This is a genomic window from Streptococcus ruminicola, assembly GCF_011387195.1.
Classification (GTDB): Bacteria; Bacillota; Bacilli; order Lactobacillales; family Streptococcaceae; genus Streptococcus; species Streptococcus ruminicola.
In genome coordinates, this window is the sequence record NZ_CP046919.1 from 1,384,118 (window position 1) to 1,614,803 (window position 230,686).

The 230,686-nt window shown below is 38.1% G+C and carries 209 protein-coding genes, 1 pseudogene and 3 riboswitches (2 of these 213 cut by a window edge); of the genes and pseudogenes, 190 read left to right on the forward strand and 20 right to left on the reverse strand.

Going from position 1 to position 230,686, the window contains the following annotated elements:
- From GPZ88_RS07165 to GPZ88_RS07260, 20 genes are all read left to right on the forward strand, one after another.
- Positions 1-59 carry the end of a FeoA family protein gene (locus GPZ88_RS07165; protein ID WP_014334426.1) on the forward strand. Its footprint begins 418 nt before the window's first position, so the window shows 59 of its 477 coding nt (coding positions 419-477); its start codon lies off the left edge, out of view; it ends in the stop codon at positions 57-59.
- The gene (gene feoB, locus GPZ88_RS07170; RefSeq protein ID WP_166043831.1) at positions 56-2,194 is read left to right on the forward strand and encodes a ferrous iron transport protein B; all 2,139 of its coding nucleotides are present in this window, start codon (positions 56-58) and stop codon (positions 2,192-2,194) included. The genes GPZ88_RS07165 and feoB overlap by 4 nt, the downstream gene beginning before the upstream one ends.
- Before the next feature lie 5 nt (positions 2,195-2,199).
- Entirely contained in the window at positions 2,200-2,346 is a 147-nt protein-coding gene (locus tag GPZ88_RS07175; protein ID WP_074563280.1) for a FeoB-associated Cys-rich membrane protein, read from the forward strand.
- A gap of 138 nt (positions 2,347-2,484) precedes the next feature.
- Positions 2,485-3,339 carry a bifunctional methylenetetrahydrofolate dehydrogenase/methenyltetrahydrofolate cyclohydrolase gene (locus GPZ88_RS07180; protein WP_039697272.1) on the forward strand — a complete coding sequence of 285 codons (855 nt, stop codon included), beginning with the start codon at positions 2,485-2,487 and terminating at the stop codon, positions 3,337-3,339.
- Positions 3,336-4,169, forward strand: a complete 834-nt coding sequence (locus GPZ88_RS07185; protein WP_166043833.1) for an NAD(P)H-hydrate dehydratase — start codon at positions 3,336-3,338, stop codon at positions 4,167-4,169. Before GPZ88_RS07180 ends, GPZ88_RS07185 begins: the two co-directional genes overlap by 4 nt.
- 379 nt (positions 4,170-4,548) lie before the next feature.
- Positions 4,549-5,025, forward strand: a complete 477-nt coding sequence (locus tag GPZ88_RS07190; protein ID WP_081348692.1) for a DUF6287 domain-containing protein — start codon at positions 4,549-4,551, stop codon at positions 5,023-5,025.
- Positions 5,026-5,062: 37 nt separating this feature from the next.
- The gene (locus GPZ88_RS07195) at positions 5,063-7,126 is read left to right on the forward strand and encodes a GBS Bsp-like repeat-containing protein (RefSeq protein WP_074626051.1); all 2,064 of its coding nucleotides are present in this window, start codon (positions 5,063-5,065) and stop codon (positions 7,124-7,126) included.
- Positions 7,127-7,187: 61 nt separating this feature from the next.
- Positions 7,188-7,757, forward strand: coding sequence for a L,D-transpeptidase (locus GPZ88_RS07200; protein ID WP_166043835.1), 570 nt, complete (start codon positions 7,188-7,190; stop codon positions 7,755-7,757).
- Between the two features lie 212 nt (positions 7,758-7,969).
- Positions 7,970-9,298 carry an exodeoxyribonuclease VII large subunit gene (gene xseA / locus GPZ88_RS07205; protein WP_157628805.1) on the forward strand — a complete coding sequence of 443 codons (1,329 nt, stop codon included), beginning with the start codon at positions 7,970-7,972 and terminating at the stop codon, positions 9,296-9,298.
- Positions 9,288-9,503, forward strand: a complete 216-nt coding sequence (locus GPZ88_RS07210) for an exodeoxyribonuclease VII small subunit (RefSeq protein WP_006531527.1) — start codon at positions 9,288-9,290, stop codon at positions 9,501-9,503. The genes xseA and GPZ88_RS07210 overlap by 11 nt, the downstream gene beginning before the upstream one ends.
- Positions 9,503-10,372 carry a polyprenyl synthetase family protein gene (locus GPZ88_RS07215; RefSeq protein WP_157628806.1) on the forward strand — a complete coding sequence of 290 codons (870 nt, stop codon included), beginning with the start codon at positions 9,503-9,505 and terminating at the stop codon, positions 10,370-10,372. Before GPZ88_RS07210 ends, GPZ88_RS07215 begins: the two co-directional genes overlap by 1 nt.
- Complete coding sequence (locus GPZ88_RS07220) at positions 10,365-11,189, forward strand: TlyA family RNA methyltransferase (RefSeq protein ID WP_133018057.1); 825 nt, start codon at positions 10,365-10,367, stop codon at positions 11,187-11,189. The genes GPZ88_RS07215 and GPZ88_RS07220 overlap by 8 nt, the downstream gene beginning before the upstream one ends.
- The gene (locus GPZ88_RS07225) at positions 11,176-11,646 is read left to right on the forward strand and encodes an arginine repressor (RefSeq protein WP_074563288.1); all 471 of its coding nucleotides are present in this window, start codon (positions 11,176-11,178) and stop codon (positions 11,644-11,646) included. Before GPZ88_RS07220 ends, GPZ88_RS07225 begins: the two co-directional genes overlap by 14 nt.
- Positions 11,647-11,659: 13 nt before the next feature.
- Positions 11,660-13,318: a DNA repair protein RecN gene (gene recN / locus GPZ88_RS07230; RefSeq protein WP_166043838.1), complete on the forward strand. Its 1,659-nt coding sequence runs from the start codon at positions 11,660-11,662 to the stop codon at positions 13,316-13,318.
- A gap of 138 nt (positions 13,319-13,456) precedes the next feature.
- Positions 13,457-14,299, forward strand: coding sequence for a DegV family protein (locus GPZ88_RS07235; protein WP_158913331.1), 843 nt, complete (start codon positions 13,457-13,459; stop codon positions 14,297-14,299).
- Positions 14,292-15,140, forward strand: a complete 849-nt coding sequence (locus tag GPZ88_RS07240; RefSeq protein WP_166043840.1) for an SGNH/GDSL hydrolase family protein — start codon at positions 14,292-14,294, stop codon at positions 15,138-15,140. The genes GPZ88_RS07235 and GPZ88_RS07240 overlap by 8 nt, the downstream gene beginning before the upstream one ends.
- Positions 15,109-15,711, forward strand: coding sequence for a YpmS family protein (locus GPZ88_RS07245; protein WP_166043842.1), 603 nt, complete (start codon positions 15,109-15,111; stop codon positions 15,709-15,711). Before GPZ88_RS07240 ends, GPZ88_RS07245 begins: the two co-directional genes overlap by 32 nt.
- Positions 15,712-15,805: 94 nt before the next feature.
- Complete coding sequence (locus GPZ88_RS07250; RefSeq protein WP_009853724.1) at positions 15,806-16,081, forward strand: HU family DNA-binding protein; 276 nt, start codon at positions 15,806-15,808, stop codon at positions 16,079-16,081.
- 178 nt (positions 16,082-16,259) lie between these two features.
- Positions 16,260-16,457 carry a hypothetical protein gene (locus GPZ88_RS07255; protein ID WP_166043844.1) on the forward strand — a complete coding sequence of 66 codons (198 nt, stop codon included), beginning with the start codon at positions 16,260-16,262 and terminating at the stop codon, positions 16,455-16,457.
- A 419-nt stretch (positions 16,458-16,876) separates the two neighbouring features.
- Complete coding sequence (locus GPZ88_RS07260) at positions 16,877-18,361, forward strand: peptide MFS transporter (RefSeq protein WP_081341867.1); 1,485 nt, start codon at positions 16,877-16,879, stop codon at positions 18,359-18,361.
- Positions 18,362-18,471: 110 nt separating this feature from the next.
- On the opposite strand, the gene GPZ88_RS07265 is transcribed toward GPZ88_RS07260, so the two are convergent.
- The gene (locus GPZ88_RS07265) at positions 18,472-19,407 is read right to left on the reverse strand and encodes a dihydroorotate oxidase (protein ID WP_158913335.1); all 936 of its coding nucleotides are present in this window, start codon (positions 19,405-19,407) and stop codon (positions 18,472-18,474) included.
- 321 nt (positions 19,408-19,728) lie between these two features.
- Between GPZ88_RS07265 and GPZ88_RS07270 the strand changes: the two genes are divergently transcribed.
- From GPZ88_RS07270 to GPZ88_RS07310, 9 genes are all read left to right on the forward strand, one after another.
- Positions 19,729-20,043 carry an ArsR/SmtB family transcription factor gene (locus tag GPZ88_RS07270; RefSeq protein WP_006531516.1) on the forward strand — a complete coding sequence of 105 codons (315 nt, stop codon included), beginning with the start codon at positions 19,729-19,731 and terminating at the stop codon, positions 20,041-20,043.
- A 2-nt stretch (positions 20,044-20,045) separates the two neighbouring features.
- Positions 20,046-21,929: a heavy metal translocating P-type ATPase gene (locus GPZ88_RS07275; protein ID WP_074626037.1), complete on the forward strand. Its 1,884-nt coding sequence runs from the start codon at positions 20,046-20,048 to the stop codon at positions 21,927-21,929.
- A gap of 373 nt (positions 21,930-22,302) precedes the next feature.
- Positions 22,303-22,995: a phosphoglycerate mutase gene (locus tag GPZ88_RS07280; RefSeq protein WP_020916409.1), complete on the forward strand. Its 693-nt coding sequence runs from the start codon at positions 22,303-22,305 to the stop codon at positions 22,993-22,995.
- A 175-nt stretch (positions 22,996-23,170) separates the two neighbouring features.
- The gene (locus GPZ88_RS07285) at positions 23,171-23,692 is read left to right on the forward strand and encodes a transcription repressor NadR (protein ID WP_039697260.1); all 522 of its coding nucleotides are present in this window, start codon (positions 23,171-23,173) and stop codon (positions 23,690-23,692) included.
- A 176-nt stretch (positions 23,693-23,868) separates the two neighbouring features.
- Entirely contained in the window at positions 23,869-24,417 is a 549-nt protein-coding gene (locus GPZ88_RS07290) for a hypothetical protein (RefSeq protein ID WP_074559529.1), read from the forward strand.
- Positions 24,418-24,570: 153 nt separating this feature from the next.
- Positions 24,571-26,652 (forward strand): penicillin-binding protein PBP2B, encoded by a 2,082-nt coding sequence (gene pbp2b / locus GPZ88_RS07295; RefSeq protein WP_166043846.1) that lies wholly within the window; start codon positions 24,571-24,573, stop codon positions 26,650-26,652.
- 59 nt (positions 26,653-26,711) lie between these two features.
- Entirely contained in the window at positions 26,712-27,308 is a 597-nt protein-coding gene (gene recR / locus GPZ88_RS07300; RefSeq protein ID WP_166043848.1) for a recombination mediator RecR, read from the forward strand.
- A 105-nt stretch (positions 27,309-27,413) separates the two neighbouring features.
- Complete coding sequence (locus tag GPZ88_RS07305) at positions 27,414-27,776, forward strand: nuclear transport factor 2 family protein (protein WP_039691029.1); 363 nt, start codon at positions 27,414-27,416, stop codon at positions 27,774-27,776.
- Positions 27,777-27,998: 222 nt separating this feature from the next.
- Positions 27,999-29,045 (forward strand): D-alanine--D-alanine ligase, encoded by a 1,047-nt coding sequence (locus GPZ88_RS07310; RefSeq protein ID WP_166043850.1) that lies wholly within the window; start codon positions 27,999-28,001, stop codon positions 29,043-29,045.
- Between the two features lie 79 nt (positions 29,046-29,124).
- Here GPZ88_RS07310 and GPZ88_RS07315 read toward each other — a convergent pair whose 3' ends face one another.
- Entirely contained in the window at positions 29,125-29,682 is a 558-nt protein-coding gene (locus GPZ88_RS07315; RefSeq protein WP_074626028.1) for a folate family ECF transporter S component, read from the reverse strand.
- A gap of 44 nt (positions 29,683-29,726) precedes the next feature.
- Positions 29,727-29,817, reverse strand: a riboswitch (THF riboswitch).
- Positions 29,818-29,979: 162 nt separating this feature from the next.
- Here GPZ88_RS07315 and GPZ88_RS07320 point away from each other — a divergent pair.
- The 5 genes from GPZ88_RS07320 (at position 29,980) to cshA (ending at position 37,151) form a co-directional block, all read left to right on the forward strand.
- The gene (locus tag GPZ88_RS07320; protein WP_074626026.1) at positions 29,980-30,927 is read left to right on the forward strand and encodes a bile acid:sodium symporter family protein; all 948 of its coding nucleotides are present in this window, start codon (positions 29,980-29,982) and stop codon (positions 30,925-30,927) included.
- A 67-nt stretch (positions 30,928-30,994) separates the two neighbouring features.
- A complete protein-coding gene (locus GPZ88_RS07325) occupies positions 30,995-32,359 on the forward strand; it encodes a UDP-N-acetylmuramoyl-tripeptide--D-alanyl-D-alanine ligase (protein WP_074626025.1) in 1,365 nt (454 codons plus the stop codon).
- Between the two features lie 10 nt (positions 32,360-32,369).
- Positions 32,370-33,518: a polymerase gene (locus GPZ88_RS10370; protein ID WP_240915080.1), complete on the forward strand. Its 1,149-nt coding sequence runs from the start codon at positions 32,370-32,372 to the stop codon at positions 33,516-33,518.
- A gap of 155 nt (positions 33,519-33,673) precedes the next feature.
- On the forward strand, positions 33,674-35,218 hold the full coding sequence (locus tag GPZ88_RS07335) for a peptide chain release factor 3 (protein WP_157628820.1): 1,545 nt from the start codon (positions 33,674-33,676) through the stop codon (positions 35,216-35,218).
- A gap of 355 nt (positions 35,219-35,573) precedes the next feature.
- Positions 35,574-37,151, forward strand: coding sequence for a degradosome RNA helicase CshA (gene cshA, locus GPZ88_RS07340; protein WP_166043852.1), 1,578 nt, complete (start codon positions 35,574-35,576; stop codon positions 37,149-37,151).
- A 39-nt stretch (positions 37,152-37,190) separates the two neighbouring features.
- Here cshA and GPZ88_RS07345 read toward each other — a convergent pair whose 3' ends face one another.
- Positions 37,191-37,466: a GIY-YIG nuclease family protein gene (locus tag GPZ88_RS07345; protein WP_166043854.1), complete on the reverse strand. Its 276-nt coding sequence runs from the start codon at positions 37,464-37,466 to the stop codon at positions 37,191-37,193.
- Positions 37,441-38,202, reverse strand: a complete 762-nt coding sequence (locus GPZ88_RS07350) for a tRNA1(Val) (adenine(37)-N6)-methyltransferase (protein WP_166043856.1) — start codon at positions 38,200-38,202, stop codon at positions 37,441-37,443. Before GPZ88_RS07350 ends, GPZ88_RS07345 begins: the two co-directional genes overlap by 26 nt.
- 116 nt (positions 38,203-38,318) lie before the next feature.
- Here GPZ88_RS07350 and GPZ88_RS07355 point away from each other — a divergent pair, with 116 nt between their 5' ends.
- The 6 genes from GPZ88_RS07355 to GPZ88_RS07380 all read left to right on the forward strand — a co-directional run bounded on the left by GPZ88_RS07355 (position 38,319) and on the right by GPZ88_RS07380 (position 44,765).
- Positions 38,319-39,065, forward strand: a complete 747-nt coding sequence (locus GPZ88_RS07355; protein WP_074559556.1) for a lysophospholipid acyltransferase family protein — start codon at positions 38,319-38,321, stop codon at positions 39,063-39,065.
- Positions 39,066-39,161: 96 nt separating this feature from the next.
- Positions 39,162-39,836, forward strand: a complete 675-nt coding sequence (locus tag GPZ88_RS07360) for a helix-hairpin-helix domain-containing protein (protein WP_166043858.1) — start codon at positions 39,162-39,164, stop codon at positions 39,834-39,836.
- Positions 39,829-42,060, forward strand: a complete 2,232-nt coding sequence (locus GPZ88_RS07365) for a DNA internalization-related competence protein ComEC/Rec2 (RefSeq protein ID WP_166043860.1) — start codon at positions 39,829-39,831, stop codon at positions 42,058-42,060. The genes GPZ88_RS07360 and GPZ88_RS07365 overlap by 8 nt, the downstream gene beginning before the upstream one ends.
- A 128-nt stretch (positions 42,061-42,188) precedes the next feature.
- A complete protein-coding gene (holA, locus tag GPZ88_RS07370) occupies positions 42,189-43,226 on the forward strand; it encodes a DNA polymerase III subunit delta (RefSeq protein ID WP_166043864.1) in 1,038 nt (345 codons plus the stop codon).
- Between the two features lie 96 nt (positions 43,227-43,322).
- A complete protein-coding gene (gene sodA / locus GPZ88_RS07375; protein WP_166043866.1) occupies positions 43,323-43,934 on the forward strand; it encodes a superoxide dismutase SodA in 612 nt (203 codons plus the stop codon).
- Positions 43,935-44,039: 105 nt separating this feature from the next.
- Complete coding sequence (locus GPZ88_RS07380; protein ID WP_166043868.1) at positions 44,040-44,765, forward strand: YebC/PmpR family DNA-binding transcriptional regulator; 726 nt, start codon at positions 44,040-44,042, stop codon at positions 44,763-44,765.
- A gap of 51 nt (positions 44,766-44,816) precedes the next feature.
- On the opposite strand, the gene queA is transcribed toward GPZ88_RS07380, so the two are convergent.
- Complete coding sequence (gene queA / locus GPZ88_RS07385; RefSeq protein WP_166043870.1) at positions 44,817-45,845, reverse strand: tRNA preQ1(34) S-adenosylmethionine ribosyltransferase-isomerase QueA; 1,029 nt, start codon at positions 45,843-45,845, stop codon at positions 44,817-44,819.
- A gap of 159 nt (positions 45,846-46,004) precedes the next feature.
- On the opposite strand from queA, the gene GPZ88_RS07390 reads away from it, so the two are divergent.
- The 24 genes from GPZ88_RS07390 (at position 46,005) to ribH (ending at position 70,378) form a co-directional block, all read left to right on the forward strand.
- Positions 46,005-46,511 carry a VIT1/CCC1 transporter family protein gene (locus tag GPZ88_RS07390; protein ID WP_033152227.1) on the forward strand — a complete coding sequence of 169 codons (507 nt, stop codon included), beginning with the start codon at positions 46,005-46,007 and terminating at the stop codon, positions 46,509-46,511.
- 134 nt (positions 46,512-46,645) lie between these two features.
- Positions 46,646-47,350, forward strand: coding sequence for a glucosamine-6-phosphate deaminase (gene nagB / locus GPZ88_RS07395; RefSeq protein ID WP_166043872.1), 705 nt, complete (start codon positions 46,646-46,648; stop codon positions 47,348-47,350).
- 32 nt (positions 47,351-47,382) lie between these two features.
- A complete protein-coding gene (locus tag GPZ88_RS07400) occupies positions 47,383-48,099 on the forward strand; it encodes a pseudouridine synthase (protein WP_166043874.1) in 717 nt (238 codons plus the stop codon).
- Positions 48,100-48,148: 49 nt separating this feature from the next.
- Complete coding sequence (locus GPZ88_RS07405; protein WP_166043876.1) at positions 48,149-49,111, forward strand: competence protein CoiA; 963 nt, start codon at positions 48,149-48,151, stop codon at positions 49,109-49,111.
- The gene (pepF, locus tag GPZ88_RS07410; protein WP_166043878.1) at positions 49,111-50,913 is read left to right on the forward strand and encodes an oligoendopeptidase F; all 1,803 of its coding nucleotides are present in this window, start codon (positions 49,111-49,113) and stop codon (positions 50,911-50,913) included. Before GPZ88_RS07405 ends, pepF begins: the two co-directional genes overlap by 1 nt.
- A 71-nt stretch (positions 50,914-50,984) precedes the next feature.
- A complete protein-coding gene (locus GPZ88_RS07415; protein WP_166043880.1) occupies positions 50,985-51,503 on the forward strand; it encodes a GNAT family N-acetyltransferase in 519 nt (172 codons plus the stop codon).
- A 21-nt stretch (positions 51,504-51,524) separates the two neighbouring features.
- Positions 51,525-52,136, forward strand: a complete 612-nt coding sequence (locus GPZ88_RS07420) for an HAD-IA family hydrolase (protein WP_157628832.1) — start codon at positions 51,525-51,527, stop codon at positions 52,134-52,136.
- Between the two features lie 47 nt (positions 52,137-52,183).
- Positions 52,184-52,885: an O-methyltransferase gene (locus tag GPZ88_RS07425; RefSeq protein ID WP_074601492.1), complete on the forward strand. Its 702-nt coding sequence runs from the start codon at positions 52,184-52,186 to the stop codon at positions 52,883-52,885.
- Positions 52,886-52,954: 69 nt separating this feature from the next.
- Positions 52,955-54,025: a peptidylprolyl isomerase PrsA gene (locus tag GPZ88_RS07430; RefSeq protein ID WP_158913366.1), complete on the forward strand. Its 1,071-nt coding sequence runs from the start codon at positions 52,955-52,957 to the stop codon at positions 54,023-54,025.
- A gap of 357 nt (positions 54,026-54,382) precedes the next feature.
- Positions 54,383-57,001, forward strand: a complete 2,619-nt coding sequence (gene alaS / locus GPZ88_RS07435; RefSeq protein ID WP_166043882.1) for an alanine--tRNA ligase — start codon at positions 54,383-54,385, stop codon at positions 56,999-57,001.
- Between the two features lie 297 nt (positions 57,002-57,298).
- Complete coding sequence (locus GPZ88_RS07450) at positions 57,299-58,279, forward strand: M50 family metallopeptidase (protein WP_206282130.1); 981 nt, start codon at positions 57,299-57,301, stop codon at positions 58,277-58,279.
- A 157-nt stretch (positions 58,280-58,436) separates the two neighbouring features.
- Positions 58,437-59,219, forward strand: coding sequence for a carbon-nitrogen family hydrolase (locus GPZ88_RS07455; RefSeq protein ID WP_166043884.1), 783 nt, complete (start codon positions 58,437-58,439; stop codon positions 59,217-59,219).
- A gap of 10 nt (positions 59,220-59,229) precedes the next feature.
- Positions 59,230-60,408, forward strand: coding sequence for a pyridoxal phosphate-dependent aminotransferase (locus tag GPZ88_RS07460; protein ID WP_166043886.1), 1,179 nt, complete (start codon positions 59,230-59,232; stop codon positions 60,406-60,408).
- A gap of 112 nt (positions 60,409-60,520) precedes the next feature.
- Complete coding sequence (argC, locus tag GPZ88_RS07465; RefSeq protein WP_074601506.1) at positions 60,521-61,543, forward strand: N-acetyl-gamma-glutamyl-phosphate reductase; 1,023 nt, start codon at positions 60,521-60,523, stop codon at positions 61,541-61,543.
- Positions 61,544-61,609: 66 nt separating this feature from the next.
- Positions 61,610-62,803 carry a bifunctional ornithine acetyltransferase/N-acetylglutamate synthase gene (gene argJ / locus GPZ88_RS07470; protein WP_133018350.1) on the forward strand — a complete coding sequence of 398 codons (1,194 nt, stop codon included), beginning with the start codon at positions 61,610-61,612 and terminating at the stop codon, positions 62,801-62,803.
- Between the two features lie 12 nt (positions 62,804-62,815).
- Entirely contained in the window at positions 62,816-63,550 is a 735-nt protein-coding gene (gene argB / locus GPZ88_RS07475; RefSeq protein WP_074559612.1) for an acetylglutamate kinase, read from the forward strand.
- Positions 63,551-63,568: 18 nt separating this feature from the next.
- Positions 63,569-64,699, forward strand: a complete 1,131-nt coding sequence (locus GPZ88_RS07480) for an acetylornithine transaminase (protein WP_166043889.1) — start codon at positions 63,569-63,571, stop codon at positions 64,697-64,699.
- A 95-nt stretch (positions 64,700-64,794) separates the two neighbouring features.
- A complete protein-coding gene (locus GPZ88_RS07485) occupies positions 64,795-65,352 on the forward strand; it encodes an NAD(P)H-dependent oxidoreductase (RefSeq protein ID WP_166043891.1) in 558 nt (185 codons plus the stop codon).
- A gap of 197 nt (positions 65,353-65,549) precedes the next feature.
- Positions 65,550-65,774, forward strand: a complete 225-nt coding sequence (locus tag GPZ88_RS07490) for a helix-turn-helix transcriptional regulator (RefSeq protein WP_074601513.1) — start codon at positions 65,550-65,552, stop codon at positions 65,772-65,774.
- Positions 65,774-66,541 carry a DUF3169 family protein gene (locus tag GPZ88_RS07495; RefSeq protein ID WP_166043893.1) on the forward strand — a complete coding sequence of 256 codons (768 nt, stop codon included), beginning with the start codon at positions 65,774-65,776 and terminating at the stop codon, positions 66,539-66,541. Before GPZ88_RS07490 ends, GPZ88_RS07495 begins: the two co-directional genes overlap by 1 nt.
- Before the next feature lie 527 nt (positions 66,542-67,068).
- The gene (gene ribD / locus GPZ88_RS07500) at positions 67,069-68,124 is read left to right on the forward strand and encodes a bifunctional diaminohydroxyphosphoribosylaminopyrimidine deaminase/5-amino-6-(5-phosphoribosylamino)uracil reductase RibD (RefSeq protein WP_166043894.1); all 1,056 of its coding nucleotides are present in this window, start codon (positions 67,069-67,071) and stop codon (positions 68,122-68,124) included.
- Positions 68,124-68,726, forward strand: a complete 603-nt coding sequence (locus GPZ88_RS07505; protein ID WP_166043896.1) for a riboflavin synthase — start codon at positions 68,124-68,126, stop codon at positions 68,724-68,726. The genes ribD and GPZ88_RS07505 overlap by 1 nt, the downstream gene beginning before the upstream one ends.
- On the forward strand, positions 68,727-69,905 hold the full coding sequence (gene ribA / locus GPZ88_RS07510; protein ID WP_166043898.1) for a GTP cyclohydrolase II: 1,179 nt from the start codon (positions 68,727-68,729) through the stop codon (positions 69,903-69,905).
- Positions 69,906-69,916: 11 nt separating this feature from the next.
- Entirely contained in the window at positions 69,917-70,378 is a 462-nt protein-coding gene (gene ribH, locus GPZ88_RS07515) for a 6,7-dimethyl-8-ribityllumazine synthase (RefSeq protein WP_166043900.1), read from the forward strand.
- 62 nt (positions 70,379-70,440) lie between these two features.
- On the opposite strand, the gene thiT is transcribed toward ribH, so the two are convergent.
- The 4 genes from thiT to nrdH all read right to left on the reverse strand — a co-directional run bounded on the left by thiT (position 70,441) and on the right by nrdH (position 75,083).
- Positions 70,441-71,007 carry an energy-coupled thiamine transporter ThiT gene (gene thiT / locus GPZ88_RS07520; protein ID WP_166043902.1) on the reverse strand — a complete coding sequence of 189 codons (567 nt, stop codon included), beginning with the start codon at positions 71,005-71,007 and terminating at the stop codon, positions 70,441-70,443.
- Positions 71,008-71,076: 69 nt separating this feature from the next.
- Positions 71,077-71,174, reverse strand: a riboswitch (TPP riboswitch).
- 99 nt (positions 71,175-71,273) lie between these two features.
- Positions 71,274-72,239: a class 1b ribonucleoside-diphosphate reductase subunit beta gene (nrdF, locus tag GPZ88_RS07525; protein WP_166043903.1), complete on the reverse strand. Its 966-nt coding sequence runs from the start codon at positions 72,237-72,239 to the stop codon at positions 71,274-71,276.
- Positions 72,240-72,625: 386 nt separating this feature from the next.
- Positions 72,626-74,785, reverse strand: a complete 2,160-nt coding sequence (nrdE, locus tag GPZ88_RS07530; protein WP_166043905.1) for a class 1b ribonucleoside-diphosphate reductase subunit alpha — start codon at positions 74,783-74,785, stop codon at positions 72,626-72,628.
- A 70-nt stretch (positions 74,786-74,855) separates the two neighbouring features.
- Positions 74,856-75,083: a glutaredoxin-like protein NrdH gene (gene nrdH, locus GPZ88_RS07535; protein ID WP_014334480.1), complete on the reverse strand. Its 228-nt coding sequence runs from the start codon at positions 75,081-75,083 to the stop codon at positions 74,856-74,858.
- A 284-nt stretch (positions 75,084-75,367) separates the two neighbouring features.
- On the opposite strand from nrdH, the gene acnA reads away from it, so the two are divergent.
- The 9 genes from acnA (at position 75,368) to GPZ88_RS07580 (ending at position 91,846) form a co-directional block, all read left to right on the forward strand.
- Entirely contained in the window at positions 75,368-78,031 is a 2,664-nt protein-coding gene (acnA, locus tag GPZ88_RS07540; RefSeq protein ID WP_157628847.1) for an aconitate hydratase AcnA, read from the forward strand.
- A 3-nt stretch (positions 78,032-78,034) separates the two neighbouring features.
- Positions 78,035-79,153 (forward strand): citrate synthase, encoded by a 1,119-nt coding sequence (locus GPZ88_RS07545; protein ID WP_074601537.1) that lies wholly within the window; start codon positions 78,035-78,037, stop codon positions 79,151-79,153.
- A gap of 29 nt (positions 79,154-79,182) precedes the next feature.
- Positions 79,183-80,358: an NADP-dependent isocitrate dehydrogenase gene (gene icd / locus GPZ88_RS07550; protein WP_157628848.1), complete on the forward strand. Its 1,176-nt coding sequence runs from the start codon at positions 79,183-79,185 to the stop codon at positions 80,356-80,358.
- A 77-nt stretch (positions 80,359-80,435) separates the two neighbouring features.
- Positions 80,436-81,236, forward strand: a complete 801-nt coding sequence (locus GPZ88_RS07555) for a putative ABC transporter permease (RefSeq protein ID WP_157628849.1) — start codon at positions 80,436-80,438, stop codon at positions 81,234-81,236.
- 219 nt (positions 81,237-81,455) lie between these two features.
- Positions 81,456-81,719 carry a phosphocarrier protein HPr gene (locus tag GPZ88_RS07560; protein ID WP_003064009.1) on the forward strand — a complete coding sequence of 88 codons (264 nt, stop codon included), beginning with the start codon at positions 81,456-81,458 and terminating at the stop codon, positions 81,717-81,719.
- A 4-nt stretch (positions 81,720-81,723) separates the two neighbouring features.
- Positions 81,724-83,457, forward strand: a complete 1,734-nt coding sequence (ptsP, locus tag GPZ88_RS07565; protein WP_074559642.1) for a phosphoenolpyruvate--protein phosphotransferase — start codon at positions 81,724-81,726, stop codon at positions 83,455-83,457.
- Positions 83,458-83,808: 351 nt separating this feature from the next.
- Complete coding sequence (locus tag GPZ88_RS07570) at positions 83,809-85,239, forward strand: NADP-dependent glyceraldehyde-3-phosphate dehydrogenase (protein WP_074563359.1); 1,431 nt, start codon at positions 83,809-83,811, stop codon at positions 85,237-85,239.
- Between the two features lie 184 nt (positions 85,240-85,423).
- The gene (locus tag GPZ88_RS07575; protein ID WP_157628850.1) at positions 85,424-87,067 is read left to right on the forward strand and encodes a phosphoenolpyruvate carboxykinase (ATP); all 1,644 of its coding nucleotides are present in this window, start codon (positions 85,424-85,426) and stop codon (positions 87,065-87,067) included.
- Between the two features lie 204 nt (positions 87,068-87,271).
- The gene (locus GPZ88_RS07580) at positions 87,272-91,846 is read left to right on the forward strand and encodes a S8 family serine peptidase (RefSeq protein WP_166043907.1); all 4,575 of its coding nucleotides are present in this window, start codon (positions 87,272-87,274) and stop codon (positions 91,844-91,846) included.
- A gap of 40 nt (positions 91,847-91,886) precedes the next feature.
- On the opposite strand, the gene GPZ88_RS07585 is transcribed toward GPZ88_RS07580, so the two are convergent.
- On the reverse strand, positions 91,887-92,972 hold the full coding sequence (locus GPZ88_RS07585; protein WP_166043909.1) for a DEAD/DEAH box helicase: 1,086 nt from the start codon (positions 92,970-92,972) through the stop codon (positions 91,887-91,889).
- A gap of 154 nt (positions 92,973-93,126) precedes the next feature.
- Between GPZ88_RS07585 and udk the strand changes: the two genes are divergently transcribed.
- The 9 genes from udk to GPZ88_RS07630 all read left to right on the forward strand — a co-directional run bounded on the left by udk (position 93,127) and on the right by GPZ88_RS07630 (position 101,633).
- Positions 93,127-93,759, forward strand: a complete 633-nt coding sequence (gene udk / locus GPZ88_RS07590; RefSeq protein WP_039697172.1) for a uridine kinase — start codon at positions 93,127-93,129, stop codon at positions 93,757-93,759.
- Between the two features lie 308 nt (positions 93,760-94,067).
- Positions 94,068-95,633 carry a 2-isopropylmalate synthase gene (locus GPZ88_RS07595; protein ID WP_074563365.1) on the forward strand — a complete coding sequence of 522 codons (1,566 nt, stop codon included), beginning with the start codon at positions 94,068-94,070 and terminating at the stop codon, positions 95,631-95,633.
- 45 nt (positions 95,634-95,678) lie between these two features.
- On the forward strand, positions 95,679-96,716 hold the full coding sequence (gene leuB / locus GPZ88_RS07600; protein ID WP_039697170.1) for a 3-isopropylmalate dehydrogenase: 1,038 nt from the start codon (positions 95,679-95,681) through the stop codon (positions 96,714-96,716).
- A complete protein-coding gene (locus GPZ88_RS07605) occupies positions 96,713-96,991 on the forward strand; it encodes a DUF1294 domain-containing protein (RefSeq protein WP_006532313.1) in 279 nt (92 codons plus the stop codon). The genes leuB and GPZ88_RS07605 overlap by 4 nt, the downstream gene beginning before the upstream one ends.
- Before the next feature lie 39 nt (positions 96,992-97,030).
- Positions 97,031-98,419: a 3-isopropylmalate dehydratase large subunit gene (gene leuC, locus GPZ88_RS07610; RefSeq protein WP_074601554.1), complete on the forward strand. Its 1,389-nt coding sequence runs from the start codon at positions 97,031-97,033 to the stop codon at positions 98,417-98,419.
- Between the two features lie 12 nt (positions 98,420-98,431).
- Positions 98,432-99,022, forward strand: coding sequence for a 3-isopropylmalate dehydratase small subunit (gene leuD, locus GPZ88_RS07615; protein ID WP_166043910.1), 591 nt, complete (start codon positions 98,432-98,434; stop codon positions 99,020-99,022).
- A 152-nt stretch (positions 99,023-99,174) separates the two neighbouring features.
- On the forward strand, positions 99,175-99,672 hold the full coding sequence (locus tag GPZ88_RS07620) for a GAF domain-containing protein (protein WP_014334492.1): 498 nt from the start codon (positions 99,175-99,177) through the stop codon (positions 99,670-99,672).
- Positions 99,672-101,351, forward strand: a complete 1,680-nt coding sequence (gene dnaX / locus GPZ88_RS07625) for a DNA polymerase III subunit gamma/tau (protein WP_166043912.1) — start codon at positions 99,672-99,674, stop codon at positions 101,349-101,351. Before GPZ88_RS07620 ends, dnaX begins: the two co-directional genes overlap by 1 nt.
- Positions 101,352-101,438: 87 nt before the next feature.
- Entirely contained in the window at positions 101,439-101,633 is a 195-nt protein-coding gene (locus tag GPZ88_RS07630) for a DUF3272 family protein (RefSeq protein WP_039697242.1), read from the forward strand.
- Here the strand turns inward: GPZ88_RS07630 and birA are convergent.
- Positions 101,614-102,546, reverse strand: coding sequence for a bifunctional biotin--[acetyl-CoA-carboxylase] ligase/biotin operon repressor BirA (gene birA, locus GPZ88_RS07635; RefSeq protein WP_166043914.1), 933 nt, complete (start codon positions 102,544-102,546; stop codon positions 101,614-101,616). The genes GPZ88_RS07630 and birA overlap by 20 nt on opposite strands.
- Before the next feature lie 512 nt (positions 102,547-103,058).
- On the opposite strand from birA, the gene metK reads away from it, so the two are divergent.
- From metK to GPZ88_RS07670, 7 genes and pseudogenes are all read left to right on the forward strand, one after another.
- Positions 103,059-104,249 carry a methionine adenosyltransferase gene (gene metK, locus GPZ88_RS07640; RefSeq protein WP_074563374.1) on the forward strand — a complete coding sequence of 397 codons (1,191 nt, stop codon included), beginning with the start codon at positions 103,059-103,061 and terminating at the stop codon, positions 104,247-104,249.
- 115 nt (positions 104,250-104,364) lie between these two features.
- Positions 104,365-105,209: pseudogene (locus GPZ88_RS07645) on the forward strand (AraC family transcriptional regulator).
- 266 nt (positions 105,210-105,475) lie between these two features.
- A complete protein-coding gene (locus tag GPZ88_RS07650; RefSeq protein WP_039697159.1) occupies positions 105,476-106,735 on the forward strand; it encodes a UDP-N-acetylglucosamine 1-carboxyvinyltransferase in 1,260 nt (419 codons plus the stop codon).
- Positions 106,736-106,810: 75 nt separating this feature from the next.
- A complete protein-coding gene (locus GPZ88_RS07655; RefSeq protein ID WP_157628860.1) occupies positions 106,811-107,365 on the forward strand; it encodes a GNAT family N-acetyltransferase in 555 nt (184 codons plus the stop codon).
- A complete protein-coding gene (spxR, locus tag GPZ88_RS07660; protein ID WP_166043915.1) occupies positions 107,358-108,641 on the forward strand; it encodes a CBS-HotDog domain-containing transcription factor SpxR in 1,284 nt (427 codons plus the stop codon). The genes GPZ88_RS07655 and spxR overlap by 8 nt, the downstream gene beginning before the upstream one ends.
- Before the next feature lie 112 nt (positions 108,642-108,753).
- Positions 108,754-109,614, forward strand: a complete 861-nt coding sequence (locus GPZ88_RS07665) for a methionyl aminopeptidase (RefSeq protein WP_133017614.1) — start codon at positions 108,754-108,756, stop codon at positions 109,612-109,614.
- 1 nt (position 109,615) lies between these two features.
- Positions 109,616-110,533: a YihY/virulence factor BrkB family protein gene (locus tag GPZ88_RS07670; protein WP_074566175.1), complete on the forward strand. Its 918-nt coding sequence runs from the start codon at positions 109,616-109,618 to the stop codon at positions 110,531-110,533.
- A 12-nt stretch (positions 110,534-110,545) separates the two neighbouring features.
- On the opposite strand, the gene GPZ88_RS07675 is transcribed toward GPZ88_RS07670, so the two are convergent.
- Positions 110,546-110,971: a GtrA family protein gene (locus GPZ88_RS07675; protein WP_166043917.1), complete on the reverse strand. Its 426-nt coding sequence runs from the start codon at positions 110,969-110,971 to the stop codon at positions 110,546-110,548.
- Between the two features lie 28 nt (positions 110,972-110,999).
- A riboswitch (PreQ1 riboswitch) is annotated at positions 111,000-111,112 on the forward strand.
- On the opposite strand from GPZ88_RS07675, the gene GPZ88_RS07680 reads away from it, so the two are divergent.
- The 20 genes from GPZ88_RS07680 (at position 111,110) to addA (ending at position 135,608) form a co-directional block, all read left to right on the forward strand.
- Positions 111,110-111,619, forward strand: coding sequence for a QueT transporter family protein (locus GPZ88_RS07680; RefSeq protein ID WP_074559671.1), 510 nt, complete (start codon positions 111,110-111,112; stop codon positions 111,617-111,619). (Overlaps the previous riboswitch by 3 nt.)
- Positions 111,620-111,728: 109 nt before the next feature.
- The gene (ligA, locus tag GPZ88_RS07685) at positions 111,729-113,687 is read left to right on the forward strand and encodes an NAD-dependent DNA ligase LigA (RefSeq protein ID WP_166043919.1); all 1,959 of its coding nucleotides are present in this window, start codon (positions 111,729-111,731) and stop codon (positions 113,685-113,687) included.
- A 20-nt stretch (positions 113,688-113,707) separates the two neighbouring features.
- A complete protein-coding gene (locus tag GPZ88_RS07690; RefSeq protein ID WP_166043921.1) occupies positions 113,708-114,733 on the forward strand; it encodes a diacylglycerol kinase family lipid kinase in 1,026 nt (341 codons plus the stop codon).
- 318 nt (positions 114,734-115,051) lie between these two features.
- On the forward strand, positions 115,052-115,255 hold the full coding sequence (locus tag GPZ88_RS07695) for a F0F1 ATP synthase subunit C (protein WP_021141992.1): 204 nt from the start codon (positions 115,052-115,054) through the stop codon (positions 115,253-115,255).
- Between the two features lie 38 nt (positions 115,256-115,293).
- On the forward strand, positions 115,294-116,013 hold the full coding sequence (atpB, locus tag GPZ88_RS07700; protein WP_039697150.1) for a F0F1 ATP synthase subunit A: 720 nt from the start codon (positions 115,294-115,296) through the stop codon (positions 116,011-116,013).
- Between the two features lie 14 nt (positions 116,014-116,027).
- Positions 116,028-116,525, forward strand: coding sequence for a F0F1 ATP synthase subunit B (gene atpF, locus GPZ88_RS07705; protein ID WP_039697149.1), 498 nt, complete (start codon positions 116,028-116,030; stop codon positions 116,523-116,525).
- The gene (locus GPZ88_RS07710) at positions 116,525-117,061 is read left to right on the forward strand and encodes a F0F1 ATP synthase subunit delta (RefSeq protein ID WP_039697148.1); all 537 of its coding nucleotides are present in this window, start codon (positions 116,525-116,527) and stop codon (positions 117,059-117,061) included. The genes atpF and GPZ88_RS07710 overlap by 1 nt, the downstream gene beginning before the upstream one ends.
- 15 nt (positions 117,062-117,076) lie before the next feature.
- Entirely contained in the window at positions 117,077-118,582 is a 1,506-nt protein-coding gene (gene atpA, locus GPZ88_RS07715) for a F0F1 ATP synthase subunit alpha (RefSeq protein WP_039697147.1), read from the forward strand.
- Between the two features lie 14 nt (positions 118,583-118,596).
- Positions 118,597-119,472, forward strand: a complete 876-nt coding sequence (locus GPZ88_RS07720; RefSeq protein WP_158913422.1) for a F0F1 ATP synthase subunit gamma — start codon at positions 118,597-118,599, stop codon at positions 119,470-119,472.
- 67 nt (positions 119,473-119,539) lie between these two features.
- On the forward strand, positions 119,540-120,946 hold the full coding sequence (gene atpD, locus GPZ88_RS07725) for a F0F1 ATP synthase subunit beta (RefSeq protein ID WP_039697146.1): 1,407 nt from the start codon (positions 119,540-119,542) through the stop codon (positions 120,944-120,946).
- 12 nt (positions 120,947-120,958) lie between these two features.
- Complete coding sequence (locus GPZ88_RS07730; protein ID WP_074629684.1) at positions 120,959-121,375, forward strand: F0F1 ATP synthase subunit epsilon; 417 nt, start codon at positions 120,959-120,961, stop codon at positions 121,373-121,375.
- 122 nt (positions 121,376-121,497) lie between these two features.
- Positions 121,498-121,734, forward strand: coding sequence for a DUF1146 family protein (locus tag GPZ88_RS07735; RefSeq protein ID WP_004231090.1), 237 nt, complete (start codon positions 121,498-121,500; stop codon positions 121,732-121,734).
- A 61-nt stretch (positions 121,735-121,795) separates the two neighbouring features.
- On the forward strand, positions 121,796-123,070 hold the full coding sequence (gene murA / locus GPZ88_RS07740; protein ID WP_307770178.1) for a UDP-N-acetylglucosamine 1-carboxyvinyltransferase: 1,275 nt from the start codon (positions 121,796-121,798) through the stop codon (positions 123,068-123,070).
- A 3-nt stretch (positions 123,071-123,073) separates the two neighbouring features.
- Complete coding sequence (locus GPZ88_RS07745; protein ID WP_020916495.1) at positions 123,074-123,262, forward strand: DNA-directed RNA polymerase subunit beta; 189 nt, start codon at positions 123,074-123,076, stop codon at positions 123,260-123,262.
- 104 nt (positions 123,263-123,366) lie between these two features.
- Entirely contained in the window at positions 123,367-124,233 is an 867-nt protein-coding gene (locus GPZ88_RS07750) for a DNA/RNA non-specific endonuclease (RefSeq protein ID WP_158913424.1), read from the forward strand.
- 291 nt (positions 124,234-124,524) lie between these two features.
- Positions 124,525-125,568, forward strand: coding sequence for a phenylalanine--tRNA ligase subunit alpha (pheS, locus tag GPZ88_RS07755; RefSeq protein WP_014334511.1), 1,044 nt, complete (start codon positions 124,525-124,527; stop codon positions 125,566-125,568).
- Between the two features lie 32 nt (positions 125,569-125,600).
- Positions 125,601-126,125, forward strand: coding sequence for a GNAT family N-acetyltransferase (locus GPZ88_RS07760; RefSeq protein ID WP_157628865.1), 525 nt, complete (start codon positions 125,601-125,603; stop codon positions 126,123-126,125).
- Positions 126,126-126,194: 69 nt separating this feature from the next.
- Positions 126,195-128,600 carry a phenylalanine--tRNA ligase subunit beta gene (pheT, locus tag GPZ88_RS07765; protein ID WP_166043923.1) on the forward strand — a complete coding sequence of 802 codons (2,406 nt, stop codon included), beginning with the start codon at positions 126,195-126,197 and terminating at the stop codon, positions 128,598-128,600.
- Between the two features lie 146 nt (positions 128,601-128,746).
- Positions 128,747-131,992 (forward strand): ATP-dependent nuclease subunit B, encoded by a 3,246-nt coding sequence (rexB, locus tag GPZ88_RS07770; RefSeq protein ID WP_166043925.1) that lies wholly within the window; start codon positions 128,747-128,749, stop codon positions 131,990-131,992.
- Complete coding sequence (gene addA, locus GPZ88_RS07775) at positions 131,982-135,608, forward strand: helicase-exonuclease AddAB subunit AddA (protein WP_166043927.1); 3,627 nt, start codon at positions 131,982-131,984, stop codon at positions 135,606-135,608. The genes rexB and addA overlap by 11 nt, the downstream gene beginning before the upstream one ends.
- Positions 135,609-135,686: 78 nt before the next feature.
- On the opposite strand, the gene GPZ88_RS07780 is transcribed toward addA, so the two are convergent.
- The gene (locus GPZ88_RS07780; RefSeq protein ID WP_166043929.1) at positions 135,687-136,832 is read right to left on the reverse strand and encodes a cobalamin-independent methionine synthase II family protein; all 1,146 of its coding nucleotides are present in this window, start codon (positions 136,830-136,832) and stop codon (positions 135,687-135,689) included.
- Between the two features lie 183 nt (positions 136,833-137,015).
- Here GPZ88_RS07780 and GPZ88_RS07785 point away from each other — a divergent pair, with 183 nt between their 5' ends.
- Together GPZ88_RS07785 and GPZ88_RS07790 are read left to right on the forward strand one after the other, a co-directional pair.
- Positions 137,016-137,459 carry a cytidine deaminase family protein gene (locus GPZ88_RS07785; protein WP_166043931.1) on the forward strand — a complete coding sequence of 148 codons (444 nt, stop codon included), beginning with the start codon at positions 137,016-137,018 and terminating at the stop codon, positions 137,457-137,459.
- Positions 137,460-137,478: 19 nt separating this feature from the next.
- A complete protein-coding gene (locus tag GPZ88_RS07790) occupies positions 137,479-138,213 on the forward strand; it encodes a PHP domain-containing protein (RefSeq protein ID WP_166043933.1) in 735 nt (244 codons plus the stop codon).
- Positions 138,214-138,262: 49 nt separating this feature from the next.
- Here GPZ88_RS07790 and GPZ88_RS07795 read toward each other — a convergent pair whose 3' ends face one another.
- The gene (locus GPZ88_RS07795; protein ID WP_074481996.1) at positions 138,263-138,439 is read right to left on the reverse strand and encodes a DUF3042 family protein; all 177 of its coding nucleotides are present in this window, start codon (positions 138,437-138,439) and stop codon (positions 138,263-138,265) included.
- Between the two features lie 185 nt (positions 138,440-138,624).
- Here GPZ88_RS07795 and miaA point away from each other — a divergent pair, with 185 nt between their 5' ends.
- The 23 genes from miaA to GPZ88_RS07910 all read left to right on the forward strand — a co-directional run bounded on the left by miaA (position 138,625) and on the right by GPZ88_RS07910 (position 161,678).
- A complete protein-coding gene (gene miaA, locus GPZ88_RS07800) occupies positions 138,625-139,524 on the forward strand; it encodes a tRNA (adenosine(37)-N6)-dimethylallyltransferase MiaA (RefSeq protein ID WP_166043935.1) in 900 nt (299 codons plus the stop codon).
- An 84-nt stretch (positions 139,525-139,608) separates the two neighbouring features.
- On the forward strand, positions 139,609-140,847 hold the full coding sequence (hflX, locus tag GPZ88_RS07805) for a GTPase HflX (RefSeq protein WP_166043937.1): 1,239 nt from the start codon (positions 139,609-139,611) through the stop codon (positions 140,845-140,847).
- Positions 140,840-141,478: a cystathionine beta-lyase gene (locus GPZ88_RS07810; RefSeq protein WP_157628873.1), complete on the forward strand. Its 639-nt coding sequence runs from the start codon at positions 140,840-140,842 to the stop codon at positions 141,476-141,478. The genes hflX and GPZ88_RS07810 overlap by 8 nt, the downstream gene beginning before the upstream one ends.
- A gap of 41 nt (positions 141,479-141,519) precedes the next feature.
- Positions 141,520-142,449, forward strand: a complete 930-nt coding sequence (gene rnz / locus GPZ88_RS07815; RefSeq protein WP_074869067.1) for a ribonuclease Z — start codon at positions 141,520-141,522, stop codon at positions 142,447-142,449.
- Complete coding sequence (locus GPZ88_RS07820) at positions 142,446-143,204, forward strand: SDR family NAD(P)-dependent oxidoreductase (RefSeq protein ID WP_166043939.1); 759 nt, start codon at positions 142,446-142,448, stop codon at positions 143,202-143,204. The genes rnz and GPZ88_RS07820 overlap by 4 nt, the downstream gene beginning before the upstream one ends.
- A gap of 35 nt (positions 143,205-143,239) precedes the next feature.
- Positions 143,240-145,444: a single-stranded-DNA-specific exonuclease RecJ gene (gene recJ, locus GPZ88_RS07825; protein ID WP_166043941.1), complete on the forward strand. Its 2,205-nt coding sequence runs from the start codon at positions 143,240-143,242 to the stop codon at positions 145,442-145,444.
- 171 nt (positions 145,445-145,615) lie between these two features.
- Positions 145,616-146,593, forward strand: a complete 978-nt coding sequence (bsh, locus tag GPZ88_RS07830) for a choloylglycine hydrolase (RefSeq protein ID WP_166043943.1) — start codon at positions 145,616-145,618, stop codon at positions 146,591-146,593.
- Positions 146,594-146,695: 102 nt separating this feature from the next.
- Positions 146,696-147,214, forward strand: coding sequence for an adenine phosphoribosyltransferase (locus tag GPZ88_RS07835; protein WP_004231134.1), 519 nt, complete (start codon positions 146,696-146,698; stop codon positions 147,212-147,214).
- Between the two features lie 107 nt (positions 147,215-147,321).
- Positions 147,322-148,266, forward strand: a complete 945-nt coding sequence (gene metA, locus GPZ88_RS07840; protein ID WP_074559710.1) for a homoserine O-acetyltransferase MetA — start codon at positions 147,322-147,324, stop codon at positions 148,264-148,266.
- A 78-nt stretch (positions 148,267-148,344) separates the two neighbouring features.
- Positions 148,345-149,019, forward strand: coding sequence for a DnaD domain-containing protein (locus GPZ88_RS07845; RefSeq protein WP_074601616.1), 675 nt, complete (start codon positions 148,345-148,347; stop codon positions 149,017-149,019).
- Positions 149,019-149,669 carry an endonuclease III gene (gene nth / locus GPZ88_RS07850; protein WP_166043945.1) on the forward strand — a complete coding sequence of 217 codons (651 nt, stop codon included), beginning with the start codon at positions 149,019-149,021 and terminating at the stop codon, positions 149,667-149,669. The genes GPZ88_RS07845 and nth overlap by 1 nt, the downstream gene beginning before the upstream one ends.
- 91 nt (positions 149,670-149,760) lie before the next feature.
- The gene (locus GPZ88_RS07855) at positions 149,761-150,447 is read left to right on the forward strand and encodes a tRNA (adenine(22)-N(1))-methyltransferase (RefSeq protein WP_166043947.1); all 687 of its coding nucleotides are present in this window, start codon (positions 149,761-149,763) and stop codon (positions 150,445-150,447) included.
- On the forward strand, positions 150,434-151,222 hold the full coding sequence (locus GPZ88_RS07860) for a Nif3-like dinuclear metal center hexameric protein (protein ID WP_166043949.1): 789 nt from the start codon (positions 150,434-150,436) through the stop codon (positions 151,220-151,222). The genes GPZ88_RS07855 and GPZ88_RS07860 overlap by 14 nt, the downstream gene beginning before the upstream one ends.
- Positions 151,223-151,354: 132 nt before the next feature.
- Positions 151,355-152,224: a glucose-1-phosphate thymidylyltransferase RfbA gene (gene rfbA, locus GPZ88_RS07865; protein WP_039697125.1), complete on the forward strand. Its 870-nt coding sequence runs from the start codon at positions 151,355-151,357 to the stop codon at positions 152,222-152,224.
- Positions 152,224-152,817 carry a dTDP-4-dehydrorhamnose 3,5-epimerase family protein gene (locus GPZ88_RS07870; protein WP_020916519.1) on the forward strand — a complete coding sequence of 198 codons (594 nt, stop codon included), beginning with the start codon at positions 152,224-152,226 and terminating at the stop codon, positions 152,815-152,817. Before rfbA ends, GPZ88_RS07870 begins: the two co-directional genes overlap by 1 nt.
- 168 nt (positions 152,818-152,985) lie before the next feature.
- Positions 152,986-154,032: a dTDP-glucose 4,6-dehydratase gene (gene rfbB / locus GPZ88_RS07875; protein WP_021142038.1), complete on the forward strand. Its 1,047-nt coding sequence runs from the start codon at positions 152,986-152,988 to the stop codon at positions 154,030-154,032.
- A gap of 196 nt (positions 154,033-154,228) precedes the next feature.
- Complete coding sequence (locus GPZ88_RS07880; RefSeq protein WP_074563417.1) at positions 154,229-154,714, forward strand: NUDIX hydrolase; 486 nt, start codon at positions 154,229-154,231, stop codon at positions 154,712-154,714.
- A gap of 34 nt (positions 154,715-154,748) precedes the next feature.
- Positions 154,749-155,936 (forward strand): AI-2E family transporter, encoded by a 1,188-nt coding sequence (locus GPZ88_RS07885; protein ID WP_158913454.1) that lies wholly within the window; start codon positions 154,749-154,751, stop codon positions 155,934-155,936.
- The gene (locus GPZ88_RS07890) at positions 155,926-157,161 is read left to right on the forward strand and encodes a tetratricopeptide repeat protein (RefSeq protein WP_166043951.1); all 1,236 of its coding nucleotides are present in this window, start codon (positions 155,926-155,928) and stop codon (positions 157,159-157,161) included. The genes GPZ88_RS07885 and GPZ88_RS07890 overlap by 11 nt, the downstream gene beginning before the upstream one ends.
- Positions 157,145-157,321 (forward strand): hypothetical protein, encoded by a 177-nt coding sequence (locus GPZ88_RS07895; RefSeq protein ID WP_006532428.1) that lies wholly within the window; start codon positions 157,145-157,147, stop codon positions 157,319-157,321. Before GPZ88_RS07890 ends, GPZ88_RS07895 begins: the two co-directional genes overlap by 17 nt.
- A 270-nt stretch (positions 157,322-157,591) precedes the next feature.
- Positions 157,592-159,265 carry an acetolactate synthase AlsS gene (gene alsS, locus GPZ88_RS07900; protein WP_074799096.1) on the forward strand — a complete coding sequence of 558 codons (1,674 nt, stop codon included), beginning with the start codon at positions 157,592-157,594 and terminating at the stop codon, positions 159,263-159,265.
- A gap of 73 nt (positions 159,266-159,338) precedes the next feature.
- A complete protein-coding gene (budA, locus tag GPZ88_RS07905) occupies positions 159,339-160,058 on the forward strand; it encodes an acetolactate decarboxylase (protein ID WP_039697121.1) in 720 nt (239 codons plus the stop codon).
- Positions 160,059-160,274: 216 nt separating this feature from the next.
- Positions 160,275-161,678: an APC family permease gene (locus GPZ88_RS07910; protein ID WP_039697120.1), complete on the forward strand. Its 1,404-nt coding sequence runs from the start codon at positions 160,275-160,277 to the stop codon at positions 161,676-161,678.
- A gap of 52 nt (positions 161,679-161,730) precedes the next feature.
- On the opposite strand, the gene GPZ88_RS07915 is transcribed toward GPZ88_RS07910, so the two are convergent.
- Both GPZ88_RS07915 and GPZ88_RS07920 read right to left on the reverse strand, forming a co-directional pair.
- On the reverse strand, positions 161,731-163,392 hold the full coding sequence (locus GPZ88_RS07915; RefSeq protein WP_074799099.1) for an Rqc2 family fibronectin-binding protein: 1,662 nt from the start codon (positions 163,390-163,392) through the stop codon (positions 161,731-161,733).
- A 141-nt stretch (positions 163,393-163,533) separates the two neighbouring features.
- Positions 163,534-164,394, reverse strand: a complete 861-nt coding sequence (locus tag GPZ88_RS07920) for a LysR family transcriptional regulator (protein WP_074799132.1) — start codon at positions 164,392-164,394, stop codon at positions 163,534-163,536.
- 218 nt (positions 164,395-164,612) lie between these two features.
- Here GPZ88_RS07920 and GPZ88_RS07925 point away from each other — a divergent pair, with 218 nt between their 5' ends.
- The 29 genes from GPZ88_RS07925 to pynA all read left to right on the forward strand — a co-directional run bounded on the left by GPZ88_RS07925 (position 164,613) and on the right by pynA (position 196,499).
- Positions 164,613-165,350 (forward strand): amino acid ABC transporter ATP-binding protein, encoded by a 738-nt coding sequence (locus GPZ88_RS07925; RefSeq protein WP_398575847.1) that lies wholly within the window; start codon positions 164,613-164,615, stop codon positions 165,348-165,350.
- Between the two features lie 20 nt (positions 165,351-165,370).
- Positions 165,371-166,927, forward strand: coding sequence for an ABC transporter permease subunit (locus GPZ88_RS07930; RefSeq protein ID WP_166043953.1), 1,557 nt, complete (start codon positions 165,371-165,373; stop codon positions 166,925-166,927).
- Between the two features lie 12 nt (positions 166,928-166,939).
- A complete protein-coding gene (locus tag GPZ88_RS07935) occupies positions 166,940-167,776 on the forward strand; it encodes a dimethylarginine dimethylaminohydrolase family protein (protein WP_166043955.1) in 837 nt (278 codons plus the stop codon).
- Positions 167,777-167,839: 63 nt separating this feature from the next.
- Positions 167,840-168,925, forward strand: coding sequence for a histidinol-phosphate transaminase (gene hisC / locus GPZ88_RS07940; RefSeq protein WP_166043957.1), 1,086 nt, complete (start codon positions 167,840-167,842; stop codon positions 168,923-168,925).
- Complete coding sequence (locus GPZ88_RS07945; RefSeq protein WP_166043959.1) at positions 168,903-169,868, forward strand: NAD(P)-dependent oxidoreductase; 966 nt, start codon at positions 168,903-168,905, stop codon at positions 169,866-169,868. The genes hisC and GPZ88_RS07945 overlap by 23 nt, the downstream gene beginning before the upstream one ends.
- A complete protein-coding gene (locus tag GPZ88_RS07950) occupies positions 169,858-171,480 on the forward strand; it encodes a zinc-binding metallopeptidase family protein (RefSeq protein WP_166043961.1) in 1,623 nt (540 codons plus the stop codon). The genes GPZ88_RS07945 and GPZ88_RS07950 overlap by 11 nt, the downstream gene beginning before the upstream one ends.
- A gap of 348 nt (positions 171,481-171,828) precedes the next feature.
- Positions 171,829-172,830, forward strand: a complete 1,002-nt coding sequence (gene trpX / locus GPZ88_RS07955) for a tryptophan ABC transporter substrate-binding protein (protein WP_166043963.1) — start codon at positions 171,829-171,831, stop codon at positions 172,828-172,830.
- Positions 172,831-172,851: 21 nt separating this feature from the next.
- The gene (locus GPZ88_RS07960) at positions 172,852-173,721 is read left to right on the forward strand and encodes an ABC transporter permease (protein WP_166043965.1); all 870 of its coding nucleotides are present in this window, start codon (positions 172,852-172,854) and stop codon (positions 173,719-173,721) included.
- Positions 173,718-174,476, forward strand: a complete 759-nt coding sequence (locus tag GPZ88_RS07965; protein WP_166043967.1) for an ABC transporter ATP-binding protein — start codon at positions 173,718-173,720, stop codon at positions 174,474-174,476. Before GPZ88_RS07960 ends, GPZ88_RS07965 begins: the two co-directional genes overlap by 4 nt.
- 199 nt (positions 174,477-174,675) lie before the next feature.
- A complete protein-coding gene (locus GPZ88_RS07970; RefSeq protein WP_166043970.1) occupies positions 174,676-176,337 on the forward strand; it encodes a ribonuclease J in 1,662 nt (553 codons plus the stop codon).
- Positions 176,338-176,457: 120 nt separating this feature from the next.
- Positions 176,458-177,171 (forward strand): matrixin family metalloprotease, encoded by a 714-nt coding sequence (locus GPZ88_RS07975; protein ID WP_166043972.1) that lies wholly within the window; start codon positions 176,458-176,460, stop codon positions 177,169-177,171.
- 77 nt (positions 177,172-177,248) lie between these two features.
- On the forward strand, positions 177,249-179,168 hold the full coding sequence (locus tag GPZ88_RS07980; RefSeq protein WP_166043974.1) for an ABC-F family ATP-binding cassette domain-containing protein: 1,920 nt from the start codon (positions 177,249-177,251) through the stop codon (positions 179,166-179,168).
- Between the two features lie 45 nt (positions 179,169-179,213).
- A complete protein-coding gene (locus GPZ88_RS07985) occupies positions 179,214-180,071 on the forward strand; it encodes an Rgg/GadR/MutR family transcriptional regulator (protein ID WP_166043976.1) in 858 nt (285 codons plus the stop codon).
- 80 nt (positions 180,072-180,151) lie between these two features.
- Positions 180,152-181,360, forward strand: coding sequence for an MFS transporter (locus tag GPZ88_RS07990; protein ID WP_166044375.1), 1,209 nt, complete (start codon positions 180,152-180,154; stop codon positions 181,358-181,360).
- Between the two features lie 227 nt (positions 181,361-181,587).
- A complete protein-coding gene (locus tag GPZ88_RS07995; RefSeq protein ID WP_074563441.1) occupies positions 181,588-182,034 on the forward strand; it encodes a MarR family winged helix-turn-helix transcriptional regulator in 447 nt (148 codons plus the stop codon).
- On the forward strand, positions 182,027-183,778 hold the full coding sequence (locus GPZ88_RS08000; protein ID WP_166043978.1) for an ABC transporter ATP-binding protein: 1,752 nt from the start codon (positions 182,027-182,029) through the stop codon (positions 183,776-183,778). The genes GPZ88_RS07995 and GPZ88_RS08000 overlap by 8 nt, the downstream gene beginning before the upstream one ends.
- Complete coding sequence (locus tag GPZ88_RS08005; RefSeq protein WP_074625902.1) at positions 183,778-185,655, forward strand: ABC transporter ATP-binding protein; 1,878 nt, start codon at positions 183,778-183,780, stop codon at positions 185,653-185,655. Before GPZ88_RS08000 ends, GPZ88_RS08005 begins: the two co-directional genes overlap by 1 nt.
- Before the next feature lie 290 nt (positions 185,656-185,945).
- Complete coding sequence (locus tag GPZ88_RS08010; protein ID WP_158913484.1) at positions 185,946-186,428, forward strand: DUF2798 domain-containing protein; 483 nt, start codon at positions 185,946-185,948, stop codon at positions 186,426-186,428.
- Between the two features lie 158 nt (positions 186,429-186,586).
- Positions 186,587-189,376, forward strand: a complete 2,790-nt coding sequence (locus GPZ88_RS08015) for a cation-translocating P-type ATPase (protein WP_166043981.1) — start codon at positions 186,587-186,589, stop codon at positions 189,374-189,376.
- An 80-nt stretch (positions 189,377-189,456) separates the two neighbouring features.
- A complete protein-coding gene (locus GPZ88_RS08020) occupies positions 189,457-190,638 on the forward strand; it encodes an Mbeg1-like protein (protein ID WP_166043983.1) in 1,182 nt (393 codons plus the stop codon).
- Between the two features lie 103 nt (positions 190,639-190,741).
- Complete coding sequence (nmlR, locus tag GPZ88_RS08025; protein ID WP_166043985.1) at positions 190,742-191,134, forward strand: stress response transcriptional regulator NmlR; 393 nt, start codon at positions 190,742-190,744, stop codon at positions 191,132-191,134.
- A gap of 23 nt (positions 191,135-191,157) precedes the next feature.
- Positions 191,158-191,481, forward strand: a complete 324-nt coding sequence (locus tag GPZ88_RS08030; RefSeq protein WP_166043987.1) for a carboxymuconolactone decarboxylase family protein — start codon at positions 191,158-191,160, stop codon at positions 191,479-191,481.
- Between the two features lie 15 nt (positions 191,482-191,496).
- Positions 191,497-191,922, forward strand: coding sequence for a cupin domain-containing protein (locus tag GPZ88_RS08035; RefSeq protein ID WP_166043988.1), 426 nt, complete (start codon positions 191,497-191,499; stop codon positions 191,920-191,922).
- Between the two features lie 130 nt (positions 191,923-192,052).
- A complete protein-coding gene (locus tag GPZ88_RS08040) occupies positions 192,053-192,910 on the forward strand; it encodes a hypothetical protein (protein ID WP_166043990.1) in 858 nt (285 codons plus the stop codon).
- Between the two features lie 80 nt (positions 192,911-192,990).
- The gene (locus GPZ88_RS08045) at positions 192,991-193,491 is read left to right on the forward strand and encodes a YkgJ family cysteine cluster protein (protein ID WP_074964759.1); all 501 of its coding nucleotides are present in this window, start codon (positions 192,991-192,993) and stop codon (positions 193,489-193,491) included.
- Between the two features lie 152 nt (positions 193,492-193,643).
- Complete coding sequence (locus tag GPZ88_RS08050) at positions 193,644-194,696, forward strand: ABC transporter permease (protein ID WP_166043992.1); 1,053 nt, start codon at positions 193,644-193,646, stop codon at positions 194,694-194,696.
- A 9-nt stretch (positions 194,697-194,705) separates the two neighbouring features.
- A complete protein-coding gene (locus GPZ88_RS08055) occupies positions 194,706-195,389 on the forward strand; it encodes an ABC transporter ATP-binding protein (RefSeq protein WP_166043994.1) in 684 nt (227 codons plus the stop codon).
- An 83-nt stretch (positions 195,390-195,472) separates the two neighbouring features.
- A complete protein-coding gene (locus tag GPZ88_RS08060; protein ID WP_074482063.1) occupies positions 195,473-195,802 on the forward strand; it encodes a potassium channel family protein in 330 nt (109 codons plus the stop codon).
- Positions 195,803-195,812: 10 nt separating this feature from the next.
- Positions 195,813-196,499 carry a pyrimidine 5'-nucleotidase PynA gene (gene pynA / locus GPZ88_RS08065; RefSeq protein WP_074482064.1) on the forward strand — a complete coding sequence of 229 codons (687 nt, stop codon included), beginning with the start codon at positions 195,813-195,815 and terminating at the stop codon, positions 196,497-196,499.
- A 37-nt stretch (positions 196,500-196,536) separates the two neighbouring features.
- Here the strand turns inward: pynA and GPZ88_RS08070 are convergent, their stop codons facing one another.
- Positions 196,537-197,208, reverse strand: coding sequence for a Crp/Fnr family transcriptional regulator (locus GPZ88_RS08070; RefSeq protein ID WP_166044377.1), 672 nt, complete (start codon positions 197,206-197,208; stop codon positions 196,537-196,539).
- Between the two features lie 79 nt (positions 197,209-197,287).
- Positions 197,288-198,154 carry a LysR family transcriptional regulator gene (locus GPZ88_RS08075; protein ID WP_166043996.1) on the reverse strand — a complete coding sequence of 289 codons (867 nt, stop codon included), beginning with the start codon at positions 198,152-198,154 and terminating at the stop codon, positions 197,288-197,290.
- Between the two features lie 106 nt (positions 198,155-198,260).
- Between GPZ88_RS08075 and GPZ88_RS08080 the strand changes: the two genes are divergently transcribed.
- The 7 genes from GPZ88_RS08080 to GPZ88_RS08110 all read left to right on the forward strand — a co-directional run bounded on the left by GPZ88_RS08080 (position 198,261) and on the right by GPZ88_RS08110 (position 207,525).
- Positions 198,261-199,286, forward strand: a complete 1,026-nt coding sequence (locus GPZ88_RS08080) for a YeiH family protein (RefSeq protein WP_166043998.1) — start codon at positions 198,261-198,263, stop codon at positions 199,284-199,286.
- Between the two features lie 174 nt (positions 199,287-199,460).
- Positions 199,461-200,837 carry an NAD-dependent succinate-semialdehyde dehydrogenase gene (locus tag GPZ88_RS08085; protein ID WP_166044000.1) on the forward strand — a complete coding sequence of 459 codons (1,377 nt, stop codon included), beginning with the start codon at positions 199,461-199,463 and terminating at the stop codon, positions 200,835-200,837.
- Between the two features lie 119 nt (positions 200,838-200,956).
- A complete protein-coding gene (gene uvrC / locus GPZ88_RS08090) occupies positions 200,957-202,744 on the forward strand; it encodes an excinuclease ABC subunit UvrC (RefSeq protein ID WP_166044001.1) in 1,788 nt (595 codons plus the stop codon).
- A gap of 100 nt (positions 202,745-202,844) precedes the next feature.
- A complete protein-coding gene (locus GPZ88_RS08095) occupies positions 202,845-204,575 on the forward strand; it encodes a hypothetical protein (RefSeq protein WP_166044003.1) in 1,731 nt (576 codons plus the stop codon).
- Positions 204,576-204,697: 122 nt separating this feature from the next.
- Positions 204,698-205,300 (forward strand): nitroreductase family protein, encoded by a 603-nt coding sequence (locus GPZ88_RS08100; protein WP_074630065.1) that lies wholly within the window; start codon positions 204,698-204,700, stop codon positions 205,298-205,300.
- 163 nt (positions 205,301-205,463) lie between these two features.
- Positions 205,464-206,870, forward strand: coding sequence for a dipeptidase PepV (pepV, locus tag GPZ88_RS08105; protein WP_166044005.1), 1,407 nt, complete (start codon positions 205,464-205,466; stop codon positions 206,868-206,870).
- A gap of 70 nt (positions 206,871-206,940) precedes the next feature.
- Positions 206,941-207,525: a uracil-DNA glycosylase family protein gene (locus tag GPZ88_RS08110; protein ID WP_158913506.1), complete on the forward strand. Its 585-nt coding sequence runs from the start codon at positions 206,941-206,943 to the stop codon at positions 207,523-207,525.
- 36 nt (positions 207,526-207,561) lie between these two features.
- On the opposite strand, the gene mnmE is transcribed toward GPZ88_RS08110, so the two are convergent.
- Positions 207,562-208,935 carry a tRNA uridine-5-carboxymethylaminomethyl(34) synthesis GTPase MnmE gene (gene mnmE / locus GPZ88_RS08115; protein WP_166044008.1) on the reverse strand — a complete coding sequence of 458 codons (1,374 nt, stop codon included), beginning with the start codon at positions 208,933-208,935 and terminating at the stop codon, positions 207,562-207,564.
- Positions 208,936-209,388: 453 nt separating this feature from the next.
- Here mnmE and rpiA point away from each other — a divergent pair, with 453 nt between their 5' ends.
- The 6 genes from rpiA to GPZ88_RS08145 all read left to right on the forward strand — a co-directional run bounded on the left by rpiA (position 209,389) and on the right by GPZ88_RS08145 (position 215,012).
- Entirely contained in the window at positions 209,389-210,063 is a 675-nt protein-coding gene (rpiA, locus tag GPZ88_RS08120) for a ribose-5-phosphate isomerase RpiA (RefSeq protein WP_039697080.1), read from the forward strand.
- Between the two features lie 158 nt (positions 210,064-210,221).
- The gene (locus tag GPZ88_RS08125) at positions 210,222-211,433 is read left to right on the forward strand and encodes a phosphopentomutase (RefSeq protein WP_093815457.1); all 1,212 of its coding nucleotides are present in this window, start codon (positions 210,222-210,224) and stop codon (positions 211,431-211,433) included.
- Positions 211,434-211,443: 10 nt separating this feature from the next.
- On the forward strand, positions 211,444-212,256 hold the full coding sequence (locus GPZ88_RS08130) for a purine-nucleoside phosphorylase (RefSeq protein ID WP_074482086.1): 813 nt from the start codon (positions 211,444-211,446) through the stop codon (positions 212,254-212,256).
- Between the two features lie 32 nt (positions 212,257-212,288).
- Positions 212,289-213,578: a chloride channel protein gene (locus tag GPZ88_RS08135; RefSeq protein WP_166044010.1), complete on the forward strand. Its 1,290-nt coding sequence runs from the start codon at positions 212,289-212,291 to the stop codon at positions 213,576-213,578.
- Entirely contained in the window at positions 213,535-214,242 is a 708-nt protein-coding gene (gene deoD, locus GPZ88_RS08140) for a purine-nucleoside phosphorylase (RefSeq protein WP_166044011.1), read from the forward strand. Before GPZ88_RS08135 ends, deoD begins: the two co-directional genes overlap by 44 nt.
- Positions 214,242-215,012: a LytR family transcriptional regulator gene (locus GPZ88_RS08145; protein WP_074625872.1), complete on the forward strand. Its 771-nt coding sequence runs from the start codon at positions 214,242-214,244 to the stop codon at positions 215,010-215,012. Before deoD ends, GPZ88_RS08145 begins: the two co-directional genes overlap by 1 nt.
- A 36-nt stretch (positions 215,013-215,048) precedes the next feature.
- Here the strand turns inward: GPZ88_RS08145 and GPZ88_RS08150 are convergent, their stop codons facing one another.
- Positions 215,049-215,957, reverse strand: coding sequence for a LysR family transcriptional regulator (locus tag GPZ88_RS08150; protein ID WP_039697075.1), 909 nt, complete (start codon positions 215,955-215,957; stop codon positions 215,049-215,051).
- 489 nt (positions 215,958-216,446) lie between these two features.
- On the opposite strand from GPZ88_RS08150, the gene GPZ88_RS08155 reads away from it, so the two are divergent.
- From GPZ88_RS08155 to GPZ88_RS08220, 14 genes are all read left to right on the forward strand, one after another.
- Positions 216,447-217,562 carry a polysaccharide pyruvyl transferase family protein gene (locus GPZ88_RS08155; protein WP_166044013.1) on the forward strand — a complete coding sequence of 372 codons (1,116 nt, stop codon included), beginning with the start codon at positions 216,447-216,449 and terminating at the stop codon, positions 217,560-217,562.
- A 6-nt stretch (positions 217,563-217,568) separates the two neighbouring features.
- Positions 217,569-218,984 carry a lipopolysaccharide biosynthesis protein gene (locus GPZ88_RS08160; protein WP_074639182.1) on the forward strand — a complete coding sequence of 472 codons (1,416 nt, stop codon included), beginning with the start codon at positions 217,569-217,571 and terminating at the stop codon, positions 218,982-218,984.
- A 2-nt stretch (positions 218,985-218,986) separates the two neighbouring features.
- On the forward strand, positions 218,987-219,997 hold the full coding sequence (locus GPZ88_RS08165) for a glycosyltransferase family 2 protein (RefSeq protein WP_074639181.1): 1,011 nt from the start codon (positions 218,987-218,989) through the stop codon (positions 219,995-219,997).
- Positions 219,994-220,800, forward strand: coding sequence for an SDR family NAD(P)-dependent oxidoreductase (locus tag GPZ88_RS08170; protein ID WP_074639180.1), 807 nt, complete (start codon positions 219,994-219,996; stop codon positions 220,798-220,800). The genes GPZ88_RS08165 and GPZ88_RS08170 overlap by 4 nt, the downstream gene beginning before the upstream one ends.
- Positions 220,801-220,817: 17 nt before the next feature.
- Positions 220,818-222,332 (forward strand): LCP family glycopolymer transferase CpsA, encoded by a 1,515-nt coding sequence (gene cpsA / locus GPZ88_RS08175; protein ID WP_166044379.1) that lies wholly within the window; start codon positions 220,818-220,820, stop codon positions 222,330-222,332.
- 5 nt (positions 222,333-222,337) lie between these two features.
- Positions 222,338-223,069: a capsular polysaccharide biosynthesis protein Cps4B gene (gene cps4B, locus GPZ88_RS08180; protein ID WP_074639179.1), complete on the forward strand. Its 732-nt coding sequence runs from the start codon at positions 222,338-222,340 to the stop codon at positions 223,067-223,069.
- Positions 223,070-223,077: 8 nt separating this feature from the next.
- On the forward strand, positions 223,078-223,770 hold the full coding sequence (locus tag GPZ88_RS08185) for a Wzz/FepE/Etk N-terminal domain-containing protein (RefSeq protein ID WP_074639178.1): 693 nt from the start codon (positions 223,078-223,080) through the stop codon (positions 223,768-223,770).
- A gap of 20 nt (positions 223,771-223,790) precedes the next feature.
- The gene (locus GPZ88_RS08190) at positions 223,791-224,573 is read left to right on the forward strand and encodes a tyrosine-protein kinase (RefSeq protein ID WP_166044015.1); all 783 of its coding nucleotides are present in this window, start codon (positions 223,791-223,793) and stop codon (positions 224,571-224,573) included.
- Positions 224,574-224,607: 34 nt separating this feature from the next.
- Positions 224,608-225,984: a sugar transferase gene (locus GPZ88_RS08195; protein ID WP_166044017.1), complete on the forward strand. Its 1,377-nt coding sequence runs from the start codon at positions 224,608-224,610 to the stop codon at positions 225,982-225,984.
- A 40-nt stretch (positions 225,985-226,024) separates the two neighbouring features.
- Positions 226,025-227,158 (forward strand): glycosyltransferase family 1 protein, encoded by a 1,134-nt coding sequence (locus GPZ88_RS08200; RefSeq protein WP_074639175.1) that lies wholly within the window; start codon positions 226,025-226,027, stop codon positions 227,156-227,158.
- Between the two features lie 54 nt (positions 227,159-227,212).
- Complete coding sequence (locus GPZ88_RS08205; RefSeq protein ID WP_074639174.1) at positions 227,213-228,229, forward strand: DUF6625 family protein; 1,017 nt, start codon at positions 227,213-227,215, stop codon at positions 228,227-228,229.
- Position 228,230: 1 nt separating this feature from the next.
- Positions 228,231-229,196: a glycosyltransferase gene (locus tag GPZ88_RS08210; RefSeq protein WP_159428375.1), complete on the forward strand. Its 966-nt coding sequence runs from the start codon at positions 228,231-228,233 to the stop codon at positions 229,194-229,196.
- The gene (locus tag GPZ88_RS08215; protein ID WP_166044019.1) at positions 229,181-230,086 is read left to right on the forward strand and encodes a glycosyltransferase; all 906 of its coding nucleotides are present in this window, start codon (positions 229,181-229,183) and stop codon (positions 230,084-230,086) included. The genes GPZ88_RS08210 and GPZ88_RS08215 overlap by 16 nt, the downstream gene beginning before the upstream one ends.
- 78 nt (positions 230,087-230,164) lie before the next feature.
- Positions 230,165-230,686: the 5' portion of an EpsG family protein gene (locus tag GPZ88_RS08220; RefSeq protein ID WP_240915115.1), read on the forward strand. The gene runs 513 nt beyond the window's last position; only the first 522 of its 1,035 coding nucleotides appear in the window; its start codon is at positions 230,165-230,167; its stop codon lies beyond the right edge, outside the window.

Here is a 230,686-nt window from a genome sequence, read left to right on the forward strand (position 1 = left end):
GTAAGTCTGAAGCGCAAATGATTAGTGTCGTTAAAGTAGATAGCGAGGAGGAAAAATGACAGAGATAGCCTTAATCGGTAATCCGAATAGTGGTAAAACAAGTTTATTTAACTTATTGACAGGAACAAGTCAACGTGTTGGTAACTGGCCTGGTGTTACGGTTGAGCGTAAAAGCGGAACAGTCAAAAAACACGCTGATTGGAAAGTCCAAGATTTACCAGGGATTTATTCAATGTCACCTTACACGCCTGAAGAAAAAGTTGCGCGTGATTATTTATTGAGTAATGATGCTGACAGCATTCTTAACGTTGTTGATGCGACAAACTTGGAACGTAACCTTTACTTGACAACTCAATTAATTGAAACAGGTATTCCAGTGACTGTTGCTCTTAATATGAGTGATGCTCTAAAAGCTCAAGGAAAAACAATTAACATTGATAAACTTTCTTATCAATTGGGTGTGCCAGTTATTTCAACAAGTGCGATTAAAAATACTGGTGTTGATAAAGCTATCAAAAAAGCAGCTAATACGACAAAAGCTAGTACTGATCTTATTCAGTACCCAACTTACAGCAATCAGTTTGAAGCTGCTATCAAACAAATTATCGATATTTTAGGAGATGTTGTTCCAGAACGTTCAGCACGTTTTTATGCCATTAAATTATTTGAACGTGACACTTTGGTACAAGAAGAAATTACTTTGTCTGATTTCCAAAAAGGTGAAATTAACCAAGTGATTAAGATTACAGAAGAAATCTTTACAGAGGATTCTGAATCAATCGTTATCAATGAACGTTACGAATTTATCGAACGTGTGGCTAAAATGGCTCAAAACCAAGATAGCAATTTCAAAATGACAGTCTCAGATAAAATTGACCGAATTGTTACCAATCGTATCTTGGCCTTACCAATTTTTGCTGTTGTAATGTTCTTGGTTTACTACCTATCAATTCAAACTGTTGGTACAATGGGAACTGACTGGGTTAATGATGTTCTCTTTGGTGAATTGGTTCCTGGTTGGGTTCAATCTGGTCTTGATGCTCTTCATGTTTCAGGATGGCTAGAATCACTTATCATTGATGGTATTGTAGCTGGTGTCGGAACTGTCCTTGGTTTCTTGCCACAAATCTTTGTCCTATTTATCTGCTTGGGTATTTTGGAAGATATTGGATACATGAGTCGTATTGCATTTGTTATGGACCGTGTCTTCAGACGTTTTGGTTTGTCAGGTAAATCATTTATTCCAATGTTGATCGCAACAGGTTGTGGTGTACCAGCTGTTATGGCAAGTCGTACCATTGAAAATGAACGTGATCGCCGCATCACTATCATGACAGCAACATTCATGCCATGTTCTGCTAAATTAGCGATTATCGCCTTGATTGCAGGTGCTTTCTTCCCAGATAATCCATTTGTTGCGCCATCAACATACTTCATCGGTGTTATTACAATTATCCTTTCAGGGATTGCGCTTAAGAAAACGAAATTACTTGGTAGTTATGTGAGTCCATTTATCATGGAATTACCAGCTTATCACATGCCAAAAATGATGAGTGTTCTTCGTTATGCTTTTGGAAAAGCTCTCAGTTTTGTTAAACGCGCAGGTACAGTTATCTTTAGTTTGACAGTTATTATTTGGTTCATGTCTACATATAATTTCACTTTCCAAGCGATTGATACTGATCATTCTATCTTGGCTTCACTTGGTAAATTGATTTCTTGGCTCTTTGAACCACTTGGATTTGGTAACTGGAAGGCTACAGTTGCTGCAGCAACAGGTCTTGCTGCTAAAGAAGCTGTTGTCGGTACTTTTGGTATTTTGTATAACGATAGTACAACTCATGGTTTGTACCATGCATTGCAATTGGATTACTCAGCTCTTGCAGGTTACTCGTTCTTGATTTTCAACCTTCTTTGTGCACCATGTTTTGCCGCGATGGGAGCTATCAAACGTGAAATGGGTGACGCTAAGTGGACACTCGGTGCTATCGGATTCCAAACAGGTCTCGCTTACGTTGTTAGTCTGATTATTTATCAACTTGGGCTTGTTGCTTTCTACGGTAAAGGTATTAACTTCTGGACAATCGTAGCTGTTGTTCTATTAATTGCGATTATCTACTTTATCGTGAGAAAACCAGCTCAAGAAAAAGAAGAAGTGATTACATTAGATAATCTAGAAAAAGTTGGAGAATAGTGTTTATGGCGACTATTATTATTGCATTGCTAATTGCATTTGCTGTCTTTATGGGCTTACGAAGTTTCATCAAGGGTAAAGGTTCTTGTGGTGATTGCAATTGTTCGTGTCCTGTAAAAGATAGCCAACATAAAAGTGTGAAAATGAAATAACAGAGGAATGCTTGCTCAGCTGAGCAAGTATTTCTTTTGTTGTGTTTTTATAGAATATTCTGATAATTCATCAAAAAATATTTTATTATGAAGTCGCTTTCTGGTATAATAAAAGAAATATATTTTCAGGAGAATTTCATGGCAAAACTTATAGATGGTAAAGCTTTAGCTGCTAAAATGCAAAATGAATTAGTTGAGAAAGTTGAAAAATTAAAAGCTGAAGCTGGTATTGTACCTGGTCTAGTGGTGATTTTGGTTGGTGATGATCCCGCTAGTCAGGTTTATGTGCGTAATAAAGAGCGTTCTGCTAAGAAAGCTGGATTCTTGAGTGAAACGGTTCGTTTATCAGAATCAACTAGCGAAGAAGAATTGATTCAAGTCATTGAGCAATATAATAACGATGATCGCTTCCACGGGATTTTGGTACAGCTACCACTTCCTGCCCACATTAACGACAAACGTGTGATTTTGGCAATTGATCCTAAAAAAGATGTGGATGGTTTTCACCCTATCAATACAGGACACCTTTGGAATGGACGTCCTGTCATGGTGCCATGTACGCCAGCTGGAATCATGGAATTATTGCGTGCTTACGAAGTTGATTTAGAAGGAAAAACGGCAGTTATTATCGGTCGTTCAAATATTGTCGGAAAGCCAATGGCGCAGCTCTTGCTTGATAAAAATGCAACAGTGACACTAGCGCACTCACGTACTCGGGACTTGGCGCGTGTAACAAAACAAGCTGATGTCTTGATTGTGGCAATCGGTCAAGGACATTTTGTGACTAAGGAATTCGTCAAAGAAGGCGCTGTAGTCATTGATGTTGGTATGAACCGTGATGAAAATGGCAAATTAATCGGGGATGTTAAGTTTGATGAAGTTGAACCAGTAGCTAGTCTCATCACACCAGTTCCTGGAGGCGTTGGTCCAATGACAATTACCATGCTGATGGAGCAAACTTATCAATCAGCTCTTAGAAGTGTGAAAGCATGATTATTGACGAACGCTTAGCACGCAAGGTTGTTGTCAAACGTCAAGCGGATTCCCATAAGGGGACTTATGGGCGCGTGCTCTTGATTGGTGGCTTTTATCCTTATGGCGGGGCTATCATCATGAGTGCTTTAGCTGCGGTTAAAAGCGGTGCTGGTTTAGTGACAGTAGCGACGGAGCGCGAGAATATTGCAGCGCTTCACGCTCATTTACCAGAAGCTATGGCCTTTGATTGTGAGGACGAAGAATTCTTAGCGGAAAATCTTGCCAAGGCAGATGTGGTTTTGATTGGTCCTGGTTTAGGGGAAAATAGCAAAGCTAAACGCGTGTTTGAAGAAGTGCTTTCTAAAGTTTCTGAAAAACAGATTTTGCTTGTTGATGGTTCTGCCTTAAATCTGCTTGCCAAAGTCATGCCAGTTTTCTGTCAGGCAGGTCACATTATTTTAACACCGCACCAAAAGGAGTGGGAACGTCTGTCTGGTTTGGCAATTGCTGACCAAAGTCTTGAAAAGACCCAAGCAGCTCTGGCTCATTTTCCAAAAGAGACGATTTTAGTGGCTAAAAGTCATCACACCAAAATCTTACAAGGTAGCCAAGTTGGAGAATTAACCGTTGGTGGTCCTTATCAGGCAACTGGTGGCATGGGTGATACCCTTTGTGGAATGATTGCTGGTTTTGTGGCTCAGTTTAAGGATAATCTCTTTGAGAGTGTTGCAGTAGCAACGTATTTGCACTCAGCGATCGCTGAACAACTCAGTCAAGAAGCTTATGTCGTTTTACCGACAACAATCAGCGCAGTTCTTCCAAAAGTCATGAAAAAATTATCAGAATAAAATAGGAAAGTACACTTTTTGTTATAAAAAGTGTACTTTTTTGTTCTCCAAAATACTTACAAAATAAAATATTTCAAAAATGTTACAAATATTACAGTTTTATATTGACTTCTGTAAAAAACTACTCTATAATATTGGCAGAATTGGCCGATTCTATAAAATAAATTAGCTGTTAAATGCTGATACAACGATATTTATCGCTTTTTTATCAGCGATGGTTCAGGAGAATTTTATGAAAAAAGAATGTAAAGTAACTGTAACATTACTGTGCTCGTTATTTTTATTGGGAGCTTGTTCAAGGACTGAAAGGGCCAAACCTGCTAGTAGTAGTCACATAAAAGTGACTCGAACAAGTAAAAGTAGAGCTGAAAAGAAAGTGATGAAGCCAAACGTTTCAACCAATCAAGAAGTTGTGGCATCATCACCTTCTGTTACGGATATGACTGCTGCGGGAAATGAAGCGCAAGATGATGAAACTAAGGTGGTCTCACCTAGTCAAGATCAGGCGAATCAGCCAAGTGAGTCAGACATTGATTTTGAGTGTCTTGCCTATGGTGATTTTTCTAGCCTTGCTGGGACTTGGAGTAATGATTTGGGAGAATCAGTCACCTTAGCGCAAGATGGGCAGGCAAGTCTTTCACGAACACAGTCACCTTATCAAGTCAAGACAAATATTGTTAAAGGTAATGTTTGTTTTGGGACAATTTATGATCCCAATTCATTGACTGAAAGTGCAGCATTTATTGTGGTACCGAAGGGAATTGGTGATCCGTTTTTGGGAGAAGTAAGGACAAGTGATTGTCTTATTATTGGACAATGTGCTTCTGATTCTGAGCATCCATATTTTAAACATTAAATTGGGAATTTTTTAAGATTAAGAGGGGAAAGATATTATGAAAAAAGGTAACTTTAATCAAAGAGCACAACGCTTTTCAATTCGTAAATATAGCATTGGAGTTGCATCTGTTTTGGTAGCAAGTGTGCTATTTATGGGAGGACATGTTGTAGCAGCTGAGGATATCTTGTCAGCGGATACCATGTTACAAGAACAAGTCACTCAATCAGGTAATAATCAGGTAGTAACTAACGAAAATACTAAGCAGGAAACAAGTGAGGGAGAACTTGTTTCTAAAGTCAATCAGCCTAGTGAAGTGCTTGATATTAGTGCTAAAGAAGAAGCTGTGAATGCTGGTCAAGACTTAGCTTTAAAGGATAATCAAGTATCTACAGAAGAAAATCAGCCAGAACAAGAGACCGTTGTTAGCGAAGAAATTAATCAGTCAGCGGACTTTCCTGAGACTGTCACTGTTGATGCGACTACTTTAGCAGGTGAAGCAAAAGCCAATCAAGAGTCTTTTGTTAGAGAATCAAAAGTGTCTGTTACTGCTCAAAGTAATTTGCCAAGCCAAGGTTATTACACTTATTCTCAAAAGACAGAAGTAAAAAATGAGCCGAGTGTCTCAGCTCCAGTTGCTTTTTATGCTAACGCTGGTGACCGTATTTTTTATGACCAAGTCTTAACACGAGATGGTTATCAATGGATTTCTTATAATTCTTATTCAGGTCAACGCCGTTATGCTGCTATTTCTAAATTAACAGCTGAAGTTGTTCAAAAATTATCTGGCTCACTTAATTTTCAAAATGTGACAAGCCAAGGCTTTGATGTCCTAGTAACAAATGTCTCAGATCCTAAGGGGATTACAAATGTTAAAGTTCCTGTTTGGACTGTTAAGGACGATCAAGATGATATCATCTGGTACGATGCTACTAGACAAAGTAATGGTGATTACAAAGTTCATGTGAGTACAGTGGATCATAAAGGTGAAACAGGAACCTACAATATTCACTTGTATTATCAAGAAAGTGACGGACACCTTCAAGGAGTAGAAGCAAAGCAAGTTACCTTACCAGAAAAAGCAACAGGTGCCCAAATGCTTCCTGCTCAAGGATCTTACACATTTGAAAATACAGTAGAAGTAAAAAATGAAGCTCGTATGTCGGCACCGACTGAATTTACGTTTGAAAAGGGTTATAAATTAGATTACTACGACCAAGTTTTAGAGGCTGATAATCATCAATGGATTTCCTATGTCAGCCATAGTGGCGTTCGTCGCTATATTCCAATTGCAACTTTGACAAATCAAAAACCAATAGGAGATATTTCGGTTAATAATCATGCTAACGGTGATTTTGATGTGGTTATTTCGAATATTTCAGATGCCAATGGTGTATCAGCCGTCAAGGTTCCTATCTGGACCGTCAAGAATGACCAAGACGATATCATTTGGTACGATGGTGTCAAACAAAGTGATGGTACTTATAAGGTAAATGTCAAACTATCAGACCATCGTAATGAACGAGGCGTCTATAATATTCACCTTTATTATGTAGAATCAAATGGTCAGCTGCAAGGTGTTGCGGGAACTCAAGTGACGATTCCTGAAGCAAGATTGTCGGGCGATTTACACATTAGCAATCAGTCTGCAGCAGGTTTTGATGTTTTGGTAACTAATGTGTCTAATCCTGGTTCGCTGAAAGCAGTTAAGGTACCAGTCTGGTCAACGCAGGGAGGACAAGATGACATTATTTGGTACACTGCAACAAAACAAGCTGATGGTAGTTACAAGACAAGGGTTAATGTTAGTGACCATAAAAATAATTATGGTGAGTACAATATCCACCTTTATTATGAGCAAGCAGATGGTTCTTTGAGAGGTGTTGGTGGTGTTAAAACAACCCTTGAAGCACCTAAGGCACCAGCGATGCCACAAAGTGGGACTTATACTTTTACAAGTTCAAAAGAGGTCAAGAGTCAACCGCGTTTATCAGCACCAACAGAATTCACGCTTGATGTAGGTTACCAAGTCCACTATGACAAGACTTTGTATGCGGATGGTCATCAATGGATTTCTTATCTTAGCTATGGTGGTTTAAGACGTTACGTTTTAATAGATTAAAAGGAGAAGGGGCTTCTACCAGTGCTTAAATTGGTCGAGGTAGAGTTTAGGAAAAGGGAAAATGCGAAAGAAGTTTTCAAAAAAGGTTCTTATCTTACTTTTGACTTTTGCTAACCTAGTGGTTGGCTACGGTCTTTGTCGACAACTAATCGTTACTCATCGAGAATCTGAGGTTAAACTTGATGAGTATGCTTTTGAAAAAAGCATGAAGAAAACTCAGAGGAAAATTTATCCTGACTTGTCAAAGTATGATCATTTAAGTATTTTAGTGTCAATTTCACAGCAGAAAATGATTGTTTATTCTAAAAATGATGTCATTTTTAAAACCAAAGTATCGACTGGGGCAAAAGATACGCCAACACCAACGGGGAAATTTGCTATCGAGGCAGAACGTGGTGACTTTTCTTATGATGATAGCTTGAACAGAGGTGTCTGTTACTGGGTATCCTTTAAAGACCATGGGGGTTATCAATTTCAAAGTCTTCCGACGGATTGGAAAGGAAAGATCTTGAAAGGAGAGACGAAGAAACTCGGAAAGGCGTGTACTGACGGGAATGTTAGGTTATCAAAAGAAGATGCCAAGTGGCTTTTTGAGAACATGCCAGAAGGAGTTATCGTTAGTGTGCATTAGTTAGAGGTCCTAGAATTAGAAAAAATTTCGATTTTCAGCAGACTTGCTTTTGAATTTTCAGGCTCATGAAAAAACTGTCCACTGGACATAACTCGCTTTTGAATTTTTAGGCTCGAGAAAAAACTGTCCACTGGACAGTTTTTTTCTGCTATAATAGTAAATGATATGCAAAATTTGTATGAAGTCAAAAATGCTATGGAAAGGAGCCTGTCATGTCAGATTATTTAAGTGTTTCGACCTTAACTAAATACCTTAAATTGAAGTTTGATCGTGATCCATATTTGGAGCGAGTTTATTTGACAGGTCAGGTTTCCAATTTTCGTCGTCGCCCAACGCATCAATATTTTTCTTTGAAAGATGAAAATGCAGTGATTCAAGCGACAATGTGGGCAGGAACTTTTAAAAAACTTGGTTTTGAGCTTGAAGAAGGCATGAAAATCAATGTTGTGGGACGTGTCCAACTTTATGAACCGAGTGGGTCATATTCTATTATTATTGAAAAGGCAGAGCCAGACGGTATTGGTGCTTTAGCGCTGCAATTTGAACAGTTGAAGAAGAAATTAGCAGAAGCAGGCTATTTTGATGAGCGTCATAAGCGTCAACTGCCACAATTTGTGAAGAAAATCGGTGTGGTAACCAGTCCAAGTGGTGCGGTTATTCGAGATATTATCACGACAGTGTCGCGTCGTTTTCCTGGGGTTGAGATTTTGCTTTTCCCAACAAAGGTTCAAGGCGAAGGTGCTAGTCAGGAAGTGGCTGCTAATATCGCTAAGGCAAACGAACGTGATGATTTAGATCTTTTGATTATTGGTCGTGGTGGTGGCTCCATCGAGGACTTGTGGGCTTTTAACGAAGAAATTGTTGTTCAAGCGATTTTTGAATCTCGTTTGCCAGTCATTTCGAGTGTGGGACACGAGACGGACACGACCTTAGCAGATTATGTTGCCGACCGTCGTGCAGCGACTCCGACAGCGGCTGCTGAGCTTGCGACACCTGTGACTAAGGCTGATATTATTTCTTGGATTGCTGAACGTGATAATCGTATCTATCAAGCTGCTCTACGTCGCATTAAGCAAAGTCAAGAACGTCTTGATAAATTAGCTAATTCAGTGATTTTTAGACAGCCAGAGCGTTTATATGATGGTTATGTTCAAAAACTGGATCGCTTGATCATGTCCTTGACAAATACCATGCAAAATCAATTTAGCCAAGCTAAACAACGTCAAGAGTTATTACACCAGCGTTTACTTGCTTTGGATTTTGATAGTCAGATTAAGCATTACAAAGACAATTTGCAAGGTTTAAGACGTTTATTGTTATCAAATATGACTAGTCAATACGATAGTAAGTTAGCTCGATTTGAAAAGGCACAAGATGCCTTATTGTCCCTTGATACTAGCCGTATTATTGCTAGGGGCTATGCGATGGTGCAAAAAGATGATAAAGTCATCTCAAGTGTGACCGATGTCAATCTAGGAGACAAATTGACGGTTCAATTAAAAGACGGTCAACTCGAAGTGGAGGTAAAAGATGCCAAGTAAAAAAACATTTGAAGAAAATTTACAAGATTTAGAAGCGATTGTAACAAAACTTGAAAACGGCGATGTGGCTCTTGAAGACGCTATTGCTGAATTTCAAAAAGGAATGCTTCTTTCGAAAGAATTGCAAAAAACACTAGATTCAGCTGAAAAAACACTTGTTAAAGTGATGCAAGCTGACGGAACTGAAACAGAAATGGATGCCTAATGGATAAAGTAAGTAAAATTGGTCAAGCCATTCATCGATATTACGAACAAAAAGATTTAGTATCACCAGATTTGATTGAGTCAATCTTGTATTCTGTTGATGCTGGGGGCAAACGTATCCGTCCATTGATTTTTCTAGAATTACTAGAAGGATTTGGGGTGTCGTTGACAGATGCTCATTATGATGTGGCTGCTGCTCTTGAAATGATTCACACAGGTAGTTTGATTCACGATGATTTACCTGCCATGGATGATGATGATTATCGTCGCGGACGCTTAACAAATCACAAAAAATTTGATGAAGCAACAGCGATTTTGGCTGGAGATAGTCTCTTTTTAGATCCATTTGATTTGGTGGCAAATGCTGCGCTAACAGCTGACATCAAAATTCGTTTGATTGCAGAATTATCACATGCTTCAGGAACTTATGGTATGGTTGGTGGTCAAATGCTTGATATGAAAGGTGAAGAACGCAAACTCAGCCTTTCAGAATTGCAATTGGTTCATGCAAATAAGACAGGAAAATTATTAACCTTCCCTGTTGTGGCGGCTGGTATTGTTGCAGGAGTAGCTACTGAAGAACTTGAGGAGCTGCGCAAAGCAGGAAGCTTGATTGGGCTTGCTTTCCAAGTTCGCGATGATATTTTAGATGTGACAGCAAGTTTTGAAGAAATTGGAAAAACACCGAAAAAAGATTTACTAGCTGACAAAGCGACTTATCCAAGCTTACTTGGTTTAGATAAGTCTTATGAGATTTTAAATCAATCGCTTGACCAAGCGCTAGCGATTTTCAAAAACCTCTCAGCCACTCATGGCTTACATGCAGAAAAAATCACAGAAATGATAGAAAGGTTACGACTAAATGCCTAAGGAAAGAGTTGATGTACTAGCCTATAAACAAGGGCTTTTTGAGACACGTGAGCAGGCAAAACGTGGAGTAATGGCTGGTCTAGTGGTCAATGTTATTAACGGCGAGCGCTACGACAAACCAGGTGAAAAAATTGATGATGCAACAGAATTAAAACTAAAGGGTGAAAAATTAAAATACGTCAGCCGAGGTGGACTAAAACTTGAAAAAGCTTTGCAAGTTTTTGAGATTTCTGTTGATGGTCAAACAACGATTGATATTGGTGCTTCAACAGGTGGTTTCACAGACGTGATGCTACAAAATGGTGCAAAATTGGTTTATGCTGTTGATGTGGGAACCAACCAATTGGTTTGGAAACTACGTCAAGACGAACGTGTGCGTAGTATGGAACAATATAATTTCCGCTATGCTGAATTAGCTGATTTTACCGAAGGGCAACCAACTTTTGCTAGTATCGATGTCAGCTTTATTTCGCTGAATTTGATTTTGCCAGCACTTCATAATATTTTGGCTGATGATGGTCAAGTAGTAGCTCTTATCAAACCACAATTTGAAGCTGGACGTGACCAAATCGGAAAAAATGGAATCATTCGTGACAAAGCTGTGCACCAAAAAGTTTTGGAAACTGTGACAAGTTTTGCTGTCGATTTCGGATTTACAGTTAAAGGGCTTGATTTCTCGCCTATCCAAGGTGGACATGGTAATATTGAATTTTTGGCGCATTTGCAAAAATCAGCTGATGCGAAAAATTTAGTTGCTGCTATGATTCCAGAAATTGTTGAAAAAGCGCATAAGGAATTTAAAGATGAAAAAGAGTGAACGTTTAGAATTAATTAAAAAGATTGTTGCTGAAAATGCTGTCGAAACACAGCATGATTTGCTAAAGTTGCTTGAGGCTGAAGGACTCACTTTGACACAGGCTACCATTTCTCGTGATATGAATGAGATTGGTATCATCAAAGTGCCGTCAGTTGATGGACCATACATTTATGGCCTTTCAAAAGATAAAACTAAAAAAGTTGGACAAGTGTCTGTTCCAATTAAAAGCACTGTCCTTGCAGTTTCAGAGGAAACTGCAGGTCTTGAAAACATGATTAATCTTGATGTCATTCCAGGAAACAGCCGCTTAATCAAACGTTTCTTGTTGGAAGATTTCAAAGATAGTCTTTTTAGCGTTATTGCTGATGATGATAGTTTGTTAGTGGTCGCAAAAACAGCAGAAGATGCTGCAGCCATTCGCCAAGAAGTTCGTAAATGGATGACAGACCACAAATAAGAAAGGTCGTTCTATGCTTTTAGAAATTTCCATTAAAAATTTTGCCATCATTGAAGAAATCTCATTGACTTTTGAAAATGGCATGACCGTTTTGACGGGTGAAACTGGTGCAGGGAAGTCTATTATTATCGACGCCATGAATCTCATGCTTGGTGCGCGTGCGAGTCTTGATGTCATCCGTCACGGGGCAAATAAAGCTGAAATTGAAGGTCTGTTTTCAGTTGGTGAAAATGCTGCGCTCACGCAAATTCTGGAAGAAAACGGCATTGAAGTTACGGAAGAATTAATTATTCGTCGTGAAATTTTGCAAAATGGTCGTTCGATTGGTAGGATTAATGGACAAATGGTTAACCTGACAACGCTTCGTGCTGTTGGTCAATATTTGGTTGATATTCATGGGCAACATGACCAAGAAGAATTAATGAAACCAAACATGCACATTCGTATGCTGGATGAATTTGGGGATAGCCAATTTGCTTCGGTCAAGAAACACTACCAAGACCTTTTTGAACGTTATCGCCGCTTGCGTAAACGTGTTTTAACCAAGCAAAAAAATGAGCAAGAGCACAAAGCGCGTATTGAAATGCTGGAATTTCAAATTGCAGAGATTGAAGCAGCTGCCCTAAAATCAGGTGAAGACCAAACCTTAAATCAAAAACGTGATAAATTGCTTAATCACAAGCATATTGCAGATACTTTGACAAATGCTTATGTCATGCTTGATGATGAAGAGTTTTCAAGCTTGTCAAACATTCGTTCAGCTATGAACAACTTGATGACCTTGGAAGAATTCGATGCGGATTACAAAGATATGTCATCAAATGTTTCTGAAGCTTATTATATTTTAGAAGAAGTGACTAAGCACTTAGGTGATGTTATTGATGAGCTTGATTTTGATGCTGGTAGTCTTCAACAAATTGAAGCTCGTTTAGAAGTGATTTACAGCATTACCCGTAAATACGGTGGCAGTGTTGATGATGTTTTAGATTATTACGAAAATATCACCAAAGAATACAATCTTTTGACTGGCAATGATGAGTCATCTGATGATATGGAAAAAGAGCTTAAACATCTGGAAAAAGAATTAATTTTAGCTGCAGATGAACTTGCTCAAGAACGTCACAAACTTGCCAAAGATTTAGAAGCTGAAATCAAGCAAGAACTGGCTGATTTGTACATGGAAAAGGCTGATTTTCAAGTGCAATTTAGCAAGGGAAAATTCAATCGTGATGGGAATGAAGCTATTGAATTTTACATTTCAACTAACCCTGGTGAAGGTTTCAAGCCTTTGGTTAAGGTAGCCTCTGGTGGTGAAATTTCACGTTTAATGTTGGCTATAAAATCTGCCTTTTCACGTAAAGAAGACAAGACAAGTATTGTCTTTGATGAGGTTGATACAGGTGTTTCTGGACGTGTAGCTCAAGCTATTGCACAGAAAATCTATAAAATTGGTAGTCATGGGCAAGTTTTGGCGATTTCACACTTACCACAAGTGATTGCGATTGCGGATTATCAATTCTTTATTGAAAAACGTAGCGATGAAAACACAACAGTTTCAACGGTGCGTTTGTTAAGTGAAGAAGAGCGTGTGGAAGAAATTGCTAAAATGCTTGCTGGTAGTGATATTACGGAAATGGCACGTGAACAAGCGCGTGAATTGCTAAAGAAATAAAATAGGAGCCCCAGGGCTTCTTTTTTTGTCTTCTAGACACCATCCTGATAAAATGTCCCCCAACTGCTAAAAATTTGGTATAATGATTGTTAGGATAAAATTTTGATATAAAGTTTTGAAAGTATGATAGGATAAAAAATGAGTAAAATTAAAATTGTTACAGATTCATCTTTAACGATTGAACCAGAATTAGTTGAAAAATATGATATTACAGTTGTGCCATTGTCAGTTATGATTGATGGTGTTGTTTATTCTGATAACGACATGAAAGAGGAAGGTAAATTCCTTAACATGATGCGCAATAGCAAAGAACTGCCTAAGACAAGTCAACCCCCAGTTGGTGTGTTTGCAGAAGTTTACGAAAATTTGATGAAAAATGGTGCTGAGCACATTGTTTCAATTCACATCACGCATACACTTTCAGGAACTGTTGAAGCAGCTCGTCAAGGGGCTAATCTTGCTGGAGCGGACGTAACGGTTATCGATTCAACATTTACAGACCAATGTCAAAAATTCCAAGTGGTGCAAGCTGCCAAATTAGCTCAGGAAGGTGCAAGCTTGGAAGAAGTTCTTGCAAAAGTTGAAGAAGTTCGCCAAAAATCAGAACTTTACATTGGTGTTTCAACTCTTGAAAATCTGGTTAAGGGTGGACGTATTGGACGCGTTACTGGTCTTCTTAGCTCACTACTTAACATTCGAGTGGTTATGGAAATGATTGATTGCGAATTGAACACAGTTATCAAAGGTCGTGGTGTTAAAACATTTAACAAATGGCTTGATAGCTTTATTGAGCATGCACAAACATCTGGCAAAAAAGTCGCTGAAATCGGCATTTCATACTGTGGAACGGCTGATATGGCAAATGGCTTTAAAGAAAAGCTGCAAGTTTTAGGTGCTCCAATTGCTGTTTTAGAAACTGGTTCAATCATTCAAACGCACACTGGTGAAGACGCTTTTGCGGTTATGGTACGCTATGAATAAGAAAAAGAATTTTTTAACTGGGTTTGCTTTCTTTTTAGCAAGCCTTCTTCTGTTTATCGCCGTTTTTAATATTTTGATTCCAAAATCAGATCAAGAATTAACCAAAAAGGATTTCTTAGCTCAGAAAACAAAGTCATTTCGTTATGTGGCTATTGGTGATTCCTTGACCGAAGGGATTGGCGATACAACTAATCAAGGTGGTTTTGTCCCAATTCTGTCCCAAAGTTTAACAGATGCTTATCATTATCAAGTCACACATGATAACTACGGTGTTTCAGGAAATACTAGCAATCAGATTTTGACGCGAATGAAAGACAAGCAAGACATCCAAAATTCCTTAGCCAAAGCGGATATGATGACCCTAACCGTTGGGGGAAATGATGTCATGGCCGTCATTCGTAAGCATTTGACGAAATTATCTGTGGCAACCTTTAAAAAGCCTGCCAAGTCTTATCAAAAACGGCTACGTCAGATTATTGAGCTAGCTCGCTCAGAAAATGAAGATTTGCCAATTTATATTTTGGGGATTTATAATCCGTTTTACTTGAATTTCCCTGAAATGACGGAGATGCAAGAAATCATCAATGATTGGAATGATGCTACTGAGAGCGTGACAAAAGAGTACCGTCATGTTTACTTCGTTCCAATCAATGATCAACTTTATAAAGGAATTGATGGTCAAGAAGGAATTGTGTCAACATCTGGTGACCAAACAACGGTTATCAACGATGCGCTGTTTAGCGGTGACCATTTCCACCCGAATAATATTGGCTATCAAATTATGTCAGACGTAACAATGGAGAAAATCAATGAAACTAAAAACGAATGGAACAAAGACTAACTGGTGGAAGTGGGCGTGCCTTCTCATTTTAGCTATTAATGTGGCTTTTGTGGGAGTGATTGCTAGCCGCTTAATCCAAGTCAGAGAACCAGCAGCACAAATAATTACTTCAAAAAAATCTAAAAGTGTCAAAGTTGGGACGGTCTCAACGACACGTGAGCAATTGAATGACACAGTTGCCTCATATTTGAAAGATTACCAAACGAAAAATTCATCTTACAATGTTTACGCAACTTCATCAGCGATTTTGTTTGAAGGAACTTACACTTTTTTAGGTTATGAAGTACCACTTTACATTTATTTCCAACCAAGTCGCCTAGAATCAGGTGCTATTCAGCTAAAAATCACTTCATTTTCAGTTGGGACACTAACATTGCCAGAATCAGAAGTTTTGAAGTACTTAAAATCAAGTGTTGACCTTCCAAATTTTGTGGAAGTTTTGCCAAAAGAGTCTGTTATTAATATCAATATTCAGAACATAAAAAACGATGCTGGCATCTTTTTGAAAGCGACAACAATCGATCTTGTAGGCGATCAATTTAACTTTGATATTTACAAGAAAAACAGCTAATTAAACGTTTAATACTTGACCTTAAGCCTTTTTTTGGGTATCATAGACTTTGTTAAAGTGTTAACGCTTAGAAATTAATTGGAGGATTTGTTAAATGGCTAACAAACAAGATTTAATCGCTAAAGTTGCAGAAGCAACTGAGCTTACTAAAAAAGATTCAGCAGCAGCTGTAGATGCAGTATTCTCAGCAATCGAAAGCTTCCTTTCTGAAGGCGAAAAAGTTCAATTAATCGGTTTTGGTAACTTTGAAGTTCGCGAACGCGCAGCTCGTAAAGGTCGTAACCCACAAACTGGTGAAGAAATTGAAATTGCAGCTTCAAAAGTACCTGCATTCAAAGCTGGTAAAGCACTTAAAGACGCTGTAAAATAATTACATAGAAAAGAACCTTGTCATATCAACTGTTGTTGAGTCTGGCAAGGCTCTTTTTTTCTTGTAAAGAGGAAAAGTTTTACAGTAATAAGTCAAAGTAATCCATGCTTTTATGTTATAATCGAACATAGAAATATCGTGAATTTACGTGTGATAAATGCAAAGAAAGAGTTGAATCATGGATAAAACACTTTTGTTAGTTGTTATTTTTTTAGGTGCTTTTTCACTTTTTAAGGCAGTGATGTTGATTATGGTGGGACTTGCCATGAAACCAAAAGTTGATGAAAATGGAAATATCATCATTCAAGATCAAGCAGAAGAAGACGATAAAACAAGCCCAGACGAAGACGACAGTGATTTTTGGGATAATTGGTAAAGAATAAGGAAGTTGGGGTGAGAGCTGATTTCTAAGTGTATTATGGCTAAGTCAGCAGTGAGTGCTCGCATTAATAATTAAAAATTGTCTAAAACAGGAAATCTAACTTGCAAAGAAAACTAAGTCACTTAAAGCTGGCATATTTTTGACAGTCATTTTCAAAAATTTATTTCCAAATTGTTGAAATGCGTATATTTATTACAATTTTATAAATTGAGAGGCTGAGTATTTTTGACTCAGCCTCTTTAAAAGCCCAAAAATAGCGCCTTTGTGGCGCTATTTTTTTGAGCAAGTCATTTGAAAAAGATGTTGATTTTGAGAGGAATTTGCTGTGATTATATCTATTTTCAAGAATTTACTTAATATTTTAAATAAAATTTCTATTGCCCAAATTAAAAAAAATCTATATAATGGATTGTATGGAAAAAAATAAAGAAAAAACATTTTTTGGACAGCCTAAGGCTTTGTTTACTTTATTCCAAACAGAGCTTTGGGAACGATTCTCGTATTATGGAATGCGTGCAATCTTAATTTACTATTTGTACGCATCTGTTACTTCAGCTAACGCAGGGTTAGGACTTCCTAAGCCACAAGCAATGGCTATTGTAAGTATCTATGGAGCTCTTGTATACCTTTCTGGTATTATTGGTGGATGGTTTGCAGACCGCGTCCTTGGCGCATCTCAAACAATCTTTATCGGTGGTATTCTTATTACCCTAGGGCACGTTGTTTTAGCTCTTCCGTTTGGCTTGACGTCTCTTTTCATCTCACTATTCTTGATTATCTTGGGAACAGGGATGTTGAAACCAAACATTTCAAATATGGTTGGTCACTTATATGAACCAGACGATCCTCGTCGTGACACAGGTTTCAATATCTTTGTTATCGGTATCAATATCGGTTCATTGCTTGCTCCTATCGTAGTAGGAACAGTTGGACAAAGTATCAACTATCACTTAGGTTTCTCTCTTGCCGCTATTGGTATGGTATTTGCTCTATTTGTTTATTGGTATGGACGAATGAAGCAATTCCCAGAAATTGGAAACAAACCTTCCAATCCATTAACGACAGCAGAGAAAAAAGGGTTAGCAATCAAATCAGTTATTGGTTTTGTTATCTTAGCTGTTGCTGGAACATTACTTTACCAAGCAAGCCCAGCTAAATTCGTTGATAACGTCATCAATATTCTATCAATGGCTGGTATCTTCATCCCATTTATCTACTTTATCTTGATGTTCGCATCTAAAAAAGTTTCAAGTACAGAACGTAAGCAATTGTTGGCTTACCTTCCATTGTTCTTGTCTTCTATCGTTTTCTGGTTAGTTGAAGAACAAAGTGCGACAGTTATTGCTGTCTGGGGTGAAACTCGTACAAACTTGCATCCAACAATCTTTGGTATTAACCTTTACATTGACCCTTCATGGTATCAATTGCTTAATCCATTGTTCATCGTTATTTTGACACCATTATTTGTTTGGATTTGGAACAAAATGGGTGAACGTCAACCATCAGCGGTTACAAAATTTGGATTAGGATTGTTGTTAACTGGTGTGTCATACATGATCATGGCTTTGCCAGGTATGTTGTATGGAACAAACAACCGTGTGAGCTTTATCTGGTTGGTAGTAATGTTTGCCGTTCAAATGGCTGGTGAGTTGTTAGTTTCTCCAGTAGGTCTATCTGTTTCAACTAGACTTGCACCACTTGCATTCCAATCACAAATGGTTGCACTTTGGTTCTTGGCAGACTCAACTTCACAAGCAGTGAATGCTTTGATTACACCATACTTTACTAAAGACACCGAAGTAGCATTCTTCGGTATCTTAGGACTTGTATGTCTTGGTATTGGTGCATTGTTGCTACTTATCAAAAAACCAATTTTGAACTTAATGCGTAATAATTAATCAATTAGGAACTCTTTTCTCTTATGAGAAGAGCTTCTATGTCAACTGTAGGAGGTGGCAAATCCTAAAAAGAGTGAGGACAACATGTCCTTGCTCTTTTTATTTTTTTATTAGTCGATATATTTCAATTTGCCACGGAAGTCTTCTAGGTTTTCATAACCTTTTTCTTCCATGATAGCTTTAAGTTCTTCTGTGATGCGGGCAAAGGCAGCAGGACCTTCTTGGTGAAGAATTGTTCCTAGTTGAACCATACTTGCACCACACAAGATGTGTTCAAAAGCGTCACGACCTGATTTGACCCCACCAGTACCGATGATTTGGATAGAAGGATTTAGGCGTTTGTAAAAGGCATGGACATTGGCAAGAGCAGTTGGTTTTACATAATCGCCACCGATGCCACCAAAACCATTTTTAGGTTTGATAACAACAGTTTCATCGTCAACCACCAAACCATTCCCGACTGAGTTGATGCAGTTAACGAAAGTTAGTGGAAATTGATTGAAGATAGCTGCTGCACGGTCAAAGTGCGCAATGTCAAAATATGGAGGCAATTTAACTCCAAGAGGTTTTGTAAAGTATGTGAAGATATCTTTTAAAATTCGTTCAGTTGTTTCAAAATCATAAGCGATTTGTGGCTTACCAGGGACATTTGGACAAGAAAGGTTTAATTCTACAAGTCCTTGGTAGTCAGACTCTTGAACTGTTTTTAAGATAGTATGTGTTTCTTCTTCAGACATACCAACAAGTGACAAGAAGTGATTTTTACTATTTGGTGTGTTTTGGAGTTCAGTAACGTAGTCAAGATAATATTGGAAACCATTGTTTGGCAGTCCCATAGAATTGATTGAACCAAGAGCTGTATCAGCGTAACGCGGTTCGGGATTTCCTGGACGCGCAGCCAATGTTCCAGTTTTTGTGACGAAAGAGCCTGCAGCAGAAGCCTCAATTTCAGCTAATTCTTCTCGAGTCATACAATAAACGCCAGCAGCGTTCATCAAGCAGTTGTCAAAATCGAAAGCTCCAATTTTTGTTGCAGTTGAAACCATAAAGTCCTCCAAAAATCTATTATCACACAATAGTGAATTTTCTGATATTACAAGAAACATTTTACTATTTCAGTAACCTGAAAGCAAGTCTTTTTCCGAACATTTCTGATATTTTTATAAAAAATAGAAAGATTTTGCTTTGTTTAGGGCGCTTTTTGTGTTTTTTATCTTGTTAATAGACTGAAAAAATGAAAAATACCTCTCGAATTAAACAAAGTTAGTTCATGCTTGCATAGTTTTTGTGAAAGTGATATAGTGATTACAGTAGAACATTTGAGTAATTGTTCAAATGTTTTATAAAAGATATTGGAGATAATTAAGATGATTGAGACTAATGAATCACAAAAGTTGCTAAAAGGTGATTTGCTAACGGATGTTTCCAGCTTTTTTAAGGCTTTGGGAAACACGACGCGTTTGCAAATTATTTCTTGTTTAAGCAAGGGAGAATTAAAATCTAGTGAATTAGCAGAAATTTTAGAGATGACGCCATCAGCGATTTCACATCAGTTGACTATGCTAAAAAATCTCAAGATTGTTTCTGTTCGACGCGAAGGAAAAAATCAGATTTATGCCCTTGCTGATAAGCATATTAGCCAAGTTTTGGAGTCTGTTGTAGAGCATTATCAGGAGGATTAATCATGTCACATAAACATAAAAAGAAGCTCGCTCGCATCTTGCTAGCAGCGCTAGTTTTTCTTGTCGTTTTCCTTGTGGTTCGCTCGAACCATCTGGGCTTAGTAGCTCAAGCTTTTTTATATGCCATTCCATTTTTAATGGCTGGTTATGATGTTTTGAAAAAAGCTTTGGTAAAAATAAGTCAAGGGAAAGTCTTTAGTGAACATTTTTTGATGTCACTAGCGACACTTGGAGCATTTGCTCTTAGTTTTATGACTGGTGAGGCTGAATTTGCTGAAGCTGTATTTGTAATGATTTTCTACCAAGTTGGTGAATTTTTTGAGCATATTGCTGAAGGTAGCAGTGAAAAATCAATCTCAGAATTGCTAGATTTGAGACCTAGCCTTGTTCATTTGGAAGAAGGTGGTCAAACGGTTGATGTTGATCCGAAAGACTTACAAGAAGGCCAAGTGATTGTGATTCAACCTGGGGAGAAGGTTGCGATTGATGGTATCTTGGTTTCTGGTGAGTCTTCAGTTGACACAGCAGCTTTGACAGGAGAAAGTTTACCACAAAGTGTTCAGGTTGGTGACCAAGTTCTCTCAGGGATGATTAACATGACTGGTGTGATTCGTGTTAAAGTTTTGCATCGTGTTGAAGATTCAACTTTGAGTAAGATTTTAGATTTGCTTGAAAATTCGACAGCTAATAAATCAAAGAGTGAACGTTTTATGACTAAGTTTGCAGAAGTTTACACGCCAACGGTAGTTATTGCTGCTTTGATTTTAGCTTTCTTACCGCCAGTATTTTCAGGTGATTTTGTAGGGAATTTTCCAGAGTGGCTGAGCCGTGCGCTTACTTTCCTTGTTATTTCTTGTCCATGTGCTTTGGTCATTTCTATTCCGCTTAGCTTTTTTGGCGGTTTGGGAGCAAGCTCAAAAGCTGGTGTTCTCATTAAAGGCTCAAACTATCTTGAAAGTTTAGCTTCACTTGAAACGTTGCTTTTTGATAAAACAGGGACTTTGACAGAAGGTGTTTTTGAGGTAACGGCTCTTCATTCAGATGATATTAAGAAAGAGCATTTACTACATTTAGCTAGTCACGTAGAACGTTTTTCAAGTCACCCGATTGCTCAATCACTTCGTGAAGCTTATGAAAAAGAAGCAGATGATTGTTCGATTACAGATGTGACTGAAAAATCTGGTTACGGTATTAGTGCTAAGGTAAACGGTCATGATGTGGCTGTCGGAAATACTAAATTTATGGATAGCTTAGGAGCTAAATGGAAACCTTGCCATAAAGTCGGAACGATTGTTCATGTGGCTATTGATGGTGCTTATGCTGGTCATATCGTTATTTCAGATTGTATTAAATCAGATACCAAGGAAGCTCTGGAACAACTTAAAAAAGCTGGTGTGAAAAATCTTGTCATGTTAACAGGAGACCGTCATGAAGTAGCTGAAAAAATTGCTGGTGACTTGTCTATGACAGATTACAAAGCGGAGCTATTGCCAGCTGATAAGGTCAGTGAACTGGAAGGTTATTTGGAGAAAAAATCTCCTCGTGCCACAGTCGGATTTGTTGGTGATGGGATTAATGATGCTCCTGTATTAGCTAGAGCTGATGTCGGTATCGCCATGGGCGGACTTGGTAGTGATGTGGCTATTGAAGCAGCAGATGTTGTGGTTATGAATGACCGTTTGTCAAAAATTGCGCAGGCTATCAAGATTGCACGTCAGACAATCACTATCGCTAGAGAAAATATTATTTTCTCAATCGGTATCAAAGTTTTAGTCTTGATACTCGCTAGTTTAGGCTTAGCTAATATGTGGCTAGCCATCTTTGCTGACGTTGGTGTGACAGTACTTGCGACCTTGAATGCCATGCGAACAATGAAATTGACATAGAAAATTTTTTGAACTATAATAGCTTTAATCATATAGAAAGCTACCATTTTCGTTAGAAAGTGGGGGGGTATGACCGCAATTGAATCACTCTTTTTGAGAATCGATTGCTGGTCATGCCATTTTTTTATTTTGAAAAAAATGAGAATAAACGGTTGGTAATGGCAGAGTCTTTTACAGAAAATTAGCAATTATACTAGCTTTTTTAGAGCTTTTTGGGTAGAATAGTAAGAGTAAACGACTTTTGTCGTAATAATAATTGGTTAAAATGCTGAGCCAAAAATAGTTTAATGATTTGCCATCTTGGTAAGGGTTAAGATCTATTTTTCGCTGTGTATTTATAGCCTTTGGACTATTTTAAAGGAGACTTTATCTAATGGTAAAATTAGTGTTTGCACGCCACGGTCAATCTGAATGGAACAAAGCTAACCTTTTCACTGGTTGGGCTGACGTTGACCTTACAGAAGAAGGAACTAAACAAGCTACTGAAGCTGGTAAATTGATCAAAGAAGCAGGAATCGAATTCGATGTTGCTTTCACTTCAGTTCTTAAACGTGCTATCAAAACAACTAACCTTGCTCTTGAAGCTTCTGACCAACTTTGGGTTCCAGTTGAAAAATCATGGCGCTTGAACGAACGTCACTACGGTGGTTTGACTGGTCAAAACAAAGCTGAAGCTGCTGAAAAATGGGGTGACGAACAAGTTCACATCTGGCGTCGTTCATACGATGTATTGCCACCAGCTATGGCTAAAGACGATCAATACTCAGCACACACTGACCGTCGTTACGCTAACCTTGATGACAAAGTTGTTCCAGATGCAGAAAACTTGAAAGTTACTTTGGAACGTGCCCTTCCATTCTGGGAAGATAAAATCGCTCCAGCTCTTAAAGATGGTAAAAACGTCTTTGTAGGTGCTCACGGTAACTCAATCCGCGCTCTTGTAAAACACATCAAACAATTGTCAGATGACGAAATTATGGATGTTGAAATCCCTAACTTCCCACCACTTGTATTCGAATTTGACGAAAAATTGAACGTTACTGACGAATACTTCTTGGGTAAATAATCTGATAAGAGATTATAAGGCGTAAAACCCTTGATATAAAAGCATTCTAGGCTAGTTCCTAGGGTGCTTTTTTTGAATTTGTTACCCTTTTTGTTAAGAGTTCGGAGAAATTCTGTTTTCGTTCAATTTGTGGTATGATTAGTAGTAAGTATTATATTTTGTAAAGGGGGCTTTTATGAAAGCAGCAGAACGCCGTCAAAAAATTATTGATATTTTGAGTCAGACGCAAGTTCCCATTTCAGCAAGTGTTTTAGCAGGTCAACTTGGTGTGAGTCGCCAAATTATTGTAGGAGATGTGGCTTTGTTGAGAGCAGCTAATCATGATGTCATTTCTACGCCACGAGGTTATGTCTTATCTCAGGCACTTTACTCACACCAGTTTATCGGGAAAATTGCTTGTCAACACGGTCCAGAGCATACTAAAGAAGAATTGGAGAGTGTCATCTCAAAAGGTGGCATTATGGTTGATGTGGAAGTTGAACATCCAATTTATGGGATGCTGACAGCACCTCTTAATATCAAAAGTCAGGAAGATATTGATAACTTTATGGAGAAGGTTGAACATTCAAATGCTACACTCCTTTCATCTTTAACGGATGGTATTCATACACATACCTTGTCATGTCATTCAAAAGATGAATTTGAAGAAATCAAATCTGACTTGTCTGATAAGGGCTTGCTTTTGAAATCAAATTAAAACAGCTACAGGTGTCTTGACACCTGTTCTTTTTTTCTTTATAATAGGCTAGGTCAGTTAGCTACTTTCAAAAAAACGTGTGTATTGCTTGTTAGTTAATTGATTAAAGCTATCGTCATACCTGAGTGATAATTGGGGATCATTCAGGTATTATCATATATAAAAGGAGTTGTCATATGAGACGTCATCAAACTAAGTCTCTTGCTTTTACAGCTATTTTAGTTGCCTTTGGGATTTTAATTCCTATGGTTATGCCGGTTAAGGTTGTCATCGGTCCAGCTTCATTTACACTAGCTAGTCATGTGCCAGTCTTTATGGCTATGTTCATTTCACCACAAGTGGCTGTTTTAGTCGCTTTGGGAACAAGTCTAGGTTTCTTGTTAGCTGGTTTTCCAATTGTCATCGTTTTGCGAGCTGTATCGCATTTGTTATTTGCAGTCGTTGGTGCTGTCATGATTAAAAAACGTCCATCACTGCTTGAAAAGCCAGTTTTGACATTTGGATTAGCTATTTTCTTAAATATTTTACATGGTTTAGCAGAATTCATCGTTGTTCTTGCTTTAACAGCTGGTGCACATACAGGAGCAGCTTATATTTGGTCTTTGGTAGGCTTGATTGGGTTAGGTTCTCTCGTTCATGGAACAATTGATTTTTACATTGCGTATTTCCTTTGGAAATTCTTACGTGATAAAGTTGGCGTTGATTTTTCAGTTGATGCTAAATAGAGTGAAAGGAGTGTTAAATCACTCCTTTTTTGGTGCGCTTTTTTTCTTGAAAAGTGGGGATGTAAAAAAGTGAAAAGTTTTACATTTTGTGTCACTCTCTTTTAAGTAAATTGTGATAAAATATAAAACGAAGCTTTTAATTGTGAGGAAAGAATGTCAGTTAAGAAGAGATTGAGCAAAATCAAAATTGCCAAAAAAACAACCAGTATTACAAAACGTATTTATTTGATTTTTGCAGTTATCGTCGTCTTATTTTCAATTATTATTTTAAGATTGGCACAGATGCAAATTTTAAATAAATCTTTTTACGATGATAAGTTAAATTCATCAACTACCTACAAGGTAACGTCCTCAAGTCCTCGTGGTCAAATTTTTGATGCCGCAGGCAATCTATTAGTATCAAATAATGTTAAACAAGTCGTTGCTTTCACACGTAGTAATACCATCACTGCTGAGGAAATGAAAAACTTGGCAAAAACGCTATCGACCTTGGTTGATTTTACAGAAACAAATGTTACAACACGTCAGAAAAAGGATTATTATTTAGCTGATTCAGACACTTATGCTAAGATAGTCAAGAGTCTTCCAAATAATCAAAAATATGATAATTATGGTAATAACTTAACAGAATCAAAAGTTTATGCCAATGCTGTCAAGGCTGTAACGGATGATGAGATTAATTATTCAGAAGACGAATTGAAGTTGGTGTACATTTTCAGTCAGATGAATGCTGCCTCAACTTTCAGTACGGTTAACTTGACGACTGGTGATTTGACAGATGAGCAAATTGCTTATATCACAGCTAATCGTTCAAAATTATCAGGTATTTCAATTGCGACTGATTGGGATCGTCAAACATCAACAGGTTCTCTATCAACCCTTATTGGTACAGTTTCTTCAAAACAATCTGGTTTACCAGCTGAAGAAGCAGAAGAGTATCTTGCTAAAGGTTATTCAATGAATGACCGTGTCGGAACATCTTATCTTGAAAAAGCTTATGAAGATGATTTGCAAGGAACACACACAGTTCGTGAAATCACTACCGATAAGAATGGTAACGTTGTGGCAGATGATGTTACTAGCGAAGGTAAAGCTGGTAAGAATTTGAAGTTGACTGTTAACTCTGATTTCCAATCAGGTGTTGAAAATATTTTGAATCAGTATTACGGAGCCTCAATCGCTGCTGGTTTTGCTACTTATTCTGAAGGGGCTTATGCGGTGGCTTTGAATCCTAAGACAGGTGCTATTTTAGCCATGGCAGGTTTGTCACATGAAACTGGTTCATCAACAACAACTCTAGACGCTCTTGGAACAATTAATGACCTCTTTGTTCCAGGGTCAGTTGTCAAAGCTGCAACTATCAGTTCAGGTTGGGAAAATAATGCGATTTCTGGTAACCAAGTCATTGCCGACCAGTCAATCAATCTTGCTGGCTCTCCAGCCATTAAATCGTGGTTCACAGGTAGTGGGGCAACGAATATCACAGCTGTTCAAGCCCTTGAGTACTCTTCAAATACTTACATGGTTCAAGTAGCACTTAAAATGATGGGGCAAGAATATTATTCTGGAATGGCACTTGCCACAACTGGAACAAAAGAAGCTATGGAAGAACTGCGTGCTACCTATGCCGAATATGGTTTAGGAACAAGCACTGGAATGGATTTGCCAGAAACAACGACTGGTTACCTCTCAGAAGATTACAGCCCTGGTAATGTCTTAACAGAAGCCTTCGGTCAGTACGATTCTTACACACCAATGCAACTTGCTCAGTATGCTGCAACAGTCGCAAATGGTGGTAACCGTGTTGCGCCACACATTGTCGATAGTGTTTATGATAATGATGGCACAACAGGACTTGGCAACTTGTCTAAAACGATTGATACTAATGTTTTAAACAAAGTTAATATTTCAAGCGATGAAATGGCTCTTCTTCAACAAGGTTTCTATCAAGTGGTAAATAGTACAAGTGGTTATGCTACTGGTACTCACATGCGTGGAAATGTCACTATCGCTGGTAAAACAGGTACTGCCGAAACTTATGCTATTGACGCCAATGGTAATGCAGTGACAACAGTTAACTTGAGTGTTCTTGCTTACGATTACTCAAAAAATGATGATTCTAAAATAGCGGTTGCGGTTATCATCCCTCACTTGACAAGTGATGATAATCACCCTAACCAATTAATTGCGCGCGACATTATTAACTTGTACATGTCAACATACGCTAATAAATAAAAAAGAAGTTCGAGTCGGCGAAGGTCGGCTCGTGACTTTATCAGAAGAAAGGAGAAAAAATGCTTTATCCAACACCGATTGCAAAGCTAATTGATAGTTTTACAAAGTTACCAGGAATAGGGATTAAAACGGCGACACGTTTGGCCTTTTACACGATTGGTATGTCTGATGAAGACGTGAATGAATTTGCTAAAAACTTGTTGGCTGCAAAACGAGAATTAACTTATTGTTCAGTGTGCGGGAATTTGACTGATGAAGATCCTTGCCAAATTTGTAATGATCAGACACGTGATCGTTCAGTGATTTTGGTGGTTGAGGATTCAAAAGATGTCTCAGCTATGGAAAAAATCCAAGAATATCACGGACTTTATCATGTCTTACACGGGCTTATTTCACCGATGAATGGTGTCGGTCCTGATGATATTAATTTGAAGTCATTGATTACACGTTTAATGGATAGTGAGGTTAGTGAGGTTATTATTGCAACCAACGCTACCGCAGATGGTGAAGCAACATCTATGTATATCTCACGTGTCCTAAAACCTGCAGGAATCAAAGTAACACGCTTGGCGCGTGGATTAGCGGTAGGTTCAGATATCGAATATGCCGATGAAATTACCCTACTTCGTGCCATCGAAAACCGAACAGAATTGTAGGATACGAGAAAAGCAGCGAAAAGCTGCTTTTTTGCTTGTTATTGAACTTATTGGATAGTCGTTATACAATAAAGTAAAACAATCAATACAATTGGAGCGTACTTTATGAAAGAGATTATAATGGCATATTTTCAGTCTTGGCTAGATAATGATGCTGAGGTACTTAAAGATGTTTTTGCAGAACAAGCGGTGTATTCTGAAAGTTATGGACCAGAGTATCATGGGTTATCACAGATTATAACTTGGTTTGAAAATTGGAATAATAAAGGAAAAGTTTTGGAGTGGACAATAAAACGTATTATTGAAAATGATAAATCAATAGTAGTTGAGTGGTATTTTAAATGTTGTTATGAAGGAGGTATAGATAATTTTGATGGTGTAACCATAGCAGATTTTGATGAAGATAAAAAGATTATCAAACTTTCGGAGTTTCAATCAAAAACTGAACATTATTTTCCTTATGACTAAAAAATTTCTTTCTTTTCTTTGTCATCTTTTCTTCCATCTAATGCCCAATCTTGTTTGAAAGGCGGCTTCTTTTGTGGTATGATAATTAGGAAATTGTAATAGAAAAGGAATTGAACTTGAACTGAGATTTGGCTTATTTTGTGAGGCTTCTTGGTTCGATGAAAAATGTTATTAAGTATATTAAAACTTGGTACCTTTTTTCTGTTCAGGTAATTAAAGTTTATGGCAAAAGAAACGCTTGTTTTACTTTATGGTGGACGTTCTGCGGAACGTGAAGTATCTGTTTTATCAGCTGAAAGCGTCATGCGTGCGATTAATTATGATAAATTCTTTGTGAAAACTTACTTCATCACAAAATCTGGTGATTTTATCAAAACACAAGAATTTTCAAGTAAACCAGCTGATGATGAAAAATTGATGACTAACGATACTGTTGTTGAAAGTCAAAAAATTAAACCAAGTGATATTTATGAACCTGGCGCAGTAGTATTCCCAGTTCTTCACGGACCAATGGGTGAAGACGGTTCTGTCCAAGGCTTCCTTGAAGTTCTTAAAATGCCTTATGTTGGAACTAACATTTTGTCATCAAGTGTTGCAATGGACAAAATATCAACAAAACATGTCCTTGAATCTGCAGGAGTTCCACTTGTTCCTTACGTGACTTATGTTGAAGGCTCTGATTTTGATGCAGCCGTAGCAGAAGTAAATGACAAATTGACATACCCTGTCTTTGTTAAACCAGCTAACATGGGTTCTTCAGTAGGTATCTCAAAAGCTGAGGACGAAGCAGCACTTCGCTCAGCTATTGACTTTGCTCTTAAATATGATAGCCGTATTCTTATCGAAACTGGTGTTAACGCTCGAGAAATCGAAGTTGGAATTTTGGGAAATGCTGACGTGAAAACAACGCTTCCTGGTGAAGTTGTTAAAGACGTTGCTTTCTACGATTACGATGCTAAATACATCGATAACAAAATTACTATGGATATTCCAGCTCATATTGATAGCGACATTATGGAAGAAATGCGTGGCTATGCAACAACAGCTTTTCGTGCTATCGGTGGCTGTGGTTTGTCACGTTGTGATTTCTTCTTGACAGAAGATGGTCATGTTTACCTTAATGAATTGAACACAATGCCTGGTTTCACACAATGGTCAATGTATCCACTTCTTTGGGAAAACATGGGACTTGCTTACTCAGATTTGATTGAAAAATTGGTTGAGCTGGCTAAAGAGATGTTTGAAAAACGCGAAAGCCATTTGATTTAAAAATGAAAAGCACCGTTAGGTGCTTTTTTGCTGCAAAAAAAATACCTCAGAGATGGGATAACTCTCTGAGGTTTTTGATTTATAAATTAGCAAGCTTGCGTAGTTCAGGGATGCGCTGCAACCTTGGAACAACAAGCATGATGACGATAATACGAATTGGAATTTCAAAGATTTTTAACCAGCGACCTGCTAGATATTGTGCCCAAAATGGAACGTGAAAATAAATCTGAACAAGCAGTGGTGTGAAGATAAAAGTACTAATCAGCATGGTAACAAGTACTGCCAGAGTGACGTGAAGCCAATCTTTTTTATTTGACCATTTGAGCTCTTTTCCATAGAAGAAAAGTCCATAAAAAAATCCTTGAACAGCTTCCATCAAAGTCCACCAGATAATAAAGTTTCCTTGACCGCTTAAGAGATTATCAACGACATCAAGAATGGCAAAACTAATAAATCCCCAAATAGGACCAGCAACCATTCCGATAATAACATTGACAATGAAAGTAAAGCTTACGACCAACTGTTCTGGAATGACTGGAATAGAAAATTTTCCAACAATGAATGCCAGTGCAATTAGCATAGCTAGGGTCACGAGGCGCTTTGATGTGAGTTTTGGTGTTTGAAAAATGTTTTTCATTTTTTGCTCCTTTTTACGTTTGAAAACTGGAGCTGTTAAAAAATAACAGCGGATGCAACGATTCACCGCGCGAATTGCTTCGTTGTGTGACGACATCCCATTCACACACACTTGACGCGAATCATCTACTCTGTGCAAGGTTTTAGCCCCTTACAGGTTTATTGTATCACAAAAAAGATTCTTTAGAATGTAACTTGGAAAATAAATGAAAATGGTTATGCAAAAGATTGAAAATTCTGAAAATAGTCGTATAATGAAGCTGTAAAAATCAAAAGCTTTTTAGTTAAGGAGAAAATGATGGAAAAACTAACTGATTTTTCAAGACAACTTAGTAAATGGTTCACCTTAGTTGTCATTATTTGGGCTTTCTTTAATTATTTCTTACCTCAGACCAGTATCTGGGTTATCCCTAATACATCGTATCTATTGGGAGTTATTCTTTTTGGAATGGGACTGACACTGAAGACTGAAGATTTTATTCGTATTTCTAAACGTCCAATTCCTGTTGTTTTAGGTACAGTGGCACATTATATTATTATGCCGAGTCTAGCTTGGCTTTTATGTCATATTTTTCATTTAACAGGAGCAACGGCAGCGGGTGTTATTTTAGTTGGGTCTTGTCCTAGTGGAACATCTTCTAGTGTAATGGCTTTTTTATCAGGGGGAGATGTTGCTTTGGATGTTTCTATTGAAATTCTTTCAACACTTCTAGCACCGATTATGCTTCCTTTATTGTTATCGATTTTAGCAGGGCAATTTATTGCTGTACCAGCAGTTAGCCTTTTTCTTTCAACTTTAAGAATTGTTGTTGTGCCAATCATTTTAGGGGTGTTAGTTCATACGCTTTTAGGTAAAAAAATTAATACCATTATTCAGTTGATGCCTCTAATCTCGCAAGTAGCGATTCTTTTGATTATTGGAGCTGTTGTTTCTGCTAACCATGCTAATATTTTTACGACTGCAACAGCGCTAGTTATTCCGGTTGTTATGTTACATAATTTAAGTGGTTATGGTCTTGGTTTTGCCTTTTCAAAACTTCTTCATTTGAAAGAGCCACAACAAAAAGCTATTACATTTGAGGTGGGAATGCAGGACTCAAGTTTAGGTGCAACTTTAGCAATGAAGTATTTTGTTCCGCAAGCAGCTATTCCTTCAACAATTTTTTCAATTTGGCATAATATTTCTGGTTCAATTTTATCTTCATGGTGGAAGAATCATTCTAAGGTCCATAAGGAAAATGCTTGAGAGCACTTTATTTTGTGATATAATAAGAGGAGCCAAAAGGCTCTTTTTATAATGGAGATAATAAAAAATGAAACTTAATTTACATGAAGTCGCCAAAGTTGTTGGCGCAAAGAACACTATTTCGGAGTTTGATGACGTTCCTCTGAGACAAATTGAATTTGACAGTCGCAAGATTGAAAAAGGCGATTTGTTCTTACCTCTAAAGGGTGCGCGTGATGGACATGACTTTATTGAAACAGCTTTTGAAAATGGAGCGGTTGCAACTTTTTCAGAGCGCGAAGTAGAAGGTCATCCTTATATTTTAGTTGACGATTGTTTAGAAGCTTTCCAAGCTCTAGCAAGTTATTATCTTGAAAAACAACGCGTTGATGTGATTGCAGTAACAGGGTCAAATGGTAAAACAACGACCAAAGACATGATTGCTGCGGTACTTTCAACAGAATATAAAACATATAAAACACAAGGTAACTACAATAATGAAATTGGCTTACCTTATACAGCACTTCACATGCCAGATGATACAGAAAAAATTGTCCTTGAAATGGGACAAGATCACATGGGAGATATTCATCTCTTGTCTGAATTAGCTAAACCACACATTGGTGTTGTGACCTTGATTGGTGAAGCTCACTTGGAATTCTTTGGTAGCCGTGAGAAGATTGCTAAAGGTAAACTTCAAATCGTTGACGGTATGGACTCAGATGGTATTTTGATTGCGCCAGCTGATTCAATCGTTGATCCTTACTTACCAGAAAGTCAAATGGTGATTCGTTTTGGAGACGGTGCTGAAATTTTCGTCAAAGATTTGCAAGAAAGCAAAGATTCGCTTACTTTTACAACCAATGTGATTGACCGTCCAATTACACTTCCTGTTCCAGGAAAATACAATGCTACAAATGCTATGGTAGCAGCTTATGTCGGTAAGTTATTAGCGATTTCAGATGATGATATTGTTGAAGCCTTAGAAAACATCGAATTAACACGTAACCGCACAGAATGGAAAAAAGCGGCTAATGGTGCAGATATCCTGTCAGATGTCTACAATGCTAACCCAACAGCAATGCGTTTGATTTTAGAAACATTCTCTAAAATTCCTGCTAATGAAGGCGGTAAAAAAATCGCTGTGCTTGCTGATATGAAAGAATTAGGTGAGCAATCTGTCGAACTTCACAAGCGCATGATTATGAGTTTGTCACCTGAAACATTAGACACTCTTATTTTCTACGGTGAAGACATTGCTGAACTGGCGCAACTTGCTAGTCAAATGTTCCCACTAGGTAAAGTTTATTACTTTAAGAAAACAGCTGATGAAGATCAATTTGATGACATGCTAAAAACAGTTCAAACTGTTTTACAACCAGCTGACCAAATCTTACTGAAAGGAAGTAATTCAATGCATCTCGCTAAAGTTGTAGAAGCATTGGAAAACTAATGAGGTGGAGATGGTAGAGAAAAGTGTTAAGGAGGGAAATAAAGACTCGGTTGTTATCTACCGAGCGTTGTATTTCCTTGAATGTTGTATTTTATTTTTAGCGTGGTTTTTAAAACGTTACCCGTTTCCACAACAGGTCTTCCTGTTTATGTCTAGCCTGTCAATTATTGGTGGATTTGCTATTTATTTATGGAACTTCCGTCGAACAGGTTTTTCAATTGCTAAAATTTTAGCTGGAATTTTTGCTCTCGCATTTATGATTCTCTTGCCCCCATCAGGTTATCTTGATACAGCAATAGATGATTTAAGCATGATTGTCTTCTTTTTATTGTCGGTAAGTGTTGATAAAGATGATGATAATTTAATCACTGCACTCTTTTATTTCAAGTTAGTCGTGGCTATTATGGTTTTATTGGCTTACAATGGACATCTTATTCACGATGTCTCTGGAATAAGACCGCATACAGAAATTGTAAGGCACTCTTATGGCTTTATGCATCTAAACTCACTTGGAATGTTTTTCATTACTTTAATTTATGATTTTTCACTGCTTAGAAAGCCTTATCGCTTTGATGGTGGAATAATCATGTTGTTAGCAGCTTTGCTTGTCTTTTCAGTGACGGATTCAAGAACATCATTTTTCATTGCACTTGGTATTATCTTGTGTTATTTCTTGAAACCAATTTTATCGAAAATTAAAGTTTCAGGATATGTTATCATGCCATTTGTTATAGGAATGTTTGCGCTTGGGCTTGCTTTACCGAGATATTTTACACCAGATAATCCTATTTTTGTTACATTGAATCATCTATTTACTGGAAGAACTGGCATCGGTCATGCGTATCTGGAGCAATTTGGTCTCAATTGGATGCCAAGAAATATTCCAACATTTACAGAGATTAACGGTGTTCCAATGTATGATGATAGTTTCTATGTTGATGCGCTTTTGCGTCAGGGGATTATTCTTTTCTGTATGTACCCAATCTTTTTATTGGTTCAATTAAAAGGTAAAAAGTTCACGCTTTTCCATACCTTGCTTTTCTTGTTGACATTCTTTATTGGTACTATGGAACATTATGGAGCAAGTGTTGAAATCTGCACTATCTTATTGCTGAATTATTTTGCGGTTTCTGGTGATAAGCTAGGGGACAAATATTGAAATAGCGTCTAATTTTCGTTATAATAATAGAGTTATGGGAGTCCATGGCTCTATTTTTGTATTGCAGTGAAAAAGGAGTGGACCAATGTAGCCACTATAATCGTTAATGAGTGATACGTTTTTAAAGAGATAATTAAGATTAATAAGGAAATAAAATGACAATTCAAGATGATATTAAAAAACGTCGTACATTTGCCATCATCAGTCACCCGGATGCTGGTAAAACGACAATTACAGAGCAATTACTTTATTTTGGTGGAGAAATCCGTGAAGCAGGTACCGTAAAAGGTAAAAAAACAGGTAACTTTGCTAAATCTGATTGGATGGATATCGAAAAACAACGTGGTATCTCTGTCACATCTTCAGTGATGCAATTTGATTACGCTGGTAAACGTGTGAATATCCTTGATACGCCAGGGCACGAGGACTTCTCTGAAGATACTTACCGTACGCTTATGGCTGTGGATGCTGCGGTTATGGTTGTCGATTCGGCCAAAGGTATCGAAGCACAAACTAAAAAATTATTTGAAGTTGTAAAACACCGTAACATTCCAGTTTTCACTTTTATTAACAAACTTGACCGTGATGGTCGTGAACCACTTGACCTTTTGGAAGAATTGGAAGAAGTGCTTGGTATTGCAAGTTATCCAATGAACTGGCCAATCGGTATGGGTAAATCATTTGAAGGGCTTTACGACTTGTACAACAAACGTTTGGAACTTTACAAAGGTGATGAACGTTTTGCGGACTTGGAAGAAGGGGATAAACTCTTTGCTAACAACCCATTCTACCAACAAGTCTTGGAAGATGTTGAGTTGCTAGAAGAAGCAGGAAATGAATTCTCAGAAGAAGCTATTTTATCAGGTGATTTGACACCAGTCTTCTTTGGTTCTGCCCTTACAAACTTTGGTGTGCAAACTTTCCTTGATACATTCTTGCAATTTGCACCAGAACCTCATGGTCACAAAACAACTGAAGGTAATGAAATCGATCCTTATGATAAAGATTTCTCAGGATTTGTTTTCAAAATCCAAGCTAACATGGACCCTCGTCACCGTGACCGTATTGCCTTTGTACGTATCGTCTCAGGTGAATTTGAACGTGGTATGAGCGTGAATCTTGCTCGTACGAAAAAATCAGTTAAATTGTCAAACGTGACACAGTTTATGGCAGAATCACGTGAAAATGTTGAAAATGCCGTTGCTGGTGATATTATCGGTGTTTACGATACAGGAACTTACCAAGTTGGTGATACATTGACAGTTGGTAAAAATAAATTTGAATTTGAACCACTGCCAACCTTCACTCCAGAATTGTTCATGAAAGTTGCTGCTAAAAACGTCATGAAACAAAAATCATTCCACAAAGGTATCGAACAATTGGTGCAAGAAGGAGCAATCCAATTGTACAAGAACTATCAAACTGGTGATTACATGCTTGGTGCGGTTGGTCAGTTGCAGTTTGAAGTGTTCAAACACCGTATGGAAAATGAATACAATTCTGAAGTTATCATGACTCCAATGGGTAAAAAGACTGTTCGTTGGATTAAACCAGAAGATCTTGACGAACGCATGTCATCAAGCCGAAACATTTTGGCTAAAGACCGCTTTGATCAACCAGTTTTCCTTTTCGAAAATGATTTTGCTCTTCGTTGGTTTGCAGATAAATACCCTGAAGTTGAACTAGAAGAAAAAATGTAATAAATAAAAAAGTCTGAGTTTAGCTCAGGCTTTTTTTCTAGCTAAGATTTGGCATAAAAAAACAGCCCTGACGAATCAGAGCTGTTTTCTTGAGATTATGAAAAAGAAAAGTTTTAGGATGTTTATATTGTATCTATCAATCCTTAAAGAAACCTTAAAATTCTTTCAAAAACTGTCAAAAACATTTTTTACAGAAAATTTAAAATTGTTAGATTTATGAAAGCGTGTTAATGATTTAAATGGTCCTGTTTCCTATCTTTTTGTTCTAGAATATGTTACACTAGAAAAGTTGTTAAACAACGAAATTAAAGTTTAATAAGGCAGCTTCGCACTGCCTTTTAGAAAAGAGAAAAATTTGAAATTTACAGAACTTAACTTATCGGAAGCAATCCTTGCTGCTGTTGAAAAAGCAGGCTTTGTTGAGCCATCACCAATCCAAGAGTTGACAATCCCTTTGGCATTGGAAGGTAAGGATGTTATCGGACAAGCGCAAACTGGTACTGGGAAGACAGCAGCTTTTGGTCTTCCAACTTTAGATAAAATCGATACAAGTCGCAATCTTGTTCAAGCTTTGGTGATTGCGCCAACACGTGAATTAGCGGTTCAAGGTCAAGAAGAATTGTTCCGCTTTGGTCGTGAAAAAGGAGTTAAAGTCCGTTCAGTTTACGGCGGTTCAAGCATTGAAAAACAAATTAAAGCTCTTCGTTCAGGTGCTCATATTGTTGTTGGGACACCAGGTCGTTTGCTTGATTTGATTAAACGTAAAGCTTTAAAACTTGAACATGTTGAAACATTGATTCTTGATGAAGCAGATGAAATGCTTAACATGGGATTCTTAGAAGATATTGAAGCTATTATCAGCCGTGTGCCAGAAACACGCCAAACGCTTCTTTTCTCAGCTACTATGCCTGAAGCTATCAAACGTATCGGGGTTAAATTCATGCAAAATCCTGAACACGTTAAAGTGGCTGCTAAAGAATTAACAACTGACCTTGTTGATCAGTACTATGTCCGTGTTAAAGAACAAGATAAATTTGATACTATGACTCGTCTTATGGACGTTGACCAACCAGAATTGTCAATTGTCTTTGGACGTACAAAACGTCGTGTCGATGAATTGACACGTGGTTTGAAATTGCGTGGCTACCGTGCTGAAGGAATTCACGGTGACCTTGATCAAGGTAAACGTCTTCGTGTCCTACGCGATTTCAAAAATGATAATATCGATATTTTGGTTGCGACTGACGTTGCAGCGCGTGGTCTTGATATTTCAGGGGTGACACACGTTTATAACTATGATATTCCACAAGATCCAGAAAGCTACGTACACCGTATTGGACGTACTGGACGTGCAGGTAAACACGGTCAATCTATTACTTTTGTTGCTCCAAATGAAATGGGTTACTTGTCAATCATTGAAAAATTGACTAAAAAACGCATGAAAGGTATGAAACCAGCTACAGCTGACGAAGCCTTTAAAGCTAAGAAAAAAGTTGCTCTTAAGAAAATTGAACGTGATTTTGCTGACGAAAAAATCCGTAACAGCTTTGATAAATTCAAAGGCGATGCGGTTAAATTGGCTGCAGAATTCACACCAGAAGAGTTGGCACTTTACATCTTGAGCTTAACCGTTAAAGACCCTGAAACTCTTCCAAAAGTTGAAATTGCGCGTGAAAAACCATTACCATTCAAACCTTCAGGTGGTGGCTTTAACAACCGTAAAGGTGGACGTGGAAATAATGGCCGTGGACGTGATAACCGCCGCGGCGGACGTGATCGCAAACGTGATGACCGTGACAACGGCTACCGCGATTTCAAACGCACATCATCTAAAAACAAACGTGATTTCCAAAATAAAGATAACAAACGCCCACACCGCACATCAAGCGAGAAGAAAAATGGTTTTGTTATCCGTAACAAAGGGGAAAGATAATAGTAAAACGCACTCTGCTTGAGCAGGGTGCGTTTTTGATTAATCTTTGTGTTCGTTAATATAATCGAGTTTTTGTTGTCGTGTTTTTTGTTTAAAATAGCTTTCTGCGGACATGGCGGCTTCTTTGCTATCAAAACTTTCTTGGTAAATGAGTTTGACAGGTAAGCGGCTTTTTGTGTATTTAGCGCCTTTACCTGCATTATGCGTTTTGATGCGGCGTTCTACATCAGTAGTGTAGCCAGTGTAGAGTGTACCGTCTGCGCACTCTACCACGTACATATAAGCTTTTTTAGTCTTTCTTTCCGTTTTTTCCATAATAGATTTCAAAAATATCGTCGGTATACTCGCCATTTTCTTTGTGAACAAAGAGTGGCGGAAGGATTTTGAGACCATCGGTTGAACCATCTTTGATAGCTTCAATCAGAAGCATATTAGCATCTTTTCCCATTTTTGGATAAACAAATTGGATGCGTTTTGGTGCTAGATTGTAGTGTCTCATGGTATCGATGATGTCTAGAAAACGATCAGGCCTGTGCACCATAGCAAGTCTTCCATTTGATTTTAGAGCGTGTCTTGCAATGTCACAAATTTCTTCAAGGTTTGTTGTGATTTCGTGTCTCGCAAGAAGATAATGCTCAGAGAGATTTTTCTTAGAAGTCTCTGAAACCTTGAAATAAGGAGGATTGCAGAGAATTAAGTCAACACCAGTTCGCGGCACATGCTTAAGAAGATTTTTCAAGTCATCGTTAATCATCTGAACTTGTTCACCGAGGTCATTTAACTGGATTGAACGCTCTGCCATGTCAGCTAAGCGCTCCTGAATTTCAACTTCGATAATTGGCGCTTTAGTGCGGGTGCTGGCAAAAAGTCCAACGGCACCATTTCCAGAGCAGAGGTCAACAATCAAGCCACGTGATGGGATTTTTGGAAAACGTGACAAGAGGACACTGTCGATAGAATAGCTGAAAACCTCTCTATTTTGAATAATTTTTACGTCTGTCGAAAAGAGCTGATCAATACGCTCACCTTCTTTTAAAATTGATTTAGTCATGACATTTATTATAGCAGATTTTGCGTGTTCTCACTAGCGAGGTCGTTAATTTTTACTTTCTAAAACCGCTTAAGCATGGTACAATGTAAGGTAATGAGAAAAAAAGGAGTAAATCTGTGTTTTATACTTATTTACGCGGGCTAGTGGTTTTCCTTCTTTGGATTATCAATGGTAATGCCCATTATCACAATGAAGACAAAATTTTGAGTAAAGATGAAAACTATATTTTGGTTGCACCACACCGTACATGGTGGGACCCTGTTTATATGGCTTTCGCTGCTCGTCCAAAACAATTCATTTTCATGGCTAAAAAGGAATTGTTCACAAATCGTATCTTTGGTTGGTGGATTCGCATGTGTGGTGCCTTTCCAATTGACCGTGAAAATCCTGGTCAAAAAGCTATCAAATACCCGATTAACATGTTGAAAAAAAGTAATCGTTCACTTGTCATGTTTCCAAGTGGAAGTCGTCACTCAACAGATGTTAAAGGTGGGGTAGCCGTCATTGCTAAAATGGCAAAAGTTAAAATCATGCCAGTTGTTTACGCAGGACCAATGCAACTAAAAGGTCTTTTGACTGGTGAACGTGTTGACATGAACTTTGGTAATCCGATTGATATTTCTGATATCAAACGTATGAATGACGAAGGTATTGAAGAAGTTGCCAACCGTATTCAAACTGAATTTGATCGTTTGGATGCTGAAAATGCGACTTATCATATCGATAAAAAACCAAATCCATTAACTTATATTTATCGTGTTCCGCTTGGCTTAGTAGCCATTGTTGTTGTTCTTTTGACATTACTCTTTAGTTACATTGCAAGCTTTGTCTGGGATCCAGATAAACACCGTAAAATGAAATAAATAAGAAAAAGCTCGGATCTTCCGAGTTTTTTTCGAATAATTAAGTAAGGGCTCCCCAGGAGCCTTTTTCTAATGCTTAAAAGGTGAGGTAATAGGATGATTGAAGAGATGAAAGAAAGACTTTTGGAACATAAGACGGTAGCAGCGGTTTTAGGAACAGTGCTTGTTATGTTGCTAGGCTTTTTTGTTTGGTCAAATGTGACAAGACCTAAAGCAGAAGCACAGAGTGAATTGCCTGCTTTAAGTACGACTTTTTCAGCAAGTACTACAGCAAGTTTTTCAAAGGAAAAGGCTGCTAGTTCACAAGTGGCATCTGGAAGGATTTTTGTCGACATTAAAGGTGCGGTAAAAAATGAAGGTGTTTATGAATTATCATCAGGCAGCCGTGTTACGGATTTGGTCAAAAAAGCTGGCGGATTTACAGATGATGCTGATAAGAAGTCAGTCAATTTAGCTGAAAAATTAGCTGATGAAGCGGTTGTCTATGTGGCAAAAATTGGTGAAGAAGTCACACCAGCAAGCACACCTTCTCAAGCTAAACCAACGACAGCTAGCGGGGGACAAGGTGACAGCTCAGCGCAAATCAATCTTAACACCGCAACTACAGAAGAACTCCAAACTATTTCTGGGATTGGGGCTAAACGTGCGCAAGATATCATTGATTATCGTGATGCCAATGGTGGGTTCTCATCCGTTGATGACTTGAAAAATGTTTCTGGCATTGGTGAGAAGACTTTGGAAAAATTAAAAGCAGAGGTGACTGTTGATTAAGCATTTTCCCATTAAGCCAATTCAATTGGCTTTTTTGCTCATTTTACTTTATTATTTTTGTTTTGAAAAAGTCCTGTTATGCCTATTTTTACTCCTGTTAGCCTTGCTGTTTTTATGGCGACATTACGGGTGGAAAGTTTGGTGTCAGATTTCACTGTGCTTGGCTTTTTTTGCGATATTTTTCCTGACTAAGTCTAATCAGACAGAACAGGCTTATCAAGCGGCGCCAGCTCAGCTATCAAAAATCCAGATGGTTCCAGATACGATTTCGGTTAATGGTGATTTGTTATCTTTTCGAGGGAAGGAGGCTGGGCAGACTTACCAAGTTTTTTATACCTTGAAGTCAGAAAAAGAGCAGAAATTTTTTAAAAATCTTAATCAAACAATGCTTTTATCAGGGCAGGTGGACTTAGAAGAGGCAACGCCACAGCGGAATTTTGGTGGTTTTGATTACCGCACTTACCTTAAACATGAAGGCATTTATCGGATTGCTAATCTTTCTTCGATTACTGAAATGAGACAGCAGAGCTCTTTAAGTTTTTTTGAACGACTACATGAACTTAGAAGACAGGCGATTGTCAGTATTCAAAGGAATTTTCCTGCCCCAATGCAACATTATATGACTGGCCTTTTGTTTGGATATTTGGATAAGTCTTTTGATGAGATGAGTGATGTATACACGAGTTTAGGGATTATTCATCTTTTTGCTCTGTCTGGTATGCAGGTTGGCTTTTTTGTCGGTGTTTTTCGCTATTTCTTTTTGCGACTTGGCTTAAGGCGTGATTATGTGGACATACTGCAAATCCCGTTTTCACTTGTATATGCTGGCTTGACAGGCTTTTCGGTTTCAGTTGTTCGGAGCCTTATTCAGTCTGCTTTTGCAAATCTTGGCATAAAAAAATTAGATAATCTTGCCTTTACTTTAATGACCCTTTTTATTTTGATGCCAAATTTCCTGCTGACAACAGGAGGAATTCTTTCTTTTACCTACGCTTTTATCCTAAGTTTTATTGATTTTGATGAGCTTAGTCATTATCGAAAAATCCTTACAGAATGTTTGGCGATTTCGCTGGGAAGTTTACCGGTTTTGCTATATTTCTTCTCAGTATTTCAACCCTTGTCGCTGCTTTTAACAGCTATTTTTTCACTGGCTTTTGATACGCTTATCTTACCTGTTTTGACTTTTGTTTTTCTTTTATCACCTCTGGTTAAAATTACCGCGTTAAATCCATTTTTTGTTTTTCTAGAAACTATCATCAAATTTAGCAAGTCGCTGGTTGGTACCCCACTCGTTTTTGGCAGACCAAGTCTAGGAATTTTGTTGTTATTACTTTTGACAATAGGGCTTCTCTATGACTGTTATCGACACAAAAAAGTGGCCATTTTTCTTTTTAGCATAATGGCTTTGCTATTTTTCCAAATCAAGCATCCGCTCGAAAACGAAGTGACGGTGGTTGACATTGGGCAGGGAGATAGTATTTTTGTGCGTGATGTTAAAGGGCGTACGCTGTTAATTGATGTCGGAGGAAAAGTGAGTTTTAGTGAGAAGAACGCATGGCAGGAGCGGCTGACGGATAGCAATGCGGAGCGAACCTTGATTCCTTATCTCAATAGCCGTGGTGTTGGAAAAATTGACCAGCTGGTTCTGACGCACACGGATACTGACCACATGGGAGATATGCTGGAAGTGGCAAAGCAGGTGAAAATTGGTGAAGTTTTGGTTAGTCAAGGAAGTTTGACAAAGCCAGATTTTGTGGCGAAATTACAAGCCATGAAAACCAAGGTGCGCACAGTTTCTGCTGGAGATAGTCTGCCGATTATGGGAAGTAGCTTGCAGGTGCTGTACCCTATTAGAGTTGGCAATGGTTCTAATAATGATTCGGTGGTGTTGTATGGTAAGCTTCTTGGTAAAAATTTTCTGTTTACAGGAGATTTGGAAGAAGAGGGCGAGCGTGAGGTGATGGCGTCTTATCCTAATCTGCCAGTTGATGTTTTAAAAGCAGGACACCATGGCTCAAAAGGGTCATCAAGCCCAGCATTTCTAGCTCATATTTCACCGCAGATTGCTCTGATTTCTGCCGGTCAAAATAACCGCTACAAACATCCTCACCAAGAAACGCTTGAACGATTTCAAGCGCAAAATATGACCATTTACCGCACAGACCAACAAGGCGCCATCCGCTTTCGAGGACTGAAAACTTGGCACATTGAAACAGTGAGGTAAAAGAGTGAAAATTAGCCAAAGAAATACATATTAATTTCTTACCAGTTTTAATTGAAGTATTAGAGTTAAAATTGAAAGCATACTAAAAACAGTAGTCGATTTGTGGCTGTTTTTGTTATAATATCTTTATGATTGCAATCGAAGAAATTGATAAATTACGAAAAGAAAATCTTAGCTTGATTACGGTTGTGACGGGTGAGGATTTGGGACAATTTTCTCAGCTAAAAGAGCGTATGATGGAGCGCGTTGGCTATGATAAGGATGATTTGACTTATTCTTATTTTGATATGGCTGAGGTGGATTATCAGGATGCGGAGATGGATCTTGAAAGTTTGCCATTTTTTGCGGACCAAAAGGTGGTTATTTTTGATAATCTGCTTGACATCACGACAGCTAAGAAGTCTTATTTGGATGATAAGGCGCTCAAACGTTTTGAGGCTTATTTGGAAAATCCTTTGGACACGACGCGCTTGATTATTTTTGCACCAGGGAAATTAGACGGCAAACGTCGCTTGGTGAAAATTCTTAAACGTGATGCACAGATTTTTGAAGCGAGTGAATTAAAAGAAGCAGAGCTAAAAACGTATTTTCAAAAATTAGCTCACAAAGAGAACTTAGTTTTTGATTCTGGCGTTTTTGAGGCTTTGCTTTTAAAATCAAATTATGATTTCAGCGAGATTTTGAAAAACATTGCTTTTTTGAAATCTTATAAAAAAGATGGTCATATTACTTCAGAAGATATTAATCAAGCCATTCCGAAAACACTTCAGGATAATATTTTTGACTTGACGCAGTTTGTCTTGAATGGCAAAATCGACGAGGCGCGTGACTTGATTCGTGATTTGCGCTTGCAAGGTGAAGATGAAATCAAGCTTATTGCCATTATGCTTGGTCAATTCCGTACATTTTTACAGGTCAGCATTTTAGCCAGCCAAGGAAAAACAGAACAGCAGATGGTTGTTAGCCTGTCTGATTATCTTGGACGCCGTGTCAATCCTTATCAAGTTAAGTTCGCTGTGCGTGATTCGCGGACTCTTTCTATGACTTTCTTGAAAAAAGCTATCGCTATTTTGATTGAGACGGACTATGCTATAAAAACTGGAACTTACGATAAAGATTATCTCTTTGATGTGGCTATTTTAAAAATCGCTCACGAGCATCGCTAAAGGAATTAAAAAAATAACGGTCAAATAATTTGCTAGTTAGACTTGATTCTTATAAAATGATGATAAGAAATAACGAAAAGAAAGAAGGTAACTAGCATGGCTATTATTTTACCGGAACTACCATACGCATATGATGCACTTGAACCATACATTGATGCAGAAACAATGACATTGCATCATGACAAACATCACGCTACTTACGTAGCAAATGCAAATGCTGCACTTGAAAAACACCCTGAACTTGGAGAAGATTTGGAAGTTATCTTGGCAGATGTTGACAAGATTCCAGCTGACATTCGTCAAGCAGTGATTAACAACGGTGGTGGCGCTCTTAACCACTCACTTTTCTGGGAATTCTTGTCTCCAGAAAAACAAGAACCAACAGCAGATGTCCTAGCTGCGATTGAGGCTGCATTTGGTTCATTTGATAATTTTAAAGCTGAGTTTACAAAAGCTGCAACAACACGTTTTGGTTCAGGTTGGGCTTGGCTTGTCGTTAACAAAGATGGCAAACTTGAAGTAACCTCAACTGCTAACCAAGATACTCCACTTTCAGAAGGTAAGAAACCAATTCTTGCTCTTGATGTTTGGGAACATGCTTACTATCTCAAATATCGTAACGTTCGTCCAAATTACATCAAAGCATTCTTTGATATTATCAACTGGGCAAAAGTTGCTGAATTGTATCAAGCAGCACTTGCTGATTAATTTTTATTATCATAGCACTCTCTAATCTAAGAGGATAGGCACAGCTCTATCCTCTTTTTATGTCGCAAATATGATATAATAGCAAGGAATAGGGAGGAATTTTGCATGTCAGGACATAATAAATGGAGCAAAATTAAAAACAAAAAAGGTGAAGCAGATGCTAAACGTGGAGCAATTTTTAATAAATTGTCACGTGAAATTTTTGTAGCTGCTAAAGCTGGTGGTGGCGACCCATCAATGAACGCTAGCCTTCGCATGGTTTTGGATAAAGCGCGTGCGGCTAACATGCCAAAAGACAACATTAATCGTGCTATCAAAAAGGCAACTGATGTTGGCGATACAACAAACTATGATGAAATCACTTATGAAGGCTATGGACCTGGTGGAGTAGCTATTCTCGTTCACACACTAACTGACAATAAAAAACGTACAGATGCGAACATGCACACTATTTTCACACGTAATGGTGGTAACATGGGTTCAACTGGTTCAGTTGCTTACATGTTTGACCGTAAAGGTTACATTGTCATTGACCGTGAAAATTTGGACTTGGACGAAGACAGCATGCTTGAGTTGATTTTGGATGCTGGGGCAGAAGATTTGAAAACATCAGATGATGTCTTTGAAATCTTCACTGAACCAAAAGAATTTCCAGCTGTTAAAGAAGCTTTGCAAGCACAAAATTTTGAATTCGCGCAAGCTCAACTTAGCATGATCCCACAAAACTACGTTAGTCTTGATGCAGAACAAGCAGACATTTTGGAAACATTGGTTGATAAACTCGAAGACGACGATGACGTTCAAGATGTTTACACCAACATGGCTGATTAATAATGAAAAAAGAACTTCGAATTTTTTCGAAGTTCTTTTTAAGTAATTTTGTTATTTAACAAACATGGCATCGCCAAAGCTAAAGAAGCGGTAGCGTTCATCGATGGCGTGTTGGTAAGCTTCTAGGACGAATTCACGTCCGGCAAAGGCTGAAACCAACATCACAAGTGTTGATTTTGGTAAGTGGAAGTTTGTTGAAAAGGCATCAACTACTTTGAACTCATAACCTGGTTTGATGAAGATATTTGTCCAACCGCTATCTGCTTTGATTTCGCCGTTGAATTTTGAACCGATGGTTTCAAGGGTACGAATTGATGTTGTTCCAACTGCAACAACACGTCCACCAGAAGCTTTTACGTCGCGAAGGGTTTGGGCAGCTTCTTCAGATAAGCGGTAGAATTCAGAGTGCATTTCGTGTTCTTCGACATTGTCAACAGAAACTGGACGGAATGTTCCAAGTCCAACGTGAAGTGTCACGTAGACAAGTTTCACGCCTTTGGCTTCTATTTTTTCAAGCAATTCTTTGGTGAAGTGAAGTCCAGCAGTTGGGGCTGCAGCAGAGCCATTTTCTTTGGCATAAACAGTTTGGTAACGGTCTGGGTCATCCAATTTTTCGTGAATGTATGGTGGAAGTGGCATTTCACCAAGGCTTTCCAAAACTTCAAGGAAGATGCCGTCGTAATCAAACTCAACAATACGACCACCGTGATCCAATTCTTCAACGACAGTAGCAGTCAAACGTCCATCACCGAAAGAAACTTTAGCTCCGACACGAAGACGTTTTGCTGGTTTGGCAAGAACTTCCCATTTATCCCCTTCAGTATTTTTCAAAAGAAGCAATTCAACGTGACCGTGTGTATCAGGTTTTTCACCGTAAAGACGAGCTGGAAGAACGCGTGTGTTGTTCATGACAAGAGCGTCACCAGGATTTAGCTCATCAAGAATGTGGTCGAAGTGTGCATCAACCATCTCGTGAGTATTGCGGTCAATAACCAAAAGTTTAGAACTGTCTCGTTTTTCAAGAGGAGTTTGTGCGATTAACTCCTCTGGTAAATTAAAATCAAAATCGTTGGTATTCATAATATGTCCTTAATAATTATATTCTCAACTTTACATTATAACACGAGAAATCTTTTCCGTCATCTGGTCGAGTTTTAATTGTAACTATTCTAAAGAGATGTTATAATGAAAGCAATTGGGGAAAACGCTTAAAAATTTATGGAAAGTGATGAAAAATAGATGAAAGAAAAATTTGGAGATTACGCAAAATCCATCGTCTATGGTGGTATGGATGGTATTGTAACAACCTTTGCGGTTGTTGCTGGTGCGGTCGGTGGAAATCTTGGTATCACACCAATTGTTATACTTGGTTTTTCAAATCTACTAGCTGACGGTTTTTCAATGGCTGTTGGTGATTATCTGAGCTCGACGACTGAAGAATCAGTGGTTAAGGGTAAAGCCATAAAAAATGCAGGTGCAACATTTGTTTCATTTATCTTTTTTGGTTTGATTCCTCTTTTGTCTTATCTTTTGATTAACGTCTTTAGCATTTTCAAAGTCCATACTTTTATGATGGCTTGTATTTTGGTGTCACTTGCCTTAACCCTTTTAGGTTTTGTCAAAGCTTTGATAACAAAGAAAAGCAAATTCAAAGAAATTTTTAGAACGCTACTGATTGGCTTAATTGCTGCGCTGTTTGCTTATTATGTTGGTGACTTTTTAGGGCAGTTAGCTGGAACTAGATAAAAAATCAAAGTCTGAGATTTGTTCTCAGACTTTTTTTAGAACATTTTTCTTGACAATAATTGGTATATACCATATAATGATTTTAGATAAGTGGTATATACCAAAAAAACAAAAAGTAAGAATGGGGAAGTGTCATGAAAGTAATTCGTGTTAATAATCAAGTTGAAGGTGGAAAAAATGCTTTTGAACTGTTGAAAGCGGAAATGGAAAATGGTATTAAGACACTTGGTCTTGCGACCGGTAGCACACCTTTGTCATTTTATAATGAGCTAGCAAATAGTGACCTTGATTTTTCAGAAATGACAAGTATTAATCTGGATGAATATGTTGGTTTGGCTGCTGAAAATGACCAAAGTTATCACCATTTTATGCAGGAAAATCTATTCCAATACAAACCTTTCAAGGAAAGTTTTTTGCCAAATGGTTTAGCTACAGACTTGCAAGCAGAAGCTAAGCATTATGACCAAATTATTGCTGAGCATCTGATTGATTTTCAAATTTTAGGAATTGGGCGAAATGGTCATATTGGATTTAACGAGCCAGGGACTCCGTTTGACATGACAACACATATCGTTGATTTAACGCAGGATACGATTGAAGCAAATAGTCGTTTCTTTGACAGCATGGAAGAAGTGCCAAAACAAGCTATTTCAATGGGAATTCACTCAATCATGCAATCAAAAATGGTTGTTTTAATGGCTTATGGCAAGGATAAAGCTGACGCTATCAATCAAATGATTAATGGTCCAATCAGCGAAGATTTGCCAGCAAGCGTTCTTCAAAATCACCCAAATGTTGTAGTAATTGTTGATGAGGCTGCAGCGAGTGAATTAGACTAAAAAATTGCTTCAGAACATGGTAAAATAGGAGCATGCGTTTAGATAAATTGTTAGGACAGGCGGGCTTTGGCTCAAGAAATCAAGTTAAAAAACTCATCAGAAGTCGTCAAGTTTATGTGGATGGCAGGCTAGCTGAGGCAGACAATTTGAATGTTGAGCCAAGTCTGCAAGAGATAACTGTTTCGGGAAAACAGGTTACACTATCTACAGAAAAATATTTCATTTTAAATAAGCCAGCAGGTGTTGTTTCTGCGGTGTCTGATAAAGAACATCAAACGGTCATTGATTTGATTGCAGAATCCGACCGAGTGCCAAAACTCTACCCAGTTGGAAGATTAGACCGCGACACGGAAGGCTTTCTTCTGATTACTAATAACGGTCCACTTGGCTACCGCATGCTTCATCCAAAATACCATGTCACAAAGACTTATTACGTCGAAGTTAATGGACGCTTAGCAGATGATGCGTCAGTATTTTTTAAAAATGGTGTGACCTTTGATGACGGAACGGTTTGTAAACCTGCTAATCTTGAGATTATCGAGGCAAGTTCTGAAAAAAGCTCCGCTTATATCTCGATTGCAGAAGGAAAATTTCATCAGGTTAAGAAAATGTTTTTAGCTTATGGCGTCAAGGTGACCTACCTCAAACGAATGACCTTTGGTGAATTTGAACTTGGCGATTTACCAACAGGAAACTATCGTGAACTAACTATAAATGAAAAAGAAATCTTGAAAAATTATTTGGATTAATCCAAAGTTTTTCAGGATTTTTTTCGAATAAAGAAGTAGGAGGTTTACTATGCTGTCTGCGCTTGATGAAAATGGAAAATTAGTTTCTTTGTTAGATGAAATACCGAAACGGCAAGCTTTTACTTGTCCAGCCTGTCATTCACCAGTTCGACTGAGACATGGTCAGATTATGCGTCCGCATTTTGCTCATGTGTCTTTGCAGAATTGTGATTTTTATAGTGAAAATGAAAGTGACGAGCACCTAGGGTTAAAAGCGGAGCTGTATCGCAGCATTTCGCGAACAGATGAAGTTGTTATTGAAAAGATTTTGCCTGAACTAGGGCAGGTGGCAGATTTATTTGTAAATGATAAGCTAGCTCTTGAGGTGCAGTGCTCACGTTTATCCGAAAAACGACTTAGACAACGAACGATTTCATATCAAAATGCAGGCTATTCTGTCCTCTGGCTTTTAGGTGAGAAATTGTGGCTTCGTCATCATTTAACGCCGTTACATCGCCAGTTCCTTTATTTTTCGCAGAATATGGGCTTTCACATGTGGGAATTAGATTTAAAGAAATCGGAGATACGGCTTAATTATCTTATTTATGAGGATTTGCATGGGCAGGTTCATTATTTGACAAAGTCGTGTGCTTTTTCGGCTGATGTCATGGCATTTTTACGACTTCCTTATCAAAGACAAACTTTGTCTGCATATCAAGTCACTCAAGATTCAAAGATAACGTCTTACATTCAAAAGCAGCTCATCGCTCGAAATTCTCGTTGGTTAAAACGTCAAGAAGAGGCATATCTAAAGGGAAAAAATCTCCTTACTCAATCTTTGTCGGAATTTTATCCGCAAGTGAAACCACCTGAATTTAAGGAAGGATTTTGTCAGATTAAGCAAGATTTGACAGCATTTTACAAGATTTTTGAGGATTATTATCAAAATCAAGGCCAAAAACGAATTCAAATGCTTTACCCACCAGCATATTATGGTAGAATGGTTAATAATACCCAGAAAAGGAGAAAATGATGTCAGATAATCGTAGTCATATTGATGAAAAGTATAAATGGGATTTGAGTACTGTCTTTGCAACAGATGATGCTTGGGAAGAAGCACTAGCTGAGCTTGATTCAGATTTAGAAGATGCTAAAAAATTTAAAGGGCACTTGATTGAATCAAGTAAGACTTTGCTCGATATCACTGAAAGTTATCTTGAATTGTCACGCCGCTTGGAAAAAGTTTATGTCTATGCGTCAATGAAAAATGACCAAGATACAACAGTTGCTAAATACCAAGAATTTGAAGCAAAAGCAACAACACTTTACGCCAAATACAGCGAAGTTTTTGCATTTTATGAACCAGAATTGATGCAATTATCTCAAGATGATTTCGCTAAATTTGTGGCTGAAACACCAGCACTTTCAGATTATGCTCATTTCTTTGAAAAACTTTTCAAACGTCAAGCACACGTCTTGTCACAAAAAGAAGAAGAGTTGCTAGCAGGTGCTCACGAAATCTTTGGTGCAGCTGGAGAGACTTTTGAAATTCTAGATAATGCTGACATTGTCTTTCCTGTTGTTTTGGATGAAGAGGGCAATGAAGTTCAACTAACACATGGTAACTTCATCAGTCTTTTGGAATCAAAAAATCGCGATGTTCGAAAAGCGGCTTACGAAGCTATGTATGCTACGTATGAACAATATCAACATACTTATGCCAAAACACTTCAAACAAATGTAAAAGTTCATAACTTTGATGCTCGTGTTCACCATTTCAAATCAGCGCGTGAAGCAGCACTTTCAGCAAACTTCATTCCTGAATCTGTCTACGATACTTTGATTGAACGCGTGAATGCACACTTGCCATTGCTTCATCGCTATGTGGAACTTCGTAAGAAAGTTCTTAAACTTGATGATTTGAAAATGTATGATATTCATACACCTTTGTCTGAAATGGATATGAGTTTCACTTACGAGGAAGCTTTGAAAAAAGCAGAAGAGGTTTTGTCTGTCTTTGGTAAAGATTATTCAGAACGTGTTCATCGAGCTTTCACAGAACGCTGGATTGACGTTAATGTCAACAAAGGAAAACGTTCAGGAGCTTATTCTGGTGGGGCTTATGATACAAATGCCTTTATGCTTTTGAACTGGCAAGATACACTTGATAATCTTTTCACTTTGGTACACGAAACAGGGCACAGCCTTCATTCTACTTTTACGCGTGAAACTCAACCATACGTTTACGGTGATTACAGTATTTTCTTGGCTGAAATTGCTTCAACGACGAATGAAAATATCTTAACAGAAACACTTTTGAAAGAAGTTGACGATGATAAAGCTCGCTTTGCGATTTTGAATCATTTCTTGGATGGTTTCAAAGGAACAATCTTCCGTCAAGCACAGTTTGCAGAGTTTGAAGATATGATTCATAAAGCAGATCAAGCTGGTGAAGTATTGACAAGTGAATACCTTAACAATCTTTATGCAGACCTAAATGAAAAATATTACGGACTCAGTAAAGAAGATAATCCAGAAATTCAATACGAATGGGCACGCATTCCGCATTTCTACTATAATTACTATGTCTATCAATACTCTACAGGATTTGCAGCAGCAAGTTATCTAGCTGATAAAGTGGTTCACGGTACACAAGTTGATATCGACCGTTACCTTGATTACCTCAAGGCTGGTAATTCTGATTACCCACTTAATGTGATTGAAAAAGCTGGAGTTGATATGACAAGCAGTGATTATTTGGATGCTGCATTCAAGATTTTTGAAGAGCGTCTAAATGAATTAGAAACTTTGGTCGAAAAAGGAGCACACCTTTAAAATGCTTTATGAGGTTGGATATTCCAGCCTCGTTTTTTATGTTATAATGGAAAAAATTTGGAGGTGCTGGCATGGAAATTAGGAAACTAGATGTTAATGATGAAGCGGCTTACCGAGTTTATCAAACAGCTTTGGAAAATGACGATAACCCTTTTATCACGACACGTGAGATTGGTGATTTTAAAACCTTTGTGGAAAATAGCAGAGCGCAAGAAACACAAGCTACTAATCCTGATTATTCAACGATGACGACCTATTATGCCTTTGTGAATGGAAAAATTGCTGCGCGTATATCTTGTCGATGGCAGTTGGAAAAGGGTAATCTTGCGACGATTGGTGGACATATCGGCTATCAAACCTCACCAGAATTTAGACGACAAGGTATTATGACAAAACTTCTTAACTTTGCTCTTGAGCAATATGCCAAACGTGGCATCAATCCTGTGCTTATCACAGCGCGTGAGGACAATATTGCCAGTCGTAGAACCATTGAAAAAGCTGGTGGTATTTTGGAAAATATTATTGACCTAGAAGACGGGCATCGTCTAGCGCGTTATTGGATTACCTTGGACTTGGAGAATTCAGATTAATATTGAAATGAGGAGATAGAAGTGACAACTTTGATTTGGGATTTTGACGGAACTTTAGTGGATTCATATGAAGCGATTGGAGAGGCTTTGAAAGTCACTTATGCGCATTATGACTTGGTTTTTGATGAAGAATGGGTCATGGATTTTATCATTAAAGAATCCGTCAAAGCTTTGCTTTATCAGGTCGCAGAGAAGGAAGAGATAGATTTTCCTGAACTATCAGCCTTCTTTAAAAAAGAGCAGGAAGCGCGTGACCACATGATAAAACCAATGCCACATTTGGCAGAGGTCTTAAAGCAAACTAAGCAGGCTGGCGTTAGCCATTTTGTCTATACTCATAAAGGCATTACGGCTAATGATGTTTTAGAGAGACTTGGGGTGCGTCAGTATTTCACAGAAGTAGTGACATCAGCCAATGGCTTTGCACGCAAACCTGAGCCAGAAGCTATTGATTACCTGCTTGAAAAATACCATCTTGATAAGGCTGAGACTTATTATGTTGGTGACCGTCGCATTGATGTTGAAGCGGCTGAAAATGCTGGTATTAAGTCCATTAATCTTGGACAACCATCATCAAAAATCAATCAAAAAATCGCAGATTTGTCTGATATTCCAGTACTTTTAACAGCATAAAAAACTAGCTATTCACATCGGCTTTATTTTGCTATATAATAAGAGTTATGGTTAAATCATATTCAAAAACAGCAAATCACAATATGCGACGTCCTGTTGTTAAAGAGGGTGTCGTGCGTTATATGCGAACACGTCAAAAGCAAAATGATGGTTTTTTAGCGGAATTAGAAGCTTTTGCACATCAAGAAAATATCCCGATTATCCAGCACGAAGTCGTAGCTTATTTCCGTTTCTTGTTGCAAACCTTGCAACCTAAGAATATCTTGGAAATTGGGACAGCAATTGGTTTTTCAGCGCTTTTGATGGCAGAAAATGCACCAGAAGCTAAGATTACAACACTCGATCGTAATCCAGAAATGATTGCTTTTGCTAAGGAAAACTTTGCAAAATACGACACTCGCAAGCAAATCACATTAGTTGAAGGTGATGCCGTTGATACTCTTTCGACCCTTGAAGGTGAGTATGACTTTGTCTTCATGGATTCAGCAAAATCAAAATACATCGTCTTTTTGCCAGAAGTTTTGAAACACTTGAAAGTTGGAGGCGTCGTGATTTTTGACGATGTCTTCCAAGGTGGCGACATTGTCAAACCAATCGAAGAAGTGCGTCGCGGACAGCGCACGATTTACCGTGGACTTCAACGACTTTTCGACGCAACGCTTGATAATCCAAATCTGACAGCAAGCCTTTTACCACTTAGTGACGGACTGCTAATGCTCCGTAAAAATGCTGAAGATGTAGAACTGTAAAATTAAGCAACATTTAAGTTATTGTGGTATACTAATGGAGTTAAAGACAAATTAAGGAGTTTAATATCAATGGCTAACAAAGAAAAATCAGGATTTTCAAAAATGATCCAAAGCAAGGCTTTTAAAGGTGTTTCTATTGCCGTGGCATCAGCTCTTATTGGTGCTGGCGTTACTTACCTTGCTACAAACAACAATTCTGAAACTAAAGCTCTTGTTACAATGAAAGGTAACACAATTACAGTATCAGACTTCTACAGTGCAGCTAAAAGCACATCATCATCTCAACAAACAATGTTGAATTTGATTTTGTCACGTGTCTTTGAAGATCAATATGGTGATAAAGTTTCTGACAAAGACGTTACCAAAGCTTATAACACAACAGCTTCATCATATGGTTCATCATTCTCAAGCGCTCTTCAAGCAGCAGGATTGACAACAGATACTTACAAACAACAAATTCGCACATCAATGCTTGTCGAATACGCTGTTAAAGAAGCTGCTAAAGACAAATTAACAACTAAAAACTACAAAGACGCTTATAAAGACTACAACGCAGACACAACTGCTACAGTTATTGCATTAACTGACGAAGATAAAGCAAAATCAGTTCACGATCAAGCAACAGCAGAAGGTGCTGATTTTGATAAAATCGCTAAAGAAAACACAACAGCTAAGAAAACTGAATACACATTTGATTCAGCAGACACTAAATTGCCATCAGATGTTATGGCAGCTGCCTTCAAACAAGACGAAGGTTCAGTATCAGATGTGATTAAAGTGATGAACTCATCAACATATTCATACACTTACTACATCGTTAAAACAACTAAGAAAACAGATAAAAATGCTGACTGGAAAACTTACAAAAAACGCTTGAAGAAAATTATTATGGCTAAATACCAAAATGATACAAACTTCCAAAACCAAGTTATCGGTAAAGCACTTGATAAAGCTAATGTGAAAATCAAAGATCGTAGCTTCGCAAGCATTCTTTCACAATATGCTACAAGCACATCTTCATCATCTTCAAAAGCTTCATCAAGCTCAAGTGAAGCTTCAAGCCAAGCAAGTTCTTCAGAAGCTAGCTCAACTGAAGACTCTTCAACAGCAGAATCAAGTTCTACAGATTCAGCTGAATAAGCTACTTGACCAGACGCTTAAAATACAGTACAATTAAAAAGATTGAGAATCGTTTTTAAACATTCAGATTCAGAAAAGTGGCGGTTGCTGCGAGCCATGGATGAAGTTAAAAATGTGCTACTCATGTTTTCTAATTGTCAATATTGGTAACTGAGTTACCATGGTCAAATGCAAGAAAAAACAATTTAAGAGATAAATGAAGAATGACAGGTTCATTGAAAAGAGGTGGTACCGTGGCTAACGTCACCCTCTATGAGATGGACTTGTCGTTTTTTGTATCCTTAATGGCATAAAAGATGATTTCAATCTATGGCAAGCGTTGTAACATCGCTTAGTAACAAGAAAAGGAAAGATGAAATGAAACAATTGACTAGTGCGCAAGTGCGCCAAATGTGGTTAGACTTTTGGAAATCAAAAGGTCACTCTGTTGAACCTTCTGCAAACTTGGTTCCTGTAAACGACCCAACTTTGTTGTGGATTAACTCAGGTGTTGCGACACTTAAAAAATACTTTGATGGTTCAGTAATTCCAGAAAACCCACGTATCACTAATGCTCAAAAAGCTATCCGTACAAACGACATCGAAAATGTTGGTAAAACAGCTCGTCACCACACAATGTTTGAAATGTTGGGTAACTTCTCTGTTGGTGATTACTTCCGTGATGAAGCAATTACTTGGGGATTTGAATTATTGACAAGTCCAGAATGGTTTGACTTCCCTAAAGACAAACTTTACATGACTTATTACCCTGATGATAAAGATACTTACAACCGTTGGATTTCACTTGGTGTTGAACCAAGCCACTTGATTCCAATCGAAGATAATTTCTGGGAAATCGGTGCTGGACCTTCAGGACCAGATACTGAAATCTTCTTTGACCGTGGTGAAGACTTTGACCCAGACCACGTTGGTATCAAACTTCTTGCTGAAGATATCGAAAACGACCGTTATATCGAAATCTGGAACATCGTGTTGTCACAATTTAACGCTGACCCAGCTGTCCCACGTTCAGAATACAAAGAATTGCCACACAAAAACATTGATACTGGTGCTGGTTTGGAACGTTTGGTTGCTGTTATGCAAGGGGCTAAAACAAACTTTGAAACTGACCTCTTCATGCCAATCATTCGTGAAATCGAAAAATTATCTGGTAAAACTTACGATCCAGATGGCGACAACATGAGCTTTAAAGTCATCGCTGACCACATTCGTTCACTTTCATTTGCAATCGGTGATGGTGCTCTTCCAGGTAACGAAGGTCGTGGATACGTTCTTCGTCGTTTGCTTCGTCGTGCTGTTATGCATGGTCGTCACCTTGGTATCAATGAAACATTCTTGTACAAATTGGTTCCAACTGTTGGTAAAATCATGGAATCATACTACCCAGAAGTACTTGAAAAACGTGAATTTATCGAAAAAATCGTTCGTCGTGAAGAAGAAACTTTTGCACGTACAATCGATGCTGGTTCAAACATGCTTGACCAATTGTTGGCTGATTTGAAAGCTGCAGGTAAAGACACTGTTGAGGGTAAAGATATCTTCAAATTGTATGATACATACGGATTCCCAGTTGAATTGACTGAGGAATTGGCTGAAGATAAAGGATTCAAGATTGACCACGCTGGCTTTGAAGCTGCCATGAAAGAACAACAAGAACGCGCTCGCGCAAGTGTTGTTAAAGGTGGTTCAATGGGTATGCAAAACGAAACATTGTCAAGCATCACTGAAGAATCAGTCTTTAGCTATGAAGAAGAAGTTCTTGACTCTACATTGTCAGTAATCATTGCTGATAACGAACGTACTGAAGCTGTTTCAGAAGGTCAAGCTTTACTTGTTTTCGCTAAAACACCATTCTACGCTGAAATGGGTGGTCAAGTAGCTGACCACGGTGTTATCAAAAACGATAAAGGCGACATCGTTGCTCGTGTGATTGATGTTCAAAAAGCACCAAATGGTCAAGCTCTTCACACAGTTGATGTTCTAGCAAGCTTGTCAGTTGGTACAACATACACTCTTGAAATCGACAGCAAACGTCGTCACAGTGTTATCAAAAACCACACAGCTACTCACTTGCTTCACGCTGCACTTCACCACGTTATCGGTGAACACGCTACTCAAGCTGGTTCTCTTAACGAAGAAGGATTCTTGCGCTTTGACTTCACTCACTTTGAAGCAGTAACTGCTGATGAATTGCGTCAAATCGAAGAAGAAGTTAACCAACAAATCTGGAATGCTATCCCAGTTAAGACTGTTGAAACTGACATTGATACAGCTAAATCAATGGGTGCTATGGCCTTGTTCGGTGAAAAATACGGTAAAAACGTACGTGTTGTAACAATTGGTGATTACTCAATTGAACTTTGTGGCGGTACACACGTTTCAAATACAGCAGAAATCGGAATCTTCAAGATTGTTAAAGAAGAAGGTATCGGTTCAGGAACTCGTCGTATCCTTGCTGTAACTGGTAAAGAAGCCTTTGAAGCATACCGCCAAGAAGAAGAAGACCTTAAAGCAATCGCTGAAACTCTTAAAGTACCTCAACTTAAAGAAGTTACTAAGAAAGTTGTAAGCTTGCAAGAACAATTGCACAAATTGCAAAAAGAAAATGCTGAGTTGAAAGAAAAAGCAGCAGCAGCTCAAGCTGGTGACGTCTTCAAAGATGTTAAAGAAGCAAATGGTCTTCGCTTTATTGCTAGCCAAGTAACTGTTTCTGACGCTGGAGCTCTTCGTACATTTGCTGATAACTGGAAACAAAAAGATTACTCTGATGTTCTTGTATTGGCAGCAGCTATTGGCGAAAAAGTAAACGTCCTTGTTGCAAGCAAATCTAAAGATGTTCATGCTGGTAACTTGATTAAAACTTTGGCACCAATCGTATCAGGTCGTGGTGGTGGTAAACCAGACATGGCTATGGCCGGTGGTTCAGATGCTGCTAAAATCGCTGACCTTCTTGCAGCAGTAGCAGAAAATCTATAAGATGACATCAAAAAATATCTTTCTAAAACTTGCAATTGCCCTAATCAGTGCAACTATAGTCATTCTAACTTGCGTGCTTATTTTAAATAGCATTCAAGGAAGAGTAAATTGGGTACTTATTGTCATTCTCTTTGCAGAAGCAAGCCTACTCAGTAGTCTGATTAAAACCTTGCAAGAAAGAAAATAAAATGAAAGCTCACCAAACGGTGGGCTTTTTGATATAGTTAAAAAATCTTATGATAAAATGGTAATATCATTTAGGAATTCCAGAGATATTCAGGAATAAAAGGGAGATATATGAGAAAATTACCTTCGCCAGTTTGTGTAACATTTTTGTTCTTACTTTTGTTGATGATAATATTTCCATCAGTACGAGAAACATTTATCTTAAGTTATATTAGCATTATGTTGGCTATTTTATTTCATGAATTTGGTCATTTTGCAGTTGGTTATATTAATGGCGTAAAACCACAGCATCTTATTGTTGGCTTTATCAAATTTGATTTTGAAAATGGATTTCGTGTGAGATTTAATGATAACTGGATGTATTATGGTGGTATTTATCGCTATAAGGTAGCAAAGTATCCAGAAAAATCAATGTTAAAGTTACTAGTTGGAGGTCCATTAGTTAGTTTACTTGGTTCATTTGTCTTGTTTTCACAGTTGGAATTTTTGAAAGTATTTGGATATTCTAGCCTATTATTATTTATAGCAACGGCAGCTCCAATAAACTTTTCTGGCTTATGCAACGATGGTTTTAAGGCATATAAATTGTTAATGAAAGATGACTTATTTCTTTTATATCAAAGAGTATCTAATCAATTATTGCAAGATTATAGCGTTACGACTTTTGATGAAGTTCCAAAAGTTTGTAGCACTTTAGAAAACAAAAATATTCCTGACTATATGATAAATACTTTTTTATTGTATCTGATTTATGCTTGGTTATTGCAAGGAGAAATGTTGCAGATTAGAAATAGTTATCAAAGATTGACAGAGATAAAGCTAAGTAATCAGTTTAATCGAAATTATTACTATAGCCTTCTAGTAAGTTTAGAAGCATTAGTGTATAAGAGGGTGTCTAGTGACTTGTTTGCTAAAATAAACTTGGAGAAATTAGATAAGATTAGCCAAAAACGTCTGCAATATCTATCATGTTTTTATTTAGAAAATAGTGAAGATATAAGTGAGAAAAAAATCGCTTTTCAAGAGGTGTTATCATTATATAGTGAACAAAAATCAGTTTTAGTTCAAGCCGAAAAACAGTTTTTAGTATAAAGTATTCAAAGCTCACCTGATGGTGGGCTTTTTTGGGGATATAGTTTTTAACTATCAAATCTATTTAAAATAACTATTTTACGAGGAGAAGGCAGACTGCTATAATAGTCACTAAGATTTCAGAAAATTTTCAACAAAAGATAGAATCGAGGAAATCATGAAAGTTTCACTAATTCAGATGGCTATTTACGAAGCTGAGCCGAAGAAAAACATTGAGAATGTCTTAGCTTGGTTAGAAAAAGCAGCGCTTGATGAGCCTGATGTGATTGTTTTGCCAGAAATGTGGAATACAGGTTATGCTTTGGAGCAAATAGCAGAGCTTGCTGATGAGAATGGTCAAGAAACCAAAAACTTGCTTGGAAAGTTTGCGAAGGATCACCAGGTTAATCTGGTGGCTGGTTCTGTGGCAACAAAAAAAGAAACTGGCTTTTTTAATACGACTTATGTTTTTAACCGATCTGGTCAGGTGATTGCTGATTATGATAAAGTTCATCTTTTTGGCTTGATGGGAGAAGATCGTTTTTTGCAGGCTGGGCATCGTGAAAGTACTTTTGAGCTTGATGGTGTCAAGGCAGCTAGTGTCATTTGCTATGATATCCGTTTTCCAGAATGGGTGAGAACCTTGATGTCAAGCGGAGCCAAGGTTTTATTTGTCGTAGCTGAATGGCCAGAAGCACGTGTAGAACAGTGGGAGATTTTACTGCGTGCGCGTGCAGTTGAAAATCAAGCTTTTGTAGTGGCTGTCAACCGTGTTGGTCAAGGAGTGTTGGACGATTTTTCTGGGCATTCATTGGTAATCAACCCTTTGGGACAGATTATTTTGCAGACGACAGATTATCAAGAAGGTATCTTTACAGTTGATCTTGATTTAGCGGAAGTTGAGAAAATTCGAGGTCATATTCCAGTCTTTGAAGATCGCAAACCAGAGTTGTATCATTAGGGGGGTTAGGATGTTTTCACAATCAGATATTTTACAAACATTGCCAAAACAATTTTTTGCTAGCCTTGTTGCTAAGGTCAATGCAAAAGTGGCTGAAGGTTATGATGTGATTAATCTTGGACAAGGAAATCCTGATCAGCCGACATACGATTATATTGTTGATGCTTTGATTGAATCTGCTAAGAATCCAGCATCCCATAAATATTCACAATTTCGAGGTAATGCTAATTTTAAAGAAGCAGCTAGTCAGTTTTATAAGGATAATTATCAGGTGGAACTTGATAGTGAGAAGGAAATTTGTGTGCTTGGTGGGGCAAAGATTGGCCTGGTTGAGTTTCCCTTGGCCTTGATGAATCCTGGTGAGCTCTTACTTTTGCCTGACCCAGGCTATCCAGACTATTTATCAAGTGTAGCGTTAGGAAAAATTGAATATGAAACCTTTCCTTTAAAAGAAGAAAATAACTTTTTGCCAGATTTGTCAGCTATTCCTGAAGAAGTGGCAAAACGTGCTAAATTTATCTACATCAATTATCCAAATAACCCAACTGGTGCCGTGGCGACGACTGAATTTTATGAAGAACTGGTCGCTTGGGCGAAAAAATACGAGGTCGGTGTTGTTAGCGACTTTGCTTATGGGGCTTTGGGAGCAGACGGTTACCAAAATCCAAGTTTTTTATCAACACCTGGAGCAAAAGAAGTAGGTATTGAACTTTACACATTTTCGAAAACTTTTAACATGGCAGGTTGGCGTTTGGCATTTGCTGCAGGAAATGCGGAGCTGATTGAGGCACTTAACTTATTGCAAGACCACCTCTTTGTCAGCATTTTTCCGGCTATACAAGATGCTGGCGCGGCTGCCCTTTTAGACAAACGTGCGAAAGTAGCAATCGCAGAGCTAAATCACAAATATGACGAGCGACGCCACGCTTTTGTCAAAGCTGCTGCTAAAATCGGCTGGCACGCCTTTGAGTCAAAAGGTTCGTTTTATGCTTGGATGCCGGTGCCAGAAGGTTATAACAGTGAAAGCTTCGCTGATTTACTCTTAAACGAAGCTCACGTCGCAGTCGCACCGGGAAAAGGTTTCGGACAAGCAGGAGATGGCTACGTCAGAATCGGACTCCTAGTTGAACCAGAACGCCTTGAAGAAGCCGTCGAGCGAATTAGCAAACTGAAATTATTTGAAAAATAATGAAAGTGCGAATGAAAATTCGTACTTTTTTAATAATTTATGCAAAAAGCGCTTGACTTATGAATAAATATACTATAAAATTGAATATATATTTATTTAAGGAGTGTATATTATGAGGGTGTCGATTGTTGGTATCACTGGATACAGTGGTCTAGAATTAGTTAAATTATTGAATAATCATAAAAAAGTAACGATTGCTTCGATTCATGCAACTAAGGAAATCGGTCGACGATTATCAGACTTATACCCTTACTTAGTTGGTGTCTGTGACTTGGTTATTGAAGAATTTGATGCCGAGAAAATCATGGCAAAATCAGACTTGGTATTCTTTGCAACACCAAGTGGAGTTGCAAGCAAATTAGCACAGCCTTTTGTAGAAGCTGATTTTCCAGTGATAGATTTGTCAGGGGACCATCGCTTGCCAGCCTATCTTTATGAAAAATGGTATAAAAAAACACCTGCTAGTGATGAAGCGTTGAATAAATTTACATATTCTTTGGCTGAGTTTACAGATGTTAAAGGTAAAAAATTCATTTCAAACCCTGGTTGCTACGCGACAGCAACAGAATTAGCTTTGATTCCTTTGCTAAAAGCAGGTGTGGTTGAAGAAGATTCAATCATCGTTGATGCTAAAAGTGGTTTGACAGGTGCTGGTAAAGCACTTTCTGAATCAAGTCATTTTGTTAATGTGCATGATAATTACGTGACTTACAAGTTGAATCGTCACCAGCACATTCCAGAAATTGTACAAGAGTTGAAGTTGTTCGATGACAAGGTTAATCACATTCAATTTTCAACATCACTTTTGCCAGTTAATCGCGGTATCATGTCAACGGTTTATGTTAAGTTGAAAAAGCCACTAACAAATGCAAATCTTTTTGCTATCTATGAAGATTCTTACAAAGATACGCCATTTGTTCGTGTGCAAGATGATTTGCCAGAATTGCACAATGTTATTGGCTCAAACTTTACAGACATTGGTTTTCTTTACAATGAAGTGACTAATGTACTGACAGTAGTATCTGTCATTGATAATTTGATTAAAGGTGCTGCTGGTCAAGCAGTGCAAAATCTTAACCTCATGAATGGTTGGGATGAAACAGAAGGTTTATTGATTTCGCCGAATTATTTATAGAAAGGGAAGGGCACTTAAAGTATTTTTAAAAGAATGAGTTTGCTTTAAGTGTTTCAGGTATAGAAAATGAAAGTTATTGAAGGTAATGTAGCAAGCCCACTTGGATTTTCAGCAGATGGATTACATGCAGGGTTTAAGAAAAGAAAACTTGATTTTGGTTGGATTGTATCTGAAGTGCCAGCTAGCGTTGCTGGGGTTTATACGACAAATAAAGTTATTGCAGCGCCACTAATTGTGACACGTCAGTCTGTTAAAAAAGCACAAAAAATGAAAGCCATCGTGGTGAACTCAGGCGTTGCCAACTCTTGTACAGGTGTGCAAGGAATGGAAGATGCTTACACGATGCAAAAATGGACAGCAGAAAAACTTGGTGTTGAACCTGATTTGGTCGGTGTTGCTTCAACTGGTGTGATTGGTGATTTGTTGCCAATGGATACTCTTAAAACAGGTCTTTCTAAACTTGTGGTGAATGGGAATTCAGATGATTTTTCAAAAGCTATTTTAACAACAGATACTATGGTTAAAACAGTTGCAGTCACAGAAAAATTCGGTCGTGATGAAGTTACCATGGCAGGTGTCGCTAAAGGGTCAGGCATGATTCACCCAAATATGGCGACAATGCTAGCTTTTATCACCTGTGATGCCAATATTTCAAGTGAAACTTTGCAACTAGCGCTTAGCCAAAATGTTGAAACAACCTTCAACCAAATCACCGTTGATGGCGATACGTCGACAAACGATATGGTTCTTGTCATGTCAAATGGTTGCACTTTGAACGAAGAAATTTTGCCAAATACGCCTGAATTTGATAAATTCTCAGCCATGCTTAATTACGTGATGCAAGAATTGGCTAAAATGATTGCCAAAGACGGTGAAGGTGCAAGCAAACTCATTGAAGTGAATGTCAAAAATGCTCCAAACGCTCTTGATGCACGCATGATGGCTAAAAGTGTTGTTGGTTCAAGCCTTGTTAAGACAGCGATTTTTGGTGAAGACCCTAACTGGGGACGCATTTTAGCAGCTGTAGGCTATGCAGGTGTTGATGTCCCTGTAGATAACATTGATATTTATTTAGGTGATGTTCCAGTCATGCTAAAATCAAGTCCCGTTGAATTTGAAGCAGAAGAAATGCAAGATGTTATGCACGAAGATGAGATTACTATCACTGTTGATTTGCATGCGGGTGAAGCACAAGGAAAAGCTTGGGGTTGTGATTTGTCATACGATTACGTGAAAATCAATGCCCTCTATCGTACATAAAGGGATAAGACTATGAAAGATACAATTGTGATTAAAATTGGTGGCGTTGCTAGCCAAAACTTGTCGCAAGACTTTTTAGCACAAGTCAAAAAATGGAAAGATGCCCATAAAAATTTGGTCATTGTGCATGGTGGCGGCTATGCTATTAATAAATTAATGGAAGATAACCAAGTACCAGTTAAAAAAATCAATGGTCTTCGTGTAACCAGTCAATCTGATATGAAGTTGGTCAGCTATGCTCTTCTTCACATGGTTGGTGAAAATTTGACTAAAAAACTAAACCAATCATCTATTGATAGTATTCAGTTGCTATCAAATATCAAAAGAGTGGTGACAGCTGATTTTCTTGATAAGGAAACTTATGGTTATGTTGGTGATGTCTCACATATTCAGACACCGATTTTGGAGCAAATGCTTGATAATCAAATGTTGCCAGTACTTGCTTCAATTGGTTATTCAAAAGAAGGCGACATGCTCAACATCAACGCTGATTATTTAGCAACAGCAGTAGCGATTGCCTTGAATGCTGAAAAATTGGTTTTGATGACAGATGTGAAAGGTGTTTTGGAAAATGGTGAAGTGCTTGATAGCCTGACTTCGAAAGAATTTCAAGAAAAGATCGATCAAGGCATTATCACTGGCGGTATGATTCCAAAAATTGAGTCAGCAGTGAACACTGTTTTAGCAGGTGTTGGTGAAGTATTGATTGGCGACAATCTTGTAACAGGAACTTCAATCATCTGCTAGGGATAAGGGGAGCAAGTAATGACAAAGTTATTTCAAAATTATAAACGCGCAGCTATTGAATTTGTTAAGGCGCAAGGAAATTATCTGTTTGATCAAGATGGTAAAAAATACCTTGATTTCTCAACAGGAATTGGGGTAACCAACCTTGGTTTTCACCCACAAGTTAAGGCAACTCTTCTAAAACAAGCAGAAGAAATCTGGCATATGCCTAACTTGTATCATAATTCTTTGCAAGAAGAAGTGGCCGGCAAATTAATCGGTGACAAAGACTACCTGGCTTTCTTTGCTAATAGCGGTGCGGAAGCAAATGAAGCAGCCATTAAAATCGCTCGTAAGTCCACTGGTAAGCAAGAAATTATCACTTTTGTCAATTCTTTCCATGGTCGTACCTTTGGTTCCATGTCAGCGACTGGTCAAGATAAAATCAAGACTGGTTTTGGTGATGGTGTGCCACATTTCAGCTACGCTACTTACAATGATTTGGATAGCGTTAAAGCTTTGGTAACGGAAGATACGGCAGCTGTCATGTTAGAATTAGTTCAAGGAGAATCAGGTGTTCGTCCAGCTGACAAAGCCTTTGTGACAGCTTTGAGTCAATTCTGTCAAGAAACAGGAATTTTACTGATTGTTGATGAAGTGCAAACTGGTATGGGACGTACTGGTAAGCTCTTCTCATTTGAGCATTATGGTATTGAACCAGATATTTTCACCTTGGCTAAAGGTCTTGGAAATGGTGTTCCCGTTGGTGCCATGATTGCCAAAGAAAAACTTGGTTCAGCCTTTTCATACGGTAGTCACGGTTCAACTTTCGGTGGTAATAAATTAGTCATGTCAGCAGCATCAAGCGTACTGGATATTATGCTGGCTGACGGTTTCTTACCACAAGCACTTGAAAATGGTAATTATTTGCAAACGGAACTGAAAAAAGTCTTGGCTGACAATCCTAAAGTGACTGACGTTCGCGGTCTTGGCTACATGATTGGGATTGAAACCAGTGAAAACCTAGCGGACTTGGTTGAAAAAGCGCGTGACAAAGGTTTGATTGTGTTGACAGCAGGAACCAATGTCATTCGTCTCTTGCCACCATTAACCTTGACAAAAGAAGAAATCGACCAAGGTGTAGCCATTTTGGCAGATGTTTTTGCATAAAATTGTTTGAGGCTGAGACCAAGTTCTCAGCTTTTTTAGGTTGACAAATTGTGTGCAATTGTATAGAATTTTCTAATAATAGAAGAGGTGAAAAAATGGCTAAAAAAGTTCTTGTTGTTTCAGGACACCCTGATTTGAAAAATGATTCTTTGGCAAATAAAACCATTTTAAAAGAAATTAAAAAGCTCTATCCAGAAGTTGAATTGGATATTTTGAGCAATTTGTATCCTGATTATCAGATTGATGTGGCTGCTGAGCAAGATAAGCTCCGTTGGGCAGATGTCATTGTTTTCCAATACCCGCTTTATTGGTACATGACCCCATCTTTGATGAATAAATGGATTGAAAAAGTTTTTGTGCATGGTTTTTCTCACGGGTCAAATGGCAATGCCTTGAAAGATAAATACTTGATTGCATCTTTGACGACTGGTGCGGGAGAAGCAGCTTATAGCGCTGAATCTGGTACAACGATTGAAGATCTTTTAGCAACAATTCGTTTGACAGCTAAATTGACGCAGCTTAACTTTGTCGGTCATGTTGTCACACATGGTGTGTCTTATTCACTACGTGAGGACGCTGACAAAGCCCAAGAAATGATTGCAAAATCTCAAGCACATGCTAAAAAACTGGTAGAAATGATTGAAAGTTTGTAGGAAATAAGGCTCGGTTTTATTAACCGGGTCTTTTTTTGACAAAAATTATGTTCTTTTTGACAATTATCTTTGTATTTTTGACAAATATCCTTGTCATTTTTAGGGGGTAGTGCTATAATCAATTTATCAAGGGGAAAAGGAGAATAAGACTTGGTAGGAAAATTAAACTCAAAAAGTAATTTTTATCGATTACTAGGATGGAGGAAAATTTGGTATTAAAAAATCGTCTGAAAGAGTTACGTGCGCGTGATGGTTTGAATCAGACACAGTTAGCCAAATTGGCGAAAGTTTCTAGACAAACGATTAGTCTTTTGGAACGTAATGAGTATACGCCATCGGTGATTATCGCTTTGCGCATTGCAAAAATCTTTAATGAACCTGTCGAAAATGTTTTTAGTCTTGATGAAGAGGGAGAAGAATAATGAATAAGACAAAACAATTAACAACAAAACAACGTGTTTTATTTTATCTAGGAATTGTTACTGTTAGTGCTCTTGTCGGAGGAGTAACTGGTGCTTTGGGACTTGGTCTTGGTGATAAGGTTTTAACGTTTAATTTTGATATTTTTATGACTTTTGTCTACATACTGACTGCTATGTCAATTCTCGTGACATTATGGTTTATGTACCAAGCGAATCATTATCAAAATCGTTATGAGGCTATGGACGAAGATGCTGATGAAGATGAAAGTTACGAGATTTATCGTAAGACATTTAAAAATTTAGGATTAGCATCGACTTTTTATAATGTTTCCGTAGCATTTATTTTCTTTTCAATAGGTGTTGGTATTTGCGATTTTCATGACAGAATTAGTAATGGTTTAGCCTTTAAGATAACGACCTATGTTGTAGAAGCTATCTTTTTTATTTTTTTATTTGTACTTCAAATAATGATATTTAAATTAACTCAAAAAATTCGTCATTACAAAATTTCAGTTTTCCCGACTATTAAAGAAGTAAAAGAATTTGCCTATTCTTACGATGAGGGTGAACTTCAAGCAAATTATGAGCAAGCTTTTTTGATTGTTTTCAATCTCAATCAGTATTTACCATTTGTTTATGCTATCTTGTGTGTGTTAGCAGTCGAGAGTTCGCTCGATGTTACTTCAGGTTTGGTAGTAACGACAGGAATTTATATCTATATCAACCTTGCTAACATTCGTTTTGTGAATAAATATTTCAGAAAATAATAAAAATGATTGACAGCACTTCTAATTCGTGCTAATCTAAAACAGAATTGAATAGTTTTCTTCGGGGCAGGGTGAGATTCCCGACCGACGGTGATGTTGTCTCGTTGATTGCTATTTGCTTTTATTCGTTGTTGACACTTCTTGCCTAATACCAGTTATGTTTGCGAGGTTGTCGCCTAGACTAAAAGCAAATCATCAATCAACTTTGTTTGGTTTGATAACCAAGCGAGATAGTTAAGTCCGTGAGCGCAAGCTGATCTGGTGCGATTCCAGAACCGACAGTATAGTCTGGATGAGAGAAGAATTGATAGAGTGTCAAAAGGCAAGCTCTTGCTTTTTGGAATACTTTTTTACTTGTCTTTAATTCCCCGTGGTGTAAGCTGCGGGGATTTTAGTTTAGTAACTTTATGGTATTGTCAGAATTTTTCGATAATACCATAAGTGTTATCCCGATGAAAATAACTATCTAGGCCATTCTAGTTTAGTGATTTTTGTCGGGATTTTTTAGTCTGGAAAGGAGGACGATTATGGATAATTATTATATGTCGCAGGCAATTGCAGAAGCTAAAAAAGGTTTTCGTCAAACTTATACCAATCCTTTAGTTGGCGCAGTGATTGTCAAAGATAATCATGTGATTGCTCGTGGTGCACACCTTAAGTATGGTTATGAGCATGCTGAAAAGAATGCTATTTTACATTGTCAAACTCCTGAAGAACTAGTCGATTCAACACTTTATGTAACATTGGAACCTTGTCATCATAGGGGAAAACAGCCCCCCTGCACCCAAGCGATTCTAGCAGCTGGCATCAAAAAGGTGGTGGTCGGTCAACTTGATCCCAATCCTTTGGTGGCTGGGAAAGGACTAGCTTTCTTGAAAGAAGAAGGCATCGAAGTGGTGACTGGTGTATTAGAAGAAGAGGCTAGAGGCCTTAATCCTCACTATAATTTTTACTACGAACACCAGCGACCTTACGTGGTTTTAAAACAAGCGGTTAGCTTAGATGGAAAAATAGCGGTGCTTGGCAAACGAACGGCTTTGACTGATGATGAGACAAATCGCTTTGTTCACGATGAACGTGATGATTTTCATGCGATATTGGTTGGTGCTGATACGGTCTTGATTGACAATCCACGTTTGCTGGGGAGTGGGACAAGCTTTTGTTCACCAGTGCGTGTGATTTTGGATGAAAAGGGGCGTGTTTTTGACCAGTTAGATTTACAGATTTTTAAAGATAATTCGGCTCCAGTTTATATTTTTAGTGGTCGGAAGGTTTCGAATTTACCAAAGCATGTCACAGTAATTGATTTGCCAGAGTTTTCGATTGAAAATATTTTGCAGGTGCTTTATGAGAAGAAGCTTCAGTCAGTTTATGTTGAGGGCGGAGCTGGTGTTCATGATGCTTTTCTGGAAAGTGGGCTTTGGGATGAAATCATTTCTTATGTGACTCCTAAACTTATTGGTGGTAATGGCAAAGCAGCCATGTCGAGTTTTCGTCTGGTTAGTCAAGCCTTAGAATTAGACGATTTTGCCTGTCAAAAAATCGGAAATAATATTAGGCTTTCGGCTAGAAGGAGGATATGATGTTTACCGGATTAATTCAAGAACAAGGTCGTATTAGCCGGATTGTCAAACATCAGCACAATATCAAATTAACTTGCAAGGCTTCACGAAAGTTGTTAGCTGATTATAAAATTGGCGATAGTATGGCAATCAATGGTGTCTGCTTGACTTGCGTGGCTAAATCAGGAGATTTATTTACTGTTGATGTCATGCCTGAAACCTTTAGACGGACAATTTTTTCAGAAAGTCGTGTGGGCGATTTGGTTAATTTAGAACTGGCCATGTCAGCCAATGCTCGTTTTGAAGGGCACCTTGTGACGGGGCACGTAGATGGTGTGGCAACTCTTGTCCAGAAAAAGAGCGATGAAACTGCTCTGGTACTCAGCTTTGCTTTTCCAAAAGAACTTGAAGGGCAAATTGTCGCACAAGGTTCAATCGCAGTCAATGGGGTTAGTCTAACGGTGGTGTCTGTTGAGTCGGGACAATTTAGCGTGTCTTTGATTCCGCATACGGCAAAAGAAACCAACTTGGCTAGTCTTAAAAAAGGCGACAAGGTCAATATCGAGACTGATATTTTAGCAAAATACATGCAGGCACAAGTAGTAAGGATGAAAGGAGAATAAATGTTTAAGGATGTTGAAAAGGCTCTTTTTGATTTGAGAGCAGGAAAATTAATTATCGTGGTTGATGATGATGACCGGGAAGCTGAAGGGGACTTGGTTGGTCTGGCAGAATTAGCAAGCCCAGAAAATGTGAATTTTATGACCAAGCATGCGCGTGGCTTGATTTGTGCACCAGTGTCTGAGGAGATTGCTAATCGTTTGGAACTTGTTCCAATGTCAGAAGAAAATACGGATGCACATGGCACAGCTTTTACCATTAGCGTAGACCACAAAGAAACGTCAACAGGAATTTCAGCTTTTGACCGCGCTAAGACTATTCAAGAATTAGCGTCGGTAAGTAGTAAAGCAAGTGATTTTCACAGACCTGGTCACATGTTTCCGTTAGTAGGACGCTCTGGTGGAGTATTAGAACGTCGTGGGCACACGGAAGCAAGTCTTGATTTGGCACGTTTAGCTGGTGTGAGAGAAGCAGCTTATATTTGTGAGATTTTAAAAGATGATGGCACGATGGCTCGTAAAGCTGATTTGCATGATTTTGCTAGCAAGTGGAATTTGACCATGATTGAAGTTGGTGATATCGCCCGCTATGTGAGCTTTCAAGATAGTCCTAAGGTAAAGTTGCCATCAAGTTATGGTGACTTTGACCTTCAGTTATTTGAAGATGAAGAAAAGCGCGAGCATGTTCTCTTGTCAAAGGGAGATTTGACGACAGATGAACCGCTTTTACTGCGTTTGCACTCAGAGTGTTTGACTGGCGATATTTTTGGGTCTTTGCGTTGTGACTGTGGAGAACAGTTGCATGCTGCCATGGAAAAAATTGACCAAGTTGGTCGCGGAGCTATTTTGTACCTTCGTCAAGAAGGTCGAGGTATCGGCTTAAAAAATAAACTAAAGGCTTATCAGTTGCAAGAAGAAGGTTTGGACACTTATGAGGCAAATCTTGAGCTTGGCTTTGCTCCCGATGAGCGTGATTATCAGATTGCAGCGGATATTTTGAGCTTTTTAGATATCAAGCAGGTTAAACTCTTGACCAATAATCCAGATAAGTTGGAGCAGCTTGAAATGGCAGGTATAGAAATTGTGGAACGCTTGCCCTTGCAGATGCCAGCCCACAAAGAAAATAAAGCTTACCTACAAACCAAACAAGAAAAATTTCATCATTTATTATACATCGTATAAGGAGAATAATCATGACAACATTTGAAGGAAAATTTATCGGAAAAGACTTGAAAATCGCAATCGTTGTGGCGCGTTTTAATGAATTCATCACCTCAAAATTATTAGGTGGTGCCGTGGACGGTCTGGTTCGAAATGAAGTGGCTGAGAACGATATCGATGTTTACTGGGTTCCTGGTGCTTTTGAAATTCCATTTATGACGAAAAAAATCGTTGCCAGCGGCAAATACGACGGTGTTATTACCCTTGGGAGTGTTATTCGCGGGTCAACAAGTCATTATGATTTGGTCTGCAACGAAGTGGCTAAGGGTGTTGGTCAGATTAATCTTACTAGTGACATTCCAGTTATGTTTGGTGTGATTACCACTGAGGATATCGAGCAAGCTATCGAACGTTCAGGCTCTAAAGCTGGTAATAAAGGTAGCGAATGCGCCCAAGGTGTGCTTGAGATGATTAATTTGGCAAAACAACTGTAATAGAAAAAAGCTAAGACGATTTGTCTTAGCTTTTATGGTGTTAAGCTTAGAAAATGAAGGGTTTATTTCTTCACCAAGAAGAGTTTTCCTTGTGTTGGGATGATGATAGCTAGCGCTAAAATGACGAAGACTAGAGTTAGGAGTCCAGCAGTGCCATTGACGCTGAGAGAATAAAGGTAAGGTGACATGCCTTTTGGTGCGTAGCTTCCCCAGAAGATAAAGCCAGCTACAAAGTGCCAAAAGTAGCGGACAAAAACAGCAAGTGTGGCACCGATAGTTGAGTAAATCAAAGCACGTCCTTTATTGTCCTTAGAGAGAGCATTTTGAAATGGCGCAGATAAAAATCCAGCCAAGCCCATTGAGATAAAGGCAATGATGTATTCGATGATAACTTGTGACAAAGCCAAATACCAAACTTTACCTAAAATGAAGTGAAGCAAGCCCCAGATAAGACCAGCTAGAGTTCCGTACTTTGGACCGCGACGTAGGGCAAAAAGGACGACTGGCACCGCACCGAATGAAGGGGTGAACCAGCTAGCAAAATCTGGAATATAAGATAAAGCCATAGCAAAAGCAGCAACCAATGCAGTCTCAATTAAAGCAGACAATTGAGAATTCTTCGACGACATAAAAAAGCTCCTTCTAACACAAAGGAGCTTTTTCTGATAATATGTTCAATGCTATTTTAATCACGTTTAAAAAAGTCATATCACAATCCCTACGCTCGTCCTAACGAGATCAGGTTATCAGGATTTCGCAAATGCGATCTCAGCCGATGGCACTCCTTTGTGAATTCAATTTGTTTATAGTCTAGCATGAAAGAAACTTTCTTGTCAAGACAGTTCGAAAATATTTTTTGAAAATTCTAATCATTTTTCGCCTTTTCTTGAAAAGCTTAGTCAAGGCCATAATTGTAATCATCATCTTGCATAGCTTCAACAGAACCAAGAAGGTATCCGTTTCCGACCTGACTAAAGAAGTCGTGGTTTGAAGTTCCTGTTGAAATACCATTCATGACGATTGGGTTGACGTCATTTGCGGTATCAGGGAAAAGCGGGTCTTGCCCTAAGTTCATGAGAGCTTTGTTGGCGTTATAACGTAAGAAAGTCAGAACTTCCTCAGTCCAGCCAACTTGGTCATAAAGTGTTTTGGTGTAATTTTCTTCATTTTCATAGAGTTGATAAAGTAAGTCATACATCCAATCACGCAGGTCATCTTGCTCTTTCTCAGATAATTCATTGAAACCAAGTTGGAATTTATAGCCAATGTAAGTTCCGTGGACAGATTCATCGCGGATGATTAATTTGATAATTTCAGCGACATTTGCCAATTTATTATTGCCAAGATAATAAAGTGGTGTGAAAAATCCTGAGTAAAAGAGAAAGGTTTCAAGAAAAGTTGAAGCGACCTTCTTTTGTAGAGCAGTGCCATTTTCATAAATATCATTGATGATTTTGGCTTTTTTCTGTAAGTATTCGTTGTTGTTTGTCCATTCAAAGATTGCTTCGATTTCTGATTTTGTGTTAAGTGTTGAAAAAATGGAAGAGTATGATTTGGCGTGGACAGATTCCATAAATTGGATATTGTTGAGGACGGCTTCTTCGTGAGGTGTTCTGACATCTGCACGAATCGCTTCTACACCAGATTCTGATTGCATGGTATCAAGAAGAGTTAAGCCACCAAAAACTTTACCGACCAAATCTTTTTCTTGGTCAGAAAGCTTGCGCCAATCATCAAGGTCGTTTGAGAGCGGAATACGCGTATCAAGCCAGAATTGTTCGGTCAACTTTTCCCAAGTTGACTTGTCAATCACATCCTCAATCTCATTCCAGTTAATGGCTTTATAATAAGTTTGCGACATGTATTTTCTCCATAAAAATAGTTTAGAAAACCAGTCAGATGACTAGGTTCGGGTTAGCTTATTTATCTAGTAGCGCTGGCATTAGCCGTGACGTGACACTAATCATTTTTAAACTAACAAAAGTTGTCAAAAGCTTATGCCACGTAAGCAATTGACTCGGTTCTAGTCGATTAATGAAGTTAGTAAGTGAACTAGGCAGTCCGCCCGAGCGGTTGCCGTCATGTTATTAGGTCCTTTAGGACCAATGCAAGTTTTTAAGTAGTTACGCCACGGAATTAATCGACTCGATTTTAGTCGATTAATGAAGTTAGTAAGTGAGTTAGCTATTCGCTATAGCGAATAGCGTAGTCTGACAGACGTTTTAACGTCTAGTCAGACTTACTCAGTTAAATCACACAGCTTTCGCATTGGTTTGAGCCAACTTCTTCACCGTCATCTGTAAAGGTGCGGATATAATAGATTGATTTGAGCCCTTTATTGAAAGCGTAGTGACGCAAGATAGAAAGGTCACGAGTGGTTTGTTTGCTTTGCGTTTTCCATTCGTAGATTCCTTCTGGAATATCGCTGCGCAAGAACAAAGTGAGGGACAATCCTTGATCAACATGCTCAGTAGCTGCAGCATAAACGTCAATGACTTTTCGCATATCCATGTCGTAAGCAGACGTGTAATAAGGAATTGTATCTGTAGACAACCCAGCTGCTGGGTAGTAAATCTTACCGATTTTCTTTTCTTGACGTTCCTCAATGCGTTGTGTAATGGGGTGAAGTGATGCTGAGACATCGTTGATGTATGAAATCGAACCATTTGGAGCAACGGCAAGACGATTTTGATGGTAAAGTCCGTCTGTCATCACAGCATCGCGAAGCTCAGCCCAATCCTCACCGCTAGGAATAAAGTGCCCAGCAAAGAATTCTTTGACGCGGTCAGATTTTGGTACAAAATCACCAGTGATGTATTTATCAAAATAACTACCATCAGCGTAGCTTGATTTTTCAAAGCCTACAAAGGTTTGCTTGCGTTCGCGAGCAATCTGATTAGATTCGACTAAAGTCCAGTAATTGAGCAGCATAAAATAGATATTTGTGAACTCGATAGATTCTGGACTTCCGTAGTGAATGTGATTTTGGGCAAGATAAGTGTGAAGTCCCATAGCACCAAGTCCGAAAGTATGGGCTTGTTCATTGCCGTGTTTGATTGTTGGTACTGCTTCGATTGATGACGTGTCTGATACGAAAGTTAAGGCACGTGTCATGGCTTTGATAGAACGACCAAAATCAGGAGAAGTCATCATATTAACCACATTGGTTGAACCAAGGTTACATGAAATATCTGTTCCCATTTTGACAAATTCTTGGGCGTCGTTGATAATGCTTGGCTTTTGAACTTGAAGAACTTCAGAGCATAGATTTGACATGATGATTTTGCCATCGATTGGATTAGTGCGGTTAGCGGTATCAATGTTAATCACGTAGGGATACCCAGACTCTTGTTGGAGTTTTGAAATTTCAGTTTCCAAATCACGCGCTTTAATTTTGGTTTTGACAATGTTGGGATTAGCGACCATTTTGTCGTACTCTGCTGTGATATCGACGTAACTGTATGGCACACCGTACTCACGCTCGACACTATATGGACTAAAGAGGTACATGTCTTCATTTTTACGAGCTAATTCGTAAAATTTATCTGGGATGGTAATCCCAAGCGAAAGGGTTTTGACGCGCACTTTCTCGTCAGCATTTTCTTTCTTAGTCGATAAAAAGGCCATGATATCTGGGTGGAAAACATCGAGATAAACAGCACCTGCACCTTGACGTTGACCAAGTTGATTTGAGTATGAAAAACTATCCTCAAAGAGTTTCATCACTGGAACAACACCGGACGCTGCGCCTTCATAGCCTTTGATTGGCGCGCCAGCTTCACGCAAGTTTGACAAGCTGATACCGACCCCACCACCGATACGTGACAATTGCAGGGCTGAATTGATAGAACGTCCGATAGCATTCATATCATCTGTCACAGAAATCAAGAAACATGATACAAATTCACCGCGTCGACTTCGTCCAGCGTTCAAAAAAGAAGGAGTGGCTGGTTGGTAACGTTGATTAATCATCTCAAGTGCTAAATCCTGCGCCAGCTCTTCATTTCCATCAGCAAAATAAAGGGCATTAAAGAGCACACGGTCTTCGATACTCTCAAGATATTGGCTGCCGTCATTTGTCTTTAAAGCATACTGTTGGTAGAACTTGTAAGCTGCCATGAAAGATTTGAAGCGAAACTTGTGAGACTGCAAGTCTTTAGACAAGTTTTCAATAAAGTCTGGTGAGTATTTACCGATGAATTCAGCTTCGATGTAATCATTGGCAATTAGATAGTCAATTTTTTCAGTGATGCTTTCAAATGTCATGGTGTTTGGAATGACATTTTCAAGAAAGAAAGCTTTGAGAGCTTCTTTATCTTTATTTAACGGGATTTGACCGTTTACTGGACGGTTGATTTCATTATTAAGGCGAAAGTAAGAGACTTCGCCAAGATTTTTAAGACTCATAAATAAAGTAAGTTACCTAGTTCATAGATTGAGTAAGGTAATTCCTTTCTAATTCAAGATGGAAGAGTAGTTAAATAATTTCTTTTAGTTTATTTGGTTGAAATCCTGAAAAGGCAATTTCGCCAGCTTTGATAACTGGAGCGGCTGTAAAACCAAGACTTTTAACGTAATCAATCATATCTGGGCGTTCATCCATGTTGATTTCTTGGAATTCAGCGCCCGCTTTTTCTAAAAGTTTTTTAGTCATTTTGCATTGCATGCAATTATTTTTTGAAAAAAGTGTAATTTTATTAGCCATTAGGCTTTCCTCCATAAATCGTTATCTTTTTTTAATTCAATGTTTAATTAGAATAGCCAAAATATACCAAAAAAGCAACCAAAAAGACTTACAAAAACACCATATGTAGCGGTTGGTGATTGTCGTTGGTACAAAATGTAGTGATACCAAGGTTTAACAGCTTTTTTATTTTTAAGTAACACATCATGTCAGGAAATCTAACACGCACCTGTAAATTAATGTTGACAAAATTTTCTGAATTTTGTATAATTAAAAACAATATTATTATAATCGGGGGTCCGTACATGACAGAGTTCTTATCTAAATTTTCTTTCAAAGAGAATGACTATTCTTACCTAAATCTTGAAGAAGCCGTTTCTCATTATGGAGGAAATATCAAAAGAATCCCTTACACTATTCGTATATTACTTGAAAGTTTACTCAGAAAGTATGATGGAGTAGATGTTACAAAAAGTCACATTGAAAATTTAGCAACTTACAATCCTAAAAACATCCAAGGCGAAGTCCCATTCAAACCAAGTCGTGTTATCCTACAAGATTTCACTGGTGTACCAGTTGTTGTCGACCTTGCATCAATGCGTGATGCCATCGTTTCAAATGGTGGTGATGCAGATTTAATCAACCCTGAAATCCCAGTTGATTTGGTTATTGACCACAGTGTCCAGGTTGATTTCTTTGGCTGCGATACAGCTTTAGAAGATAACATTAATATGGAATTTAAACGTAACAATGAGCGTTACGAATTTTTGAAATGGGCTGAAAAATCATTCGATAATTACCGTGCTGTTCCACCAGCAACAGGGATTATTCACCAAGTTAATATTGAGTATTTAAGTGATGTTGTCATTGAAAAAGATGGTATGCTTTACCCTGATTCAATGTTTGGTACTGATAGTCACACAACAATGATCAATGGTATTGGTGTGCTTGGTTGGGGAGTCGGAGGTATTGAAGCAGAAGCAGCTATGCTTGGTGAGGCTTCGTTTTTCCCAATTCCAGAAGTCATCGGTGTCCGTTTGACAGGTAAATTGCCTAAGATTGCGACTGCAACTGACTTGGCACTTAAAGTGACACAAGTCCTTCGTCAAGAAAAAGTTGTCGGCAAATTCGTTGAGTACTTTGGTGATGGTCTTTCAAATCTTAGTCTTGCTGAACGTGCAACTATCGCTAATATGGCTCCTGAATACGGTGCAACATGTGGTTATTTCCCAATCGATGATGAAACGCTTAACTACATGCGTTTGACAAACCGTGATGAAGACCACATTGCATTGACAAAAGAATATGCTAAACGTAACAATCTTTTCTATGATCCAGAGCATCAAGCTGAATACACTAAAGTTGTTGAGATTGATTTGTCTACCATCTCACCAAGTATCTCTGGACCAAAACGTCCACAGGATTTGATTGATTTGACACAAGCAAAACAAACTTTCCAAGAAAGCTTGACACGCGAAGCAGGTGTTCAAGGATTTGGTTTGACAGCAGATGAGATTAATAAAACAGCAACTGTTCACTTTGAGGACAAAGATGTGGAAATCAAGACTGGACATGTGGCAATTGCAGCTATCACATCATGTACGAATACTTCAAATCCTTACGTGCTCATGTCAGCTGGTTTGCTTGCCAAAAATGCTGTTGAACGTGGTTTACGCGTAGCTCCGACAGTCAAAACATCACTTGCCCCTGGTTCAAAAGTGGTGACAGGTTATCTTCGTAACTCTGGTTTGCAAACTTACCTAGATACACTTGGATTTAACATTGTCGGTTACGGTTGTACAACATGTATCGGTAACTCAGGTAGCCTTCGTCCAGAAGTTGCAAAAGCTATTACTGACACTGACTTGCTTGCATCAGCTGTTTTGTCAGGTAACCGTAACTTTGAAGGTCGTGTCAATCCACTCGTCAAAGCAAACTTCCTTGCTAGTCCACCGCTAGTTGTGGCTTATGCGCTTGCTGGAAATACGAATATTGACTTGACAACAGAACCACTTGGTTTTGATCAAAACAATGAGCCAGTCTATCTTAAAGACATCATGCCAACAAATGATGAAGTAGCAAAATACGTTGACCAATTTGTCACACGTGAATTGTTCGAACACGAGTATGAGCATGTTTTCACTGACAGTGAAAAGTGGAACCAAATTCCAACAGAAGAAAGTAAAATCTATCATTGGAATGAAGCCTCAACATACATCCAAAACCCACCATACTTTGATAACTTGGGTGATGATTTAGCAATCAAACCACTTAAAAACCTTAAACCATTGGCTAAATTTGGTGATAGTGTCACAACTGACCACATCTCACCAGCAGGTAACATCGCTAAAAACAGTCCAGCTGCTAAATATTTGACAGAACATGGTGTTGATTACCTTGATTTCAACTCATATGGTAGCCGTCGTGGTAACCACGAAGTCATGATGCGCGGAACATTTGCCAACATTCGAATTCAAAACCAATTAGCCGATGGTAAAATTGGTGGTTATACAAAATACAATGGTGAATTGATGCCAATCTATGATGCAGCTATGCATTATAAAGAAGATAATGTTGACACTTTGGTCATTGCTGGTAAAGACTATGGTATGGGATCAAGTCGTGACTGGGCTGCCAAAGGGTCAAATCTTCTTGGTGTTAAAGCTGTTCTTGCTGAAAGCTTTGAACGTATTCACCGCTCAAACCTTGTCATGATGGGGGTTTTACCATTGCAATTCTTAGAAGGTGATACAGCTGAAAGTCTTGGATTAACAGGTTACGAAACATACGATATTAACCTTTCAGAAAATCCTGGTATTCACGATATTGTAGATGTGATTGCGCGTGATGAATCAGGTGAAAAACACTTTAAAGCCATGGTCCGTTTTGATGCGGATGCTGACATCCGTTACTACAAAAATGGCGGAATTCTACCAATGGTTGTTAGAAAGAAATTAGGGGGTGCTTAATATATGACAGGATCAAGTGGATTAAAAGATTTAATCGCCTGTAATACCCGTATTAGTTCGATTATTAATGATAATTTATCTTATGCAGGTTACAATATTTCAGAATTGATGGACAATGATGCTAGTTTCGAAGAAGTGATTTACCTTCTTTGGAACCTTCATTTGCCAAATAAAACAGAGCTTGATGATTTTGTAAAATTACTTCGTGATAACTATGAAATCAGTGACGCTGTTGTGCAATGTATTATGATTCAATCACGTAATCATTTGCATCCGATGAGTGTTCTTCGTTCAACAGTTAGCTTGCTAGGTGTTTACAACGTTAATGCAGAAGATAACTCAGAAGAAGCAACTTACGAACAATCTATTCAATTAATGGCAAAAATGCCAACGATTATTGCAGCTTTTGCTCGTTTGCGTGAAGGAAAAACACCAGTAGCACCACGCAAGGACTTGTGCTTTGCCGCCAATTTCCTTTATATGCTAAATGGTGAAGAACCAACAGAATTGCAAGTTAAAGCTTTAAATCGAGCTTTGGTTTTACATGCTGATCATGAATTAAATGCCTCAACATTTGCCGCTCGTGTTTGTGCCTCAACTTTGGCTGATATTTATTCTTGTGTAACAACAGCGATTGGTACCCTTAAAGGACCTCTTCACGGTGGCGCTAATGAACGTGTTTTCGACATGCTGACTGAAATCCGTGAAATGGGTGATACTAAAGCTTATCTAAAAGAAAAACTTGATTCACAAGAAAAAATTATGGGATTTGGCCACCGCGTTTATAAAACACAAGACCCACGTGAAAAATATCTTCGTGAAATGGCTCAAGCTTTAACAGAAGGAACTGAAAATGAAATTTGGTTTGACTTGTCTCGTGAAATTGAAGATTACATGAAACATACTAAAGGTTTGATTCCAAATGTCGATTTCTATTCAGCGACAGTTTATCATGTGCTTGGTATTGATAGTTCAATCTTTACCTTGATTTTTGCCATGAGTCGTGTTGCTGGTTGGATTGCTCATATTCAAGAACAACAAAAACATAATAAATTGATTCGTCCACGTTCTCGTTATAAAGGTGAACTTGGTTTGAAATATGTTCCACTTGAAGATCGTTAAAAAAGATTACGAAAGGAAAAAGGAAAATTATGGCTGATAAAATCACTTTAGAAAATGGCCAATTGGTCGTTTCTAATCATCCAATTATCCCTTTTATTGAAGGGGATGGTGTTGGACGTGACATTTGGAAGAATGCGCGTGCTGTCTTTGATGCTGCTGTTGAAAAAGCTTATCAAGGTCAAAAGAAAGTTGAATGGCATGAACTTTTAGCTGGTAAAAAAGCGCATGAAGCAACTGGGAAATGGTTACCAGAAGAAACGCTTGATACGATTAAAGAAGATTTGATTGCTATTAAAGGTCCTCTAGAAACACCAGTTGGTGGTGGGATTCGTTCGTTAAATGTTACACTTCGCCAAGAATTGGATTTGTATGCTTGTGTTCGCCCAGTTCGCTATTTCAAAGGAATTGAAAGCCCGCTTAAAGAACCAGAAAAAACAAGTATTACGATTTTCCGTGAAAATACAGAAGATATTTATGCAGGGATTGAATGGGAAGCTGGTACAGCAGAAGTGAAAAAAGTCATTGAATTCTTGCAAAATGAAATGTCTGTCAGCAAGATTCGTTTTCCTGAAACAAGTAGCATTGGTATCAAACCTATCTCAAAAGAAGGTAGTGAACGTTTGATTCGTTCTGCAATTGAATACGCTCTTGCTAATCAACTAACAAACGTCACAATTGTTCACAAAGGAAATATTCAAAAATTTACCGAAGGCGGCTTCCGTAAATGGGGTTACGAACTTGCAGAACGTGAATATGCTGATGAATTGGCAAGTGGGAAATTGGTTATGAATGACATCATTGCCGATAACTTCTTGCAACAAATCCTACTAAATCCTGAAAAATTTGATGTTGTCGCTTTGACAAACTTAAACGGTGACTATGCGAGTGATGCTCTTGCTGCTCAAGTTGGTGGTATCGGAATCTCACCTGGTGCTAATATCAACTACGTAACTGGACATGCAATCTTTGAAGCAACTCACGGAACAGCTCCTGATATTGCTGGAAAAGACATTGCTAATCCATGTTCTGTTCTTTTATCTGGTTGTATGTTGTTTGATTATATCGGATGGACAGAAGTTGCCAGCTTGATTTCTCAAGCAATTGAAACAACTTTTGCCAAAGGTCAATTTACAGCAGATTTGGCGCAAGGAAAAGCCGCTTGCTCAACAAGTGAATTTGCAGCTAAACTTATTGAAAATATGTAAAAGCTCGCCTAGAACAAGTCTTGTTCTAGGTTTTTTGTTATAATGAGAATAGTTTGAAATTTAGAGGTTGGCGTTTTATGGGCTATTCTATAACGGATATTATTTTTCTATTTTTTATTTATTCATTTATCGGTTGGCTATGGGAAACCATTTATTGCTCCATTCGTGATAAAAAGTTTGCTTATCGTGGTTTCTTAGCTGGGCCTTATTGTCCAGTTTATGGCTTTGCGGTGGCGACGGTTTTAATCGGCACAAAACCATTTCAAAACAATCTACTAGGACTTTTTATCAGTGGCATGCTCATTGCGACGATTTTTGAATTTCTGGCTGGCTGGTTTTTGGAGAACTTCTTTCATATGAAACTTTGGGATTATAGCCATTTATTTGGTAATGTTAAAGGTTGGATTGCTCCTGAAATTTCACTTTTTTGGGGAGTTAGTATTTTGATACTTGTTAAATTTGTCCAGCCAACGGTCATGGCTGTTATCAATCGTTTGAATGGCTGGTTTGCCCTAGTGATTGTTTCTATCATGACAGCGGATTTGATTTGGACAGTTATGGATACTGTGAAATTTCAACAAGCTGCAGCAACGGTTGAAAAATATGTTCGCTCTGAACAGGAAAGATTGCTTCGATCTGTTAAAACAGAATTTGACGACTGGACTAAACAAAGAGAAGCTTTCAGCAAACGTTTGGAGAAATTTAGACTTCAGCTAAATGAGAATTTAAAAGTTAAGGGTGTTCAGCCATTTCGTTTTAACCAACGTCGTATGTTGCGGAACTATAAAAATCTTAGCTTGACAACAGCACCATTCTTTAATGAAATTCGTAAACAAACAGCAGCCCTAAAAAAGAAAAAAGCTGAAAAGAAAGATTAATCAATAAATGGAAGCGAGTTCAACTTGTTTCTATTTATTTTTGAAAAAAACAGGTAATTTTACAGCCTGAAAGTGCCGTTTTTCCTTAATTTTTCAAAAAAGAAGGCGCATACAAGGTGTGTAACTATTGAAATAAAAAAGGGTTTATGCTATAATCATAGCTTGTAAGGGTTATCATAAGGTAATCCGAAAAAACACAAATAAAAGGAGAACCATAATATGGCTTCAAAAGATTTTCACATTGTTGCAGAAACAGGTATTCACGCACGTCCAGCTACTTTGCTTGTTCAAACAGCTAGCAAATTCGCTTCAGACATCACTCTTGACTACAAAGGTAAAGCAGTAAACCTTAAATCAATCATGGGTGTTATGAGTCTTGGTGTTGGTCAAGGTGCTGACGTAACTATCTCTGCTGAAGGTGCTGACGCTGATGACGCACTTGCAGCAATCGAAGAAACAATGACAAAAGAAGGATTGGCTTAAGAAAATGACAGAAATGCTTAAAGGAATTGCCGCATCTGATGGTGTTGCTGTTGCTAAAGCGTATCTACTCGTTCAACCTGATTTGTCATTTGAAACTGTTACAGTTGAAGATACAAGTGCAGAGGAAGCTCGCCTAGATGCCGCATTGAAAGCATCACAAGACGAGCTTTCTATTATACGTGAAAAAGCAGTAGAAACACTTGGCGAAGAAGCAGCTGCCGTATTTGACGCACATTTAATGGTTCTTGCTGACCCAGAAATGATCAGCCAAATTAAAGAAACTATTCGTGCAAAACAAACTAACGCAGAAGCAGGACTTAAAGAAGTGACTGACATGTTCATCACTATCTTTGAAGGAATGGAAGATAACCCATACATGCAAGAACGTGCCGCAGATATCCGCGACGTTGCTAAACGTGTATTGGCTCACCTTCTTGGTGCTAAACTTCCAAACCCTGCTACAATTGATGAAGAATCAATCGTTATTGCACACGATTTGACACCTTCTGATACTGCCCAATTGAACAAACAATTTGTTAAAGCCTTTGTTACAAACATTGGTGGACGTACAAGTCACTCAGCTATCATGGCTCGTACACTTGAAATTGCCGCTGTTCTTGGAACAAACGATATCACTAGCCGTGTTAAAGATGGCGATATCGTTGCTGTAAACGGTATCACTGGTGAAGTGATCATCAACCCAACAGATGAACAAGTTGCTGAATTTAAAGCTGCTGGTGAAGCATATGCTAAACAAAAAGCTGAATGGGCTCTTCTTAAAGATGCTAAAACAGTAACAGCAGATGGTAAACACTTCGAATTGGCAGCTAACATTGGTACACCTAAAGACGTTGAAGGTGTTAATGCTAATGGTGCAGAAGCAGTTGGTCTTTACCGTACAGAATTCTTGTACATGGATTCACAAGACTTCCCAACTGAAGATGAACAATATGAAGCATACAAGGCTGTTCTTGAAGGCATGAATGGTAAACCAGTTGTGGTTCGTACAATGGATATTGGTGGGGATAAAGAACTTCCTTACTTCGACCTTCCAAAAGAAATGAACCCATTCCTTGGATTCCGTGCACTTCGTATTTCTATCTCAGAAACAGGAAATGCAATGTTCCGTACACAAATCCGTGCACTTCTTCGTGCATCTGTACACGGACAACTTCGTATCATGTTCCCAATGGTTGCTCTTCTTAAAGAATTCCGTGCTGCTAAAGCAATCTTTGATGAAGAAAAAGCAAACCTTAAAGCTGAAGGTGTTGCCGTTTCAGATGATATCCAAGTTGGTATCATGATTGAAATTCCAGCTGCAGCTATGCTTGCTGACCAATTTGCGAAAGAAGTTGACTTCTTCTCAATCGGAACAAACGACCTTATCCAATACACAATGGCTGCTGACCGTATGAACGAACAAGTTTCATACCTTTACCAACCATACAACCCATCAATCCTTCGTTTGATTAACAACGTTATCAAAGCAGCTCACGCTGAAGGTAAATGGGCTGGTATGTGTGGTGAAATGGCCGGTGACCAAAAAGCTGTTCCACTTCTTGTCGGAATGGGGCTTGACGAGTTCTCTATGTCAGCTACATCAATTCTTCGTACACGTAGCTTGATGAAGAAACTTGACACTGCTAAAATGCAAGAATACGCTAACCGCGCTCTTACAGAATGCTCAACAATGGAAGAAGTTCTTGAGCTTAGCAAAGAATATGTTAATGTTGACTAATTAACATGAGAAAGCTTTTAACGTAATGTTAAAAGCTTTTTTTGATGTTAAAAATCAGGAACTCCTAATTGAATTCATTTGAAATGTTATTGTTTTTTCTAATGGAAAAATATACAAAAAAATTATAAAAACAAAATTTTTATCAATTGGAAAAATTCTCTAAATTCTGATTATAGCAAAACATATGTAGGAATTAGAGAACTTTTCTCATTTTGTTAGATATTTTATAATTATAACTATTTGACGGTACAAAGTTTTTGTCTAAATTTTCAGAATTTTTTCGTGTTAAAATATTGAAAAAAGCTAAAAAAGTGATAAAATGGAGTTATCACATTTAAAAGGAGATATCGCTTGACTAAACAATATAAAAATTACGTCAACGGTGAGTGGAAACTTTCTAAAGAAGAAATCAAAATTTACGCTCCCGCAACTGGTGAAGAACTTGGTTCTGTTCCTGCAATGAGCCAAGAAGAAGTAGACTACGTCTATGCATCAGCCAAAGCTGCTCAAAAAGCATGGCGTGCACTTTCATATGTAGAACGTGCTGAATACCTTCACAAAGCAGCTGATATTTTGATGCGTGATGCTGAAAAAATTGGTGCTGTTCTTTCTAAAGAAATCGCTAAAGGTTACAAATCAGCTGTCGGTGAAGTTATTCGTACTGCTGAAATCATTAACTATGCTGCTGAAGAAGGCGTTCGTCTTGAAGGTGAAGTTCTTGAAGGTGGTAGCTTTGATCCAGCAAGCAAGAAAAAAATCGCTATCGTTCGTCGCGAACCAGTAGGTTTGGTGCTTGCTATTTCACCATTTAACTACCCAATCAACCTTGCAGGTTCTAAGATTGCTCCTGCCCTTATTTCAGGGAACGTTGTTGCCCTTAAACCACCTACGCAAGGTTCTATCTCAGGTCTTCTTTTAGCTGAAGCATTTGCTGAAGCTGGACTTCCTGCAGGTGTATTTAACACAATTACTGGACGTGGTTCTGTTATCGGTGACTATATTGTAGAACACGAAGCTGTTAACTATATCAACTTCACTGGTTCAACACCAGTTGGTGAACACATTGGTCATTTGGCTGGTATGCGTCCAATCATGCTTGAACTTGGTGGTAAAGATTCAGCTATCATTCTTGAAGATGCTGACCTTGACTTGGCTGCTAAAAACATCGTTGCTGGTGCTTATGGATACTCAGGACAACGTTGTACAGCTGTAAAACGTGTTCTTGTTATGGATAGCATTGCTGACAAATTAGTTGAAAAAGTTTCTGCACTTGTTAACGACTTGACTGTTGGTATGCCAGAAGATAACGCTGATATCACTCCACTTATCGATACAAAAGCTGCTGACTATGTTGAAGGTCTTATCAAAGATGCTCAAGAAAAAGGTGCTAAAGAAGTTATCTCATTCAAACGTGAAGGTAACCTTATCAGCCCAGTATTGTTTGATAATGTAACAACTGACATGCGCTTGGCTTGGGAAGAACCATTTGGTCCAGTCCTTCCATTTATCCGTGTAAACTCAGTTGAAGAGGCTATCGAAATCTCAAATAAATCTGAATATGGTCTTCAAGCTTCTGTATTTACAAACAATTTCCCATTGGCATTCAAGATTGCTGAACAACTTGAAGTGGGTACTGTTCACATTAACAACAAAACACAACGTGGTACAGATAACTTCCCATTCCTTGGTGCTAAAAAATCTGGTGCTGGAACACAAGGTGTGAAATATTCTATTGAAGCTATGACAACTGTCAAATCTACTGTATTTGATATTGCCAAATAATAGATAAAAGGTTAGAACATTGTTCTAGCCTTTTTGTTTTTTCAGAAATAGAAGGAAGGGAAGTTGTTCTTTTTTTGTAAATTTTTAGAAATTATTTCTTTTTTCTAATATTTTTACACTTTAAATTATGAAAACGCATACTTTTTTGGTAGAATGAAATTAACCATACAATAGGAGGTAGAAAATGGTAACACGTAATCAATTTTCAACTTTAGAAATGCGCAAATCAAGTTCGTATTTTTCTGCATTAAAAACTATTGTCGAAACAGCATTTTATGAAAACCAGGTTCACCCAATTAAAACCTTGGAAGAAGCTTACCAGTTGGCTTCAAATGCTGCAGGTACAGTGATTTTAGACATGCCTGTCATTCATACTAAGGAATTGGGACTGCCTTCCTATGCTCGTGTGTTGTTAACAAATTCTGGTGCAGTCGTTGGACGAACAGCTAAAGCCCGTCGAATTTTTGGCCAAGACGAAGATGAAGATGAACGTTTGCTATCCATTGTTAGAAGTGCAGTTTATCAAGCGCATCGTCGTCAATTTTACAAAGCTGATGCTATTGTAGGGTTAGATGAAAAATTCATGGTACGCGCCCATTTGATGGTGCCAGAAGAAGAAGTCAATAATCTCTATTCATGGTTATTGAATTTTCAAATTCTAGATGAAGAATTTAAAAATCGTTTGAAAGTTTCTAAGGTTTACAATGAGGATGATATTTTTGTCTTCTTTAATCCAAGATGGTCTCATCCAGATTACCCAGATGGTTTGGTCTATTTTGATACTAATCACAACTGTGTAGCTATTTTAGGACTCAATTATTTTGGTGAATTGAAGAAAGCGACTTTGACACTTGCCTGGGGAACAGCTGCACGTAATGGTTACGTGTCATGCCACGGTGGTTTGAAGATTTTCCAAGGAAAAGAAGGTCAGAAGGATTATGTAGCTTCATTCTTTGGTTTGTCAGGTTCAGGAAAATCTACTTTGACTCACGCTAAACATAATGGAAAATATGATATCAAAGTTTTGCACGATGATGCCTTTGTCATTTCTGAAAAGGACGGTTCATCAATTGCACTTGAACCATCATATTTTGATAAAACAAATGATTACCCAACAGGTCATCCTGAACAAGATTTCTTTGTGACAGTTCAAAACTGCGGGGTGACTTTGGATGAAAATGGTCGTAAAAAATTGATGACAGAAGATATCCGAAATGGTAACGGTCGAACGGTTAAATCTCGTTTTGCGACACCAAATCGTGTTGACCATATCGAAGAGCCGATTAATGCCATCTTTTGGATTATGAAAGACGATTCTCTACCTCCATTGATTAAGGTTAATGACCCTCTCATGGCAGCAACGATGGGATGTACCTTGATGACTAAGCGTTCAAGTGCTGAAAATATTGAAGGAAATAAACAAACACTTGTCATCGAACCATTTGCCAACCCATTTAGGGTTTATCCGCTCGTTGAAGATTATCAAAAATTCCGTTCACTATTTGAAGGAGATGTGGATTGCTACATCATCAACACAGGTACTTACATGGGACAAAGTATCCCAAAAGAAGTTTCTTTAGGTATCATTGAAAAGTTAGTTGATGGTGATGCAGAGTTTAAAGATTTTGGACCAATCGAAGGTTTCCAATATTTGGATTTGGCAGAATACCCTGTTCATCATTTTGACAGCAAGTATAAACAACTCATCCGTTCACGTATGCAGTTCCGTTTGAATTATTTGCTTTCATTCAACCAAAACAACCCAAAACTTGCTTTGCCAGTTGAAGCTATTTCACGTTTGGAAAAAGTCATTAATAATTTGAAATAATTTTTCTAATCCTTGAGAGAAATCTCAAGGATTTTTTATGCTTTTGAGTGAGGTATAGAATTTACTTATATGTACTTATAACAATAAAAAATATCATAAGATATAGAATTTTCAGAAAATATGTTGAATTTATTTTTTGTTTGTGTTTTAATGTGTTTTATATTGGTTGAACCAGTATGTAAAACTTTTTTTGGAGGTTTATTTATGGGTAAAAAAGAACGTTTCTCGTTGAGAAAGTACAAGGTCGGATTGGTTTCTGTGCTGATTGGAGCAGTCTTCTTAGCGGGGCATGTAGCAGCAGATGAGGTTAATTCTGCGGTACAGCCTAATCAGGTGGGAACAGAGCAAGTTGTTCAAGTAGTTGATAGCAGTCAGGCGGTAGATGAAACTCAAGTTGAGCTTGCTACAGAACAAACATCAGAAGTTTCGTCTCAGACTGTTAATCAAGGTGATGTTACTTTGTCTGACAATCAAGAAGCAAGTCTTCCTGCAGAAAATGAAGTGACTGACAACACTCAAGATAAAATTAGTACTGTCAGCAATCAAACACTTGACACGACACCACAGCAAGAAGAAAGTCAAGCTAAACAACCAGAAACTCCACAAAGTATTGATACAGATGAGCAAATCAAAGTTCCAGAGGTTTGGGAGAGCGGCTATAAAGGTCAAGGAACTGTTGTAGCAATCATTGATTCAGGTTTGGATGTTGATCACGATGTTTTGCACATCACAGATCCGTCAAAAGCAAAATACAAGAGTCAAGAGGAAATGGATGCAGCTAAAGCTGCAGCAGGTATTACTTACGGAAAATGGTTTAACGACAAAGTTATTTTTGGTTATAATTACGTTGATGGAAATACCAATTTGAAAGAGGGAATTGAAGATTCTCACGGTATGCACGTAACAGGTATTGCAACTGGTAATCCAAGTCAAAAAGCAGGAAATGAGTATATTTATGGTGTTGCTCCAGAAGCACAAGTCATTTTCTTGCGAGTCTTTTCAGATTTGAAAAATACAACTGGTCCGGCATTGTATGTTAGAGCAATCGAAGACGCTGTTAAGCTTGGAGCTGATTCTATTAATCTAAGCCTCGGTAGTACCACGGGTTCAACAGCAAATATTGAAGAGAGCCTGCTTGAGGCTATTGAAGCAGCCCAACGAGCAGGTGTAACGGTTGTTATTTCAGCAGGGAACGATGGGGCATTTGGTGATGGTCAAAAACCTTTTGCTGAAAATATTGATTATGGCTTAGTTGGCAATCCTTCAACAGCAAAAGGAGCCATTTCAGTTGCATCTTATAATAGCGATTATACCAGAGGTCAAGCTGTTACATTTGTTGGGATGGAGAATAATGCGGAATTAAACTACGGAAGATGCCCATTTTCTGACCCAAATAAAAGTGAAAAGAAATTTGAAATTGGTAGAGATTATGACTATGTCTACGTAGGTACAGGTACAGCAGAAGAAGTGCAAGGAGTTGATTTAACAGGAAAAATTGCTCTTATTAAGCGTGGTGGTTTAACCTTCTCTGAAAAAATTGCTAACGCTATTGCTCAAGGAGCTGAAGGAGTCGTTATTTTTAACAACGACCCTCAAGGAGCAAATATCAGCATGTCTCTTGATGATACAGCTGTTGCTATTCCAGCCGTATTTATTCCATATAAATTTGGTAATGCTCTTGCAAACGGTAATTATAAAATTCGTTTCAATGGTAATCTTGAAAAATTTGATAATATTGAAGCTGGGCGTTTTTCAAGTTTTAGTAGCTGGGGATTGACAAGTGATGGTGAGCTAAAACCTGATGTTTCAGCACCAGGAGGAAGCATTTATTCATCGTTTAATGATGGTCAATACGGTTTGATGAGTGGTACAAGTATGGCTGCTCCTCACGTAACAGGTGTTGTAGCTTTGGTTAAGCAGTACCTCAAGGAAAAATACCCAGAAAAATCAGATGCCGAAATAGCTTACTTGGTAAAAGCTTTGATTATGAGCAATGCTAAAGCGCATTATGATGAACAAGCAGGTGAATTTAGTTCGCCACGCCAACAAGGAGCAGGGCTAGTTGATACAGCATCAGCCATTAGTTCTGGTTTATATCTGACAGGAGATGACGGTTATGGCAGTATCACTCTAGGAAATGTTGGAGATACTTTTAGTTTTGATGTAACTATTCATAACATTAGCGATCAAGATAAGACATTAACCTATGAAACAAATCTTCAAACAGATGCTGTCGAGGATGGTAAGATTACTTTATCACCACGACACTTGGCAACTATCGCTGGTAGAACCATTACTGTGAAGGCTAATAGTTCTGAGAAAGTAACGATTGCTGTTGATGCACGTCAGTTTGCTGAGCTATTAACAAAAGAAATGCCAAGTGGTTATTATCTTGAAGGTTTTGTTCGCTTCTTGGATTCAGTTGATTTTGCTGAAGTTGTCAGCCTTCCGTTTGTTGGCTTTAGAGGTGATTTTCAAAATTTAGCTGTTGTCGAAGACCCTGTCTATAAATTGGTGGCTGATGGCAAAAATGGTTTTTATCTAGAAATTGACGCTGACCATAAAGTTTCTAGTTCTGATGATACGACAGCTCTGCTAACCAATTCGACTGATAGTTCAAAACCAATCGTTCTTGGTACTTATGCCAATAATGCTGGAGACTTTGTCTTGCACATGGATGAAAATGGCACACCACGACTTGCTATCTCACCAAATAATGACGGCAAGCAAGATTTCGTAGCTTTCAAAGGTGTCTTTTTAAGAAATTATACTGATGCTAGCGCTGCGGTGTATGCAGCAGATGATGTCAATTTTGAGCATCCTTTATGGCAAAGTGAGACTTTTTCTGGAGTTAAAAATTATAAGAGCGAAAAAGGTTCAACAGCTCTTTCATCAACGATTTGGTATGGTGATAATCTGGACGGTAAGGACTTGTCAGATGGTTCATACAAGTATGTCTTGACTTACTATCCAACCGTTATTGGTGCACAAGCTCAACATTTAGCATTTGATATTATTGTCGATCGTAAAAATCCAGTTATCACAACTGCAACTTATGATGCAGTTAGCCAAAACTTTAATCCTAGAAAAGCTTTAGATGATGGTTCAGGCGTTTTACGTGGACGTGTTTATTATATTGATGACCATTACACTCCTGTTTATCTTGAACAAAATCCAGATGGTTCGTTTACTTTGCCGCTTGATGCTGCTTCGTTAGAAGATTTTTACTATGTGGTAGAAGATTTTGCTGGCAATACGGAAACGGCTAAAGTTAGTGATTTGGTCAATGTCGGAAATGAAAGTGGGCGCGTTACAATCAACCTTCTTGATGGTCAGACAAATGTTGCAAGTTATGTTGATTATACGTTTATTGTCAAAGACCATGATGGTAATGTTATCACTGATTTGAAGTATTATGGCAATGATTTATCTACAGTTAATTTGCCATTTGGTGATTATACTGTAGAACTTGCACTTTATGATACAGATGCTGCCGAATTAGCTGGTCCAACTAGCCAAATTATTAAGCTTTCAGATGCGGATAGTTACAAAACAGTGAATTTCTATGTTCATACGCGTAATCAGGCAGCATTGGTACTTGATTTTGATAAGGAACTTCCAAAAGGTACAACAGTTTCTATTTCAAATAAAAATGGCAAACTGACAGTTATTCCAGCAGCAAGATATGCTAAGAAAGATTATGGTAAAAACGTATATGTTGGAGACTACACATTAGAATTGCCACTTCCAGTTGGTTATGAGCTTTATGAGGATCCACATTTTACAGTTGTTTATGGAAAACAAAATCATATTGCTTTTAGTATTATTGATAAAACTGCTTTGATTGCGGCGACACAAGCAACAAATGGTATTGAAAATGAAGCGCGTTATTATAATGCTTCACTAGAAAAACTCTTAGCTTATCGAGATGCATTGACAAGCGCGCAAGCCATTTTGTCAGGAAAATACACACAAGTTGAAGTTGATGCAGCACTTCAAACATTACAAGATGCTATTGAAGCTTTAGATGGCAAAACGACAGACTTTAAGGCATTGACTGAAGAAGATAGTCAGTTTCAAGCAGAACAAGAAGACCCAGCTTATTACAATGCTGGAGTCGCAGCACGTACCACTTATGACACTCAGCACCGTAAAGCGAACTTAGTGCTTGCAAAAGGTTCAGTAACTCAAGAAGAAGTTGATGCGACATTGAAAAAATTGAAATCTGCGCGTGAAGCTCTTGATGGAAAGGCAACAGATTTCCGAGCACTTTCAAATCTTTCAGTCAAATCAAAAGTCTTGAAAGTCACATCAGCTAAATATAAAAATGCAAGTGAACCAGCAAAAACAGCCTATAATCAAGCTTTAGTCGAAGCGCAAGCTGTTTTGAGCAACTCAGAAGCAACTCAAGGTGAGGTCGATGCTGCCTTAGCTAACCTAAAAGCGGCAGAAGCTGAGCTTGATGGAAAAGAAAATCAAACCACATCTACTCAAACTGAGTTTAATGATTTCATTCCAAAAGAGGTTATTAGGAGTGAAACACCACCACAATCGATGAGAAGTCAAAGTGCCAGTGAGAAAGGAGGAGAGGTAGTAGCACTAGGGGTTAATAAACGAGGTTTAGCAGGAAAATCTGCTTCGCCACTTAAACAATCCAAAGAGACTGCTTATCTTCCTACGACATCTAGTCAGTCAGAACCATTCTTAGTTTCATTAGGATTTGTAATCTTAGGAGGTGTTTCCCTTATCTGGGAAAAACGAAAATATAAACAAGAATAAAAAATAATGCATAGCCTAGACGGCTATGCATTTTTAGATATTATTTTTTCAAATGTAATTTTTGATTTTTAAGATAAACTTCTGAAACAGGTGCGTATTTTTTGAGTTTTTTCAAGTCTTCTTTGTGGCTGACAAATGTGATAACAACACCTGATTTTCCCATACGTCCTGTACGGCCAGCACGGTGTGTGTAAGTTTCTTTATCACGAGCAACTTCAAAATTGATGACATATTCAAGATTGTCAATATCGATACCGCGTGCCACCAAATCTGTTCCCAGAAGAAGTGAGATATCATGATTCTTGAATTTTTCAAGGATGACTTTACGGAATTTTACGTTGATATCTGAGGCTAAAGAAACAGCAGAAGCACGGTTGAACTGTAAGCGTTCCTCAGCTGCACCGAGGTCTGAAAGGCTATTGAAGAAGACGAGACCACGAAAATCAGGAATGTTTGCGAATTTACGAAGCAATTCAACACGGTCACGCTTGTCAACTGAAATGTAGTAGTGAGCAATCTGGTCAAGTTTTTGGTCAGAAAGATCGATAGTAATCGTATTTTCTGCTAAAACTTCAGGATCAACTTTATCTGTTGCGCTCATGTAAATCATTTGATGGTCGCGTGGCACACGGTGAATGATGTTTTCAACAAAGTGATATTGTGAATCGCTAAGCAATTCGTCAAATTCGTCTAAGATGATTGTATCAACGTTCATCATTTTGATTTTTTTATGTTTAACGAGTTCGAAGACACGACCTGGTGTTCCGACAAGAATTTCAGGACCTTTTTTCAAACGTTCGATTTGACGTTTTTGGCTTGAGCCAGAAATAAAGAGTTGTGTAGACAGGTTTAATGGCTCAGCCCATGTTTTTGTAACTTCAAAAATTTGCCCAGCCAACTCGGTATTTGGAGCTAAGATAAGCAATTGCTGAGATTTTTTAGGCTTTAATTTTAGAAGTGCGGGAAAGAGATAAGCTAGGGTTTTACCAGTACCAGTTGGGCTAATACCAAGAAGGTTATCTCCTTGTGAAATTGGTTCAAAGACTTGTTTTTGAATGTCTGTTAGTTCAGAAAAGCCTGCTTCTTTTAGTTGGTCTTGCCATACTTGTGGAAATTGTGAAATCATAGTTTTCCTTTTCTATGTTTTAAATCTTTATTTCATTATAACATAGAAAAAGCGAAGTTTTTTTATTTAAGGGGCAAGTAAGGGATTTCAATGTTTGAAAAATTTGGAAAAAGTAGTAGAATAGATAGGAAATATTTTTTATTTGGAGTAATAAATGCGTAAAAAACCTATTATTATTGGTGTGACTGGTGGTTCTGGAGGCGGAAAAACCAGCGTTTCTAAAGCAATTTTGGCAAATTTCCAAGATCAAAAAATTGCTATGATTCAACACGATTCTTACTATAAAGATCAAAGTCACTTGACTTTTGAAGAACGTGTATCAACTAACTATGACCACCCACTTGCTTTTGATACTGATTTGATGATTGAACACATCAATGAATTGATTGCAGGTCGCCCAGTAGATATTCCAATTTACGACTACACACTACACACTCGTAGTGAAAAAACATATCGTCAAGAACCTCAAGATGTTATCATCGTTGAAGGTATCTTGGTTCTTGAAGACAAACGTCTTCGTGATTTGATGGATATTAAACTTTTTGTTGATACTGATGACGATATCCGTATCATCCGTCGTATCAAACGTGATATGGAAGAACGTGGTCGTAGCCTTGATAGTGTTATTGAACAATACACTTCTGTGGTTAAACCAATGTTCCACCAATTTATCGAACCAACAAAACGTTATGCTGACATCATCATCCCAGAAGGTGCTTCAAATGTTGTCGCAATCGACCTTATCAATACTAAAATTGCTGCAATTTTGAAAGAAAATGAAGAATAAGTGAAGGGCTGGAAAATCCAGCTCTTTTTACTTTTAGTAATTATTTTCAGAAAATTTGTTTTATTTAGATTATTCTGTTGACTTTTACCTTAGAAAGGGGTATTATGTTAAAAAACGAAAAACATCGAAGGGAAAATAAGTCAATGACATTCGCAACAATGACAGTCTTGCTATTGCGTAATGAGGGCTAGTGCAGCATAAGCATTAGTCCTGTTTGGCTTACCAAGCGGGATAAAAACATCTCGCTTGACCGTGAGATGTTTTTATTTTTATCTTATTGTTTTTGCTAGAATTAGAAAGAGGTTACTATGCGTAAAGTTGAATTTCTTGATACCACTCTTCGTGATGGCGAACAAACGCCAGGGGTGAATTTTTCAGTTAAAGAAAAAGTTGCGATTGCTAAGCAACTTGAAAAATGGGGCATTGCATCAATTGAGGCTGGATTCCCAGCTGCCAGCCCAGATTCTTTTGAAGCTGTTCGCCAAATTGCTGAAGCTATGACAACAACAGCGGTGTCTGGATTGGCTCGTTCAGTCAAAGCCGATATCGATGCTTGCTATGAAGCTTTGAAAGATGCTAAATACCCGCAATGTCATGTCTTCATCGCGACAAGTCCAATTCACCGTGAATACAAACTGAAAAAGACAAAAGAAGAAATTCTTGATATTATCAAAGAACATGTAACTTATGCGCGTAGTAAATTTGATGTGGTAGAATTTTCTCCAGAAGATGCTACTAGAACGGAACTTGATTATCTTCTTCAAGTAGTTCAAACAGCGGTAGATGCTGGCGCAACTTACATTAATATTCCTGATACTGTTGGGTTTACAACGCCTGAAGAGTTTGGTCATATTTTCAAATACCTTATTGAAAATGTAACATCTGACCGTGAAATTATCTTTAGTCCGCACTGTCACGATGACCTTGGGATGGCAACAGCTAACACACTTGCTGCTATTAAAAATGGTGCAGGACGTATTGAAGGTACGGTCAATGGTATCGGTGAACGCGCAGGTAACGTTGCCCTTGAAGAAGTTGCAGTAGCTCTTAATATCCGCGAAGATTACTATCAAGCAACGTCAGATATTGTTCTTAATGAAACAGTTAACACCTCAGAATTGATTTCTCGCTTCTCAGGTATTCCAATTCCTAAAAATAAAGCCGTTGTTGGTGGAAATGCCTTCTCACACGAATCAGGGATTCACCAAGATGGTGTGCTTAAAAATCCACTTACTTATGAAATCATTACACCAGAGCTTGTTGGGGTTAAGCACAACTCACTTCCTCTTGGAAAACTTTCAGGTCGACATGCTTTTGTTGAAAAATTAAAAGAACTTGAAATTGCGTTTGAAGAGGCTGAAATTAAACCACTCTTTGGTAAATTCAAAAAGTTGGCTGATAAGAAAACAGAAATTACAGACGCTGATATCCGTGCTTTGGTTGCTGGAACAGAAATCGAAAATCCAGAAGGTTTCCATTTTGGTGATTTGAAATTGACGTCTAATCCAGACGAAACGGTTACTGCTGAGGTGACAATGATTAATGCCGAAGATGAAGAAGTTGATGTAACAGCAGATGGTAAAGGCTCAGTTGAGGCTGTTTATAATGCCGTTGATAAATTCTTCAACCAAAAAGTTCGTCTACTAAGCTACACAATGGATGCCGTGACAGATGGTATTGATTCTCAAGCGCGCGTATCTGTTTCAGTCGAGAATGATGATACAGGTACTATTTTTAACGCCTCAGGTATTGATTTTGATGTTCTTAAAGCTGGTGCCATTGCTTATGTGAATGCTAATGCTTTGGTTCAAAAGGAAAATGCGGGAGAAATTGGCAAGGCTGTTTCATTCCGTGATGTGCCAACAAATGATTAAGAAAGGATAGAGCAAGTAACGTATTTTCTTGCGAGTGATACAAGGATGACTAAAAAAATTGTGACATTGGCTGGTGATGGTATCGGACCAGAAATCATGGCAGCAGGTCTTGAAGTTCTTGAAGCTGTTGCTGATAAGATTGGATTTGATTATGATATCGATGCTAAACCTTTTGGTGGTGCAGGGATTGACGCTTGCGGTCATCCCCTACCAAAAGATACATTGGATGCTGCCAAAGCTGCGGATGCTATTTTGTTAGCAGCTATTGGTGGACCAAAATACGATAATGCAACAGTTCGACCAGAGCAAGGCTTACTTGCTATTCGTAAAGAATTGAATCTGTTTGCTAATATCCGTCCTGTTCGTATTTTTGATGCGCTTAAACACTTATCACCATTAAAACCTGAACGCATTGAAGGGGTAGATTTTGTGGTGGTTCGTGAATTAACAGGTGGCATTTATTTTGGCGAACACAAATTAGAAGATGAAGCTGCGCGTGATATCAATGACTATTCTGCTCAAGAAATCCGTCGCATCATTCGAAAAGCTTTTGAATTGGCACAAGTTCGTGGCAAAAAAGTGACTAGCATTGACAAACAAAATGTTTTGGCAACTTCAAAGTTATGGCGAAAAGTAGCTGAAGAAGTGGCGCTAGAATTCCCAGATGTGACTTTGGAACACCAATTGGTAGATAGCGCAGCCATGATTATGATTACTAATCCATCACGTTTTGATGTTGTGGTAACTGAAAATTTATTTGGTGATATTTTGTCTGATGAATCAAGCGTGCTTCCAGGAACTCTTGGCGTAATGCCTTCAGCTAGCCATTCAGAAAATGGGCCAAGTCTTTATGAACCAATTCATGGCTCAGCACCAGATATTGCTGGCAAAGGTATTGCAAATCCAGTCAGCATGATTTTGTCTGTTGCGATGATGCTTCGTGAAAGTTTCGGGGAACTTGCTGGGGCAGAAATGATTGAAGAAGCTGTCGACAAGACCTTTAACCAAGGTATTTTGACACGTGATCTAGGTGGTCAGGCAACAACAGCAGAAATGACAGCAGCCATTATTGCAAATCTATGAGTTTAAAAGATTATACAGTCCTTGCTTTTATCTTTTGGAATGTTTTTGTTTTTATCACTTATGGGGTTGATAAACAAAAAGCTAAGTCTGGCCATTGGCGAATTCCTGAAAAGACATTGTTGTGGGAAAGTATCTTGCTTGGTGGTCTTGGAGCTTTTCTTGGTGGAAAGATATTTCATCATAAAACATTAAAGTGGTATTTTAAAGCATCTTGGTATTTAGGGATTATTATTGATATTGCTTTTATTTATTGGATTTTAGTCGTGTGGCATTAAATACTAAAAAAGATAAGAGTAAAGACAGTGGAGGAAAATATGAGCGGAAAATCGATTTTTGATAAGCTTTGGGAACGTCATGTGATTACTGGCGAAGAAGGCGAACCACAGCTTATGTATGTTGATCAGCATTATATTCATGAAGTAACAAGTCCGCAGGCCTTTCAAGGTCTTAGAGATGCTGATCGTAAAGTGCGTCGTCCAGAGTTAACATTTGGAACAACTGACCATAATGTTCCAACGGTTGACATTTTCAATATTCGTGATTTGATTTCAAAAAATCAAATTGATACTCTTGCAAGAAACGTTGAAGAATTTGGTATTGACGCAGCAACACACGGAAGCGAACGTCAAGGGATTGTTCATATGGTTGGTCCAGAAACAGGACGCAGTCAACCCGGTAAATTTATTGTCTGTGGGGACAGCCATACGGCGACACATGGCGCTTTTGGAGCCATTGCTTTTGGTATTGGGACATCAGAAGTGGAGCATGTATTTGCAACGCAATGCATTTGGCAAGTTAAACCGAAAAAAATGAAGGTCGAGTTTGTCGGAAAACCACAAAATGGGGTTTATTCAAAAGACTTTATTTTGGCTTTGATTGCTAAATACGGTGTTGATGCTGGCGTGGGTTATGCGGTCGAATATTGTGGTGAAGCTATTGATGCTCTTTCAATGGATGAACGCATGACCATTGCCAATATGTCGATTGAATTTGGTGCTAAAATGGGCTTGATGAACCCAGATCAAAAGACATTTGATTATGTGAAAGGTCGTGAGGCTGCACCAAAAGGTGATAAATTTGAGCAAGCTGTAGAAGATTGGAAGACATTAGTTTCTGATCCTGATGCAGAGTACGACAAGGTAATCACTATCGATGTTTCTGACTTGGCACCTATGGTGACTTGGGGGACAAACCCTGAAATGGGTGTTGAATTTGGTCAACCATTCCCAGAAATCAAAGACATGAATGACGAACGTGCCTATCACTACATGGACATGAAACCAGGTGAGAAAGCTGAAGATATCGACCTTGGTTATGTCTTCATCGGTTCTTGTACCAATGCTCGATTGTCAGATCTTCAATTGGCAGCGAAGATTGTCAAAGGAAAACACATTTCTCCAAATTTGACAGCTATCGTTGTTCCAGGATCTCGACCGGTTAAGAAAGAAGCAGAGCGCCTTGGACTTGATAAGATTTTCTTGGATGCTGGCTTTGAATGGCGTGAGCCAGGCTGTTCAATGTGTCTTGGAATGAACCCAGACCATGTGCCAGAAGGTGTACATTGTGCCTCAACAAGTAACCGTAACTTCGAAGGGCGCCAAGGTTTTGGAGCTCGTACACATCTTTGTAGTCCTGCCATGGCGGCAGCGGCAGCGATTGCTGGTAAATTTGTAGATGTTCGTCAACTATCAGAAGTAGAATAAAGGAGAGAGACCATGGAAAAATTTACCGTCTATACAGGGAAGTCTGTCCCTTTGATGAATGATAATATTGACACTGACCAACTGATTCCAAAGCAATTTTTAAAAGCTGTTGATAAAAAAGGTTTCGGAAAAAATCTCCTTTTTGAATGGCGTTATTTAAATGATAATTACGATGAAAATCCTGATTTTATCTTTAATCAGCCTGAATATCGTGATGCGACGATTTTAATTTCTGGAGATAATTTTGGGTCAGGGTCATCACGTGAACATGCTGCCTGGGCGCTTGAAGATTATGGTTTTCGTTGTGTGATTGCGGGTTCGTTTTCAGACATTCATTATAATAATGAATTAAAAAATGGCATGCTTCCCATTGTTCAACCATTGGAAGTGCGTCAAAAGTTAGCTGCGCTACCTGCAGGAGAAGAAATTACCATTGATTTGCCAAATCAAGTCATCAAATCATCATCTGGCGAATTTCCATTTGAAATCGATAGTGAGTGGAAACGTAAGCTTGTTCTCGGTCTTGATGATATCGGGATTACTCTTCAGTATGAAGAATTGATTTCAGCCTACGAAAAAAATCGTCCAAGTTACTGGCAATAAAGTATTAAGCAGTAGGCAACCTAACTAAGCAGTCATTATAATATAAATTGAGTTGAGATGCCATTGTCTCAGCTCTTTTTTACATCAAATTCACCAAAATATCATTTTTTCAAAGTATGACGAAGCAGGCTTTTTTTGATATAATTAAGCTTATGGAAAATACTAAGAAAATTGAGAATTATGAAATCATGTTAGCGCAAGCAAATGCTTTATTTGCTAACGAAAAAAACTTGTTGTCTAACCTTTCAAATGCAAGTGCGCTCTTGAAGATGACTTTGCCAAATTCTGTTTTTACTGGCTTTTACCTTTTCAATGGTGAAGAGTTGCTTCTTGGGCCATTCCAAGGTGGGGTATCTTGCGTACATATTAAACTTGGTAAAGGTGTTTGTGGAGAATCAGCAGCTAAACGAGAAACAATGATTGTTGCAGATGTGACAAAACACGCCAACTACATTGCATGTGATTCTGCTGCCATGAGTGAAATCGTTGTTCCAATGGTTAAAGATGACAAACTTGTTGGTGTTTTAGATTTGGATTCACGTTTGACAGATGATTATGATGCTGTTGACCAAGAGTATCTTGAAAAATTTGCAGCTATTCTTGTCGAAAAATCATATTGGAATCTAGATATGTTTGGAGTTGAAAAATAATGTATCAAGCCCTCTATCGAAAATACCGTAGCCAAACCTTTGATGAAATGGTTGGGCAAACGGTTATTTCAACGACTTTAAAACAAGCAGTTTCTTCTGGCAAAATCAGCCATGCTTACTTGTTTTCAGGTCCACGAGGAACTGGTAAAACCAGTGCCGCTAAAATTTTTGCAAAGGCTATGAACTGCCCTCACCAGGTCGATGGTGAACCATGTAATCATTGCGATATTTGTCGTGATATTACAAATGGTAGTCTTGAAGATGTCATTGAGATTGACGCGGCGTCTAATAATGGGGTTGATGAAATTCGTGAAATTCGTGATAAGTCAACCTATGCACCAAGTCGTGCCACTTATAAAGTTTATATCATCGATGAAGTTCACATGCTTTCAACGGGGGCATTTAATGCGCTTCTAAAAACCTTAGAAGAACCAACAGAAAATGTTGTTTTCATCTTAGCGACTACTGAACTGCATAAAATTCCTGCGACAATTTTGTCACGTGTTCAACGTTTTGAATTTAAAGCGATTAAGTTAGCGGCTATTCGAGACCATTTGGCTAATATTCTTGGCAAAGAAGGCATTACATACGAAGAAGATGCTTTGACCTTGATTGCACGCTGCGCAGAAGGTGGAATGCGTGATGCTTTGTCTATTCTTGACCAAGCGCTAAGTCTTACAAGTGATAATCATGTCTCACTTAGCATTGCTGAAGAAATCACAGGCAGTATTTCAATGACGGCTTTGGATGATTTTGTGGCAAATATTTTAGCCAATCAAACTAGCCAAGCTCTGACAAATCTTGAAACAATTTTCGATAGTGGCAAGAGCATGAGTCGTTTTGCCACAGATTTATTGAACTATCTTCGTGATTTATTAGTGGTTCAAAGTGGCGGTGAAAATACACACACGAGTCAAGTTTTTCAAGAGAATTTGGCTAATGTTCAACAAGAGCGTATTTTTGCGATGATTGACTTGGTGACCAAAGCTTTACCTGAAATCAAAAATGGTGTTCAGCCTAAGATTTACGCCGAAATGTTGACCATTCAGTTGTCAGAATCAGGTAAACAAACCGCTCTAGCTCAGGTTCCAGAAGGATTGTCAGATGAGTTAGCTAGACTACAGTCAGAAATCAAAGACTTGAAAAAACAACTAGCTAATCTGGACAGCTCTGCGATTTCACCACAATCAACCAAGCGTCCAAAAACAAATTCTAGCTATCGCTATAAAGTTGACCGTGTCAAGATTTTAACTATCATGGAAGAAACGATTGTTGATAGTCAGAAATCAAGAGAGTATCTTGAAGCCCTTAAAGGCGCTTGGAATGAAATTTTGGATAGCATTTCAGCTCAAGACCGCGCACTTTTGCTTGGTTCTGAACCAGTTCTTGCAAATAGCGAAAATGCCATTTTGGCTTTTGATGCAGCCTTTAATGCCGAGCAAGCCATGAAACGAACAGACCTTAATGACATGTTTGGTAATATCATGAGTAAAGCTGCTGGCTTTTCACCAAATATTTTGGCTGTCCCGCGAAAAGACTTTAACAGTATCCGAACAGAATTTGCTCAAAATCTTAAAAAGAAAAAGCAAAACCCAGTAGAGGAAGAAGTTAAAGATGACTCTTTCATTCCAGAAGGTTTTGACTTTCTAGCAGATAAAATTAACAAAGTAGAAGATTAAAAGGAAGTTTCGATTGAAACTTCCTTTTAACGTGAAATCGTGCCAGCGAAAACTGCTAAAAGCAGCTATCTATGCTATAATAAAGATATGACTATAAGACGTTTTATTTTAATGGCACTCATGTGCGCCTTTGAAACCTACTTTTTTAACGAATGTTTATTTAATGGTGATTATTTCTTCGCTTTCTTTTGGGGGTTATTTTTGCTACGTGACCTTCAACGTGCCTACACGGTTGATAAGGTCTTGCAGACCCTAACATCAACTACCAAGAAGAAAGACTGATTTCACCGCTACGAAGCAATTTTTCTTGACCGTTGTCGAGTTTGACAATCAGATGCCCTTTATTGGTAATGTCTTGGGCGATTCCTGAGTATAGACAATCATTTTCTGTAAAAGTCACTTGTTTATCTAAGACAAGTGATTTTTCTTTGTAAACTTTGATTAAATCTTTTTCTGGAATAGTGAAGAAGAGTTTCCAAATTTCGGTGATGAGTTGGTTGCGCGTGATGCTAGGTTGCTCAGAAAAAAGTGAGCCAGCTTTTTTGGAAATATCATCTGGAAAATCCGTAACGTGAAAATTAATGCCAACGCCGATAATGACATCGGTAATCAAGCCAGTTTCAACCGATGAGATAGCTTCAGTTAAAATGCCAGCGATTTTTTTACCATTGTAATAGATGTCATTGACCCATTTGATGTCTGTTTCGATGCCTGTCAAGCGAGAAATAGCTTTTACAATGCTTGAAGCAACCATAAGAGTATATGGCTTGATTTCTTCAAAAGGTACATTGGGTTTAAGGTGGAGAGACATGTAAATGCCTCCTTGTTTTGAAGCAAAAAACTTTCTGCCAAATCTTCCTTTAGCCTGCTCTTGACTTGGAGCTAAGTAGAGGTGCGCTTCTTTATCTTCATCTAAATGATTTTTAGCATCTAATTGAGTTGATTGACTTTTTTCGTTGAGACTAACAGCTATCTTTAAATCTTTAGAAATGATTTCTGGAAGTAGCAAGTCACCTGAGAGAATTTTATAGCCACGTTTTTTAACAGAATCAATCTGAACGCCTTTTTCTTCTAAAGTCTTGATGGCTTTCCAAATAGCGGTGCGTGACAGTTCGAATTCATTTGCCAAAGTCTCTCCGCTAATGTGATCATTTTGGTTTTGTAAATAATGATAAATTTTTTCATAGGTTTTCATACCAATAGTATAATATATTTTTTCTAAATATTCTTAATGAAAAATGAATTTGTTACGAAATGGTAAGAATTTTTCTATAGGCAATTTGGGTAAAACGTGGTACAATATTCTAGTCAATGAGTCCCGATAAGACAATCTGGCGGTTTAATAGTGTGTTCTTCTTCGTTAGCTCATCTTGATATTCTTCAGTATTATCTGCGATTTCGCTGACTTGACTAACACGCTATTGACCGCGCCATCTCTTTTTTGAAGATACAGATTGGTACTTTGTAACTCACTAGAAATGTCTGCTACTGAAAGTAGCTAGTCATTTCACGGAAAGCCGCTATGGCGCTTTCCTAAGTGACTTATTAGGTCAAAAACTAAAAGATAATCGTTTTAGTTTTTGACCGTCATAACTCTCACTGAAATGATGCTATTTTTGTACAGGTATTTCAAGGAAAAAATTTTTCCGACATTTTAATACCTAGAGGTGTTAGAATGAAAAAATAATGATATGGGGGGACATTTTTATGTCAGAACGTAAACTTTTCACGTCTGAATCAGTTTCTGAGGGGCATCCAGATAAGATTGCAGACCAAATTTCAGATGCTATTTTAGATGCTGTGTTGGAACAAGATCCTGATGCACACGTTGCAGCAGAAACAGCTGTATACACTGGGTCAGTCCATGTTTTTGGAGAAATTTCAACAACAGCTTATGTTGATATTAACCGTATTGTTCGCGATACTATCGCAGAAATCGGTTATACAAATGCTGAATACGGCTTTGCTGCTGAATCAGTTGGTGTTCATCCATCATTGGTTGAACAATCACCTGATATTGCACAAGGGGTTAACGAAGCATTAGAGGTTCGTGGAAATGCTGATCAAGATCCACTTGACTTGATTGGTGCTGGTGACCAAGGTTTGATGTTTGGTTTTGCTGTTGATGAAACGCCAGAATTGATGCCATTGCCAATTTCACTTTCTCACAAATTGGTTAAAAAATTGGCAGATTTGCGTAAATCAGGCGAAATTTCATACCTTCGCCCAGATGCGAAATCACAAGTTACAGTTGAATATGATGAAAATGACAAACCAGTTCGTGTCGATACTGTCGTTATCTCAACTCAACATGACCCAGAAGCAACCAACGAACAAATTCACAATGACGTGATTGAAAAAGTCATCAAAGCAGTTATTCCAGCTAAATACCTTGATGACAAGACTAAATTCTTCATCAATCCAACTGGTCGTTTTGTAATCGGTGGTCCTCAAGGGGATTCTGGTTTGACTGGTCGTAAGATTATCGTTGATACTTACGGTGGTTATGCACGTCATGGTGGTGGTGCTTTCTCTGGTAAAGACGCTACAAAAGTTGACCGTTCTGCATCATACGCTGCACGTTATATCGCTAAAAATATTGTTGCTGCTGGTTTTGCAAGCAAAGCAGAGGTGCAATTAGCTTATGCTATCGGTGTGGCACATCCAGTTTCAGTTCGTGTTGATACATTTGGTACTAACACAGTTGCTGAAAGCAAATTGGAAGCTGCTGTTCGTGAAGTCTTTGACCTTCGTCCAGCAGGTATCATTAAGATGCTTGATTTGAAACGTCCAATTTACCGTCAAACAGCTGCTTACGGACACATGGGACGTACAGATATCGATCTTCCATGGGAAAAACTTGATAAAGTCGATGCTTTGAAAGAAGCTGTAAAATAAATATAGAAACGTTGCACTGATAGTGCGGCGTTTTTTTATCCTAGATTTTTTGTTTTAAAAATAAGGGGAAAATCTTTCAATCTTTTGCTAGACTATACAGTAGGAGGTGAGGGTAATGATTTCACGATTTAATCAAACAATGACCTACCTTGAAAGTGTATTAACGACCGAAATTGATAAACAAAAAGTTCAACACTTATCAGGATATTCCTATGCTATGTTTTCTCGCTTATTTTCTGTCTTGGCAGATATGACCTTATCGGAGTATTTGCGTAAGCGTAGATTATCAGAAGCGGTTAATGATTTGAAGATGTCATCTGATAAGGTGATTGATATTGCTATGAAATATGGTTATGATTCTGCGGATAGTTTTAGCGCAGCTTTTAAAAAATTCCACGGTTCAACGCCAACTGAAGTTCGTAAGGAATGCCCTACAAAGTATTTCTAAAAGTTTACTTATCATTAACGGTAAGTGGAGGTAAGTCTATGAATATCACAATTGAAAAGAAAGCGGCTTTTGCGGTTGCTGGTGTTTTAGCATCGCAGATTGAAAGTAAAGATTGCCCAGGAGTTTGGGATGGACTCTATGCTAAATTTGATATTGCTGATTTAAAAGCATTAGGAAATGGTCAAAGTTTTGGTGTCTGCTCAGAGCTCTCATCAGGTGTGGGACTTAATTACTTAGCGGGATATGATGTTACAGATAAGAAAAAGGCACAAGAGTTGGGCTTGAGTCTTTTAGAAGTAGCAGAAACGCAGTATGCGATTGTTCCAGTCAGAGGCAATGTTCCAGAGTCTATTCACGAAGCCTGGAAATATGTTCTTGAAGTATTTTTTCCAGAAAATGGTTATCGCCACTCTGGTGCTCCAGATTTTGAGGTTTATGCAGAAGGAGATATTCACGCTGAAGATTATGAAATGGCTTTGTGGATACCGATTGTTAAAGAAGAGGTTAAATAGCTGACCAATATTTTTAATAAAGTCCATCAGTTTGTTACACTTGCCATAAAGTAGACATTTGAAACAGGTTTAACCTTGATTTTAAAGTTTTTTGACTAAAAAAGTTTGAAAAATAAAAGTAGTAGTTTCTGCTTATGATATTAAAACACGAAAAAATATGACAAAATCTTAACAAAGTGTCAAAATATTCACCATAATCAGTTTGTCAAATGCCATAATCTATGATAAAATGTAAAGGTTGAATTCTAGCAGAAAGTTTTGAATGTATGCGTAAAATTGTTATTAATGGTGGCAAACCTTTAAAGGGAGAGGTTGCTATTTCGGGTGCTAAGAATAGTGTTGTGGCTTTGATTCCAGCAGCTATTCTATCTGATGATATTGTTATTTTGGATGGAGTTCCTGCCATTTCCGATGTTGATAGTTTGATTGAGATTATGGAAGTGATGGGAGCTAAGATTAAGCGAGAAGGCGAAACGCTTGAAATCGATCCACGTGGTGTTAAAAATCAACCAATGCCATACGGAAAAATCAATAGCTTGCGTGCTTCTTATTATTTCTATGGTAGTTTGCTTAGCCGATTTGGTGAAGCGACTGTTGGACTTCCAGGTGGATGTGATCTTGGGCCTCGTCCAATTGACCTTCACTTGAAAGCTTTTGAAGCTATGGGAGCTCAAGTATCTTATGAAGGCGAAGCTATGCGCCTTGCAACAGATGGAGAACCAATTCATGGAGCTCACATCTACATGGATACTGTTAGTGTTGGTGCAACAATCAACACTATGCTTGCTGCGACAAAAGCTAAAGGTCGTACTATCATCGAAAATGCCGCTCGTGAACCAGAAATTATTGATGTTGCGACATTGTTGAACAATATGGGGGCTCACGTACGTGGTGCAGGTACTGATGTTATCACTATTGAAGGGGTTGAAAGCCTTCATGGAACACGTCATCAAGTGATTCCTGACCGTATTGAAGCAGGTACTTATATTGCTATGGCAGCAGCAATCGGTGAAGGTGTTCGCATCACTAACGTCCTTTATGAACACTTAGAGAGTTATATTGCAAAACTCGAAGAAATGGGTGTTCGTATGACGGTTGAAGAAGATGCTATTTTTGTTGAAAAACAGTCAACTCTAAAAGCTGTATCAGTAAAAACATCACCATATCCTGGTTTTGCAACTGATTTGCAACAACCAATCACACCATTGTTGTTAGTGGCAGAAGGTCGTGGTACGATTTTGGATACCATCTATGAAAAACGTACTAACCACGTCGCTGAATTGGTGAGAATGGGTGCGGATATTTCAATTGTTGGCGGACGTATTGCTTATCAAGGACCTAATAAATTGACAGGAGCACCTGTTAAAGCGTCAGACTTGCGTGCTGGTGCAGCTCTTGTGACAGCTGGTTTGATGGCAGAAGGTCAAACAGAAATTACCAACGTTGAATTTATTTTACGTGGTTACTCAAATATTATCGAAAAATTGACAGCCTTAGGTGCTGATATTAAATTAATCGAAGAATAAGAAGGAGCCTTAGGGCTTCTTTTTTGTTTGAATTCTGCTAAACCAAATTTTAAAGTCGTGTGTTATAATAAGGACATGGATATTTGGACGCGTTTAGGACGTTATGCCTCTTTTGAAACAGAACGCATGTATTTACGTCCTTTTACATACAAGGATAGTCAGGATTTTTTTGAGATTTGTAGCAATCGTGATAATCTTCGTTTTATTTTTCCAAGTCGTGCCACACGTGAGGAAAGTGATTTTCTCATGGTTCATTATTTTATGAAGGAACCGCTCGGTGTTTGGGCGATTGAAGACAAAAAAACTCGTAAAATGATTGGTTGTATTCGTTTTGAAAAACTTGACCATAATCGTATGACAACAGAAATTGGTTATTTTATGAACCAAGCTTTCTGGGGCAAGGGGTTAATGACAGAGTGCTTAAAAACACTTGCTTTTTTGAGCTTTCAAGAGTTAGGTCTGCAAAATTTACATGTGATTGCTCATGCAGAAAATATAGCCAGTCAGCGAGTAGCGCAAAAATCAGGTTTTCGTTTGAAGCGTCAATTCAAAGGAAGTGACCGTTATAGCCGAAAAATGCGCGATTATGTTGATTATCAGTTGAGTAAAGGTGACTATCGTTATGAGTAAACATCAGAAAATATTAGAGTATCTGGAGAATTTGGCGGTTGGTAAGCGCGTGAGTGTGCGAAGTATTTCTAATCATTTAAATGTTAGTGATGGGACCGCTTATCGTGCTATCAAAGAAGCCGAAAATCGTGGTATCGTAGAGACTAGACCTCGAAGCGGAACGGTTCGTATTGAAAAGAAACCTGCCGTACGCATTGAGCGATTGACTTATTCAGAAATTGCTCGTATCAGTGATTCAGAGGTTTTAGCAGGAAAAGCAGGGCTTAGCCGAGAGTTTAGCAAGTTTTCAATTGGTGCTATGACTCAGGAAAATATCTTGCGTTATTTGGTTAAAGGTGGGCTTTTGATTGTTGGGGACCGTGAAAACATCCAATTGCTAGCGCTTGAAAAACATAACGCCATTTTGGTAACTGGAGGATTTTCTGTCTCAGAAGCTGTTATTCGTCTAGCTGATGAGCTTGGCATTCCTGTCATGGTGACTAATTACGATACGTTTACAGTTGCCACGATGATTAACCATGCTTTGTCTAATTTGCGCATTAAGACAGATTTGACAACGGTTGAGCAAGTTTATCAAGTCAAAGCAGAATACGGATTTTTGCACGAAGGTGACACTGTGCGTGATTTTAACACCTTGATTAAGCAAACCAAGAATGTCCGTTTTCCAGTTATTAATAGTAAAAATCTTGTTGTCGGTGTTGTCAGTATGTTTGACGTTGTTGATAAGGAAAATAACGTTGATATCAAAAGTATCATGTCTCGCAATTTGATTGTCGCTAAACCGCAAGCGAGTCTGGCTAACATTAGTCAAAAAATGATTTTTGAAGATCTTAATATGCTGCCAGTTGTGGCTGAAGATTTGACTTTACTTGGAGTGATTACACGCCGTCAGGCTGTCGAGAATTTACAGAACCTACAGCATTCAAGTCCTTACACTTACAGTGATCAGATGCTGTCTAATTTGAAGCAAGAAGATGGTGTTTACCAATTTATCGTCGAACCAGCGATGATTGACCATGCAGGAAATTTTGCGCAGGGTGTTCTGACAGAATTTATTAAGGAAATCAGTGTTCGTGTTTTAACTAAAAAACATCAAAAGAATATCATTATTGAACAATTGATGCTTTATTTCTTGCAAGCTGTTCAAATTGATGATCGCTTAATTATTCAACCACGCATAATAACTGAAAAGCGTCGTAGCTCGGTGATTGATTTTGAAATTCTTTTAGATGATCAAATTGTCGCCAAAGCTCTGGTAACGACAAAAATCAATTAATTTTTTCTATCAAAAAGTGACTAGAACGTTACCTTTTTGACAGTTTGGTGACTATCAGTGTATAATTAAGAGTACTGATTCTTTTTAGAGTTTATTATAGGAGATAGATAATATGATTACATTAAAATCAGCTCGTGAAATCGAAGCGATGGATCGCGCAGGAGATTTCCTTGCTTCTATCCACATCGGTTTACGTGATGTTATTAAACCAGGTGTTGACATGTGGGAAGTTGAAGAATATGTTCGTCGCCGTTGTAAAGAAGAAAATGTTCTTCCACTTCAAATTGGTGTTGATGGTTCAATCATGGATTACCCATATGCTACATGTTGTGGTCTTAATGATGAAGTGGCTCACGCTTTTCCACGTCACTACATCCTAAAAGAAGGCGACTTGCTAAAAGTTGATATGGTTATGAGTGAACCACTTGATAAGTCAGTGGTTGACGTATCAAAACTAAACTTTGATAACGTTGAACAAGTTAAAAAATACACGCAATCATATTCTGGTGGTGTGGCCGACTCATGTTGGGCATACGCTGTTGGTGAAGTTTCAGAAGAAGTTAAAAATCTGATGGATGTTACCAAAGAATGCCTTTATATTGGTATTGAAAAAGCTGTTGTTGGTAACCGTATCGGTGATATCGGTGCAGCGATTCAAGAATATGCTGAAAGCCGCGGCTACGGTGTCGTTCGTGATTTGGTAGGTCACGGTGTTGGTCCTACAATGCACGAAGAACCAATGGTCCCTCACTATGGTAAAGCAGGTCGTGGACTTCGTTTGCGCGAAGGTATGGTATTGACTGTTGAACCAATGATTAATACAGGAACATGGGAAATCGATACTGACATGAAAACTGGCTGGGCTCACAAAACCCTTGATGGTGGGCTATCATGTCAATACGAACATCAATTTGTTATCACAAAAGACGGTCCTGTTATTCTAACAAGCCAAGGAGAAGAAAGAACTTACTAAGATGAAGCGAAAGCAATTCTTAGACAAATTATGGTCTAAATTAGAGTGGCAACCGCTGCAAGTTTATTTAAAACACTACCGCAGTGCTGAGATTGATTTATCAGCAATTGCTGTTGCTTATTATTTACTGCTGACAGCCTTTCCGCTGATTGTCATTGCAGCTAATATTTTCCCTTATCTGAACATTGATGTTAATATTTTGTTGGCATTTATGAAGAAAAATTTGCCAACTAACCTTTACCCATCGGTGTCGGCTATTACGATTGATATTTTTTCAAAACCTTCAGGTAGTATTTTGGGAGTTGCCACTTTAACGGCATTTTGGACCATGTCTAAATCGTTGACCTCTCTTCAAAAAGCAATTAATAAAGCATATGGTGTAGCGCAACACAGAGATGTTGTCATTGGTCGATTAGTTGGTGTTATTGGGAGTCTTTTGATTCTTTTCTTACTAACTTTCGTTTTACTATTTTCGACTTTCTTAAAAGTTGTTTTGCAAATTATCAATTCGAATTATGATTTGAGTGATACGATGGCAACTGTTATATTGCATTTATCACAGCCAGTGACAGTTATAACGATTGTTATTGGGCTAATGTTACTGTATTTTATTCTGCCTAACGTAAAAATCAAACGTCTACGCTATATTTTACCAGGGACGATATTCACATCCGTTGTTATTGTGTTCTTGAATAACTTGTTTAGTAGTTATATTTTGAGAACTTTTGAACGAATGGTGGACATTAAAACGTTTGGATCTGTCGTGATTTTTGTTTTGATGTTGTGGTTTATCTTTCTTGCACATATCTTGATTTTAGGAGCTATCTTTAATGCGACTTATCAAGAAGTACGTCAAGGGAAAATGGAAAGCCGTCGAGGCGATTTGTTGTCTATCTTGACACAACGAGGAAAAAAATAACACCCAAGGGTGTTATTTTTTATCTTTAAAAACAAGTAATTTACTGAGAACGTAATTCAAAACGATGACTAAAACTTGAGCAAAGAGAGTCTCGATAGCATTTACCATCGACAGATTGTCACCGACAAATTGTCCGATAATATGTGGAAATTTTGTCACTAAAAGGTAAGCTAAAACTAAGTCAAGAATCAGTGTTGATAGACGAGCAACAGCAAACTTGATTAAACGTTTGAACCAACCTTTTCTAGCTTGGTTGAAAACAAAATAATCATTGGTAAAGAAAGCAAATACAATAGCTGTAATGTTTGCGATAACGGCAGAAAGAGTTGCTGATTCAGCGATTGAGAAGACGATTAAACGTGTCCCCATGTAGACAATAGTTGCCAGAACTCCGAAAAATAGATATTTAAAAACTTCGCTAGTAATTATTTTTTTCATAGGACTACTATATCAAATTTTTAGTATTTGTGCTATACTTTAAAGCGTTGTCTTGACGACCCTTGGTGCTTAGTTCCCTTTCGCCAAGCATATTACAAACGTTGGAAGCTAGCCTTTCAAACGTCAAAGGAGAAGAAAATGGAAAAATTCACTATGCGTGATTTTGTTCGAGTTGCCCTTGTTGCAGCACTTTATGTTGTTTTAACAATCACACCGCCTCTAAATGCGATTTCTTACGGTGCTTATCAGTTCCGAGTATCAGAAATGTTAGTATTTTTGGCTTTTTATAATCGTAAATATATTATCGGCTTAACAGCAGGTTGTATGATTGCTAATTTATATAGTTTTGGTCTCATCGATGTCTTTGTCGGTGGTAGCCAGACTTTTGTTTTCTTGATGCTAGGTGTAACCTTGTTTGACCGCTATAAAGATCAATATCTCTTTAATGGTTTATTTAATAAAGCATTCTTTTATTTCTCACTATTATTTGCGGCTTCAATGTTTACCATTGCTACCGAGTTACATATTGTTGCCAATGCACCTTTCTTGATGACTTGGTTTACTTCAGCTGTTGGAGAACTTGCTTCTCTTCTAATTGGTTCACTTGTCATGGATAAATTAGCCAGTCGTATTGAATTGACTGCTTGATATACCAAAAGAATTTCCAAAAGTGGAAGTTCTTTTTTTCTATATAATATCTTCAAAAAATGATAAGTTTTAAAGAGTATTTTTCTTTAGATGTGTTAAAATAGTATATATGAAAGAACGTATTCAAAAATTGGTTGATGAACTCAACCAGTATCGAAAAGAGTATTATACACAAGACCAACCAACGGTCTCTGATAGTGAGTATGACAAGCTCTATCGTGAATTGGTAGAGCTTGAAAAGGCTAATCCAGACTTGATTTTGCCGGATAGTCCGACACAAGCAGTTGGGGGTCTTATTTTAGATGGCTTTGAAAAATATCAACATGAAACACCACTGTATAGTTTACAAGATGCTTTTTCACGTGAGGAATTAGATGATTTTGATCGTCGCGTCAAGGCAGAATTTCCAAATGCATCTTACATGGCTGAGCTTAAGATTGATGGACTTTCAGTATCATTAGTCTACGTAGACGGTGTACTTCAAGTTGGTGCGACACGTGGTGATGGTTCAATCGGTGAAAATATCACTGAAAATGTCAAACGCATCAAAGACATTCCACACAAATTGGAAGAGCCTTTGACAATCACGGTTCGAGGCGAAGCTTATTTGCCGAGAGAATCTTTTGATAAGATTAACGAAGAACGTCGGGAAAGTGGTCAGTCAGAATTTGCCAATCCTCGTAATGCCGCAGCTGGTACCCTTCGTCAGTTGAATACTGCAGTCGTTGCAAAACGTAATCTAGCAACCTTCTTGTACCAAGAAGTGGCGTCAACAAGTATGACCACACAAAATGACGTTTTAGAAGAATTGTCTCGTTATGGTTTTTCAGTTAATCCAAAACGAATTACAACATCTTCAATGGAAGATATCTGGGCATTTATTCAAGAAGTGGCTGCAGAGCGTGATAGTCTTCCGTATGATATTGACGGTATCGTTATTAAGGTTAATAGCCTTGCTATGCAAGAAGAACTTGGATTTACAGTTAAGGCACCACGTTGGGCGATTGCTTATAAATTCCCAGCTGAAGAAAAAGAAGCTGAGATTTTATCAGTAGATTGGACAGTTGGGCGTACGGGAGTTGTTACCCCAACAGCTAATTTAACGCCTGTTCAACTTGCAGGAACAACTGTTAGTCGTGCGACTTTGCACAATGTGGATTATATTGCTGAAAAAGATATCCGAATCGGAGATACCGTTATTGTCTACAAGGCGGGAGATATTATTCCAGCTGTACTTCACGTGGTTGAAAGTAAGCGTGATAAGCAAGTTCCAATGCCAATTCCTGAGACGTGTCCGTCATGTGGCAGTGAGCTGATTCACTATGAGGATGAAGTGGCGCTTCGCTGTATTAACCCACTTTGCCCAAGCCAAATTCAAGAGCGCTTAACGCATTTTGCCAGTCGAGATGCCATGAATATTACTGGTCTTGGACCTTCAATCGTTAAGAAACTCTTTACAGCGGATTTGGTTCATGACGTTGCAGATATTTATCGACTAAGTGTCGAAGATTTGCTGACGCTTGATGGCTTTAAAGAAAAATCAGCTGAAAAACTTTACAATGCTATCCAAGCATCAAAAGCTAATTCAGCAGAAAAATTATTATTTGGTTTAGGAATCCGTCATGTTGGTGCTAAAGCAAGTCGTCAGCTCCTAGAAGTTTTTGAAAGTATCGAAAACCTTGTGGCAGCAGATGAAGAAGCTATTGCTAATATTGATGGTCTTGGAACAGTTATTGCTAAGTCACTGCGCAGCTATTTTGCAAAAAAAGAAGCCGAAGAACTTTTGGCAGAATTGAAAAATGCTGGTGTTAATTTTGCTTATCTTGGAAAGAAAGTTTCCAAAGATGCTCAATTAGCTGGTTTGACAGTGGTTCTAACTGGAAAACTCCAACGCTTAACGCGAAATGAAGCTAAAGAAAAGTTGCAGGATTTAGGAGCTAAGGTTACAGGCAGTGTTTCTAAAAAGACAGATATTGTTGTTGCAGGAGCAGATGCTGGATCAAAATTGACAAAAGCCCAAGCTCTTGGAATTGACGTTCGTGATGAAGCTTGGTTAGAAAGTTTATAATCTTTTTGAGGTAATATAATATGGTCAAAAAACAAAAACGAGCACGTTTAATCTATAATCCGACCTCTGGCCAGGAAATTATGAAGAAAAATGTTGCCGAAGTTCTAGATATTTTAGAAGGCTTTGGTTATGAAACTTCTGCCTTTCAAACAACACCCGAAGAAAATTCAGCTCGCAATGAAGCTGAGAGAGCAGCAAAGGCTGGTTTTGATTTAGTCATCGCTGCAGGTGGTGACGGAACGATTAATGAGGTTGTTAATGGAATTGCTCCGCTAGAAAAACGACCAAAAATGGCAATCATTCCAACAGGTACGACAAATGACTTTGCGCGTGCCCTTAAGATTCCTCGTGGAAATCCCGTTGAAGCTGCAAAAATTATTGGTAAAAACCAACTGATTCACATGGATATTGGTCAAGCGCGTGAGGATACGTATTTCATCAATATCGCTGCTGCAGGTTCATTCACAGAATTGACTTACAGTGTGCCAAGTCAGTTGAAAACCATGTTTGGTTACCTAGCTTATTTGGCAAAAGGGGTTGAGCTTCTACCAGGAATTCGTACGGTTCCAGTTCGCATCAAACATGAAAAAGGTGTCTTTGAAGGTGATGTGTCAATGATTTTTGCTGCCATCACTAATTCAGTAGGTGGCTTTGAACAAATCGCTCCAGATGCTAAACTTGATGATGGTAAGTTCACTTTGATTTTAGTGAAAACAGCTAACTTGATTGAGATTTTACGTTTGATTCGATTAGTTCTTGATGGTGGTAAACATATCGGTGATAAGCGCATTGAGTACATCAAGACAGACTTCTTGAAAATTGAACCTCTATCAGACAAGAAAATGATGATTAATTTGGATGGTGAGTACGGTGGTGACGCGCCAATCGTGCTTCGTAATCTTAAAAATCATATTACTTTCTTTGCTAACACGGATGAAATTTCAGATGATGCCTTAGTTTGGGATCAAGAAGATTTAGCGCTAGAAGCTATTGCTCAAAAATTTGCTCATGAAGTTGAAGACTTAGATGAGTCAATGGACAAATAATTCGCACTTTAAATAGTAGAAAGTGTTTTCAAAATTATATGGAAAATTGTTTATGAAAGCAGTTTCTGGACATTCTGTCCAAAAACGCATTTTCCAACATGATTTGTATAGAAAATCTACCATAAAATGTTAGTAAATAAGGCTCATAAAGCCTAAAGGAAAGCGGATTTGACCGTTTTCCTTTTATTATTGCTTAAAAACTAAACAAAGGTTAAGTATAGTTCGGGAAAACGTTTCCGAAAACGGTGATTTCGTTGACAATTCCTTAAAATAGGACTAAAATAACGAAGTAAAAAATTTTAAAAGGAGATTCATATCATGTTGAATTTAAAAATCTTAGCACTTGGTCTTGCCGTACTAGGAGTTAGTCTTGGTGAAGGTATCCTCGTTGCCAACATTGCAAAATCTGCAGCACGTCAACCAGAAATGTTCAGTAAATTGCAAACAATCATGTTCCTTGGAGTAGCCTTCATCGAAGGTACATTCTTCGTCCTTCTTGCATCTACATTCTTCGTTGGATAATTCTAACTAAGAACTTATAAAAAGAAGGAGGGATAAAGTTGGAAACATCTGTAAATCCAACAGCGCATGTCTTTGGTATTGAGTTTGACTTAACCATTTTAGCGATGTCTCTCTTGACGGTGATTATTTCCTTCGGTATCATTTTTTGGGCAACTCGAAAAATGACTCTAAAACCTAAAGGAAAACAAAATTTCATTGAGTATGTCTACGAGTTCGTACAAAATACGATTAAACCTAATCTTGGAGAATACACTCCTAAGTACAGCTTGTTGATGTTCACATTCTTCTTTTTCATTCTGATTGCTAACAACCTTGGTTTGCTAGTTAAATTGGAGTCTGAAGATTATAACTTTTGGACATCTCCAACATCAACTTTCATGGTCGATTTTACTTTGTCTTTAATCGTCGCGATTGTTGTCCATGTTGAGGGTGTTCGAAAGAAAGGTGTCAAAGCATATTTGAAAGGTTACTTAAGTCCTTTCCCAATGATGCTTCCAATGAACATCTTAGAGCAATTTACTAACGTTTTGTCACTTGCTCTACGTTTATTTGGTAACATTTATGCTGGTGAAGTTGTTACTGCTTTGATTGTAGGTTTTGGTACAAAAAGCTTGATTTTTGCTCCATTTGCCTTTGCCCTTAACTTGGCTTGGGTTGCTTTCTCAGCCTTTATCGGATGCATTCAAGCGTACGTATTCACTATTTTGTCATCTAAATATATCTCAGAAAAACTCCCAGAAGATGAGGATGAATCTTAAGAAAGGAATAATCAATGGAAACACTAATCAATAGTACAAGTATTGGTAATATTATTATTACTGCTGGTTCAGTGATCCTTTTGTTGGTTCTCATCAAACTTTTTGCTTGGGAACAATTGACAGGGATCTTTACCGCTCGTGAAGAAAAAATTGCTAATGATATTGATGGTGCAGAAGCAGCACGTAAAGAAGCAGAAGCTCTTGCTGCTAAACGCCAAGAAGAGTTAGCTGGCGCTCGTACTGAGGCAACTCAAATTATTGATGATGCCAAAGAAACTGGTAAAAATCAAGAGGCTAAAATTGTCGCTGAAGCACGCGAAGAAGCTAGCCGCTTGAAAGCTAAAGCTAATCAAGATATCGAACAAAGTAAAGCAGAAGCTCTTTCAAGTGTTAAAGGTGATGTCGCTGATTTGACTGTCCTTTTGGCAGAAAAAATCATGACAGCTAATCTTGACAAAGAAGCTCAAAGCAATCTCATTGATAGCTATCTTGACAAGCTAGGAGATGCCTAATGGATAAAAAGACACAAGCTCTTGTTGAGCAATATGCGAAAAGTCTCGTAGAAATTGCTATTGAAAAAGACAGTTTAGCTGAACTCCAATCAGAAACAGAAGCTTTGTTGTCTGTTTTTGAAGAGACAAACTTAGCTGACTTCTTGTCAAGTTTAGTCGTTTCACGTGATGAAAAAGTAAAACTTGTTAGGTTGCTTCAAGAGTCTAGTTCAGTTTACATGAACAATTTTCTTGAGGTAATTTTACAAAATGAACGAGAAGCGTTCTTGAAAGCCATCTTGGAAGGTGTTCAAAAAGATTTTGTTATTGCTACAAATCAACACGATATTGTTGTGACAACCGCAGTAGCTTTAACTGATGAACAAAAAGAACGTATCCTAGCCTTGGTAGCTGAAAAATTCGGTGTTAAAGCTGGTAAACTCGTTGAAAACATTGACGAATCAATCCTTGGTGGATTTGTTATCAATGTTAACAATAAAGTAATTGACACAAGTATTCGTCGTCAATTGCAAGAATTTAAAATGAATTTGAAATAGAAAGTGGTGTGACTTTTGGCAATTAATGCACAAGAAATTAGCGCTTTAATTAAAAAGCAAATTGAAAACTTCCAGCCAAATTTTGACGTCACAGAAACTGGTGTTGTCACTTATATCGGTGATGGTATCGCTCGTGCTCGTGGTCTTGATAATGCCATGAGTGGAGAACTTCTTGAATTTTCAAATGGTGCTTTCGGTATGGCTCAAAACCTTGAGTCAAATGACGTTGGTATCATCATTCTTGGAGATTTCTCTACAATTCGTGAAGGTGATGAAGTAAAACGTACTGGTAAAATCATGGAAGTACCAGTAGGTGAAGCTCTTATCGGTCGTGTTGTTAACCCACTTGGTCAACCAGTAGATGGTCTTGGTGATATCAAGACAACTGCTACACGTCCAGTTGAAACACCTGCACCAGGCGTTATGCAACGTAAATCAGTTTCTGAACCACTCCAAACAGGTCTTAAAGCGATTGACGCTTTGGTTCCAATTGGACGTGGTCAACGTGAATTGATCATTGGTGACCGTCAAACAGGTAAAACATCTGTTGCGATTGACGCAATTTTGAACCAAAAAGGACAAGATATGATTTGTATCTATGTTGCTATTGGTCAAAAAGAATCAACTGTTCGTACACAAGTTGAAACACTTCGTAAATACGGTGCCCTTGATTACACAATCGTTGTGACAGCCTCAGCTTCACAACCTTCTCCATTACTTTACATCGCTCCATATGCTGGTGTTGCAATGGCAGAAGAATTTATGTACAACGGAAAACATGTCTTGATTGTTTATGATGATTTATCAAAACAAGCGGTAGCTTACCGTGAACTGTCACTTCTTCTTCGTCGTCCACCAGGACGTGAAGCTTACCCAGGTGATGTCTTCTATCTTCACAGCCGCTTGCTTGAACGTTCTGCGAAAGTTTCTGATGCTCTTGGTGGTGGTTCAATTACAGCCCTTCCATTTATCGAAACACAAGCTGGTGATATCTCAGCTTACATCGCAACTAACGTAATCTCAATCACTGACGGACAAATCTTCTTGCAAGAAAATCTTTTCAACTCAGGTATTCGTCCTGCAATCGATGCTGGTTCTTCAGTATCACGTGTTGGTGGTTCAGCACAAATCAAAGCAATGAAGAAAGTTGCTGGTACACTTCGTCTTGACTTGGCTTCTTACCGTGAACTTGAAGCCTTCACTCAATTCGGTTCTGACTTGGATGCCGCAACTCAAGCTAAACTTAACCGTGGACGTCGTACAGTTGAAGTGCTTAAACAACCTGTTCACAAACCACTTCCTGTTGAAAAACAAGTTGTGATTCTTTATGCGCTTACTCATGGTTTCTTGGATGATGTGCCAGTAAATGACATCCTAGCATTCGAAGAAGCTTTGTATGATTACTTTGATGCACACTACGAATCAATCTTTGAAACTATCCGTACAACCAAAGATTTACCAGAAGAATCTGTCTTAGATGCAGCTATTCAAGCCTTTAAAGATCAGTCAGAATTCAAATAAGAGGGAGGTAGCATATGGCAGGCTCTCTTAGTGAAATCAAAGGGAAAATTATTTCAACTCAGAAAACAAGTCACATCACAGGTGCCATGCAAATGGTATCTGCTGCGAAATTGACTAAATCTGAGCAAGCAGCAAAAGATTTCCAAGTTTACGCTTCAAAAATTCGTCAAATCACTACTGACTTATTGAAATCAGAATTAGTTAATGGTTCAAAAAATCCAATGCTAGCCGCTCGTCCGGTTAAAAAGACTGGTTACATTGTTATCACGTCTGACAAAGGACTTGTTGGTGGATATAACTCAAAAATCTTGAAAGCAATGATGGATCTTATTGAGGAATATCACCAAGATGGTAACTACGCTATTATTGCCATCGGTGGTATTGGTGCTGATTTCTTTAAAGCTCGTGGAATGAACGTTGTCTTTGAATTGCGTGGTTTGGAAGATCAGCCATCATTTGAACAAGTTGGAAATATCATTTCAAAATCTGTTGAAATGTATAAAAACGAATTGTTCGATGAATTATATGTATGTTACAATCACCATGTGAATAGCTTGACTAGTCAAGTTCGTGTACAACAAATGCTTCCAATCGCTGAATTGGATGCTGATGAAGCAGCAGAAGAAGGTGTAAGTGGATTTGAATTGGAACCAAATCGTGAAATGATTTTGGAACAACTCTTGCCACAATATACTGAAAGCCTTATTTATGGTGCCATTGTTGATGCTAAAACTGCTGAGCATGCGGCAGGTATGACTGCTATGCAAACAGCAACTGATAACGCTAAAAACGTTATTAACGATTTGACTATTCAGTACAACCGTGCGCGTCAAGCTGCTATTACACAAGAAATCACAGAAATTGTAGCAGGTGCTAACGCACTAGAATAAAATGTGAGTGCTTTTTAGCCTCATAAAAAAGGGAGCCACTCCCTAAAAAATCTAAAAGGAGAAAAACATGAGCTCAGGCAAAATTGCTCAGGTTGTAGGTCCAGTTGTCGACGTTGCGTTTGCTGCTGGTGACAAACTACCTGAGATTAATAATGCATTGATTGTTTATAAAGATGGCGATAAATCTCAAAAAATCGTGCTCGAAGTTGCTCTTGAACTTGGAGACGGTCTTGTACGTACTATCGCTATGGAATCAACTGATGGGCTTACACGTGGATTAGAAGTTTTTGATACTGGTCGTCCAATCAGTGTACCAGTTGGTAAAGAAACTTTGGGTCGTGTGTTTAACGTTCTCGGGGATACAATTGACCTTGATGAACCATTTGCAGAAGATGCACCACGCGAACCAATTCACAAAAAAGCACCAGCTTTTGATGAATTATCAACATCATCAGAAATCCTTGAAACAGGTATCAAAGTTATTGACCTTCTTGCCCCTTACCTAAAAGGTGGTAAAGTCGGACTTTTCGGTGGTGCCGGTGTTGGTAAAACCGTTCTTATCCAAGAATTGATTCACAACATTGCCCAAGAACACGGTGGTATCTCAGTATTTACCGGTGTTGGGGAACGTACACGTGAAGGTAATGACCTTTACTGGGAAATGAAAGAATCTGGCGTTATCGAAAAAACAGCCATGGTCTTCGGTCAAATGAATGAACCACCTGGAGCACGTATGCGTGTTGCCCTTACTGGTTTGACAATTGCGGAATACTTCCGTGATGTCGAAGGACAAGACGTGCTTCTTTTCATCGATAACATCTTCCGTTTCACTCAAGCAGGTTCTGAAGTATCAGCCCTTCTTGGTCGTATGCCATCTGCCGTTGGTTACCAACCAACATTGGCTACTGAAATGGGTCAATTGCAAGAACGTATCACATCAACTAAAAAAGGTTCTGTTACATCTATCCAAGCCATCTACGTGCCAGCCGATGACTACACTGACCCAGCGCCAGCAACAGCATTCGCTCACTTGGATTCAACAACCAACCTTGAACGTAAGTTGACTCAAATGGGTATCTACCCAGCCGTTGACCCTCTTGCTTCAAGCTCACGTGCCCTTGCCCCAGAAATTGTTGGTCAAGAACACTATGAAGTAGCAACAGAAGTTCAACGTGTTCTTCAACGTTACCGTGAATTGCAAGATATCATTGCAATCCTTGGTATGGATGAATTGTCTGACGAAGAAAAAACATTGGTTGGACGTGCTCGTCGTATCCAATTCTTCTTGTCACAAAACTTCAACGTTGCTGAACAATTTACAGGTATGCCTGGTTCATACGTTCCAGTTGCTGAAACTGTTCGTGGATTCAAAGAAATCTTGGAAGGTAAATATGATGATCTTCCAGAAGATGCTTTCCGTAACGTAGGTCCAATCGAGGATGTAGTTGAAAAAGCTAAGAAAATGAATTACTAATGAGGTGATACCATGACATATATGACTGTTCAGGTAGTAACACCAGATGGTATTCGCTATGATCACCATGCTAATTTTATTTCAGTAAAAACACCGGATGGTGAGATGGGGATTTTGCCAGAACACATTAACCTCATTGCTCCGCTAACTGTCCACGAAATGAAAATTCATCGTACAGATGATCCTAATCACGTGGATTGGGTAGCTATCAACGGTGGTATTATTGAGATTAAAGATAATCTTGTGACAATTGTTGCAGATTCTGCAGAACGTGAACGCGATATCGATGTTAGCCGTGCTGAACGTGCTAAAATCCGTGCTGAACGTAAATTGGAACAAGCTCAAAGTACTCACGATATCGACGAAGTACGTCGTGCACAAGTTGCTCTTCGCCGTGCTTTGAACCGTATCAGTGTTGGTAATAAATAAACGAAAAGGTCTGAGAGTTTATCTCAGGCTTTTTTTATTACTTTTTGATGTTTTTTTCATGAAGAAAGCTTACACTTGTGCAGTTTTTTGTTGTCGAAAATGAAATCTGATATAATAGTTCTATGGAAATTTTAAATAGTTCAGTGACTTTGATTAGTCACCTTGTTTTTATTGCAATGACACATCAAATTCTTCGAAATTTATTTGATTGGTCAAAATTAATTAAAAATACGCCTGAGAATATCGGTCGCCTTAAGGTATTTATTCTTTTGGTTAGTATTGCACTTGGTTATATGGTAAGCCATTTTATTTTAGAAATCATTACAGTTAGTCAGACTTTCTTCTTTGGTTTTCAATAAAAGCAATAATCGCTAAACTATGATATAATTTTGATATTATAATATAAGAATGGAGTTCATTTTGGATAAAATTATTATTGAAGGCGGTAATACACGCCTAGAAGGAGAAGTAATCATTGAAGGAGCAAAGAATGCGGTTCTTCCTCTTCTTGCAGCGACAATTTTACCGAAGGAAGGAAAGACAGTTTTAACAAATGTCCCAATCCTTTCAGATGTCTTTACGATGAATAATGTTGTCCGTGGTTTAGATATTCAAGTTGATTTTGATGAAGCGAATAACACGATTGAAGTGGATGCTTCAGGAGATATTTTGGATATTGCCCCATATGAATATGTTAGCAAAATGCGTGCTTCAATCGTTGTTTTAGGACCAATTTTAGCGCGTAAAGGTCATGCAAAAGTATCAATGCCTGGTGGCTGCACGATTGGTAGTCGTCCAATTGACCTTCACCTTAAAGGTTTGGAAGCTATGGGGGCAAAAATCACACAAGCTGGTGGTGATATCACAGCGACTGTTGATGGGAAACTTAAAGGGACAACAATTTACATGGATTTCCCATCAGTTGGTGCAACACAAAACTTGATGATGGCAGCAACTTTGGCAGAAGGTGTGACTGTTATTGAAAATGTCGCACGTGAGCCAGAAATCGTTGATTTAGCGATGCTACTTAATAAAATGGGTGCTATCGTTAAAGGTGCTGGTACAGAGACTTTGACCATTACTGGTGTCGATAGTCTTCATGGTGCTGAACATGATGTGGTTCAAGACCGTATTGAAGCTGGAACTTTCATGGTAGCGGCAGCTATGACATCAGGTAATGTTCTTGTTAAGGATGCTATCTGGGAACACAATCGTCCTTTGATTTCAAAATTGATTGAGATGGGTGTGACCGTTATTGATGAACCTGAAGGGATTCGTGTTATTGCTGATACGGCAAAATTAAAACCAGTAACGGTTAAAACACTTCCTCATCCAGGTTTCCCTACAGATATGCAAGCTCAATTTACAGCTTTGATGGCAGTTGTCAATGGCGAATCAACAATGATTGAAACGGTCTTTGAGAATCGTTTCCAACATTTGGAAGAAATGCGCCGTATGGGCTTGCAGTCAGAAATCATGCGCGATACAGCTATGATTCATGGTGGGCTAGAGCTTCAAGGTGCTCCAGTTATGTCAACTGACCTTCGTGCTAGCGCAGCCCTTATTTTGACAGGGATGGTGGCAAAAGGAACAACAACAGTTGGTCGCTTGAATCACCTTGACCGTGGATATTACAAATTCCATGAAAAATTGGCTAAACTCGGTGCAAATATTAAACGTGTAAGTGAGGCTTAAAAAATGACAAGTGGCTGGAAATACGTAGCAAAACAGTTAGGATTAGTTCTAGTGGTTGCTCTTTTGGCTTGTTTATTTTTAGCAGTTGGATTGATGATTGGATATGCCGTCATTGGTGATGGTAAAAATCCATTCTCAATTTTATCGATTGATAAATGGCAAGCAATTATTGGCAAATTTACAGGCCAATAAGCTATTTGTATTTTAGAGCAGCTTGACGAAAATGTAGAAGTGGGATAATCGACTTTATGATTTTGATAAAGCACGATGTTCCACTTTTTTAGTGAAAGGATTTTATGGCAAAGAAATCAAAACTGTCTAAACAGACAAAATCATTTATTTCTTTATTAGTTTTATTGGTTAGTATTGGTGCGGGTTGGCTGACAACTTCAGATTCAAGTGATCCTGTTAATCAAGTTATTTCCTTGATTACGGGAGAATCATCTGCAAAGATTGTGTCAAATCAGTCTTCTGCTAATCAAGCAACACCAAGTCAAGAATTAGCAGACTCAGTCTTAACAGACAGTGTTAAAGCTCAGCTTGGTTCAAATTTAGAATGGAACGGTGCGGGAGCTTATTTGGTTAACGGAAATAAAAACGATTTGAATGCAAGAGTAGCCAGCAAACCTTATGCCAATAACAAAACAAAAATTGTGCAAGGTCAGACTATTCCAACGGTCGCAAATGCTTTGTTGAGTAAGTCTACACGTCAATATAGAAGCCGTGAGGAAACTAGAAATGGCTCAACTTCATGGACACCAGCGGGCTGGCACCAAGTGCAAAATCTTTCTGGAACATACAGTCACGCCGTTGACCGTGGGCACTTGCTCGGCTATGCTTTAGTTGGTGGCTTAAAAGGCTTTGATGCTTCAACAAGCAATCCTGAAAATGTAGCCACTCAGGCAGCCTGGGCAAATGAAGCTAGTTCAGAAGACTCAACGGGTCAAAATTACTACGAAGGTCAGGTCAGAAGAGCACTTGATCAGAATAAACGTGTTCGTTACCGCGTGACTTTAATCTATGATGGCGATAATATTCTTGCTAGCGGGACACATTTGGAAGCAAAATCATCTGACGGTAGTTTAGAGTTTAATGTTTTCATTCCGAATGTCCAAAGTGGTTTAAGCTTTGATTATTATTCAGGTCAGGTTAGTGTGAATTAAGCTGCTATATTCAACCTTGTCAAATGGCAAAAAATTTGCTAGAATGGGGTGTAAATTGAATAGTGTCTTATGAGACTAGTAACCTTATGGCAGTTTAACAGGGAATGGAAGTCGTGACTGGAAGCTTCCTAGATGAAAGTTTGGCGAATTCACTCATGTTAAAGACGATGAATTAAGGTCTGCTAGTCAGATAAAAAACGGATGGTACCGCGTGTCAACGCTCCGCTATTGGAGTGTGGCACGCTTTTTTCGTTTAAAAACATTAGGGGTTGCCCCAAGGAAGGAATTTTAATGGATTTACAAGCGCAGTTAGAAGAATTAAAATCATCTACGCAAGCTAAATTGGCTGAAATGCGTGGAAACAATGCAAAAGAACTTCAAGAATTACGTGTGCAAGTTCTTGGTAAAAAAGGATCATTGACAGAATTATTGAAAGGTTTGAAAGATCTTTCTAAAGAAATGCGTCCAGTTGTCGGAAAACAAGTTAACGAAGTACGTGACGTTTTGACAAAAGCTTTTGAAGAACAAGCTAAAATCGTTGAAGCGGCTAAAATCAAAGCACAATTGGAATCAGAAAGCTTGGATGTGACTCTTCCAGGACGTCAAGTAAACCTTGGTAACCGTCACGTTTTGACACAAACAAGTGAAGAAATTGAAGATATTTTCCTTGGTATGGGATTCCAAGTTGTTGATGGTTATGAAGTTGAATCTGACTATTATAACTTTGAACGCATGAACTTGCCAAAAGATCACCCAGCTCGTGACATGCAAGATACTTTCTACATCACTGAAGAAATCCTGCTTCGTACTCACACAAGTCCAGTTCAAGCTCGTACACTTGATAAACACGACTTTTCTAAAGGTCCATTGAAAATGATCTCACCAGGACGTGTGTTCCGTCGTGATACAGACGATGCGACACACAGTCACCAATTCCACCAAATCGAAGGTCTTGTTGTTGGTGAAAACATTTCTATGGGTGACCTTAAAGGAACTCTTGAAATGATTATCAAGAAAATGTTTGGTGAAGATCGTAAAATCCGTCTTCGTCCTTCATACTTCCCATTCACTGAACCATCAGTAGAAGTTGACGTATCATGCTTCAAATGTGGTGGTAAAGGTTGTAACGTATGTAAGAAAACTGGTTGGATTGAAATCCTTGGTGCTGGTATGGTACACCCTCGCGTTCTTGAAATGTCTGGCGTTGACTCAGAAAAATATTCTGGATTTGCTTTTGGTCTTGGTCAAGAACGTATTGCGATGCTTCGTTACGGTATCAATGATATCCGTGGCTTCTATCAAGGCGATGTCCGTTTCTCAGATCAATTTAAATAATTAATTAGCAAGAAAAAGAATTGGAGGTCATCATGGCGGAAATCAAAGTTGAAAAAGTGACCTTGGATAAGTTAGATATGCTACAAAAATTGAGCATCGATACTTTTCGTGAAACATTTGGTTTTGATAACACCGAAGAAGAACTTCAAGAATTTTTCAATGAGAATTATACTTTAGCGCAACTTGAAAAAGATGTGACAGATGTAGAATCTGATGTTCGCTTTGTCAAAGTTGATGGGCGCGAGGTTGGCTTTATGAAAGTGAACTGGGGCGCAGCACAGACAGAGCATGAACTAAAAAATGCCTTTGAAATCCAACGTATTTACATTCTTAGTGAATGTCAGGGACTTGGCTTAGGTAAGAAATTATTTGAGCTGGCGCTTGATATGGCTAAGGCAGGTGAATTTGATTGGGCTTGGTTAGGTGTCTGGGAAGGCAATGTCAAAGCTCAAGGTTTCTACCGCAAATATGGATTTGAAAAATTTTCAGAGCACTCATTTAAAGTTGGCGATAAAGTAGACACAGATTGGCTTATGCGAAAAGCCTTAAAAGAATAAGAGTAGAAAGGGATAAAGAAGCTTACCTGTCAAATGTATTTTGACTGCGAAAAGCTTTTAACACATATTATGTTAGTAAGTTATAAATGGTTAAAAGAGCTTGTTGATGTTGATGTTACAACACATGAGCTTTCTGAAAAAATGTCAACAACAGGGATTGAGGTTGAAGGAGTTTCATCACCATCTGAAGGATTGACAAAATTGGTTGTTGGTCATGTTGTATCTTGTGAAGATGTTCCTGAAACACACTTGCACCTTTGCCAAGTAGATACTGGTGATGATGAATTGCGCCAAATCGTTTGTGGTGCTCCAAACGTTACTGCAGGTATCAAAGTTATCGTAGCTGTACCAGGTGCACGTATTGCTGATAACTACAAAATCAAAAAAGGTAAAATCCGTGGTATGGAATCACTTGGTATGATTTGCTCACTCCAAGAACTTGGTTTGCCAGAATCAATCATTCCAAAAGAATTTTCAGACGGTATTCAAATCTTGCCAGAAGATGCTAAACCAGGTGACAGCATTTTCCCATACCTTGATTTGGATGATGAAATTGTTGAGTTGTCAATCACACCAAACCGTGCAGATGCCCTTTCAATGCGTGGGGTTGCACATGAAGTAGCTGCTATCTACGGAAAAGAAGTTCACTTCCCAGAAAAAGAACTTAAAGAAGTTTCTAAAGCTGCAAAAGACGTTATCGATGTTGCTATCGAGTCTGACAAAGTCTTGACTTACAAAGCACGTGTCGTTGAAAACGTGACTGTTAAACCAAGTCCACAATGGTTGCAAAACCTTTTGATGAACGCTGGTATTCGTCCAATCAACAATGTTGTCGACGTGACAAACTACGTGCTATTGTACTTCGGTCAACCAATGCATGCTTTTGATTTGAATAAATTTGAAGACAATAAAATCGTCGCTCGCAATGCGCGTGCTGGTGAAAAATTGGTCACTCTTGATGGCGAAGAACGTGAATTGACAGAAGAAGATCTTGTTATCACAGTTGCTGACAAACCAGTTGCTCTTGCTGGTGTGATGGGTGGTCAAGCTACTGAAATCGACAACGCTTCTAAAAACGTTGTTCTTGAAGCTGCTGTCTTTGATGGTACAGCTATCCGTCGTACTGGATCTCGTTTGAACCTTCGTTCTGAAAGCTCAGCTCGTTTTGAAAAAGGTATCAACTATGCAACTGTCGATGAAGCTCTTGACTTTGCAGCAGCAATGCTTACAGAACTAGCTGAAGGTGATGTTCTTGCTGGTCGTGTTGAAGCTGGTTCAGTTCCAACTGAAGATGTCGAAGTATCAACAACACTTGACTATGTTAACGTTCGTTTGGGAACAGAATTGACTTTTGCTGATATCGAAGATGTCTTTGCAAAACTTGGTTTTGGTTTGTCAGGAAATGCTGATAAATTCACAGTTTCAGTACCACGTCGTCGTTGGGATATTGCTATCCAAGCTGACTTGGTTGAAGAAATTGCTCGTATTTACGGTTACGATAATCTTCCAACAACACTTCCAGAAGCTGCTGGTACTGCAGGTGAATTGACAGCAACACAAAAATTGCGTCGTAAAATGCGTTCAATTGCTGAAGGTGCTGGATTGACTGAAATCGTCTCATATGCTTTGACAACACCTGAAAAAGCAACTGAATTCACATTGCAACCAAGCAACTTGACTGAATTGATGTGGCCAATGTCAGTAGAACGTTCAGTTCTTCGTCAAAACGTTGTTTCTGGTATGCTTGATACCATTGCTTACAACGTTGCTCGTAAAAACAGTAACTTGGCAATCTATGAAATTGGTAAAGTCTTTGAACAAAAAGGTAATCCAAAAGAAGAATTACCAAACGAAATCAGCACATTTGCCTTTGCTATCTCTGGTTTAGTTGCTGAAAAAGACTTCCAAACAAAAGCAACTCCAGTTGATTTCTTCTATGCAAAAGGTATCGTTGAAGCTATCTTTAACAAACTTGATTTGACAGTTGAATACGTTGCCGAAAAAGATCTTGAAAGCATGCACCCAGGTCGTACAGCAAGCATTTATTTGGATGGTCAATTGGTTGGTTTTGTTGGTCAAATTCACCCACAAACAGCTAAAAACTACAACGTTCCAGAAACTTACGTAGCTGAATTGAACTTGGATATCATCGAAGCTGCTCTTCAAGCTGATAAAGCGTTTGTTGAAATCACTAAATTCCCAGCAGTTTCTCGTGATATTGCTTTGTTATTGCCAAAAGCAACTACTCACAAAGATATTGTCACTGCAATCGAATCAGCTAAAGTGAAACGTTTAACAGACATCAAACTCTTTGACGTGTATGCTGGTGCAAATATTGCTGAAGGTATGAAATCAATGGCTTACAGCCTTACATTCCAAAATCCAAACGATAACTTGACTGATGAAGAAGTTACTAAATACATGGATAAAATCACTAAAGTCCTTGTTGAACAACTCGGAGCAGAAGTTCGTTAATCATTTGATACAATATTAGGCTATTTGGGTTAATATAGATAAACCACCGCTACGAAAGTAGTGGTGGTTTCTTGTTTATCAAAAAGCCAAACCAACAACAGAATTTGGTATAATAGGATTATCTAGTGACATGACGAAGGATTATTATGAAATTATTATATACAGATATTCAGTTTGATATGACTGAAATTTTGGCAAGAAAAGCGATGGAAGAGGCTAAAGCTGGTAAGCGTGTTTTCTACATCGCTCCAAACTCTTTGTCTTTTGAAAAAGAAAGGGCAGTTTTGGAACTTTTGCCTGACCAAGCGTCTTTTGCCATTACCATTACACGTTTTGCTCAAATGGCGCGCTATTTTGTCTTAAATGAACCTCAGACCAAAGAAACGATTGATGACAATGGCTTAGCCATGATTTTTTATCGTGCGCTGTCTCATTTTTCTGATACGGATTTGAAAGTTTTCGGGCGTTTAAAGCAAGATACGAATTTCATCAAGCAATTGGTTGATTTGTATAAGGAATTAAAAACGGCTAACATGACCGTGCTTGATTTGAATGGGCTTCAATCTGAGGAAAAGCAAGAGGATTTGGTGAAAATTTTCTTGGCTGTCAATGATATTTTGTTAGCCAATCAGTATGATACTCAGTCAAAAATTGCTTTTTTTGCTAAGCAAGTTGAATCAGGGCACTTGGACAAGGCTCTTGAAAATGTAGCACTTGTCATTGATGGTTTTACGCGTTTTTCAGCAGAAGAAGAGCACTTGGTTAGCTTACTTGAGCAAAAATGTGCGCAAGTTATTATCGGAACATACAGCAGCCAAAAGGCTTATAAGGCAACCTTTACAGCAGGAAACGTTTATCAAGCTAGTTTGGATTTCTTGCGCTCTTTAGCAATGAAATTTCAAGCGCAGCCACATTATGTTGAGAGTTCTCAACAATCACACGAAGCTTTTGCTAAGTTATCAAAATTATTTGAAGCTAAGCATGATTTTACAACAGCAGAGTTAACCTTGACAGATGATGATAAGAAACACTACGTTATCTGGGATGTTATCAACCAAAAAGAAGAAGTTGAGCATGTGGCTAAGGCGATTCGTCATAAGCTTTATGAGGGGTACCGTTATAAAGATATCTTGGTTCTTTTAGGTGATGTGGACAGCTATCGTCTTCAAATCGGAAAGATTTTTGACAAGTATGAAATTCCATATTATTTTGGGAAAGCAGAGTCGATGAGTGATCACCCGTTGGTGCATTTTATTGATTCTTTGGAGCGCGTGAAACGCTATCGCTTCCGAACAGAAGATGTTATCAATCTCTTGAAGACGGGGCTTTATGGACAATTCAAGCAAGATGATTTAGATCTTTTTGAGCAATATTTGATTTATACTGATATTAAAGGACAAAGCAAGTTTGCAAAGGAATTTACGGTTAACTATAAAGGAAAAGAGCACCTAGTTTTTATGAATCAAATGCGCGAGCAAATCATGGCGCCTTTGCTTACGCTCTTTAAAGCGCAAAAGCAGCTTGGTTCAAGTTTGCTTGAAAAATTAATGACTTTCTTGCGTACTATTAGTCTTCCAGACAATCTTGAAGGCATGGTTGCCACTTTTCCAGAGATTGAGCAAGAAAAACATGAGCAAGTTTGGCGAACATTTACAGGAATTTTAAACCAGTTCCAAACGATTTTCGGTAAAGAAAAATTGTCTTTGGATGAATTTTTATCGCTGGTAAGAAGTGGTATGCTTGCTGCTCAGTACCGTGTGGTGCCAGCAAGTGTTGATGTGGTTTCTGTAAAATCTTATGATTTGGTTGAACCACACACCAATAAATTTGTCTTTGCACTTGGTATGACGCAGTCGCATTTCCCAAAAATTGCGCAAAATCGTAGTTTGATTTCAGATGAGGAACGTGCCAAGGTCAATGAAACAACAGCTGAAAATCAACGTTTTGATGTGATTAGTCGTGAAAACATCAAGAAAAATCATTTTGCTGCCTTGTCACTGTTTAATTCAGCGACGGAAGAACTGGTGCTCAGTTTGCCACAAATTGTTAATGAGTCAGAAGATAAGGAATCTTCTTATCTTGCGGAATTAGCTAGCTTTGGTGTGCCTGTTTTGGTTAAGGGACGAAATCGTTTGTCGACAGATGCTGAAGACATTGGAAATTACAAAGCGCTCTTATCTCGTGTGATTGAGGTTAATCGCTTGGCTATTGAAGAAGACCACGAGCTTAGCAAAGAAGAGCAAACCTTCTGGTCAGTAGCTGTACGTTATCTTCGTAAAAAACTGGCTAACGAAGGTGTTGAATTGCCACTGATTAAGGATAATATGCAGACCAAACCAGTTTCTGCCGAAGTGATTGAGACACGTTTTCCAAGTGATGAGCCAATTAATTTGTCTTCATCAGCGGTGACAACTTTCTATAATAACCAGTACAAGTATTTCTTGCAGTATGTTCTTGGCTTGCAAGAAGTTGAAACGATTCATCCGGATGCTAGAAACCACGGAACATATCTTCACCGTGTCTTTGAACTTGTCATGAAAGATGAGTCTGATCAGCCATTTGATACCAAGTTGAATCAAGCTATTCAAAAGACTAATTCTGAAGATGAATTTAAATTTGTCTATGAAGAAGACGAAGAAAGTCGTTATTCTCTGACCGTTTTGGAAGATATTGCAAGAAGCACGGCAAGCATTTTGAAAAATGATGCTCAGATTCAAGTTGAAAACGAGGAAGAGCCGTTTGAATTGATGATTGCAAATGCAGTGCGCATTCGAGGTATTATTGACCGTGTTGACCGCTTGAGCGATGGCAGTCTTGGTGTGGTTGACTATAAATCGAGTCACAATACTTTTGACATTCAGAAATTTTATAATGGTTTGAATCCGCAATTGGTGACATATATGCAGGCTTTGCGTGATAAAAAAGGAAGAAGCGAGTCAGATAAAATTTTTGGCGCCATGTACCTTCACATGCAAGAACCCAAAGTTGATTTGTCAGCGGTAGCCACGACAGATAAAATTTTGGAGAATTTGTCAAAAGAACTACGCTATCGAGGTCTATTCTTGGACGAAGAAAAAGGTTATCTATCAAATGGAAATTATCATTTGAATGATTCTGTTTACACTCAAGAAGAGCTCGATATTCTTCTTGCTTACAACCAAAAATTATTTATTCAAGCAGCAGAGCAAATCAAAAAAGGACATTTTCTGATTAATCCATACAGCGAAGATGGCAAGTCTGTCCAAGGTGACCAGCTAAAAGCTATCACACGCTTTGAAGCCAATCGTCACATGCCATACGCGAGAAAATGGTATAAACTACCAAGAAAAGAAAGACGTCAAGGCTTTTTGAGTCTAATGCTAAAAGAAGAGGAGGAAAAAGATGAACTTTAAGCCGTTTTTGACATCAGAAGAGATTTCCTTTTTGCAAGCTCAAGAAGCAAAGTCATCAAGTAAACAAAAGCGCACACCTGAACAGATTGAAGCGATTTATAGTTCTGGCAATAACATTTTAGTCTCAGCCTCAGCGGGTTCTGGTAAAACCTTTGTCATGGTTGAGCGCATTATTGATAAGATTTTACGTGGTGTCACTGTTGACCAGCTTTTCATCTCAACTTTTACTGTTAAAGCAGCAGGTGAGTTAAAAGAACGTCTTGAGAAAAAAATCAGTAAGGTTTTACAAGTAACCAAAGACAACGACACAAAAACATATTTGAATGAGCAATTGCTAGGTCTTCAGACAGCTGACATTGGGACAATGGATGCCTTCACGCAAAAATTGGTTAACCAATATGGCTACACGCTTGGTATTTCGCCAACTTTCCGTATTATGACTGACAAGAGTGAGCAAGATCTTGTCAAAAATGAAGTATTTGCAGATTTATTTTCTGATTATATGCTTGGTGAGAACCAAGACATTTTCCGTAAATTGGTGCGTAATTTTTCAGGAAATCGCAAGGATAGCTCAGCGTTTAGAGAAATCGTTTATAAGATTTATGACTTTAGTCAAGCTACGGATAATCCAAAAAAATGGATGTCTGAGGTATTTTTAAAAGGAGCTAAAACTTATACGGATTTTTCTGCTATTCCAGACCAAGAAGTCAATGACTTTCTAAGTTGCTTACATGATACGGCAAATCATTTGCAGGATGTGACGGACTTAGAGGATTATAAGCAGGTTACAGCTAAGGGGACACCTACTGCAAATTATAAAAAACACTTGAATATGATTGAGCATTTGCATGAATGGGCAATGCATTTTGAGACGCTTTACGGGCGTGAAGGTTTGGGACGTTTGGCTTCTGATGTGGCGGATTTAATACCATCTAGCCCAGCTGTGACAGTTGCAGGAACGAAATATCCTGTCTTTAAAAATCTACAAGGGCGTTTGACTGGTCTTAAACACCTAGAGACGATTTTTAATTATCAATCAGAAAGTCTTCCTTTATTGGAATTATTGCAGAATTTTGTGCAAGATTTTTCTGAGCAATATTTACAAGCTAAAATCCAAGAAAACTCTTTTGAATTCTCAGATATCGCACATTTTGCGATTGAGATTTTAGAGGAAAATCCAGATATTCGTAAGCTTTATCAAGATAAGTACCACGAAGTGATGGTCGATGAGTACCAAGATAACAACCACACGCAGGAGCGCATGTTGGAATTGCTATCAAATGGTCATAATCGTTTTATGGTGGGAGATATCAAGCAATCGATTTATCGTTTCCGTCAGGCTGACCCACAGATTTTCAATCAAAAATTCAAAGATTTTCAAGAAAATCCTGAGCATGGAAAATTAATTTTGCTCAAAGAAAATTTCCGTAGCCAGTCAGAAGTTCTAGATGCAACAAATAGCATTTTTACACACTTGATGGACGAGTCTGTTGGTGAAATTTTGTATGATGGCATGCATCAACTTGTTGCAGGAAGTGATGCTCAGAAAGAAGCTCACCCCGAAAATGAAACAAAAGTGCTCATTTACGACACTGATGAGGCAAATGGTGCTCCAGAAGGTGCCGAAGAAGAGTCAATCAATCCAAACGAAGTCAAGTTAGTCGCAAAAGAAATCATTCGTTTGCATAATGAGGAACACGTTCCGTTTGAAGATATTACACTTTTAGTTTCGCTTCGTACGCGAAATAATGCGATTTTGCAAACCTTTGAATACTACGGGATTCCTTTGGTAACGGATGGTGGCGAACAAAATTATCTCAAATCGGTTGAGGTCATGGTGATGCTTGATACGCTTAGAGCTCTTGATAATCCGCTTAATGATTATGCCCTAGTTGCTCTGATGCGCTCACCCATGTTTGCCTTTAATGAGGATGACCTTGCTAGACTAGCTCTTCAGACTCTTGAAGATGAACACAAGGCTAATCTTTATCAAAAACTCGAACACGCTTTGAATGGCACAGGTGAACATGCTGAATTGATTACGACAGCTCTTCAGAATAAATTGAAAGATTTCATGGACTGTCTTGCAAGCTGGCGTGAATTTGCCAAATGGCACTCGCTTTATGACTTGATTTGGAAGATTTATAATGAGCGTTTCTATTATGATTACGTTGGAAATCTGCCTCGTGCAGAGCAACGTCAAGCCAATCTTTATGCGCTTGCGCTTCGTGCCAATAATTTTGAACGAGGCGGATTTAAAGGCTTATCACGCTTTATTCGTATGATTGACAAAGTTCTTGAGAGTGAAAATGATTTGGCAGATGTTGAAGTGGCACTGCCTAAAAATGCTGTAAACTTGATGACCATTCACAAGAGTAAGGGACTTGAGTTTAAGTATGTTTTCATTTTAAATCTTGATAAGAGATTTAGTATTCAAGACATGACTTCGCCTTTGATTCTGTCACGCCAAAATGGAGCAGGTATCAAGTATTTAGCTGATATGCGAGAAGAGTTGGAAACTGATTATTTCCCAGCAGTAAAAGTCAGCATGGATACTATGCCTTATCAACTGAATAAACGAGAACTTCGTTTAGCAATGTTATCTGAACAAATGCGTCTGCTTTACGTTGCAATGACTCGTGCAGAAAAAAGATTGTATTTAGTCGGAAAAGCAAGTGCAGAAAAATTAGTGGACAAATACAGTGGAAAATCAGAAAATAATCATATTCCAGTATCTGAGCGTGAAACCTTCATGACATTTCAAGACTGGATTCTTGCTATTTATGATACTTACAAAAATTTGCCATTTAAAGTTGAATTTGTCACAGACGATGATTTGACAGAGGAAAAAATTGGTCAAATTGAAATGACGTCTGCCATTAAACCAGATGACTTGAAAGATAATCGTCAGACAGAAAATATTGCAGAAGCCTTGGATAGGCTAGAGGCTGTAGAAAAGCTAAATACTGAATTTAAAGCTGCGATTAATTTGCCAAGTTTGAGAACACCAAGTCAAGTTAAAAAACTTTATGAGCCAGTTATGGACGTTGATGGTGTTGATGTCATGGCAAAACCATATCAAGCTAAGCCAATGTTTGAGCTTCCAGATTTTTCAAAGAAAGCAAAAGTAGAAGCGACAGCAATTGGTTCTGCGATGCACGAACTCATGCAGAGAATTACACTATCAGAGCAAGTGACACTAGATGATATCACATCAGCATTAGCGCAAGTTTCAGCTGAAGATGATGTCAAATCACGTATTCGTCTTGAGCATGTGCTTGATTTCTTTGAAGGTTCAGAGCTTGGACAAATGATTCAGAAAAATGTTGATAAAATTTATCGTGAAGCTCCATTTGCCATGTTAAAAGAAGACCCAGAAAGTAACGAAAAATTTGTCGTACGTGGGATTGTCGATGGTTATCTTTTATTCGACGACCGAATTGTTCTGTTTGATTATAAAACAGACAAATACACTAACAGCGAAGACATCAAAAAACGCTATCAGGGACAAATGGCTCTTTACGCCGAAGCCCTTAGCAAGTCTTACCATATCGAAAAAGTTGACAAATACCTTGTTTTACTTGGTGGAGAAAACTTAGAAGTAGTTAAACTGTAATTTAAAAGCGACCGATTTTCGGTCGCTTTCTGTATAGTATTGTTATTGTATATAGAAAAATAAAGGTGAGTTTTTTGATTAATTCCAGAATTTAGCAGCGATTTCTTGACCTTGTTTGATTTTAGCCCATTGTTGTGGAATGGCTAGCTCATTTCCTGAGTCACAAGACGCAAAACCACATTGATGTGAAAGGAAAAGACGTTCTTTTGGAATAATCTTGCTAGCTTCTTCGAGCATTTTAAGTGCACGTTCTTCGTCATCAAGTTCAGTTGTTTTACTTGAAAGAAGTCCAAGCACAACTTCAGCGTTAGAGTCTTTCAAGCTTTCAAGTGCTTTAAGGTCACCAGAAACTTCACTATCCCACTCTAGGAAGAAACGGTCATAGTGTTGGTCTTTCAAGAATTTTGTAGCGATAGCTTCATAAGTTCCACCAGCAGCAGAACGGCTTTCATAGTTTCCACGGCAATTGTGTGTCCAAACTTTAAGTCCAAGCTCGTGACCATAATCAGCCACTTCATTGTTGACTGAGATAAATTCATCAGCTAGATTAGCAAGGGCACTATTTCCTTGAGCAAAGAAACCAGATGGGTTTGTTTCGTCAAAAAGTTCCCAAAGACAATCGTCGAATTGGATGATTTCACCACCAGCTTCTTTGTACTCTTTCAAGAATTCTTTATAGGCATTGATAAGACCAGCTTTTAGTTCTTCGTTAGTTTTGTAAACTTGATTTTCACCAGCGAGTTTATTGAAAACAGTGAATTCTGTGTAAGCGTGGGCAGGTCCCCAGATTGTTAGTTTTGTGTCAGTTTCACCAGCTTCTTCTTTAAGAAGTTTGTAAATATCTAGGAAGTGGTGATTTTTGCCAGAAAGTGGTTCTGTGATACGGATACCAATATCTTTACGTGTTTCAAAATGACCGCCATCATGGTCTTGGAAAGTGTATCCGTGGTCAGCGATGTAACGTTCAATACCTTTTAAGCCCCAAACGAAATCAAGGTGCCACATAGATTTTGAGTATTCGCCGTCAGTTAGGACATCGATACCTGCCGCTTTTTCTTCAGCGATAACTTTTTTGATATCAGCTGTTTCTGTTTCTTTGTAGCCTTCGAATGCATCGTAGAAAGGATATTTGATATCATCACGGTGTTCGATTGCGATTTTATATTCGCGTAAATCTGCTGGTCGTAGGAGCGAACCAACTAATTGAAATCTTGATTTTGCCATTTCGTATACCTCGTTTGTTTTTTGTGATTCCTATTGTAGCGGAGCTTTGCCATTTTGAAAAATAGTTATTTTTTTAGGACTATGTATAGTTTTAAACTATAACTAAAAAAATCAAAATCTCTGTCTAATTAACAGAAAATTTGATATACTAAGAAAATACAGATAATTACAAGGAGATTTAGAATGGATATTTGGGAAAAGTTATATCAAGCAGCAAAAAAGGATTATAATCCTCATTATGTGACACCTTTTATCTATTCAAATCATGTTGTCGCAGCAATTGAAGCAGAAGATGGTCAGATTTTTACAGGCTATTGTTTTGAAGCGACTTCTGGTGTTTTTCATCTTTGTGCTGAACGTGCAGCTGCCTTCAATATGTTTCAACAATCGGGTCAAACCACCATCAAACGTATTATTGCATTTCGGGATAAGCCGCCTTATGGTGAAGGTTCAGGAATGCCTTGCGGAGCTTGTCGCGAATTCTTGATGCAATTGTCTCCGAAAAATAAAGATTTGGAATTTATGCTTGATTATGAGAAACGTGAAACCGTCACTTTGGGTGAATTGATGCCTTTATGGTGGGGGACAGAGCGCATGGCAGCAGGCATTGAAGACTTAGAAGATTAATAACAAAGCGAGGGATAGGATGCGAGATAATCATTTACACACACATTTTTCTTATGATTCAGATGCGCGGTTTGAAGATTATTTAGACCATTATACAGGGGATATTGTGACGACTGAGCATTATGATTTGTCAAATCCATATACCAAGCAAGATGATGTGCCAGATTACGAGGCTTACTCGCGTGAAATAGCTAAGCTTAATCAAAAATACGGCAAACGCATTAAAAAAGGGATTGAAATTGGTTATTATCAGCCACGTGAAGCAGATATTCTTGCTTATTTGGCGGATAAGGACTATGATTTGAAACTCTTGTCGGTTCATCACAATGGGACAAATGATTATCTTGATGATGAAGTGGCAGATATGGATAAAGACGAGATTATCCAAGAATATCTGGATAAATTAGAATATGCGATTGGGCGCGTGGATGCGGATGTTTTAGCGCATTTTGACTATGGTTTTCGCATTTTTGATATGACCGTTGCGGATTTAAAAGCTTACGAACCTCAACTCAAACGTATCTTCCAGAAGATGATTGATTATGATTTGGCTTTTGAGTTAAATAGCAAATCGATGTACTTGTATGGCAAGGAAGACCTTTACCGTTATGCTTTAGGCTTGGTTAAAGAATTAGGTTGCCACAAGTATTCTATCGGTTCAGACGGTCATAAGTTGGAGCATTTTCGTCTAGCTTTTGATAAAATCCAAGACTTACTTGATGAATTTGGCATTGAAGATTGGGAAATTTTGTAAAACAAAAAGCCCGTGAGCATAAGGCTCAGGGCTTTTTAACGTTTAAAAATTAGTGAGAAATACGTTTGCGGGCTGCTTTTTTACGATTTTCTTGAATGAAAGCAGCTTTTTCTTCTTCAGGGTCAATGATTTTTTTCTTAACTGCGAAAATAGCACCTGCGACAGTAGCTGCAGTGGCTACAACACCAGTAGCAAGACCTTTAGCGAATGCAAATTTTTTAGCCATAATAATTCCTCCTCACTGATAAGAACAGGGAGTATAAAGAGGTCTTTATACTCTTTTATAGCAGTAGGATTTGTTTTCTTGTCCTACCACCTTATGTTATAATAATGGTAACGAAAATTGCCTAAAAATTCAAGTGAAAACGTTATATTTACTAAAAAATCAGGCTTAGGACGGATAAAAAATAGATGTCAAAAAAAATAAAACTGCTAGCTGTGGTTGGACCGACAGCTGTTGGAAAAACAGCTTTAGGAATCGAACTCGCCAAGCAATTTAACGGAGAAATTATCAGCGGTGATAGTCAACAAGTCTACCGTAAGCTGGATATCGGAACGGCTAAGGCAACGCCTGAAGAACAAGCAGCAGCTCCTCACCACTTAATAGATGTGCGTGATGTTGATGAAACTTATTCTGTTTATGACTTTGTGACAGAAGCCAAAGCTGCTATCGATGATATTGTTAGTCGAGGTAAGTTGCCTATCATTGTTGGAGGAACTGGACTTTATCTTCAAAGTTTGCTAGAAGGTTATCATTTAGGCGGTGAGGTTGACCAAGAAAAAGTCCTCGCTTACCGAAAAGAATTGGATTTGTTAAGTGATGAAGAGCTTTTTGAAAAAATAGCAGAGCAGAAGATCGAGATTCCTCAAATCAACCGCCGTCGTGCCATTCGTGCTTTGGAGTTAGCTAAGTTTGGACAAGATTTGCAAAATAAAGAAACCAACTATGATGCCTATTTGATTGGTTTAAATGATGACCGTCAAGTGCTTTATGACCGTATCAATCGCCGTGTTGACCTCATGGTTGAAAATGGTGTTTTGGATGAAGCAAAATGGCTTTATGACAATTATCGTGAGGTTCAAGCCGCGCGAGCAATTGGTTACAAGGAACTTTTTCCATATTTTGCTGGGGAAGATTCTCTTGAAAACTGTGTTGAAAAATTAAAACAAAACACGCGTCGCTTTGCAAAACGCCAGTTAACATGGTTTAGAAACCGTATGGCAGTTAAGTTTTATAATGTTTCAGAAGATGACTTTAAAACTAATGTAACAAGTGATGTAGATTGTTTTTTAAATGATAAGAAATTGTAAGGGAGTAAAACGCTCCCTTTCACTTTTGAAAAGATTTTATGATATAATGAGATTTACGGATTAATTAAGAAGAGGGGTGAGTGCATGATTGAAACAAGCGAACATCAAGAGCGCGTGATTTTACTGGGCGTTGAGCTGCCAGACACTGAAAATTTTGATATGTCTATGGAAGAGTTAGCTTCGCTAGCTAAAACAGCAGGAGCGCAGGTGGTTTCATCTTATCGCCAAAAACGCGAAAAATACGATAGTAAATCATTGATTGGCTCAGGAAAATTAGCTGAAATTAAAGCGATTGTTGACGCTGATGAGATTGACACTGTTATTGTTAATGACCGTTTAACACCCCGTCAAAATGTTAACTTAGAATCAGAACTTGGGGTTAAAGTGATTGACCGCATGCAGCTGATTTTGGATATTTTTGCCATGCGTGCTCGTAGTCACGAAGGAAAATTGCAAGTTCATCTGGCTCAACTCAAATACATGTTGCCACGCCTTGTCGGTCAAGGGGTTATGCTAAGCCGTCAAGCAGGTGGAATTGGTAGCCGAGGACCTGGTGAAAGTCAATTGGAATTGAACCGCCGTTCGATTCGTAATCAGATTTCAGATATTGAACGCCAATTGAAGGTGGTTGAGAAAAATCGTGAAACTGGTCGTGAAAAACGTACAGAATCACAAGTCTTTAAAATTGGACTCATTGGTTATACAAATGCTGGTAAATCAACCATTATGAATGTCCTAACCAATGATAAACAATACGAAGCTGATGAATTATTTGCGACTTTGGATGCGACAACTAAGCAGATTTACTTGCAAAATCAATTTCAAGTGACGCTTACAGATACGGTTGGTTTTATTCAAAATTTGCCAACTGAGTTGGTGGCAGCCTTTAAGTCAACCTTGGAAGAAAGCCGTCATGTTGATTTGCTGCTACACGTGATTGATGCCAGCGACCCAAATCATGCTGAGCATGAAAAGGTTGTTCTGAATCTGTTAAAAGATCTAGATATGTTGGATATTCCACGTTTAGCTGTTTATAACAAGATGGATGTGGCGGAGCACTTTGCAGCGACAGCTTTTCCAAATGTGCGTATTTCTGCGCGTGATAAAGATGCTCGTTCACTTTTGCGCCGTTTGATTATCAATGAAATTCGTGAGATTTTTGAACCATTTAGCATTCGTGTTCACCAAAATCAAGCCTATAAGTTATACGATTTAAATAAAATGGCTCTGCTTGATCGCTATGATTTTGCAGAAGAATACGAAACCATCACTGGTTACATTAATCCAAAAAATAAATGGAGACTAGAAGAATTCTATGACTGATTATATAAGCTTAGCTTTAAAATATGGTGGCTTCACGTCACTAGATAAAGTGTATTTGCAAAATGTTTTGGAGGATTTAACAGATGAACAAAAATTGAGTTTCATCACACCACCTCCAAGTGTTATCAATGCTTATTTTGCAGAAATGTATCAAAAACAATCTCCGCAAGCCGCAACAGATTATTATTTTGAACTATCAAAAGAATTGCACTTGTTAAATAATAAGCCATCTTTTGACGAACACAAACCTTTTATTCGTTTGAATTTATCAGGGAAATCATATGGTTTTACCTATGAAAATGATAAAGAGGTTGCTCTTGTCTTTTCTGAAAAAGATGAAGCTTTGACAAGAGATGTCTTGTTTGAATTGGCTCAGGTCTTTCCTCAATATAAAATTTATGTTGAAAATGGCAAAATCAAAATGTCAAAAATCACTTTTGATGACCAAGAACTTGAAGACCTTACACCAGAAAGTAGTCTGCTCAGCCATGTTTCAAAATTAAAAGGAAATATGGTTAAGCTAAAAAGTTTTAATCGCGATGAATTGTCAGACTTGCTAGCTCACTATCAAGGGCAAGTTTATTATACGTTTGATCAACGTGAATTTATCGCTTATGTAAAAGTATCGTAAATAGGAAGGATAAGTAAAAACTTCGGTTTTTATAGGTATATATGGAATTACAATTTTTGGGAACAGGAGCGGGTCAGCCCTCAAAGTCACGTAATGTGTCAAGCTTAGTGTTAAAGTTACTTGACGAGATTAATGAGGTGTGGATGTTTGACTGTGGCGAAGGCACACAACGTCAGATTTTAGAAACAACTATCCGTCCTCGTAAAGTGAAACGCATTTTTATCACGCACTTGCACGGTGATCACATTTTTGGTCTTCCTGGTTTTTTGGCAAGTCGTGCTTTCCAAGCAAATGAAGAACAAACTGACCTTGATATTTATGGTCCTGTTGGTATTCGTTCATACGTTTTGAGCAGTTTGCGCTTGTCTGGTGCTCGTTTGCCATACCGTATTCATTTTCATGAATTTGACGAAAACAGTCTTGGAAAAATCATGGAAACTGACAAGTTTGTGGTATATGCTGAGAAATTGGACCACACTATTTTCTGTATTGGTTATCGTGTGATGCAAAAAGATTTGGAAGGAACACTTGATGCAGAAGCGTTGAAAGCTGCAGGTGTGCCATTTGGTCCATTATTTGGAAAAATCAAGAGCGGTCAAGATGTTGTCTTAGAAGATGGGACAAAAATTATCGCCAAAGATTACATCTCAGCACCGAAAAAAGGAAAAGTTATCACTGTTTTAGGTGATACACGTAAGACTGATGCTAGTGTGCGACTTGGTTTGGGAGCTGATATTTTGGTTCACGAATCTACATATGGTAAGGGTGATGAAAAAATTGCTCGTAAGCATGGGCACTCAACAGGTACTCAAGCTGCTCAAATTGCTAAAGAAGCATCAGCTAAATGCTTATTGCTTAATCACATCAGTGCACGTTTCTTGGGACGCGAATGCAAACAAATTGAAACGGATGCTCAAGCAATCTTTGAAAACACACACTTGGTTAAAGATTTGGAAGAAATTAGCTTATGAGAATAATTGCTATTACAGGAGCAACAGGTGGACTAGCCAAAGAAATTGTCAAACAGTTGCCAGCTGATGACTTTGTGATTGCCTTAGGACGTAATGTAGAAAAACTTGAAGCCTGTTATGCTGAACGTCCTAACACAGTTTGCTACGAACTTGATATGACAAGTGATGAAGCGATTGGGGCAATGGTTGAAAAACTATATGCTGAACATGGTCACATCGATGTCTTTATCAATAACGCTGGTTATGGTGATTTTAGTGAGTTTGATGCTTATACGACAGCTGAAATCCGTGACATGTTTGATATCAATACCTTTGCGACGATGACTTTTTCACGTTTGGTTGGGCATAAGATGAAAGAAGCGGGACAGGGACATATTGTCAATATTGCCAGCATCGCTGGTTTGATTGCTTCAGCGAAATCATCAGTTTACTCGGCAACAAAATTTGCGGTGATTGGCTTTTCAAATGCTCTGCGTTTAGAATTAGCTGATAGCAATGTTTATGTGACAACGATTAATCCTGGACCGATTGCAACAAGCTTTTTTGACAAGGCAGATCCATCTGGAGAATACTTAAAGAGTGTTGGACGTTTTGTTTTGCAACCAGAAGAAGTTGCCAGACGTACGGTTGCTATTTTAGGTAAGAACAAACGTGAAGTGAACATGCCATTTTCAATGGCAGCAGCTCATAAATTCTATACCCTTTTCCCTAAGATTGCTGATTTTTTAGCACGCAAAGTTTTTAACTATAAATAACCTCCTTTCAATTCTACATAAGAAGTGAGAAGTGAATGATAACAAGTAAATACAATTGGAAAAACATTGAAAAAGAGCCAGATGATGGCTTTTTTGAAGTGACAAAAAAAGAAAATATAACGGCATTAGCCAGCAAAATTCTATACAGTCGAGGCATTGATAATGGCGAAAAACTAGCTCAATTTTTATCAAATGATTTATCACAACTTCATGATCCATATTTGTTGCATGATATGGACAAGGCAGTTGCTCGCATTCGTCAAGCTATTGAAAATTACGAACAGATTCTAGTCTATGGTGACTATGATGCTGATGGTATGACTAGCGCTAGCATTATGAAAGAAGCCTTGGAAATGCTTGGGGCTGAGGTTCAAGTCTATCTCCCTAACCGATTTGTTGATGGCTATGGACCAAATGAATCGGTCTATAAATACTTTATTGAGCAACAACAGGTTTCTTTGATTATTACGGTGGATAATGGCGTAGCTGGGCATGAAGCTATTAGCTATGCACAAAGTCAAGGAGTAGATGTCATTGTTACTGACCACCATGGCTTACCAGCAGAGCTTCCAGACGCATTTGCCATTGTACATCCAGAGCACCCGGAAGCGGATTATCCGTTCAAGTATTTAGCAGGATGTGGCGTAGCTTTCAAAGTTGCTTGTGCCTTGTTGGAATCAATTCCCACAGAAATGCTAGATTTAGTTGCTATCGGAACGATTGCCGATATGGTTAGTCTAACAGATGAAAATCGTATCATGGTTAAGGTTGGTCTTGAAATGCTCAAGCAGACCGAACGCATTGGTTTAATGGAACTAATGAAAGTATCTGATATTGACATGTCAGATGTTAATGAGGAAACTGTTGGGTTTAAAATTGCACCGCAGCTAAATGCTCTTGGTCGTCTAGATGATCCAAATCCAGCTGTTGAGTTATTGACTGGCTTTGATGATGAAGAAGCGCTAAGTATTGCGCAAATGATTAATGCCAAAAATGAAGAACGTAAAGAAATCGTTCAAAAGATTTATGACGAAGCCATGGGCATGGTTGACCTTGATAAGCCTGTTCAAGTGTTAGCAAAAGAAGGCTGGCATCCAGGTGTTCTTGGGATTGTCGCTGGTCGTATTTTGGAGCATATTGCTCAGCCAGTTATTGTCTTAAACATTGAAGACGGCATGGCAAAAGGTTCTGCTAGAAGTATTGAGGCTATCAATATCTTCCATGCGCTTGATGAACATCGTGATTTATTTGAAGCATTTGGTGGACATGCTGGCGCAGCTGGGATGACCTTGCCCGTTGATAACTTAGAGCAATTGTCACAGGTCTTGTGCGATTACATTGCTGAAAATGATATTAATTTAGCTCAGAAAAAGACGCTGACAATTGACGAAGTTTTGCCACTAGCTGAAATTGATTTAGACACGGTTAAGAGCCTTGAAAAAATTGCACCGTTTGGTATGGACAATCCAAAACCAGTTTTTGAGATTAAAGATTTTGAAGTTAAACAAGCACGTACCATGGGGCAAAATGGTGCCCACTTGAAGTTAAAAATTGCTCAAGGAAGCACGGCAGTTGACCTTGTTGCCTTTAACCAAGGTCATTTGGTACAAGAATTTCAACAAGCACAGAATCTCTGTCTTGCGGTTACCTTGTCAATCAACAAATGGAACGGGCAAACCACTGTTCAGTTGATGCTTGAAGATGCGCGTGTTGACGGCGTTCAGTTGATTGATATTCGCGCTAAAAATGCCAGTCTTCCTGAACGTGTTCCTGTTTTGAGTAAAGACACTAGTGCCAGTGAAGTGGTTGTTCTGGACATCCCTGAGAAGGCTGAAGAACTCAAATCACTTTTTGTTGGGCGACAATTTGATGCTGTTTATTTTAAAAACCACATCAAACGTGCCTATTATTTGACAGGTTATGGAACTCGCGAACAATTTGCTAAATTGTATAAAACCATTTACCAATTCCCTGAATTCGACGTTCGTTATAAACTAAAAGACTTGAGTCAATACCTCAATATCCCAGATATTTTGCTGGTGAAAATGATTCAAATCTTTGATGAATTAGATTTCGTAACTATCACAGATGGTGTTATGGTTGTTAACAAAGATGCTCAAAAACGTAGCATCTCAGACAGCCAAATTTATCAAAACCTGAAACAAGAAGTGAAGTACCAAGAACTCATGGCACTTGGTACCCCACAAGAAATCTATGATTGGTTAATGGATAATAATTAAGAAAACTATGACAAGTTTTAGCTTGTCATAGTTTTTTGTCGAATAAAAGTAAGCGATTGCTAAATATTTGTTTTTCTATTGAGACAGAACTATAATATGGTTATGTAGGGATGATTCGCTACAAAAACATTTAATGGCTTATTGAATTTTCTTGTAATAAGGAGGTTTCTTATGTGTACTGCGATTACTTATACAACTAAGGGCAGTTACTTCGGACGTAATCTTGATTTGGATTTTTCATACAATGAAACGGTGACCGTTTGTCCTAGAAATTACCCATTTTCATTCAAGCATCAAGGAGAAAATGATGCTCACTATGCTATGATTGGTATGGCAACTGTGGTGGCTGACTATCCACTTTATTACGAAGCGGTTAATGAAAAAGGCTTGGGAATGGCTGGATTGAATTTCCCTGAAAATGCCGACTATAAAGAAGTGGCAGAAGGAAAAGACAACCTTGCATCTTTTGAATTGATTCCATGGTTTTTATCTCAGTGTGATTCTGTTGCACAAGTTAAAGAACTTTGTCAAAATCTTAATGTCACTAATGAAGCATTTAATGCGGATTTTCAACCAAGTCCTCTGCACTGGTTGATTGCCGACCGAAATGAAGCTATTGTCCTAGAGTCTGTAGCCAGTGGGTTAAAGGTTTATGATAACCCAACAGGTGTTTTGACTAATAATCCAACTTTTGATAAACAATTGTTTAACTTGAATAACTACCGTCACCTTTCACCAAAAGTTTCTGACAATCTCTTTTCTACAGAAATTGCCTTGGACACTTACAGCCGAGGAATGGGTGGACTTGGTTTGCCTGGTGATTTATCATCAATGTCACGCTATGTTAAAGTAGCCTTTACGAAATTAAATTCAGTAGCAGAAGATACTGAAGCATCTAGTGTTAACCAATTCTTCCATATTTTGAAATCCGTTGAACAACAAAAAGGGTTATGTTACGTGGATGAAAGTGGCAAATACGAATACACCATTTATAGTTCATGTATCAATACAGAAAAAGGTATTTATTACTACACAACTTACGATAATTCACAGATTACAGCTGTTGATATGCATAAGGAAAATTTGGATGATAGCAAGTTAGTTACTTATCCATTGATTAAAGATTGGCAAGTGAATTACCAAAATTAAGATCTTGAAAATTTATTACCTAAATCCCCTTCCTTTTTTCGAAAAATATGCTATAATGAAATGTAAAACATTTTTTGGCAAAAAGCCCATAGAAAGAAGAAAATGGATTTAAAAAATTATATCGCTACAATTGAAAACTATCCTAAAGAAGGAGTCACTTTCCGTGATATTTCTCCTTTAATGGCAGATGGAAATGCTTATAGCTATGCTGTTCGCGAAATTGTACAGTATGCTACTGACAAGAAGATCGACATGATTGTTGGTCCAGAGGCACGCGGATTTATCGTCGGATGCCCAGTTGCATTTGAACTTGGAATTGGTTTCGCACCAGTTCGTAAACCTGGTAAATTACCACGTGAAGTAATCTCAGCTGATTACGAAAAAGAGTACGGCATTGATACACTATGTATGCATGCTGATGCTATCAAACCTGGACAACGTGTCCTTATCGTTGATGACCTTTTGGCAACAGGTGGTACTGTGAAAGCTACTATCGAAATGGTAGAACGCCTTGGTGGTATCGTTGCTGGATGTGCTTTCCTTGTTGAATTGGACGGATTGAACGGACGTAAAGCACTTGAAGGTTATGATACGAAAGTCTTAATGAATTTCCCAGGATAATTATAGCTAAAAACTATAACTACCTAAAGAAATTATATAATTGAAAACTATATCTCCATCTTTTATAATATTACTTAAATATAATATTATAGAGTGGAGATATTTTCATGCCAATAAAACTTGATAAAGAATTACCGGCCTTAGACATTTTGCGCAAAGAGAATGTCTTCATCATGGATAATAAACGAGCAAAGCATCAAGATATTAGACCGATGGATTTTCTCATCGTTAACTTGATGCCGACAAAAGAAGTGACAGAGACACAACTCTTGCGTTTGCTAGCCAATACGCCTTTGCAGATTAATGTTGAATTCCTCTATATGACTAGTCACGAGTCAAAAAATACAACGGCTGAGCATTTAGAAACCTTCTATAAAACTTTTGCGGATGTTAAACACAAGTATTATGATGGGTTGATTATCACGGGTGCTCCAGTTGAAACCTTGGCTTATGAGGAAGTGGATTATTGGGATGAATTGTGCCAAATCTTTGATTGGGCAAAATCTCATGTCTATTCAACCTTGCACTTGTGTTGGGGAGCGCAAGCTGGGCTCTATTACAAATATGGTATTAAGAAGGTTTTGCTAGAGGAAAAATTATCAGGCATCTTTTCTCAAAATGTCAAACAACCTTCTAATCCGATTGTCCGTGGGTTTGACGACTGCTTTATGGCGCCGCATTCTAGATATACAGAAGTTCGTCATGAAGATGTTGCTAAGGTTGATCGATTAGAAGTAATTGCTGAAGGTCCCACAGTAGGTTTGTCTATCGTAGCTAGTAAAGATTTGCGCGAAGTTTATAGCTTTGGACATTTGGAATATGACCGTGAAACTTTGGATCGTGAGTACAAGCGTGATGTTAAAGTTGGAAAAAATCCTAATGTGCCTGCGCATTATTACGTCAATGACGATCCTGAGCAAGATGTTCCGATGAAGTGGAACTTAGCGGCAACAACTTTCTTTAGTAATTGGATTAATTATGCTGTTTACCAAGAGACGCCTTATCAGTTGGAGCAATTGGAAAAAGAACCATCTTTTTACGGTTACTTGTGATGAGGTGATTGTCGGTCAAATCTTGCTTTATCTTTGTCAGGTTCAGTTTTAAATGTGATGATTTTTTAGGAATATATTATGAGTTATTTGGAAAATTATAAATCAGGCAATCTTGTATTGCCGAGTGCTCTTCTCTTTCATTACAAAGACATTTTTAAACGTGCAGATGATTTTTTGATTTGGCAGTTTATTTATCTCCAAAACACGACTAAGATGGATGATTTGGCACCTAGTCAAATTGCTAGCGCGCTGAATAAAACAGTGGCAGAAGTTAATCGCTCGATTTCTGATTTGACTGCTCAAGGTTTGCTTGATATGAAGACTATTGAACTTGGTAGTGAAATCGAAGTCATTTTTGATGCTAGTCCTGTTTTAGCACTTTTGGATAAATTAGTATCTGAACCAAAACAAGTTCCTGAAAAACAAGATGTAAATCCTGTGAAAGAACTTGTCGAAGATTTTGAACGTGAGTTAGGTCGTATGCTAAGTCCATTTGAATTGGAAGATTTGCAAAAAACTATTCGTGAGGATAAAACGGATCCAGACCTAGTGCGCGCAGCGCTTCGTGAAGCTGTGTTTAACGGCAAGACAAACTGGAATTACATCAATGCCATTTTGCGAAATTGGCGTCGTGAAGGCATTACAACAATGCGCCAAGTTGAGGAACGTCGCAAAGAGCATGAAGATTCAAAAGCAGGTAAAGTCAATGTGTCAGATGACTTTTTGGCTGCAATGGATTTGTGGAGTGACTAATGAGAGTTGGACGTGAGCGTTTAAAGAAAATCTTAGCTATTATTGGTGATATGTATCCAGAAGCGCGTGGCGAGTTGGAATGGGAGACGCCATTTCAACTGCTTATCGCGGTGATTTTGTCTGCCCAAACGACGGATAAAGCAGTGAATAAGGTGACTCCAAATCTTTGGAAGAAGTATCCTGAGATTGAGGATTTGGCGACGGCTAATCTATCTGATGTGGAAGATTGTCTTCGTGCGATTGGGCTTTATAAAAATAAAGCTAAGAATATCATCAAGACTGCGCGTGCGATTTTACAAGATTTCGACGGGCAAGTTCCTAAGACACATAAAGAGTTAGAAACCTTGCCAGGAGTTGGACGAAAAACGGCTAATGTTGTGTTAGCAGAAGTTTACGGTATCCCATCGATTGCTGTGGATACGCATGTGTCACGCATTGCTAAGCGCCTGAATATTTCTGCACCAGATGCTGATGTTAAAGAAATCGAAGAAGATTTGATGAAAAAAATTCCAAAGAAAGATTGGATTTTGACACATCATCGCTTGATTTTCTTTGGACGCTATCATTGCTTAGCTAAAAAGCCTAAATGTGATATTTGTCCAGTTCAAGCTTATTGCAAATATTATAAAGACAATGTGAAAACTAACTAAGCAGCTCAGTTGAGTTGCTTTTGTTATGCTTTTGTAAGGAGAAGTTGTTTTTGATATAATTAAAAAGAATGATATTTTAGAAGGAAGAATTATGCAAACAGTATTATCTAAGCGTTTAGCTGCCGTAGCAGAATTTGTACCGCAAGGAGCACGCTTACTAGATGTCGGAAGTGACCATGCTTACTTACCGATTGCCTTGATGGAAGAGGGAAAAATTGATTTTGCCATTGCTGGTGAAGTTGTCAAAGGTCCATATGAATCAGCTGTTCATAATGTTGCTGGCGCTGGTTTGGCAAATAAAATCGTTGTGCGTTTGGCAGATGGTTTGGCAGCCTTTGAAGCATCAGACCAAGTAACAACGATTACGATTTGTGGTATGGGCGGCGGCTTGATTGCTGATATTTTGGCGGCAGGAGTTGAAAAATTAGCAAGTGTAGACCGTCTTATCTTACAACCTAATAATCGTGAAGATGAGCTTCGTGCATGGTTGATGAACAATGGCTTCAAACTTGTCACCGAAGAAATTATGACAGAAAATGATAAATTTTATGAAATCATGGTTGTTGAACACGGACAAATGACTTTGTCAGAGACAGACTTACGCTTTGGTCCTTTCTTGAATCAAGAAAAGTCTGCTGTTTTTAAAGCACGTTGGCAACGAGAATTGAAAAAATTAGAAATCGCTTTGCCACATGTGCCAGAAAATCGTGTCGATGACCGCGCAGCTATTTCACAAAAAATGACAGCTATCAAGGAGGCTATCAATGAAAGCAAGTGAAATCATTGAACGCTACGAAGCATACTGTCCACGTGAGCTTTCTATGGAAGGAGATATTTCTGGTCTCCAAATTGGAACTCTTGATAAAGAAGTTAGTCGTGTCATGATTGCTCTTGATGTGCGTGAAACGACAGTGGCAGAAGCAATCGAGAAAAATGTTGACTTGATTATCGTTAAGCATGCTCCCATTTTTCGTCCACTTAAAGATCTTGTGGCGACGCCTCAAAATCAGATTTACCTTGACTTGGTCAAACACGATATTGCCGTTTATGTGAGCCATACTAATATTGACATTGTCCCTGATGGTCTAAATGATTGGTTCTGTGACCTTTTGGAAATTACTGATACTGAGATTTTAAGTCCAACAGCTGATGGTTACGGGATTGGCCGAGTTGGAATGATTGAGGAGCAAACTTTTTCAGAATTTGCTCTTAAGGTTAAAGAAAAATTCAACTTAGATAGTGTTCGTTTGGTCGCATACGGAAACCAAGATAAGCTCATTAATCGTGTGGCTATTTGTGGTGGTAGTGGTCAAAGCTTTTACCGTGAAGCAATGGCAAAAGGGGCGCAAGTCTACATTACTGGTGATATTTACTATCATACTGCTCAAGAGATGATTACAAACGGTATGCTTGCTATTGACCCTGGGCATCATATTGAGGTGCTCATGATTGATAAATTACTTGAGAAATTTAATGCTTGGAAAAATGACAATCATTGGTCGGTAGATTTCATTGCCAGTGAGGCAGAAACAAATCCGTTTTATCATTTATAAATAATTACTGACATTTGTCAGTAATTTTCGTTAAAAGCTTGTAAAATTAGGAAATTTAGTGACAGCATTTGCAAAAAATGATAGAATAGTTCTGATAATTGATAATTTATTAATAAAGAGGGAGACCTAACTATGAAAGGTATTATTCTTGCAGGAGGTTCAGGAACACGTTTGTATCCTTTGACTCGTGCGGCTTCAAAACAACTTATGCCAGTGTATGATAAACCAATGATTTATTATCCACTATCAACATTGATGTTGGCAGGTATCCGAGATATTTTGATTATCTCAACACCAACTGATATTCATCGTTTTGAAGAACTACTTGGCGACGGTTCAGAATTTGGTATTTCACTTTCTTACGCTGTTCAACCAAGTCCAGATGGATTGGCACAAGCCTTTATCATCGGTGAAGAATTTATCGGAGATGACAATGTTGCTCTTGTATTAGGAGATAACATTTACCATGGAGCAGGTCTAAGTAAAATGCTTCAAAAAGCAGCTAGCAAAGAAAAAGGTGCTACTGTCTTTGGTTACCAAGTAAAAGACCCAGAACGTTTTGGTGTTGTTGAATTCGACGAAGATTTCAATGCTATCTCAATCGAAGAAAAACCAGAACATCCAAAATCACACTACGCTGTAACAGGTCTTTACTTCTACGACAACGATGTTGTGGAAATTGCTAAAAACATCAAACCAAGTGCACGTGGTGAACTTGAAATCACAGATGTTAACAAAGCTTATCTTGAACGTGGCGATCTTTCTGTAGAAGTTATGGGACGTGGATTTGCATGGCTTGATACTGGTACACATGAAAGCCTTCTTGAAGCAGCTCAATACATTGAAACAGTGCAACGTATGCAAAACCTTCAAGTGGCAAACTTGGAAGAAATTGCATACCGCATGGGTTACATCACAAAAGAAGATGTTTACAACCTTGCACAACCACTTAAGAAAAACGAATACGGAAAATACTTGCTCCGTTTGATTGGAGAAGAATAATGACAGAACAGTTTTTTGGTAAAGAATTAGCAGCACGTAAAATCGAAGCCATCCCAGGAATGATTGAATTTGATATTCCTGTTCACGGTGACAACCGCGGATGGTTTAAAGAAAACTTCCAAAAAGAAAAAATGCTTCCTCTTGGTTTCCCAGAATCATTCTTTGCAGAAGGAAAATTACAAAATAACGTTAGCTTTTCACATAAAAACGTTTTGCGTGGACTTCACGCAGAACCTTGGGACAAATACATCTCAGTTGCTGACGAAGGTAAAGTCCTAGGTTCATGGGTTGACTTACGTGAAGGTGACAGCTTTGGTCATGTTTACCAAACAGTTATCGACGCTTCAAAAGGTATCTTTGTTCCACGTGGTGTCGCTAACGGTTTCCAAGTATTGTCTGATAAAGTATCATACAGCTACTTGGTTAACGACTACTGGGCACTTGAACTTAAACCAAAATACGCTTTTGTAAACTACGCTGATCCAACTCTTGGAATCAAATGGGAAAACTTGGAAGAAGCAGAAGTTTCTGAAGCAGATAAAAACCACCCATTGCTTAAAGACGTAAAACCATTACGTAAAGAAGATTTGTAATAAAAATAAAAAATTAATCAGAAAGGAGTGTTCAGTTTTAAGAAACTGAACACGGGACTAAATCTCTAAGAAAAAAGATAAATCTTCCTAGACGCTTGTCGTCTGCGTCAGATTTCCTATTTTTCTACGAGATTTTTCGCGAGCGAAACGTCCCTTTGTATCTTAATTATGTCTGAATACAAAAATATCATTGTAACCGGTGGTGCAGGTTTCATCGGTTCAAACTTCGTACACTATGTTTACAACAATCACCCAGATGTACACGTTACTGTTCTTGATAAATTAACATACGCTGGTAACCGTGCAAACTTGGAAGAAATCCTTGGTGACCGTGTTGAATTGGTTGTTGGTGATATCGCAGATGCAGAATTGGTAGATAAATTGGCTGCAAAAGCTGATGCAATCGTTCACTACGCTGCAGAAAGCCACAACGATAACTCACTAAAAGATCCAAGTCCATTCATCCAAACAAACTTTGTTGGTACATACACACTTTTGGAAGCTGCTCGTAAATACGACCTTCGTTTCCACCACGTATCAACTGACGAAGTTTACGGAGATCTTCCACTTCGTGAAGACCTTCCAGGACATGGTGAAGGACCAGGTGAAAAATTCACTGCAGAAACAAAATACAACCCAAGTTCACCATATTCATCAACAAAAGCTGCATCAGACTTGATCGTAAAAGCTTGGGTACGTTCATTTGGCGTTAAAGCAACAATCTCTAACTGTTCAAATAACTACGGACCATATCAACACATCGAAAAATTCATTCCTCGTCAAATCACAAACATCTTGTCAGGAATTAAACCAAAACTTTACGGTGATGGTAAAAACGTTCGTGACTGGATTCACACAAACGACCACTCAACTGGTGTTTGGGCAATCTTGACAAAAGGACGTATCGGTGAAACTTACCTTATCGGTGCAGATGGCGAAAAGAACAACAAAGAAGTTCTTGAACTTATCCTTGAAAAAATGGGTCAACCAAAAGATGCTTACGATCACGTAACAGACCGTGCTGGTCACGACCTTCGTTACGCAATCGATTCAACTAAACTTCGTGAAGAACTTGGTTGGGAACCAAAATACACTAACTTCGAAGAAGGACTTGAAGCAACAATCAAATGGTATACAGATAACCAAGATTGGTGGAAAGCTGAAAAAGAAGCAGTTGAAGCTAACTACGCTAAAACACAAAAAGTTCTTGACTAATAAATTAAAAAGCCTATCGTATCAAGCCACGCTTGGTGCGGGGCTTTTTTTATCTTTTGAGAAAAAAGCAAAGCTAAGATAGGGTTAATTGAAAAATATCTATAAAAACCTAGAATTATTTTACAAGTTATGCTTTGATTCAAGAATTGTGTTTGGTTTTCTGGTACAATAGAAGAAAACGAGAAAGAAGAGAAAGATGACGAAGTTAGCGACGATTTGTTATATTGATAACGGTGAGGCACTTTTGCTTTTGCATCGTAATAAAAAGCCTAATGATGTTCATGAGGGAAAATGGATTTCGGTTGGTGGTAAACTTGAAGCGGGTGAAACGCCTGATGAATGTGCTAAACGTGAAATTTTTGAAGAAACGCATTTTACGGTTAAGGAAATGGATTTTAAAGGAGTGATTACTTTCCCTGAATTTACGCCTGGTCACGATTGGTATACCTACGTCTTTAAGGTGACAGATTTTGAAGGTGAATTAATCTCTGATGAAGAATCACGTGAGGGTACTCTTGAGTGGGTTCCTTATGATAAGGTGTTATCAAAACCAACTTGGGAAGGTGACTATGAAATCTTTAAGTGGATTTTAGATGATGTGCCATTCTTCTCAGCTAAGTTTACTTATGATGACAAGCAACGCTTAGTAGATAAGAGCGTTACTTTTTATGGCGATAAGTAGTCCTTATTGAAGTTGTCTGAAGAGAGGAGTTTTTATGGATCGTCATCAAGAAAAGAAATTTACGGAGTCTTGGTTTTTTAAATGGGTTTTAAACAGTCAAGCTACTGTGGCAGTTATGGTCACTTTTCTTGTCTTTTTGACCCTTTATTTGTTCACTAAGATTTCATTTCTATTTAAACCTGTTTTGTCTTTTTTAGCCATCATCATGCTTCCTTTGGTGATTTCGGCAATTCTTTACTACCTGATTAAGCCTTTGGTTGGCTTGATTGAACGACGTGGTGTTAACCGAACGGTTTCGATTTTCATTGTTTATGCTATTATTGTGGCTCTGCTTATTTGGGCGGTAGCAAGTTTTATTCCTATGATTGAAGGGCAATTAACCTCATTTGTTGAGAATTTACCTGCTTATGTTAAAAGTGTCAACGTTGAAAGTTCTAAACTTTTGAAGAGTCCTTGGTTGGCTAATTATCAGTCAGAATTGCAAGATATGCTAGCCAATATCAGTAATAAAGCTGTTGATTATGCGGAAAGCTTTTCTAAGAATGCAATTGACTGGGCATCAAGCTTTGCTAGTGCCATTGCTCGCGTGACCTTAGCTATCATCATGTCGCCTTTCATTCTCTTTTATTTCTTAAGAGATAGTCATAAGATGAAAGAGGGGTTGATTAAGGCACTTCCGACTAGAATGCGTCGTCCAACGTCACGTATTCTTGGAGATATCAACAAGCAGCTTGCTGGTTATGTTCAAGGTCAAGTAACCGTTGCGATTGTTGTTGGAATCATGTTCACAATCTTCTTTAATATGATTGGTTTGCGTTATGCGGCAACTTTTGGTATTATTGCAGGGTTCCTTAATATGATTCCATATCTTGGTAGTTTCTTAGCTATGGTTCCGGTTGTGATTATGGGGATTGTTCAAGGACCAATTATGCTGATTAAGGTTCTTGTGACCTTCGTGGTTGAACAAACGATTGAAGGGCGTTTTGTAGCACCTTTGGTTTTGGGAAGCAAGTTAAGCATCCATCCGATTACCATTATGTTTATTTTGCTAACGTCTGGCTCAATGTTTGGTATTTGGGGAGTGTTCCTTGGAATTCCGGTTTATGCCTCTATCAAGGTGGTTGTTAAAGAAATTTTTGACTGGTACAAAGCTGTCAGTGGTTTATATGAAGAAGAGTTAATTGTAGAAGAAGGAGAAGAAGAATCAAAAGATGTTAAATAGTGAAAAAATGGTTGCCTCAATCCAGAGTCAAGATTTGGAGCACGCCAATAAATATTTTAAACGAGCTTTGAAAGAAGACGATGCTGAGACACTTTTGGAATTGGCAGAGTATCTTGAAAGCATTGGGTTCTTGCCACAAGCAAAAGAAATTTATTTGCAAGAACGTGAAGATTATCCTGAAGTTAATATCAATCTAGCTCAGATTGCGACTGAAGATGGTGACATCGAAGGTGCTTTCTTGTATCTTGATGCTATTTCTCCTGAGAGCGATGCTTATTTGTCTGCTTTGCTTGTTATGGCAGATATCTATGAAATGGAAGGGCTAGCTGACGTTGCGCGTGAAAAACTTCTCCAGGCTAGTCAGATTAGTGATGAACCTTTGGTTATTTTTGGTTTGGCTGAAATCGAAATGGAACTTGGTAATTACAACCAAGCTATCAAAGAATACGCTAAGCTAGATAATCGAGATATTCTTGAACTAACTGGTGTGTCAACTTATCAACGTATCGGTCGTGCTTACGCTAGTCTCGGAAAATTCGAAGCAGCTATCGAGTTTCTTGAAAAAGCTGTTGAGATTGAATACGATGACAATACAATCTTTGAATTAGCGACAATTTTGTATGACCAAGATGAATACCAAAAAGCAAATATTTACTTCAAACAATTGGAGACAATGAACCCTGACTTTGAAGGGTATGAGTATGTTTACGCACAATCTCTTCATGAAGAAAATAAAACTGAAGAAGCACTTCGTTTGGTTCAAAAAGGTTTGGCTAAAAATGAATTTGATACCAATCTTTTGCTCGCAGCATCACAATTTTCGTATGAATTACACGATACCAAACAAGCCGAAAGCTATCTTTTGAAAGCTAAAGACGTAGCAGTTGATGATGAAGATGTTTTGATGCGTTTGACTAACTTGTACTTAGAAGAAGAACGCTATGATGATGTTGTTGCCCTTAATCGTGACAACATTGATAATGTGCTTACTAAATGGAATATTGCCAAAGCCTATCAAGCACTTGAAGCTGATAAAAAAGCCCTCAAGATTTATGATGATTTGGCAACGGATTTGGCAGATAATCCAGAATTCTTGCAAGACTATGCTTATATTTTGCGCGAATTTGGTTATACAGATCGTGCCAAAGATGTGGCTAAACGTTATTTGACTTTGGTTCCAGATGATGTCAATATGGTGGAATTTTTAAATGAAGATGAATTTTAAGAGTCTTTTGGCTAGTAACCTAATAACGGTTATTATCATTTTTGTTTTGCTATCATTCTTTGATCAAAGTGGTGAACCACTTCGCAATATTCTTGTGGTATTTGGTGGTTTTATCTTGATGACCATCTATGATTTTGTCAGAACAAGACGAAAAAAATAGAGTAAAAAGCGCGACAATTTCGTCGTGTTTTTTCTTGTAATTTTCAAGAATGTTTTCAACCTTACTTTAGAAAGATAAAGAAAAATTTCACAAGCGAAATTTCACAAACTTTTCGTAAAACTATGGTATAATTGATTCATATTTGTGAAAAAATAAAAATTTGTGATTTAGATTTGACTAATTTTATCGCCAGATTTTCTTGAAATTGTGATGTATTGGAACTTTAAAATCTGTTCTTAATTAGTCATCTAAAGACATATAGGAGATAAAATGACTGAACAAAAGCAATATGGGGCTGATCTTGTTGTAGATAGCCTTATTAACCATGACGTCGAATACGTTTTTGGTATTCCGGGCGCAAAAATTGACCGTGTTTTCGATACACTCGAAGACAAAGGTCCAAAATTGATTGTGGCACGTCATGAGCAAAATGCAGCCTTTATGGCGCAAGGTATCGGACGTATCACTGGTAATCCAGGTGTTGTAATTACAACAAGTGGTCCTGGTGTGTCAAACTTAGCAACTGGTCTTGTAACGGCGACTGATGAAGGTGACCCAGTTCTTGCCATCTCAGGACAAGTAAAACGTTGTGACTTGTTGAAACGTTCACACCAATCAATGAAAAACGTTGCGATGATGGAACCAGTAACGAAGTCAGCTGTTGAAGTGCATGACCCAAATACACTTTCTGAAATCATCGCCAATGCCTACCGTGTAGCTAAATCAGGTCGACGCGGCGCAAGCTTTATCTCAATTCCGCAAGACGTTACGGATAGTTTAGTATCTGTAAAAGCTATTAAGCCACTAACTGACCCTAAACTTGGTTCAGCATCTGTTGACGACGTGAACTATCTTGCTCAAGCGATTCGCAATGCTGAGTTGCCAGTTTTACTTTTGGGAAATGGTGCTTCAACACGTGCGGTCACAAAATCAATTCGTAAATTGCTTGAAGCTGTTAAATTGCCAGTTGTTGAAACTTTTCAAGGGGCAGGTATCGTATCACGTGAACTTGAAGAAGACACTTTCTTTGGTCGTGTAGGACTTTTCCGTAACCAACCAGGGGACATGTTGCTTAAAAAAGCTGACCTTGTCATTGCGATTGGTTATGACCCAATTGAATACGAAGCCAGAAACTGGAACGCTGAGATTTCAGCACGTATCATTGTTATTGATGTGGCTCAAGCTGAAGTTGATACTTATTTCCAACCTGAACGTGAATTGATTGGTGATATTGCTGATACGATTGATTTGCTTTTACCAGCAGTTAATGGTTACACTTTGCCAAAAGCATCAGTAGACTACCTTCAAAATCTTAAGAAAAATGTGGTTGAAGATGTGAAATTTGACCGTGACTCAAATCCTGGTGTGGTTCACCCACTTGATGTGATTGATGTTATGCAAGAAAATATCACAGATGATATGACTGTAACTGTTGACGTTGGTAGTCACTACATTTGGATGGCACGTTACTTCAAATCATACGAAGCACGTCACCTACTCTTCTCAAATGGTATGCAAACACTCGGTGTAGCACTTCCTTGGGCAATTTCAGCAGCCCTTGTTCGTCCAAATACAACCGTTATCTCTGTATCTGGTGATGGTGGTTTCCTCTTCTCAGCGCAAGAATTAGAAACTGCAGTTCGTCTTAATTTACCAATCGTTCACATTATCTGGAATGATGGTAAATACAACATGGTTGAATTCCAAGAAGAGATGAAATACGGTCGTTCTTCAGGTGTTGATTTCGGACCAGTTGACTTTGTCAAATACGCTGAAAGTTTTGGTGCTAAAGGTTACCGTGTTGATAGCAAAGAAGGTTTTGAAGCAACCTTCAAAAAAGCTCTTGCTGAAGCAGCCAATGGCCCAGTTCTTATCGATATTCCAATCGATTACAAAGATAATATCAAACTTGGTGAAACAATCTTACCAGACGAATTTTATTAAGCTTGCAATTTAACGAATTTGGCAATAAAATATTAATGACAGTTAATTTTTAATGACGAAAGTGAAGGAGAATATGTCAGAAGCAATTAAACTTTTTCAATATAATACCTTAAGTGCCCTAATGGCTGGTCTTTATGGTGGAACATTAACCATTGGTGAGCTACTAGAGCACGGTGATTTGGGAATCGGAACACTCGATTCTATTGATGGAGAGTTGATTATTCTAGACGGTAAAGCCTATCAAGCTATCGGTTCAAACGGGAAACCTGAAATTGTTGAGGTTTCTGATGATGTCAAAGTTCCTTACGCTGCAGTTGTTCCTCATCAAGCAGAAGTGATTTTTAAACAACGTTTTGAAATGACAGATGCTGAGTTGAAAAAACGCATCGAGTCATATTATGATGGGGTGAATTTGTTCCGTTCGATTAAAATTAAAGGGACTTTTTCTAACATGCATGTTCGCATGATTCCAAAATCTGCGCCAAATACAAAATTTGCAGAAGTTGCAACACGCCAACCTGAATATTCGCGTGAAAATGTCACAGGAACTATTGTGGGTATCTGGACACCTAAGATGTTCCACGGAGTAAGTGTTGCTGGTTATCATCTACACTTTATTTCAGATGATTTGACCTTTGGTGGTCATGTGATGGATTTTGTGATTTCAGAAGGTGTGGTTGAAGTAGGACCTGTTGACCAACTTGATCAACGTTTCCCAGTTCAAGACCGCAAATACCTTTTTGCAAAATTTAACATGGACGAATTGAAAGAAGACATCAAAAAAAGCGAATAAATCGTCTAGTTATCGCATATGAAAAAGGCACATTTCTAAAAACGAGTTTATCTTGTTTTAGCAATGTGTTTTTTTACGGATAAAAATGAGGTATAGAGTTGATTTTTACTTATATTTATCCTAAAATAAAAGACGTTGTGCATGTGAATCTTGTATCAAGAATTAATAGAATTATAAGAATTGCATGACGATTTCAAAGAAAAAACAGGAGAATGTATGGATATTTTTCGAAAGACCCCGATGGCGCAAAAGACAAGTCATTTGCAAAGACGCCTGGGGCTTGCTGAACTTATCTTTTTAGGGGTAGGTTCGATTGTTGGGACTGGGATTTTCACGATAACAGGAGTAGGTGCTTCTCAATATGCAGGACCTGCGATTACTATTTCAATTATTATTGCTGCTATCTGTGTAACCATGTCAGCTTTATTCTTTGCAGAATTTTCTTCACGTTTGCCACATTCAGGTGGCGTGTATCGTTATTTGTATACTGTTTTTGGAGAGTACCCAGCTTGGATTGCAGGTTGGTTTATGATGATTGAATTTGCAGGAGCGATTTCAACGGCAGCCTCTGGTTGGGGAGAGTATTTAAAGGCTTTCTTGAAAACTTTCGGCATTAGTTTACCGACAGCTTTGAGTGGTCCTTTTAATCCTGCAAAGGGAACTTATATTGATATTGTTCCTGTTATCTTATTACTTTGTGTGACAGCCCTTGTTGTGTTAGGGGTTCAAACGGTATTAAGATTTAATTCGGTTTTGGTTATTTTTAAATTAGCCGTTTTGATTATCTTTATCGCTCTTGGTCTGACAGCAATCAATACGCAAAACTGGAGTGATTTTGCACCGTTCGGATTTGGTCAAATTTATGGTGGTAAAGTTGGTATCATGGCTGGTGCATCATTGATGTTCTTTGCTTTCCTTGGATTTGAATCTATTTCGATGGCGGCTGATGAAACCAAAGAACCTCAAAAGAAAATTCCACAAGGTATCTTCTTTTCAATTGGATTGACAACTTTGTTGTATGTCTTGGTTACTTTGGTTTTGACAGGAACTGTTCATTATACAAAATTGAACACGGCTGATGTGGTGCCATTTGTTCTACGTAGCATTGGTTTCCCTTTGGTTGGTAATATCGTTTCTGTTGTGGTGATTTTGACATTGGTAACGGTATGTATTTCTATGATGTTTGCCTTGTCACGTGTGATTTACAATGTCAGTTGTGATGGGCTTTTGCCTGAGCAATTCCAAGAATTAACACCAAAGAGCAAAGTTCCTAAGAAAGCGACTATTTTTGTCGGTATTGTCACAATGTTCTTCTCAGGGGTCTTTCCTTTGGAAATTCTAGCTTTGTTAGTTAATATTGTGACACTTGCATACCTTATCTTGCTTGCTTTTGGGGTTATCAAACTTCGTAAAGATTTTGGTGAGCCAAAAGAAGGTGAATTCAGAACACCTTGGGTGCCATTCTTACCAATTCTATCAATTGTGGTTTGCTTTGCTTTGATGACACAATGTAAGCTTGAGACATGGTTTGGCTTTATCATTGCCTTTGTGATTGGAACAATCATTTACTTTGCTTATGGTTACCGTCACTCAAAATTAATCGATAAAACTGAAGAATAAACAAAAGACATTGGCTTTTAGCCAATGTCTTTTTAGTAATCTTAACAGCAAGTTATTTCTTATTTTCAATGCGCATGCTATTGATTTTTTCTTCGGTTGGTGTAACGCGAAGTGTTTTTTGACCAGTGTATGTGACAAAACCAGGTTTGGCACCAGTAGGTTTGTTGAGTTTTTTAGCTTCAATCATATCGACTTGGATAAGATTTGATAGGCGAGCTTTTGAGTAATAAGCTGCTAATTCAGCGGCGTCAGTCTTGACTTCATCGCTTGGGTTAAGATTGTCCTTGATGAGTACGTGACTACCTGGAATATCCTTAGCGTGGAACCAGAGTTCACCTTTTTTCGCCATTTTGAAGGTTAATTCATCATTTTGCAGGTTGTTGCGTCCGACCATGATGATTGTCTTACCATCTGAAGCAAGGTATTGTTCTGGTTTTTTACGTTTGTGACGTTTATCGCGCGTGCGGCGTTTGACAAAACCAGTTTCGACCAACTCTTCACGAATGTCTTCGATGTCAGAGATAGAAGCGTGACTTAGAGCTGTCTCAACACTTTCAAGATAAGTGATTGTGTGTTTAGTTTCTTCGATGAGGCCAGTTAAGTGTTTAACGGCTTCTTTTAGTTTTTGGTATTTTTTGAAATAGCGCTGAGCATTTTGGTTAGGGGTCAAACTTTTATCAAGAGCAATGGTGATTTTTTCGTTAGTGTAGTAGTTATCAAGTTCCACTTGGTCTTGATTGTTTGGCACCATTGAGAGATAAGTGGTCAAGAGTTCGCCTTTTTGGCGGAATTCTTCGGCGTTTTCAGTAGCTGTCAATTCTTTTTCTTGTTTTGCTAGCTTTTTGATGTTTTTATCGAGCTCAGTCTGAACACGGTGAATCAAGTCGCTTGATTGTTGGTTAACACGATCGCGTTCAGCTTTATCTTGATAGAAAACATCTAGCAACTCTGAAAGGCTGTCAAAAGTTTGACCACTCTTATCAAATGGCACAGCAGCAAATGATTTGTCAGTCATATTTGGCTGGACAGGTCGAGCAAAGAAAGCACGGAACTGTTTGAGTTTGTCATCACTAAGCTGAGCTGCCAAATTTTCAGCGGTATCACGTCCCAAACCTTGGAAGAGTTTTTGAAGATGACGTGGTGCCAAATCCTCGGTTTGTAAGATTTCAAATAATTTTTCATCTGAAACAGTAAAAGGATTTTTAGCATCTGTTTTTGGCGGTGCAATGTAAGTTGAACCAGGCAAGATTGTTCGGTAGCTGTTTTGTGAGAAACCGATATGTTTGATAGATTCGATAATCTTACTTTCAACCTTATCAATCAAGATGATGTTACTGTGTTTGCCCATGATTTCAACAACCAAGGTAACCTTGATGTTGTCACCAATTTCATTTTTATTTGAAAAGGCGATTTCTAAAACACGGTCATTTTCAATTTGTGTGATGTTTTCAATAACCGCACCTTGAAGGTATTTACGCATAATCATGGTAAAGGTATTAGGTGTTTGAGGGTTTTGAAAGTCTGTTTTAGTAATTTGCAGGCGCCCAAAAACAGGGTGGGCAGAAAGTAACAGTTTATAGTTTTTACGGTTATTACGAATGGTTAAAACAAGCTCGTGCTCAAAAGGCTGATTAACTTTTTGAATGCGTCCGTAGAGAAGCTCGTCTTGTAATTCTTTGGTTAAATGGTGTAGGAAAAAACCATCAAATGACATGATTAAAGTTGCCGTAATACTAGCTCATCAAAAGCGATAAGAAGTTTACGACGTCTCCTTTCTAATCTCATGTTTTCAATTCTTCTATTATACCATAACCCTTGCAAAATCTGGGCTTTGCGAGATGGGAAAGTTTGCCTCTTACGATTTTTTTAGTTTTTGAATAATCGTTAGAAGGTCTTGGTAATGTTTGTTTTCCATTTTGACGATGGCGTAGGTCTTGATGAAAATGTCTTTTAGTTTTTTTGAGCTTGAAATGATATTTTGATTTTCAAGCAGACGTTCAGCAATGTCTTGACTGACGATGGTAATGCCAGTACCTTTAAGGACCTCGTGCTCGATCAGTGAGAGGTTATCGATAGAAATATGGTGTTGGGTTGGCAGCTGGTTAATCTTGATAAATTCTTTTAAGAAATTGTGGTAACTGCTGGTCATGTGATAGAGTAAGAAAAGTGATTCTTCACCCTTGTCAAATTTTTCGATGAGCTCTCTTTGCCCGACAATCATCAATTTGTCAGAACGGAGTGGGAGTTTGAGCACACCTTTTTGGGTGTAACTGCCTGACATAATTCCAAGGTCGATTTGGTCATCCAAAAGCGCTTGAAAAATCTGATGGGAATTACTGTAAGTTTGGACATTGAGTTTTCGGTTTTCTGGCAAATATTTTTGAATGGCTGACAAATAGGTCTTGAGATAAGAGGTGTCAGAACCAAGAATGATACTTTGCTCAAAGGTAGAGTCCAAATTATCAAGCAGGCTGTTAAAAGCAAGCAATGTCTGATTAGCAAATTGATAAATGTCTTTTCCCTTAGGTGTCAGGGAGATTTTTTTATTTTTACGTAAGAAAACCTCACATAAATTGTTGTTGATTTCTTTTACACGCTTAGAAACAGCTGGTTGACTGATATTATTAAGTTTAGCAGCTTCAGAGAAACTCTGTGTTTCATAAATGTCTTTGATTAATTTGAAGTCAAAAATGGATAACTTATAACTAGATTTCATATTTTTGATTTTATCATAAATAAAAGTTATAAACAAGGATTTGAAAATAAAGAAAATAATCACCAAAATCATAAAAAAATAGAAAAAATCCATACATATGTCATAAAACCTAACATAAACTATTGAAATAAAATTCTGAAAATTATAAAATATTGACATCAATTAAGAAAGAGGTCTGCGGTATGGTTGCTTTGGAAGAGGAGTTGGCGACTTTCGATTTGACAGCGAAGTATATGATCGAAATGAAGGGCATTCGAAAAAGTTATGGTAAGCAAGAAGTCCTAAAAAATATCAACTTGTCTGTTAAAAAAGGTGAGGTTGTGGTTTTGATTGGACCATCTGGAAGTGGAAAATCAACCTTGATTCGAACGATTAATAAATTGGAAAAGGTTGACGGTGGTGAAATTGCGGTTATGGGAAAGAACATTTACGACCTGAATATGAATGACAATTTGCTACGAGAACATGTCAATATGGTCTTTCAACACTTTAACCTTTTTAATAACATGACCATTGCTAAAAATATTGGTATCGGTCCAGAAAAATTACACCGAAAAAGCAGTGAAGAGGTGGATGAAATTGTTTTTCGCTTGCTGATGGCAGTGGGCTTACTTGATAAGAAGGATGCTTATCCTGAAAATCTGTCTGGTGGTCAGAAACAACGTGTGGCTATAGCAAGAGCTTTGGCAATGCAACCTGACATTATTTTATTTGATGAGCCGACTTCAGCGCTTGATCCTGAGATGGTTGGTGAGGTTTTGCAGGTGATGAAAGCTATTGCTAAAAGTGGTACGACCATGATTATTGTGACGCACGAGATTGGTTTTGCAAAAGAAGTGGCAGATCGTATTGTTTTTCTTGAAAATGGTGAGTTAATCGCAGACATGCTACCTGAAGAGGTGAATCGTTCTTATCCAAATCAACGTGTGGCAAGTTTTTTGAAGCAAATTTTATAAGTTAGGTCTAGGAGAGAGTTATGTTTGGTGGGTTTCTGGAAAGTTATGGTGGATTTATTTTAGATGGTGCCCTGATGACGGTCTTTTTATCGGTGGTTTCCATGGTTTTAGCCCTGATTCTAGGGGGTGTTGTCACCGCAGCTAGGATGAGTGACAATCTTTTGATTAGTGGATTGACAAAACTTTACATTGAAGTGATTCGTGGTTTGCCGATGCTAGTCATTTTGTCACTCTTCTTTTATGGCTTGCCCATGCTGGGGCTAAATATTCCTAAAAGTACGCTTTTTGGTGTTGATTTAGACCGTTTGATTGCAGCCTTAACGGGATTAACGGTTGGAGAATCGGTCTTTGTTGCTGAGATTTATCGGTCTGGGATTCAAGCGGTAGATTCAGGACAATTTGAAGGGGCTAGAAGCATTGGATTTAATAAATTTCAAGCTTATCGGTATGTGATTATCCCGCAGGCGTTTAAAAATATTTTGCCAACTTTGGGAAATGAATTTGCGAATAACATTAAATCAAGTTCGCAAGCATCGGTGATTGGGGTTGCTGATTTGATGTTTACAGCAAGCACTATTCAAGGCATTTCTTATAAACCTTTTCAAGCGGTGATTGCTGTTGGGATTGTTTATTTGGTTTTTACTTTTTCAACTACGCGTATCGTTGCGCATTATGAAAGAAAGATGAATCGCAGTTCAGAAGATGCTTTGTCATTGGCTGAAAAATGGGCCGAGCTGGTGCAAACTATTAAAGCTAGTTGGAAGAGCTTGCTCGTGACAGCAGCTTTTATGGCAATGATGATTGGTGCCTTTGCTCTTAATCATAGGGAAACAAATACAGCAGTTGGAAGCATCGAGAAGATTCAGAACTCTGGTCAGCTGGTTGTTGCGACCAATATTGGTTACGCACCTTATGAGTTTTACGATTTGTCATCAGGCCACAAGAAAGCTGTTGGAGTTGACTTAGCTTTTGCTAAACAATTAGCAGATAAATTGCAGGTGAAATTAGTGGTTAAAAATATGAATTTTGATTCGATTCTAGGGACAATCACGTCAGTAAATGCTGATATTGCCATTGCCGGGATGACAAAGACAAAAGAACGTGAAAAATCGGTCGATTTCACACAAAACTATGTCAAGCAATTCAATAAAGTTGTTGTTCGTAAAGATTCAGCTGCTCAGTACACTGCGATTGCTGATTTAGCACAAAGTTCGATTGCAGTACAAAAATCAACAACGCAAGAAGATGTGGTCAAAGAGGACATCAAACCCAAACAAATAGTTGCCTTATCAAGTTTGCCAGATGCGTTTTTAAATTTAGTGCAAGGAAAAGTGGATGCTGTGGTTGCTGATGATACGGTAGCTGACCAATATATCGCAAGCAACAGTGAATTGACTTATGCTGATATTGATTTACCAGGGACAACTGAGACAGCTATGGCATTAACTAAAGGCAATCAATCGCTCAAGGTTTACGTGGATAAGTTGATTGAGCAAGATAAAAAAGATGGTAGCTTTGATAAATGGATGAAAACCTATAGTGCTTTAGCGCAAAAAAATACGGGAGAAAATGAGTAGGAGGAGATTCTTATGGCAGTAATTGATGGAACCAGTCGTTTGCGAAAAGTGTTAATGTGCCGACCAGATTTTCTGGTAAGTGCGGCACCGATTAATGTGATTTCAGAGAAGTACACTGAACCTTTGGACCACGACAAAATGATGCAAGAGTACGGCGCTGTGGTCAAAGCTTACCAGGATAATGGCGTGGAAGTGGTCCAGGTCACTTCTGGTAAAAAAATGCCAAATGCAGTTTTTGCTAGAGATTTTGGAGGTGATGTTAAGGAAGGATATATCTTAGGGCGTTTTAAAAAGCCTATTCGTTTTGAGGAACGTCGTCATTACGAAGACATTATGGCGGGGCTTGGCATTCCAAAAATTGCTGAAGTTACTGAAGGTTACTTTGAAGGGGGTGATTTTGCATTTATTGATGAGAAGACATTAGCGATTGGGGTGATTGATCGCACCAATCTCACAGGTGTTGATGAAATTCGTAAGCAATTAGAACCATATGGTTACAAGGTCTATGCTGTTAAGGCAAATCCAGACTATCTTCATCTGGATATGTGCTTTAACTTAGTGGCACCGAAACTTGCTATTGCTTATGAAGCTGGATTGCCAGAAGATTTTGTTACCTTGGTCAAGGAAAAAGGCATTAAGATTATTTCTGGAACGCAAGACATGATTTTTAAACATGGTTATAACGTTGAAGCTTTGGGAGATAATCGTGTGATGAGTTTAAAACAAAATATTTTTATTAACGAAGCACTTCGCAGTGAAGGCATGGAAGTCATAGAGGTCGATATGACGGAGTTATTGAAAGCAGGTGGTGGCGTGCATTGCATGACTTTCCCGCTTGAACGTTATTAATCACTTTTAATTATCATTTGTAGATGTGGATTGCCACGTAAAAAACAATTTAGAAAGTTTGTTATGTCAACATTTTTAGCTAAATCATTTGAAACTATTGTCGCTTACAAACCTGGTGAACAACTTGGAGATGATTACCTTAAATTAAATGCCAATGAAAGTTCACAAGAGCCTAGTCCTCGTGTTTTAGAGGTTTTGAAAAATGCTCAGAATTTAAATTATTACAATGATCCTTGTCAGCACAAATTACGTCAAAAATTGGCTGATTTACATTCAATGGATGAAACAAACATCATTGTTGGAACAGGAGCAGATGATGTTTTAGATTTAATCTTTAGAACATTTTTTGAACGAGGCGATAAACTTGCTTTTCCGAAAGTGACTTATCCTTTTTATAAAGGCTACGCTGATACCTTTGGGTATGATGCGTTGGAAGTGCCTTTGACAAAAGATTTACGCGTTGATTTATCAGATTATGAAAAACTTCCCCACGCCGTTTTAGTGGTGAATCCAGATGCCCCAACAGGATTTTTAAAACCTTTGTCAGCTATCAAGAAGTTGCTTGCCTCGAATCTTGAGCGATTGGTGATTGTTGATGAAGCTTATATTGATTTTGGTGGAGCTTCGCAATCAGCGATTTCCTTAGTTGAAGAATTTTCAAATCTCATTGTGGTTCGTACTTTTTCCAAATCGCGTCAATTAGCCGGCGGTCGTATTGGTTACGCGGTTGCTTGTAAAGAACTTATCAAAGATATGGAAGATTTAAAAATGACGGTTAATCCATTCAATGTGAGTTTGCTACAAGAAGAAGTTGCTCTAGCAAGTCTTGAAGATGAATTTCATTTTGAAAGACATGTTAAGGAAATTATCGAAAATCGTGATTTCTTGACATCAGCTTTGCGAATTTTAGGTTTTAAGGTTTTAAACAGTAAGACAAACTTTGTCTATGCCTCTTCACACCTGATTTCAGGGGAAGAATTGTATGAAAAATTGCGTGAGCGTCATATTTTGGTTCGTCGTTATGACATAGCAGAGGTTAAAGATTATGTTCGTATCACAATTGGAACCAAGCAAGAAATGCATCGTCTAGTCAGTGAGGTAGATGCTATTTTAAAGGAGAAAGATCATGTTAAAAGTGTTAATTTCTGATTATCCAAATGTTTTGGCGGAGCGTGATTTGAGTATCGAAGTTAACCTTTTAAAGGAACTTTTACCTGCCGATAGCGAAATTTTTGTTTACCCTTATATCAATGAGGATGAGTTCATCGAGCGAATGTCTGGTGTGGATGTTCTTTTGACAGCCTTTCTTCCCTTGAAGGAAAATATTCTGGCAAAATTTCCAGATTTGAAAGGTATTGCGGTTAATGCTACGGGAACAAATACCATTGACTGTGAGTATGCTGAGAAGTTAGGCATTGCTATTCGAAATTTAGGAGCTTATTCGACAGAAGACGTTGCCAACCACACGATTGCTCTATTACTAGCACTAAATCAAAAACTTTTTATTCATCGTAAATACATTGAAGCTGGTTTTTGGAGTTATCAAAAAGCTGGTGAAGTGAAGCGTTTGTCCTCGCAAACTTTGGCGATTTTTGGGCTTGGTCGAATTGGTCAAGCAGTGGCAAAACGTGCGAAAAGTTTTGGCATGTCAGTGATTGCCTACGATCCTTTTTTGCCAGAAGAAGTGGCAGAAGAAATTGGGGTCAAATTGGTCTCGGTTGAGACTATCCAAGCAGAAGCTGATGTGATTAGCTTGCATTTATTTGCTAATTCGGCAAATGAGCATTTCTTTAATCGTGATTTCTTTAAGAAATTGAAGAAACCGGTGATTTTTATCAATGTGGCGCGTGGTAGTCTGGTTGACGAAGCAGCCTTGGTAGAAGCACTTGATGAGGGCAAAGTGATTGGTGCTGGCTTGGATGTTTTAGAAAGTGAAAATCCAGATCTGCTTAACAATCCTTTGCTTGGACGTGAGAATGTTATTCTAACGCCGCATTCAGCCTTTTACAGTCAAGAAAGTCTGAATACCTTGCAAGTTCAAACGGTTAAAAATGCAGTTGCCATTTTAAAGGAGTATCATCATGAAATTTGAAACGATTGAAGCCTACAGTTTGCCAGAGCGCATCGAAGCAATTGCTAAATATTTGGTGTCCATTCTTTCGGTAAATGGTACAGCAGGAGAGGTCAAGCTGGCAGATGCCATTTATGACTTATTGCAGTCAGCACCGTATTTTAAAGATCACCCAGAAGACCTCTGGCAGCAGGTTTTGGAAAACGACTCCTTGAGACGAAAAAATAATTTTGCACTGCTCAAAAAATCAGGAACAACTAAGACTGTCATTCTACATTCGCACATGGACACCGTAGGCATAGAGGATTATGGTCCACTAAAGACAATCGCAAATGATCCAGATGCTCTGCTAGATTTTTTTAAAGATTATGACGATGACCCTGGCGTTCAAGAGCATGCCAAATCAGGTGATTGGCTCTTTGGACGAGGTATTCTTGATATGAAATCAGGCGATGCGGTCAATATTGCAACACTTTTGTATTACATGGAACACATGGATGAACTGCCCTGTAATTTACTTGTGATGACCAATTGTGTTGAGGAAAATGACCATACGGGTGCTATTCAAGCCTCAAGTGAACTGTTACGTTTGCGTAAAGCTGGCTATGATTTTAAAGTGGCTATCAATACAGATTTTATTTCGCCATCATATGACGGTGATGATAAGAAATATATCTACACGGGCGCAGCTGGAAAAATGCTGACATGTTTTTACATCAAAGGGAGAGAAACGCATGTTGGTAGTTGCCTAATGGGCATTGATGCCACAATGATTTCTAGTGCGATTAATCTTAAAATCAATACCAACCTTGATTTAGTTGAAAAAATTGACAATGAAGATATATTGCCAAGTTCTGTGCTTTTACAACGAGATTGCAAGGATTTTTATAATGTCCAAACAAACAAGCGTGCCAATCTTTACTTCAATACTTTCTTATATGAAAAAAGTGCAGATACCATTTTGCACACCTTAATGGAAGCTAGTCGTGAGGCTGTCCATGAGGTTTCAAGACATTATAAAGAACGATTTAAGATTTATTCAGAAAGAAGTCATATTCATAGCCAGATTTCACATGATATTACTGTGATGACTTTTTCGCAGTATCTAGATGTTTTGGAGAAAAAAGGTTTTGATAGCCAAGCCTTGATTAGGGAGTTTTTTGAAACTATCGGAGATTTTGACAAACGAGAAGTTGGTTTTGATTTGATTGATTACCTTGAGGAAAAAACACAGTCAGATGAATCAAAAGTGATTGTCTTTTTAGCACCGCCGTTTTGTCCTCACAATTATACTGACTGTGACAGCAATGTTGACCAAGCGCTTGAAAAAATGATGGCAGAATTTCCTGAAGAACATTTTGTGAAACGACGATTTTTCCCATTTTTAAGTGATTCTAGCTATCTTGCGATGCGAGAAAGTCCAGAAGACATTGAAAAACTAAAAGCGAATTTTCCTCTGATGGATGCAATTTATCCATTGCCAGTTGATACCATCAGAAAACTTGACATTCCAGCTCTTGACTTGGGCGTTTACGGTATTGGAGCTCATACTTGGAAAGAAAGACTCTACAAACCTTATTCTTATCACACTCTTCCAAAGGTTATTAGAAGTTTTATCAAGCATTTAAGCTAAAGTTTGAGCATGGCAAATAAGTGTTTTGAATAAAAATAAGAAAATTTCGAAAAGAACTTGAAATTTTCAGAATTTAGGTTATAATTATTAAAAAACACAGGAGGAAGCTAAGATATGAACATGACACAAACTCTTACAAGTTGGCAAAGTTGGCGTATGTAAAAGTTGTGTTTATGTTGTTGCATAGATACGACTTTTGGAGTACTTCTAAAAAGTATCTATGCGCTAATCTTAGTTACAAGATAAAAAAGCGTGTAGTAAGCAATTACTAGACGCTTTTCTTTTTAGTTGACTCATCAAATTGAAAATAAGGTATTAAATAAATTAGATTGTTCAACGGAGAAAAATATGAAAAATAAAGCACTTATTGCAACACTTATTGCCCTTGTCATTTTAGTAGCTGGTTCAATGATTTATGACCAGACTAAAAATGAGTCAGCAAAAAATGGAGATATTAAAATCGGTATTTTACAATATGTTACCCACGATGCTCTTGATGAGATCGAAAGAGGGATTGAAGATGGTTTAGCTGATGCAGGTTATGACAAAGATAATGCTAAGATTACTGTCTTAAATGCCGAAGGTGACCAAAGTAAAATCCAAACCATGAGCAAACAATTGGTTCATGCTAAAAATGACGTGGTTATTGGGATTGCAACACCAGCTGCTCAAGGACTAGCTTCAGCAACCAAAGACATTCCAGTTGTGATGGGAGCTATTTCAGACCCAGTCGGAGCAAAATTGGTTAAGAATTTGAAAAAACCGGAAGGAAACGTAACAGGAGTTTCTAACCAAGTACCGATTAAACAAACGGTTGAGATGATTCAAGAAATTACACCAAACGCTAAAACAATCGGAGTTTTGTATGCTAGTAGCGAAGATAATTCCGTATCTCAAGTGGCTGAATTTAAAAAATACGCTAAAGCAGCTGGTATCAATGTAATTGAATACGCTGTTCCATCAACCAATGAAATTAAAACAACCATGTCTGTCATGACTGGTAAAGTCGATGCTGTTTTTGTTCCACAAGATAATACCATTGCCTCAGCTTTTTCAACTGTTGTTAACTCAGCAAACGCTGCTAAGATTCCAGTTTATTCATGTGTGGACACCATGGTTGAACAAGGAAGCATCGCTTCAGTCGCTCAAAGTCAATATGATTTAGGGGTTGAAACAGCAAAAATTGCGGTTAAATTACTGGCAGGTAAAAAGGTGTCAGACGTCCCAGTTAACATCGTTAATACTGGTACCCCAACCCTTAACTTGAAAGAAGCCCAAGAACTTGGCATTACGATTCCAGATAGCATGTTGTCAAAAGCAACAGTAGCTGTCAAAGCAGATGAAAATTAGGAGAGAAGGAGAAAACATCATATGATTATTTCGTCAGTTTCACAAGGTCTTTTGTGGGGGATTCTTGGTTTAGGAATTTACCTGACTTTCCGAATTCTTAATTTTCCAGATATGACGACTGAAGGATCTTTCCCTCTTGGTGGAGCAGTAGCTGTTACTTTGATGAATCACGGAACACATCCTTTGTTAGCTACGTTGGCAGGTATGCTTGCGGGTTGTTTAGCTGGTCTTGTTACTGGTCTACTTTATACTAAAGGAAAAATTCCAACGCTCTTAGCAGGGATTTTGGTAATGACGTCATGTAACTCCGTTATGCTTATGGTTATGAAACGTGCCAACCTTGGTTTGCTTAACATCAAACCTTTGCAAGCCTTGCTTCCATTTTCTGATAGTACAAATCTTTTGGTCATTGGTCTTTTAGCAGTGGGAATCGTCATTTCAGCGTTGATTTTCTTTCTATACACACGTCTTGGTCAAGCTTACATCGCAACTGGTGATAACCGTGATATGGCAAAGAGCTTTGGAATCAATACTGACCGCATGGAAGTTATGGGACTTACCATTTCAAATGGTTTGATTGCTTTGTCAGGGGCTCTTGTCAGTCAACAAGACGGCTACGCTGATGTGTCAAAAGGGATTGGTGTTATTGTAATCGGTCTTGCAAGTATCATTATCGGTGAGGTGCTTTACTCAACTGGTTTGACACTACTTGAACGTTTGATTGCTATCGTGGTTGGGTCAATTTTGTACCAATTCTTAATCACAGGTGTGATTGCCCTTGGTTTCAATACCAACTACCTCAAATTATTCAGTGCCATTGTCTTAGCTATTTGTCTTATGGTTCCTGTTCTTAAAAATAAATTCTTTAAAGGAGTGACCTTATCACGATGAAAAAAATTGTCGAATTAAAAAATGCAACCGTTCAAGTTAATAATGGCCTTGATGAGGTCAAAACAATCCTTGATGATGTGAATTTGACCATTTATGAACACGACTTTTTAACGATTTTAGGTGGAAATGGTGCTGGTAAATCAACTCTTTTCAATGTGATTGCTGGGACTTTGATGTTAACTAGCGGAAGCATTTCAATCCTTGGAAAAGATGTGACGCATCTGCCTGCTGAAAAACGTGCTAATTACCTTGCGCGTGTCTTCCAAGATCCAAAAATGGGGACAGCACCACGTATGACTGTGGCTGAAAATCTTCTTATTGCCAAATACCGTGGTGAAAAACGTGGGCTTTTGCCACGAAAAATTCACAGTTTTACAGATGAATTTAAGAAATTGGTGGCACGAACTGGCAATGGTCTTGAAAAACATTTGGATACGCCGACTGGTCTTTTATCAGGTGGGCAACGTCAAGCGCTCAGTCTTTTGATGGCTACGCTGAAACGTCCAGAGTTGTTATTACTCGATGAACACACAGCAGCACTTGATCCCAAAACAAGCGTGTCTTTGATGAACTTGACAGATGAATTTGTAACAGGAGATCAGTTAACGGCGCTTATGATTACACACCACATGGAAGACGCTTTGAAATACGGTAATCGCTTGATTGTCATGAAAGACGGAAAAATCATCAAAGATCTCAATCAAGAGGAAAAAGCCCAAATGGCAATCGCTGATTACTATCAATTATTTGAATAAAATGAAACGCCCTCGGGCGTTTTTTTGTGCCTTGAGTGACTTTTCCAAATCATAAAGAAGAAAATCTTCTGAAAATATGTTACAATTAAATTGCTGTAATTCGACTTGCTAACCTTTTTGGAGGCAAGGACCGTTAGTAAAGAAATAAGCAAACATGGTTTGCACGTATAAAAAAATAAAATGAGGAGAAAACATCGTCATGAGCGATATTAAAATTATTGCCCTAGGTGGGGTTCGTGAAAATGCGAAAAACCTCTATGTGGTAGAAGTTAATGACTCAATTTTCGTTTTGGATGCTGGACTGAAGTATCCTGAAAATGAACAACTTGGTGTGGATGAAGTCATTCCAAACCTTGATTACCTAATTGAAAACAAAAAACGTGTGCAAGGGATTTTCTTGACACACGGGCACGCCGATGCTATCGGAGCTTTGCCTTATATTTTGCAAGAATTCAAAGCGCCAGTCTTTGGTTCACCACTTACTATTGAGTTAGCGAAGCTCTTTGTTAAGAAAAATAACAACGTTAAGAAATTCAATAATTTCCACGTTATCGACGCTGAAACTGAAATTGAATTTGCAGATGCTACAATTTCATTCTTCAAAACAACTCACTCAGTTCCTGAAAGTCTAGGGATTGTAGTTGGTACCGATGAAGGAAATATTGTCTATACTGGTGACTTTAAGTTTGACCAAGCTGCGCGTAAATATTACCGCACTGACTTGGGACGTTTGACAGAAATTGGACGTGAAGGTGTTCTTGCCCTTCTTTCTGATTCTGCGAATGCTACAAGCCACGTCATGACAGCTAGTGAAGCAGAAGTTGCTGCTGAAATGGATAGCGCTATTGCTGATGCTGAAGGTCGTGTTATCATCGCTGCCGTTGCTTCAAACCTTGTTCGTATCCAACAAGTTTTTGATTCAGCTGCTGAATACGGTCGTCGTGTGGTTCTTACAGGTTTTGACGCTGAAAACATTGTTCGCACAGCGATTCGTATGAAACGTCTTCGTTTGGTTGATGAAAAATTAATCATCAAACCAAAAGACATGCACAAATACGAAGACCATGAATTGATTATTCTTGAAGCTGGTCGTATGGGTGAACCAATCAATGGTCTACATAAAATGGCACTTGGTCGTCACCGTTATGTTCAAATTAAAGATGGTGATTTGGTTTACATCGTTACAACACCAAGTCTTTCAAAAGAAGCAGCGGTTGCGCGTGTTGAAAACCTTATTTACAAAGCTGGTGGTACGGTTAACCTTATTACGAAGACACTTAATGTCTCAGGTCATGCCAATGGACGTGATTTGCAGTTGATGCTTAACCTTCTTCAACCGAAATACCTTTTCCCAGTTCAAGGTGAGTACCGTAATTTGGCAGCTCATGCTGAATTGGCACAAGAAGTGGGAATGTACCCTGAAAACATCTACATCGTTAAACGTGGTGATGTCATGGTTCTTGGTAAAAATGGTTTCAACCATGAAGGTAGTGTGCCAGCAGGTGATGTCATGATTGATGGTAATGCCATCGGTGATGTTGGTAACATCGTTCTTCGTGACCGTAAAGTCTTGTCAGAAGATGGTATCTTCATCGTTGCTTTGACTGTTAACAAACGCGAAAAGAAAATTGTATCAAAAGCGAAAATTCACACGCGCGGATTTGTTTACGTTAAGAAGAGTCGTGATATCCTTCGTGAATCAGCTGAATTGGTTAACCAAACTGTTGAAAATTATCTTGAACAAGAAAACTTTGACTGGGGTGAATTAAAAGGAGCTGTTCGCGATGAAGTCGCTAAGTTCTTATTTGACCAAACAAAACGTCGCCCAGCGATTTTACCAGTCGTCATGGAAGTAAGATAAAAATAAAGGGAGGGTGAGCAATGCTCAATCCTCTTTTTTCTTGTTTTTTTAAGCTTTGCTTGTTATACTAAAGCCCAGGGTAATTTGTTTATCTAAAAACCCGATAAAGAAAGGCTATGTATGAGAACATTATTTAAGATTATCTTCTTTATTCCAAGTCTTATTATTAATATTATTTGGAGTTTTTTCTGGGCAATTATCAAGACCATCGTCCTGTTTGCTATTGTTTGTTTTGGTCTGCTTTATTATGCTAATAACAGTAGCTCGCAGTTAGCAAATTCTATTTCAAATATTGCAAACAGTGTGACGACTTATTTTGCAGACAATAAAGACGATATTGCCACTAACTTAAAAGAATTGTCAACGGATGATTTCACGCATTATTCTGGAGCACGTTGGTCAAGTAATTCAGCGACGGTTTATGTTAAAACGACCAATAAAACTTTGGTAAATGCTTATGAAGAAGCCATCAGTGCTTGGAATGCAACGGGGGCTTTTACTTTTACGCTTGTGAATGATGAAAGTTCAGCTGATATTGTTGCGACGGAATACTCTGATGCAAGCTCGAAAGCAGCAGGGCTTGCTGAGACCGAAACCAATGCGCTGACTAATCAGATTACGCATGTGGACGTTAAGTTAAATACCTATTACTTGCTTGATAATGATTATGGCTACACGCATAATCGTATCGTCTATACAGCAGAGCACGAATTGGGACACGCGATTGGGCTTGACCACGACGATAAGGAAGAATCTGTCATGCAGTCTTCAGGATCATACTACAGCATTCAAACGGTTGATATCCAAAAAGTGCAATCGATTTATAATCAATAGTAATGAAATCTGCTCATTTGAGCAGATTTTTTGATATTATCCTAGTTTAACGAGTGAGGATTTGTTAAAATAGAACTATGATTATTTTACAAGGAAACAAAATTGAACGCTCATTTTCGGGCGATGTCTTATTTGACAATATTAATATTCAAGTTGATGAAAAAGACCGCATTGCGCTTGTTGGGCGAAATGGTGCTGGTAAATCAACTTTGCTTAAAATTTTAGTCGGTGAAGAAGCACCAACATCAGGTGAAATCAATACAAAACGTGACTTGAGCTTGTCTTACTTGGCGCAAGATAGTCGTTTTGAGTCAGAAAATACCATTTTTGATGAAATGTTGCATGTCTTTGATGATGTGCGCAGCATGGAATCTCGACTTCGTAAGATGGAAATGCAAATGGCAGAGCTAACAGGTGATGCTTTTGATAAATTGATGTCGGATTACGACCGTTTATCAGAAGAATTTCGTGTTAAAGGTGGATTCACTTACGAGGCAGAAATCAAAGCCATTTTGAACGGCTTCAAATTTGATGAATCGATGTGGCAAATGAAAATTTCTGAGTTGTCTGGTGGTCAAAATACGCGCTTGGCTCTTGCTAAAATGTTGCTTGAAAAGCCTGAACTTCTTGTACTTGACGAACCAACCAACCACTTGGATATCGAAACGATTGCTTGGCTTGAAAATTACTTGGTCAATTATCAAGGTGCATTGATTATTGTCAGCCACGATCGTTATTTCCTAGATAAAGTTGCGACAGTGACGCTTGATTTGACAAAACATTCGCTTGATCGTTATGTTGGTAATTACTCAAAATTCATGGATTTGAAAGCTGAGAAATTGGCACTTGAAGCCAAAAATTACGAAAAACAAGCTAAAGAAATTGCTAAGCTGGAAGATTTTGTGCAACGTAATCTTGTGCGTGCTTCAACGACAAAACGTGCGCAAGCCCGCCGCAAACAATTGGAAAAAATGGAACGCTTGGATAAACCGTCAGCTGGTCAAAAATCTGCTAACATGACCTTCCATGCAGACAAAGTATCAGGTAACGTTGTTTTGACAGTGGCAGATGCTGCTATTGGCTATGACAACCAAATCTTATCTGAACCAATCAACATTGATGTTAAGAAATTTGATGCCATCGCCATCGTTGGACCAAATGGTATTGGAAAATCAACTTTGATTAAATCAATCGTCGGTCAGATTCCATTTATCAAAGGAACATCAACTTACGGTGCCAACGTCGAAGTGGGTTACTATGACCAAACACAATCAAACTTGACTCGTACCAATACTGTACTTGATGAGCTTTGGAATGATTTTTCAACAACACCAGAAGTTGAAATTAGAAATCGTCTTGGTGCTTTCTTATTCTCAGGTGACGACGTTAAAAAATCGGTTAGCATGCTTTCTGGTGGCGAACGCGCTCGTTTGCTTTTGGCTAAATTGTCAATGCAAAACAACAACTTCCTTATCCTTGACGAACCAACCAACCACTTGGATATCGACAGTAAGGAAGTTTTGGAAGATGCTTTGATTGATTTTGACGGCACACTTTTATTTGTCAGTCACGACCGTTATTTCATTAACCGTGTGGCAACGAAAGTGCTTGAAATCTCTGAAGAAGGTTCAACACTTTATCTAGGTGATTATGATTATTACCTTGAGAAAAAAGCAGAGCTGGAAGAATTGGCTCGCATGAAGGAAGAAGAAGCGCAAGAAAAAACAACTGTAGTCGTTGAAAAAGCGCCCGCAAATGATTATCAAGCGCAAAAAGCCAATCAAAAAGAACTTCGCAAACTCACACGTCGCATTGCTGAAATCGAAAATCAATTAGAAGAGATTGAAGCGCGTGAAGAGGAAATCAACCAAGCCATGCTTGCTACAAATGAAGCGAGCGAGCTAATTGATTTGCAAAAAGAACTCGATGAACTAACTGAACAACAGGAAAATCTTATGCTTGAATGGGAAGAACTCAGCGAAAAAGTTGAGGGGTGAAATTGACCTAATGAGTGTAATGCTGAAGTGGGGAAAGGAGAATTTATGCAAGATTATGGACCAATCTTTAAAGAATCTCGAATCAATCGTCGTTTTTCTTTGAAGCAGGTAGCCTGCGATGATTTATCCATTTCACAGCTATCGCGTTTTGAACGAGGTGAGTCCGATATTTCTCTAAATAAATTTCTTCTAGCCTTGCAAGCCATTCAACTTTCACTTGATGAATTCATGAATCGAGCCAATAACTACAAAAAACATGGACAGAAGAAATTGATGTCTCAAATGGCTGTTTACCATTATCAGAAGAATGTTCAAGGCTTGGAGAAAATGATTCAAGAGGAACAAAAGAAACTTGAAAAAGATTTTACCGATATCCAAGCAAAGCTTAATATCATTCTCTTTCGAGGCATGATTTGCCAATGCGATGACACTCGTACTATGTCAAAAGAGGATTTGGATTTTGTGATTGATTACCTCTTTCAAAAAGAAAACTGGGAAATTGGTGATTTAATCTTAATTGGTAATTTTTACACCTTTTATCCAACTCCTTTGATGAGTCGCATGGTTAGAGAAATTCTGAAACGAGTCGATTATTATTCTGAGATTTCAACGAATCGAAATTTGGTTGAATGCACCTTGATTAATATGATAGAGATTTGCACAGAGCGTGGGGAATTAGAGGAAGCGAGCTTTTTTGAGAAAGAAGCTGAAAAGTTATTGTCAAATGAGCGAAATGCTTATCACCGTACGGTTTTTCTCTACGAAAAGGGCTTCTTAAAATATGCTAAAGGTGATTTCAGCGGGATAGATGATATGAAAAATGCCATTTTTTGTTTTGAAGTGACTGGTGCTATCAATCACGCGAAACACTATCAATCTCATATGGAAAAAGTTTTAAAATGAAAAATTCTCGTATTCGGGAATTTTTTTATTCCCTTAAAAATCTCATTTATAATAATGGAAAAGATTTAAGGGGGATGAAAGTGGAGAAAAACAGTTTAAAACTTTTAGCAAGTAGGGCAGTTAACAAACTTGGAGATGTTTTATATGATTATGGGAATAGCAGTTGGATTGCGTCCATGGGCTGTTTTGGACAAAAGATGTTGGGAATTTACCAAATTGTCGAAGTTGTGATTGCTATTATCCTTAATCCATTTGGTGGAGCAATTGCAGATAGGTTTAGGCGTCGCAAGATTTTGCTTTGGACTGATGGGCTTTGTGCTTTGCTGTGTGTAATCTTGGCATTTATTCCTAGTAATCGCTTGATGTTATACGGTTTGATTCTGGCAAATATGCTGCTTGCTGTATCGAATGCTTTTTCTAACCCAGCTTATCGAGCTTATGTTCCTGAGGTTGTCAAAAAAGAGAAGCTTGTTAGTTATAATTCGTATTTAGAAACCTCTGTTCAAATCATTAAGGTGAGTTCACCTCTATTAGGATTTCTTATTTACCATTATTTGGGGATTCGTTGGACTTTAATTGTGGATAGTTTGACTTTTGGGATTTCTTTTCTTTGTCTGCTGATGATTAGGCATGTTGACTATGTTGGACACGAAATCAGACAGAATTTAACATCTAGAGAGATTCTTAAAGATATTTGGAAAGGATTTTTATATATTGTTGCTCAAAAAGAGATATTTTTTCTTTTGATAATGGCTACAACGGTAAATCTTTTCTTGGCAATGCTGACTTATTTATTGCCTTTTAGTTCTAGTATTTTTAAAATGTCGAGTGCTTATGCGACACTCCTTAGTTTATCGGCAGTTGGTTCTATTTTCGGTGCGATAGTGTCCAAAAGAGTTCCTAATACGATATCAGCATTATTATGGGCATTAGGGTTTAGCGGGCTAGGAATAACTGTTTTGGCTATTTCACCCTTAACAGGTTTGCCTATTTTTTTGAGTTTTTCTGGAGTGTTGTTTTACAGTCTTTTTGAAACTATCTTTAATATTCATTTCTTTAGTCAAGTTCAAAGTCGTGTCGCTAATGAGTATATGGGACGAGTGATTTCAAGTATTTATACTTTAGCGATTCTATTTATGCCATTAGGAACTTTAGTGATGACTTTGATAAGAAGTAGTATTTCGGCTTATAGTTTTATCATTATTGGCTTAGCTGTTTTTCTATTAGCTATGGTAGGATTATGTTATAGCAACAAACGATTGAAACTATCTCACGAAAAAGAAGGGTAACTCTTTAATGGTATGCAGCTGTCTGGGATTGGCAATATGCTAATTTTGGATAAGTTTGCATATCATTTTTTAGTTTTTTAAAAAATCGATAGCAGGCTATTGACTTTCATCTTTAAAGTTTTATAATAGTGTTGGAAATAAAATGAAATGTTTAGCAAATCTTAAAGAGTGCCTGCTGGTTTGGAGTGGCATTTTTTGAAATTGCTTTTTTATTGTTGGAGGTTACTATGAATCCTAAAAATGCTCCATATGGTTGGCTTGTTAAGCGAATTGCGCATCGTTTGGAACAAAATATGAACAATTTCTTAAAGCCTTATAATATCACCATTATGCAATCTTGGGTGTTGTTGTATTTAAAAGATGACAAGGATTGTTGTACTTATAAGGAATTAGAGAGAGAATTTGAAGTGTCGCAACCAACCATGGCTGGGATTATCTCGCGTTTGGAACAAAAGGAATTAGTTATTACAGGTCAGGATGAAAAAGACAAGCGTATCAAGAAAGTGCGTATTTCTGATAAGGGCATGGACTTGATTATGCTGGTTTGTGGTCACTTGGAAGAGTCTGAAGACGATATCATTAGAGGCTTTTTTGATAAAGATCAAGAAACATTTCATTCATTGCTCGAACGAGCTTATTATAATGTTGTAGAAAGAGGTGACGAGAATGATTAAAACTCTTTTAGCTCAAGTCAAGGAGTATAAGACACCATCTTTATTAGCTCCTTTGTGTGCAGCTTTAGAGGTTTTCTTCGATATGTCAGTCCCTTTTGTCATTGCTAAGTTAATTGACCAAGGGGTACAAGCTGGGAATTTAGCTGTTGCCATGAAGTACGGAATTTTAATGTTGGTTCTTGCTTCATGTGGCTTGACAACTGGTTTCTTGGCTGGTAAATTCGCTGCGCAAGCCTCAGCTGGGTTTGCTGCTAATTTGCGTGAAGGAATGTATGAAAATATTCAAACCTTCGCCTTTTCAAATATTGATAAATACAGTACAGCTGGTCTTGTCACTCGTATGACAACAGACGTTACAAATGTGCAAAATGCTTATCAAATGATTATTCGTATCGTTGTGCGTGCACCGCTGACAATCGTTGTTAGTATGATTATGTGTTTTGTGGTGGACCAACGTTTGAGTTTGATTTTCCTTGCGGCTGTCTTGATTTTGGGAGCATCGCTTCTATTTATCATGCGTAAGGCTATGACAACTTTCAATTACGTTTTCCGTAAATACGATGATTTGAATGCCAGCGTTCAGGAAAATATTTCTGCCATTCGTGTGGTTAAAGCATTTGTACGTGAAAAATATGAAAATAAAAAATTCACGAAGGCTGCTGAAAATATTTACCGTTTATTTGTTAAAGCTGAAAAAATCATCATTTTTAACGTTCCAGTTATGATGACAATTATCTTCGGATGTATCATTTGCTTGTCATGGTTTGGGGCACAGTTTATCGTTGGCGGAACACTTACAACAGGTGAATTGACTTCTTTGATGTCTTATATCTTTGCCATGATGATGTCTCTTATGATGTTGTCAATGATTATGGTTATGGTTTCAATGAGTACAGCCAGTGCCGAACGTATTGCAGAAGTGCTTAATGAAAAAGCTGATATCGTGAATCCTGAAAATCCATTGATGGAAGTTCCAAATGGAAACATTGAATTTAACCACGTGCATTTTTCATACAAACACGGTGGTGGAGAAGAAGTGTTATCTGACATTGACCTTAGTGTCAAATCTGGTGAAATCATCGGTGTTATCGGTGGTACTGGTTCTGGTAAGACATCATTTGCTAACTTGATTTCTCGTCTTTATGATGTGGATGCAGGGTCAGTTAAAGTTGGTGGACACGATGTTCGCGAATACGATTTGGAAGTTCTTCGTGACCAAGTTGCCGTAGTGCTTCAAAAAAATGTCCTTTTCTCAGGAACTATTCTTGATAACCTTCGTTGGGGGAATGAAAATGCAACTGACGAAGAATGTATGGAAGCTTGTCGCCAAGCTTGTGCAGACGAATTTATCGAACGTTTCCCTGACAAATATAACACTTGGATTGAGCAAGGCGGAAGCAACGTCTCTGGTGGTCAAAAGCAACGTCTATGTATTGCCCGCGCATTGCTTAAAAAACCAAAAGTTTTGATTTTGGATGATTCAACAAGTGCCGTGGATACTGCCACTGATGCCAATATTCGTAAGTCATTTGAAGAAACTATCCCAGGAACAACAAAAATTATCATTGCACAACGTATCTCAAGTGTGCAACACGCTGATAAGATTTTGGTTCTTGATGATGGTAAAATCTCAGGCTTCGCTAGCCATGATGAATTACTTAAAACAAATGCTATCTATCGTGAAATCAATGAGGTTCAACAACAAGGTAGCGGTGATTTTGATGAGGAAGGAGGTAATAACTAATGTCTCAACCTAAAAAAGAAGTGAACAAACAAGCCACACTAAAACGTGTTTTGGCTTATGTGATTAAGAATTATAAATGGCGTTTCATGGCTGTTTTCGTCTTGATTTTGATTGCTGCGCTTTGTATGGTTCGTTTTAGTTTGTTCATGCAAACCTTGATTGATAGTTATGTCACACCTCTTTTGGCTGCTAAAAATCCTGACTTTTCTGGTTTAGCGCATGCTATTTTCCAACTTATCATTATTGGGATTATTGGGGTAGCAAGTACTTACACTTATAACCGTTTGATGGTTTATGTCGGACAAGGAACAATGCGTCGTATTCGTATTGACCTCTTTACGCATATGGAAAGCTTGCCAATCAAGTACTTTGATACGCATGCTCACGGGGACATCATGTCAATCTATACCAACGACGTTGATACCCTTCGTCAATTGATCGGGCAAAGTATCCCGCAAGTGGTCAACTCAAGCTTTTCGATTTTGACAACTTTTGTCAGCATGTTAGTTCTAAATGTGCCATTGTCAGCCTTGTCAGTTTTCATGGTTATTGTTTTGCTTTATGTAGCTCGTAAAATCGCTGCGCAATCATCAAAATATTTCCATGACCAACAAAATGACCTCGGTCGCGTTAATGGTTTCATCGAAGAAATGATGGACGGTCAAAAAGTCGTTAAAGTCTTTAACCACGAAGAACGTGCCAAAGAAGATTTCCGCAAACTCAACCAAGAACTCCGTCATTCAGCTACAAATGCCAATATTTTTGCCAATATCTTGATGCCAGTGTCTGCTAACATTGGACACATTTCATATGTTCTTTGTGCTATGCTTGGTGCGGCTTTGGCACTTCATGGTTATGCAGGTTTAACTTTGGGGACTTTGGTTTCTTTTCTTGCATTGAACCGTGGATTTACTAACCCAATCACTCAAATCAGCCAACAAATCAACTCTGTAGTTATGGCGATGGCAGGGGCAGACCGTGTCTTCAAATTGCTTGACGCTGAAGTTGAAGTTGATGAAGGCTATGTTGAATTGGTCAATGCCAAAGAAGATGCTGATGGAAATCTTCAAGAAGTTGAAGAAGCAACTGGTACATGGGCATGGAAACATCCACATGAAGATGGTACAGTGACTTACCACAAGCAAGAAGGTCGCGTGACTTTCACAGACGTTACCTTTGGATACAATGATGATAAGATGGTGCTTCATGATATCAATCTTTTTGCAGAACCTGGCCAAAAGATTGCCTTTGTCGGTTCAACTGGTGCTGGTAAAACAACCATTACGAACTTGATTAACCGTTTCTACGATATCCAAGAAGGTAAGATTCATTACGATGGCATCAATATCCGTAAAATCAAAAAAGCAGATCTTCGTCGTAGTTTAGGGATTGTATTGCAAGATACCCACCTTTTCACTGGTACAGTTATGGATAACATCCGTTACGGACGTTTAAATGCAACTGATGACGAATGTATCGATGCTGCAAAATTGGCAAATGCGCATGATTTCATTAAACGCTTGCCTGAAGGTTATGATACTGTTTTGACAGGTGACGGAAGCAATCTTTCTCAAGGACAACGTCAATTGCTTGCGATTGCGCGTGCGGCTGTGGCTAATCCACCAGCTTTGATTCTTGATGAAGCAACTTCATCAATCGATACGCGTACAGAGGTTCATGTTCAAGAAGGTATGGATGCTCTTATGAAAGGTCGTACAACCTTCGTCATCGCTCACCGTTTGTCAACAGTTCGCAATGCGGATTGCATCATGGTTCTTGAACAAGGACGCATCATCGAACGTGGTAACCACGACGAATTAATCGCTCAAAAAGGCCGTTACTATCAACTCTACACAGGTAACGCCATCAGCGAATAACATATCAAAACACCTTTTTGTAAAATGGCTCAGTCCTTTTGCAGGAGGTGTTTTTTGTTAGTTTTTTAGATTGATTTTTCAGGTAAAACGTTTACTTTTATTTTTTGGCAAAAATCACTTACGAAGAAAATTTTTTTATGGTAGACTGAATCCTGTTGACTGTAAACTGGAGTTGATTGGAGAAGTGTTGGAGCAAAAAATCCATTCAGGCACTATCCTAGCGGAGGACATGTTGTTGTACGCCGACCTAGGTTGAGGGTTGATAAAAAATGAAATGAATGGAGAATAAAATGCCTCGTAATTTTAAAGAAGCAATGGTATTTACGTGTTTGATGTGTGGAATGATGGTTTTCGGAATGAGTATGTGGAACTTGTTCGTTGCAGGAGCATTTTCATGGAAACACGTTTTTCTAGGATTCATTCCTGGGTTTATCGTTGCTTTCATTTTAGATACTCTAATTGTTGGACCAATCGCTAAAAAAATCGCATTTGGAATTCTGCCAAGTGGTTTAAAACATCAATTAGTAAAAATCCTTACAGTGTCAGGGTGCATGGTTCTTGGTATGGTAACTTGCATGTCACTTTATGGAATGGTCTTTAGTCATGGCTTTTCAGCTATTTCTCTTCCATTATATGGACGTACATGGATTACAAACTTTGTCGTGGCCTTACCTTATAATTTCTTAATCGTTGGTCCAATTGCGCGTTTCTTCCTCGGAGAAATTCAAAAACAAGGAATTTTAGCAGAAGTGCCTGTCGAAGTAACAGAATAAAGTAAAAGCTGGAAGGTATCTTCCAGCTTTTTTGTACAAACTTGGAAATTCTGTTGAAAATGGTGTGAAAGGCTTGCTTGATTTGCCTAAATGATTTTGAAAAGTAGTATAATGGCTTTAAGGACGTGAAACCGTTTTTAGAAATCGAGGAACAAGTTATGAGTGATAGAACAAATGAAAAAACTGTTCAACTTGACCTTGAAACTTACGCAGCAAAGGACGTTTATCAAGCCGCTGCTACGCAACAATCTGGGCTCAGGCACGAACAAGTCAAGGAACGTCAAAAACAATATGGTCCTAATCGGTTAAAAGAAGCGCAAAAAGAACCCGTAATTGTGACTTTTATCAAGAATTTCACCAGTCTTATGGCGATTTTACTTTGGGTTGGTGGTGCTGTGGCGATTTTGTCTCACAGCGTGGAACTTGGTCTTGCCATTTGGTTTGTCAATATTGTCAATGGTGTTTTCAGTTTTGTTCAAGAATATCGCGCTAGCCAAGCAACCGAAGCTCTGAAAAAGATGCTGCCTTCTTACGCGCGTGTCATCCGTGAGGGACAAGAAGAAAAAGTCTTAGCTGAAGAGCTGGTGCCTGGTGACCTTGTCTTAATCGAAGAAGGAGACCGAATTTCCGCAGATGGTCGTGTTATCTTTGCGACGGACTTGCAGGTTAACCAGTCTGCCTTAACGGGTGAATCAAATCCAGTTTATAAAAATAGCGAAGCTGATACAGACTCGCAAAAAACAGCTCTTGAATACGACAATATGGTCTTTGCAGGAACGACTGTATCCTCAGGTTCAGCTAAGATGATTGTCTCAGCAACAGGTATGGCTACACAATTTGGACAAATTGCGCACCTAACCCAAAATATGGCTGACGACAAAAGTCCGCTTCAAAAAGAATTGGACCACTTGACTAAACAAATTTCAGTCATTGCCATTACGGTTGGTGTTATTTTCTTCATCGCAGCGACTCTCTTTGTCCGCGAACCTTTCGCCAAATCCTTTATTTTCGCTCTTGGGATGATTGTCGCTTTTATCCCTGAAGGTTTGCTTCCGACCGTTACCCTTTCTTTGGCAATGGCGGTGCAACGCATGGCTAAGTCCAATGCTTTGGTTAAAAAATTATCATCTGTTGAAACCTTGGGAGCAACATCGGTCATTTGTTCGGATAAAACAGGGACTTTGACCCAAAATGCTATGACGGTTAATCATCTCTGGCAAGTCTCTGCTCAATATGATGTGACAGGGCTTGGTTACGCTGCTGACGGAGATATCCGCAAAAGCAGTGGCAAGAAAGCTGCGCTTATCGAAAGTCAACCACTTGAACATCTCGTCCGCTTCGCTCACCTTTGTAGCAATGCACAAGTTTTGCCACCGAGTGAGGAAAATGCTTCCTACACCGTTCTTGGTGACCCAACCGAAGCTTGCCTGAATGTCTTGGCTGAAAAAGCTGGCTTAACCCTTGAAAAAAACAAGTCTTGGGGACCACGCTTGAAAGAATTACCTTTTGATTCCGTGCGCAAGCGCATGACGACTGTTAACCAAGTTGACAGCTTAGTCGATGGCAGTTCTTTGGTGTCTATCACCAAAGGTGCTCCAAAAGAAATGGTAGAGCTCTGCCATTTTTACAAAGACCAAAAAGGTATTCATGAAATGACGGCAGACGTTCAAGCGAGAATCTTAGCTGCCAATGATGCTTTTGCTAAGGATGGATTGCGGGTCTTGGCGCTTGCTTATCGGACTTTGGAAAGCGACCGTTTGACCCAAGAAGAACAATGGACGCAAGAAACTCTGGAACACAATATGGTCTTTCTTGGCTTGATTGCTATGAGTGACCCTCCTCGGGAAGGTGTGCGTGAGGCGGTTGAAAAATGTCACCGCGCAAGTATTCGTATTATCATGGTGACAGGTGACTACGGTTTGACAGCGCTCAGTATCGCTAAGAAAATCGGTATTGTTCGTGGCGACGATGCGCGTGTTGTGACTGGCTTAGAGTTGGAAAAGATGTCTGATGAAGCCTTAAAAGAAGTGCTCAAGGGCGAAATTGTCTTTGCGCGTGTGGCACCGGAGCAAAAATATCGAGTCGTATCAGCTCTTCAAGAATTGGGTGAAGTCGTTGCTGTCACTGGTGATGGTGTCAATGATGCGCCCGCTCTTAAAAAAGCTAATATCGGTGTGGCAATGGGACTCACAGGTACTGATGTCGCCAAAGAATCGGCAGATATGATTTTGACGGATGACCATTTTGCATCTATCGTTAAAGCGGTTGAAGAAGGGCGTGCGGTTTACCATAATATCAAGAAATTCTTGACTTATATCTTTAACTCAAATACTCCAGAAGCCGTTCCATCAGCATTCTTCCTCTTATCAAGGGGCTTTGTCCCACTTCCGTTGACTGTTATGCAAATTCTAGCCGTCGATTTGGGGACTGATATGATTCCAGCACTTGGCTTGGGAGTTGAACCACCAGAACCAGGTGTGATGAACCAACCACCTCGTAAATTGACTGACCGTTTGCTGGATAAGAAATTGCTGATAAAAGCTTTTCTATGGTATGGTTTGATCGAATCAGCCCTTGCCATGGGTGCATTCTTCATCACTTATCTACTTCATAATGGTAATTTAGCGGTGCTTGCAGGTTCAGGTCAATTGTACCAAGAAGCAACCACTATGACCTTGGGTGCTATTATCTTCTGTCAAATCGGTATGGTCATGAACAGCCGAACTTCGGACCAATCCATTCGCAAGTTGCAATTATTTGGCAATCCTTTGATTAATGTCGGATTAATTGTTGAATTGATTATCTTTGTGATTTTGGTTTACGTGCCGATTTTCCATAATCTTTTTAACACCGCAAGTCTTGGTCTTTGGCATTGGCTTTATTTGGTGCTTTGTCCATTTGTTATTGTTGGTCTTGAAGAGTGGCGAAAACGTTTGATGCGAAAATAGATGTGATTTGGTCTTGGCGTCTGGCTTTTCCTTGACACTCTTTGCAAATCTCTGTAAAATTCAAGAGTTAGGGGAGAATTATGGCAACAATTAATGATTATTTAGACTGTAATGGTAGTCGTACGTTTGACGAATTTGCATTTAACGAAGCTGATATTTTATGTTTAAATGAGCTTGGTTATTTTTGCTTTGAAGAGTTGGATGCGTCAATTGATTTTAAAAAGACCGTTAATCTACATGAGGTCTTATTACCTTATATCACAGGAGAAAAGACCTTTAGTCATAGTTTTTTAGTGACTGAAGAGCGGATTAAGCTTTTGCAGAAAGTTGTGGCATCAAAACGATTTGCGAATTTGAATTTGTCTGATTATGTCAATGACGTTGATGCGGAATACGAAAGACAGTTTTCAGCTATGGTCTTTACTTTACCTGAAATTAATCATCATCAGCTGGTTTTTCGTGGGACAGATGATACCATGATTGGCTGGAAAGAGGATTTTAAACTGACTTATGTTCAAGAAATTCCTGCTCATCGTGCGGCTGTGGCTTATCTTGAAGCTTACCTTGAAAAATACGCCGGTAAGGTGACCGTTAGCGGACATTCTAAAGGTGGAAATTTGGCCCTTTATGCTGTGGCTCATGTTAATGACCTGCTTCGTGAACAAATCGAAAAAGTCTATATGCTTGATGCACCAGGTTTGCAAGAAAAAGGTCTTGAAAGTGATGGCTATAAGGCGATTCGCGAGCGCGTGACAGTGATTCGACCAGAAGAGTCTATCGTTGGCATTATGCTTTACAACGACATTGACCCGATTGTGGTTAAGAGCAATGCTTCAGGCATCATGCAGCATGCCCTTACGTCGTGGCAATTTAATGAAGAAACAGGTGAGCTAATCCTAGCTGAGCGCCAAACTGATTTAAGCCAAAATCTTGAGAAGACTTTCAAGCAATGGATGAATGAATTGTCTAGCCAAGAATTGAAAATACTTTTTGACACACTCTTTGATACCTTGATGTCAAGTGGAATTCATAGCATCAATGACGTCACAATTGACCGAGAATTTGGGACAAAATTAGCCACAAGCATTGCTTCCTTTTATTCTATCGGAACAGAGAAAAAGCTATTGCTAGCTAAATCAGCTAAATTATTTTTGCAAGCTTTTGTAGGGCACAGTCGCTTGGGCAACTTTAGCAGAGATAAGATAAATTTGTCGCTACCTGATTTCAATAGTCTTTTGTCACGTTTAGATAAGAAGAAATAAGAGTAAAAAACTTGGGAAAACCCAAGTTTTTTTGTGCGATTTGCTTGACTTGGAGTTAACTCTAAGGTATATACTGTGTTAGAAAGATGAGAGGAGATGAGTTATGAATATCAAAAAAGTCAGTGAGCAAACGGGCGTTTCAGCAGACACTATCCGCTATTATGAGCGTATTGGATTATTGCCTCGAGTGCGCCGAAATAAATCTGGTGTCAGGGATTTTTCTGAACAAGATATTGCTGCTCTTGAGTTTATTCGTTGTTTTAGAAGTGCTGGCATGAGCGTAGAATCTTTGATTGAATACATGAGTTTGGTTGAAGAAGGTGAAGGCACGGAAAAAGCACGAATGAAAATTTTAGAAGAACAACGCGAAAAATTAATTTCTCGTATTGCTGAACTGCAAGCTGCCAAAAAACGACTAGATTATAAAATTGAGAATTATAAAAACATCATTTTGAAAAAAGAAGAGAGTCTTTTTGAAGAAGGAACAGCTGATTAAGCGTTTAGAAAAGAGGAGTCAACATGACAATTAAACAAACAGCAGGACGTGACCAATTGGGTGAATTTGCACCAGATTTTGCGCATTTTAATGATGACGTGCTTTTGGGTGAGAATTGGAATAATAACGATATTGACTTAAAGACGCGTTGTATCATCACAGTTGTAGCTCTTATGTCATCTGGTATCACCGACAGTTCTCTTGTTTATCATTTACAAAATGCTAAGAACAATGGTGTCAGCAAAGCTGAGATTGCTGCTGTTATCACACACGTAGCTTTCTACGCAGGTTGGCCAAAAGCTTGGGCAGTCTTCAATCTTGCAAAAGAAGTTTGGAACGAAGATTAAGTGAGGGAGAAATCGATGACAGATAAAGAACTTTTTGATAGAGAAAATGTCTTTGGAAAAGGGCAAGCAAACGACGCATACGCACAATACTTTGATGGCGATTCTTTCCTCAATCCCTTGGTCGATGCGGATTCACCACTTCATTTAGCAAATGTGACCTTTGAACCAGGTTGTAGAAATCACTGGCACATTCATAAGGCTGACAAAGGTGGCGGTCAAATTCTGATTTGTACCGCAGGTCAAGGTTGGTATCAAGAAGAAGGTAAGAAAGCTGTCAGTCTTGAACCGGGTAAAGTTATTGTGATTCCAGCCAATACAAAACACTGGCACGGTGCTAAGAAAGACTCATGGTTTAGCCATATTTCGCTAGAAGTCCCAGGTGAAAATACCTCAAACACTTGGCTAGAAGCAGTAAGCGAAGAAGATTATAACAACCTATAAAATCTAATTACCCTTTTACTCCTAAAACCAAAAAACAATCCATCCAATAATAACGTCCAAGAAATAGCTTGGGCGTTTTTTGATACTACTTATCGTGACAATTTCTTTTGACCATGTTAAACTAGATTTTATGACGCAATATAAACATATCAGAATGGTGCAGGCGGGGCATTTTCTAAAGCTTTTTAAAAATGATTCGCAGTTTGCCACACCAATTTTTAGAATAGATCAAAAACGTAAAAACTTGCAATTTGTCATTGTCTTTAAGTTAGAAGATGATGGCTTTTATATTCTTAACCACTCAAAACTTGGTTACAGTAGCGATATAAAGCGTATCAGACTGTTTACTAAATCTATGCTTTATCAGGGCATGATGTCAGTCCCTTTAAGGGCGCGTGAGACGATTCAGATTTTGCAGGTACCAAACGATAAAAAATTGCTGAAGGATTACGTGATGTATTACGATAAGGCAAGCATTGATTGGCTGACCTTTGGCAAGAAAGTCAACCTAGATGATGTTTATGATCCCTTTCGTGATGCGCATTCGGCGCTTTTTCACTCAGATGATTCTGACAATGCCATCTCTTACGATGATTATCAAGGGATTCAGGATTTCCATCCTTTTTCTCTTTTAGATAATCAAGCCGTTGCTCTGCCGTGCTTTTATCAAGACCCGATAAAAAACAAGCAAATAGCTCTGCAATTGATGGGCTGGTATTATCACGGGCAGCAGCTCAAAATCAGCTGGAAACCAGACAATCAAGCAAAGTCGCGTTGGCGTTCCTCAGTTGTTGCTATTGACCGAAAGACTCGCCGTTATTTCTTTCAAGGAAATATTTATCAAGAAAAGGGAACTGACCCCGTCTTTTTAGAGAATCTTTCATTTGATTGTGATTTGAAAAATAACAGAGCAGCAAAAGCAGAATTTGACAGATTTATTCAAGAGATAAAAGAACAAGAGCGCGTGGCTTTGCTAAAGCTGCGCTGATAATCAAAGAGGTTTTTGAGTCCTCTTTTTATTTGTGCTATAATATTTTCTGACTGAAAACAATGTTAGAAAGTATGAAAATGACAGATATTGATATTGAACGCTATCATGAATTAGCGCAACAAAAACAAAAAGAACATCGTAAATTTTTGGCAACCCTTAAGAAAAAAGCACCTAAAAACCTTGATAAAATCACTCAAGAAATTCACACAGAAGTTTTCAATGAGATTGATTGCACCAAATGTGCTAACTGCTGTAAAAGCTTAGGTCCGCTCTTTACCGAGGCTGACATCACGCGTATCTCAAAAGTCTTTCGCATGAAACTAGGCGTTTTTGAAGACATGTATTTGCGCGTGGATGAAGATGGCGACAAAGTCTTTCAATCAATGCCTTGTCCATTTTTAGGCGATGACAACCTTTGTACCATTTACGACGTCCGACCAAAAGCATGCCGTGAATTCCCACACACAGACCGCAAAAAAATCTATCAAATCAATAATCTAACCATTAAAAACACCCTTTTCTGCCCCGCAGCCTACCTCTTTGTCGAAAAACTCAAAGAACGATTGGATGGGAAATAAAGATTTAGAAAGCATCTCATTTTGAGGTGCTTTTTTCCTATCCCTTGCTGTGTCTAGGTTTTCATGAAAACGGTAAAATTTGCAATCAAATTAATGTACTTTACTTGAAAATCATAGTAAGCTTACAGTATTCGAAATAGAGGAGGGCAGTTATGTTTTTAGCCTGGAATGAAATGAAACACTCGAAGCTGCGTTATGGATTAGTGATTGGAGTGATTTTCTTGATTGCTTACTTGGTCTTTTTCCTGACGGGCTTGGCTAATGGTTTAGCCCAGACCAATCGCTCAGCGGTTGATTCTTGGAAAGCTGACCATATTATCTTAAGCGAACAAGCTAATAAAAATTTACGTTTGTCACGCTTTTCTACAGCCTTAGCAGATGAAGTCAAGGCAGACCAAACTGCTGAATTGACACAAGCTTCAGCAACCATAAAAGCTAATGATAAGTCGAAGGTGAATGTCAATTTATTTGCCATTAAGTCAGATGAATTCTTACGCCCAAAGCTTAGTGATGGAAAGATTTTCTCAAAAACTGGACAAGTTGTCGCAGATAGTAGTTTGAAAAAAGCTTATCAACTAGAGATTGGTGATGAGATTACTCTTGGAGATAGTGGCAAAAAGTTGACTATCACTGGTTTTACGGACAAGGCTAGCTTTAATGTGCAATCTGTTTTGTATCTGAGCAAGGACACACTGACAAGCATTCTCGGTGATAATAGCCAAGCTGCTACCATCAGTGCCCTTGTGGTTCGTGGCAAGGTTAATCAAGTTCCAAAAGGGCTTGAAAGCATGACCACAGCAAGCTTCATCGAGAGTCTTCCAGGTTATAAAGCTCAAAATCTGACCTTTTCTTTCATGATTGGCTTTTTAATCGTTATCGCTGCTATCGTGATTGGGATTTTTATCTACATTTTGACCCTTCAGAAGAAAGAAATTTTTGGTGTCTTAAAAGCTCAAGGCATTTCTAACGGCTACTTGTCACGAATGGTTTTCGCACAGACTTTCATTCTGGCACTTTTGGCAGTAGGGTTAGGGCTTTTGGTGACAATGGCTAGCGCTTTAGTGTTGCCAACTAGTGTGCCTTTCCAGATTAATCCTCTTTTCTTTGCAGGCATCAGCGTGCTGATGATTCTTATCGCTGTGTTTGGTGCCCTTTTCTCAGTGGTAAGCATTGTCAAAGTTGACCCTTTAAAGGCAATCGGTTAGGAGATAATTATGACAGCAATTGAATTAATCAATATAAAAAAATATTTCAAAGATGGCCCAGAGCAAATTGAAGCTTTGAAAGAGACAAATTTGACGATTAACAAAGGTGAATTTGTCGCAGTGATTGGCCCATCAGGTTCTGGGAAAAGTACTTTTTTGACCATTATTGGTGGGCTGCAATCACCGTCACAAGGTGAAGTGAGATTGAACGGCCAAGCTTTTAGCCAGAAAAAAGAAAAAGCGCGTGCTAAGATGCGTTTTGACCAGATTGGATTTATTCTGCAAGCTTCAAACTTAGTACCATTTTTAAAAATCAAAGATCAGCTACGTTTGGTTGATAAGGTGGATAAGGAAAAGCAACGTGAGTCGATTGATAGTCTTTTTGCTCAGCTTGGCATCACTGATATCGCAAACAAATACCCTGAGGAAATTTCAGGCGGACAAAGGCAACGAGTGGCTATTGCCAGAGCTTTGTACAATGATCCGACTATTATTTTGGCTGATGAACCAACAGCGAGTCTGGACACCGAAAAAGCTATGGAAGTTGTCAAAATTCTAGCCGATGAAGCCAAAGAAAAGAATAAAGCAGTCTTAATGGTTACACACGACAGACGCTTAGTTGCTTATTGTGACCGATTGTTGGTCATGGAAGACGGCGTTTTACGAGAAGAAGAGATTGCTGCTTATCATTAGTAATGTGTCTTGAGATGCGATGTGTGATATAATGAAGTCAAATCTTACTGACTTAAAAAAGGGTCGTTAGTAAAGGAGACGTCATGATTACTTTTTTCTTGCAAATGCGTCGGACATTGCGTGTCTTATGGTCACTCTTTAAGGATGATGAAACTAGAGGAATTGCTGGTGTCACAGCTGTTTTATTGCTTAGTGGGACACTTTTTTATGCACACGTAGAACATTTTACTTATTTAGATGCCCTTTACTTTTCATTTACAACTTTAACAACGATTGGCTACGGGGATATTTATCCCGTCACAGCGGCTGGAAAGATTTTTACCATGACGTATTCAGTTGTCGGATTAGGGGTTATGGGGAGTTTTCTAGCTGTTGTTGTTAAGAAATTGGGTCAATTGGATAGAAGAAAGTGAGAGAAGATCTGTGATTTATCGTGATTTATTGTTTGATTTGGACCATACTTTGCTTGATTTTAACGCGGCAGAAGATGTTGCTTTGACAGAGCTTTTGACAGAAGCGCGTGTGGGTGATGTTGAGACTTATAAAGAAGTTTATATTCCCATGAATCGTAAACTTTGGAATGATTTAAGTCTGAAAAAGATTACTAAGAAAGAGTTAGTTGACACGCGTTTCTCTCGTTTATTTGCCCATTTTGGGCACGAGGTTGATGGTCATGCCTTTGCCATGCGCTATCAAGATTTTCTTAGCCAACAAGGTCAGATTCTTCCAGGAGCAGATAAGTTGTTAGACCAGCTAAATCAAGAAGGTTACCGCATTTTTGGTGCAACAAATGGCATTACCAAGATTCAAACTGGTCGTATGGCCAATTCAGGAATTAAAGATTATTTTGAACACGTCTTTATCTCTGATGAAGTTGGTTTTCAAAAGCCAGATAAAGGTTTTTATGATGCGATTTCTGGAGCCATTTCACGATTTAATCATGACAAAGCTTTGATGATTGGTGATAATCTGCTGGCGGATATCCAAGGTGGCAATAATGCTGGTATCGATACTGTCTGGTATAACCCAGATAAAAAAGCTAACCACACCGCAGCCAACCCTACCTACACCGTCCACAACTATCAAGAATTGTTAAAATTATTACGATAAAAACAAAAACCGGAAGTTTTAAACTTCCGGTTTTTAGTTAATAGTCGATTTTGCGTTCTTCGGTGATTAGTTTTGCCATTTGATCAGGATTTATAATATGAATCTGATGGCCTGTTTTTTCAATCATTTCTTCAGCGCGAAGTGCTTTTACCATTCGTGCAATGGTTACTGAGTGCATGCCTAGGTAGCAGGCGATTTCTTGATAGGTAAAGAATGTGTTTAAGGCTAGATTACCAGCTTCACACGGTTCAGCCTGATCAAGTAAGAAGCGGCAAAATTGAACCAAAGCAGGTTCATTTTTACTGCTGTGAAAATGTTCCATGAGATAAATATGATTTTCGGTCAATGTATTTAACATCAGGCTAACAACTGAAGGAAAGCCCAGCAATTCTTGAAATTGACGATTAGAAATGCGGTAAGCCACGCAAGGCGTTTTGGCAACAATTGAAAACGATTTTTTCCCGTAATAGTTCAAATGCAGATTGTTCATCAATGGAACAAAGCCAACAAATTGTCGCTTTTTAAAGTATAGATAAGTTGTTTCTTTGCCATCACAAGAAATAGACGAAAGAGCACAGATGCCTGAAGATAGAATATAAATATCACCGCTTGTTTCGCCAGCGACGGACTGTGCGAGATTATCTCCCTTTTTAAAGGTCACACGTTCGCCGTATTGATAAAGTTCTGTAATATCTAGTGTAGAGTGCATAATTGCCCTTTCTAAAATTAACATAGGCTATATAACTATATAGTTTACGTTAAAAAAGCGTTTTTATCAAGCCAAAAAATCAGAAAAAGAACTTAAAAATATCTTGATAATGATTTTTAAAATGGCTATTTTTGCGCCAAATAAAGGTAAAATCATGACTCATGGCAGAAATATCCAAATTAATTTTTTGGAGTTTACCTGCAGAAATTTCCTTTTGAACCACGCTTTGATAGACAAAACTAATTCCCAGATTTTTTTGAACCAGCTCGCAAATGGTATTTAGACTACCAATTTCAGTAATTTTATGGAAATCAGAAATGGTTAAATTAGCTTCTTTGAGCGTGATTTCAAGCATTTCACGGGTACCTGACCCTTGCTCGCGCACGATGATAGGATAGGCTAGTAGGTCTTCTAAAGAATAGCTTCCGCTTGCTAGGGGTGAGTCGGGAGAAGCGACAGCGATGAAAGGTTCTGTGCGATAAGGCAGAAAATCGTATTTTTCTTTTGAAAAGAAACCTTCAATCAAGGCAAAATCAATCTGTCCATTATCAATAGCCTTCAGCAGTGTCTCGGTATTGTCCACTAGCATTTTGACTTGGAAGTTTGGGTGATTTGCCAAAATATCCACTAAAGAATCAGTCAAAACATACTCACCAATGGTCAAAGTCGCTCCAAAATTTAGCGGTTGCAAATCTTGTTTGAGCTGTGTCTTAAAATGCTTGATATCTGTATCCATAGTCGTCAGTAAATCAAGCAATTCTTGCCCACTTTGTGTCAGCAGACATCGCTTGCCAGAAAAGGTAAAAAGCTTGGTTTGATACTCTGTCTCTAAAGCTTTGATATGCTTAGTGACTGCAGGTTGAGTGATATGCAGTTCTTTTGCAGCTTGGGTGAAATTAAGCGTTTCGCAGACTTTCATAAAAGTAAACACACGATAATCAAGCATAGCAAATCTCCTTTGTGATTATTATTTGTTATTGTATCATAATAAATCATAATTTTACATTATAGATTGAGCGCGCTATAATGAGTGACGTGAAAAGGAGTTCATTATGTTAACAATTCAGAAAAAAGCGCCAGGAGTAATTCTTTGCGCGATTTTAGCTGTGCCAGCTTGGTTCTTAGGGCAAGTCTTTCCTTTGGTCGGTGCACCAGTTTTTGCCATTTTACTTGGTATGCTTGTGGGAAGTTTCTATCAGAAGCGCGACAAAACTGCAAAAGGCATTGCCTTTACCTCAAAATACATTTTACAAACAGCAGTCGTTTTACTAGGGTTTGGGCTTAATTTGACGCAGGTCTTAAGAGTTGGTGCACAGTCTCTACCAATCATTATCTCAACCATTGCAACCTCGCTGATTATGGCATTTTGTTTACAAAAATGGCTTAAGTTAGATGTTAATACAGCAACCTTGGTTGGAGTTGGTTCATCGATTTGTGGGGGTTCAGCTATTGCAGCGACAGCGCCAGTCATTAAAGCTAAAGATGAAGAAGTGGCTAAGAGTATCTCAGTTATCTTCCTCTTTAATATTCTTGCAGCGCTGATTTTCCCGACATTGGGTGATATGCTCGGTTTGACGAATCATGGTTTTGCTCTTTTTGCGGGGACAGCTGTCAATGACACTTCATCTGTAACAGCCACTGCAGCAGCATGGGATGCCATTCATCACTCAAATACCCTTGAAGGGGCAACCATCGTTAAGTTAACACGCACACTGGCTATTATTCCAATTACGCTTGGTTTGTCATTTTATCAGGCTTATAAAGCGTCGAAAAATGGCGGAGCTTCTGAGAAGACTTTCAGTCTAAAAAGAGCCTTTCCGATGTTTGTGCTTTATTTCTTGCTAGCCTCAGTTGTCACAACACTTGCCAGTGCTCTTGGCTTTGATACCATGATTTTTGACCAGCTTAAAGTACTATCAAAATTCTTCATTGTCATGGCGATGGGAGCTATTGGGCTTAATACGAATCCTGTTAAACTCATCAAGACAGGTGGACAAGCAATCGGTGTCGGCGGAGCCTGCTGGGTAGTCATTACTTGCGTTAGTCTCTTGATGCAACATATTTTAGGCATTTGGTAAAAGGAAAAAAGAAACAATGTTTGTTAATCTAAGCATTGTTTCTTATTTTTGGAGAAACGAACTTATTTCTTGAAAACGTTTCCTATAGTGTTATAATGAACTCATATGGACTTGCTTAAAGCTCATAATAAATAGCACTAGCTATTTTTTCAAAAAGCAAGAAAGGGAGATATTATGGCATACAAAACAACTTATCCTTACACAAACGAAGTTCTTAAAAGCTTTGATAATGCGACTGATGCAGACTTAGAAGCTGCTTTGACAAATGGGCATGCGCTTTATAAGAAGTGGCGTGCTGAAAGTGATTTGACAGAGCGAAAAGCACAATTGCATAAGATTGCTGACCTGCTTCGTCGTGACGTCGATAAATACGCTGAAGTTATGACAAAAGACATGGGAAAACTTTTCACGGAAGCTAAAGGTGAGGTCGAGCTTTGTGCCCAAATAGCAGATTATTACGCTGACAAGGCTGAGGAATTTCTCAAACCTAGTCCGCTAGAAAATATTAACGGCGATGCTTATTACATTAAGCAAGCCACAGGTGTGTTGGTAGCTGTTGAGCCATGGAATTTCCCATTTTATCAAATCATGCGCGTTTTTGCTCCAAACTTCATGATTGGAAATCCAATGATTTTAAAACACGCGTCAATTTGTCCTGCGTCAGCTCAAGCTTTTGATGATTTGGTCTTGGAAGCTGGTGCGCCAGTTGGGGCTTTCAAGAATCTTTTCTTGTCTTACGATCAAGTCTCAAAAGCTATTGCAGACCCACGTGTGGTTGGCGTTTGCTTGACAGGTTCTGAACGTGGTGGTGCCTCAATCGCGGCAGAAGCAGGGGCTAATCTCAAAAAATCATCCATGGAACTTGGTGGTAATGATGCCTTCATTATCCTAGAAGATGCTGATTTTGACTTGCTTGATAAGACCATCTTTTTTGCTCGTCTTTATAATGCTGGCCAAGTTTGTACTTCATCAAAACGCTTTATCGTTGTCGGACAAGAAAATTACGATAAATTTGTCGATATGGTGGTTAAACATTTCAAATCAGCTAAATGGGGTGACCCAATGGACCCAGCGACAACTTTAGCACCATTGTCATCAGCTGCAGCCAAAGAAGAAGTGCTTGGTCAAATCAAGCTAGCCAAGGAAAATGGTGCGATAGTCGTTTACGGTGATCAACCAATTGACCACCCAGGAAACTTTGTCATGCCAACCGTTTTGACAAATATTACCAAAGAAAATCCAATCTACAACCAAGAAATCTTCGGTCCAGTTGCTTCAATTTACAAAGTGGACACCGAAGCAGAAGCTATTGAACTCGCAAACGACTCAAGCTATGGTCTTGGTGGGACTATCTTTTCTAAGAATCTTGACCACGCCAAAGAAGTGGCAGCCAAGATTGAAACTGGTATGTCCTTCATCAATTCAGGATGGACATCACACCCTGAAATCCCATTTGGTGGCATTAAAAACTCAGGCTACGGTCGCGAATTAAGCGAACTTGGTTTTGACGCCTTTGTCAACGAACACCTGGTTTTTGTCCCAAATGATTAACCAGCTCTCCTTTTATTAAATCCCATACACGAAACCACTCTCCAAGCCTCGGGAGTGGTTTTTCTTTTCATCAAAAGTCCTTACAAGCAATGCAACAGCCTTTTTGCTATAATAAAATCATGAATGAACTGATTAAACATAAATTGGAATTGCTGCCAGATAGCCCTGGTTGCTATATCCATAAAGATAAAAACGGCAAGATTATCTATGTCGGAAAAGCCAAGAATCTCAAGAATCGTGTGCGCAGCTATTTTCATGGTAGCCACAATACCAAGACCGAACTCTTGGTTTCTGAAATTGAAGATTTTGAATACATCGTCACAGGGTCAAATACCGAAGCTTTGCTTCTTGAAATCAATCTGATTCAAGAAAATATGCCCAAGTACAACATCAAACTAAAAGATGATAAATCATATCCATTTATCAAAATTACAGTGAATGAGCAGTACCCACGTTTGATGATTACCCGCCAAATCAAAAAAGACGGTGCCATGTACTTTGGACCATACCCTGATTCAGGGGCGGCGACAGAGATTAAACGACTTTTGGACCGTATTTTTCCTTTTAAAAAATGTACCAATCCAGCTAATAAAGTTTGCTTTTATTACCATTTAGGTCAATGTAAAGCTCACACCATCTGTCATGTGGACCATGATTATTTTGTTCAAATGGCGCAGGATGTGAAGAATTTCTTGAATGGTCAAGATAATAAAATCGTTGATGGCTTAAAAGAGAAGATGCAAAAAGCTTCTGACATGTTGGAGTTTGAACGCGCAGCAGAATATCGTGATTTGCTGCAAGCCATCTCAACCCTTCGTACTAAACAACGTGTCATGAATCAAGACATGATGGACCGTGATATTTTTGGGTATTATGTTGATAAGGGATGGATGTGTGTGCAGGTTTTCTTTGTTCGCCAAGGAAAACTCATTCAACGTGATGTCAATATGTTTCCTTACTACAATGACCCAGAAGAGGATTTCTTGACTTACGTCGGACAATTTTACCGTGACAGCAAGCATTTTATTCCAAAAGAAATCTTTATTCCTCAGGATATTGATGAAGACTTGGTCAAAGCAGTTGTTAATACCAAGGTCGTTAAACCACAACGCGGTGAGAAGAAACAGCTGGTCAATCTAGCCATAAAAAATGCGCGTGTCAGCCTGCAACAAAAATTCGATTTGCTAGAAAAAGACATTCGTAAGACCCACGGTGCTATTGAAAACATCGGTGAGCTGCTCAATATTCCAAAACCCGTACGCATCGAGGCTTTTGATAACTCAAATATTCAAGGGACAAGCCCAGTTGCGGGAATGGTCGTTTTTGTAAATGGCAAACCTAGCAAGAAGGATTACCGTAAATTTAAGATTAAAACTGTGGTTGGACCAGATGACTATGCCAGCATGCGCGAGGTCATTTATCGCAGATATAGTCGTGTCATGAAAGACGGTCTGACACCGCCAGATTTGATTATCATCGATGGTGGTCAAGGTCAGGTCAATGTGGCGCGTGAAGTCATTGAAAATAAACTAGGTCTTGATATTCCAATTGCTGGTCTGCAAAAAAATGACAAACACCAAACGCATGAATTGCTTTTTGGTGACCCTCTAGAAGTAGTTGAATTACCACGAAATTCAGAAGAATTCTTCTTGCTCCAACGCATTCAAGACGAAGTGCACCGCTTTGCCATTACCTTCCACCGTCAACTGCGTTCTAAAAATTCATTCTCATCAAAACTGGACGGCATTGCTGGCTTGGGACCAAAACGCAAGCAATTACTCATGAAACACTTCAAGAGCTTGCCAAACATCCAAAAAGCAGACGTTGAGGGTATCATCAATTGTGGTGTCCCACGAAACGTTGCCGTAGCTGTTAAGGAAAAATTGGCTGAAGAAATGAAAAAGTAACTTGAAAACACGTCAGAAAACTTTCTTGAAATTTTCTGCTAGGATTGTAATCTATTTTAAACTGTGCTAACATGGATAGGGATTTTTTAAGGAGATACGCATGTTTAAAAAAATGAAGCAAGGCCTCTCTCAATTAAGTCAAAAGAGCACTTGGCTGCCAAGTATTGTTATTCTTGTGGTAGCTTTCTTGCTCTTGCTTCCACAAATCATGTCTCGTGGAGTTATTGCGGGTAGTGATTTTCTCTTTCACTACAATCGTTTCTACGAGACAGCGATGCAACTTAAGACTGGAAATTTTAGCTATTTCATTTCCTTATACGGCTTTTACAGTTCAGGACGTATTGTTAACGCCTTGTATGGTCCGTATTTTGCTTATTTTCAAGGGCTTTTAGTTCTTATTAGTAAGAATTGGTACACATACCAATTGCTATCACGTTTCTTATTAAGTGTCATTGCTGGTTTTTCAATGTATCGATTAAATCGCAGAGCACTTGTTAAGCCAAAGATAGCTTTGGGTGTCGCAGCTTTTTACATGATGACATTTTCGGTTCAGTACTGGACCTTTAGACAAGGATTTTCAAGCTGGGGTGCCGCTTTTATGCCGTGGTGCTTGATTCCAGCAGTTGATTTTGTAAGAACTAAAAGAGTTGGAGTGCTTCGTCTAGCAGTATCGGTTGCTGTTATGATGCAAGTCCACATGCTTAGCTGTTTCTTGTTAATCTTGGCTTATTTGCCATTTTACTTGTACGGCTTTTTCAAATCTGACAAGAAAAAAGAAGTCTTTGTTAAGGGCGTTCAAGCTGTTTTGCTTAGCCTTTTACTAACGGCAAATGTCTGGGCGGCTTTGATTGATGTTGGACGTAGTAACAATTTGGTTGAGCCATTCATCAATTCAAAATTGTACATTATGACCGTCAACCAACGCAGTATCGAGTGGTTGTTAACGCCTAAGGCGCTTGTTTTGGTACTTTTGTATCAACTCTATTTTTCATTTAGACACTGGCGTCATTTTGATCAATTGCTGCGCGTGGTGACGGGGGCATTTTTCCTTTTCTTGGTGCTATCAAGTAGTATTTTCCCTTGGTATACGGTCAACCAATTGAATCTTCCGCTAGTTAATCTGATTCAATTTCCGTTTCGTTTCTTTGTGCCAGCCACTGTCTTGTTGCTTTTAGCAGCGGCTATGGTTTTGGATCGTTATTTTGATAAAAAATGGTCAAAAATCGTTACTGTCGGATTAATTGTCATCAATGTTTTAAGCCTAGCACAGTTATCACAATTGCAGAGCGAAAAGATTGATGAGTATTACAATACTAAATATCCAATTCAACGTAAGAAGCACACCTTTATCTGGGGAAATCCTGCCGATGTGCGAGCAAGCTTTTACGACTCAGATAAATTTAAACTGCTGGATATTGTGTCAAAATCAACGCCAGATTACTTGCCGGCTGACAAATCAAACAAAGAAAACAAATACGTCTTGTATGAAGAATTTGTCTTAGGCCATACCGATTTATTCAAAAAAACACAAGGGGATAATGAGCTAACCTTCACTTGGTATGCAGATACCAGCGATTGGGCGATCATCCCAGTTGTTAAGTATAAGGATACTGAGTTGACGCTTAACGGTAAAAAACTGAGCGATAAGGATTATTCTTTGTCTGGTATTGGCACACCAACCGTGATGCAAAAAGCAGGAAAAAATGTCTTGAAGATTACTTACCGTATTCGTACATGGTTTAAAGCTTTGATAGTGGTTAATATTTTATCTTGGCTTTCAGTTGTGATTTATCTCGGTATTAAAAAAATAAATTTAAGTAAGAAAGGCTAGGAAAAATCCTAGTTTTTTCTTTTTTGCATTTGTGTATGCGCTTCCGTGGCAAATAGCTGTAAAGTCTTTTTAAAAATGATAAAATAAAAGAGCATAAAAAATTTAAAAAGGAGGGTCGCTTAATGAAGTTTCTAGAATTGAACAAAAAGCGCCATGCCGTCAAAACATTCAATAGTAAACCTGTAGAATATAAAGATTTACGCACTGCAATTGAAATTGCTACCTTAGCACCTAGTGCTAACAATATTCAACCATGGAAATTTGTCATCGTCGAAGATAAAAAAGCAGAACTTGCTAAAGATCTTCCAAGTTTGAACAAAAAACAAGTTGAAGAAGCTCAGTACGTTGTTGCACTTTTTACAGATACAGATTTGGTTCAACGTTCTCGTAAGATTGCTCGTATTGGTGTCAAATCATTGGATAATTCAAAACTTGGTTACTATATGGAAACATTGCCTGCTAGATATGCAGAATACGACGACAAGCGTAAAGGTGAATATCTTGCATTAAACGCAGGACTTGTTGCAATGAACCTTGTGTTAGCTTTGACTGACCAAGATATTTCATCAAATATTCTTCTTGGATTTGACAAGTCTTTGACAAATGATATTCTAGATATTGATAAACGTTTTCGTCCAGAGCTCTTGATTACTGTTGGCTACAGTGATGATAAACCTGAACCAAGTTATCGTTTACCAGTCGACGAAATCATTGAGCGCCGCTAAGAGATTTTTAACGTTTATGCACCAAATCTAGTTAAGAATTTTCGCAAAACTAGGTTTACAAATCTTAAAATATGAGTTACTATGGGTTAGTTGACTCAAATGATAAACAATATAGTAGTTTTTCTGGTAAGGAAGAGCTACATTTATGGAGGAGTTATAAGAAATGACAGTAGACTTTAAAGCAGAAGTTGAAAAACGTAAAGATGCCATGATGGAAGACCTCTTTGCACTTTTGCGCATCAACTCTGAACGTGATGACAGCAAAGCTGACAAAGAACACCCATTTGGACCTGGTCCAGCAAAAGCTTTGGAACACTTCCTTGCAATGGCTGAACGCGATGGCTACAAAACTCGTAACATCGATAACTATGCTGGTGACTTTGAATTTGGTGAAGGTGACGAAGTACTTGGTATCTTTGCTCACTTGGACGTTGTGCCAGCAGGTAGCGGTTGGGATACAGATCCTTACGAACCAGTTATCAAAGACGGACGTCTTTATGCGCGTGGATCATCAGATGATAAAGGTCCTACAATGGCATGTTACTATGCCCTAAAAATCATCAAAGATCTTGGCCTTCCAGTATCTAAACGTGTTCGTTTCATCGTTGGTACTGATGAAGAATCAGGTTGGGGCGATATGGAATACTATTTCGCACATAACGGTTTGAAAGATCCTGATTTCGGATTCTCTCCAGATGCTGAATTCCCAATCATCAACGGTGAAAAAGGTAACATTACTGAATACCTTCACTTCGCTGGTGAAAACAACGGAGCTTTCACTTTGAATACTTTTGAAGCTGGTCTTCGTGACAACATGGTTCCAGAATCAGCAACAGCAGTATTTACAGCAGACAGCACTTTGGCTGAACTTCAAGAAAAATTGGCTGCTTTTGCGGCTGCTGAAAATCTTAAAGCTGAGCTTGTTCAAGAAGGTGATGCTTTCCGTGCTACAGTAATCGGTAAATCAGCTCACGGTTCAACCCCAGAACTTGGTCTTAACGCTGCAACTTACCTTGCTAAATTCTTAGACCAATTTGCCTTTGACGGTGCTGCTAAAGTTTACCTTGACACAACAGCTAACGTTCTTCACAAAGACTTTGCTGGTGAAAACCTTGGTGTTGCTTACACAGACGCTAAAATGGGTGCCCTCAGCATGAACGCTGGTGTCTTCAAATTTGACCGCAACTCAGATGACAACACAATCACACTTAACTTCCGTTACCCACAAGGTACTGATTCTCAAACAATCAAAGCTGAGCTTGAAAAACTTGATGGTGTGACAGCAGTGACATTGTCAGAGCACGAACACACTCCACACTATGTTCCAGCTGATGATCCATTGGTTTCAACACTTCTTTCAGTTTACGAAAAACAAACTGGCTTGAAAGGTTACGAACAAGTTATCGGTGGTGGTACATTTGGTCGTCTTCTTAAACGCGGTGTTGCCTTCGGTGCTATGTTCCCAGACTACGTGAACACAATGCACCAAGCAAACGAATTCGCAGATGTTGAAGATCTTTACCGTGCAGCTGCTATCTACGCTGAAGCACTTTACGAATTGATCAAATAATACAGAAAAAAGAAGAGGGCTTTTGCGTTAGCAAAAGACTCTTCTTTATTTTTTAGGAAGAAGTGATTGTATGGATAGCCTTGAACAATTAGTGGCAGATATTATGGCTGATGAGCAAAATGCTTCATACACCGAGCAAGGCATTAAGCCGCTTTTTACCGTTCCAAAAACCGCTCGAATTAATATCGTCGGGCAAGCTCCTGGTATTCGAGCACAAGAATCAGGACTTTATTGGAATGACCCGAGTGGTGATAATTTGCGGAAATGGCTTGGCGTTGACCGTGAGACTTTCTATAATTCAGGACTTTTTGCGGTGGTACCTATGGATTTCTATTTTCCTGGCAAGGGTAAGTCAGGTGATTTAGCTCCACGAAAAGGTTTTGCGGATAAATGGCACAAGCGCACCCTAGCTTTAGCACCCAATATAGAGTTGCATATTTTAGTTGGTTCTTATGCGCAACGCTATTATTTGAAGCAAAAATCCTCAGCTAAGCTTACGGATACCGTCAAACACTATAAAGACTATTTGCCAGAATTTTTCCCATTGGTGCACCCATCGCCACGAAATAACATTTGGCAGCGCAAGAATCCATGGTTTGAAGAAGAAGTCATCCCAGACCTTCAAAAGCGTGTCAAAGCTATTTTAGAAAAATAGGTATTAAAAAACTCGCCATTGTCTGGCGAGTTTTTCCTATTTTCCAAGACAGAATTGTGTGAAGAGTTTTGTGATGAGTTCGTCTGGTGCAGCTTCACCAGTGATTTCTCCAAGAATTTCCCAACAACGTGTCAAGTCAATTTGTAGAAGGTCAACTGGCATACCAGCTTCAAGTCCTTCGTTGACTGATTGCAAGCTTTGTACAGCTTTTTCAATCAAACCGATGTGGCGAGCATTTGAAAGGTAAGTGGCATCTTTTTCAACGATTCCAGCATTGTCAAAGAAGAGTTGGTTGATGCGTTCTTCAATCAAATCAATGTTTTGATTTTTAAGAACTGAAATGCGAATCACATCATCAGGCAACTCATCAGCTTCAATTTTTTCTGGTAAATCAGTTTTGTTAAGCAAGATAATACGGTTGCTATCCTTGCTGAGTTCAAGAAGTGCACGGTCTTGGTCAGTTAGCGGTTCAGAGCTGTTAAGGACAAGAAGGACCAAATCAGCTTCTTCAAGAGCTTTTTTAGAACGTTCCACACCGATTTTTTCAACCACGTCGTCAGTTTCACGGATACCAGCTGTATCGACTAGTTTCAAAGGCACACCTTTGATGTTGACGTATTCTTCAATCACGTCACGAGTTGTTCCTTCGATGTCAGTAACGATAGCTTTATCTTCACGAAGCAGATTGTTCAAAAGACTTGATTTTCCAACGTTTGGACGACCAATGATAGCAGTTGACAAACCTTCACGAAGGATTTTACCACGTTTTGCAGTAGCCAAGAGATTTTCCAAAAGGCTTTGGAATTCTTGTGTTTTTTCACGAATAAGAGCTGTTGTCATTTCTTCTACGTCGTCGTACTCAGGGTAATCGATGTTTACCTCAACTTGAGCCAATGTATTAAGGATTTCTTGACGCGTATCGTTGATGAGTTTTGAAAGCGAACCATCTAGCTGTTTGACAGCAATATTCATAGCTTTGTCAGTCTTAGCACGGATAATATCCATAACGGCTTCCGCTTGAGTCAAGTCCACACGACCATTCAAGAAAGCACGTTTGGTAAATTCACCAGGTTCAGCAAGACGAGCACCATGTCGTAAGACAAGTTGTAAAATCTCGTTAGTGACAGCCACACCACCGTGTGTATTGATTTCGATGACATCTTCACGGGTAAATGTCTTTGGTGAAAGCATGACAGATACCATAACTTCATCCAGAATTTCATCGTTGTCAGGATCAACAATATGACCATAGTTGATAGTGTGAGAGTCGACTTTGCTTAGGTCTTTACCGCGATAGACTTTTTTGGCAATAGCTAGCGCGTCAGTACCAGAGAGTCGGACAATTCCGATTGCCCCTTCACCAAGCGGTGTTGAAATCGCAGCAATTGTGTCGAATTCTTTTGTAATCATTTATGTCATTCCAATCTAGTTTTTCAAAAAATATCTTATTTAATTGTAACGCAAAAAAATTTTTCAAGCAATAAAAACGAAAAAACGATACAGAGTATTGAATCAGAAAATAGAATTTTAACTATTATTACAATACCTTGAGGTTCAGGATTCATTTGCGAGCGAAGCGAGCATCAAAACGATACTTACCGTCGTGGTGAAAGTGGCTGAAGACTAATAACGTCAGCCACCCGGGAGTTTTGAGACCTTAGGCTCAAAACTTAGGCATGGAATTCCGCAGGAAGTCGCTGCCGACAGCACCACTTAAGGAAAGTATCAAAAAATTTTTTTAGTTTAAACAGGACTTCCAATTCTCTGGTAATCTATGGTAGCTAAAACACCCCAAGTCATGGTATAATGGTTAGTTGGAAATAGGTAATTTTTGTTTTACATATAAATTTAGGTGAGGTTGTTATGGAAAAACTTAAAAAAATGGCTGGTGTTACAGCTGCTCAGTATGTGAAAGACGGCATGGTCGTTGGACTTGGAACTGGTTCAACAGCATATTTCTTCGTTGAAGAAATCGGTCGTCGTATGAAAGAAGAAGGTCTTAAAGTTGTCGGTGTGACAACTTCAAGCCAAACAACAGCTCAAGCAGAAGGTCTTGGTATTCCTTTGAAAGCCGTTGATGATATCGATGTTATCGATGTAACTGTCGACGGTGCTGATGAAGTGGATAAAAACTTCAACGGTATCAAAGGTGGCGGCGGTGCTCTTCTTATGGAAAAAATCGTTGCTACACCAAGTAAAGAATATATCTGGGTTGTTGACGAATCTAAAATGGTCGACACACTTGGTGCTTTCAAATTGCCAGTTGAAGTTGTGCAATATGGTGCTGACCGCATTTTCCGTGAATTCGAGAAAAAAGGTTACAAACCATCATACCGCATGGCAAACGGCGAACGCTTTGTCACTGATATGAAAAACTATATCATCGATCTTGACCTTGGTGTCATTGAAAATCCAGTCGAACTTGGTAAAGAATTGAAAGCCATGGTCGGTGTTGTTGAACACGGTCTCTTCAATGGTATGGTTAACAAAGTTATCGTTGCTGGTAAAGACGGCGTTAAAATTTTAGAAGCTAAATAAAGAAAGTTTACAGGAGATGGTTTGACTAAGAATAGCCGATAGTCTCCTGTTTGCTATGTTATCGCAAAAAGTCAAATGATTATTTCTAATCCTGCATACCTTGCAGTTGATTAGGAGGTTTTGGGTGCCAACCGTAACCACCCTAGATTAGGAAAACTATGTCAACTTTTAATCGTATTCACCTTGTTGTGCTTGATTCAGTCGGAATTGGTGCAGCACCAGATGCCAATAATTTTGTCAATGCTGGTGTCCCCGATGGTGCTTCAGACACACTTGGTCACATTTCAAAAACTGTCGGACTTAACGTTCCAAACATGGCTAAAATCGGTCTTGGAAACATTCCGCGTGAAACACCTTTAAAAACTGTTCCGGCTGAAGCTAAACCAACAGGTTATGCAACTAAACTTGAAGAAGTTTCTCTTGGTAAAGACACAATGACTGGTCACTGGGAAATCATGGGTCTTAACATTACAGAGCCATTTGATACATTCCTTGGTGGATTTCCAGAAGAAATTTTGACTAAAATCGAAGAATTTTCAGGACGTAAAGTCATTCGTGAAGCTAACAAACCATACTCAGGTACAGCTGTTATCGATGATTTTGGTCCACGTCAAATGGAAACTGGCGAATTGATTATCTACACATCAGCTGACCCAGTGCTTCAAATTGCTGCCCACGAAGACGTTATTCCAGTAGAAGAACTTTACAAAATCTGTGAATACGCCCGTTCAATCACTCAAGAACGTCCAGCTCTTCTTGGTCGTATTATTGCTCGTCCATACGTTGGTGAACCAGGTAACTTTACGCGTACAGCTAACCGTCGTGACTACGCTTTGTCACCATTTGGACCAACTGTTCTTAACAAATTAGCTGACGCTGGTGTACCAACTTACGGTGTTGGTAAAATCAACGACATCTTCAATGGTTCAGGTATCACAAATGATATGGGTCACAACAAATCAAACATGCACGGTGTTGATACTTTGCTTAAAACAATGCAGTTACCTGAATTCACAAAAGGTTTGTCATTTACAAACCTAGTGGACTTCGACGCGATGTATGGTCACCGTCGTAACGCTGCTGGCTACCGTGATTGCCTTGAAGATTTCGACAAACGCATGCCTGAAATCTTGGAAAACATGAAAGAAGACGACCTTCTTTTGATTACGGCTGACCACGGTAATGACCCAACTTACACAGGTACAGACCACACACGTGAATATATCCCATTGTTGGCTTACAGCCCAGCCTTCAAAGGCAATGGTGTCTTGCCAGTCGGACACTTCGCTGATATTTCAGCAACAATCGCCGAAAACTTTGGCGTTGAAAAAGCAATGATTGGTCAATCATTCTTAGATAAATTAGTATAAGAGGTAATACATGTCTACAATTATTGAAAAAATTGAAGAAGCACGTCAGTTTTTAGTCTCACAAGCTTGTGATGCTCCAGAATTTGGACTTATCCTAGGTTCAGGTCTTGGTGAACTTGCCGAAGAAATCGAAAATGCTGTTGTCATCCCTTACGAAAAAATCCCAAACTGGGGTAAATCAACAGTAGCAGGTCACGCAGGTCAATTGGTTTATGGTGACCTTGGTGGTCACAAAGTTCTTGCTCTTCAAGGACGTTTCCACTTCTACGAAGGAAATCCAATGGAATTGGTAACTTTCCCAGTGCGCGTGATGAAAGCCCTTGGTTGTAAAGGACTTATCGTGACAAATGCCGCTGGTGGTATCGGCTTTGGTCCTGGTACTTTGATGGCTATCTCAGACCACATCAACATGACAGGTCAAAACCCATTGATTGGGGCTAACCTTGATGACTTCGGACCACGTTTCCCAGATATGTCAGATGCTTATACAGCAGACTACCGTGCCATTGCTCACAAAGTTGCTGAAAAAATCGGTATCAAACTTGACGAAGGGGTTTACCTTGGTGTGTCAGGTCCTTGTTATGAAACACCTGCAGAAATCCGCGCCTTCCAAACACTTGGTGCAGATGCCGTTGGTATGTCAACAGTTCCAGAAGTTATCGTTGCCGCTCATTCAGGTTTGAAAGTTTTGGGAATTTCTGCAATCACAAACCACGCAGCAGGTTTCCAAAGCTCACTTAACCACGAAGAAGTCGTAGCAGTAACTCAACAAATCAAAGAAGACTTCAAGACACTCGTTAAAGCTGTTTTAGCAGAACTATAATTAGACACATTAGTATTTATTACTAAAAAACGATGACAACATCAGATAAAAATCATGACTGGTCGTATAAATGGCGCTTTTTGTCAGCATTAGTGCTGACAGCAGTCGTCGCAGGTCTTGGTGGCATTCTACTTCATGAATTTTTAGAAGTCGTTGAGAAAGTAGTTTTAGGCCATGGTGAAAAGGCAAAGGTTCAAGCTGTTTCACAAAGACAGTTTATCTTAATTGTGCTAGCAGGTTGTATTTCAGCAGCAATCTGGTATGTCCTGCAGCGCAAGAATCGTCAGATTATCTCTGTTAAAGCTCAGATAAAAGCTGAGACCGTAGAGGCGGAACGCCCAGCACTTATGATTCACTTGGCTAATATCTTTTTGCAAGTGGCATCGGTTGGTGCAGGCTCACCTATCGGAAAAGAAGGGGCACCGCGAGAGTTAGGAGCTCTTGGTGCAGGTCGCTTGTCTGACCGCTTCCAGCTTAGTTTGCCGGATCGACGTCTCGCCATTATCTGTGGGGCGTCAGCTGGTTTGGCAGCTGTTTACCAAGTGCCTATTGCTAGTATTTTCTTTGCCTTTGAGACGCTTGGCTTAGGCTTATCCTTTTTAAACATCCTTTGGGTGACGCTAACGACTTATTTAGCGAGTTTGGTAGCAGGACTTGTCATCTCAGACGCACCCTTATACCAAGCTGGACAAGTCTCGCTTAACCTAGGGACATGCCTTTTAGCTATCTTTCTTGCGGCCCTCATCACCCCGCTTGCTCACATTTTCCGCCGCTTGACGCAGAAAGCACAAGCAGGGAAAGAGACGCATCAAGCTATTTTGTGGAAGTTGCCCTTAACCTTCCTGCTCTTAGCTAGTTTTGCCCTTTACTTTCCTGAGATTTTGGGAAATGGCGGAGCTTTGGCACAAGCTGTCTTTGATGGCATGGGAGTTTGGTATGCACTTGCTATTTTACTCATCAAAGCTTGCTTAGTTTTGCTGACGCTAAAAAATGGTGCTTACGGAGGTACCTTGACACCGTCATTTTCAATGGGGGCTGTTCTTGGTTTCTTAGGCGCTTGTCTTTGTCAGCTAGCCATTCCAGGGCTTTCTATGACTTCAGCCATGTTAATTGGTTCAAGTGTCTTTCTCGCTATTACCATGAATGCACCGCTGACAGCGGTAGGCTTAGTTGTCTCATTTACAGGACAAAAGCTTCAAGCTCTGCCAGTCTTATTAATCGCAGTAGCGCTAGCTATTGTCATCAAAAAACTTATTGAATATATTGAAAGGAAAAATTATGTCAATCCATATCGAAGCCAAACAAGGCGAAATCGCAGATAAAATCTTACTTCCAGGAGACCCACTCCGTGCAAAATTCATCGCTGAAAACTTCCTAGAAGATGCTGTTTGCTTTAACAACGTCCGCGGAATGCTTGGTTTCACAGGTACTTACAAAGGTGAACGTGTCAGTGTTATGGGAACAGGTATGGGTATGCCTTCAATCTCAATCTATGCGACTGAACTTATCCAATCATACGGCGTTAAAAAATTAATCCGTGTCGGAACAGCAGGTTCACTTAACAAAGACGTTCACGTGCGTGAACTTGTCCTTGCGCAAGCAGCCGCAACAACATCAAGCATGATTAAAAACGAATGGCCACAATACGATTTCCCACAAATCGCAGACTTCACATTGCTTGATAAAGCTTACCACATCGCTAAAGACCTTGGTATGACAACACACGTTGGTAGTGTTTTGTCAGTTGATGCCTTTTACTCTGATTTCGCAGAAAACAACATCAAACTTGGTCAACTTGGCGTGAAAGCCGTTGAGATGGAAGCAGCTGCACTTTACTATTTCGCTGCCAAACACGGTGTTCAAGCACTTGGTATCATGACAATCTCTGATAGCTTGGTTGCTGACGAAGACACAACAGCTCAAGAACGTCAAACAACTTTCACAGACATGATGAAAGTCGGTCTTGAGACTCTTATTGCTGATTAATGCAAGAAATATACGAGACGATAGACATCCTTTTGGATGTCTATGCTTATAATCACGCTTGGAAAATAGCAGAGCAGCATGCAGATTTTCCATCGACAAGCCGCTATCTTTTAGAAATGCTAAAAGAGCGTCGTGAATTAAACGTTGATTTTCTTTTTGCTCATCAATCTGAAAACAAGGCTATTTGGCGTCAGTATGATTTTGATTTGATTACGAATCATAGACAAGAAGAACAATTGGCCAACTATATCATGGACCTAGAAGCGAAAATTAGAAATGGTAATATCATTGATTTTGTCCGCTCAGTAAGTCCTATTTTATACAGGCTTTTTTATCGCTTAGCAAAGCATGAGATTCCTAATCTAGAAGAGTTTATCCATGATGCTAAAAATGATCAGTATGATACTTGGCTTTTTACAGAAATGAAGCAGAGCGACTATCCTATTTTTCATAAGTATTTGGTGATTCGCCGTGATGCAAAGGTGACGTCTCGTAGTTTAGCAGAGCTCTTGCAATACAGTCAGTTGCCAGATCATATTAAAAACTTAATCACAGAGCTTCGTCAATTTGAGAAATCTGTCCGAAACCCTCTTGCTCATCTGATTAAACCATTTGATGAAGAAGAACTTCATCGCACAACGAATTTCTCATCGCAAGCCTTTCTAGATAAAATCATTGATTTAGCCATTTATGCAGGCGTTAAATATGACACAAAGACTTTCTATTTTGACAAAATCAATGAGATAATAAAGCATGAATTAAGACAATGAAGCATAAAAAGTTCTTGGACTCTGTCCAAGAACTTTTTATTTATCAAATTGTACTTCTTCAAGTAAGTAATCGATAAAGCGTTCCCCCATTTTTGAGAGGTTAGCTTTTTCGTGGCGAATGTAGACAATATCAATCATATCTTCAACGTCAAGCGGAATTGAGACGATGTCATCGCCGTTGAGGTTGCTATTTAAGATACCTGTAGCGATAGTGTAACCATCAAGACCAATCAAGAGATTAAAAAGCGTCGCGCGGTCACTGACAACGATTGATTTTTTGTGTGGAATTTGTGACAAGATTTCTTCAGAGAAGTAAAAAGAGTTATGAATCCCTTGATCGTAGCTAAGATAAGGAAATTCTTCCAAATCTTCCATAGTCACAAGTGACTTTTCAGCTAGCGGATTGTTTTTGCTGACAAAAATGTGCGGACGAGTCTTAAAAAGACTCGTATAAGTCAAATGATTATCATCAAACATCTTGGTCAAGACATCGCGGTTATAGCTGTTTAGGAAAAGCACTCCGATTTCAGAACGAAAATTTTTGACGTCATCAATGATTTCATACGTTCGGGTTTCACGAAGGAAAAGCTCGTAACGTGTCATATCTGTCTTTTTCAGAAGGGAAACAAAAGCATTGACGACAAAAGCATAGTGCTGCGCTGAGACGCTAAAAAGCTCACGGTTGGTATTTTTACTCTTATAACGTTCCTCGAGAAGTGCTGTCTGCTCAAGGATTTGACGCGCATAAGAAAGAAACTCAACCCCGTCTTTAGTTAGAGTGATTCCCTTAGGATTACGAATGAAAATCTCAATCCCCATCTCGCGTTCCAAATCACGAACGGCATTTGATAGACTGGGTTGTGTGATGAAGAGTTGCTTTGCTGCCTCGTTCATACTGCCTGTTTCCACGATTTTAACGATGTAATGTAATTGTTGTATTCTCATAGCCTTAGTTTAGCTCAAAATCGCAAATCCCGCAAGTAGTGGAAATGTAGTAGATGTGAAAGCGATAAAAAAACGAACTTTTCGATTAAAGGTTTAGATAAAAATAGAATGATTTTTTCTAATGATTGCGCTTGCCGTTTTAATAGTGGGAATAATGTTTTGTTTGGAAAGGCTCTCTAAAAATGGACGAAATTTTAAAAATGTACAAAAAGAAGCGTCTAAAACCGAACAATTACATAAAGATGACTTTTTTTCAAAAACGTAACCAAAACGTAACAAACTCATAAAAATGGTATTTTTAAAGGAAGTAAAACGTTGTCAAAACTAATATTTATTAAAAGTATACGAATTATCATGTAAAATTTCAGATTTTTTTGAAATTGCAATAACTCTTGTAAAGTGCTAAAATAGGAACGTTAGTGAAATCTTTCGAATTGCACTATAAGTGCAAAATTTCGTGGAATTACGAAAAAATATTTGGGGAGTTATATGAAAAAAATCGGATTAGTTACACTGTATAGAGATAATTTTGGGTCAATTCTTCAAGCATATTCTACATATTCATATGTAGAAAAGTGTGGAGCATGTTGTAAAATTATTAGTGCAACATATGATAGAACAATAATTGATAAAATAAAGAGATTACCCTTTTTAGCAATTAAATCTATAAGATATCCAGAATTTTTTATTAATAGAAAGAAAATGAGAAAATTATCTAAACTTGAACTTAACTTATTGTCTGAGAATACTCAGAAAAAAATGTCTGAGTTTGTTGAGGAAGTGTTCCTTGTAGAAAAATGTAATATAGATAAACTTGCAAAATTAGATGAAAAATTCGATTTCTTTATTACTGGGAGTGATCAAGTTTGGAATGGCTATAATAGTCTGGGGTTCTTAACTTTTACGAGTAGGGATAAAAAAATTACTTTGGCACCAAGTTTTGGTACGAAAAATGTTAAAACTTATTATCGTAACGATGTAAAAAAAGCTCTTAATGAATTTGACTTTATTTCTGTTAGAGAAGAGTCTGGAGAAAAAATAGTAAGGGAATTAACTGGAAAAGAGGCGTATAGGTTACCAGATCCAACATTGATAATGTCGAAAAAACAATGGAGAGAATTTGCTCAACAAGGAATTCAAGAAGAAAACTATATACTTCTTCACTTTTTAAATAAACCTAATAAAGTAGCTATTGAGACAATAAATTCTTTTTTGAAAAAGTACAATTGCCGAGTGTTTGGTATCTGTAATGACTATAAGGAATATGAAGAATTGGCTAATTATCAATTTATCGATATAGGTCCGTATGATTATGTGTCTTTAATTGAGGGTGCTATGTATGTATTCACAGATTCATTTCATTCAACTTTATTTTCTTTGAATTTAGAAACACAATTTTTAACTTTTGAACGTCAGTATTTGCACGGAAATTCTCAAAGTAGTAGAATAATTGATTTACTACGTAGAGTTGATATGAGTGAAAGATTTGTTGAAGGAGAATTGAAATTTAATTTTGAAGAGGAAAAGAAGTGGAATTCAGATTCTTTATTCAACACAGAACGTTACAAAATAAGAGATTATTTAAAAAAATCTATAGAAGGATAATTAAGCATGAAAAGTTATAAATATCTGTTTAAAAATATCGGATTGTTAACTTTGAGTCAATTTGGAACAAAACTATTGGTTTTCTTTCTAGTTCCGTTGTATACAAATGTTTTAACTACATCTGAGTATGGAACATATGATTTATTTAATACAACAATCAGTTTATTGATTCCTGTTGTTACACTAAATATAAGCGATGCCGTCTTATTGTTTAGTTTGGAAGAAAAGGATAAGCATTCAGAAGCTTTTTCTATTGGATTGAAGTATTCTTTAGCGGGGTTCCTTTTATCGATCATATTTCTGGCTTTTAATTACATATTCGGTATTTTTCCGACAGTTAATAAGTATTGGTATTACTTTCCTGTACTATTTATTCTTACGGCAATTAATACTTTCTTTTCTGCATTTGCTAGGGGAATAGAAAGAGTTAAAGAAACCGCCATAGGAGGGGTTATATGCTCAGCTACTATGATTGCATGTAATTTATTTCTTTTACTTGTTTTAAGAATAGGACTTCATGGCTATTTTGTTGCAAATATATTAGGGATATCTGCGCAAATTATTTATCTGTTTATATCTTGTAGACTGTGGTTGTATATAACACCTGAAATAGATAAGAGACTTGAAGGGGATATGAGAAATTATTCTATCCCTTTAATTGCTAATAATGTTGGATGGTGGATTAATAATAGTTCAGATAGGTATATTGTTACTTGGTTACTTGGAGTTTCAGAAATGGGGATATATTCAGTTGGCTATAAAATCCCCTCAATTTTGAATATGTTTCAAACTATTTTTAGTCAAGCTTGGACAATGTCGGCAGTAAGGGATTTTGATTCAGAAGATAGAAATGGATTTTTTTCAAAGGTATACAATTTTTATAATTGCGGAATGGTATTGATTTGTTCTTGTATTATAATCACCTCTCGAATACTTGCCCATTTCTTATACTCGAAAGATTTTTTTGTCGCTTGGAAATACGTACCTTTTTTGACAATTGCCATTGTTTTTGGTTCTTTGGCAGGATTTCTTGGTGGAATTTTTGCGGCAACTAAGGATTCAAAACTATTTGGAAATTCTACATTAGCAGGTGCTTTATTGAATATTATTTTAAATATAATTCTTGTATATTTTATCGGTACTTTAGGTTCTGCAATTGCAACACTTATTTCTTATTATGTAGTGTGGTTAATCCGTATAGAACATGTAAAGAAGCATATTAGTTTAAAGATAAACTTACTGAACCATTACTTTTCCTATATCGTACTAGTAATTCAGGGTGCACTGTTATTATTTTTTAGCGACTGTTTTAAGTTATATGTAGTAGAAATAATGCTATTTATCTTTTTGCTTATGATGTACAGTAAAATTTTGAGTGATATTTGGAATAAAATGATTAAAAAAATAAATTTTGGGAGATAATTATGAGTGATATAAAGGTTTCATTAATTGTAGCAATATATAAATCTGAGAAATTTTTACCTAAATTGCTTGATTCTATTATTAATCAAACGTATAATAATTTGGAAATAATTTTAGTTGATGATGGCTCGCCAGATAATAGTGGAAAAATATGCGATGAATATTCTGAAAGAGATGATAGAATTAAAGTAATTCATAAAAAAAATGGTGGCGCTTGTGAAGCAAGAAATGATGGATTAGCTGCGGTTACTGGTGATTATGTAGCTATTATTGATGGAGATGATTGGTTAGAACTAGATTTCGTGGAGTATTTATTAAATATTGCTTTAACGACTAATTCAGATATGGCTTTATCCGATAAAATTTTTACAACGAGGGATAGAAAACAAACCGAAAACGATAAAATCGAAGTATGGTCAGCAGCTGAAGCGGCTACAGCAATTATTTATCCAAAAATGGAAATTGGTCCGTGGAACAAACTATATAAGACAGAATTACTTAAAAATAACAATATTTTATTTTCAGTTCCATGGTCTGGTGAGGGGTTGTATTTTTCATCAACAGCGGCACAGTACTCGAATCAAGTAGGTGTAGGGCATAGAAAAGTATATAATTACAGGTTGAATAATGTAAATTCAGGGCTTACTAATTTTAAATTAGAGATGGGGCTAAATGCAGAATGGAATATAAAAAATATAAAAAATCATCTTATAATACAAGATAAAAAATTGCAAGAAGCTTGTAATTATCATATATGGAAAAATCAAGAGTATGTTATTTATTTGATTATTGCTACAGATACATTGAAGCAAAATAAATCAAAATATTATGAATGTAAAAAAAATATGTTAAAGCTTCTTCCTGGTCGCCTTATTCATAGTGACCTAACTTTTAAGAATAAAGTTAGTATGATTTTAAGAACAGTATTTACTGTTACTACAGCAAAACGTTCTATAAGGAAAAATAGGGCAGCTTTGGCGAAAGATGTGATGAATTGGGAAGTGAAATTATGAGTTTGAAATCTAAAATAAAAAAAATTATTTCTCGCAAAGAATATACCCCTATTATTTGTCCGATTTCAGAGAGAAATGAGTTTAATAATAAAGTAGCTCTTATTTCAGGTGGAACTGGTGGAATTGGATTGTCAATTGCAAAATCCCTAAGAGAATCAGGATGCGATGTTGTAGTTGCAGGAACTAATAGGAAAAAATTAGCTTCTCTAGAAATAGAGGGCTTTGATACGCTTGTTATGGATTATTCAAAACCAGAATCATTTAATGATATTATAAAGAAAATAGTTGATGAGCATAAAAAGTTAGATATATTTATTAACTCTGCTGGTGTTCACACTGAAAATGTGGATTTTTGGACAATGACACCAAGTGAATTTGATAGAGTAATGGATATTAATTTAAAAGGAACTTTTTTTGCGTGTCAAGCTATTGGAAAATATATGCAAGAAAATAATGTTAAAGGAAGTATTTTACTAGTTTCTTCATCCAGAGGAGCAGAGCCTGCTTGGTCACCATACGGAATTTCAAAATGGGGAATTAATGGCTTAACAAAAGGGTTAGCCAAAATATTTTCTTCTTATGGCATTAATGTTAATGCGATTGCTCCGGGGTCTACTGCTACAAGTTTGATTGGAATTAAAGAAGGCGATTCAATTTCTTCTGACGAAAATAATTATGGACGTTTAGTGATGCCGGAAGAGGTTGCAACAATTGCAAAGATACTTGTAAGTGATGCTGGGAAGATGGTTGATGGAGAGGTGATACATGTAGCTGCTGGAAGAGGAACTTTTGAATTTAGATGATAATGATTGGAGAAAAAATGCCGACTTACTCACATCATCATGGTAGTCACCATGGTCACCATCACAGTAGTCATCATAAGCACCATAAGAGCTCACGGCGGCGCTCTCGGTTTGCTGATTTGAAGATTGTGAATGCGGCGCTTTTAGTCTTGTATGCTGTGCTTGCTGGTCTTGCCACTTATATGATGTATGCTCATCATATCTTGGCATTTAGACATCTTAACGTTGTTTATACTATTATATTAGTAGCTATTTTTGCTTTGTGTTTAACATTGAGCATTCTTAAAAAGAGCAGGGTTTTAACAACTGTCCTTTTGGTTGTCTTTTCAATCATTGCTGCAGTATCCCTCTTTGCCTTTAAGTCATTGGTTGATGTAGCACATAATATGAATGAAACGGCTTCTTACTCAGAGATTGAGATGAGTGTGGTTGTTCCAAGTAATAGCTCAGTTAATGATGTATCTGACCTCACAAGTGTTCAAGCACCGACAGATGCTGATGGTAGCAATATCAATGAACTGTTGTCTCATATTAAGTCAGAAAAGGGAGTAGACTTAGTAACAGAAAAAGTTGATTCTTATCAAGCTGCTTATGAGAACTTAGTTAATGGCTCAAGCAAGGCAATGGTCTTTAACAGTGCTTATTCAAGCTTGCTTGAAATGTCTTACGAGAATTTCCAATCAAATCTTAAGACCATCTATTCTTATAAGATTAAGACAAGTATCAAAGATGAAGCCAAAGCTCATGATTCAAATGTCTTTAACATTTACATCAGTGGTATTGATACCTATGGTTCAATCTCAACGGTCTCACGTTCAGACGTCAACTTAATCTTAACAGTTAATATGAATACTCATAAGATTTTGATGACGGAAACGCCTCGTGATGCTTATGTTAAGATTCCAGATGGCGGTGCTGATCAATACGATAAATTAACCCACGCTGGTATCTATGGTGTTGAAACCTCAGAGAAAACTCTTGAAAACCTCTATGGCATCACCATTGACTACTATGCTCGTCTTAACTTTGATTCCTTCTTGAAGTTGATTGATGCACTAGGTGGTGTAACGGTTTATAATAGTCAGGCATTTACAAGTCTTCATGGTAACTATGATTTTCCAGTTGGAAATGTGACTCTTGATTCGGATAAAGCTCTTGCTTTTGTTCGTGAACGTTATAGTCTTGAACATGGTGACTATGATCGCGGTAATAACCAGATGAAAGTCATCCAAGCTATTCTCAATAAAATGACTTCGTTATCATCAGTCTCAAACTACTCATCAGTTATTTCGAATGTTCAAGATTCTATCCAGACAAATATGAAACTGGATACCATGATGAAGTTAGTTAATACTCAACTGGATTCAGGTAAGAAATTTACGGTAACGTCACAAGAAGTCACTGGTACAGGTTCAACTGGTCAATTAACTTCTTATGCGATGCCATCATCAAGCCTTTATATGATTCAGCTAGATGATGCTAGTGTTGCTAAAGCTTCGCAAGCCATTAAAGATGTTATGGAAGGTAAATAAGTTAGATGATAGATATTCACTCGCACATCGTCTTTGATGTGGATGATGGTCCCTCTACTATAGAAGAAAGTTTAGCCCTTATTGGTGAAAGCTATCGCCAAGGGGTGCGGACCATTGTCTCAACTTCTCATCGTAGACGTGATTTATTTAAGACCCCAGAAGAGAAAATCTTTGCTAACTTTAAGCAAGTTAAAGAAGCAGCAGAAGCTAAGTTTAAGGATTTAGAAATTCTATATGGTGGAGAACTCTACTATAACAATGCTCTGCTTGATAAGTTAGAACATCATAAAGTTCCTCGGATGGCAGATACTCAGTTTGCTTTGATTGAGTTTAGCATGACAACGCCATGGAAAGAGATTCATGAGGCAGTCAATAAAGTTCTCATGCTTGGTGTGACACCAATCATTGCTCATATCGAACGGTACAATGCGCTTGAAAATCAAGAAGACCGTGTACGTGAATTGATTAACATGGGCTGCTACACACAGATTAATAGTGTCCATGTCTTAAAGCCAAGACTCTTTGGTGATAAGAATCGTGTCTTTAAGAAACGAGCACGTTATTTCTTAGAAAAAAATCTAGTTCACATCGTAGCAAGTGATATGCATAACTTAGGACTTCGTCCACCTTACATGGATCAAGCACGTGAAATTATCACCAAAGATTTTGGTAGAAAACGTGCTTACGCCCTTTTTGAAGGAAATGCGAAAACCTTATTAGAAAATAAAGATTTATAGGAGTTTATATGAATACAAATGACAAAGCAAGTATCGAAATTGACGTTTTGTACTTGTTAAGAAAGTTATGGAGTAAAAAATTCTTCATCGTTTTTGTTGGCCTTTTGGTTGGGACAATTGCTTTACTAGGTAGTGTTTTCTTCATTAAACCAAAATACACTTCAATAACACGCATCTATGTGGTTAGCCGAAGTAGCGATACGGCAAATTTAACTAACCAAGATCTTCAAGCCGGAGCTTACTTGGTTAACGACTACAAAGAAGTCATCACATCAAGTGAAGTCTTATCATCAGTTATTGACCAAGAAAAACTTTCAATGTCATCAGGTGCACTTTCTAAGGAAATTGTAGTCAATATTCCAACAGATACACGTGTGATTTCTATCTCAGTCACTGATACAGATGCCCAAAGAGCTTGTGATATTGCAAATACAGTTCGACAAGTAGCCGCTGAAAAGATCAAAGCTGTCACAAAAGTAGATGACGTGACAACACTTGAGTCTGCGACAAAACCAAGCCACCCATCATCACCAAATGTTAAGAAAAATGCTGCTATTGGTGCTCTTGCTGGAGTCTTCTTAGCAGTTGTTGGTATCTTGGTTGCGGAAGTGCTTGATGATCGTGTGCGTCGTCCAGAAGATATTGAAGAAGTCCTTGGTATGACCCTTCTTGGTGTGGTGCCAGACGTCGATAAATTATAAGGAAAGGAATTGTATAACTCATGCCACAATTAGAATTAGTTAGAGCAAAAGCTCAAATGGTTAAATCGCTGGAAGAATATTACAATTCTATCCGTACCAATATCCAATTTAGCGGGCGTAATCTTAAAGTGATTACTTTAACATCTGCTCAACCAAGTGAAGGTAAATCAATGACTGCGACAAACTTAGCCATCTCCTTTGCAAAAGCAGGTTTTCGCACTCTTTTGATTGATGCTGATACGCGTCACTCTGTTATGTCAGGAACTTTTAAATCACAAGAACGCTACGAAGGCTTATCAAGTTACCTATCAGGTAATGCAGAGCTATCTGATGTTATCTGTGATACGACAGTTGATAATCTTATGGTCATCCTAGCAGGGAAGATTCCACCGAATCCAACATCACTGATTCAAAATGATAACTATGATAAGATGATTGAGACTGTCCGTGATCTTTATGATTATGTCATTATCGATACACCGCCACTTGGTCGTGTGGTTGATGCCGCCATCATCGCTCACAGTTCAGATGCTAGCCTTTTGGTCACAAAACCTGGTGTCGATAAACGTCGTACTATTACAAAACTTAAAGATCAACTAGAACAAAGTGGTTCAGTATTCCTAGGAGTTATTCTTAATCGCTTTGACTTTAAAGCTGATAAGTATGGCTATGGATATGGCTACGGTTACGGCTATGGATATGGCTACGGTTACGGCTATGGATATGGCTACGGTTATGGAAAATACGGTAAAGATGAAAAAGAAAAGTCAGATAAATCTAGCCGTAAAAAAGCTAAAAATTAAGCTATATATGTAAAGTTTGAAAGGGATAGGGAGAATGTATAGCGAAGATTCGAAAAAGAAAGTTTATTATCTTCTATCTGACATTGTAGCGCTATTAGTAGCTTATAAGATTTTGGCCAGTTTTTATCCCTATCACTTTTTTGGGAGTAATTTCTTTGGCATCATCTTTGCAGCTCTTCTAGCTCTTATCAGTGTCATGAATGATGAGTATTCAAATGTTTTAAATAGAGGTTATTTTCAAGAGTTTAAAGCATCAATTGTCTATGGTACTAGAACAGTTGTTCTGCTGTCATTAGTTCTGATTTTAGGAAAATTTAGATTCATCCATGATATTGCAAGTATGTCTTATTATTTCTTGGTGTATCTTTTCCTTGTTGTGACGGCTTTAGTATTTCTAGGACGAATTTTTGTCAAAAGCTGTCTTAAACCTAAGAAATCAGATTCTAAGAAAATTCTTTTGGTGACAGATTTTAGTGACGAAGACAAACTTGAAGAAGTACTAAAAAGTAACAACTATCAAGTTCTTGCTTATGTTAGTCACAATAAGCGTAGCGATTTGGAGTACCCAGTTATCTGGGAAGTCGATGAGATTCGTGATTTTGTCGCTAACCATCAGGTTGATGAAATTTTTATCAATACTAATTATCAGAGTGATTTTAGAGAAATTGGTCGTTATATCAGACTACTTGGTATTCCAACGACCATTAAAGCTGGTAATCTGTCTGATTATTATGTCTCAGATAGTGTTGTTAAAAAACTTGGCAATCTAACCTTTGTCACAACAGCGGTCAATATCGTCAAATGCCGTCAGTTGATTCTTAAACGTTTACTTGATATCGTTGGAGCCTTAGCTGGTATTATTCTAACAGGAATTGCTGCTATTATCATCGCTCCGATTGTCAAGAAAGAATCACCCGGTCCTTTAATCTTTAAGCAGAAAAGGGTCGGCAAAAACGGTAAAGTTTTTGACATTTACAAGTTCCGCAGTATGTATACAGATGCTGAGGAGCGTAAAAAAGAATTGTTAGCGCAGAATGATTTGGATACTAATTTGATGTTCAAGATGGAAGATGACCCTCGAATCTTTCCATTTGGGCACAAGCTTCGCGATTGGTCTATTGATGAGTTACCACAATTCATCAATGTCCTAAAAGGTGACATGTCTCTTGTCGGGACACGTCCGCCAACGCTTGATGAATACCATCATTATGAATTACATCATTTCAAACGATTAACTACAAAGCCTGGTATCACAGGACTTTGGCAAGTTAGTGGTCGTAGTGATATCACTGATTTTGAGGAAGTTGTCGCACTTGATATGAAGTATATTCAAGATTGGAGCTTTAGCGAAGATATCAAAATCCTCGCAAAAACAGTTAAAGTAGTATTGAAGAGAGAGGGAAGCAGATAACACCTGCAACTCTCTTTTATTTTTTAGAAAGGAATTTTGATTGATTAAGGAAAAACCAGTTAGAGTAGCTCATATTATTGGGAAATGGGTTGGTGGTGGAGTGGAATCTGTTGTTATGAATTATTATCGTCATATTGATAGATCGAAGATTCAATTTGATTTTATTTGTGATGATGATTCAACGAATATTCCTTATGATGAGATAAAAGAATTAGGTGGAAAAGTTATTCTTGTTCCTCCATATCAAAAAGTTATTAAGTATCATAGAGAGTTAAAGAAAATACTAAAAAATGGAAAATACCAAATAGTTCACTCTCATATAAATACACTGTCTGTTTTTAGTTTGTTTGCTGCTAAAAGAGCGGGTGTGAAAGTAAGAATCGCTCATTCTCATTCAACTACCAACAAAAGAGAGAAAAAGAAAAATCTGTTAAAACAAATTTTACGACCATTTAGTAAAGTTTTTGCAACAGACTATATGTGTTGTTCGGAGTTGGCTGGTAGGTGGTTGTTTGGAAATAAAACTTACGATGAGGGGAAAGTTTATTTATTAAATAATGCTGTTGATTTGAAAATTTTTCATTATGATGAAAATCTTCGTAAGGCAAAGAGAAAAGAACTGATGATACATAACAGTACTTTGGTGATTGGTCATATTGGAAGATTTGTTGAGCAGAAAAATCACTCATTTTTGATAGATATTTTTTTTGAGATTCATAAAAAATATAGTGATTCTATTTTGTTACTAGCTGGTCAAGGTCCATTATTAGAGGCAGTAAAAAGAAAGGTTGAAACGCTTTCGCTTTCTGATTGTGTATTTTTTTTGGGACAAAGGAGCGATGTTCATGAGTTATATCAAGTATATGATGTATTTGTTCTTCCGTCACTTTACGAAGGATTGCCTGTGGTTGGTGTAGAAGCACAAGCAACAGGACTTTTGTGTTATTTTTCTAAAGATATGACAAAAGAGACAAAAATTTTAGAATCAACTATATTTAAGCCACTTGACACTTCTGCAAAAGATTGGTCTGAAAATATTTTATCGTCTTTTCAATCGCATAGAAGAGATCATACTGATAAAATAGTTTCAAGAAAAGGATTTGATATATTGGATGAATCTCATAAGTTATTAGGTAAATATCTTGGCATGATAGAGTCAGAGATTGAAAACTAAAATATTACCTTAAACAAGTTGTATTAATAAAAAAGGAAAATTGGTCAAAGAAGAATGAATAAATGTTTGTTTATAATATGTTGGTTTGGAAAACTTCCTGATTATTTTGAAGTTTGGTTAAAAAGTGTTGAATTTAATGGGGATTTTGACTTTTTAATTTTAACAGATGATATTTACAGTGGAAAGTTACCTAAAAATGTTTTTCTGAAAGAATATACTTTGTTTGATTTTTCTAAGAATGCACGTAAGATTTTGGGAAAAAATATAAACATTAAAAGGCCTTATAGAATTTGTGACTTTAGACCTATGTTTGGTTTATTATTTAAAGACTATATTAAAGATTATGATTTCTGGGGATACTGTGATCTAGATTTAATATTTGGAAAGTTATCTGATTTTATAACAAACGATATTTTAAACAGTAATGATGCACTATTTAATGCTGGACATCTGACATTGATTAGAAATAGCGAAGAGACTAACTGTTTATTTATGTTGCGTGGTGGATGTTTTTCTTATAGGACTGTAGTGAAACGAGATGCTATTTTTGCATTTGATGAATGTACTGGGATTCAGAGGATTGCAAGGAAAAATAATTTAAAAGCACATTATGGATTAAATTTTATCGATGCTGATACTAAATATCGACAGCTGACATCAAGAAGCGCCAAAAATAATCCGAAAAATCAAGCTTATTATTGGGAGGAAGGTAATTTGTATAGATGTAAAGCAGAGAACAATGAGGTTTTTTATCAAAAAATTGCTTATATTCATATGCAAAAGAGAAAAATTAACAAATTTAATATTTCAAAAGATAGCTTCTGGATTTGTCCTGAAGGTTATATTGATAAATCTTATATTGGTAAACCATTAATTAATGATCTATTAAAAACCAATCCTTATGATGGGGAGGTTTCGCGTAATTTTATGGTGAGAAAATATAAGGTAAGGAAGATAAAAGAATTATTGTCACGAAGTTTATTTCAAATTTTTGTTAGAGTTAAGCAAGAGATGGTAGGGATTAATAATAGTGATTCTTCAATCACTAATGAAAAATGGTATAGGTATTGAAATGAAAAAATTAACGTCAACTGTGGTTGTTGCATTGTACAATGGGGAAAAATTTATTATTGAACAGTTAGATTCAATCAAAAATCAAACTAGAATGCCTGATGAGGTTTTAATATGTGATGACGGCTCTACTGATAATTCAGTTGAAATTGTGTCAAATTATTTAAAGAAAAATAACTTAAAAAATTGGAAAATCGTAGAAAACCCATATAATAAAGGCTATGCTAAAAATTTTATTGATATGATTGATGATGCAAAATATGAAATTGTTTTTTTGAGTGATCAGGATGATATTTGGAAAAGTGATAAAATAGAAAATATGTTATCTGTCATGGAATCAAATATGCAGGTAGATTTATTATCTGGAGCTAATGATTTTGAGGTCATAGAGGGTAAACATTCTAATGTAGAAGTGATGGAAACAAATACTATGAAATTCAATGGTTCTGTTGAAAAAGTTAAACAAAACAAAAAGAACATGCACATTCAAAGATCGGGATGTTTAATGTGTGTTAGAAAATCCTTTTTTAATACTATAAAAAATTATTGGATTTTAGATTGGGCACATGATGATTTTTTGTGGAAATATGCGATGTTAAACGATTCTTGTTTTTACTTGCATAAATTAACGATTACTCGTAGATTACATAATAACAACACATCAAGAAATAGTAGCAAAAAAAATAGGAATAAAGAAGCACGAATTTTACAGTTGAAGAAAATGATAAGGCAGAATAATGCTGTTATTACATATATAGATAAGAATCCTAGAGTTTCAGATGAAGAAGATTTTTTCCGTATGTTTAATAAAGCCATTGAGAATAGGATTAAATTTTTAAAAACTAAGAATATATTCTTATTTTTTGAATTAGCGATAGTTTATAGGGAGTATTATCCAAGAATTAAAGGATTGTTTCTAGATTTTGGTATTGCGTATTTAGGAGAAAAAATATGTCAAAAATTTTAGTGATGATGTCCACGTATAATGGGAGTCTTTATATAAAAGAGCAACTTGATTCTGTTATTAATCAAAAAGAGGTTGATGTTGATATTTTTATAAGAGACGATGGTTCAAGTGATAAAACAATTTCTATAATAAAGGAGTATTGTAAGAATTGTAATAATATTCATTTTGAACAAGGTGATAATTTGAAACCATCTGGAAGTTTTATGTGGTTAATACAGAATAGTGCTATACAAAATTATGATTATTTTGCTTTTTGTGATCAAGATGATGTTTGGCTTGAAGATAAATTAATTTCTGCAGTTAAACAGATTAAAGATTATGATAAAATACCTGTATTGTATTATTGTGCGACATGTAATGTTGATAAGGAATTGAATGCTATAGGTTCTTTGTACACAGATACTGTTCATACTACATCGTTATTAGATTCGATTGCTACGGGAAGTCTAATACCAGGGTGTACTATGGTGTTTAATAAGGAATTAATGCATTTATTAAAACAAGGAAGTCCTTGTTTTGTCACGATGCATGATACTTGGGCCCACTTAATTTGTTTAAGCTGTGGAGGTACTGTTATTGGTGATTCAACGCCTCATATTTTGTATAGACAACATGAAAATAATGTTATTGGTAGTATGAAAAAAAATGTATTTGAAAGGATTGCTAGAGCAAAAAGAATTGAAAATAAATTTTCTTTGATGGTTAGTGAAATCGGTAAATATTACAAAAGTTATATGAGTAAAGACAATAAAGAAATTATTAATCTAGTTTCAAATTATAAACATAGTTTGTTATTGAAATTTAAACTAATTTTGAAAATACAGAGAAGTAGTCTATCAAATAGTGGTAAGTGCTTCTTTATTTTGAAAATCATTTATGGTTGTTTTTAATGTGGAGCTTGATTTATGTTGTTCTTTATTTTTATTTTATCTACATTTTTGTCACTATTATTTCCTAAATCAAAATTTATGTTTTACTCTTATTTATTTTTATTATGGTTCATAGCTGCTTTTTGCACACAATGTGCGGATAGAGATATCTATATTGCTAGATATTTTAATTATGTGGGATTTCAGAAGCAAACAGAATATGGTTTTAATATTATTATGCTTTTTTTTAATAGCTTAAAAGTTCCTTTTGATTATTTTTTGATGATAATTTATGGATTTATCCTAGGAATATATGCTTGGTTTATAAGGAATAATACTGAACGTTTTTCTTTTGTACTTGGATTATATGGGATATTCTCTTATTGTATAGATATGGTTCAAATTAGAAATAGTCTTGGATTTACATTTGTTCTAATAGGGATTCACCAAATTTTAAAAAATAAAATAGGAAAAGAAGAATATGTAAAGTTTTGTTTTTTCGTTATTATTGGATCTCTCATACATTTTTCGAATATCTTCTTTTTGCTATTCTTATTAAGTAATAGAGTAAGTATAAAAAAGAATTTTAAAGTGGTAATATATACTGCTTTGCTATTAATT

What these genes read in the sequence shown, in the direction of transcription:
- feoB (WP_166043831.1), top strand. Translation starts at nt 56, where the DNA reads ATGACAGAGATAGCCTTAATCGGTAATCCGAATAGTGGTAAAACAAGT.
- GPZ88_RS07175 (WP_074563280.1), top strand. Translation starts at nt 2,200, where the DNA reads ATGGCGACTATTATTATTGCATTGCTAATTGCATTTGCTGTCTTTATG.
- GPZ88_RS07180 (WP_039697272.1), top strand. Translation starts at nt 2,485, where the DNA reads ATGGCAAAACTTATAGATGGTAAAGCTTTAGCTGCTAAAATGCAAAAT.
- GPZ88_RS07185 (WP_166043833.1), top strand. Translation starts at nt 3,336, where the DNA reads ATGATTATTGACGAACGCTTAGCACGCAAGGTTGTTGTCAAACGTCAA.
- GPZ88_RS07190 (WP_081348692.1), top strand. Translation starts at nt 4,549, where the DNA reads ATGAAGCCAAACGTTTCAACCAATCAAGAAGTTGTGGCATCATCACCT.
- GPZ88_RS07195 (WP_074626051.1), top strand. Translation starts at nt 5,063, where the DNA reads ATGAAAAAAGGTAACTTTAATCAAAGAGCACAACGCTTTTCAATTCGT.
- GPZ88_RS07200 (WP_166043835.1), top strand. Translation starts at nt 7,188, where the DNA reads ATGCGAAAGAAGTTTTCAAAAAAGGTTCTTATCTTACTTTTGACTTTT.
- xseA (WP_157628805.1), top strand. Translation starts at nt 7,970, where the DNA reads ATGTCAGATTATTTAAGTGTTTCGACCTTAACTAAATACCTTAAATTG.
- GPZ88_RS07210 (WP_006531527.1), top strand. Translation starts at nt 9,288, where the DNA reads ATGCCAAGTAAAAAAACATTTGAAGAAAATTTACAAGATTTAGAAGCG.
- GPZ88_RS07215 (WP_157628806.1), top strand. Translation starts at nt 9,503, where the DNA reads ATGGATAAAGTAAGTAAAATTGGTCAAGCCATTCATCGATATTACGAA.
- GPZ88_RS07220 (WP_133018057.1), top strand. Translation starts at nt 10,365, where the DNA reads ATGCCTAAGGAAAGAGTTGATGTACTAGCCTATAAACAAGGGCTTTTT.
- GPZ88_RS07225 (WP_074563288.1), top strand. Translation starts at nt 11,176, where the DNA reads ATGAAAAAGAGTGAACGTTTAGAATTAATTAAAAAGATTGTTGCTGAA.
- recN (WP_166043838.1), top strand. Translation starts at nt 11,660, where the DNA reads ATGCTTTTAGAAATTTCCATTAAAAATTTTGCCATCATTGAAGAAATC.
- GPZ88_RS07235 (WP_158913331.1), top strand. Translation starts at nt 13,457, where the DNA reads ATGAGTAAAATTAAAATTGTTACAGATTCATCTTTAACGATTGAACCA.
- GPZ88_RS07240 (WP_166043840.1), top strand. Translation starts at nt 14,292, where the DNA reads ATGAATAAGAAAAAGAATTTTTTAACTGGGTTTGCTTTCTTTTTAGCA.
- GPZ88_RS07245 (WP_166043842.1), top strand. Translation starts at nt 15,109, where the DNA reads ATGAAACTAAAAACGAATGGAACAAAGACTAACTGGTGGAAGTGGGCG.
- GPZ88_RS07250 (WP_009853724.1), top strand. Translation starts at nt 15,806, where the DNA reads ATGGCTAACAAACAAGATTTAATCGCTAAAGTTGCAGAAGCAACTGAG.
- GPZ88_RS07255 (WP_166043844.1), top strand. Translation starts at nt 16,260, where the DNA reads ATGGATAAAACACTTTTGTTAGTTGTTATTTTTTTAGGTGCTTTTTCA.
- GPZ88_RS07260 (WP_081341867.1), top strand. Translation starts at nt 16,877, where the DNA reads ATGGAAAAAAATAAAGAAAAAACATTTTTTGGACAGCCTAAGGCTTTG.
- GPZ88_RS07265 (WP_158913335.1), bottom strand. Translation starts at nt 19,407, where the DNA reads ATGGTTTCAACTGCAACAAAAATTGGAGCTTTCGATTTTGACAACTGC.
- GPZ88_RS07270 (WP_006531516.1), top strand. Translation starts at nt 19,729, where the DNA reads ATGATTGAGACTAATGAATCACAAAAGTTGCTAAAAGGTGATTTGCTA.
- GPZ88_RS07275 (WP_074626037.1), top strand. Translation starts at nt 20,046, where the DNA reads ATGTCACATAAACATAAAAAGAAGCTCGCTCGCATCTTGCTAGCAGCG.
- GPZ88_RS07280 (WP_020916409.1), top strand. Translation starts at nt 22,303, where the DNA reads ATGGTAAAATTAGTGTTTGCACGCCACGGTCAATCTGAATGGAACAAA.
- GPZ88_RS07285 (WP_039697260.1), top strand. Translation starts at nt 23,171, where the DNA reads ATGAAAGCAGCAGAACGCCGTCAAAAAATTATTGATATTTTGAGTCAG.
- GPZ88_RS07290 (WP_074559529.1), top strand. Translation starts at nt 23,869, where the DNA reads ATGAGACGTCATCAAACTAAGTCTCTTGCTTTTACAGCTATTTTAGTT.
- pbp2b (WP_166043846.1), top strand. Translation starts at nt 24,571, where the DNA reads ATGTCAGTTAAGAAGAGATTGAGCAAAATCAAAATTGCCAAAAAAACA.
- recR (WP_166043848.1), top strand. Translation starts at nt 26,712, where the DNA reads ATGCTTTATCCAACACCGATTGCAAAGCTAATTGATAGTTTTACAAAG.
- GPZ88_RS07305 (WP_039691029.1), top strand. Translation starts at nt 27,414, where the DNA reads ATGAAAGAGATTATAATGGCATATTTTCAGTCTTGGCTAGATAATGAT.
- GPZ88_RS07310 (WP_166043850.1), top strand. Translation starts at nt 27,999, where the DNA reads ATGGCAAAAGAAACGCTTGTTTTACTTTATGGTGGACGTTCTGCGGAA.
- GPZ88_RS07315 (WP_074626028.1), bottom strand. Translation starts at nt 29,682, where the DNA reads ATGAAAAACATTTTTCAAACACCAAAACTCACATCAAAGCGCCTCGTG.
- GPZ88_RS07320 (WP_074626026.1), top strand. Translation starts at nt 29,980, where the DNA reads ATGGAAAAACTAACTGATTTTTCAAGACAACTTAGTAAATGGTTCACC.
- GPZ88_RS07325 (WP_074626025.1), top strand. Translation starts at nt 30,995, where the DNA reads ATGAAACTTAATTTACATGAAGTCGCCAAAGTTGTTGGCGCAAAGAAC.
- GPZ88_RS10370 (WP_240915080.1), top strand. Translation starts at nt 32,370, where the DNA reads ATGGTAGAGAAAAGTGTTAAGGAGGGAAATAAAGACTCGGTTGTTATC.
- GPZ88_RS07335 (WP_157628820.1), top strand. Translation starts at nt 33,674, where the DNA reads ATGACAATTCAAGATGATATTAAAAAACGTCGTACATTTGCCATCATC.
- GPZ88_RS07345 (WP_166043854.1), bottom strand. Translation starts at nt 37,466, where the DNA reads ATGGAAAAAACGGAAAGAAAGACTAAAAAAGCTTATATGTACGTGGTA.
- GPZ88_RS07350 (WP_166043856.1), bottom strand. Translation starts at nt 38,202, where the DNA reads ATGACTAAATCAATTTTAAAAGAAGGTGAGCGTATTGATCAGCTCTTT.
- GPZ88_RS07360 (WP_166043858.1), top strand. Translation starts at nt 39,162, where the DNA reads ATGATTGAAGAGATGAAAGAAAGACTTTTGGAACATAAGACGGTAGCA.
- holA (WP_166043864.1), top strand. Translation starts at nt 42,189, where the DNA reads ATGATTGCAATCGAAGAAATTGATAAATTACGAAAAGAAAATCTTAGC.
- sodA (WP_166043866.1), top strand. Translation starts at nt 43,323, where the DNA reads ATGGCTATTATTTTACCGGAACTACCATACGCATATGATGCACTTGAA.
- GPZ88_RS07380 (WP_166043868.1), top strand. Translation starts at nt 44,040, where the DNA reads ATGTCAGGACATAATAAATGGAGCAAAATTAAAAACAAAAAAGGTGAA.
- queA (WP_166043870.1), bottom strand. Translation starts at nt 45,845, where the DNA reads ATGAATACCAACGATTTTGATTTTAATTTACCAGAGGAGTTAATCGCA.
- GPZ88_RS07390 (WP_033152227.1), top strand. Translation starts at nt 46,005, where the DNA reads ATGAAAGAAAAATTTGGAGATTACGCAAAATCCATCGTCTATGGTGGT.
- nagB (WP_166043872.1), top strand. Translation starts at nt 46,646, where the DNA reads ATGAAAGTAATTCGTGTTAATAATCAAGTTGAAGGTGGAAAAAATGCT.
- GPZ88_RS07400 (WP_166043874.1), top strand. Translation starts at nt 47,383, where the DNA reads ATGCGTTTAGATAAATTGTTAGGACAGGCGGGCTTTGGCTCAAGAAAT.
- GPZ88_RS07405 (WP_166043876.1), top strand. Translation starts at nt 48,149, where the DNA reads ATGCTGTCTGCGCTTGATGAAAATGGAAAATTAGTTTCTTTGTTAGAT.
- pepF (WP_166043878.1), top strand. Translation starts at nt 49,111, where the DNA reads ATGTCAGATAATCGTAGTCATATTGATGAAAAGTATAAATGGGATTTG.
- GPZ88_RS07415 (WP_166043880.1), top strand. Translation starts at nt 50,985, where the DNA reads ATGGAAATTAGGAAACTAGATGTTAATGATGAAGCGGCTTACCGAGTT.
- GPZ88_RS07425 (WP_074601492.1), top strand. Translation starts at nt 52,184, where the DNA reads ATGGTTAAATCATATTCAAAAACAGCAAATCACAATATGCGACGTCCT.
- GPZ88_RS07430 (WP_158913366.1), top strand. Translation starts at nt 52,955, where the DNA reads ATGGCTAACAAAGAAAAATCAGGATTTTCAAAAATGATCCAAAGCAAG.
- alaS (WP_166043882.1), top strand. Translation starts at nt 54,383, where the DNA reads ATGAAACAATTGACTAGTGCGCAAGTGCGCCAAATGTGGTTAGACTTT.
- GPZ88_RS07450 (WP_206282130.1), top strand. Translation starts at nt 57,299, where the DNA reads ATGAGAAAATTACCTTCGCCAGTTTGTGTAACATTTTTGTTCTTACTT.
- GPZ88_RS07455 (WP_166043884.1), top strand. Translation starts at nt 58,437, where the DNA reads ATGAAAGTTTCACTAATTCAGATGGCTATTTACGAAGCTGAGCCGAAG.
- GPZ88_RS07460 (WP_166043886.1), top strand. Translation starts at nt 59,230, where the DNA reads ATGTTTTCACAATCAGATATTTTACAAACATTGCCAAAACAATTTTTT.
- argC (WP_074601506.1), top strand. Translation starts at nt 60,521, where the DNA reads ATGAGGGTGTCGATTGTTGGTATCACTGGATACAGTGGTCTAGAATTA.
- argJ (WP_133018350.1), top strand. Translation starts at nt 61,610, where the DNA reads ATGAAAGTTATTGAAGGTAATGTAGCAAGCCCACTTGGATTTTCAGCA.
- argB (WP_074559612.1), top strand. Translation starts at nt 62,816, where the DNA reads ATGAAAGATACAATTGTGATTAAAATTGGTGGCGTTGCTAGCCAAAAC.
- GPZ88_RS07480 (WP_166043889.1), top strand. Translation starts at nt 63,569, where the DNA reads ATGACAAAGTTATTTCAAAATTATAAACGCGCAGCTATTGAATTTGTT.
- GPZ88_RS07485 (WP_166043891.1), top strand. Translation starts at nt 64,795, where the DNA reads ATGGCTAAAAAAGTTCTTGTTGTTTCAGGACACCCTGATTTGAAAAAT.
- GPZ88_RS07490 (WP_074601513.1), top strand. Translation starts at nt 65,550, where the DNA reads ATGGAGGAAAATTTGGTATTAAAAAATCGTCTGAAAGAGTTACGTGCG.
- GPZ88_RS07495 (WP_166043893.1), top strand. Translation starts at nt 65,774, where the DNA reads ATGAATAAGACAAAACAATTAACAACAAAACAACGTGTTTTATTTTAT.
- ribD (WP_166043894.1), top strand. Translation starts at nt 67,069, where the DNA reads ATGGATAATTATTATATGTCGCAGGCAATTGCAGAAGCTAAAAAAGGT.
- GPZ88_RS07505 (WP_166043896.1), top strand. Translation starts at nt 68,124, where the DNA reads ATGTTTACCGGATTAATTCAAGAACAAGGTCGTATTAGCCGGATTGTC.
- ribA (WP_166043898.1), top strand. Translation starts at nt 68,727, where the DNA reads ATGTTTAAGGATGTTGAAAAGGCTCTTTTTGATTTGAGAGCAGGAAAA.
- ribH (WP_166043900.1), top strand. Translation starts at nt 69,917, where the DNA reads ATGACAACATTTGAAGGAAAATTTATCGGAAAAGACTTGAAAATCGCA.
- thiT (WP_166043902.1), bottom strand. Translation starts at nt 71,007, where the DNA reads ATGTCGTCGAAGAATTCTCAATTGTCTGCTTTAATTGAGACTGCATTG.
- nrdF (WP_166043903.1), bottom strand. Translation starts at nt 72,239, where the DNA reads ATGTCGCAAACTTATTATAAAGCCATTAACTGGAATGAGATTGAGGAT.
- nrdE (WP_166043905.1), bottom strand. Translation starts at nt 74,785, where the DNA reads ATGAGTCTTAAAAATCTTGGCGAAGTCTCTTACTTTCGCCTTAATAAT.
- nrdH (WP_014334480.1), bottom strand. Translation starts at nt 75,083, where the DNA reads ATGGCTAATAAAATTACACTTTTTTCAAAAAATAATTGCATGCAATGC.
- acnA (WP_157628847.1), top strand. Translation starts at nt 75,368, where the DNA reads ATGACAGAGTTCTTATCTAAATTTTCTTTCAAAGAGAATGACTATTCT.
- GPZ88_RS07545 (WP_074601537.1), top strand. Translation starts at nt 78,035, where the DNA reads ATGACAGGATCAAGTGGATTAAAAGATTTAATCGCCTGTAATACCCGT.
- icd (WP_157628848.1), top strand. Translation starts at nt 79,183, where the DNA reads ATGGCTGATAAAATCACTTTAGAAAATGGCCAATTGGTCGTTTCTAAT.
- GPZ88_RS07555 (WP_157628849.1), top strand. Translation starts at nt 80,436, where the DNA reads ATGGGCTATTCTATAACGGATATTATTTTTCTATTTTTTATTTATTCA.
- GPZ88_RS07560 (WP_003064009.1), top strand. Translation starts at nt 81,456, where the DNA reads ATGGCTTCAAAAGATTTTCACATTGTTGCAGAAACAGGTATTCACGCA.
- ptsP (WP_074559642.1), top strand. Translation starts at nt 81,724, where the DNA reads ATGACAGAAATGCTTAAAGGAATTGCCGCATCTGATGGTGTTGCTGTT.
- GPZ88_RS07575 (WP_157628850.1), top strand. Translation starts at nt 85,424, where the DNA reads ATGGTAACACGTAATCAATTTTCAACTTTAGAAATGCGCAAATCAAGT.
- GPZ88_RS07580 (WP_166043907.1), top strand. Translation starts at nt 87,272, where the DNA reads ATGGGTAAAAAAGAACGTTTCTCGTTGAGAAAGTACAAGGTCGGATTG.
- GPZ88_RS07585 (WP_166043909.1), bottom strand. Translation starts at nt 92,972, where the DNA reads ATGATTTCACAATTTCCACAAGTATGGCAAGACCAACTAAAAGAAGCA.
- udk (WP_039697172.1), top strand. Translation starts at nt 93,127, where the DNA reads ATGCGTAAAAAACCTATTATTATTGGTGTGACTGGTGGTTCTGGAGGC.
- GPZ88_RS07595 (WP_074563365.1), top strand. Translation starts at nt 94,068, where the DNA reads ATGCGTAAAGTTGAATTTCTTGATACCACTCTTCGTGATGGCGAACAA.
- leuB (WP_039697170.1), top strand. Translation starts at nt 95,679, where the DNA reads ATGACTAAAAAAATTGTGACATTGGCTGGTGATGGTATCGGACCAGAA.
- GPZ88_RS07605 (WP_006532313.1), top strand. Translation starts at nt 96,713, where the DNA reads ATGAGTTTAAAAGATTATACAGTCCTTGCTTTTATCTTTTGGAATGTT.
- leuC (WP_074601554.1), top strand. Translation starts at nt 97,031, where the DNA reads ATGAGCGGAAAATCGATTTTTGATAAGCTTTGGGAACGTCATGTGATT.
- leuD (WP_166043910.1), top strand. Translation starts at nt 98,432, where the DNA reads ATGGAAAAATTTACCGTCTATACAGGGAAGTCTGTCCCTTTGATGAAT.
- GPZ88_RS07620 (WP_014334492.1), top strand. Translation starts at nt 99,175, where the DNA reads ATGGAAAATACTAAGAAAATTGAGAATTATGAAATCATGTTAGCGCAA.
- dnaX (WP_166043912.1), top strand. Translation starts at nt 99,672, where the DNA reads ATGTATCAAGCCCTCTATCGAAAATACCGTAGCCAAACCTTTGATGAA.
- GPZ88_RS07630 (WP_039697242.1), top strand. Translation starts at nt 101,439, where the DNA reads ATGACTATAAGACGTTTTATTTTAATGGCACTCATGTGCGCCTTTGAA.
- birA (WP_166043914.1), bottom strand. Translation starts at nt 102,546, where the DNA reads ATGAAAACCTATGAAAAAATTTATCATTATTTACAAAACCAAAATGAT.
- metK (WP_074563374.1), top strand. Translation starts at nt 103,059, where the DNA reads ATGTCAGAACGTAAACTTTTCACGTCTGAATCAGTTTCTGAGGGGCAT.
- GPZ88_RS07650 (WP_039697159.1), top strand. Translation starts at nt 105,476, where the DNA reads ATGCGTAAAATTGTTATTAATGGTGGCAAACCTTTAAAGGGAGAGGTT.
- GPZ88_RS07655 (WP_157628860.1), top strand. Translation starts at nt 106,811, where the DNA reads ATGGATATTTGGACGCGTTTAGGACGTTATGCCTCTTTTGAAACAGAA.
- spxR (WP_166043915.1), top strand. Translation starts at nt 107,358, where the DNA reads ATGAGTAAACATCAGAAAATATTAGAGTATCTGGAGAATTTGGCGGTT.
- GPZ88_RS07665 (WP_133017614.1), top strand. Translation starts at nt 108,754, where the DNA reads ATGATTACATTAAAATCAGCTCGTGAAATCGAAGCGATGGATCGCGCA.
- GPZ88_RS07670 (WP_074566175.1), top strand. Translation starts at nt 109,616, where the DNA reads ATGAAGCGAAAGCAATTCTTAGACAAATTATGGTCTAAATTAGAGTGG.
- GPZ88_RS07675 (WP_166043917.1), bottom strand. Translation starts at nt 110,971, where the DNA reads ATGAAAAAAATAATTACTAGCGAAGTTTTTAAATATCTATTTTTCGGA.
- GPZ88_RS07680 (WP_074559671.1), top strand. Translation starts at nt 111,110, where the DNA reads ATGGAAAAATTCACTATGCGTGATTTTGTTCGAGTTGCCCTTGTTGCA.
- ligA (WP_166043919.1), top strand. Translation starts at nt 111,729, where the DNA reads ATGAAAGAACGTATTCAAAAATTGGTTGATGAACTCAACCAGTATCGA.
- GPZ88_RS07690 (WP_166043921.1), top strand. Translation starts at nt 113,708, where the DNA reads ATGGTCAAAAAACAAAAACGAGCACGTTTAATCTATAATCCGACCTCT.
- GPZ88_RS07695 (WP_021141992.1), top strand. Translation starts at nt 115,052, where the DNA reads ATGTTGAATTTAAAAATCTTAGCACTTGGTCTTGCCGTACTAGGAGTT.
- atpF (WP_039697149.1), top strand. Translation starts at nt 116,028, where the DNA reads ATGGAAACACTAATCAATAGTACAAGTATTGGTAATATTATTATTACT.
- GPZ88_RS07710 (WP_039697148.1), top strand. Translation starts at nt 116,525, where the DNA reads ATGGATAAAAAGACACAAGCTCTTGTTGAGCAATATGCGAAAAGTCTC.
- GPZ88_RS07720 (WP_158913422.1), top strand. Translation starts at nt 118,597, where the DNA reads ATGGCAGGCTCTCTTAGTGAAATCAAAGGGAAAATTATTTCAACTCAG.
- atpD (WP_039697146.1), top strand. Translation starts at nt 119,540, where the DNA reads ATGAGCTCAGGCAAAATTGCTCAGGTTGTAGGTCCAGTTGTCGACGTT.
- GPZ88_RS07730 (WP_074629684.1), top strand. Translation starts at nt 120,959, where the DNA reads ATGACATATATGACTGTTCAGGTAGTAACACCAGATGGTATTCGCTAT.
- GPZ88_RS07735 (WP_004231090.1), top strand. Translation starts at nt 121,498, where the DNA reads ATGGAAATTTTAAATAGTTCAGTGACTTTGATTAGTCACCTTGTTTTT.
- GPZ88_RS07745 (WP_020916495.1), top strand. Translation starts at nt 123,074, where the DNA reads ATGACAAGTGGCTGGAAATACGTAGCAAAACAGTTAGGATTAGTTCTA.
- GPZ88_RS07750 (WP_158913424.1), top strand. Translation starts at nt 123,367, where the DNA reads ATGGCAAAGAAATCAAAACTGTCTAAACAGACAAAATCATTTATTTCT.
- pheS (WP_014334511.1), top strand. Translation starts at nt 124,525, where the DNA reads ATGGATTTACAAGCGCAGTTAGAAGAATTAAAATCATCTACGCAAGCT.
- GPZ88_RS07760 (WP_157628865.1), top strand. Translation starts at nt 125,601, where the DNA reads ATGGCGGAAATCAAAGTTGAAAAAGTGACCTTGGATAAGTTAGATATG.
- pheT (WP_166043923.1), top strand. Translation starts at nt 126,195, where the DNA reads ATGTTAGTAAGTTATAAATGGTTAAAAGAGCTTGTTGATGTTGATGTT.
- rexB (WP_166043925.1), top strand. Translation starts at nt 128,747, where the DNA reads ATGAAATTATTATATACAGATATTCAGTTTGATATGACTGAAATTTTG.
- addA (WP_166043927.1), top strand. Translation starts at nt 131,982, where the DNA reads ATGAACTTTAAGCCGTTTTTGACATCAGAAGAGATTTCCTTTTTGCAA.
- GPZ88_RS07780 (WP_166043929.1), bottom strand. Translation starts at nt 136,832, where the DNA reads ATGGCAAAATCAAGATTTCAATTAGTTGGTTCGCTCCTACGACCAGCA.
- GPZ88_RS07785 (WP_166043931.1), top strand. Translation starts at nt 137,016, where the DNA reads ATGGATATTTGGGAAAAGTTATATCAAGCAGCAAAAAAGGATTATAAT.
- GPZ88_RS07790 (WP_166043933.1), top strand. Translation starts at nt 137,479, where the DNA reads ATGCGAGATAATCATTTACACACACATTTTTCTTATGATTCAGATGCG.
- GPZ88_RS07795 (WP_074481996.1), bottom strand. Translation starts at nt 138,439, where the DNA reads ATGGCTAAAAAATTTGCATTCGCTAAAGGTCTTGCTACTGGTGTTGTA.
- miaA (WP_166043935.1), top strand. Translation starts at nt 138,625, where the DNA reads ATGTCAAAAAAAATAAAACTGCTAGCTGTGGTTGGACCGACAGCTGTT.
- hflX (WP_166043937.1), top strand. Translation starts at nt 139,609, where the DNA reads ATGATTGAAACAAGCGAACATCAAGAGCGCGTGATTTTACTGGGCGTT.
- GPZ88_RS07810 (WP_157628873.1), top strand. Translation starts at nt 140,840, where the DNA reads ATGACTGATTATATAAGCTTAGCTTTAAAATATGGTGGCTTCACGTCA.
- rnz (WP_074869067.1), top strand. Translation starts at nt 141,520, where the DNA reads ATGGAATTACAATTTTTGGGAACAGGAGCGGGTCAGCCCTCAAAGTCA.
- GPZ88_RS07820 (WP_166043939.1), top strand. Translation starts at nt 142,446, where the DNA reads ATGAGAATAATTGCTATTACAGGAGCAACAGGTGGACTAGCCAAAGAA.
- recJ (WP_166043941.1), top strand. Translation starts at nt 143,240, where the DNA reads ATGATAACAAGTAAATACAATTGGAAAAACATTGAAAAAGAGCCAGAT.
- bsh (WP_166043943.1), top strand. Translation starts at nt 145,616, where the DNA reads ATGTGTACTGCGATTACTTATACAACTAAGGGCAGTTACTTCGGACGT.
- GPZ88_RS07835 (WP_004231134.1), top strand. Translation starts at nt 146,696, where the DNA reads ATGGATTTAAAAAATTATATCGCTACAATTGAAAACTATCCTAAAGAA.
- metA (WP_074559710.1), top strand. Translation starts at nt 147,322, where the DNA reads ATGCCAATAAAACTTGATAAAGAATTACCGGCCTTAGACATTTTGCGC.
- GPZ88_RS07845 (WP_074601616.1), top strand. Translation starts at nt 148,345, where the DNA reads ATGAGTTATTTGGAAAATTATAAATCAGGCAATCTTGTATTGCCGAGT.
- nth (WP_166043945.1), top strand. Translation starts at nt 149,019, where the DNA reads ATGAGAGTTGGACGTGAGCGTTTAAAGAAAATCTTAGCTATTATTGGT.
- GPZ88_RS07855 (WP_166043947.1), top strand. Translation starts at nt 149,761, where the DNA reads ATGCAAACAGTATTATCTAAGCGTTTAGCTGCCGTAGCAGAATTTGTA.
- GPZ88_RS07860 (WP_166043949.1), top strand. Translation starts at nt 150,434, where the DNA reads ATGAAAGCAAGTGAAATCATTGAACGCTACGAAGCATACTGTCCACGT.
- rfbA (WP_039697125.1), top strand. Translation starts at nt 151,355, where the DNA reads ATGAAAGGTATTATTCTTGCAGGAGGTTCAGGAACACGTTTGTATCCT.
- GPZ88_RS07870 (WP_020916519.1), top strand. Translation starts at nt 152,224, where the DNA reads ATGACAGAACAGTTTTTTGGTAAAGAATTAGCAGCACGTAAAATCGAA.
- rfbB (WP_021142038.1), top strand. Translation starts at nt 152,986, where the DNA reads ATGTCTGAATACAAAAATATCATTGTAACCGGTGGTGCAGGTTTCATC.
- GPZ88_RS07880 (WP_074563417.1), top strand. Translation starts at nt 154,229, where the DNA reads ATGACGAAGTTAGCGACGATTTGTTATATTGATAACGGTGAGGCACTT.
- GPZ88_RS07885 (WP_158913454.1), top strand. Translation starts at nt 154,749, where the DNA reads ATGGATCGTCATCAAGAAAAGAAATTTACGGAGTCTTGGTTTTTTAAA.
- GPZ88_RS07890 (WP_166043951.1), top strand. Translation starts at nt 155,926, where the DNA reads ATGTTAAATAGTGAAAAAATGGTTGCCTCAATCCAGAGTCAAGATTTG.
- GPZ88_RS07895 (WP_006532428.1), top strand. Translation starts at nt 157,145, where the DNA reads ATGAAGATGAATTTTAAGAGTCTTTTGGCTAGTAACCTAATAACGGTT.
- alsS (WP_074799096.1), top strand. Translation starts at nt 157,592, where the DNA reads ATGACTGAACAAAAGCAATATGGGGCTGATCTTGTTGTAGATAGCCTT.
- budA (WP_039697121.1), top strand. Translation starts at nt 159,339, where the DNA reads ATGTCAGAAGCAATTAAACTTTTTCAATATAATACCTTAAGTGCCCTA.
- GPZ88_RS07910 (WP_039697120.1), top strand. Translation starts at nt 160,275, where the DNA reads ATGGATATTTTTCGAAAGACCCCGATGGCGCAAAAGACAAGTCATTTG.
- GPZ88_RS07915 (WP_074799099.1), bottom strand. Translation starts at nt 163,392, where the DNA reads ATGTCATTTGATGGTTTTTTCCTACACCATTTAACCAAAGAATTACAA.
- GPZ88_RS07920 (WP_074799132.1), bottom strand. Translation starts at nt 164,394, where the DNA reads ATGAAATCTAGTTATAAGTTATCCATTTTTGACTTCAAATTAATCAAA.
- GPZ88_RS07930 (WP_166043953.1), top strand. Translation starts at nt 165,371, where the DNA reads ATGTTTGGTGGGTTTCTGGAAAGTTATGGTGGATTTATTTTAGATGGT.
- GPZ88_RS07935 (WP_166043955.1), top strand. Translation starts at nt 166,940, where the DNA reads ATGGCAGTAATTGATGGAACCAGTCGTTTGCGAAAAGTGTTAATGTGC.
- hisC (WP_166043957.1), top strand. Translation starts at nt 167,840, where the DNA reads ATGTCAACATTTTTAGCTAAATCATTTGAAACTATTGTCGCTTACAAA.
- GPZ88_RS07945 (WP_166043959.1), top strand. Translation starts at nt 168,903, where the DNA reads ATGTTAAAAGTGTTAATTTCTGATTATCCAAATGTTTTGGCGGAGCGT.
- GPZ88_RS07950 (WP_166043961.1), top strand. Translation starts at nt 169,858, where the DNA reads ATGAAATTTGAAACGATTGAAGCCTACAGTTTGCCAGAGCGCATCGAA.
- trpX (WP_166043963.1), top strand. Translation starts at nt 171,829, where the DNA reads ATGAAAAATAAAGCACTTATTGCAACACTTATTGCCCTTGTCATTTTA.
- GPZ88_RS07960 (WP_166043965.1), top strand. Translation starts at nt 172,852, where the DNA reads ATGATTATTTCGTCAGTTTCACAAGGTCTTTTGTGGGGGATTCTTGGT.
- GPZ88_RS07965 (WP_166043967.1), top strand. Translation starts at nt 173,718, where the DNA reads ATGAAAAAAATTGTCGAATTAAAAAATGCAACCGTTCAAGTTAATAAT.
- GPZ88_RS07970 (WP_166043970.1), top strand. Translation starts at nt 174,676, where the DNA reads ATGAGCGATATTAAAATTATTGCCCTAGGTGGGGTTCGTGAAAATGCG.
- GPZ88_RS07975 (WP_166043972.1), top strand. Translation starts at nt 176,458, where the DNA reads ATGAGAACATTATTTAAGATTATCTTCTTTATTCCAAGTCTTATTATT.
- GPZ88_RS07980 (WP_166043974.1), top strand. Translation starts at nt 177,249, where the DNA reads ATGATTATTTTACAAGGAAACAAAATTGAACGCTCATTTTCGGGCGAT.
- GPZ88_RS07985 (WP_166043976.1), top strand. Translation starts at nt 179,214, where the DNA reads ATGCAAGATTATGGACCAATCTTTAAAGAATCTCGAATCAATCGTCGT.
- GPZ88_RS07995 (WP_074563441.1), top strand. Translation starts at nt 181,588, where the DNA reads ATGAATCCTAAAAATGCTCCATATGGTTGGCTTGTTAAGCGAATTGCG.
- GPZ88_RS08000 (WP_166043978.1), top strand. Translation starts at nt 182,027, where the DNA reads ATGATTAAAACTCTTTTAGCTCAAGTCAAGGAGTATAAGACACCATCT.
- GPZ88_RS08005 (WP_074625902.1), top strand. Translation starts at nt 183,778, where the DNA reads ATGTCTCAACCTAAAAAAGAAGTGAACAAACAAGCCACACTAAAACGT.
- GPZ88_RS08010 (WP_158913484.1), top strand. Translation starts at nt 185,946, where the DNA reads ATGCCTCGTAATTTTAAAGAAGCAATGGTATTTACGTGTTTGATGTGT.
- GPZ88_RS08015 (WP_166043981.1), top strand. Translation starts at nt 186,587, where the DNA reads ATGAGTGATAGAACAAATGAAAAAACTGTTCAACTTGACCTTGAAACT.
- GPZ88_RS08020 (WP_166043983.1), top strand. Translation starts at nt 189,457, where the DNA reads ATGGCAACAATTAATGATTATTTAGACTGTAATGGTAGTCGTACGTTT.
- nmlR (WP_166043985.1), top strand. Translation starts at nt 190,742, where the DNA reads ATGAATATCAAAAAAGTCAGTGAGCAAACGGGCGTTTCAGCAGACACT.
- GPZ88_RS08030 (WP_166043987.1), top strand. Translation starts at nt 191,158, where the DNA reads ATGACAATTAAACAAACAGCAGGACGTGACCAATTGGGTGAATTTGCA.
- GPZ88_RS08035 (WP_166043988.1), top strand. Translation starts at nt 191,497, where the DNA reads ATGACAGATAAAGAACTTTTTGATAGAGAAAATGTCTTTGGAAAAGGG.
- GPZ88_RS08040 (WP_166043990.1), top strand. Translation starts at nt 192,053, where the DNA reads ATGACGCAATATAAACATATCAGAATGGTGCAGGCGGGGCATTTTCTA.
- GPZ88_RS08045 (WP_074964759.1), top strand. Translation starts at nt 192,991, where the DNA reads ATGACAGATATTGATATTGAACGCTATCATGAATTAGCGCAACAAAAA.
- GPZ88_RS08050 (WP_166043992.1), top strand. Translation starts at nt 193,644, where the DNA reads ATGTTTTTAGCCTGGAATGAAATGAAACACTCGAAGCTGCGTTATGGA.
- GPZ88_RS08055 (WP_166043994.1), top strand. Translation starts at nt 194,706, where the DNA reads ATGACAGCAATTGAATTAATCAATATAAAAAAATATTTCAAAGATGGC.
- GPZ88_RS08060 (WP_074482063.1), top strand. Translation starts at nt 195,473, where the DNA reads ATGATTACTTTTTTCTTGCAAATGCGTCGGACATTGCGTGTCTTATGG.
- GPZ88_RS08070 (WP_166044377.1), bottom strand. Translation starts at nt 197,208, where the DNA reads ATGCACTCTACACTAGATATTACAGAACTTTATCAATACGGCGAACGT.
- GPZ88_RS08075 (WP_166043996.1), bottom strand. Translation starts at nt 198,154, where the DNA reads ATGCTTGATTATCGTGTGTTTACTTTTATGAAAGTCTGCGAAACGCTT.
- GPZ88_RS08080 (WP_166043998.1), top strand. Translation starts at nt 198,261, where the DNA reads ATGTTAACAATTCAGAAAAAAGCGCCAGGAGTAATTCTTTGCGCGATT.
- GPZ88_RS08085 (WP_166044000.1), top strand. Translation starts at nt 199,461, where the DNA reads ATGGCATACAAAACAACTTATCCTTACACAAACGAAGTTCTTAAAAGC.
- uvrC (WP_166044001.1), top strand. Translation starts at nt 200,957, where the DNA reads ATGAATGAACTGATTAAACATAAATTGGAATTGCTGCCAGATAGCCCT.
- GPZ88_RS08095 (WP_166044003.1), top strand. Translation starts at nt 202,845, where the DNA reads ATGTTTAAAAAAATGAAGCAAGGCCTCTCTCAATTAAGTCAAAAGAGC.
- GPZ88_RS08100 (WP_074630065.1), top strand. Translation starts at nt 204,698, where the DNA reads ATGAAGTTTCTAGAATTGAACAAAAAGCGCCATGCCGTCAAAACATTC.
- pepV (WP_166044005.1), top strand. Translation starts at nt 205,464, where the DNA reads ATGACAGTAGACTTTAAAGCAGAAGTTGAAAAACGTAAAGATGCCATG.
- GPZ88_RS08110 (WP_158913506.1), top strand. Translation starts at nt 206,941, where the DNA reads ATGGATAGCCTTGAACAATTAGTGGCAGATATTATGGCTGATGAGCAA.
- mnmE (WP_166044008.1), bottom strand. Translation starts at nt 208,935, where the DNA reads ATGATTACAAAAGAATTCGACACAATTGCTGCGATTTCAACACCGCTT.
- rpiA (WP_039697080.1), top strand. Translation starts at nt 209,389, where the DNA reads ATGGAAAAACTTAAAAAAATGGCTGGTGTTACAGCTGCTCAGTATGTG.
- GPZ88_RS08125 (WP_093815457.1), top strand. Translation starts at nt 210,222, where the DNA reads ATGTCAACTTTTAATCGTATTCACCTTGTTGTGCTTGATTCAGTCGGA.
- GPZ88_RS08130 (WP_074482086.1), top strand. Translation starts at nt 211,444, where the DNA reads ATGTCTACAATTATTGAAAAAATTGAAGAAGCACGTCAGTTTTTAGTC.
- GPZ88_RS08135 (WP_166044010.1), top strand. Translation starts at nt 212,289, where the DNA reads ATGACAACATCAGATAAAAATCATGACTGGTCGTATAAATGGCGCTTT.
- deoD (WP_166044011.1), top strand. Translation starts at nt 213,535, where the DNA reads ATGTCAATCCATATCGAAGCCAAACAAGGCGAAATCGCAGATAAAATC.
- GPZ88_RS08145 (WP_074625872.1), top strand. Translation starts at nt 214,242, where the DNA reads ATGCAAGAAATATACGAGACGATAGACATCCTTTTGGATGTCTATGCT.
- GPZ88_RS08150 (WP_039697075.1), bottom strand. Translation starts at nt 215,957, where the DNA reads ATGAGAATACAACAATTACATTACATCGTTAAAATCGTGGAAACAGGC.
- GPZ88_RS08155 (WP_166044013.1), top strand. Translation starts at nt 216,447, where the DNA reads ATGAAAAAAATCGGATTAGTTACACTGTATAGAGATAATTTTGGGTCA.
- GPZ88_RS08160 (WP_074639182.1), top strand. Translation starts at nt 217,569, where the DNA reads ATGAAAAGTTATAAATATCTGTTTAAAAATATCGGATTGTTAACTTTG.
- GPZ88_RS08165 (WP_074639181.1), top strand. Translation starts at nt 218,987, where the DNA reads ATGAGTGATATAAAGGTTTCATTAATTGTAGCAATATATAAATCTGAG.
- GPZ88_RS08170 (WP_074639180.1), top strand. Translation starts at nt 219,994, where the DNA reads ATGAGTTTGAAATCTAAAATAAAAAAAATTATTTCTCGCAAAGAATAT.
- cpsA (WP_166044379.1), top strand. Translation starts at nt 220,818, where the DNA reads ATGCCGACTTACTCACATCATCATGGTAGTCACCATGGTCACCATCAC.
- cps4B (WP_074639179.1), top strand. Translation starts at nt 222,338, where the DNA reads ATGATAGATATTCACTCGCACATCGTCTTTGATGTGGATGATGGTCCC.
- GPZ88_RS08185 (WP_074639178.1), top strand. Translation starts at nt 223,078, where the DNA reads ATGAATACAAATGACAAAGCAAGTATCGAAATTGACGTTTTGTACTTG.
- GPZ88_RS08190 (WP_166044015.1), top strand. Translation starts at nt 223,791, where the DNA reads ATGCCACAATTAGAATTAGTTAGAGCAAAAGCTCAAATGGTTAAATCG.
- GPZ88_RS08195 (WP_166044017.1), top strand. Translation starts at nt 224,608, where the DNA reads ATGTATAGCGAAGATTCGAAAAAGAAAGTTTATTATCTTCTATCTGAC.
- GPZ88_RS08205 (WP_074639174.1), top strand. Translation starts at nt 227,213, where the DNA reads ATGAATAAATGTTTGTTTATAATATGTTGGTTTGGAAAACTTCCTGAT.
- GPZ88_RS08210 (WP_159428375.1), top strand. Translation starts at nt 228,231, where the DNA reads ATGAAAAAATTAACGTCAACTGTGGTTGTTGCATTGTACAATGGGGAA.
- GPZ88_RS08215 (WP_166044019.1), top strand. Translation starts at nt 229,181, where the DNA reads ATGTCAAAAATTTTAGTGATGATGTCCACGTATAATGGGAGTCTTTAT.